Source organism: Alteromonas sp. MTD1 (genome assembly GCF_042848195.1).
Taxonomy (GTDB): Bacteria; Pseudomonadota; Gammaproteobacteria; order Enterobacterales; family Alteromonadaceae; genus Alteromonas.
The window spans coordinates 173,015-367,496 of the sequence record NZ_BTGG01000003.1 but is presented as its reverse complement, the minus strand read 5'-3'; the positions used below and the strand labels follow the sequence as shown (position 1 = coordinate 367,496).

167 protein-coding genes, 1 other RNA gene and 1 pseudogene (1 of these 169 only partly in view) are annotated in these 194,482 nt (G+C 44.5%); 67 read left to right on the top strand and 102 right to left on the bottom strand.

Annotated elements, in window-relative coordinates:
- Positions 1-800, top strand: an 800-nt coding sequence (locus tag ACGHAV_RS06060; RefSeq protein WP_390377797.1) for a YihY/virulence factor BrkB family protein, incomplete at its 5' end; no start/stop codon positions are given.
- 20 nt (positions 801-820) lie between these two features.
- Here the strand turns inward: ACGHAV_RS06060 and ACGHAV_RS06055 are convergent.
- Positions 821-1,120, bottom strand: coding sequence for a hypothetical protein (locus ACGHAV_RS06055; RefSeq protein ID WP_390377794.1), 300 nt, complete (start codon positions 1,118-1,120; stop codon positions 821-823).
- A gap of 175 nt (positions 1,121-1,295) precedes the next feature.
- Between ACGHAV_RS06055 and ACGHAV_RS06050 the strand changes: the two genes are divergently transcribed.
- On the top strand, positions 1,296-2,732 hold the full coding sequence (locus ACGHAV_RS06050; RefSeq protein ID WP_390377791.1) for a flavin-containing monooxygenase: 1,437 nt from the start codon (positions 1,296-1,298) through the stop codon (positions 2,730-2,732).
- Here the strand turns inward: ACGHAV_RS06050 and ACGHAV_RS06045 are convergent.
- Complete coding sequence (locus ACGHAV_RS06045; RefSeq protein WP_390377788.1) at positions 2,729-3,229, bottom strand: type II secretion system protein; 501 nt, start codon at positions 3,227-3,229, stop codon at positions 2,729-2,731. The genes ACGHAV_RS06050 and ACGHAV_RS06045 overlap by 4 nt on opposite strands.
- Positions 3,230-3,500: 271 nt before the next feature.
- On the opposite strand from ACGHAV_RS06045, the gene ACGHAV_RS06040 reads away from it, so the two are divergent.
- From ACGHAV_RS06040 to ACGHAV_RS06030, 3 genes are all read left to right on the top strand, one after another.
- A complete protein-coding gene (locus ACGHAV_RS06040) occupies positions 3,501-3,704 on the top strand; it encodes a hypothetical protein (protein ID WP_390377785.1) in 204 nt (67 codons plus the stop codon).
- Positions 3,705-3,854: 150 nt separating this feature from the next.
- Positions 3,855-4,403, top strand: a complete 549-nt coding sequence (locus ACGHAV_RS06035; protein WP_390377782.1) for a YaeQ family protein — start codon at positions 3,855-3,857, stop codon at positions 4,401-4,403.
- On the top strand, positions 4,403-4,711 hold the full coding sequence (locus tag ACGHAV_RS06030) for a hypothetical protein (RefSeq protein WP_390377779.1): 309 nt from the start codon (positions 4,403-4,405) through the stop codon (positions 4,709-4,711). The genes ACGHAV_RS06035 and ACGHAV_RS06030 overlap by 1 nt, the downstream gene beginning before the upstream one ends.
- Positions 4,712-4,727: 16 nt before the next feature.
- Here ACGHAV_RS06030 and ACGHAV_RS06025 read toward each other — a convergent pair whose 3' ends face one another.
- The gene (locus ACGHAV_RS06025) at positions 4,728-5,183 is read right to left on the bottom strand and encodes an aspartyl protease family protein (RefSeq protein ID WP_390377776.1); all 456 of its coding nucleotides are present in this window, start codon (positions 5,181-5,183) and stop codon (positions 4,728-4,730) included.
- Positions 5,184-5,498: 315 nt separating this feature from the next.
- Here ACGHAV_RS06025 and ACGHAV_RS06020 point away from each other — a divergent pair, with 315 nt between their 5' ends.
- Positions 5,499-5,861 (top strand): hypothetical protein, encoded by a 363-nt coding sequence (locus tag ACGHAV_RS06020; RefSeq protein ID WP_390377773.1) that lies wholly within the window; start codon positions 5,499-5,501, stop codon positions 5,859-5,861.
- A gap of 95 nt (positions 5,862-5,956) precedes the next feature.
- Here ACGHAV_RS06020 and nei read toward each other — a convergent pair whose 3' ends face one another.
- On the bottom strand, positions 5,957-6,787 hold the full coding sequence (nei, locus tag ACGHAV_RS06015; protein WP_390377771.1) for an endonuclease VIII: 831 nt from the start codon (positions 6,785-6,787) through the stop codon (positions 5,957-5,959).
- A gap of 220 nt (positions 6,788-7,007) precedes the next feature.
- Complete coding sequence (locus ACGHAV_RS06010) at positions 7,008-8,126, bottom strand: zinc-binding dehydrogenase (RefSeq protein WP_390377768.1); 1,119 nt, start codon at positions 8,124-8,126, stop codon at positions 7,008-7,010.
- Between the two features lie 277 nt (positions 8,127-8,403).
- Here ACGHAV_RS06010 and ACGHAV_RS06005 point away from each other — a divergent pair, with 277 nt between their 5' ends.
- On the top strand, positions 8,404-11,295 hold the full coding sequence (locus ACGHAV_RS06005; RefSeq protein ID WP_390377765.1) for an ATP-binding protein: 2,892 nt from the start codon (positions 8,404-8,406) through the stop codon (positions 11,293-11,295).
- A 493-nt stretch (positions 11,296-11,788) separates the two neighbouring features.
- Positions 11,789-11,926 carry a hypothetical protein gene (locus ACGHAV_RS06000; RefSeq protein WP_334013532.1) on the top strand — a complete coding sequence of 46 codons (138 nt, stop codon included), beginning with the start codon at positions 11,789-11,791 and terminating at the stop codon, positions 11,924-11,926.
- A gap of 93 nt (positions 11,927-12,019) precedes the next feature.
- Here ACGHAV_RS06000 and ACGHAV_RS05995 read toward each other — a convergent pair whose 3' ends face one another.
- Positions 12,020-12,391, bottom strand: a complete 372-nt coding sequence (locus ACGHAV_RS05995) for a VOC family protein (protein WP_390377762.1) — start codon at positions 12,389-12,391, stop codon at positions 12,020-12,022.
- Between the two features lie 397 nt (positions 12,392-12,788).
- Between ACGHAV_RS05995 and ACGHAV_RS05990 the strand changes: the two genes are divergently transcribed.
- Positions 12,789-14,147, top strand: coding sequence for a serine hydrolase domain-containing protein (locus tag ACGHAV_RS05990; protein ID WP_390377830.1), 1,359 nt, complete (start codon positions 12,789-12,791; stop codon positions 14,145-14,147).
- Positions 14,148-14,368: 221 nt separating this feature from the next.
- Here the strand turns inward: ACGHAV_RS05990 and ACGHAV_RS05985 are convergent, their stop codons facing one another.
- Complete coding sequence (locus tag ACGHAV_RS05985; protein WP_390377759.1) at positions 14,369-15,544, bottom strand: GGDEF domain-containing protein; 1,176 nt, start codon at positions 15,542-15,544, stop codon at positions 14,369-14,371.
- 288 nt (positions 15,545-15,832) lie between these two features.
- Here ACGHAV_RS05985 and ACGHAV_RS05980 point away from each other — a divergent pair.
- Positions 15,833-16,108 (top strand): annotated as a pseudogene (locus ACGHAV_RS05980) (transposase zinc-binding domain-containing protein); the annotation flags it as partial.
- Positions 16,109-16,315: 207 nt separating this feature from the next.
- On the opposite strand, the gene ACGHAV_RS05975 reads toward ACGHAV_RS05980, so the two are convergent.
- The gene (locus tag ACGHAV_RS05975; protein WP_390377756.1) at positions 16,316-17,521 is read right to left on the bottom strand and encodes a M24 family metallopeptidase; all 1,206 of its coding nucleotides are present in this window, start codon (positions 17,519-17,521) and stop codon (positions 16,316-16,318) included.
- Positions 17,522-17,675: 154 nt separating this feature from the next.
- Between ACGHAV_RS05975 and ACGHAV_RS05970 the strand changes: the two genes are divergently transcribed.
- Together ACGHAV_RS05970 and ACGHAV_RS05965 are read left to right on the top strand one after the other, a co-directional pair.
- A complete protein-coding gene (locus tag ACGHAV_RS05970) occupies positions 17,676-17,846 on the top strand; it encodes a hypothetical protein (RefSeq protein ID WP_390377753.1) in 171 nt (56 codons plus the stop codon).
- A gap of 120 nt (positions 17,847-17,966) precedes the next feature.
- Complete coding sequence (locus tag ACGHAV_RS05965) at positions 17,967-18,413, top strand: MAPEG family protein (RefSeq protein WP_390377750.1); 447 nt, start codon at positions 17,967-17,969, stop codon at positions 18,411-18,413.
- Between the two features lie 182 nt (positions 18,414-18,595).
- Here the strand turns inward: ACGHAV_RS05965 and ACGHAV_RS05960 are convergent, their stop codons facing one another.
- From ACGHAV_RS05960 to gcvT, 4 genes are all read right to left on the bottom strand, one after another.
- Positions 18,596-20,347 carry a diguanylate cyclase gene (locus ACGHAV_RS05960; protein WP_390377746.1) on the bottom strand — a complete coding sequence of 584 codons (1,752 nt, stop codon included), beginning with the start codon at positions 20,345-20,347 and terminating at the stop codon, positions 18,596-18,598.
- Positions 20,348-20,492: 145 nt separating this feature from the next.
- Positions 20,493-23,402 (bottom strand): aminomethyl-transferring glycine dehydrogenase, encoded by a 2,910-nt coding sequence (gene gcvP, locus ACGHAV_RS05955; protein WP_390377743.1) that lies wholly within the window; start codon positions 23,400-23,402, stop codon positions 20,493-20,495.
- A 118-nt stretch (positions 23,403-23,520) separates the two neighbouring features.
- Positions 23,521-23,910: a glycine cleavage system protein GcvH gene (gcvH, locus tag ACGHAV_RS05950; RefSeq protein WP_390377740.1), complete on the bottom strand. Its 390-nt coding sequence runs from the start codon at positions 23,908-23,910 to the stop codon at positions 23,521-23,523.
- Positions 23,911-23,936: 26 nt separating this feature from the next.
- On the bottom strand, positions 23,937-25,016 hold the full coding sequence (gene gcvT / locus ACGHAV_RS05945) for a glycine cleavage system aminomethyltransferase GcvT (protein WP_390377737.1): 1,080 nt from the start codon (positions 25,014-25,016) through the stop codon (positions 23,937-23,939).
- A gap of 138 nt (positions 25,017-25,154) precedes the next feature.
- Between gcvT and ACGHAV_RS05940 the strand changes: the two genes are divergently transcribed.
- Complete coding sequence (locus tag ACGHAV_RS05940) at positions 25,155-25,391, top strand: hypothetical protein (RefSeq protein ID WP_390377734.1); 237 nt, start codon at positions 25,155-25,157, stop codon at positions 25,389-25,391.
- A gap of 42 nt (positions 25,392-25,433) precedes the next feature.
- Here ACGHAV_RS05940 and ACGHAV_RS05935 read toward each other — a convergent pair whose 3' ends face one another.
- From ACGHAV_RS05935 to ACGHAV_RS05910, 6 genes are all read right to left on the bottom strand, one after another.
- Positions 25,434-26,780 (bottom strand): sugar MFS transporter, encoded by a 1,347-nt coding sequence (locus tag ACGHAV_RS05935; protein ID WP_390377731.1) that lies wholly within the window; start codon positions 26,778-26,780, stop codon positions 25,434-25,436.
- Positions 26,781-26,825: 45 nt separating this feature from the next.
- The gene (gene nagA, locus ACGHAV_RS05930) at positions 26,826-28,079 is read right to left on the bottom strand and encodes an N-acetylglucosamine-6-phosphate deacetylase (protein WP_390377728.1); all 1,254 of its coding nucleotides are present in this window, start codon (positions 28,077-28,079) and stop codon (positions 26,826-26,828) included.
- Positions 28,076-29,086 carry a glucosamine-6-phosphate deaminase NagB-II gene (gene nagB-II / locus ACGHAV_RS05925; RefSeq protein ID WP_390377725.1) on the bottom strand — a complete coding sequence of 337 codons (1,011 nt, stop codon included), beginning with the start codon at positions 29,084-29,086 and terminating at the stop codon, positions 28,076-28,078. Before nagB-II ends, nagA begins: the two co-directional genes overlap by 4 nt.
- Entirely contained in the window at positions 29,083-29,991 is a 909-nt protein-coding gene (locus ACGHAV_RS05920; protein WP_390377722.1) for a BadF/BadG/BcrA/BcrD ATPase family protein, read from the bottom strand. The genes nagB-II and ACGHAV_RS05920 overlap by 4 nt, the downstream gene beginning before the upstream one ends.
- Before the next feature lie 85 nt (positions 29,992-30,076).
- Positions 30,077-32,605 (bottom strand): family 20 glycosylhydrolase, encoded by a 2,529-nt coding sequence (locus ACGHAV_RS05915; RefSeq protein ID WP_390377719.1) that lies wholly within the window; start codon positions 32,603-32,605, stop codon positions 30,077-30,079.
- Between the two features lie 111 nt (positions 32,606-32,716).
- On the bottom strand, positions 32,717-35,443 hold the full coding sequence (locus ACGHAV_RS05910; RefSeq protein WP_390377716.1) for a TonB-dependent receptor: 2,727 nt from the start codon (positions 35,441-35,443) through the stop codon (positions 32,717-32,719).
- A 221-nt stretch (positions 35,444-35,664) separates the two neighbouring features.
- Here ACGHAV_RS05910 and ACGHAV_RS05905 point away from each other — a divergent pair, with 221 nt between their 5' ends.
- From ACGHAV_RS05905 to ACGHAV_RS05895, 3 genes are all read left to right on the top strand, one after another.
- A complete protein-coding gene (locus ACGHAV_RS05905) occupies positions 35,665-36,690 on the top strand; it encodes a LacI family DNA-binding transcriptional regulator (protein WP_390377713.1) in 1,026 nt (341 codons plus the stop codon).
- The gene (locus tag ACGHAV_RS05900) at positions 36,690-38,180 is read left to right on the top strand and encodes a tryptophan halogenase family protein (RefSeq protein ID WP_390377710.1); all 1,491 of its coding nucleotides are present in this window, start codon (positions 36,690-36,692) and stop codon (positions 38,178-38,180) included. The genes ACGHAV_RS05905 and ACGHAV_RS05900 overlap by 1 nt, the downstream gene beginning before the upstream one ends.
- Before the next feature lie 69 nt (positions 38,181-38,249).
- Positions 38,250-39,098: a LysR family transcriptional regulator gene (locus tag ACGHAV_RS05895; protein WP_390377707.1), complete on the top strand. Its 849-nt coding sequence runs from the start codon at positions 38,250-38,252 to the stop codon at positions 39,096-39,098.
- Between the two features lie 154 nt (positions 39,099-39,252).
- Here the strand turns inward: ACGHAV_RS05895 and ACGHAV_RS05890 are convergent, their stop codons facing one another.
- Entirely contained in the window at positions 39,253-40,185 is a 933-nt protein-coding gene (locus ACGHAV_RS05890; RefSeq protein ID WP_390377704.1) for an exopolyphosphatase, read from the bottom strand.
- A gap of 267 nt (positions 40,186-40,452) precedes the next feature.
- On the opposite strand from ACGHAV_RS05890, the gene ACGHAV_RS05885 reads away from it, so the two are divergent.
- The gene (locus ACGHAV_RS05885; protein WP_390377701.1) at positions 40,453-40,614 is read left to right on the top strand and encodes a hypothetical protein; all 162 of its coding nucleotides are present in this window, start codon (positions 40,453-40,455) and stop codon (positions 40,612-40,614) included.
- 15 nt (positions 40,615-40,629) lie between these two features.
- Here the strand turns inward: ACGHAV_RS05885 and ACGHAV_RS05880 are convergent, their stop codons facing one another.
- From ACGHAV_RS05880 to ACGHAV_RS05860, 5 genes are all read right to left on the bottom strand, one after another.
- The gene (locus ACGHAV_RS05880; RefSeq protein ID WP_390377698.1) at positions 40,630-41,919 is read right to left on the bottom strand and encodes a M24 family metallopeptidase; all 1,290 of its coding nucleotides are present in this window, start codon (positions 41,917-41,919) and stop codon (positions 40,630-40,632) included.
- Positions 41,920-42,005: 86 nt separating this feature from the next.
- Entirely contained in the window at positions 42,006-43,178 is a 1,173-nt protein-coding gene (locus tag ACGHAV_RS05875; protein WP_390377695.1) for an FAD-dependent monooxygenase, read from the bottom strand.
- Positions 43,179-43,205: 27 nt separating this feature from the next.
- A complete protein-coding gene (gene ubiH / locus ACGHAV_RS05870; protein ID WP_390377827.1) occupies positions 43,206-44,465 on the bottom strand; it encodes a 2-octaprenyl-6-methoxyphenyl hydroxylase in 1,260 nt (419 codons plus the stop codon).
- Positions 44,466-44,636: 171 nt separating this feature from the next.
- Positions 44,637-45,947, bottom strand: a complete 1,311-nt coding sequence (pepP, locus tag ACGHAV_RS05865; RefSeq protein ID WP_390377692.1) for a Xaa-Pro aminopeptidase — start codon at positions 45,945-45,947, stop codon at positions 44,637-44,639.
- Between the two features lie 32 nt (positions 45,948-45,979).
- The gene (locus ACGHAV_RS05860) at positions 45,980-46,546 is read right to left on the bottom strand and encodes a UPF0149 family protein (RefSeq protein ID WP_390377689.1); all 567 of its coding nucleotides are present in this window, start codon (positions 46,544-46,546) and stop codon (positions 45,980-45,982) included.
- Positions 46,547-47,086: 540 nt separating this feature from the next.
- Between ACGHAV_RS05860 and ssrS the strand changes: the two genes are divergently transcribed.
- From ssrS to serA, 8 genes are all read left to right on the top strand, one after another.
- Positions 47,087-47,269, top strand: a non-coding RNA gene (gene ssrS, locus ACGHAV_RS05855) — 6S RNA.
- A gap of 21 nt (positions 47,270-47,290) precedes the next feature.
- Positions 47,291-48,187, top strand: coding sequence for a ribokinase (locus tag ACGHAV_RS05850; protein WP_390377686.1), 897 nt, complete (start codon positions 47,291-47,293; stop codon positions 48,185-48,187).
- 22 nt (positions 48,188-48,209) lie between these two features.
- Positions 48,210-49,151 carry a nucleoside hydrolase gene (locus ACGHAV_RS05845; protein ID WP_390377683.1) on the top strand — a complete coding sequence of 314 codons (942 nt, stop codon included), beginning with the start codon at positions 48,210-48,212 and terminating at the stop codon, positions 49,149-49,151.
- A gap of 72 nt (positions 49,152-49,223) precedes the next feature.
- Positions 49,224-50,846, top strand: a complete 1,623-nt coding sequence (locus ACGHAV_RS05840; protein ID WP_390377680.1) for an ATP-binding protein — start codon at positions 49,224-49,226, stop codon at positions 50,844-50,846.
- An 8-nt stretch (positions 50,847-50,854) separates the two neighbouring features.
- A complete protein-coding gene (locus ACGHAV_RS05835; RefSeq protein ID WP_390377677.1) occupies positions 50,855-51,532 on the top strand; it encodes a 5-formyltetrahydrofolate cyclo-ligase in 678 nt (225 codons plus the stop codon).
- A 197-nt stretch (positions 51,533-51,729) separates the two neighbouring features.
- Positions 51,730-52,728, top strand: a complete 999-nt coding sequence (locus tag ACGHAV_RS05830) for a hypothetical protein (protein ID WP_390377674.1) — start codon at positions 51,730-51,732, stop codon at positions 52,726-52,728.
- 167 nt (positions 52,729-52,895) lie between these two features.
- Positions 52,896-53,552, top strand: coding sequence for a ribose-5-phosphate isomerase RpiA (gene rpiA / locus ACGHAV_RS05825; protein ID WP_390377671.1), 657 nt, complete (start codon positions 52,896-52,898; stop codon positions 53,550-53,552).
- 209 nt (positions 53,553-53,761) lie between these two features.
- A complete protein-coding gene (gene serA / locus ACGHAV_RS05820; RefSeq protein ID WP_390377668.1) occupies positions 53,762-54,991 on the top strand; it encodes a phosphoglycerate dehydrogenase in 1,230 nt (409 codons plus the stop codon).
- A 154-nt stretch (positions 54,992-55,145) separates the two neighbouring features.
- On the opposite strand, the gene ACGHAV_RS05815 is transcribed toward serA, so the two are convergent.
- From ACGHAV_RS05815 to ACGHAV_RS05785, 7 genes are all read right to left on the bottom strand, one after another.
- Entirely contained in the window at positions 55,146-55,892 is a 747-nt protein-coding gene (locus ACGHAV_RS05815; RefSeq protein WP_390377665.1) for a YdiY family protein, read from the bottom strand.
- A 229-nt stretch (positions 55,893-56,121) separates the two neighbouring features.
- Positions 56,122-56,886: a YdiY family protein gene (locus tag ACGHAV_RS05810; RefSeq protein ID WP_390377662.1), complete on the bottom strand. Its 765-nt coding sequence runs from the start codon at positions 56,884-56,886 to the stop codon at positions 56,122-56,124.
- 205 nt (positions 56,887-57,091) lie between these two features.
- Positions 57,092-57,916: an HDOD domain-containing protein gene (locus ACGHAV_RS05805; protein ID WP_334013562.1), complete on the bottom strand. Its 825-nt coding sequence runs from the start codon at positions 57,914-57,916 to the stop codon at positions 57,092-57,094.
- 75 nt (positions 57,917-57,991) lie between these two features.
- Positions 57,992-58,276, bottom strand: coding sequence for a DUF1289 domain-containing protein (locus tag ACGHAV_RS05800; protein WP_390377659.1), 285 nt, complete (start codon positions 58,274-58,276; stop codon positions 57,992-57,994).
- 251 nt (positions 58,277-58,527) lie between these two features.
- Positions 58,528-59,238: an SIMPL domain-containing protein gene (locus ACGHAV_RS05795; RefSeq protein ID WP_390377656.1), complete on the bottom strand. Its 711-nt coding sequence runs from the start codon at positions 59,236-59,238 to the stop codon at positions 58,528-58,530.
- Positions 59,239-59,455: 217 nt separating this feature from the next.
- Positions 59,456-62,578, bottom strand: coding sequence for an efflux RND transporter permease subunit (locus tag ACGHAV_RS05790; RefSeq protein WP_390377653.1), 3,123 nt, complete (start codon positions 62,576-62,578; stop codon positions 59,456-59,458).
- Positions 62,578-63,855 carry an efflux RND transporter periplasmic adaptor subunit gene (locus ACGHAV_RS05785; protein WP_390377650.1) on the bottom strand — a complete coding sequence of 426 codons (1,278 nt, stop codon included), beginning with the start codon at positions 63,853-63,855 and terminating at the stop codon, positions 62,578-62,580. The genes ACGHAV_RS05790 and ACGHAV_RS05785 overlap by 1 nt, the downstream gene beginning before the upstream one ends.
- A gap of 644 nt (positions 63,856-64,499) precedes the next feature.
- On the opposite strand from ACGHAV_RS05785, the gene ACGHAV_RS05780 reads away from it, so the two are divergent.
- Entirely contained in the window at positions 64,500-65,552 is a 1,053-nt protein-coding gene (locus ACGHAV_RS05780; protein ID WP_334013567.1) for a LysR family transcriptional regulator, read from the top strand.
- Between the two features lie 109 nt (positions 65,553-65,661).
- On the opposite strand, the gene lpdA is transcribed toward ACGHAV_RS05780, so the two are convergent.
- The 6 genes from lpdA to ampD form a co-directional block, all read right to left on the bottom strand.
- Positions 65,662-67,083 (bottom strand): dihydrolipoyl dehydrogenase, encoded by a 1,422-nt coding sequence (gene lpdA, locus ACGHAV_RS05775; RefSeq protein WP_390377647.1) that lies wholly within the window; start codon positions 67,081-67,083, stop codon positions 65,662-65,664.
- 131 nt (positions 67,084-67,214) lie between these two features.
- Positions 67,215-69,170: a pyruvate dehydrogenase complex dihydrolipoyllysine-residue acetyltransferase gene (gene aceF / locus ACGHAV_RS05770; protein ID WP_390377644.1), complete on the bottom strand. Its 1,956-nt coding sequence runs from the start codon at positions 69,168-69,170 to the stop codon at positions 67,215-67,217.
- Positions 69,171-69,191: 21 nt separating this feature from the next.
- Entirely contained in the window at positions 69,192-71,867 is a 2,676-nt protein-coding gene (gene aceE / locus ACGHAV_RS05765; RefSeq protein WP_390377641.1) for a pyruvate dehydrogenase (acetyl-transferring), homodimeric type, read from the bottom strand.
- Positions 71,868-72,060: 193 nt separating this feature from the next.
- Positions 72,061-72,807 (bottom strand): GntR family transcriptional regulator, encoded by a 747-nt coding sequence (locus ACGHAV_RS05760; protein WP_390377638.1) that lies wholly within the window; start codon positions 72,805-72,807, stop codon positions 72,061-72,063.
- Positions 72,808-73,184: 377 nt separating this feature from the next.
- Positions 73,185-74,054, bottom strand: a complete 870-nt coding sequence (gene ampE, locus ACGHAV_RS05755; protein WP_390377635.1) for a beta-lactamase regulator AmpE — start codon at positions 74,052-74,054, stop codon at positions 73,185-73,187.
- A 15-nt stretch (positions 74,055-74,069) separates the two neighbouring features.
- The gene (gene ampD / locus ACGHAV_RS05750; RefSeq protein ID WP_390377632.1) at positions 74,070-74,618 is read right to left on the bottom strand and encodes a 1,6-anhydro-N-acetylmuramyl-L-alanine amidase AmpD; all 549 of its coding nucleotides are present in this window, start codon (positions 74,616-74,618) and stop codon (positions 74,070-74,072) included.
- A 127-nt stretch (positions 74,619-74,745) separates the two neighbouring features.
- Between ampD and ACGHAV_RS05745 the strand changes: the two genes are divergently transcribed.
- The 8 genes from ACGHAV_RS05745 (at position 74,746) to yacG (ending at position 81,179) form a co-directional block, all read left to right on the top strand.
- The gene (locus ACGHAV_RS05745; protein WP_390377629.1) at positions 74,746-75,261 is read left to right on the top strand and encodes a TIGR02281 family clan AA aspartic protease; all 516 of its coding nucleotides are present in this window, start codon (positions 74,746-74,748) and stop codon (positions 75,259-75,261) included.
- Positions 75,262-75,281: 20 nt separating this feature from the next.
- Positions 75,282-76,136 (top strand): carboxylating nicotinate-nucleotide diphosphorylase, encoded by an 855-nt coding sequence (nadC, locus tag ACGHAV_RS05740; protein ID WP_390377626.1) that lies wholly within the window; start codon positions 75,282-75,284, stop codon positions 76,134-76,136.
- 400 nt (positions 76,137-76,536) lie between these two features.
- On the top strand, positions 76,537-76,965 hold the full coding sequence (locus ACGHAV_RS05735; protein WP_334013576.1) for a prepilin-type N-terminal cleavage/methylation domain-containing protein: 429 nt from the start codon (positions 76,537-76,539) through the stop codon (positions 76,963-76,965).
- Between the two features lie 174 nt (positions 76,966-77,139).
- Positions 77,140-78,351: a type II secretion system F family protein gene (locus ACGHAV_RS05730; RefSeq protein ID WP_334013577.1), complete on the top strand. Its 1,212-nt coding sequence runs from the start codon at positions 77,140-77,142 to the stop codon at positions 78,349-78,351.
- 49 nt (positions 78,352-78,400) lie between these two features.
- On the top strand, positions 78,401-79,342 hold the full coding sequence (locus ACGHAV_RS05725; RefSeq protein ID WP_390377622.1) for a prepilin peptidase: 942 nt from the start codon (positions 78,401-78,403) through the stop codon (positions 79,340-79,342).
- Positions 79,343-79,376: 34 nt separating this feature from the next.
- Positions 79,377-79,982: a dephospho-CoA kinase gene (gene coaE, locus ACGHAV_RS05720; RefSeq protein WP_390377619.1), complete on the top strand. Its 606-nt coding sequence runs from the start codon at positions 79,377-79,379 to the stop codon at positions 79,980-79,982.
- Between the two features lie 168 nt (positions 79,983-80,150).
- Positions 80,151-80,903 carry a cell division protein ZapD gene (zapD, locus tag ACGHAV_RS05715; RefSeq protein ID WP_390377616.1) on the top strand — a complete coding sequence of 251 codons (753 nt, stop codon included), beginning with the start codon at positions 80,151-80,153 and terminating at the stop codon, positions 80,901-80,903.
- A gap of 48 nt (positions 80,904-80,951) precedes the next feature.
- The gene (yacG, locus tag ACGHAV_RS05710) at positions 80,952-81,179 is read left to right on the top strand and encodes a DNA gyrase inhibitor YacG (RefSeq protein ID WP_334013581.1); all 228 of its coding nucleotides are present in this window, start codon (positions 80,952-80,954) and stop codon (positions 81,177-81,179) included.
- Positions 81,180-81,233: 54 nt separating this feature from the next.
- On the opposite strand, the gene ACGHAV_RS05705 is transcribed toward yacG, so the two are convergent.
- Complete coding sequence (locus ACGHAV_RS05705; RefSeq protein ID WP_390377613.1) at positions 81,234-81,659, bottom strand: MerR family transcriptional regulator; 426 nt, start codon at positions 81,657-81,659, stop codon at positions 81,234-81,236.
- 92 nt (positions 81,660-81,751) lie between these two features.
- Here ACGHAV_RS05705 and ACGHAV_RS05700 point away from each other — a divergent pair, with 92 nt between their 5' ends.
- Both ACGHAV_RS05700 and ACGHAV_RS05695 read left to right on the top strand, forming a co-directional pair.
- Entirely contained in the window at positions 81,752-82,990 is a 1,239-nt protein-coding gene (locus ACGHAV_RS05700; RefSeq protein WP_390377610.1) for an NADH:flavin oxidoreductase/NADH oxidase family protein, read from the top strand.
- A gap of 214 nt (positions 82,991-83,204) precedes the next feature.
- Positions 83,205-84,077 carry an aspartoacylase gene (locus ACGHAV_RS05695; protein ID WP_390377607.1) on the top strand — a complete coding sequence of 291 codons (873 nt, stop codon included), beginning with the start codon at positions 83,205-83,207 and terminating at the stop codon, positions 84,075-84,077.
- 90 nt (positions 84,078-84,167) lie between these two features.
- On the opposite strand, the gene ACGHAV_RS05690 is transcribed toward ACGHAV_RS05695, so the two are convergent.
- From ACGHAV_RS05690 to ACGHAV_RS05535, 32 genes are all read right to left on the bottom strand, one after another.
- Complete coding sequence (locus ACGHAV_RS05690; protein ID WP_390377604.1) at positions 84,168-85,460, bottom strand: methyl-accepting chemotaxis protein; 1,293 nt, start codon at positions 85,458-85,460, stop codon at positions 84,168-84,170.
- 9 nt (positions 85,461-85,469) lie between these two features.
- Positions 85,470-85,838 carry a response regulator gene (locus ACGHAV_RS05685; RefSeq protein WP_390377601.1) on the bottom strand — a complete coding sequence of 123 codons (369 nt, stop codon included), beginning with the start codon at positions 85,836-85,838 and terminating at the stop codon, positions 85,470-85,472.
- Positions 85,835-86,590, bottom strand: coding sequence for a ParA family protein (locus ACGHAV_RS05680; protein ID WP_390377598.1), 756 nt, complete (start codon positions 86,588-86,590; stop codon positions 85,835-85,837). Before ACGHAV_RS05680 ends, ACGHAV_RS05685 begins: the two co-directional genes overlap by 4 nt.
- Positions 86,587-86,844 carry a hypothetical protein gene (locus ACGHAV_RS05675; protein WP_390377596.1) on the bottom strand — a complete coding sequence of 86 codons (258 nt, stop codon included), beginning with the start codon at positions 86,842-86,844 and terminating at the stop codon, positions 86,587-86,589. Before ACGHAV_RS05675 ends, ACGHAV_RS05680 begins: the two co-directional genes overlap by 4 nt.
- Positions 86,835-89,378, bottom strand: a complete 2,544-nt coding sequence (locus ACGHAV_RS05670; protein ID WP_390377593.1) for a chemotaxis protein CheW — start codon at positions 89,376-89,378, stop codon at positions 86,835-86,837. The genes ACGHAV_RS05675 and ACGHAV_RS05670 overlap by 10 nt, the downstream gene beginning before the upstream one ends.
- Entirely contained in the window at positions 89,375-89,746 is a 372-nt protein-coding gene (locus ACGHAV_RS05665; protein ID WP_334013590.1) for a response regulator, read from the bottom strand. Before ACGHAV_RS05665 ends, ACGHAV_RS05670 begins: the two co-directional genes overlap by 4 nt.
- A 1-nt stretch (position 89,747) precedes the next feature.
- On the bottom strand, positions 89,748-90,602 hold the full coding sequence (locus tag ACGHAV_RS05660; RefSeq protein WP_390377589.1) for a CheR family methyltransferase: 855 nt from the start codon (positions 90,600-90,602) through the stop codon (positions 89,748-89,750).
- Positions 90,602-91,237 carry a HEAT repeat domain-containing protein gene (locus ACGHAV_RS05655; RefSeq protein ID WP_390377586.1) on the bottom strand — a complete coding sequence of 212 codons (636 nt, stop codon included), beginning with the start codon at positions 91,235-91,237 and terminating at the stop codon, positions 90,602-90,604. Before ACGHAV_RS05655 ends, ACGHAV_RS05660 begins: the two co-directional genes overlap by 1 nt.
- Before the next feature lie 14 nt (positions 91,238-91,251).
- On the bottom strand, positions 91,252-92,289 hold the full coding sequence (gene cheB, locus ACGHAV_RS05650; protein ID WP_390377583.1) for a chemotaxis-specific protein-glutamate methyltransferase CheB: 1,038 nt from the start codon (positions 92,287-92,289) through the stop codon (positions 91,252-91,254).
- A gap of 40 nt (positions 92,290-92,329) precedes the next feature.
- Complete coding sequence (locus ACGHAV_RS05645) at positions 92,330-93,877, bottom strand: chemotaxis protein CheW (protein WP_390377580.1); 1,548 nt, start codon at positions 93,875-93,877, stop codon at positions 92,330-92,332.
- A 29-nt stretch (positions 93,878-93,906) separates the two neighbouring features.
- Positions 93,907-95,814: a methyl-accepting chemotaxis protein gene (locus ACGHAV_RS05640; RefSeq protein WP_390377577.1), complete on the bottom strand. Its 1,908-nt coding sequence runs from the start codon at positions 95,812-95,814 to the stop codon at positions 93,907-93,909.
- A 333-nt stretch (positions 95,815-96,147) separates the two neighbouring features.
- Positions 96,148-96,543, bottom strand: coding sequence for an 8-oxo-dGTP diphosphatase MutT (mutT, locus tag ACGHAV_RS05635; RefSeq protein ID WP_390377574.1), 396 nt, complete (start codon positions 96,541-96,543; stop codon positions 96,148-96,150).
- On the bottom strand, positions 96,543-99,251 hold the full coding sequence (gene secA / locus ACGHAV_RS05630) for a preprotein translocase subunit SecA (RefSeq protein WP_390377571.1): 2,709 nt from the start codon (positions 99,249-99,251) through the stop codon (positions 96,543-96,545). Before secA ends, mutT begins: the two co-directional genes overlap by 1 nt.
- Positions 99,252-99,411: 160 nt before the next feature.
- Positions 99,412-100,290, bottom strand: coding sequence for a M23 family metallopeptidase (locus ACGHAV_RS05625; protein ID WP_390377568.1), 879 nt, complete (start codon positions 100,288-100,290; stop codon positions 99,412-99,414).
- A 167-nt stretch (positions 100,291-100,457) separates the two neighbouring features.
- Positions 100,458-101,369 carry a UDP-3-O-acyl-N-acetylglucosamine deacetylase gene (gene lpxC, locus ACGHAV_RS05620; protein ID WP_390377565.1) on the bottom strand — a complete coding sequence of 304 codons (912 nt, stop codon included), beginning with the start codon at positions 101,367-101,369 and terminating at the stop codon, positions 100,458-100,460.
- 206 nt (positions 101,370-101,575) lie between these two features.
- Positions 101,576-102,742: a cell division protein FtsZ gene (ftsZ, locus tag ACGHAV_RS05615; protein ID WP_334013600.1), complete on the bottom strand. Its 1,167-nt coding sequence runs from the start codon at positions 102,740-102,742 to the stop codon at positions 101,576-101,578.
- A gap of 106 nt (positions 102,743-102,848) precedes the next feature.
- A complete protein-coding gene (ftsA, locus tag ACGHAV_RS05610) occupies positions 102,849-104,078 on the bottom strand; it encodes a cell division protein FtsA (protein ID WP_390377562.1) in 1,230 nt (409 codons plus the stop codon).
- Between the two features lie 7 nt (positions 104,079-104,085).
- Positions 104,086-104,790 (bottom strand): cell division protein FtsQ/DivIB, encoded by a 705-nt coding sequence (locus ACGHAV_RS05605; RefSeq protein ID WP_390377824.1) that lies wholly within the window; start codon positions 104,788-104,790, stop codon positions 104,086-104,088.
- A 100-nt stretch (positions 104,791-104,890) separates the two neighbouring features.
- Complete coding sequence (locus ACGHAV_RS05600) at positions 104,891-105,871, bottom strand: D-alanine--D-alanine ligase (protein ID WP_390377559.1); 981 nt, start codon at positions 105,869-105,871, stop codon at positions 104,891-104,893.
- Position 105,872: 1 nt separating this feature from the next.
- A complete protein-coding gene (gene murC, locus ACGHAV_RS05595) occupies positions 105,873-107,318 on the bottom strand; it encodes a UDP-N-acetylmuramate--L-alanine ligase (RefSeq protein ID WP_390377556.1) in 1,446 nt (481 codons plus the stop codon).
- Positions 107,318-108,415 (bottom strand): undecaprenyldiphospho-muramoylpentapeptide beta-N-acetylglucosaminyltransferase, encoded by a 1,098-nt coding sequence (murG, locus tag ACGHAV_RS05590; protein WP_390377553.1) that lies wholly within the window; start codon positions 108,413-108,415, stop codon positions 107,318-107,320. Before murG ends, murC begins: the two co-directional genes overlap by 1 nt.
- The gene (gene ftsW / locus ACGHAV_RS05585) at positions 108,408-109,832 is read right to left on the bottom strand and encodes a cell division protein FtsW (protein ID WP_390377550.1); all 1,425 of its coding nucleotides are present in this window, start codon (positions 109,830-109,832) and stop codon (positions 108,408-108,410) included. Before ftsW ends, murG begins: the two co-directional genes overlap by 8 nt.
- Positions 109,829-111,190: a UDP-N-acetylmuramoyl-L-alanine--D-glutamate ligase gene (gene murD, locus ACGHAV_RS05580; RefSeq protein WP_390377547.1), complete on the bottom strand. Its 1,362-nt coding sequence runs from the start codon at positions 111,188-111,190 to the stop codon at positions 109,829-109,831. Before murD ends, ftsW begins: the two co-directional genes overlap by 4 nt.
- Before the next feature lie 6 nt (positions 111,191-111,196).
- Positions 111,197-112,279 carry a phospho-N-acetylmuramoyl-pentapeptide-transferase gene (gene mraY / locus ACGHAV_RS05575; protein ID WP_390377544.1) on the bottom strand — a complete coding sequence of 361 codons (1,083 nt, stop codon included), beginning with the start codon at positions 112,277-112,279 and terminating at the stop codon, positions 111,197-111,199.
- Complete coding sequence (gene murF / locus ACGHAV_RS05570; RefSeq protein WP_390377541.1) at positions 112,273-113,682, bottom strand: UDP-N-acetylmuramoyl-tripeptide--D-alanyl-D-alanine ligase; 1,410 nt, start codon at positions 113,680-113,682, stop codon at positions 112,273-112,275. Before murF ends, mraY begins: the two co-directional genes overlap by 7 nt.
- A complete protein-coding gene (locus ACGHAV_RS05565; RefSeq protein ID WP_390377538.1) occupies positions 113,679-115,220 on the bottom strand; it encodes a UDP-N-acetylmuramoyl-L-alanyl-D-glutamate--2,6-diaminopimelate ligase in 1,542 nt (513 codons plus the stop codon). Before ACGHAV_RS05565 ends, murF begins: the two co-directional genes overlap by 4 nt.
- Positions 115,210-116,994: a penicillin-binding transpeptidase domain-containing protein gene (locus ACGHAV_RS05560; RefSeq protein WP_390377821.1), complete on the bottom strand. Its 1,785-nt coding sequence runs from the start codon at positions 116,992-116,994 to the stop codon at positions 115,210-115,212. Before ACGHAV_RS05560 ends, ACGHAV_RS05565 begins: the two co-directional genes overlap by 11 nt.
- A 23-nt stretch (positions 116,995-117,017) precedes the next feature.
- Positions 117,018-117,353: a cell division protein FtsL gene (gene ftsL / locus ACGHAV_RS05555; protein ID WP_334013610.1), complete on the bottom strand. Its 336-nt coding sequence runs from the start codon at positions 117,351-117,353 to the stop codon at positions 117,018-117,020.
- Positions 117,350-118,291 carry a 16S rRNA (cytosine(1402)-N(4))-methyltransferase RsmH gene (rsmH, locus tag ACGHAV_RS05550; RefSeq protein WP_390377534.1) on the bottom strand — a complete coding sequence of 314 codons (942 nt, stop codon included), beginning with the start codon at positions 118,289-118,291 and terminating at the stop codon, positions 117,350-117,352. The genes ftsL and rsmH overlap by 4 nt, the downstream gene beginning before the upstream one ends.
- Entirely contained in the window at positions 118,288-118,746 is a 459-nt protein-coding gene (mraZ, locus tag ACGHAV_RS05545; RefSeq protein ID WP_334013612.1) for a division/cell wall cluster transcriptional repressor MraZ, read from the bottom strand. Before mraZ ends, rsmH begins: the two co-directional genes overlap by 4 nt.
- A 363-nt stretch (positions 118,747-119,109) precedes the next feature.
- Entirely contained in the window at positions 119,110-119,934 is an 825-nt protein-coding gene (locus ACGHAV_RS05540) for a porin (protein WP_390377531.1), read from the bottom strand.
- A 158-nt stretch (positions 119,935-120,092) separates the two neighbouring features.
- Entirely contained in the window at positions 120,093-120,866 is a 774-nt protein-coding gene (locus tag ACGHAV_RS05535) for a SapC family protein (protein WP_390377528.1), read from the bottom strand.
- A gap of 423 nt (positions 120,867-121,289) precedes the next feature.
- Between ACGHAV_RS05535 and ACGHAV_RS05530 the strand changes: the two genes are divergently transcribed.
- On the top strand, positions 121,290-122,504 hold the full coding sequence (locus tag ACGHAV_RS05530) for a dipeptidase (protein WP_390377525.1): 1,215 nt from the start codon (positions 121,290-121,292) through the stop codon (positions 122,502-122,504).
- A gap of 67 nt (positions 122,505-122,571) precedes the next feature.
- On the opposite strand, the gene ACGHAV_RS05525 is transcribed toward ACGHAV_RS05530, so the two are convergent.
- From ACGHAV_RS05525 to ACGHAV_RS05500, 6 genes are all read right to left on the bottom strand, one after another.
- A complete protein-coding gene (locus ACGHAV_RS05525; RefSeq protein ID WP_390377522.1) occupies positions 122,572-125,784 on the bottom strand; it encodes an efflux RND transporter permease subunit in 3,213 nt (1,070 codons plus the stop codon).
- Positions 125,777-127,567: an efflux RND transporter periplasmic adaptor subunit gene (locus tag ACGHAV_RS05520; protein WP_390377519.1), complete on the bottom strand. Its 1,791-nt coding sequence runs from the start codon at positions 127,565-127,567 to the stop codon at positions 125,777-125,779. The genes ACGHAV_RS05525 and ACGHAV_RS05520 overlap by 8 nt, the downstream gene beginning before the upstream one ends.
- A gap of 23 nt (positions 127,568-127,590) precedes the next feature.
- Complete coding sequence (locus ACGHAV_RS05515) at positions 127,591-129,024, bottom strand: TolC family protein (RefSeq protein ID WP_390377516.1); 1,434 nt, start codon at positions 129,022-129,024, stop codon at positions 127,591-127,593.
- 134 nt (positions 129,025-129,158) lie between these two features.
- The gene (locus tag ACGHAV_RS05510) at positions 129,159-129,800 is read right to left on the bottom strand and encodes a hypothetical protein (RefSeq protein WP_390377513.1); all 642 of its coding nucleotides are present in this window, start codon (positions 129,798-129,800) and stop codon (positions 129,159-129,161) included.
- A 156-nt stretch (positions 129,801-129,956) separates the two neighbouring features.
- On the bottom strand, positions 129,957-131,000 hold the full coding sequence (locus tag ACGHAV_RS05505) for an alpha/beta hydrolase (protein WP_390377818.1): 1,044 nt from the start codon (positions 130,998-131,000) through the stop codon (positions 129,957-129,959).
- A gap of 113 nt (positions 131,001-131,113) precedes the next feature.
- On the bottom strand, positions 131,114-131,854 hold the full coding sequence (locus ACGHAV_RS05500) for a glutathione peroxidase (protein ID WP_390377510.1): 741 nt from the start codon (positions 131,852-131,854) through the stop codon (positions 131,114-131,116).
- Between the two features lie 256 nt (positions 131,855-132,110).
- Here ACGHAV_RS05500 and ACGHAV_RS05495 point away from each other — a divergent pair, with 256 nt between their 5' ends.
- The 4 genes from ACGHAV_RS05495 (at position 132,111) to ACGHAV_RS05480 (ending at position 135,787) form a co-directional block, all read left to right on the top strand.
- Positions 132,111-132,806, top strand: a complete 696-nt coding sequence (locus ACGHAV_RS05495) for an AAA family ATPase (RefSeq protein ID WP_334013621.1) — start codon at positions 132,111-132,113, stop codon at positions 132,804-132,806.
- The gene (locus ACGHAV_RS05490) at positions 132,766-133,128 is read left to right on the top strand and encodes a ribbon-helix-helix domain-containing protein (protein WP_390377507.1); all 363 of its coding nucleotides are present in this window, start codon (positions 132,766-132,768) and stop codon (positions 133,126-133,128) included. The genes ACGHAV_RS05495 and ACGHAV_RS05490 overlap by 41 nt, the downstream gene beginning before the upstream one ends.
- A gap of 198 nt (positions 133,129-133,326) precedes the next feature.
- Positions 133,327-135,462, top strand: coding sequence for a diguanylate cyclase (locus tag ACGHAV_RS05485; RefSeq protein WP_390377504.1), 2,136 nt, complete (start codon positions 133,327-133,329; stop codon positions 135,460-135,462).
- Between the two features lie 4 nt (positions 135,463-135,466).
- On the top strand, positions 135,467-135,787 hold the full coding sequence (locus ACGHAV_RS05480; RefSeq protein ID WP_390377501.1) for an ADP-ribosylglycohydrolase: 321 nt from the start codon (positions 135,467-135,469) through the stop codon (positions 135,785-135,787).
- 57 nt (positions 135,788-135,844) lie between these two features.
- On the opposite strand, the gene prsR is transcribed toward ACGHAV_RS05480, so the two are convergent.
- The 5 genes from prsR to ACGHAV_RS05455 all read right to left on the bottom strand — a co-directional run bounded on the left by prsR (position 135,845) and on the right by ACGHAV_RS05455 (position 143,425).
- Positions 135,845-137,206 carry a PEP-CTERM-box response regulator transcription factor gene (gene prsR, locus ACGHAV_RS05475; protein ID WP_334013625.1) on the bottom strand — a complete coding sequence of 454 codons (1,362 nt, stop codon included), beginning with the start codon at positions 137,204-137,206 and terminating at the stop codon, positions 135,845-135,847.
- A 51-nt stretch (positions 137,207-137,257) separates the two neighbouring features.
- Positions 137,258-139,321 carry an XrtA/PEP-CTERM system histidine kinase PrsK gene (gene prsK, locus ACGHAV_RS05470; RefSeq protein WP_390377498.1) on the bottom strand — a complete coding sequence of 688 codons (2,064 nt, stop codon included), beginning with the start codon at positions 139,319-139,321 and terminating at the stop codon, positions 137,258-137,260.
- A gap of 122 nt (positions 139,322-139,443) precedes the next feature.
- A complete protein-coding gene (locus ACGHAV_RS05465) occupies positions 139,444-140,568 on the bottom strand; it encodes a beta-ketoacyl-ACP synthase III (protein ID WP_390377495.1) in 1,125 nt (374 codons plus the stop codon).
- Between the two features lie 269 nt (positions 140,569-140,837).
- A complete protein-coding gene (locus ACGHAV_RS05460; RefSeq protein ID WP_390377492.1) occupies positions 140,838-142,640 on the bottom strand; it encodes a choice-of-anchor I family protein in 1,803 nt (600 codons plus the stop codon).
- A gap of 242 nt (positions 142,641-142,882) precedes the next feature.
- A complete protein-coding gene (locus ACGHAV_RS05455) occupies positions 142,883-143,425 on the bottom strand; it encodes a hypothetical protein (RefSeq protein WP_390377489.1) in 543 nt (180 codons plus the stop codon).
- Positions 143,426-143,672: 247 nt separating this feature from the next.
- On the opposite strand from ACGHAV_RS05455, the gene ACGHAV_RS05450 reads away from it, so the two are divergent.
- Positions 143,673-144,473 (top strand): M48 family metallopeptidase, encoded by an 801-nt coding sequence (locus ACGHAV_RS05450; RefSeq protein ID WP_390377487.1) that lies wholly within the window; start codon positions 143,673-143,675, stop codon positions 144,471-144,473.
- A gap of 85 nt (positions 144,474-144,558) precedes the next feature.
- On the opposite strand, the gene ACGHAV_RS05445 is transcribed toward ACGHAV_RS05450, so the two are convergent.
- Positions 144,559-145,401, bottom strand: a complete 843-nt coding sequence (locus ACGHAV_RS05445; protein ID WP_390377484.1) for a mechanosensitive ion channel family protein — start codon at positions 145,399-145,401, stop codon at positions 144,559-144,561.
- Between the two features lie 828 nt (positions 145,402-146,229).
- On the opposite strand from ACGHAV_RS05445, the gene ACGHAV_RS05440 reads away from it, so the two are divergent.
- From ACGHAV_RS05440 to ruvX, 4 genes are all read left to right on the top strand, one after another.
- Positions 146,230-146,958 (top strand): 16S rRNA (uracil(1498)-N(3))-methyltransferase, encoded by a 729-nt coding sequence (locus ACGHAV_RS05440; RefSeq protein ID WP_334013632.1) that lies wholly within the window; start codon positions 146,230-146,232, stop codon positions 146,956-146,958.
- A 131-nt stretch (positions 146,959-147,089) separates the two neighbouring features.
- On the top strand, positions 147,090-148,043 hold the full coding sequence (gene gshB, locus ACGHAV_RS05435; RefSeq protein WP_390377481.1) for a glutathione synthase: 954 nt from the start codon (positions 147,090-147,092) through the stop codon (positions 148,041-148,043).
- Between the two features lie 42 nt (positions 148,044-148,085).
- Positions 148,086-148,688, top strand: coding sequence for a YqgE/AlgH family protein (locus ACGHAV_RS05430; RefSeq protein WP_390377478.1), 603 nt, complete (start codon positions 148,086-148,088; stop codon positions 148,686-148,688).
- Positions 148,681-149,112: a Holliday junction resolvase RuvX gene (gene ruvX / locus ACGHAV_RS05425; RefSeq protein WP_334013636.1), complete on the top strand. Its 432-nt coding sequence runs from the start codon at positions 148,681-148,683 to the stop codon at positions 149,110-149,112. The genes ACGHAV_RS05430 and ruvX overlap by 8 nt, the downstream gene beginning before the upstream one ends.
- 69 nt (positions 149,113-149,181) lie before the next feature.
- On the opposite strand, the gene ACGHAV_RS05420 is transcribed toward ruvX, so the two are convergent.
- Genes ACGHAV_RS05420 through ACGHAV_RS05410 form a run of 3 tightly spaced genes read right to left on the bottom strand, consistent with a single transcriptional unit; the run spans position 149,182 to position 151,702 of the window.
- On the bottom strand, positions 149,182-149,502 hold the full coding sequence (locus tag ACGHAV_RS05420) for a DUF2007 domain-containing protein (protein ID WP_390377474.1): 321 nt from the start codon (positions 149,500-149,502) through the stop codon (positions 149,182-149,184).
- A 35-nt stretch (positions 149,503-149,537) separates the two neighbouring features.
- A complete protein-coding gene (locus tag ACGHAV_RS05415; RefSeq protein WP_390377471.1) occupies positions 149,538-150,650 on the bottom strand; it encodes a PilT/PilU family type 4a pilus ATPase in 1,113 nt (370 codons plus the stop codon).
- A gap of 8 nt (positions 150,651-150,658) precedes the next feature.
- Positions 150,659-151,702, bottom strand: a complete 1,044-nt coding sequence (locus ACGHAV_RS05410) for a type IV pilus twitching motility protein PilT (protein WP_390377468.1) — start codon at positions 151,700-151,702, stop codon at positions 150,659-150,661.
- 27 nt (positions 151,703-151,729) lie between these two features.
- On the opposite strand from ACGHAV_RS05410, the gene ACGHAV_RS05405 reads away from it, so the two are divergent.
- From ACGHAV_RS05405 to ACGHAV_RS05385, 5 genes are all read left to right on the top strand, one after another.
- Positions 151,730-152,416, top strand: a complete 687-nt coding sequence (locus ACGHAV_RS05405; protein WP_390377465.1) for a YggS family pyridoxal phosphate-dependent enzyme — start codon at positions 151,730-151,732, stop codon at positions 152,414-152,416.
- 114 nt (positions 152,417-152,530) lie between these two features.
- On the top strand, positions 152,531-153,352 hold the full coding sequence (gene proC, locus ACGHAV_RS05400; protein ID WP_334013642.1) for a pyrroline-5-carboxylate reductase: 822 nt from the start codon (positions 152,531-152,533) through the stop codon (positions 153,350-153,352).
- Positions 153,353-153,372: 20 nt separating this feature from the next.
- A complete protein-coding gene (locus ACGHAV_RS05395) occupies positions 153,373-153,909 on the top strand; it encodes a YggT family protein (RefSeq protein WP_390377461.1) in 537 nt (178 codons plus the stop codon).
- 125 nt (positions 153,910-154,034) lie between these two features.
- Positions 154,035-154,475: a DUF4426 domain-containing protein gene (locus ACGHAV_RS05390; protein WP_390377458.1), complete on the top strand. Its 441-nt coding sequence runs from the start codon at positions 154,035-154,037 to the stop codon at positions 154,473-154,475.
- Between the two features lie 232 nt (positions 154,476-154,707).
- The gene (locus ACGHAV_RS05385; protein WP_390377455.1) at positions 154,708-156,729 is read left to right on the top strand and encodes an FAD-dependent oxidoreductase; all 2,022 of its coding nucleotides are present in this window, start codon (positions 154,708-154,710) and stop codon (positions 156,727-156,729) included.
- Here ACGHAV_RS05385 and ACGHAV_RS05380 read toward each other — a convergent pair.
- From ACGHAV_RS05380 to ACGHAV_RS05370, 3 genes are all read right to left on the bottom strand, one after another.
- Entirely contained in the window at positions 156,726-157,061 is a 336-nt protein-coding gene (locus ACGHAV_RS05380; RefSeq protein ID WP_390377452.1) for a VOC family protein, read from the bottom strand. The two genes, ACGHAV_RS05385 and ACGHAV_RS05380, sit on opposite strands and share 4 nt — an antisense overlap.
- Before the next feature lie 199 nt (positions 157,062-157,260).
- A complete protein-coding gene (locus tag ACGHAV_RS05375; RefSeq protein ID WP_390377449.1) occupies positions 157,261-159,093 on the bottom strand; it encodes a DUF885 domain-containing protein in 1,833 nt (610 codons plus the stop codon).
- A gap of 77 nt (positions 159,094-159,170) precedes the next feature.
- Positions 159,171-159,806 (bottom strand): glutathione S-transferase family protein, encoded by a 636-nt coding sequence (locus ACGHAV_RS05370; protein ID WP_390377446.1) that lies wholly within the window; start codon positions 159,804-159,806, stop codon positions 159,171-159,173.
- Positions 159,807-160,047: 241 nt separating this feature from the next.
- Here ACGHAV_RS05370 and msrA point away from each other — a divergent pair, with 241 nt between their 5' ends.
- Positions 160,048-160,764, top strand: a complete 717-nt coding sequence (gene msrA, locus ACGHAV_RS05365; protein WP_390377443.1) for a peptide-methionine (S)-S-oxide reductase MsrA — start codon at positions 160,048-160,050, stop codon at positions 160,762-160,764.
- A 66-nt stretch (positions 160,765-160,830) separates the two neighbouring features.
- Here the strand turns inward: msrA and ACGHAV_RS05360 are convergent, their stop codons facing one another.
- Positions 160,831-161,184: an RNA recognition motif domain-containing protein gene (locus tag ACGHAV_RS05360; RefSeq protein ID WP_390377440.1), complete on the bottom strand. Its 354-nt coding sequence runs from the start codon at positions 161,182-161,184 to the stop codon at positions 160,831-160,833.
- Between the two features lie 233 nt (positions 161,185-161,417).
- Positions 161,418-162,194, bottom strand: coding sequence for a peroxide stress protein YaaA (gene yaaA, locus ACGHAV_RS05355; protein ID WP_390377437.1), 777 nt, complete (start codon positions 162,192-162,194; stop codon positions 161,418-161,420).
- Between the two features lie 326 nt (positions 162,195-162,520).
- Here yaaA and tal point away from each other — a divergent pair, with 326 nt between their 5' ends.
- The 3 genes from tal to ACGHAV_RS05340 all read left to right on the top strand — a co-directional run bounded on the left by tal (position 162,521) and on the right by ACGHAV_RS05340 (position 165,732).
- A complete protein-coding gene (tal, locus tag ACGHAV_RS05350) occupies positions 162,521-163,480 on the top strand; it encodes a transaldolase (RefSeq protein ID WP_390377434.1) in 960 nt (319 codons plus the stop codon).
- A 57-nt stretch (positions 163,481-163,537) separates the two neighbouring features.
- Complete coding sequence (gene pgi / locus ACGHAV_RS05345) at positions 163,538-165,187, top strand: glucose-6-phosphate isomerase (protein ID WP_390377431.1); 1,650 nt, start codon at positions 163,538-163,540, stop codon at positions 165,185-165,187.
- A gap of 368 nt (positions 165,188-165,555) precedes the next feature.
- Positions 165,556-165,732 carry a DUF3545 family protein gene (locus tag ACGHAV_RS05340; RefSeq protein WP_012519516.1) on the top strand — a complete coding sequence of 59 codons (177 nt, stop codon included), beginning with the start codon at positions 165,556-165,558 and terminating at the stop codon, positions 165,730-165,732.
- Positions 165,733-165,788: 56 nt separating this feature from the next.
- Here ACGHAV_RS05340 and ung read toward each other — a convergent pair whose 3' ends face one another.
- From ung to ACGHAV_RS05315, 5 genes are all read right to left on the bottom strand, one after another.
- A complete protein-coding gene (ung, locus tag ACGHAV_RS05335; RefSeq protein ID WP_390377425.1) occupies positions 165,789-166,499 on the bottom strand; it encodes a uracil-DNA glycosylase in 711 nt (236 codons plus the stop codon).
- Positions 166,496-167,782, bottom strand: coding sequence for a threonine synthase (gene thrC / locus ACGHAV_RS05330; protein ID WP_334013655.1), 1,287 nt, complete (start codon positions 167,780-167,782; stop codon positions 166,496-166,498). The genes ung and thrC overlap by 4 nt, the downstream gene beginning before the upstream one ends.
- A 95-nt stretch (positions 167,783-167,877) precedes the next feature.
- Positions 167,878-168,828, bottom strand: a complete 951-nt coding sequence (gene thrB / locus ACGHAV_RS05325; protein WP_390377422.1) for a homoserine kinase — start codon at positions 168,826-168,828, stop codon at positions 167,878-167,880.
- 65 nt (positions 168,829-168,893) lie between these two features.
- Entirely contained in the window at positions 168,894-171,359 is a 2,466-nt protein-coding gene (gene thrA, locus ACGHAV_RS05320; RefSeq protein WP_390377419.1) for a bifunctional aspartate kinase/homoserine dehydrogenase I, read from the bottom strand.
- A gap of 293 nt (positions 171,360-171,652) precedes the next feature.
- The gene (locus tag ACGHAV_RS05315) at positions 171,653-172,531 is read right to left on the bottom strand and encodes a LysR substrate-binding domain-containing protein (RefSeq protein ID WP_390377416.1); all 879 of its coding nucleotides are present in this window, start codon (positions 172,529-172,531) and stop codon (positions 171,653-171,655) included.
- 162 nt (positions 172,532-172,693) lie between these two features.
- On the opposite strand from ACGHAV_RS05315, the gene ACGHAV_RS05310 reads away from it, so the two are divergent.
- Together ACGHAV_RS05310 and ACGHAV_RS05305 are read left to right on the top strand one after the other, a co-directional pair.
- Positions 172,694-172,882, top strand: coding sequence for a hypothetical protein (locus ACGHAV_RS05310; protein WP_390377413.1), 189 nt, complete (start codon positions 172,694-172,696; stop codon positions 172,880-172,882).
- 143 nt (positions 172,883-173,025) lie between these two features.
- Complete coding sequence (locus ACGHAV_RS05305; RefSeq protein WP_390377410.1) at positions 173,026-174,183, top strand: S-(hydroxymethyl)glutathione dehydrogenase/class III alcohol dehydrogenase; 1,158 nt, start codon at positions 173,026-173,028, stop codon at positions 174,181-174,183.
- A gap of 65 nt (positions 174,184-174,248) precedes the next feature.
- On the opposite strand, the gene ACGHAV_RS05300 is transcribed toward ACGHAV_RS05305, so the two are convergent.
- Positions 174,249-174,893 (bottom strand): response regulator, encoded by a 645-nt coding sequence (locus ACGHAV_RS05300; protein WP_390377407.1) that lies wholly within the window; start codon positions 174,891-174,893, stop codon positions 174,249-174,251.
- Positions 174,890-176,140: a histidine kinase gene (locus tag ACGHAV_RS05295; protein ID WP_390377404.1), complete on the bottom strand. Its 1,251-nt coding sequence runs from the start codon at positions 176,138-176,140 to the stop codon at positions 174,890-174,892. Before ACGHAV_RS05295 ends, ACGHAV_RS05300 begins: the two co-directional genes overlap by 4 nt.
- 263 nt (positions 176,141-176,403) lie before the next feature.
- On the opposite strand from ACGHAV_RS05295, the gene ACGHAV_RS05290 reads away from it, so the two are divergent.
- Positions 176,404-177,186, top strand: coding sequence for a hypothetical protein (locus tag ACGHAV_RS05290; protein ID WP_390377401.1), 783 nt, complete (start codon positions 176,404-176,406; stop codon positions 177,184-177,186).
- Between the two features lie 56 nt (positions 177,187-177,242).
- Here ACGHAV_RS05290 and ACGHAV_RS05285 read toward each other — a convergent pair whose 3' ends face one another.
- Complete coding sequence (locus ACGHAV_RS05285; RefSeq protein ID WP_390377398.1) at positions 177,243-178,628, bottom strand: serine hydrolase domain-containing protein; 1,386 nt, start codon at positions 178,626-178,628, stop codon at positions 177,243-177,245.
- Positions 178,629-178,870: 242 nt separating this feature from the next.
- Between ACGHAV_RS05285 and ACGHAV_RS05280 the strand changes: the two genes are divergently transcribed.
- Positions 178,871-179,659, top strand: a complete 789-nt coding sequence (locus ACGHAV_RS05280; RefSeq protein WP_390377395.1) for a glycosyltransferase family 25 protein — start codon at positions 178,871-178,873, stop codon at positions 179,657-179,659.
- A 96-nt stretch (positions 179,660-179,755) separates the two neighbouring features.
- Here the strand turns inward: ACGHAV_RS05280 and ACGHAV_RS05275 are convergent, their stop codons facing one another.
- Positions 179,756-180,625, bottom strand: coding sequence for a DMT family transporter (locus tag ACGHAV_RS05275; protein ID WP_390377392.1), 870 nt, complete (start codon positions 180,623-180,625; stop codon positions 179,756-179,758).
- A gap of 139 nt (positions 180,626-180,764) precedes the next feature.
- Between ACGHAV_RS05275 and ACGHAV_RS05270 the strand changes: the two genes are divergently transcribed.
- The 5 genes from ACGHAV_RS05270 to arsB all read left to right on the top strand — a co-directional run bounded on the left by ACGHAV_RS05270 (position 180,765) and on the right by arsB (position 184,387).
- Positions 180,765-181,385 (top strand): hypothetical protein, encoded by a 621-nt coding sequence (locus tag ACGHAV_RS05270; protein ID WP_390377389.1) that lies wholly within the window; start codon positions 180,765-180,767, stop codon positions 181,383-181,385.
- 307 nt (positions 181,386-181,692) lie between these two features.
- A complete protein-coding gene (locus tag ACGHAV_RS05265) occupies positions 181,693-182,025 on the top strand; it encodes a metalloregulator ArsR/SmtB family transcription factor (RefSeq protein ID WP_390377386.1) in 333 nt (110 codons plus the stop codon).
- Between the two features lie 120 nt (positions 182,026-182,145).
- Positions 182,146-182,613 (top strand): arsenate reductase ArsC, encoded by a 468-nt coding sequence (locus ACGHAV_RS05260; RefSeq protein WP_390377384.1) that lies wholly within the window; start codon positions 182,146-182,148, stop codon positions 182,611-182,613.
- Positions 182,613-183,362 carry an arsenical resistance protein ArsH gene (gene arsH / locus ACGHAV_RS05255; RefSeq protein ID WP_390377381.1) on the top strand — a complete coding sequence of 250 codons (750 nt, stop codon included), beginning with the start codon at positions 182,613-182,615 and terminating at the stop codon, positions 183,360-183,362. Before ACGHAV_RS05260 ends, arsH begins: the two co-directional genes overlap by 1 nt.
- A gap of 11 nt (positions 183,363-183,373) precedes the next feature.
- Positions 183,374-184,387 carry an ACR3 family arsenite efflux transporter gene (arsB, locus tag ACGHAV_RS05250; protein ID WP_390377378.1) on the top strand — a complete coding sequence of 338 codons (1,014 nt, stop codon included), beginning with the start codon at positions 183,374-183,376 and terminating at the stop codon, positions 184,385-184,387.
- 81 nt (positions 184,388-184,468) lie between these two features.
- Here the strand turns inward: arsB and ACGHAV_RS05245 are convergent, their stop codons facing one another.
- Entirely contained in the window at positions 184,469-184,867 is a 399-nt protein-coding gene (locus ACGHAV_RS05245; RefSeq protein WP_390377375.1) for a response regulator, read from the bottom strand.
- Between the two features lie 214 nt (positions 184,868-185,081).
- On the opposite strand from ACGHAV_RS05245, the gene aceK reads away from it, so the two are divergent.
- The 3 genes from aceK to ACGHAV_RS05230 all read left to right on the top strand — a co-directional run bounded on the left by aceK (position 185,082) and on the right by ACGHAV_RS05230 (position 189,065).
- Entirely contained in the window at positions 185,082-186,812 is a 1,731-nt protein-coding gene (gene aceK, locus ACGHAV_RS05240) for a bifunctional isocitrate dehydrogenase kinase/phosphatase (protein WP_390377372.1), read from the top strand.
- Between the two features lie 172 nt (positions 186,813-186,984).
- Positions 186,985-187,665: a response regulator transcription factor gene (locus ACGHAV_RS05235; RefSeq protein ID WP_334013674.1), complete on the top strand. Its 681-nt coding sequence runs from the start codon at positions 186,985-186,987 to the stop codon at positions 187,663-187,665.
- The gene (locus ACGHAV_RS05230; RefSeq protein ID WP_390377368.1) at positions 187,662-189,065 is read left to right on the top strand and encodes a sensor histidine kinase; all 1,404 of its coding nucleotides are present in this window, start codon (positions 187,662-187,664) and stop codon (positions 189,063-189,065) included. Before ACGHAV_RS05235 ends, ACGHAV_RS05230 begins: the two co-directional genes overlap by 4 nt.
- 28 nt (positions 189,066-189,093) lie before the next feature.
- Here the strand turns inward: ACGHAV_RS05230 and ACGHAV_RS05225 are convergent, their stop codons facing one another.
- Both ACGHAV_RS05225 and ACGHAV_RS05220 read right to left on the bottom strand, forming a co-directional pair.
- A complete protein-coding gene (locus ACGHAV_RS05225) occupies positions 189,094-191,259 on the bottom strand; it encodes an endonuclease (protein WP_390377365.1) in 2,166 nt (721 codons plus the stop codon).
- 739 nt (positions 191,260-191,998) lie between these two features.
- On the bottom strand, positions 191,999-194,482 hold the 3' portion of the coding sequence (locus ACGHAV_RS05220) for an efflux RND transporter permease subunit (protein ID WP_032096159.1). It continues 624 nt past the right edge of the window; 2,484 of the gene's 3,108 nt are visible here — the last part of the coding sequence; its start codon lies off the right edge, out of view — the gene reads right to left on this strand; its stop codon occupies positions 191,999-192,001.

The following is a 194,482-nucleotide window of genomic DNA, read 5'->3' as shown; positions in this document are numbered from 1 at the left end:
CTGTTTTCCCTTTGCTCGCCGCCATAATTTCGTTGTACGGCATTGTTGTTTCTCAACAAGAAATTCAGCAGCACCTTGCCCAATTTATAAATTTGTTCCCACAGCAAAGCCATTACATTGTTGAGGAGCATTTAGCTAACTTCTTGAAACGCTCAGACTCTACATTGGGCTGGAGTTTTGCCGTTACGCTTGTGGTTGCTATTTGGGGAAGCAGTAAAGGTGCTAATGCCTTAATACAAGCATGTAATATCACTTATAGCGAACCCGAAAACAGAAGCTTTATAATGGGAATTTGTGTTCGAATAGTTTGCACAGTCTTCATGATAGCCGCCATTATATTCGCACTTCTAACCATCTCATTTCTTCCTCTAGTGCTTCAAGAAGTCACAAGCACAGCAATCAACCAAACACTCGCTTCGTGGTTAACATGGTGCATGTTATTTGTTTTCTTCAATACATGTTTAGCTGCGCTTTATCGATACGGCCCTCATCGGAAATCGCCAAAGTGGCGATGGGTTACACCAGGCTCAGTGCTGGCAACGTCTTTGTGGCTAGTCGCTTCCTACGCATTTAATATTTATCTTAGCGAATTTGCAGATTACGGGTCTACTTACGGTTCAGTAGGTGGCGTAATTATTTTACTTATTTGGCTGTACTTCAGTGCCAACATCATTCTTACAGGTGCTGAGTTAAATGCTGCTATTGAGTTACAAACTGTGAAAGATAGTACCGTGGGTGAGGACAAGCCTATAGGGCAGCGTGGAGCCGTAGTAGCTGACAACACACCGGGCACTTACTAGCTGCCAAATCAGATAACTAACTAGCCACGCCTCTCTACAGCAGGAATATTAAAATAGGCGTCAGGATCGTTTTCTTTAAGCGCATTCAACGTAGCTTTACGCGCCTGTCTCTCAGCAACAGACTCGCCAAATACGTCTTGGTGAGTTTGTTCAATTATGTCGTTTACTTCCCTATCAGAAACTACACCACTTAACCTCAGTGCGTGTAAAAAGCCCTCTGCTCGATATTTCTTTTTATCGTCAGCACGCCCAGCTTTAACTAGCGCAAACACATCGTGAAGTTGTTGTTTCCATATATCGACTAGCTGATTTTTATCCATTTTAAATACCTCCTCTCTGCACTACACCTTTTGTAAGCTTGGCGGCAAAAGCATGTTTCGCCGTATATATAAACATTAAAACGCTATTGGTAACCCTGTCGACAAATTAATCACAAACTAGTGATATTTTGACCTTTTTTAGTGCATGCTTATAAAAAACAAAAAAGAGTGCGATATGAACAGTGAAGTCGACATATTGGTAATTGGCGCTGGTATCTCGGGCATTGGGCTTAGCTACTACATAAAACAGCTTTGTCCGCAAAAGACCCTAATGGTTTTAGAAGGTCGGGAACAACTAGGGGGTACTTGGAGTTTGTTCAAATACCCAGGCGTGCGCTCTGACAGCGATATGTACACCTACGGCTATCAGTTCAATCCGTGGACAGAGCAAGACTCTCTTGCCACAGGCGATCGTATTTGCGACTACCTAAAAAGCACGGCTAATAAGTTTGATATAGACAAACACATTCATTATCAGCACAGGGTTACCCACTTAAATTGGAACAGCGACATAAAGCGCTGGGAAGTTCACGTTAGCACGCCAAAAGGTAGTAACGTGATTCACGCCAGCTATGTGTTTTCATGTAGCGGCTATTACAACTACAAAGAGGGTCACGCCCCTGAATTTGAAGGAAGCGATAACTTTAAAGGCACCATAGCACACCCTCAATTTTGGCAAGAGAATTTAGACTATAGCGACAAAAAGGTAGTGGTTGTTGGTAGTGGCGCAACTGCCGTTACCCTAGTACCTAGCCTTGCCAAAAAGGCGGCTCATGTCACTATGCTTCAACGTTCGCCTTCGTATATTCTGTCTCGCCCACAGCGCGACCTTTTCACCCGTGTCACACAATCAATGTTTTCCGCCTCAACCGCATCAAAGATCATCAGAAAGCGTAATATTTGGTTAGGTAATTTTTACTTCAAATTTATGACCAAATACCCAGAGCTTGCAAAGAAAGTCATTACAAAGGAAAGAAGCAAACTACTAACTGAAAACATTGATGATGCTCACTTTTCGCCCAGCTATAACCCGTGGGAGCAAAGGCTGTGTTTAGTACCAGATGCTGATTTATTCAATGCGCTTAATCGTAAACAGGCATCTATTATAACCGATGGAATAAGCCACTTTACTGAAACCGGTATTTCTACCGTTAGCGGAAAGCATATTGATGCCGACATTGTGGTTACTGCAACAGGGTTGAAGCTACAATTTCTGTCTGGGATAGACGTATGTGTAGACAGCGTGGTACAGAACACAGGCCAGAAAATGTTTTACCAAGGCGCACTGCTTCAAGATATACCTAATTTTGCAATGGTGTTTGGTTATACCAATGCATCGTGGACGTTAAAAGTTGAATTAGTATCGAAGTACATTTGCAGGTTGATAAACCATGTTGATGAGAAGCAGGCCAATTATTTTGTACCTGAAGCCCCAAGTAACATTATGCCCGAGCCATTCTTAAATTTATCGTCGGGATATATTCAACGCGCGCAAAGCATTATTCCCAAACAAGGGCAAATAGCGCCGTGGCGTTTAGATCAAGACTACGACATTGATAAAAAAAGGCTAGCAACGGCTAGCCTTGATGATATTGGACTAAAAATTAGTTAGCAGTCGTCAGACACAATAGTTAACGTGCAGTCAGGGAAGCCAAACGAATCGTACAGAATGTAACAACCTTGGTTTGTGGGTGTGCCCGATGAAGGAACGTCGAAGCCCACAAGCGTGTACTGGTTGGTTGAACGAACGTCTAGGTCGTCTCCTAAATCTAGGAAGTCTTCCATATCAAGCGCATCACCCAATTCGCCTTGGCTTTCTGGGCAAAGATTGCGGAAGTCTACTTCGGCTGAACCAATTCCAAAATTGATAATAAAGTTGGCTTGCCCAGAATCACCTGGGTTTTCAGCGAGCGGCGTTAACCCAGCTATACGCCCTTTTACTTTCACCAAGTCGATACTGGTTTGCATGCTAGCTTTTACAGATTCAAGTGATGCAATACGCGCATCAGAAGATAGTGATAGAAACTTTGGTGCAGCGGTAACTGCTAAAATGCCGAGCAAAACAATAACAATGATAAGCTCGATTAGCGTAAATCCCTTATTTGACATCTTATTCATTTTTCTAGTTATTTGTGTCTATATCGTATCGGACCGGGGTGAAAAAATCCAACGACTATTTCACAAAAATAGTCAGACATTCGATGTAAAAATGCCCTTAAGTACAGTTTTTTCCAACTATTAAAAAGTGTACTTTTTCGGCAGCGGTTTTAACTAGCCACTTATTTGAACTGAAACCTTTTCCTTCAAAGGCATAAAAATTAGAGATGAATAACACTACACAAACCAAAACGGGGACTGCGCCCTCTTACTGGAGACGCCTATGCTAACCAGTATCAAAAAAATAACAGGCTATATGCTTTTAGTGCTTTGCGTAACCATTACAGCCATCGTACTTATCAATACTACGCAGCATTTCTTCACACTAAATGAATGGCAAGACATCACCGCGTGCACATTAATCGTATTTTGTTCTACGCTAACTTTTACGCTATTAGCTAAGCGGATGGGCTTATTTCGCCGTTAGATTTTTGAAGATAAACAGGCCGATACAAAAAAATTAGCGTCGTGCACGCTCAAGCAATAAATAGCTGTTATTATGCGCCACATAAAATGAACCACCCGCAGGCCGCTTTAATTAGAAAAAGCGCCTTGGTCGACATGGTTACCACGAGCGATGGCACTAAAAGCAACAATATTTAAAGCAGACATATCTATTACCGATATGGATCGCAACTATTACAACGACCACAATTTAACTATTGCACGTCACCCTTCTGAAAACGATGAACGCATGATGCTTCGCATCATTGCTTTTATTGTGAATGCGCATGAACGCCTTCAATTTACCAAAGGGTTATCTGACGACGACGTACCCGATTTATGGCAAAAGAGCTTTAGCGATGAAATTGAGCTATGGATTGAACTTGGTCAACCGTCTGAACAACGCATTAAAAAAGGCTGTAATCAAAGCCAACAAATGATGATTTACGCCTATGCCGACAACAGTTTTGACGTATGGTGGAAGAAGGAGCAAAGCAAGCTTCAGTTACGAAAGAATTTAAGCGTATTTTCGTTACCTGACTCTCTTGCACCTACACTGGCCAATGCTGTTCAGCGCTCTATGCAAATTCAGGTAACTATTCAAGATGGACAAATGTGGCTTACGATAGAAGGTGCCGAAGTAACCGAAAGTGTTGAAGTAGCTACACAGAAGCATATGTAATGAAAAAACTCTCAGCCGTACAACAAAAGCAACAAACGCTGGTATTTAGCGTTGCCGATACATTAGAAGCAGAAGCGCTTAAAGAACTAGGCGGTATGGTTCAGTGTTGGTTTGACGTGCAATACCACGACTTTCCAGCTTCGTTACTTTTGCGCTTTCAGTTTGAAAATGAGGAACGCCTTAGTGAGGCTACGCCGCAGTTAAAAGTGTGGCAACGAAAGCTGAGTGCGGCGCTTTTGAAAAAGGGCGTTATCTTAAAACAAGGCCGCCAGCATTTGATATTTACTGTTGAAAGCCCTGAGGACTAACGTTTGTAACGAAAGGCTAGCACCCTGCCAACAACACCGACGAAGAAGTAATGGTCATTGGGGCCACACGAAGTAGCGTATTAATTCCTAAAATATTATTACCTTTAGGTAACACGGCAACTTCTACCGGCCCTACTTCACAAGTATCACCAATACGCACCGAACTTAGCTGATACTGCGAGACTTTCAATATTTTCCCATTTGCCATACGTGCGGCCGACGTGCGCGTAGCGGCTAACTTTTGGTTTTTTGTGAGCGCTTTAAATGTTGCTTCGTTTAGTGTTAGCAAGCTAGAGCCAGTATCAAGTAAAAATGAAGCTTTTACTGATGACTCAAGCGTAGCTTCTAAATAAAGTGTTCCGCCTTTACTTTGTAATAAAGGGATATTCTGCTCGACAGCAAGCGTCGATGTGCAAATAGAAAGTACACCACAGATTACTGCTAAGAATGACGCCAAAAGCTTAGATTTCATGTCGAAACCGCCGCGCTCTAAATGAAATAGTAATGCTTACTCAGCAAGATAAAGACCAGTAAGTTAATGCGTTGATAATCAATAATATTTCCAAATTTCAAAGAGCCGCGCGCACCACATTAGAGCAAAAAGACAACAAATGACGCACAGCGAACGAGCAAACACGCACAAAAAGGTGCAGCATTTACGTTACTGATTAAGAAATTGTCATCAAAAAAGCCATCTGATAGCAGTTAACTATCGCCAACAACCATTGTTTAAAAAGCATTCGTTCATACAATAGTATAAGTAAGTAAGGTATTTTGAGGATTCGATATGAAATTACGTTATGTTTTGGGCTCTTTGGTTGCTAGTGCATTACTTTCAACGTCGCTTCAAGCGGCGCCTTCTGCATCTGATGCAACCGTAAATGTGCAAGTGGTAGATTATTCAGGCAAACCACCTTTTAAGCGTCGCGTTGTTGAGCTTTCAGTTAACGATGTGGCGCAGCTAGAAACAGCGGGGCAAGAAGCTGTTGAATACGTAGAGGTGAAAGAAGTGGTTATGCGTGGTAAACCACCTTATCGCAGAGTAACCAAAATGATGCCAGTGTATGATGTAGCACAGCTCGAAGTTATTGATGACACTTCAAGCTCTTCAAAGAAAGGCACGCGCCCACCGTTCAAGCGTCACCATTAATCACTAATCATTAATCATCACGCAATAACAATCTGCGTTTTGCTTATCAGTACTGTGGCTTAGCTTCAAGCTAAGCCCGTTTCCTGGCTATTTTCTCACTTGCTGCGCTCTGGCTGACATTGCCTACACCAGTATAACCTTCGCCCATTATATGTCTGGCGCGTAATTGGCGTTGCACACACTCTGCACGGCATTTCTTCACGATCAAACACCATAAATCGTGTCCGCTCAAAGTCATCACCTTGCTGCTGTAACACTTCTCTCAGTTCAGTATAAACGGTGTACCCGCCGGTTTCATAACTGCGCTTACAAATGTCTAGCGTATGATATGCCAAGCTTTTTAACTGCTCATCATTCAACTCAGAAGGTTTAAGCGCGGGGTGCACGCCTGCTGCAAACAATATTTCACTTCGCAAGTAATTCCCAAGTCCAGCCATAAAACGCTGATCAAGATATAACGCACTTAATGCTCTGTTGCGAAACGCTTTTTCGGCTAACCGTACCTCAACAACATCACAGGTTACAGTGGGGTTCAAAACATCTGGACCAACTCGCTGTAAAAAGGGGTGTTCGTGAATTAACTCTGTAGGGTAAATGCTTATATCAGACGCGCTGTATAAAATGGCGCTGTGAGTTTCTGTATAAAGCCCTACCCGCAGCTGACGAGTAGTTTTTGGTTCATCACCTCTTTTACACGTATGCCATACACCATAAAGCTGGTTGTGCGAGTACATAGACAAACCATTACTAAAATGAGTTATCAGCGCTTTGCCACGTGTTTCTACGCGCAGAACATGCTCATTTTCCAACTGTTTTTCATAGTTTTTTAGCTGTGGCAAACCAAACTCTACACGTTCAAGGGGCTTATCTATAAGTACCTGCTGTACTTTATCTGCAGCGCGTCGTATTTCTGGGCCTTCAGGCATGTTATGTCTCGCTGTAATTCAACTATTGGTGTTATTTTTTAACAGGCTTTATAGAATGAAAATCAATAAAAAGATCGCCTTCGCCTACATCACAACGCATTACAGTAAGGTTTATTTAATTGGCCAAATTCTCAAAGCGACATACTAAAAAGCCTGTGACTACCGAACGGTAATCACAGGCTTTTGTTTTGTTACTAACCTTGTTATTTCACTCGTAAATTTAAGAGTTAGGCACAATCAAATACTTTTCACCGGTACGCTTTGCGTTGTACTGCGCCACGTTTTCAGGTTGCAGAGCCTCTTCAAGCGTAAGCTCTTTGGTATACGATGATGCAAATGTGGTATTAATTTCAGTCGCTACTTTTTGATACAGCTCACCCACACGCTTTCTGTCTAGTTTGCCTAAGAAGCGCATAAGCAACCAACCACCAATACTCCACGTCATGCCGTAGGCGCGGTTCAAGATTGTTGGTGAGAAGTCTAGGCCGCCGTAAACATATACTTGCTTGTTGGTATCCGAACCATACGTATTGAAGCCTTTCGCGTCTTTACTACCCGACGCTTCCATCATGGTTAAAATATCGCTTACCAACTCACCACCGCCAATTGCGTCAAAGGCCAATGTTGCGCCTGTGCTATCAATGGCTTGATACAGTTCAGCCTTAAAATTCTCGCTTGAAGAATCAAGTACAATTTTGGCGCCTATATCTTTTAATAGGTCTACCTGCTTTTGGCTGCGAACAATGTTTACAAGCTCAATGTCTTGCTCCAAACAAATTTTGTTCAACATTTGCCCTAGGTTAGATGCAGCGGCGGTGTGCACTAACGCTTTGTGACCTTCCATTTTCATGGTTTCGACCATACCCAACGCAGTAAGCGGGTTCACGAAAGACGATGCAGCTTGCTGTGGCGTAGTGCCATCAAGATGCGGCAAACAAGCTTGTACTGGCACACATGCAAATTCGGTATAAGCAGCACCGGTAAGAATTGAAACTGTTTTGCCCATTAATGCTTGCGCTTCAGGGCTATCACCCGCAGCAACTACAGTACCTGCACCTTCATTACCGATAGGTAGCGTTTGATCTAATCGAGATTTAATTCTGCCGAGTAAAGGCTTGTGTACTGGTGCTACTAATGCGTTTTTATCAGCATCAAAAGTTGCCTTATCTAAACTCGCAGGGCCAAACATAGGCCACATATCAGACGGGTTTATCGGCGATGCTTCCATGCGCACAATAACCTCATGAGGTTTTGGCTGGGGTACATCTACCTCTTTTAATGAAACTTCTAACTCACCTTCAGAAGTAATAAGCGTAAAGAGTTGTTTAGATTTGTTCATAAAATTTGTCTCGCCTTGTAGGAGTGTTTCTTTGTGTGATACAAAACTAACATGCTCGCACTATCAGTGTTATTTATATTGCTAATAGATAAGCTTTCCTACAACTTATAGAAAAAGCATAGCGCGTTATAGCAAGCAAATTGATTACATGGAAAAAGCGCAGTTCCTACCTTATAATTTTTAATGAAGTACATGACGCGTGAAAACGGAATGATGAACACGGCAAAAGGAAGACAATATACTTTGAAATTAATTAAAAGTGACGTTGCATAAGGCTATGTTTTTAAAATTTTTTATGCGCGTGCTGCTTACTTTCCTTTTTGTATTCGCTTTATCACTACTCTCTCCAACGGCACATGGGCTACAGATACCTGAAAACGTTGAAGCCGTAAGCCCTCCTGAGCTCGATGGCTTGAAAAAACGTGTTCAAAACAACAGCACTTCGGTAGCGCAAGAATTTGAAGAACTTGACCGTTTTTTTGCCGTATCCCCTAATCACAAAGACCACAGTCGTTACCTTAATATCAAAGCCTATGCGCTAATTCTTCAGCAAGAAAACCTGGCAAGCTACGAAATATTGCTGAAGGCGCGAGAACTAGCTAATAGCAGCAACAACACATTAGCATTGGCCGAGTCTTATCGATTAGAAGGCATGATCCTCGATTTTTCTGGTGAACATGCAAACGCACTAGAGGCATTAAACAACGCATTAGATTTATATACGTCATTAAACAGTGACCTTGTTCTACTGGTGTATAGCGCTATGGGCAACGTTTACATGTCGCTAAAAGATTATGAGCAAATGATGCAGTTTTCCAAACAGTACTTGTCTTCTGCTCAGCGCTTAAAAAGTAAAAAGGATGAAGGTATTGCTTACTTTTTCCAAGGATTCGCACAAATTAAGCGCGCTACTTATCAAGATGCAACAGTAAGTCTTCTTTTGTCGGAAAGTATACTGAAATCACTTAACTACCCTTTTATCGGTATTATTCATAACGCAATCGCTGACTTACATTTGGCGCAAGGTAATTTAAACGAAGCACTTAAGCGACTGAACATGGCTACCGAGGCCGACCGTAAAGTAGGCTTTAAATACAACCAAGGTGGGCAACTATTGAAGCTTGTAGAAATTTACAAGCAGAGAGGCAACATAGCGCTAGCCATTAGCGAACTGAAAGCAGGCCTATTGCTAGACGAAATTCAGCGTGACAAGCTACTGCTGTTGCAGCTGCTAGATGAATTGGTTGCGTTGTCTGAACAAACGCAAAACTATGAAGATGCCCTTACCTATTCAAAGCAATATCAAAAAGCTTTTGAACAAAGTTTTAACGAGCAACAGTCTAGGTTATTAGCGTTAAATCGGGTAAGGCTGTCGGTTTCAGAAAAAGAAGAAACCATAAAGCTGTTAGAAAAAGACAATGAGTTGAAAGAACAGCGTAACCGTATTCAGAAAAAGCAAAATACCATGCAGCTTTACTTTATAAGTGTCGTTTTCGCGTTTTTGTTTTTAGTGTTAGGGCTTTTAATTCGCACGCATCGTCAGCGGCAGGCGTTAGATACGCTAACTCAAGACTTACAAAAAGCCACCGCTGCCAAATCTGATTTTCTTGCTCGAATGAGCCATGAAATTCGCACACCGTTAAATGCCATTATTGGACTAACAAAACTATCGAAGCGCGACGCTGAAAATACAGAACAACAAACCAACCTTGAGCAGATAGAAAATGCATCCCAAAGCCTGTTAAGCATCATTAATGACATACTAGACTTCTCTAAAATTGAGGCCAACAAACTTACTATTGAGTGCGCCCCTTTTAACCTTGAGGCACTAGTGAACAAAACCGTTCACCTTTTCGGGGCCAAAGCTAATGAAAAACACATTGAAACCGTAGTACACATTTCCAAAAACGTACCCGTTAATGTGAAAGGTGATTCCCTGCGCATTCAACAGGTATTAAGTAACCTAATTAGTAACGCCATTAAATTCACCGAAGATGGATTAATTTCGGTAAGCATAAAGAGTAAAGAAGATAACGATAACGTTGTACTTCAGTTTGAAGTAAAAGACACCGGCATTGGTTTAAGTAGCAGCCAAATTGCTGAATTGTTTCAGCCGTTCAATCAGGGTGACGAATCTATATCCCGTAAATACGGTGGCACTGGGTTAGGATTAGCGATATGCCAACAGCTTGCTACTTTGATGGGCGGCCGTGTGTGGGCCGAGAGTGAATTAGGAAAAGGCGCTAGCTTTTTCTTTACGGTAGAGGTTAAGCGTGACAGCGCGCCGTATAATTCATTGCCTAATAACGCAACGCACATACCCAATTTCAGTCGCAAGAATATTTTATTAGCCGAAGATAATACGCTTAACCAAAAAGTTGCACTGGGGCTGCTAAACGATACTCATGCCACTATAAAGGTGGTTTCCAACGGGCGCGAGGCCCTTGAGGTGCTACGTGACAATAGTGCCTTCGACATAGTATTAATGGATATTCAAATGCCTATTATGGACGGCCTTGCTGCAACTAAGGCCATTCGCAACGAACTTGTATTAGACATTCCCATTATTGCCATGACCGCACATGCAATGCAGCAAGACATCAAAAAGAGCCTTGCTGCGGGTATGAATGGGCACATTAGCAAGCCCATCGACCCCGCTTACTTTTTCAATACGCTTTCAAGCATGTTAGATGACAATACTGATAGCAATGAAGCTGCAGTCACAATTAACAGCACATCACAGCACGCTGGTAACGGTTCAACAAACTTCCTAGCTGTAGACGAGAACGCGCTTAGCATTATTGATAAAGCACAGGCGATGAAACCATTGCTAGACGATGAAGCACTGTATCGCTCTTTATTGCATGACTTTGTGGCGCTTGAACATGAACTCAATGAACTGAAAAATGCTATTGATGCAAACGACATTGCAACCATATTGCGCATACTTCACATATACACCACGTCGCTGCGTTACATTGGCGCGTTTGCATTAGCCAATTACGTAACGCGTTTAGAAAAAACAATAAAACATCAAGATTACAGCTCTCTTCATAACCAAGATTCAATTGTAGAAGCCCTGTTTTTACTGCATGATAAGCTTGTTTTAACGCATCAAAAAGTGGCAGGCATTATTGCTGGGCATGAAGGGCAAATAAAAGGCAGATGAAAGATAGACGACCAGTGACCAACAACGTTATTACAAAAGTAACGCGTTTGTAATCTGAATAGTCTTTACACCAAATACTTATGTGATACTTTTTAGTTAGTTTTAGCAACGTAAGTAAGGAGGTGATCATATGTCGAGAGTTAAGGTATTTGAACAGGCAGCTATGAGTGAGGGTCGTTCTAGCTAACCCCTTTAACGCAATTGCTCTAGAAGGCTGTCTATTCAGCCCAGCTCGGAAAGCCGCGTCACGTTGCTGCACGCGGCTTTTTTTATGGGGACGGAAGCTACTGCCTGTAGCTGAAACTGTCGTTTCATTGAGGCGTTATTCGACTTACTGAACTAGGAGTTGGTTGAGCCTCTGCGCATGTTTTTTTACGTTTAACAAATTCTCAACAAAGGTTACATAAAATTGTCTTAAAATTAGGCACATACCTCTAAAAACTGTTGTCTTAGTAACAGTATAATTTCGCAAGTAGTTTAAGAGGTATATGACATGAGCAAAAACAGAGAACAAGTAAGTAAAGAAACCGCTAAAGTGGTAGCCACTATGATGGTGCCAATGGTAGCGCTAGGCCTAGTGTGTTTATCAATTGGCGTTTACTTAATGAATAATGTGTTTACTGGAATTTAGTCTTTAAATTCCAGTAAGTATAAGCAGTATTCGTGTTCGGTAAGCAAAACGTGAATACTGCTCTCCTCACTTCGACTAGCCTTTAGCCAGCACTTAGCCAAAGAAGTTAAAACAAATCTTATTGCCGTCTAAATCGCGCACGTAGGCACCGTAAAACAGTTTAGGCACACGCTGGCCCGGTTCGCCGTCGCACGTGGCGCCTAGCGATATGGCTTTGTTATACAAAGCGTCTACTTTCTCTTTACTGCCTGGCGCAATAGCAAACATGTTGCCGTTACCTGGGTGTGGGTCTTGCTCGTCGTATGGAATACACACTGCCACCATCGGCTCTTTCATGTTTTTGCCGATGTACTTAATTCTGTCCATATTTACCAAACGTTTAACGCCAAAGTCTTCTAACAGTTTCTCGTAGAACTGCGCAGATGCTTCAATGTCTTTTGTGCCTAGCGTAATGTAATTAATCATTGTAAACCCTTGTTGATTGCTTTTATCGTTTGATAAATGGTTACGGTAAGCGCATAAAAAAGTTTGCGTTGTTTTCATTTAGCGCAATAAAAACTTATTTGTGCTCGTTCCAATAAAGCTACCAAACAATGCACGTATTTAGTACTTAATGCTGTGTAATAGATTGATTGACCTTGACATTTTAGCCAAGTACTCTGGTATCACTTCGTAAAAAATGCGTAACGGAATACCTAACATGAAGCCAGTCAAAACACTTATTGCTAGTACATTGTCTATTTGCCTAGTTTCATTATTGGGTTGTACAGAACCGGAAACGCAAACCGCGCCACCCTCGCCCGCCCAAGAAAAAGAAAAAACGCAAGAAGCTCGCCTCTTAAAAACAAGGTTAAGTGAACGCATTCGCATTGAAGGCCAAGACGTTGATTACCAGTCTTTAGAACAGCGACAGGCGCACTACAAAGTGCCAGGGGTGTCTGTCGCATTTATGCGAAATGGGCAACTGGCTTGGACCATGGAAAGCGGCGTTAAAGACGTTACTACCAAGCTAGCTGTTGATGAAAACACGGTATTCCAAGCAGGCAGTATTTCAAAACCCGCATTTGCGGCAGTGTTGATGAAGTACCGCCAACATAACCCCATTGATTTAGATACCGACGTAAATAACTTGCTTACCAGCTGGCAATTGCCAGAACATGAATGGACTGGGCAAGAAGCGGTGTCGTTACGCCGATTGCTGAGCCACACGGCGGGTACTACAGTGCACGGCTTCCCCGGTTACGCAGCGGGCGAGCCAGTACCTACGTTGCAGCAAGTGTTAGAAGGCACAGCGCCAGCAAACACTAGCGAAGTAGTAGTTGATATTAAGCCAGGTACGCAAATGCGCTATTCAGGTGGCGGCACCACGCTGGCGCAGCTTGCCTTGCAAGAGGTAGCTAACGAACCTTTGCCGACTATGTCACGACGGCTTTTATTCAAACCTTTAGGTATGACACGTTCAGGGTACGAGCAACCCATAACGACAAACCTATCGAACAATATGGCTACCCCGTATGACGGCGACGGTACGCCAATTAAAGGTGGTGCGCATACCTACGCCACACTAGCTGCAGCTGGCATGTGGAGTACCCCTTCAGACATGTTGAAGTTTGCAAGTAGTGTACGCAGTGCGTATTTGGGGCAAACAACCGACTGGATATCGCAAGCTACCGCACAAGAAATGTTAACCAACAATACGCCAAGTATTCAGCCGCCTAATGTAGGAATAGGCTTTTTTATCAATATGGATGATAACGGTGAAATTTTAGGCTTTGGTCACGGTGGCGCAGATGCTGGGTTTATGTCGCAGCTATACATAGAACTAGATACCGGCAACGGCTACGCCATTATGACTAACGGCAACAACGGTAGGCAGTTAATCACCGAACTAGAAATACGTTTAAAAGAAGCATTAGACGTAGGCTATTCGGAAGCTGAAATAAAAACCGTATTGCCAATTAGCCAAAAGGAACTAAGTAAATACATTGGCACCTATGCAGTAACCAAACCAGTTGTTGTTGATGTAGTGCTAGAAAAAACAACCGATGGTTTTGTGCTTAACGCATTACCTTACGTTGAAAATGAAGAGTATTTTCATGAGGGTGAAGGGCTATTTTTTGCGAAAAATGGCAGCAGTAGTCGTTTTGAGATGGATGAAGAAAGTGGGTTGGTTGAGGCGCTTGTGATGGATGGTGGTATTCGGGGTGTTAGGAGAGAATAGTTGATTAGACGAGGACCGATACATGGCTCTAGACTTGTTTTGTGCAAGTTAGCGCCATTAAATTATTGGAAGGCAGTCGGCAACGAGCGTGAAGCGGACCTTGGAAGTTACTTACGCGCTTTTCTGCTAAAGACAGGAGCGGACATTCGATGGCTTTGCCATTTTTTTAGTTAGTTGTGGAAAACTATAGCCGTGAGTATTCTTAATAATTTTAAGAATTCTTAAACCGCATGCGCGTCATCAAATTCAAATTGTATTACTTTATTTCGGCCGGAGCTTTTTGCCTCATATAGTGCTCTATCGGCACCCTCTAGACCTGTTAGCCATGTCATGCCCGGTTGTGTTAGAGAAAAGCCAAGGCTTACAGTAATATAAATTGAATTTTTATTGATTGAGAGTGAGGTGTTCTCAATAGACTGACGAATACGGTCGGATAACAAAGCTATATCGGTTGAAGATGTATCTTTAACGATAATTAAAAACTCTTCCCCTCCGAGTCTAAAGCATTTGTCATAGCCTCTTAAATTCCTTTTGGTAATTTGACATACGTGCTTAATAGCCATGTCGCCAACAGCGTGTCCATACCTGTCATTGATGGATTTGAACTTATCAATATCGATAAGTATAAATGCGGCTTGCGACGATTTCCTCTCGCATTCTGCCAATATGCTTTTTGCTGTTATCTCAAGAGTAGAACGATTCAGCCAACCAGTAAGATGGTCTGTTGTTGCTATCTCTCTCAAGTCTACCTCTTTACGCCAAGATACAGTTAAAGAGAAGCATACGGAAAGGGCAAAGAAGAAGGCTATGGTAGCCAGTGTTCCACTGGTTTGGATTATGTCATTACCTAGAAATTCCATTGCAACATCTTCAGCTATTGCTATGAAACTTCTTAGAAGTGTTTGTAATATATACAGGCCGAATACGATAACCAGAGGAATGTATGCTCGTTTATACTTAGAACTTCGGTCTTGCCACAAAGCAATAATAGCAACTGCATACAAAGAGATTAAGAGTGGATATAAGAAGTAGGCCCGTAATACAAAAGACTGAGATACAGCAGGGATTGAATGAAATGCCACTGAAAAAATAAGCACAGAGAGTACCAATTTCCAGCACGACCCTTTTCCCGCAAGATTATATACACCACTGATTATCGTTGCATGCCCAATCAGAAAAAGCGTGTTTGGCACTAGAGGCACCAAATTTTGTTCGAGATATCCTTTAGTCGAAGCTAAAGAACATATTCCATAAAACAAAAAAGATATACTTGCTAAGGTCCAATCCAGAAGATATCGGTCAGCTTTTTTATTACTCGACAGGTAAAGAAGTGAAGCGGTAATCGCCATCATTACGTTAGAAATAGCGACGGCAACAGTAAGGGTGAAAACTTCCAAAATGCGTTCCTTACTTGATGGATAGTTCAACTTTGGGGATAGAGTACAACATGTTCCTAACTCCAAATAAAACGTACTTAATTTTTAATCTTATGTCTAGGCTTTTAGGAGCGTTTTAAATTTAATATTATCAGTAGACTGTTTTAAGTACCATTTTACCTTTGCCTCATTGTTCAGCGACCCCAATGAGCGTGAAGCGGACCTTGGGATAAGGAATTTTTCCACCTCAAAGGACAGTAGACCAAACCCAACTTCATCTGCACACTGAAATACCAATCCTTGGCAAGGATGCATTTGCTAGTAGCTCAATACTCTACCTATAAACGACATCGGCCAGAGCAGACATTGCTGTATCAATTAGTCGAAAGTCACTATCCAGAATTTATAAAGCAGCTTTCGGATCAAGGAAAGTCGTTACCACGCCATGTGGAAAAAGAGTTTGCCGAACTTCTTAAGTGTGGTCGTCTTGAACACGGATTCTTGCGTGTTATTTGTGACGACTGCAAACATGAGAAGCTGGTAGCGTTCGGTTGCAAAGGCAGGGGTTTCTGCCCAAGTTGTGGGGAAGTGGACACTTAGTTCAAATGTCGCCATGATAATGCCAGAGCCATACGTAACTAAACACGACAGCTATACTGTGCCTTATGATGAGCAATCAAAAGAGTTAGAGAATAAGTACTACCAGCTGCGCCCAATTGAATTTTTCAGTGCGGGCGGGGTCGCGCACTACAGCTGCTCCTCGTAACAAAGAGCAGCTTCATTTTAGTTTACTTACAAAGAGTCGATAGATTCACTAGGCTCAGTAAACCAAACTGGGCCCTCGTCGGTCATATAAAAGTGATCTTCTAATCGAATACCAAACTCGTTCGGTACTACGATCATAGGTTCGTTACTAAAACACATACCAGATGCTAGCGGGTGAGGATTGGCTTTTACCAAATACGGCCATTCGTGAATATCCATGCCTATGCCGTGCCCGGTTCGATGGGGCAAACCTGGTAAGTTATAGTCTGGTCCTAAGCTATCTTTAGCTAAGCTGTCTCGCGCAGCTTTATCAACATCGCCACAGGGAGCACCAACTTTTGCAGCGTTAAATGCGGCAAGCTGCGCGCGCTTTTCGCTTTCCCATAATGCCCGTTGCTTATCGGTTGGCTCACCAAAACAATAGGTTCTGGTGATATCAGAGAGGTAGCCATGCACCTTACAGCCAGTATCAATCAATACTAAGTCGTTCTTCTTTAGTACTTGAGGGTCTTTAACGCCGTGGGGAAATGAGGTGGCTTTTCCAAAAAGTACAATGCAAAAATAGTTACCAGCGGCCCCCACTTTCTTATGTGCATCGTTAATAAATGCTTCAACTTCTGTCGTGGTAATGCCTTCATAAAGCATACTGGCAGTCGCTTTGTGCACAGCTAGGGTCATGTCCATAGCGCGTTGGATGAGCGCGAGCTCATTTTTAGATTTGTGCATGCGACAGTGTGCTGTCACCTCTGCACCATTGATAACCTGCCATGGCTTTTGAAGCACTTTATTCAAACCATCTACGATAAAAAACTGGGTCGACTCATCCACACCCAATTTATCGCCACCAGCGATATTCAGTTCATCTAGCATAGCTATGACAAGCGCGTATGGGCTCTCGTGCTCTTGCCAACCGATAATCTCGCCTTCCACCAATTTGCGTTCGTTTAAAGAGTGAATTTCAAAGGTAGGCGCCAGATATACAAGGTCACCTTTTGCAGGCAAAAGCGCACCGACTAAGCGCTCACTGGCGTACCACTGCATTCCGGTAAAATACGCTAAGTTAGTTCCAGCGTTTAAATAAAGCGCTCCTATGCCATTTTCCTGCATATAATGCTGCGCCTTGGCAATTCGAGCTTTATATTCAGAAAGTTCTATAGGGCGCAGATCGCCTGTCATGTTGACAAGGCCGTCTAATGCTTGCTGTGGTGTTTTTGTGCCTATTATTTTGCCCATTTTTTGTCCCTACACTGGCGCAAGACTGATTGTCGATTGAGGTGCTCATCAGCCCGCCTTAACTATGAATTTATTGAAGCGGGCACACTGTACAATAATGGATAGGAAAGTCGAGATAAGCGAGAGTAGCGATGCCTTTTAAATGGCGTAATTAATGCTGAACACTCGCTTACTAAAACTCAATTTTAGAGAGCACTTTTCCATGCAGCTTCTGGCACTCATCGGAAATCAAGAACAGCAAACCATCGACAATCGCGAACCCAAATCGGTGTGGAGGGTGAAACAGGCCTTGGTCATATCTACTGTGCTGTTCAGCTTCAGATAATCATCGGTACGAGTATTGAGAGAATAGTCATAGTTTGACCAGTCGGTTGAAGAAGACAATTGTGTATACTGGTACAACTCACGTTGTTAGATAATCATTTTATTGATTTTCGGAGAAAGAATGGAAACACAAATGCACATTATGGGTTCAATTACAGCGCTTTTACAGCCGATGATGGCGTTAATAATCTGGAGTATGTTGGTTTGGTTGTGGATGTACGTCACTCGATTACCAGCAATTGCTGCCGCGAAAATGAAACTAGACCCAATGGCGCCATCGGGTACTCAGATGGCTCAATTACCGGCAAAAGTGCGCTGGAAAGCTGAAAACTATAATCATCTAATGGAACAGCCTACTCTCTTTTATGCTGTAACTTTAGCCTTGTGCATTTTAAATCAGGTTTCCGAATTGGCGATAATCGCGGCATGGAGCTATGTCATATTACGCATTATTCACAGTGTGTTTCAGGCAATGCTCAACATTATACAGATTCGTTTTGTACTTTTTGTTATGTCGAATATTCCATTGATCATTTTGATTTATCTTGCAACTGGCTATGTGTACTAAACAGAGGTACAACATCGAAAATAATCAGCCAAAAACCAAGAGTTGCGCTTTCACTTTTAAAACTTATATATCATTTGAATGAAGATATGTATGAGACCGCTTTTGGCACAAACCGGGCGTTTAAAGTCTAAACACCAAAGTAAAGCTATCAAACCAATACAGGCTACAACACTTCACCACACTCAACATACAGCGACGCTAGACTCACTTTGATCCGTTTCAAAAGAAACTCTATTACGCCCGCTTCTTTTAGCACTGTAAAGTGCATCGTCAGCCGCTTTTAAAACTTGTTCAAAAGGTTGCTCATTACTTTGCGCTAAACCAGCACTAAGTGTGTGAGTGATTGTTCTGCCATTAACTTCTGTCGGGTTGTTCTCGAAAGCTTGTCTAATTCTTTCGATAATTAGGAAAGCTTCTGATCTTTTGCAGTTATCCAGTAAAAGAAGAAACTCTTCTCCGCCGATCCGAAAAGCTGCATCGTTTCCTCGTATACATGACTTTATTATGAAAGATACATTCTTTAATACTTCATCCCCTGTAGCGTGACCGAAGTTATCGTTAATTGCTTTGAAATGATCGATATCAACGACTGCCAAAGTGTATGCCCCCTCGTTCGCCATTAGCGGCTTGCGACTTTCAAGCTCCTCGTCCAATGCACGCCTGTTGAATAAACCCGTTAGCGGATCGGTAAGTGATGCAATTTCTGCTTGCTTCTTCTGCGACTGCTGAAATAAAAACCACCTGGCAAGAGAAATTGAAAGAGTCGTTCCTTCAATTAAGATCAAGAGTTGAGCAACTTCGTGAGCAATGTCATTCGATAGATATTTAGTACCAATACCCATCGAAAAGAAAAGCATAAAGGCAAACATAGATATGCCAAACATGCTCCATCCAAGCATGAACCAAAAGGCAAAAGATTCTCTAGTTTTCAACCAAACTCTAATACCGAAGATTGAATTTAGAAAAGCCAACCCTGAAAAACCCATTACACCCACCACAGCAAGCGTATCTGAAACTCTAAAGAGAGCGTTGAGAGCTAGAAAAGAACCTGTAAAAAATAAAGTCCACATCACCTTGTTAATATTAGGAAAACCATTTTTGCTAGGTGATAAATGAAGAATGAAAAACAAAAAACTTAGAGTAAGTGATGACTGTAATGCAAATACAAAGAGTCTATTGTGTATCTCAGGGTACTCTGGATAAATGAATTGGAATGATACGCCTGAGTAAGACAAATAATAAGCACCAGCAAAAGACATCATTAGAGAATAAACGAAGAATCTTGGCTGCTTTAGAACGATGGAAAAAATCAGCCAAATGCCACCAAGTGTGAGGGCTACAGCCGAGAAGAAGGCTATTTTAGCTATGTAGGTAGTATTATGCTGAACGAAATCGTCTTCACTCCAAAGGCTAAGGTGCAGGCTTGTAAACTCAACATGTGCGTTGGATAACTTTATATAAACTTCAACTAAAGATTCAGGTTCAATACTGATTTCAAAAGTGGGCAAGGGACTAAGAACTTCTCTAGACTTAAAAGATAGACTTCCATCAACTCTTTTATGAGTTACCTTTGCGCCTTCAATTGCAAAAATCTCGAACTTATCCAGAAACGCAATGTCAGTTTGTACAAAGGTACTTTCTGTATGAGGGCCTGAATTTGTTAAAGTAAACTTAATCCAAAAAGGTTTCTTAGAAAGTCCTGCTTTTGAATTTTTTTGAGTCAATAATTTCCAGTCTGTTTTTACAGGGATTTGTTTCGGATACTGAAAAATTGCTTTCTCGTCTTCAAAAAATTGTGCTCTTTTAAAAACATCTTCTCCTGAAGCACTGTTTCTTATGTCTATTGGTTTAATATTAAGTTCTTCAGCACCAACTTGAATGAAAAACAGTGAAAAAAGAATCAATAGTAGAAATATATGGCATCTCTTTGTCATGTGCTTCAGCTACTTTCCATGTAATAGAATCCGTCTCTTTTCTACTCTACTAATTCTACTTTACCGGAACAACAAAAAAGGCGAACCAACAGGTTCGCCTTCCAAATCAATCAAGCTTTAACAGCAAAGCTGCTAAACCAACACCCTATTCTTCAGAATAGCTCTCAATGCTTGGGCAAGAACAAATTAGGTTACGGTCGCCGTATACGTCATCAATACGGTTTACCGTTGGCCAGAATTTGTTTCTGTGTACTTCTGGTGCTGGGTATGCCGCTAGCATGCGGTCGTAGCTGCGGTTCCAGTCGCTGTCACAGATATCTGCTAGCGTATGTGGTGCATTGTGTAGTGGGTTGTCAGTGGCATCCCACTCGCCGCTTTCTACTTTCGCTACCTCTTCACGAATACTAATCATGGCATTAATGAAGCGGTCTAGCTCGTACTTCGCTTCCGACTCTGTTGGCTCAATCATAAGCGTACCCGCTACTGGGAAGCTCATAGTTGGCGCGTGGAAGCCGTAGTCGTTTAGGCGCTTCGCAATGTCTACTTCGGTCACACCGCTTGCTTCTTTAAGCGGGCGCAGGTCAACAATACATTCGTGCGCAACACGGCCGTTGTTACCTTTGTAAAGTACCTTGTAGTGCCCTTCTAGCTTCTTCGCTACGTAGTTAGCGTTAAGAATAGCAACTTCGGTTGCACGGCGCAGGCCTTCGCTACCCATCATCTTAATGTACATATAGCTGATTGGCAGAATAGAGGCACTGCCCCATGGCGCTGCCGAAACCGCACCACAGTCTTTACCCGCTGTTGCTACGTCTACCACTGTGTGGTTTGGTAGGAATGGCGCAAGGTGCGACTTAACACCAATTGGTCCCATACCTGGGCCGCCACCACCGTGTGGAATACAGAAGGTTTTGTGTAGGTTAAGGTGCGACACGTCTGAACCAATGAAACCAGGTGAAGTAATGCCCACCTGCGCGTTCATGTTCGCGCCGTCCATGTAAACCTGACCGCCGTGCTCGTGAACAATGTCACAAATCTCGCGTACGGTTTCTTCGTATACACCGTGGGTAGACGGGTATGTGATCATGGCGCAAGACAGGTTCTCGCCCACTTCTTCGGCCTTCTTACGAAGGTCGTTAAGGTCTACGTTACCGTTTGAATCACAGGCAACAACCACTACTTTTAGGCTAACCATTTGTGCAGATGCTGGGTTAGTACCGTGTGCAGAGCTTGGAATTAGGCACACGTTTCTGTGACCTTCGCCGCGGCTTTCGTGGTAACGCTGAATAGCCAATAGGCCTGCGTATTCACCTTGTGCACCCGAGTTAGGCTGCATTGAAAGCGCGTCGTAACCCGTTACGTTAATCAGCCACTTAGCTAGCTCGGCAATCATTTCTTGATAGCCTGTTGCTTGGTCTAGTGGTGCAAACGGGTGAAGCTGACCAAATTCAGCCCATGTTACTGGGATCATTTCAGCCGTTGCGTTTAGCTTCATGGTGCATGAACCCAATGAAATCATTGAGTGGTTAAGCGCCAAGTCTTTGTTCTCAAGGCTCTTGATGTAACGCAGCATCTCTGTTTCAGAGTGATACTTGTTAAATACTTCGTGCGTAAGAATGTCGCTTGTACGTACTAGCGCATCAGGAATAGATTTCACGTCTTGCGTGGTTACTTCGGCGTCTAGGCCTTCAACCGTTAATCCGTGATCATCACCTAGGATAACATCGAATAGCGCAACAATGTCTTCACGCGTTGTGGTTTCATCTAGTGCTACACCTACCGCGCCTTCTAAGTCGGCACGCAGGTTCATGCCTTTCGCGTATGCTTTTGCTAGTACGTCTTCTTTGTTGTCTACCATTACGGTAAGCGTGTCGAAGTAAGTGCTGTGCTTAAGGGCAACGCCTTTTTCTGCGCCTTTCTGTGTAAGACCAGTAGCAAGAATGTCAGCGAAACGGTGAATGCGTTCAGCAATGGTTTTAAGGCCTTGTGGGCCGTGGTACACCGCGTAGAAGCTCGCCATGTTGGCAAGTAGTACCTGCGCTGTACAAATGTTCGAGTTCGCTTTTTCACGGCGAATGTGCTGTTCACGCGTTTGTAGTGCCATGCGCAGTGCTTGGCGGCCACGGGTGTCTTTACTTACACCAATGATACGGCCAGGTAGTGAACGCTTGTAGCTGTCGCGTGTTGCAAAGAATGCAGCGTGCGGACCACCGTAACCCATAGGTACACCAAAGCGCTGTGCACTACCCAGTGCAACGTCTGCACCTAGCTCGCCTGGCGACTTAAGCATTACTAAGCTCATTAGGTCTGCCGCTACTGCAACAATACCTTTCTTCGCTTGTACCGCAGCAATAATGTCGCTGATATCTTTAATTTCACCGGTAGTCGTTGGGTACTGAAGTAGCGCACCAAATACGTCGTGCTCTGCCGCTTCTTCCGCTGCGCCTGTGATAATTTCAAAACCAAACATTTCAGCACGTGTTTGTACTACGTCTAATGTTTGTGGGTGAACGTCGTTAGCAACAAAAAACGCGTTCGACTTTTTGTTTTTAGATACACGCTTAGCAAGACCCATTGCCTCTGCCGCTGCAGTCGCTTCGTCTAGTAGTGAAGCAGACGCAAGCTCAAGGCCGGTAAGGTCGATAGTAACTTGTTGGAAGTTAAGAATAGCTTCTAAACGACCTTGCGCAATCTCTGGCTGATACGGCGTGTATGCTGTGTACCAACCTGGATTTTCTAGCACGTTGCGCAGAATTACGTTTGGTACGTGAGTATCGTAGTAACCCATACCAATGAAAGAACGGTTAATTTTGTTCTTTTGCGCAACCGCTTTTAATTCACTTAATGCTTCCACTTCTGTCGCACCTTCACCACATTTCAATGGCTCTGGTAGCGCAATACCTGCCGGTACAGTTTGCTCGATTAAATCGTCTAATGAGCTTGCACCAATGGCAGACAGCATTTCTTCAATTTCACCTTTACCCGGGCCAATGTGACGGCGGATAAATGTATCTTTTTGCTCTAGTTGAGCCAATGTAGGGGAAGTATTCGACATAACGTTGTTAAGCACTCGTAATGGTTGCCGCAAGGGCGCGTTAAATCTTTAAGTTAAAAAGGGGCGCTAAAACTAGGCCCCTTTTTTAAACTGTGTATCTTTAAAACTGCGTGGCGAATTACTCTTCGTCAATGCTGTTTTCATAGCCTTCAGCGTCAAGTAGACCTTCTACTTCTGCCGCGTCGTCAGCTTTAATTTTGAACATCCAGCCGTCGCCGTATGGGTCGGTGTTTACAAGCTCTGGCGAGTCTTCTAGGTCTTCGTTAACCGCAACAATTTCACCTGAAATTGGTGCATACACGTCAGACGCTGCTTTTACAGACTCAGCAACACAAATGTCGTCGCCAGTGCTAACTGCGTCGCCAACATCTGGTAGTTCAACGAAAACCATGTCGCCTAGTAGACCTTGAGCGTGCTCAGAAATACCTACAGTGAAAACACCGTCACCTTCAGGGCGAACCCATTCGTGAGTAGCGGCATAGCGTAAATCAGTTGGGATGTTGCTCATAATTGTTCCTGTTATTCTTTGTTAACTTATAAAACACTTTTTCCGTTGCGTACAAAGGAGGGCTTAACCACTTTTACTGTAACCCACTTTTTGCGCATTTCCACTTCAACTGTCTCACCAACGTTACTTGGTACACGCGCCATTGCAATTGAGTGGCCCAGCGTTGGAGAGAAAGTACCCGAAGTGATAACACCTTCGCCGCTTTCTGTTTTCACTTTAAGACCATGACGTAGCACGCCTTTTTCGGTCATAACCAAGCCTACAAGCTTGTCGGTACCCGCTTCACGCTGAGCTTCTAGCGCTTTACGCCCTACGAAGTCACGCTCTGCCGGTTCCCATGTAATTGTCCAGCCCATGTTAGCCGCTAGTGGTGATACGGTTTCATCCATATCTTGGCCGTATAGGTTCATACCCGCTTCAAGGCGTAGTGTGTCACGTGCACCTAGGCCACATGGCTTAACGCCCGCGTCTAGTAGTGCTTGCCAGAAGCTTTCTGCTTGCTCAGCTGGCACCATAATTTCGTAACCCGCTTCACCGGTATAACCCGTGGTAGCAATGAATAAGTCTTCCGCTTGAACACCGAAGAATGGCTTCATACCCGCTACCGCTTCTTTTTGCGCTGCACTGAATAGCGTTGCCGCTTTTTCTTTTGCGTTAGGGCCTTGTACGGCAATCATGGCGAACTCTGGGCGCTCGGTAATGGTTACGTCAAAGCCTTCTGCTTTGCCCATTAGCCAGTTCATATCTTTTTCGCGCGTTGCCGAGTTAACCACTAAACGGTAATTAGTTTCGTCGAAGTGATAAACAATAAGGTCGTCTACTACACCGCCTTCTTCATTTAGCATGCCGCTGTATAACGCTTTGCCTTTGTCTTTTAGCTTGGCAACGTCGTTTGCTAGAAGGTACTGAAGATACGCTTTCGCTTGTGCGCCTTTTACATCAACAATTGTCATGTGAGACACATCAAACATACCCGCGTCTTGACGCACAGCGTGGTGCTCTTCAATTTGCGAACCGTAGTTTATTGGCATATCCCAGCCGAAGAAATCGACCATTTTCGCACCCGCTTCTAGGTGCTTTGCGTGTAGGGCGGTGGTATTAGACATTCCACTTACTCTTTTTAATTGAAAGGTAGAAAACGTGGTTGAGTATAGTGAGGCAACGTTTTAGTAACAAATTGGAAATTTTAATCAATACATTTAAAAAACAAATGTATAACCGCGGTAACATCAGAAAATCAAATATTGAGCAGCATTTATGTATTTAGAGAAACGAATGCTATCCAGCGACAAGTGCTTATCTGTGGCTCGCCTGTTCAATACAACAACGTACAGCGCATTCGACTAGATGCGGGAAACACCATTAGTTTGAGTACGTTTAGTCATAATGGAAGCGATATAGATATTTCTATTAATGGCAACAATAACAACTTCTATTCTCCGCTAAACCCTTACTCATATGGTGAAGCTTTAAAGAAGTAAAAAAGGCGCTAGTGTTGCTAGCGCCTTTGTTTTATATATCTCTTACCAACTTTCTTTTTTGCAACCCAGTAATGCGTAGTATGCGATAAAGCAATAACACGGAAGCATAATGGCATAGGCAGTTTGGCCGCCGATGGATTCGCTAGTTACGCCGTACACCATGGGTAAAATAGCGCCTCCGGCAATACCCATAATTAATAGCGCAGAGCCTTGCGCGGTGTACTTGCCCAAATTATTAAGGGCCAGCGGCCAAATAGCAGGCCACACCATTGCATTAGCTAATCCCAACAACGCAATGAAAGTTACGGAATTAGGCAATGCCTGCACACCTAACCAGCCCCACAATGCATTCGAAACACCAGTATCACTATTAGAGCTAAGCATTATGCATATTGTTAGCACCAAGCCTAATATTGCCGAGCTCAGTAGTGCTGTTTGTTGTGAAATAAAACGCGGAATACACATCAAACCAATAGCATAACCAATTACCATGGCTACCATGGTAAACGACGTTAGCGTAGTCGCATTCTCTACCCCAATAGATGAGCCATACAGTCCAATGGTGTCGCCCGCTACTACTTCTACACCTACGTAGAAAAACAAACTTACAGCGCCCAATACCAAATGCGGGAACTGCAAAATTTGTTTATTTTGCGGCGCTGTATTAGCAAGTGCGTCAGCTGCCTGCTCGCTGTTACTGGTGCTTTCTATTGAAGGAAGTGCGATACGCATAAATACCAATGCCAATAACCCCAGTGCTATGGCCATGCCAACATAGGGCTGAATAAGCGATACTGACATGTCGTTTATTAGCGCTGCACGCGCATCGGCGGGCATGGCGTTTAGCGAATCTTGATTAACATCTGGCAAGCCACTTAATACCAAGCTAGTAAATACAATGGGGGCCAATACACCCGCAGCTTTATTCAATAAGCCCATAAACGCGATGCGCGCTGCAGCGCTTTCTTCATTTCCTAACCGCACAATGAAGGGGTTCGACGCTGTCTGCAAAATGGTAAGCCCACTGCCTACAACAAATTGCGCCAGCAAGAAAATAGGGAAAAAAGCCGTAAGCGCCGCAGGAACAAACAACAAACAGCCTACTGCAATAATGCCAAGCCCCAGGCTCATGCCTTTTTGATACCCAGTTTTTTCGAGTATTTTCGCCATAGGCAAAGCCATAACTACGTAGGCTATATAAAAGCAAAATGCGATAAGTAAGGCCTGCAACTCTGTTAGCTCGCACACCATTTGTAGGAATGGGATAAGGGCGCCATTAAGCCAAGTGATAAAGCCAAAAATAAAGAATAAAAGGCCGATACTTAAAATGGGAATAAAGCGGCTTAATCCTTCTGTGTTGGGTACATCTGATTGAGCTTGTGTTGTCATGTCAAAAGTCTCTTATTTTGATTATTCTATTGAGTCGCTTGATTGTTAATTGCTAACTTCATTCGGCGGCGTTTTGTGCTCGGTTTTGTCACTGCTTTTGTCACGGCTGTTTTCGCTGGTTCTATTATTGCTGCCTTCGTACTGCTCTTCAGAATAAGTGAATTTCTGAGCGCCCTGAAGCCATACTTGGCAAAGCGTATTTGTACCGTCCAGTACAACAAAATTCGCCGCTTTTCCTGAAGCAATATCACCTACCCTATCATGTATTTTGGTAAATACCGCAGGGGTTGTACTTGCCATTATGCTGGCGCTTTCCAGCGATATACGAATGTCGTTAACGCAGTTGGTAAGTGCGCCATGCATATCTAAGCAGCTACCGGCTAACGTGCCATCAGGCGTGGTTAGCTTGTTCCCTGTACGCGTAATGTGTGTGTCGAAGAACGCAATGCGGTTTTCGCTTGTTCCTACATGCGCCATAGCATCGGTCACTAACATTAGCTGGTTAGGGCCTTTTGCTTTAAAAGCTAGTTCCACAGTTTTAGGGTGAACGTGCTGATGATCGACAATAATGCCACACGTACTGTCGTAAAGTAGTGCTGCGCCAGTCATGCCGGGTTCGCGTGATGTTAGAGGCGACATTGCATTAAATAAATGAGTAAACCCAGTCGCGCCGGCCTCAAGCGCTTTTTCGACCACATGGTAAGGCGCGTTAGAATGCCCTAACGCCACAATTACACCATGACCTACTAATTCACGAATAACATCGCTCGACACGTTTTCAGGCGCTACGGTAACAATCACTTGGCCAATATCTTTGCGGGTATAAGTAGCCATTTCTCGCTCTGATAGCTTGCGAATGTAGCGTGGTAGATGCACACCTTTCTTTTCAACTGAAAGGTGCGGCCCTTCAAAGTGAACGCCGGCAATAGATGCGTGCTTATTGGCTATGGCGTTGCTTATGGCATCTGCTGCGCGCTCTATAGTGTCGATATCGTCTGTAATTAACGTGGGGAAAAGCGTTGTAGTACCGAATTGCAGGTGCGCTTCTGCCATTGTTTTTAGGCTGTCATATGAAGGAGCGTGGTTGAACATTACTCCGCCCCCACCGTTTACCTGCGTATCAACGTATCCAGGTAAAAGAGTACCTTTGATGTGCTTTGAAATATTCGCCTTTACTTCGTCGCCAACTAAAGAATACCCGTTAATGCTTTTGAAGACGCCATTTTCAATGCTTAACACTTGATTGAATAACCAAGCACCTTCCACCAGCACTTTTTCAACAAGAAGATGCGTGATCATTGTGTTTTCGTTACCTTGTTCAAACCTGGCGGAGTATCAGGGTTTAAACCCCACTCTATGGCAATGCGCTCTATATCTAAGTAGAAACGTTGCATTAGCAACAAAGCAGAACAACGCGGGTGAACAGCTTGTGCGTTACTGTCATCAGCAACACCTAGGTCAATACATTCACCACCTCTTGCTTTTACGTCGTCAACCATTGCGGTGTGGAAAGGGGCGCTTTCATCGTGAATATTTAGCGCTATAAGCTTCAGCTTTTTTTCAACTAGCGTTACAGGCCCGTGAATAAACTCGGCGCTGCTAAATGCTTCTGCGTGAATGCCCAACACTTCCTTCAATTTCAACGCAACCTCTCGCCCCACTGCGTAACCAAAACCACGGCCTAGCACTATGGTATTTCGTGTATTTTCCAGATATTCAGAGGTTAGCTGAGCGGGTGACGTAATAACCGTATTGAGTAATTCTGGCAACATTGCTAGAGACTCAAAAAGCGCATTGTTGTTACTCCAACGTGCGCACAGGTGAAGTAATGCAGACAAGGTAGCAATAAAGCTTTTTGTCGCCGCTACTGCTTTTTCTTCACCTGCGGAAATGGGAATGACCGCGTCGGCAAGTTCAGCTAATGGCGACGTTTCATCGTTTACAAACGCTACTGTAAACGCACCGCCTTTTTTAGCCGACTCGGTTTGCTTCAAAATATCGGGGCTTCTTCCCGATTGTGAAATTACAAACGCCACCGCTCCGCGCAAATTAAGCTGCTTGCCAAAAATGCCTGCAATCGACAATGCAGCGCTGCACACAGGGATCCCCATTTCGGTTTCAAAAAGATATTTTCCAAATACGCCAGCGTGATCAGACGAGCCACGGCCAATAATGTAAATAAGGTGTGGATTTAGCTGCTTAAGCTTAGATGCAAGTTCGCTAACCGCGGCGTCATTTTTATCTAGCTGCTTTGCAATAACCGCAGGTACTTCGCGGGCCTCTTTCGCCATTATTGATAACTTCATTTCTCACCTTTTAATTGAAAACAAGCCGTTTTAGCGTAATGGATAGCACCTTGTTGTGGTGTTGCCTTACATGCCACTAAACGCGCTTTAACAGAATCTGAAAAATATGTGGAATACACGTTGCTCAAACCACCAATCATGGCAAGCGGAAGGTCATGCTGTTGCAATAACCTTTGCGCCATGGTTTCGATGTAGGCTGCGCCTTCTTCAAACATTGCGCATACCGTTTCGTCTTTGGTGTACAGCATAGGCAGCATAGCTTCTACCAACGCAGCATAGTGATGGGTATTAAAAGTAGCGCACTTACTCACAATGTGGTTGATATCGTTAGTTCGAAGCGTGCTGCAAACCTCTAAAGCCAGCGTGTCCATAGGCGCTAATTCATCTAAACACAACAAGGTGTGCTTTACGGCTTTTAAGCCAAGCCACGCCCCACTGGCTTTATCGCCAATAGGAAAGCCATGACCACCTACATCGTGAAATGCATTGTTGTGCCACAATGTGCCTGACGAACCAGTACCAATAATAATGGCCGCACCACTTGCGCCATCGTGCGCACCTAAACATGCAGCGTGCAGATCACTTAGTACATAAAGTGAATGAAACGGATGTGCCCAAGCCTCAAATTCGCGCTTTGCACCGGCAATATTTGCCCCAGCTAAACCAGCCCCTACCACACACTGCGACGCGCTAATTTTTTGTTTATTAGCAAACGTTTGGTTAGCCGATGCAACGGCAAGCGAAATAGCTTCTTGTATAGATGTTTTGGCCAGTTCACTGTCTCGCATGATATTGGCAGGGCCACTTACACCCTCTCCTAACAACGTACCTTCGCTATCTTCTAATCTTGCTCGACATTTGGTGCCGCCACCGTCAATGCCAATAAAAAATAAATCAGAACTCATTTACGCTTCTCGTTTTTATAAAATAGGTATGACATGCATAAGAATGATGACAGCGCTGTCATTTTTAACCATTAAAAACAAGCACTTACAACAGTGCTTGTCGGCTTGTTTTCTGTGTATCTTTAAGTCTTGCACGAACTTTTACATTAGCCGTAGGCTTAACAGAAACTGGGGTTGTATATTCAACCCATTCTCCAGATGAAAGTTGATATTCTGCTACCAAGCCGCTTTTAACATGCATCGTTAGCACACCATCCACTATTTTCGCAGCTGGCATTGGCACGCGAACATTTACATTTTGGTGTACTAATACAGGTGCATGCTGATTAAGCAACGCGTGTTCAAATGCGTGATAGTCTTGGTCTCTGCGTTGTCTCAAGCTACCGTCTTCAGCAAGCATCAGTGCATTTTTCTGCCATGTCGCTTTATGCCATGCACGTTCGGCAAGGGCTAACAATCGCGGGAATACCATGTATTCCACAGCGTCTTGGTTTACCGTTACCTCACTCCATAACTGGCCTTGAATACCTACAACCGATGAAGTGTTAACCTTGTGGTTGCTTTCATAGCTTTGCCCCATGCGAGTAGTCCACTCTTGACTGTGAAGTGGCAAATGCTCTGGCATAAGTGAGAAAACTTTGTGCGTACTTGTAGCACGTGAGCCCCAGTAATAACCTGGTTCAAGTGGGTTACTTTGATATGGAAAATCAAAGTAAAGTGCGTCGGGGAACGACAGCACCACAGGTATATTTGCTTCGGCAAAATGCGTTACCGTGTTTTCCCCACCAGCAGCTAGCAAGTGCCACACATTGGTATATGCCTTGCTGTTGTCTAAACGCGTCGCGGCTTTCTCCATGCCATCGCTCCAACCACCTATTGCAATATCATGCTTTTGGGCAATGTCTTGAACACGCGTTACAAAGGTAGGAAGAATAGTGTTTGCTTGAATGCCTTTTGCTTTGCAAATAGGTGACTCTATCCACGCCCCTGCGGTTTCATCAGCCCCCACATGAAAGTAATTAAGCGGCACCTGAGCTTGTTCGTGTAACGCTTTTACCGACGTCATTATGGTGTCGATAAACGTATAGGTACTGTCAAGACAAGGATTAATGGTGTTGTCGCTGTAAAACTGCACGCTCTCGTAGCGCGTTGTATCTTGGCGATCCACTAACACATATTTGTTGGCTTCAGCGCTTTTGCCTTCAGACATAAGGCGCTTATAACGCGCGTTCATAGAAACGATAGCCGCACGAGCATGCCCAGGCATATCCAGTGAGGGAATAACTTCAATGCCGCGGCGATAGGCCATTTGAAGAATATCGATGTAATCTTGCTGCGTTAAATAACCGTTACCCTGCGCGCTCTTAAACGGGCCACTGCCAAGCTGTGGCAGCAAACAGGTTTGCTCTAACAAGTCGTGACAGCGAAAAGCACCAATATCAGTAAGTTCTGGCAATGCGTCTATCGCCAGTCGCCAGCCCTCGTCATCACTTAAATGAAGATGAAGCTTATTAAGCTTGTAAGTGAACATTTGTGTAATAACTGACGCAACTGCGGCTTTTCCTGGGAAGTGACGTGCAATGTCTAGGTGCATACCACGAAATGCATAACGGGGCTTATCGCGAATAGCGGTTATTGGCAGTCTGTGCGAATTTTTATTGTAAAGCTGTGCCAAGGTGAGTAGCGCATAGTTAGCGGCTACCGCATCTTTAGCATTAATCTCAACGCCGCTGTCACTTACAACAAGCGTGTATTCACCTTCAACAAGTTCGTTGGGCGCATAACCAATATTTACAGGCATGCCATCGCTTTGCTGCATCAGCCCGAAATACGCAGCCTGCTTTAATGCTGGAGATAATGCTACTTCAAGATCTTGTGCTGTCGTGGCATCGTGTGTGGCAACAGGTTTAATAACTATACCCGTTATTGAAACGGTCTCGCCTGTGTCTTTTCGTTCAGCAACTTGCGGGATAACACGGTTACGCTGTTCGTTCTTACTTGTGCTGTTAATATGCTTATCAGCAAGGTAAGCACTATCCATCAACGGCATTTCATCAGAGGCAGTGCGCTTGTATTGCGCTTCACTTTGCCAAGAGTCGGTATGTTGATTGACTAATAAGTTGCTACCGGGCTCTTCAATTCGGGTGGTAGACGCCACAATGACCGGGGAAAGCGATGGATAAGTGAGATAATAATTAGGCATGGCGTCGCTTCGCGAGGCATGCCAGAAAGGCGCTGATAGTGAGACTTTTACTTCATTACCAGCGGCTATAGATTCCTTAAATGTTAGGCGATGCAAGTCGCCATTTATATGTTCTATGGTTATGGCGCTGTCGGTATCAAAACCGCGAACAGGCGCTATATGGCTAAAAAATAACGATGTGTTGGCAGGAATAACATCGCTTTCGCTTTTCAGCGTTATTTGTGAAGAGAAACAATCGCCTTTTGGAATATGCGCGCGGCACGCAGTATCATCGATATTACTTAGCACAGTGTAATGTGCGCTTAGGTGCTGACCAAGACTGTCTAATTGCGCCTGCTCAACGTTTACCTGAACAGATTCGGCGGGTGAACACGCCATTAGCAACACAGATAATCCCAAAATACGTATCACGTCACAGTTCCTATGGTGTTTATTATTGATTAAAAATAAGGGTAGAGCATGTGCTCTACCCTTTTCAAAAGTAAAAATAGCGAACACACTAGCTACTTTTACACCCCCGCGTTAAAACTTCATGCTGGCGCCAACGAAGAAGCGGCGTCCGTTGGCACTTTGTGTACCGCCAAGACGTTTGCCGTCGCTGCTGCGAACATAATAGTTCTCCCAAATTTCATCCGTTAAGTTCAACGCTTCTGCTTTCAACGTAATGGTTTCTGTCACGTTCCAGCTTAACTGCGCATCTAGCTGAGACTGTTCGTCACGGAACTGGTCGCCAATTTCAGCTTGGGCAATGAAGTACTCAGATCGATAGTTGTAGTTAAGACGCGCGCTGTACACATCAGTTTCATAAAACACACCAATGTTAAACGAGTCTTTTGACGTATTCGGGAAGCTTACAAAACGTGACGCAATAGTTGCTCCAACAATGTTACCGTCGTCATCAGTTACAGGCACAGCTTCATCTACTTTGGCATCTGCCACGTCTGTGTACGTATAGTTTGCATAGCCACCAAAGCCGTTATCGAACACGTGTTGAATTTGCATTTCAACACCGTCAATAGATGTTGAGCCGCCATTTTCTGGCGTTCTTAGCTGATTAATTTGCTGCCCATCAATTTCACGCGATACGGTTTTGGTAAAGATAAAGTCGTTAATGTCTTTCTTAAATACCGTGATAGCAGCAACTGACGACTCGCTAAAGTACCATTCTGCGCCTACTTCAAACTGGTTTGCAGTAAGCGGATTAAGCTGAGGGTTACCGGCCGAGCCCGAGCTGGTTTCCGGCGTTAGGTTTACCGCAGGCGCTAGCTGAAACGGCGCTGGACGAGTTAACACTCTAGATGCAGCCATACGAAGCAACACGTCGTCTGTCAAGTCGTAAGATAAGTTTATGCTTGGAAGCCATTCGTTATAGCCACCATCAAACGCTACTGCTTCGCCGGTATTGAGGTCGAAACCGTTAGACGTTGAATCGGTTTCAACGTAGCGAAGACCTACATTACCTCTAAAGCCTTCACCGCTGAATTTCGCCATTACATAAGCGGCGGTAATGTCTTCTTCAATCTCAAATGACGACTCATCTAAGAACTGGTCAGTGCGACGACACAGCGTTGTGGCATCACCTGTACACTCAGCTACGCTGTACAGAGCGTTGTACATGCTATCTTTGTCTGGAAAGAAGTAGCTTGCGCCAACGGCATTCGTATTAGAATGCGATACGTTAATCATATCACCATTCCAAAATGCCGACGCAGGGCCAAGGCTACCTTCTCCTGTAGGCGCTAAGTTTGCCAAATCAGTTCTGAAACGGGTTTGTAAGAAGCTGCGGTCACGGCGTTTAATACCGGTTTTCACTTCAGTTATAGCACCCCAATCTACGCTGTGTTCATAGTCAAACTGGATATAATTTTCTTTATCTTCTGTTGCATTAAGCTGGTCGAAAATACCACCTAACCACATTTCATCTGTTGGGTTAGCAAGCCACGGACTTGCCGTTGTGAAGTCAATGTACGGAGAGTCGCCACCAGGGTTAAAGAAATCAAACGCGGCGCGCGGGTCGTTAGCATCTGCCCAAAACTCTGTAAAGAAGTCGCGGTTTTCGCCTTCACCCGTTGTTGTACCCACTTGGAAATGTAGCTTACCGTCACCCATTAAATAATGGCCTTCAATATCAATGATCTCGGTAGACATTTCTGAACCATCGCGGAAAATATTGTCGTAAGCAATAAAGCGTGCCCAAGGCGGACGCTGGTCAACACCAACCACATTTAGCGACTCAACCACGTTATCTGCACTTACCGTACCCGTGTTTGTGTCGGTTCCCATGTAAGCGATGCCGCGAAATGGAATACCAATAAGGTTTGAATTCACGTTATCCGCTTTAAGCGTAGATGACAGGTAATGTACTGACATATCGAAATCGTCTGTTGGTGCCCACTGAGCGGTAACATCGAAACCAACGCGTTCACGATCTTGTTTAAACAGTGCAGAGCCCATTCCCCAAGGTAGTGCACCTTTTCTATCAGCGCCTGCAGGTGCTTCTATTAACGGGTCGATACGTGGAATACTTGGACCAAACCAACCAAAGTCTTCGTTAGTTTCACGCTCTACCGTACGTTCTTGATAAGATCCAGAGAAAAGAATTCCGAAAGTTTCGTCGTCGTTCTTCCAGCTGTATAGCCCAGAGATTGAAGGGTCTAACGCATCAGCGATGTCACCGTACTGGCCTTCAATAGAAATCTGACCCGAATTGGCATCTAGGTCGAATGGCTTACGGGTTTTAAGAATTACTGTACCACCTAATGCACCTTCATCAATGTCAGCTTGAGATGATTTGTATACTTCAAGGCCTGCAATCATTTCTGATGCTAGGATCTCGAAGTTAAAGTTACGCGTCGCATCTGACAGTACAAACCACTGCCCGGTACCCACAGCCTGACCGTTTACCAACGTTAAGTTCTGATCGGGTTGCACACCACGAATCGTCACACCTTGACCTTCACCAAAGTCGCGGTCGATAGTAATACCAGGTACACGTGCTAATGTTTCAGCAACGTTCTTGTCTGGAAACTTGCCAATGTCTTCAGCGGTAATTGCATCAACAATTGCGTTAGAAAAACGCTTAGCGTTAATGTTGGCCTTTTGGCTTCCACGGATCCCTGTTACTTCAATGACTTCAGTTTCACCAGCTTCTTGTGCTACAGCAACCGGTACAGAAACACTCGTTAACGCACCCATAGCGATAGCGAGGCGAACACTTCTTGTTAGTTTGTTTTGTTGGTTTTTGGACATTGTTTTAACCTTTTCTCAGCCAAAAATGACAACGCTGTCATTTATTAAAATAATAAAATGACAGGCGTTGTTATAAGGTACATTTTTTAGATGACAACGCTGTCATTGAATGTTAAGTTACATGACAGAATGTAAAGCCGCAAATACTTTTTTAACAAAAGTATAATAACTTCGCCTTAACTGTTGAAATTTAAACCAATTTTTTAAAGTGAGAATAGACTTTGGCTGCTACCATCAAAAGTGTCGCCGAAATGGCAGGTGTCTCGATAAAGACAGTTTCACGAGTAATCAATAAAGAAGGTACTGTAAAGCCAGATACCTTGAAACGAGTAGAAGATGCCATTGCCGCGCTTAAATATACGCCAAACAAAGCGGCACGTGACCTAGCCAGTAAAGGGACATCTGTTCTTGGTTATGTATATGACAACCCGAATGCGTACTACATTATCGATATGCAAAAGGGCATATTGGATGTGTGTAGAAAAAATAATTTTGAACTGCTTATTCACCCCTGTGATGCAAGCTCAAAAAATATAGCAAAAGAACTGGTTGAGATGGTAGATGCCGCTCAACTTGCTGGGCTTATTTTATCGCCGCCGTTGTCTGAAATGCCCCTTGTTCTTAGCGAGCTAGATGCTAATAACATTAATTATGTGCGTATTTTATCGGGCGATGGCATTGTGGATTCCGCCCTACCCTATGTTCTAGTGAACGACTTTAAAGCCGCTTACGACATCACCACACATTTGATTAAGCAAGGCCATCAACACATTGCCTTTATTGCGGGTGAAGAAAGTCACAAATCGACCACCGAGCGTTTTAACGGTTACAAAGCAGCACTCAATGAAGCAGGCATTACGCTAGATGAATCGCTGATCATCAAAGGAACCTATTCATTTGAAACCGGTGTAAAAAGCGCTGAAACCTTGCTTGGTATGTCATCCCACCCTACCGCTGTATTTGCCTGTAACGATGAAATTGCGGCGGGTACTCTTTTTGGAGCGCGAATGAAGGGCATTGATGTTCCAAACGATCTTGCCATTGCAGGGTTTGAGAATAGCCCATTCTCGCGCCAGACATTCCCGCCGCTGACCACCGCCTCTCAGCCAACCAACGAAATTGCACAACATGCTACATCGTCGCTTATTCAGTTCTTACGTGCTAAGAAAGCCAAATCAACAGCCGACAATTTAAACCACACCTTCGTACCGGAACTGGTGGTGCGAGCGTCGACAGAGAAAGCCTGATGAAAGCATTGCCTCAAGATATCGTTATTGTGGGTGGCGGCACGGCCGGTTGGATGAGCGCCTGCTATTTAGCGAGAGCCATTGAGCTAAATTCAGCCAATAATAAGCTACCACCGCCAAAGATAACGCTTCTTGAATCGGCAGACATTAGCACCGTGGGTGTGGGCGAAGGGTCTACACCTTATTTACGATACTTTTTCGACTACTTAGGCATTAACGAAAGCGCGTGGATGCAGCATTGTAACGCTACATACAAAATGGGCATTAGCTTCGAAAAGTGGACCGGAAACGCCGACAGTTATTTTCATCCGTTCTTTTCTTCCTTAGACATGCCTACTGCCGACATGTACTTCAGCGCAGTGAATAAGAGACGAGCAGGAGAAGCCTGCGATGTAAATCCATCGCATTATTTCACTGCAGCCCAAATGGTAAATGACGGTATTACCCCGCAAGCCATTTCTTCAAAGGCTAACCTTGATTATGCCTACCACTTTGATGCAGGTTTGCTAGGTGATTTTCTAAAAAAATACGCTTTACAAAAAGGCGTAACCCATAAAATTGGAACTGTAGAGGAAATCGTTACCGACGAACCGCGCATCAAACATATTGTGCTGAGCAATGGTGAAGAGTTGTCGGCTGATTTATTCGTAGACTGCTCAGGTTTTAGAGGGTTACTTGGCAAGCAAGCGCTAGCACGCCCAGTTAAAAGCTATGCTGATACGTTATTCAACGATGCCGCTGTTGCAATTCCAAGCCCACCTATTCAACAGCCAACCCGCGCCCTTCAAACACGCTCTGTAGCGTTAAAACACGGTTGGCAGTGGCATATTCCGCTAACCAATCGCACTGGGAATGGCTACGTATACAGCAGCGCATTTTGTAGCGCCTCTCAAGCCGAAGAAGAGTTGCGACAGGTACTAATAAGGACCAATTCTGAAACGACAGAACAGCAACAAGACGCGCGCCATTTAACCATGCAAGTAGGCAGGTTAGATGAACATTGGCAGGGCAACTGCCTTTGTATTGGTTTATCGCAGGGTTTTATAGAGCCCCTTGAAGCAACGGCGCTTATGCTGGTGCAATACGCTTTACACCACTTTGTTGACTGCTGGCAAAGTGAAAGTGCCAATGGTGTTGTGCACTACAATGCTGAAATGAACAGAATGTTCGATGGCATTCGCGACTACATTGCAGCGCACTATTACTTGACCACCCGCACCGACACACCATACTGGAAAGCCTGTCAAACCGATATGGCCGTGCCTGATACATTGGCTTATTTACTAGATGCATGGGATAAAGGCGCAAGCTTTGAACAAGCGCTAAATGACGTAGACAACAAACTCGTTTATTTGCGCCCGTCGTGGTACTGCATATTCGCTGGCATGCAGCGTTTTAATCATAATTCGTTGAATGCTAATAAAGTAGTTAATACTCAGGCGTTGAACATCATGAAGCAGTCGATCAACAAAGTCAGGGTTAGCAGGTAATATCCTTCCACTCGATAACATTTGCAAATATAATGTACGCACGCGCATTCATTAATAAGCCTTATCAATATGAAGCAGCTTTCCCTTGATACGTTACGCACCTTTGTAAGCGTTATTGAACTTGGTGGTTATGCCAAAGCAGGCGATTTTCTTGGTCGCTCTCAACCAGCCATTAGTTTGCAAATAAAGAAACTAGAAACTCAGTTAGACAGGAAGCTGTTTACCAAAGTGGGGCAACGTCATGTACCTAGCGCCGATGGCAACTGGCTATACCCTAAAGCCAAAGAGTTGCTAGAACTTAACGACAATATCTTTAGAAGCCTTACCCCTGCCCCGCTTAGCGGCCGCTTACGTTTAGGTATCCCTAGCGAATTCGCGTCAACGCTTCTGCCTGGGCTTATTGGTGAGTTTTCTAAACGCTACCCAGATGTATCGCTTGAAGTTACATCGGCACTTAGCAGAGACTTACTACACCCAAGCCAGCGCGATCATTTCGATTTAATTCTGGCGCTAGTAAACCCGGGCGAGCAAACCGAAGGTGAAGTAGTACTAGAAGATGATGTGGTGTGGGTGGGAGATAATGCGCACCCGCTTGTGGGTAATAACATACCGCTGGTATTAGCACCTGACGGCTGCATGTACAGAAGCCGCGTTATTGAACAGCTTAAACAACAAACCTTTGCTTGGAAAATTACCTACACCAACGCTGATTTAGGTGGGCTAGTTGCCGCTATTCAACAAGGGCTTGGCGTAACGGCATTGGCGAAGTCGAGCTTGCCGGCACACTTAACACCGCTAAGCCACCCGCATTTGCCTAAATTGGGTAAGGTAAATATTTGTTTGTTTAACCAAGACACCCAGCACCCTGTTATAAGTAAAACATTGGCCGAGTTTTTTAAGGTAAGGCTAACTAACTAAGTCACTTAATTTCTAGCAAAGCCACTAACAAAAGAGCCAGCAAAAAAGCCAACAAAAAAGGCCAGTGCCAAAGGGATTTCCTCTTTTATCACTGACCTTTTCAGCAGGTTTATTTAAATAGCAGCGCTATATAAAATAGTGCTACCTTTGGCCATTAACCGTCGGCGTTAATCTTCTCGATAATTTCTTTAAGCACATCTTCGGCAGTACTGGTTTCCACCTGACATGTACCTGCATTTAAATGACCACCGCCGCCATATTGTAAGCAAAGCTCGCCAACGTTAGTGTTTGAACTACGGTTGGTAATAGATTTCCCAATAGCGAACACCACGTTTTGCTTTTTAAGGCCCCACATTTTATGTATTGATATATTACAATCGGGATACATGGCGTAGATTACGAAACGGTTGGTAGCGTATATCGTTTCTTCTTCGGTTAAATCTAAAATCACCAAGTTTTTGTGAACGGTGCTACATTTTGCAATTTGCGCTTTTGCTAGCTCGTTATGCTCGTTGTAAAGCTCTACGCGCTCTGCCACATCTTCCATTTTAAGAATCTCTTCAATGCTGTGCTCTCGACATGCATCAATAAGTTTCATCATTAATTGGTAGTTTGAAATTCTGAACTCACGGAAACGACCAAGGCCCGTTCTGGCATCCATTAGGAAGTTCATTAGCACCCAGCCTTCTGGCTCAAGAATCTCTTCTTCTGAAAACTGTGCGGAATCGCCTTTATCAACCGCGTCCATCATTTCCACAGATATGTTGGGAAACTTCTCTGAGCCGCCATAGTAATCGTATACAACGCGAGCTGCTGAAGGCGCTTTTGGATCGATAACATGATTATCGATATTACTGTCGTTACGCATGGTTTCGCTTAAGTGATGATCGAAAGCAATGTGACAGCCAGCAACGTAAGGCAAGTTGGTTGTGATGTCGTTTGTCGTTATATCAATTTTGCCGTCTTGCATGTCTTTTGGGTGAACAAACAAGATGTCGTCAATCATATCTAAATCTTTCAGCAGTACAGCACACACAAGGCCATCAAAGTCACTGCGCGTGACCAATCTGAATTTGTTATCAGCCATGTTTTCTCCGTTTCAACGTAACAATGTAAATATTGTGGTAACTAAGTGTAATGTTTTTTTGAAATTTTGAGACATGCTCTTACATCAAGCGTTTAAAAGAAACTTAAACCATTGGAGAGCAAAAAGAAATCCAAGCAAGCGTAGACTGAAGCCTAACATTACAAGAACGTAACTATTGTTTTAATCGCTTTCTGGTATTTTCTGTACAAGCATTAGTCGCATCAGGCGATCAAACCTATTAACCAAAAAGAGTATTGGAGCCAATTGATGATCGCAGCAGTATTAATTACCTTCGTAGTTGTTCTTGCAGCAATGTACTTTTTCAAGGAAGAAACAAAGCGCTTGGAGCAACTTAGTAAAACGCCCGTGTTTATAGATTCACTTACGCAGGAAAACGTAGCGAAGCGCTCAGATAAACTGAACGACTAAGCCAGCCCATTTACGCTACACGGTAAAAGGTACAAGTTTACCTAAAGGGCGTGTTAATGAACTTGGTGGTTCTGTGAAGTATGCGGGGCCTGAGTTTGTCATAAACAAGCAGTCTTCCAGCCTCACGCCAAATTCCCCTGGAATGTACAAGCCAGGTTCGTTCGAAAAGCACATACCTTTTTCAAGCGCGGTTTTTTCACCTCTAACAAAATTCACGCTTTCATGCCCTTCCATACCAATGCCATGGCCGGTTCTGTGACTAAGCCCCGGTAACGCGTAATCTTTGCTATATCCTTTACTTGCATAAAAAGCACGAACGGCGTCATCAACAGCGCCTGCAGGTTCGCCTACTTTGGCCGCTGCAAAAGCAACATTCTGCCCTTCTCGCACGATATTCCATACGTCCTCAACTTTTTGTGATGCCTTTCCAAACACTAACGTTCGGCTAATATCACTTTGATAGCCATGCACGCTGCAGCCACTATCAAGCAGCACCACAGAGCCTTCGCGAATAACTTGCTTTGCATTGGTGCCATGAGGATACGCACTGGCGTCGTTAAACAGCGCCAAACACCACGTATTGCTGCCACCTAACTGTTGCTGAGCACTATTCATAAGCACTTTCACATCTTGCTGACTCATGCCTATTTTCAAGTTGTTAAATACAAACGCGTAAGCGCGCAACGTAACTTCGTTGGCTTTATGCATAAGCGTAAGCTCTGCTGCGCTTTTATACATTCTGCAGCCAAGGGTCACAGGCTCCGCAGGCAAAATATTCATTGCAGGCATAGCCTTCGACATACCCGAAACAACGAAATAGCGCACGCTGCTTTCAAAGCCTAAGTTACCTGATGTTATTCCACGTGCTTTTAATATATCTGCTACTACGTCGAACGGACTTTCGTGCTCTTGCCACACGCGAACATCGTCGCCTACTTTGAGCGACTCCATCACGCTTGGCTTTTCAAAGAAAGGCGTAACCACAGCTACTTCGCCTTTCTGAGGGATAATAAGTGCGGTTAAACGCTCGCTTCTCCACCACTGTACGCCAGAGAAATAATCCATTGCGGCACCAGGCTCTACAAGAATTGCCGCCATATCATGCTGCTTCATTAACGCTTGTGCTTTTTCAATACGTGAGCGACGCTCGGCAAGTGAAATAGGGGTGCTACTTCCTGTAATGTCGTTTAGGGTGCTGGGATCAGGGCTGATTGAGGTGTCTACATCGCTTAATTTAGCTAGCGATGCCATAGGAGCAGCTGCAGCAGCTGCACCGAAAAACTTTAAAAAGTGTCGTTTATCCATACCCTAATTCCTTTCTTGTAGTGTGGCTTTCAAAGCTATTCGCGATGATTTTTCATATAAAACGTAAGTGCGGTAAAGAGTTAATATCACAAACCCATTGCGTGGCTTACAAACGCGTTCTTTACCACATCGAGTTTGTTAGTCGCAGTTAAACCTATACCGCGAATAAGCTTTTTAATAGGGTCGTCGCCGTCAAATAAGAATTTAAACCCATCCATCGCCGCTATCATTTTCATTGCTTCAGTTTTACGGCTGCGCTCGTAGGGGCGCAAATGCTTATGTAGCCCAATATCTTTGTTTAGTGCTTCTAATTGCATTAGCAATTCAGCCAGCGCAAGGGCATCTTGCATACCCAAATTAGCGCCCTGCCCCGCCAACGGGTGAATGGTGTGCGCTGCATCGCCTACTAGCACTACGCCATTTTTTGCCCACTCTCTTGCATAGCGCATGGTTAAAGGAAAGCTGACACGCTGTGTTTCAAGCGATGCAGTACCCAATACGCTGTTACTGGCGGCGCTTAGCGCGTTGCAAAAATCGGTATCATCCATGTTCATTAATGCCCCAGCGGCATCGGGGCTTTGCGACCACACAATAGAACAAACGTGAGGGTCTGCCATGGGAAGTAGCGCAAGGGGGCCAGTCGGCGTAAACGCCTGGCGCGCAACTTTATTATGCGGCTCTTTGGTGCGAATATTGGCAACAATAGCGGTGTGTTCGTAGTCTTTAAACGTTATCGGAAAACCAGCCTGCTTACGAACATACGAGTTGCCGCCGTCTGCGCCCACTAGCAAACGACAGCTTAGTGCATCGTTGTTATCTAGCATTAACATGGTTTGATTTGGACCCGCTAGCACACGCTCTATTCCTGCCGTAACTAGCTGTACGTTAGGTTGTACTGATACCGCATCAGACAACCCATTAACCAAAGCCTGATTTTCCATAATAACGCCTAGTGCGTCGCTTCCCATTTCATCACAAGCGAAGTAAATATCACCAAAGCTGTCTTTGTCCCATACGTGCATATGGGTATAGGCGCTTGCTCTGTCTTGTTGAACGTGTTCCCAAACATCAAGCTGCTGAAGAGCTGCTATGTTAGCCTGATTGATGGCACTTACGCGGGCGGTAGGTTTTTCTGCAAGAGGCTGATGGCTTGCTTTTTTATCGATAACAGCGATGTTTAACTCGCTTTTCTTTAATGCAGCGGCAAGGGTTAAACCCACAATACCACCACCAACAATAGCTATATCAACGTGCTGCATGATTTTCTTTGTTTAACCTTCTTATTATTACCCTAACGTGCTATCTGCATAGCCTGTAGTTTGCTTTACAAACGCGCGTTTTGCCATTGGCACTGCACTGAACGCTAACAGTGAAATATTGCGCCCCACTACTGTTGGAAAATAGTGATTCGAAAATGTTCTTACCAAGGTATCGGTAAGTGTTACGGTGTTACTTCTATCACTTTTACGGCGCTGGGCGTACGTATTCGTTACATAAAAACTGCCGGCATCAAAGCTATTGCTGCTTGAATCCGTTGAACGTGTTCTTGTAACCACATCAATAAGCGCACTAATATCACGAAGACCTAAATTAAAGCCCTGCCCTGCTATGGGATGTAGCGATTGTGCTGCATTACCTACCAATACAGTGCGATGGCATGCCACTTTATCGGCCATAGTAAGCGCCAGCGGGTAACTAGCAACATTACTTACGCGTACTATTTTACCTTGGCGATAACCAAACGCGTCTTGCAGTTTAAGCATAAATGCATCAGTGCTAAGTGTATCTATGCTTTCGGCTTCATCACTGTCTACTGTCCACACTACAGAGAAGCCGTTACCCGATGCTTTTTCGCCGTTTATTTCGCTATCAAACGGTAAAAAGGCCAAAGGGCCTGATGCCGTAAAACGCTCGTAGGCTTTGTTTTCATGGGGAAGCTGTGTGTGAACATTAAATACCAGCGCGGTTTGCTTATAATCTGTGGTAGTTTTATCAATACCCAATTGTTGAGCGAGACCAGAACGCCCGCCGTCAGCTAACACCAACAACTTGGCCGATATGCTTTCACCGTTATCTAACACAACTTCACAGAATTCTTGATGTTGCATAACGCGCGATACGCGGGCAGGTGCAATATGCGTAAAGCCTTTACCGGCATCAAGTACCAGTCGTGTTAACGCACTTAGCGCCACTACTCGCCCGAAGGCTGAAATGTTGTAGTCTTGATGGTTTAGCTCCACCAGCCCAAGGTGGCCTTTGTCGCTTACTTCAATGTGTTTAATAAGGGGGGGCATTTCGCCCTGAAAATGCTTGGCAAGTTCATCTACTTCAATGCCCAAGTGAGTAAGCTCATTAATAGTACGTCTTGCCAATGCGATAACGCGAGTGTCGGTGAAGGGGTTAAAGTTTGGGTTTTCGCTGGTTTGTAATGTAGGGTCGGCAGCATCGATAAGCGCCACATTTAAATGCGCGTGCTCAGAAAGCCCTTTGGCTAGTACAGTACCTACAATACCACCCCCAACTATTGCTACGTCTACCGACTTCACCAATCGTTTCTCTCTTTTTTATTGTTAATCACGCTTTGCGTTTTTGCGCCTTTGCTCTTCACGAAATACACTGTGTTTGTTCTTCACAAAAAACGCTGAGTCTCCCACACAGAATGTGAGGAAGCGTCGCAAACGTTTCAATTTAAAGACATTTCATTTTCACTCAAGCGATCATTTACGCATAAGCGTTTCAATTTCATCTATCTCTTTTGGCACATCAGCAGTAAGTATATCAACACCAGTGGCTGTAATGACTACGTCATCTTCTATACGAACGCCAATACCTTTGTACATTTCGGGTACGTCACTGTCGTCACTGATGTAAACACCTGGTTCAACGGTAATCACCATACCGGGTTTAAGTGGGCGATCTTCACCGTCAATTTTGTAGTTACCTACATCGTGAACATCTAAACCAATAAAATGCCCTAGCCCGTGCATGTAAAAATGACGCCAGTTTTCTTGCTCTAGGTTATCAGCCACGCTGCCTTCAAGAATACCTAATTCTACAAGCCCCTCAGTAATAATCTCGGTACTTAGCACCATCATTTCACTTAACGTAACACCAGGTGCTAATGCATCTAATACGGCTTTTTGCGCTCTTAGCACAACGCTGTATATATCGCGCTGTGCTTTGCTAAATTTGCCATTTACGGGAAAGGTGCGGGTAATGTCTGCTGCATAGCCTTGGTATTCTGCGCCAGCATCAATGAGCACCAAGTCTCCGTCGCTCACTTGTGCGTTGTTTTCGGTGTAATGCAAAATACATGCGTTACTACCGCTACCTACAATGCTGCTGTAAGCTGGAGAACGTGCGCCGGCCATGGCAAATTCATGGTGAATTTCAGCTTCTAGCTGATACTCATAGCAGCCAGGTTTGGCAAACTGCATAGCGCGAGCGTGGGCACGTGCACTAATTTCAGCAGCAGCCTTCATGGTGGCTATCTCACAGGCCGACTTAAACAAACGCATTTCATGTAATAGCGGGCTTACGTCATGAATGGCCTTTGGAGCCAGTGACTCTTTGGGGGCCTCGCGCAATGTGGTGATAGCTTGCGTAAATAATTTATCGTGCGCGTCTACCTGTCCCAGAGCAAAATACACATTATCCTGCCCCTGCAGCGATTCAAGCAATGCCTCTTCAAGCTCTTGTAGTTCGAAAGCTTCGTCTAAACTAAAACGTGATAACGCGGCCTCTGCCCCCAAACGTTTACCATGCCAAATTTCAGCGCTTTTATCTTTGGGCTGAACCACCATTGCACGATAACTTTCACCATAGCGCGGGTGATTCGACAAAATAAGCCATGCGTTAGGCTCTTCAAAACCGGTTAAATACCAAAAGTCGCTATTTTGTCTAAAGGTGTATTCGGTGTCTCTGCTGCGTGTAACCGTAGAAGCAGCAGGAATTATACAAACGCTTTTTGGTTGGCATTGTGCCAGCAGCCGGTCTTGACGGGCGATAAACTCTTGCGCACTTATCATTCTAGGTAGCCTTCTCCTTTACCTAATGTACCTTAGTGAACTGAGGGCGTTTCTTGCTGGTCATCAAGCAGCGACTGACCTAATTCACTGAAACATAAAATTGCCGAGATCTTCACATATTCTATTACTTCGAATAAGGCTTTTTCAGATTCCTCATCGGCGTCCATCGGCTCTTCCATACGCGAAATATCAGAGAAATCTTCAAGTGCTTCTTTTACATCATCAGAACACTGCATTAAATCTTGCTGATGCAAGCCAAACCCTAACATAAAGCCTTGAACCCAATTGATAAGTGCAGCCCCTCTATCGTTAATAGGCGCTTGGTCGTCGGGCAGCAGTAAATTTAGGGCAAACTCTGGCTCAAGCAGTTGCTGACAGGTTTGGTTAAACAGAGAGTTCAGTAAAAACGTGGTTTGGTCGTTAAAACTCTCACCGTTATTAATGGTTTCACATAATGCCTCTAGCCATTTCTGGTCGATAAGTGACATGCCGCCACACAACATACCGCATAGAATGCCCTGCACTTCTGCGCCATCTACAATAATACCGTGCTGAGAAAGTTTGTTACTTACGCTGTCGTAATCGAGCTGTTTTTCCACGAAGAGTTCTCTTTATTCATTAAGCTAACAAAAGCTGTGACAATAATACGGCGTTATCTACCTACCAGGCCGCTGCACAACAATTTAGGTATGGCGTTAATACTAGCAAAATTCAACGTAGAAAGCCTATTCTTGCTAGTGAGTCCCCTTAAGCAAATTGTAAAAACAATAAAATGTGCTGAAATTAAAAACCGGTTGATTACTCGCTGTGCAGTTAGAAGCACAATTAACGAAATTCCCTTAGATTCACTGGCAACATCGCAGTCTTTCATCTAAGATCACAAGCCTTGGATACGGAATTCCACTCGCAACGCTACCAGTAATTAGCTGGGTAACAACGCTTTTGGCTACAACGGTGTTTGTTTTACATTTGAGCTTATTCAAGATGCGTGTATAATTGCTGACCAACTGGTCAAGAAAATGTTAAATTCTTTTCAGCAGTAATAATCATGTACGCAAATTTGTTACTAAGCGCAACAAGTGATCCTCTTCACTGAACTGCGCGTTTGAGATACCCTGTTGCGTTTTATACAACTACAATGTTTCCTGGGATGTTTGCTAGTTCATTCATGTCCCTGGCCGATGCTTTAAACCTAGGAAGTTGAAACGGATGCTATTGTGCAGGCTCGACTAGTATCGAGAAGCCTACGGCAACTGTGATGCTTCCGCCCTGAACTTTTCGGTTCACGGGCGAAACATGAACAGCGGCATTCTGGGAAGCGCCCTCTTTCGACGGAAGAAGAAATGGCAATAATAAATTTTGGCTCTATAAATATCGACCACGTTTATCAGGTAGAACATTTTGTACAACCTGGCGAAACGCTGGCCTCTACACATTATCAAACGCTGTTAGGCGGTAAAGGCGCAAACCAGTCCATTGCCCTTGCACAAGCCGGCGCAGACGTTCGCCATGTTGGCAGCATTCATGAGAATGACGCAGCATTTAAACAAGCACTTATTAAAAAAGGTGTAGATTGTCGCGGCGTAAAATGTTCAGATACTCCTTCAGGTCATGCAATCATTCAAGTTACTCCTAGTGGCGAAAATGCCATTGTGCTGTTTGGTGGTGCAAACCAAACCATTACTGCAAAAACAGTTATGCAGGCGCTTGACGGTGCGAAGCCTTCTGACTGGGTATTAACGCAAAACGAAACCAGCAGTATTGAAGAAGTACTTCGCCAAGCAAAAGAAAAGCACCTTAAAGTAGCGTTTAACCCTGCGCCTATGAGCGAGTCGGTTAAACAGCTTCCGCTAGATTGTGTTGACTTACTTATCGTAAACGAAACCGAAGCGGCCGCCATCACCGAAAAAGAATCGCTAGAAGATATCGTGACTGTTTTTAAAGAAAAGTGGTCGCATTGCGAAGTCATTATTACACTTGGTAAAGCGGGTGTAATGATGCTGCGTAAAAATGAAGTAGTAGAAGTTAAAGCGTTTTCTGTCGACGCCGTTGACACAACAGCAGCGGGCGACACGTTTATTGGCTACTTCCTGTCAGCATACAGTAATCACGCAGACGCAAAACAAGCATTGCGTCGTGGCTGTGGTGCATCGGCTATCGCGGTAACGCGTGAAGGTGCAGCACAAAGCATTCCATCAGAAAAAGAAGTGGATCGTTTCCTAGCGAAACATACCAACTAGCAGAACGCACTGAGAAAAATTAATGGCACATAAAATTATTTTAGACACAGATCCGGGGATTGATGATGCAATGGCGATCTTCTTCGCTTTTCAATCACCAGATATCGAAGTTCTAGGTCTTACTACAGTGTTTGGTAACGTGCCGGTTACCATGGCAGCGCAAAACGCGCTTACGCTGTGTGAAATGGCAGGCAAAGATATACCAGTTACTAAAGGCGTTGGTATGCCTTGGGTTGGTCCAGAGTCGACTTATGCGCACTTTGTACACGGTGACTACGGTTTCGGCGACATTAAACCTGAAGCTCCTAAGACTGAACTAGATCCGCGTAACTCTGCACAATTCATTGTTGATATGGCGCGTAAATACCCAGGCGAAATTACTATCGTGGCTATTGGTCCACTGGGTAACTTAGCACTTGCACTACGTTTAGAACCAGACCTTCCAAAATTGGTTAAAGGCGTAAGCATTATGGGCGGTGCAGCTTTTGTACCGGGCAATGTTACACCTGTTGCTGAAGCCAATATTTGGAACGACGCTCACGCGGCAGAAATTGTATTTGCAGCCGACTGGGACCTAACCATGTTTGGTCTAGACGTTACGAACTTCACGCCTTTCTCTCCTGTTTTTGTAGAGAAGCTTGAAGAGAAGAACAATACGCTTGGCGGTTTTGTTAAAGAAAGTGCCCAGTTCTACATGGACTTCTATTCACAAAATCGTGAAGACCGCGTTTGTTTCTTCCACGATGCATTCCCGCTGGCTCACTTGCGTCACCCTGAACTGTTTGAGCTAACCGAGGGGCATGCCCGTGTTGGTACTGGCACATTAGATCGAGGCCAAACCGTTGTGGCGCCAAAGGGCACAACACCAAGCCCACTGTGGAACGAGGCGAAAACCATAAAAGTGGCTACTAAGGTAGACCACGCAAAACTGGAACAATTATTCATAGATACCTACGCACTGTAAAAGCAGTGTGTTAATGTAAAAGGGCTGTAGAAATACGGCCCTTTTTTATTTCTGCAGTGATACGAAGTTTTTATGAAATCAGCCCCTATTCCAGAGAACGAAGACGAACGCTTAGCTGAACTGCTCAGCTACGATGTGCTTGATACTGAAGCCGAGCAGCTGTTTGACGATCTCACTTCATTGGCTTCTCAAATCTGTGAAACGCCCATTGCACTTATTAGCCTTATAGACCCAGACCGCCAATGGTTTAAGTCACGAGTAGGCCTTGATGCACAAGAAACTTCAAGAGACATCGCTTTTTGTTCGCACGCTATTTTACAAGATGAGATTTTTGAAGTACCGGACGCTGCAGAAGACCCTAGATTTCATGACAATCCACTAGTAACAGGTTCGCCGGATATCCGTTTTTACGCGGGCGCGCCGTTAATTACACCAAGTGGCCACGCTATTGGCACACTATGTGCCATTGATAAAAAGCCTCGGCAAATTACTGACGAACAACGAGCATCGTTAAAAACGTTAAGTAAGGCCGTAGTAGCGCATTTAGAATTAAAAAGAAAAAACAGAGAATTAGAGCGCACCAGTCAGTTTAAGTCTGATTTTTTGTCGTATGTTAGTCATGAAATTAGAACGCCGTTAAATGCCATTAATACCTTCAGCCATTTACTTGAAGCAGAAGCGCAAAAGCTATCGCTACCAGATAGTTTTTCTACGCCGTTATCGCATGTGAGCAAAAGCGGTGAACGTTTGCTTGAAATCGTAAACTCTGTGTTAGACATCAAGCAAATTGAAGCGGGTAAAATGCGTGTTATGCCGCGAACGGTAAACACCAAAGACTTTTTTATCCATTTGTTTTCATTAACGAGTATTCGTGCAGAAGACAGCAACATTAAATTTTCCACCCGGGTAGACGGTTCGGTACCAAGCGCACTGTTTTTTGACGATACAAAGTTGGGGCAAGTAGCGCTTAATATATTGTCGAACGCCATTAAATTTACACCAGCAAACAAATCGGTAAATGTTCAGGTTAAATACAAAGCAGGTAAACTACTATTTAGCGTGGTTGATGAAGGCATTGGCATGAGTGAAGAGGATAAGAAGCACCTTTTCACGCCGTTTGAGCGAATGCAAAATGCCCATCAAATAAAAGGAACAGGCTTAGGGCTTAATATTTCAAAACGTCTTATTGAGCTAATGGATGGCACCATAAAAGTAAGTAGAAAGCTAAACGAAGGCACCCGCATTTTAGTCTCGCTTCCTGCAGATGAAGTGAGCGACAACACATTTATTGAGGCGCAGCCAAAAAGCTATGTGGCGCAATTAAATGTATCCACCTCTGTGAACGTGTTGGTAGTTGAAGACCATCATATAAACCAAGCGGTTATTCAAACCTTATTCGAGAAGCTTGGCGTTCCGCTTGCGATTGTAGGCACTGGGGAAGAAGGTGTGGAATACGTGAGGTCTAACCCTGTCGATTTAGTGTTTATGGATTTGAATTTGCCCGGTATACAAGGCGACGAAGCTACGTCACAGATTAAAGCGATCATGCCCGACCTGCCAGTAGTAGCCCTTACGGCTGACGTAATAACTCAAGAAGCCGCGCTGAAAGAAAAAGGGCTTAATGCGGTGCTAACAAAGCCAATAGACAGCACGGAGCTAGTCAATGTGCTTAACCTTTTTTTAAGCGCACGCTAATAGCCGCTATGACTAATTCAACCGATTACTCATCGAATAGCAGAGCCAGTATTTCGCATCACACGGAATCCGCACGAAAGACACTACGTAAAAGCTTGCGCACTGCACGCAAGTCGCTAGCTGATAGCGCACAAATAGAAGCAGCTAACGCAATAACAACACAGTTGAATGAATTTTTTGCTTCGTTTTTTTCGAATCACAGCAATGAGTGTTCACAACAAACAACGATAAATACAGCATCATATTTAGTGAACGATGGCGAAGTAAACTTATCGCCTTTTATGCAACAAGCCCGAAATACGTTACCCAACGTTCGCTTTTCTTTGCCTGTGCTGCACCCCGTTTGTAAAGGGCACCTGTTGTTTCTTAAATTTGACGAAAACACTGCGTTGGTAAAAAACAAATACAACATTGAAGAGCCAGTACTGGCCTGCCCTAGTGTTATACCTTCATCACAGCTTGATGTAATTTTAATGCCCTTAGTAGGATTTGATACGAAGGGAAATCGCTTAGGAATGGGCGGCGGTTATTATGATCGCACGTTAGCGTTTACGAAGCGCACTACGAACAAGCCACTCTTAATCGGCGTCGCCCACGACGTTCAAGAGGTGGAACGTTTGCCAATTGCACCTTGGGATATACCGCTTAATGCCATTATTACCCCTACACGCCTTTTGCAGTTCTAGTGGTTAAAACAACAACATCTTCGTCATTTTTCTTAAAACTACATGGTTAAAATTGTTACACTCCCTACCGCTTAGAACTTAAGCCCCTGTTTTAATGGCTAAATTTATTTTGGCACTGATATTGCGATTGCTATCAAAAGCATTACTAAAACACGTTTAGTATTTAGCTGCGGCATAACAATAAAGGAAAATAGCCTATGTACACTGATGAAGACTTAACACTTGCCGTAAAGCACAACGTGCTTACGCAAAACGATGTAACGCAATTTCGCCAGTTTATTAATGAAACCAGAAACAGTTATGCAGTAGACGAGGAAAACTTTCGTCTTTTAAGCGGCTTTAACGATATTTTTGTGGTTATCGCTAGTGCTTTACTTCTGGCGTCTTTAGCTTGGATTGGCTATAACATTGCACCACCTTTAGGTGGCGTTGCTGTGGCAGCGGGCTCGTGGGGCTTAGCTGAGTATTTCGTGAATAAGCGCAGAATGGCGCTACCTGCTATTGCACTGCTGCTGTCATTTTTGGTTGGTTTATTTGCAACCCCAATTTTATTCCAGCCAGAGTCTAAGGAACTGACATTACTGGTATCTGGGCTTATTACCTCTTTAGGCGCAATTGTGCATTGGGTTCGTTTCCGTGTACCCATTACCGTTGCCGCAGGCGCTGCTACGTTTACCGCAGGTATTGTGGGCTCAATTGCTTATTTGTTCCCTATTACCACCCTTTACGTGAACAACATTGTTTTAGTATGTGGATTGCTTATTTTTGGCCTAGCAATGTACTGGGACAGCAAAGATACCGCTAGACAAACCCGTGCTTCTGACGTGGCATTTTGGCTTCACCTTATTTCAGCGCCTATGATTGTGCATCCTATTTTCCAAGGTTTAGGCGTACTAGAGGGAAGCGGCAGTTTGTTAGTATCGCTTGTCGTACTGGCACTTTATGTTCTACTGGCACTCATCTCTATTGCAGTAGATCGCAGAGCCATTATGGTTAGCGCACTGGTTTATGTTATTTACACGTTCTCGGCACTCATGGAAAACTTCGGAATGGTAACCTCAAGCTTCGCCGTTACCGGGCTATGTATAGGTTCTACTCTACTACTGCTATCAGCTTTTTGGCACGGCTGCCGTCGCTGGGTACTGAAGCTAGTACCTCAACAAATTCAGCTAAAGCTTCCAGAAGCCAAAGCATAAATTAGCATTCACACTTTCAAAACGCGGCTTTGGCCGCGTTTTTTTGATCTCATCATTGACAGCGTATCCTTTTGCATTTTCGCAATAAAGAATATGGTCAGCTTTCTGTAGGTTCGTGGCTTTAATTCGGTTACACTCCATACAAAAATTAGCCCTCGAGAGTGAACATGGATCAGAACGCAAAAAAACAAGCCGTAGCGAAAGCTGCCATTGATTACGTTGAAGCCGACAGCATTGTTGGTGTTGGAACAGGCTCAACCGTGAATTTTTTTATTGAAGAGTTAGGTAAAATAAAACACAAAATCGAAGGTGCTGTTTCTAGCTCAGAAGCGTCTACTGAGCGCTTAAAAGCGCTAGGTATTGAAGTGTTCGAACTTAACGATGTAAGCAATTTATCTGTCTATATCGACGGTGCAGACGAAGTAACCGAGCACATGCACATGATTAAGGGCGGCGGTGCTGCGCTAACTCGCGAAAAAATTGTAGCCGGTGCAGCAACTACGTTCGTGTGTATTGTTGATGAGAGCAAACGCGTGCCTGTGCTAGGCAAATTCCCTCTTCCGGTTGAAGTGATTCCTATGGCCAGGTCTTTTGTGGCTAGAGAGTTAGTAAAACTTGGCGGCGACCCAGAATACCGACAAGGCGTTGTTACCGATAACGGTAACGTTATTCTTGATGTGCACAATTTAGAAATAGTGAACCCAAGAGAGCTTGAGCAAAAGATAAATAACATTCCAGGTGTGGTTACCAACGGCATTTTTGCGCTGCGTGGCGCAGACGTAGTGTTGTCGGCCACAGACAATGGTGTAGACACATTTAAGTAGCTTTACTAGTGGCTAAGCCAAAGGCTTGAAAAATAAAGCACATATATTCATGTGCTTTATGGCCACCTCTACTAAATACTACTTTTAAGTGTTACTGTTTTCTGGTAGCTTTCATTTAGACGTCTAGATGTCTTATTTAGACGTTTACTATAAAGTGAGTTAACGCTGCATAAGCAATCCACCATACATCAGCGAGAGATAGCGAGTTCATGAGCAAAGTTTCACTAGAGAAGGATAAAATCCGAATTGTATTGTTAGAGGGTGTCCATCAAAGTGCATTGGAAACCTTAAAGAACAATGGTTATAGCAACATTGAGTTTCTTAAAACCTCGCTTCCAGAAGATGAGTTGATCGAGAAAGTTAAAGATGCCCACTTTATTGGCATTCGTTCGCGCACACAAATAACTGAAAAAGTGGTTGATGCTGCACAAAAGCTAGTGGCTATTGGCTGTTTTTGTATTGGTACCAATCAGGTTGATTTGAACGCTACGCAGCGCCGTGGTATCCCTGTATTTAACGCACCATTCTCGAACACACGCTCGGTGGCTGAGCTAGTGCTTGGTCAAATTATTTTGCTGCTTCGCCAAGTGCCTAGCAAAAACGCTAAAGCGCACCGAGGCGAATGGGAAAAAACTGCCGTAGGTTCATACGAAGCACGTGGCAAAACGCTCGGTATTATTGGTTACGGTCACATTGGTACACAGTTAAGCATTCTTGCCGAGCACCTTGGCATGCGCGTTCAGTTTTTCGATATTGAAGATAAATTGGTATTAGGTAACTCAGCCCAAGTTAAGTCGCTTGAGAGACTATTAAACACTTCTGACGTTGTATCGCTTCACGTGCCTGAAACGCAACAAACGCAGAATATGATTGGCGCGGAACAGCTTGCTCAAATGAAGCCTGGCAGCATTCTTATTAATGCGTCGCGTGGTACGGTAGTTGAAATTGACGCATTGGCCGATGCACTTGAAAGTGGCCACTTAAACGGTGCAGCAATTGACGTATTCCCGGTAGAGCCTAAATCGAACACTGAAGAGTTCCAGTCGCCGCTACGCAAGTTCGACAACGTTATTCTTACGCCTCATGTGGGCGGTAGCACACAAGAAGCACAAGAAAACATTGGTATTGAGGTGGCGGGTAAGCTTGCAAAATACAGTGATAATGGCTCAACCCTATCTGCTGTTAACTTCCCAGAAGTATCGCTTCCTGAGCACACTAACCGCTCACGCTTGCTTCATATTCACAAGAATAAGCCTGGTATTCTTACTCAAATTAACCAAGCGTTTGCTGAGAAAGGCATCAACATTGAAGCGCAATACCTACAAACCAATGCAGAAATTGGTTATGTAGTGGTAGATGTAAAAGAAGACCGCGGTTACGAAGCGCTAGCCGAGTTACAACAGATAGACGGCACAATTAAAACCCGTATTCTTCACTAAGCACTTTACTTGGCTAAGCACTTTACTTGGTGAGTGGAAGCATATTGACAAAGACTACGCTTCTAAAGATTACGCTACCAATGGTAATTGCTACTTATAAAAAAACGCTGCATTTGCAGCGTTTTTTGTTTAAAGCGTATATATCGCGGTGAGCTTAGAAGAAGTTATAAACTAAGCTTACTGCGGTTTCAGTATCAAGCTTTTCTACGCCTTCAGCCACCTGCGAGTTGTGGTCTAGCTTAAATGAAAGACGCATCGACAAGTTACCGCTAATTGTTGCTGTTAGCGCACTTTCAGCACGTGATTTAGTGTTCTCGTCACCTATCTCGGTACTAGCTGTTTGTGAAAACTTAGCCGTGTCTGAAATTTTCCAAGAATAAACTGTGGAAGCACGGATAATCATGCTGTTTTGGCTTTCACCTTCTTGTGTTTCAACAAACGCATAACCCGGACCAATTGAATACTCTAGGGTATGACGCTTATTTTTAAGTACTTTTTGGTTCCAACCAGCCGCAACTGTTGCTTGGTAGTTAAAGTTACTGAAACGGTCATCTTCGTACGAGGTAAAGCCAAACAAACGATAATCAGGGTTATCTAGCTTATAGTTACCCTGCGCTGACGCGAAGAACTTTTGAGCAGATGTAACATCTTCTTCGTCGCCGTTTTCATCTTCTGTGGTCTCTTGACGATACAGGCCTTCAACTAAATAGTCATTACTCCAGTTTTCAAGTTCTTGATGCGCTGTAATACCTGCGTTGATAGACGTGGTATCGGTGTTCCCCGTTGTCGAGATAAAGCCTAGCTCACCTTCCATAGTAAACGGTTTTACTTCATCGTCTTGCGCAAAAGCAACGTTAGACATTGAGAAGGCAATAAGTGATGCAAGCATTTGCTTTTTCATTGAACAATCCTATTGATTAACTTTCCATTAGCTGTGCAAAGCACCTCTAAGTAAACAAGGGGCACAGCGCGAATAAAAGAAACGTGAGTACAACACCAAAAACTGCGTATACAAACTGTTCTATCGAATGTTGCGCAGTGTACCGACTTCATTAGTCCAGTCAATGCAAAGCCTTATATTTAGCGTGATTCAGCTACAAATAGCTAAAATCATGTCAAACAGTAGCCAATTAAAAGAATTGGTATACCAAGGCCACAGACGTTTCAGTACTTAACGCATCAACATCCTCTGCTGTAGCGGTTTCATGGTTTAAAATGAAAGAGAGCTTCATGGCTAACGAGCCAAATACATTAGCCGACAGCGATGTTTCAGAGCGAGATCGCGTATTTTCATCACCCGCTTCAGTACTTAGGAATTGTCGTAAACGTGCACCAGAACGCCAGAAGTATTTATATTCAGCCGAAGCACGCACAATAATGCCGTCGTTAATCAATAAATCATTTTCTTCTTCAGCTTCAACAAAGGTGTAACCAGGTCCTATACTGTACCTGAACTCACTGTCCTCATTTCGCCAAACACGTTGTGAATAGCCCGCTGCCAGTGAAGCTCGATGGTCATAACCAGTAAACCTATCGTCTTCAATGTCGCTATACATGAATAAACGGCGGCCAGGTGAAAGAAGTTTATAATCAAACTGCGCACTGGCGAAGAAACGTTGTGCACTAACATCGCGCTCAGTGGTTGGCGTGCCGCTTTCTTTATATAGCAGCTCGGCAAAATACAGGCTGCTCCAGTTTTCGGTTTCGTGGTCGGCGTTCATCGCAGCTTTTATTGTACTGGCAGACGTATTGCCCGTATTCAGAAGTACACCTAGCTCTCCATCGAGCGAGAAACGTGGAATTTCATCATCTGCATCTGGAGTGTAATCGGCGTGGTAAAGCGTTTGGATGAGATCTCTTGCTTCAACACTGGTACAAATACTGCCGAAAAACAAACTGGCAGGTATAAGAACGGAGGCGCAAAAAGTAGCGCAGATAGAAAGGCATGAAAGCGCACATACCCTAAGTTTTGTGTAGCACATATTAAGAATTACGTTCAGCGTTATCGTTATAAGAATACGTCTATAAGTGACGTTTGCTTACGTCCATTCCGTGGGAGCGCATTTACTATATTGTGTTTTTACAACGTCTTGTGCGTTGCTATTTTATAAGGGCCACAATTTTTGCGGTTTCCAGCTCGGCATATTCAATTGAATTACCAATGATTTCCATATCAAAATGTAAAGTATTGGCCATGTCGGGAGTGAAAAGTTCCATGTCCCCGTAGCTCTCCTTGTCATGTTGAGAAAGGGTTATTCGGCTAGCGAGTGCTAACACACATACATCAACATCAACCGTTTGCTTTGATTCGTCGTTAATATAAATGACGGGGTAAAATAACCCTACCGGCAATTTCCAATCTTGCAATATCATACCGCTGCATTGAGAAAACGTAAAACCGAAATGTTCTAACTGTCTTGCAGGCGGCAATTCTGTCTTGTCTGAGGAAACATACTTCTCGTAGCAGTTAGGCGCTCGTTTGGCTACCACCAGTTCGCTTAAATTTTGCAAAATACCCATAACAAAAAAGCGCTCTGCCCCTCTGATGTTCAAACGCTTTGCAACACTCTTTGCCACCATGCCGCAGTAAACAGATGCATGCCAGTGTTTGTCTAATTCAATAAGCTCGTTGTCAAACGATTTGAACGCAGTGCTTGCAGTTTCAGCTATCACTAAGTTATACAATGCTTCTCCACCGATAACGTTAACGGCTTTGGCGACAGAGTCAATTTGGGAGGGAAAGCGAAATAAAGAGCTGTTAGCTAAGCGTAACACCTTTGCAGTTAATGAAGGGTCAATACTAATTAATTGACCAATATCTTCGGCACTTGAACGAGGATCATCTAATACTGTACGTATACGAACGCAAACATCAGGTAAAGTAAACGACTTTACGGCAAATGAAACGAACTTCTCTAACGACATCTACTCACTCTCATTTCTTTTTGTGACTGTTTTTTTCATGTGCTTGGGTCAACACATTCTTTAAGAAGGCAATGTCTATTCAGGTACATCACCAAATAAAGAAAATTGTTCACTGCTTTGCGCTTCATCTTGCATTTGAGATCTACGTGCTTTCGCTAGCACTGCTTTCTTGCGTCGAACGCAAGCACCTATGATCTTTCTTTTTGTTGCATCGTCTACTTTAAGCCAATACAAGCGTTCGTCACGGCTGCGATAGCAGCCTTTGCAAAATCCTCGAGGGCCAGACTGACACACACCAACACATGGGCTGGGAATTTCGAAAAACTCTAGTTGTTCCGACTGCGTGTTTTGTTCTGCCATGCTAAATGCTCGACCCGATACAATAACAAAGCGCTACATGCTTATGTACTACACGCTTTACTATAGTTGTTTACTTGCTTTAATGACTAGTAGACATTAGCAGTAAAGTATACCTTTAAGTATATCTAATGTTGAGTATTTCTCTGCTTTCTCAACTGCAGTTCGCTACCGTGAACTAAAAAATGCATGTGAACTAAGCGCACAAACAACGCACACAACACGTTGTGCAATACGAAGCTGGTATCTATCGATTAATCAACCAACGTGTAATCGATAGTAGAAACCACCCTTACTCTTTTGATGTGAGGATGATGGCTGTCGCGGCTGCTAATTGAAAAGCGGCCTTGGTTGGCACGCTTTATTTTTCCAAGCGTACTGTTCGAGTCTTTGGCAAACTTAGCCGCCACTTCCCTCGCATTTATCGTCGCCTCTTCAATCATTTCAGGCTTTACGTCATTTAACCGGGTAAAAACATAGTCAGGCTGTGCTCTGTAGCTTTGGTCTGACAGCACAATACCCGTTTTAATAAGCTCACCAATTTGTTGCATTAGTAGCCTTACATTCTGCACATCTTCTGAAAATACGGTAACTGTTTGAATAGCACTATAACGAAATGGCGCTCGGTCTGAGCCGCCGTATTGTTGCGCTAGCTTGTCTGTTATCTCTGGCTTTCCAATGGTAATACTTTTAGAGGCTATACCTTTGCCTTCCAAGAACTGCTGAACCTTGGCACTGTTTTTCTCAATTTGATCATAGAGCGCTGGTAGGTCGTTACCTGCATCAACAAACTGAATAGGCCAAATTACTTGGTCTGCAATATATTCCCTTTCAGATAGCCCCTTAACGGTCACTACCCTGTCCCACGTTTGCATATCATTCATAGCACCAGAAACCTGAAGCCCCAATACGCCAAGTGCCATCACCATGCCAATTGCAATAATACTTGCTGCGCCTGTTTTCACAATTCACTCCTTAAGATAAACAGTTTAATAACCAGATTGTTAAAGGTAGCGCACAATACCGTTTACTTTTGTATTCAATTAAGACGAGTTGAGGCCAAATATGGCGAAATGAGGCAGCGAGAAAAAGAGATGTGACAGAGATAGATAAAAAAGGCCACTCAAAGTGAGTGGCCAAAAGGAGCCCCTTAAGGGGGCAACGCTTGGGTAGACGGGAGAGTTAACCGTTGCGCTTTAGCAAATAGTAAAATACTGGCGTAAGAATAAGCCCGAAAAAGGTAACGCCAATCATGCCTGAGAATACTGCTACCCCCATGGCTTGACGCATTTCAGCACCAGCACCACTTGAGATAACCATTGGCAATACACCCATAATGAAGGCAATTGACGTCATCAGTATTGGGCGAAGACGTAAACGGCTGGCTTCTTTAATGGCAGAAAACGCATCCATTCCTTTGTCTTGTAAGTCTTTAGCAAACTCAACAATTAGAATGGCGTTTTTCGTTGCAAGGCCAACTAGTACAATCAAACCAATTTGGGTAAAGATATTGTTGTCGCCACCGTAAATTTGCACTCCAATAAGCGCACTTAGCAGGGTCATTGGCACTATTAGAATAATGGCCAATGGCAAGCGTAAGCTCTCGTATTGCGCCGCAAGTACTAAGAACACCAACAACACAACCAGTGGGAATACGAATGCTGAAGCATTCCCAGCAAGAATTTGCTGATAGGTTAGCTCTGTCCATTCATATGTCATACCTAGCGGTAGTGTTTCCGCTAATATCTCTTCAATAGCGGCTTTAGCTTGGTCAGATGAATAACCCGGCGCAGGCGCACCATTTACTTCAGCGGTGATATAGCCGTTGTAGTGCATTACGCGATCTGGGCCAGCACTGTGCTCGATATTTAAGAAAGAACCTAGTGGAATCATCTCGCCTTGTGCATTACGAATTTTAAACTGCGTGATATCTTCAATATCTTGACGATACTGCGCGTCGGCCTGCACATTTACCTGATAGGTACGACCAAACAGGTTGAAGTCATTTACATATAGCGAGCCTAAATAAGCCTGCATAGTGGTAAACAAGGTATCTATGTTTACACCTTGGCTAACAGCTTTTTCGCGATCTACATCAACGTCTAGCTGTGGTACGGCAACGGTAAAGCTGGTAAATGCATCGGTAAGGGCTGGATGTGCCCAAGCTTTGCCTATCACCTCTTGCGTTACACGCTCTAGCTCTTCAAAGCCTAAGTTGCCTCTGTCTTCAATTTGTAAACGGAAACCACCTATAGTGCCTAGCCCCATTACCGGAGGTGGTGGGAAAATGGCAACAAACGCACCTTTAATAGAGCCAAAGTTTTGGTTTAACTGCGCCGCAATTGCGCCGCCCGAAAGCTCTGGGCTTGTGCGCTTATCGAAGTCGGTAAGCGTTGCAAACAGCACGCCTGAACTAGGGCTATTGGTAAAACCGTTTATGTTAAGGCCAGGGAATGCGATAGCATCTTCAACACCTGGGTGTTCCATAGCAATGCGCGACATTTCGCGAACCACTTCTTCGGTTCTATCTAAGCTTGCCGCATTAGGAAGCTGAGCAAACGCAACCAAGTACTGTTTATCTTGTGGAGGTACGTAGCCAGTTGGTGTGTTGGCAAATTGGAAGTACGTTAAACCTAGTAGCCCCGCGTAAAGCACCATAATAATACTGCTTTTACGTATAAGACCGCCTACAGCACCCGTGTACTTTTTAGAGCCACGGTCGAAGAAACGGTTAAACGGTGCAAATACAAAGCGCCCGAAAACCTTATCCATTAAACGGGTTAACCAATCGTTCGCTTTTCCATGTGGCTTAAGCAATAGTGCAGACAGCGCAGGGCTAAGCGTTAACGAGTTAATTGCAGAGATAACCGTAGAGATAGTGATAGTAAGTGCAAACTGCTTATAGAATTGACCGGTTAAGCCACTCATAAAGGCGGTAGGTACGAACACCGCTGCCAGCACAAGCGTTGTAGCAATAATAGGCCCTGTTACTTCTTTCATGGCCTGCACGGTTGCATCGAACGGTGTTTTACCTTCAGAAATGTTTCGCTCTACGTTTTCAACAACAACAATAGCGTCATCAACAACAATACCTATGGCGAGTACCAGGCCAAACAAAGACAGTGCATTTAACGAGAAGCCCATTAACTGCATAAATGCAAAGGTACCTACCAACGAGATTGGCACTGCTACTAATGGAATAATAGAAGCACGCCACGTTTGAAGGAAAAGCACGACAACCAATACTACTAACAGTACTGCTTCAAGCAATGTGCTAATTACCGCTTCAATCGACCCGCGAACGAAAACCGTTGGGTCGTAGGCAATTTCATACTCTAAGCCATCTGGAAATAACTGCGAAAGCTCTGACATACGTGAACGTACATCGTCAGATATTTGAATAGCGTTTGAACCTGGCGCTTGGAAAATAGGTAGTGCAGCCGCTGGGTTATTGTTAATAAGCGAACGAAGTGCATAGAACTCTGAACCAAGCTCGATGCGCGCAACATCTTTAAGACGGGTTATCTCACCGTTTTCGCCAGTTTTTACAATAATGTTCTCAAATTCAGACTCGTCTTTTAAACGACCACGAACGTTAATAAGTAACTGAAATTCGCTAGTGCCCGTAGGCTGTGCACCAAGGCTACCTGCTGCGGCCTGCTGGTTTTGATCGGCAATAGCTGCAACCACATCACCCGGGTTCATTTGTAGTACGGCTAACTTGTTTGGGTCTAGCCATACGCGCATACTAAATTCGCCTGCGCCGAACAAACGCACTTGGCCAACACCATCAATACGCGCTAATTCATCTTTAACAAACTGGTCGGCATAGTTAGACAAATATAGCATGTCGTAACGGTTATCAGGTGACGTTAGGTGCACCACCATGGTTAAGTCTGGAGACGACTTCTCGGTAACTACACCTAAACGTTGTACTTCTTGTGGTAAACGCGGCGTTGCGCGATTAACACGATTTTGCACAAGGGTTGTCGCTTCGTCTGGGTCGGTCCCAATGGCGAACGTAATGGTAAGCGTCATACGGCCATCGCTGGTTGCTTGAGAAGACATATACAGCATATTTTCTACGCCGTTAATCTCTTGCTCCAGCGGTGTTGCCACTGTTTCAGCAATAACTTCTGGGTTTGCGCCTGGGTAGTTAGCCGTTACCACTACTGTTGGAGGCACAACTTCTGGATATTCAGTGATTGGAAGCTGCCATACTGCTATGGCGCCTCCGATAAAGATTAAGAGTGATAGCACGCCCGCAAAAATAGGGCGGCTAATAAAGAATTGTGAAATGTTCATTATTTAAGACCTGCTGTTACAGCGCCACTTGTTAATGAACCACCAGACGTATCTCCACTAAAAAGAACATCTTCAATATGCGCCATGTTTGTTATTTCAGTTACGTTGTCTACCTGTGACTGCCAGTTTTCTAAGCTAGCTAGTGCGTCTTGGTCACCCATAGGCACTTCGTTTGCTGATACGGGTGCGCCAGGACGTACGCGTTGTAAACCATCTACTACAATTGTGTCGTTCGTTGCTAAACCACTTTTGATAATTCGCATGCTGCCAACTTTGTCGCCAAGCGTAACGGCGCGGTATTCCACTTTGTTTTCATCGTTAACAACCAGCACATACTTGTTGTTAAGGTCTGTACCAATTGCTTTTTCTTTAATAAGGATGCCTTGTTCATTAGTACCACCCGCTAGCTTAAGGTGAGCGAACAAACCTGGAATTAAGCGACCGTCTTCATTTTTAAACACTGCACGAACGCGTAATGTACCTGTGCTACCGTTTACTTGATTGTCGATAAAATCAATTTGGCCCCAGTGCTGATAGTCAGACTCATTGGCTAGGCGCAGCGCAACAGGCTTTTCGTTAACAGACGTTACATTGCTGCTTGATACATAATTCAGGTAGGTTTGCTCGTCAATATCGAAGTATGCATATAAGCGCTCTGTAGAAACGATGCGCGTTAACTCTGTTTGACCCGCAGTAACAAAGTTACCTTCCGTAATGTTTGCGCGAGAAATTCGGCCAGAAATTGGGGCTTCTACGCGGGCAAAGCCACGATTTAGTCTTGCAACTTCTAGCGCAGCCTGCGTTTGATTTAGGCTAGCAAGCGCTTGGTTCTTTTCCGCTAAACGCGCATCAAGTACTTCTTCAGAAACCGCTTGGGTTTTGCGAAGTTTGTATGCACGCTTATAATTTTGTTCTGCAAGCTCTAGTCGACTTTTTGCTTCATCAAGCTGCGCGGTTAAGCGTGATACTTCTGCTTTAAAAGTGCGGTTATCGATAAGGAACAATGTTTGCCCCTGCTCAACATATTCGCCTTCTTTAAAAGCAACAAAATCGATGTAGCCAGAAACGCGTGGACGAAGCGCAACAATTTGTGGCGATTCTAAACGACCTGTGAAGTTGTCCCACTCGGTTATACGTTGAGAAACCACTGAAGCAACATCAACAGGCACGCCTGCGTTTGCTTGGGCCATTTGACCAGGATCCTGCTCGTCACTACCACAGGCGGCGACTAGCACTGCTAAGCTTACGATTGCCATTAATCGGGTAAAAGTTTTCATTGCAAGATACTCTCTAAAAGTTCGACTAAAGTTTGATGTGGTGCATTATGGACCACACAAAACAATAAAAATAATTATCTTTTTATATGAAATGCATCATATTTTTTGATGTATTGATAAAATACATACGATGAGTGACAAAAGCCGAGGCAAGTTTTTTGAAGCGGGCCTACTTTCAACAACGAAATAACTCAAAAAACCCAACAACTTAGATAAAACGTGGGCTACAGTCACGTTTCACAACCTAAACGAAGTTCAGTTATTCGTCGCATTCATTTTGTATGTGAATATATTTAGAGTTAACCTATAAAAAAAGTATGTCATTACGTTGACACGAGCGAAAAAAAGCAAAAGAAATTGGCAATGCTTGTTTAAAGAAACGAAGTGGCGCGTGCTGGTAATACAAAGTAAACCCTCTACCGCAGGATGCGGTAGCGGAGCTCTCATGAATGGGTTTACGGCGCTATTTATCTATTGTTGGAAATACTTCTAAGTGGCGCGTGCTGGTAATACGGAGTAAACCCTCTACCGCAGGGATGCGGTAGCGGAGCCCCCATGGATGGGTTTACGGCGTGTTTATGGAACGCTTTTACCTATTCGACGATATATAGAAATCGCAAAAACACAAAACACCGGAGACGATTATGCGTCCACATGATTTAAACTTACTGATGATATTTGATGCCATTATGACGGAAGGCGCCATTACTCGTGCTGCCGATAGGTTATCAATGACGCAGCCTGCTGTATCGAATGCGCTTTCGCGTATGCGTACCGCATGGAAAGACGAGTTATTTGTGAAAGATGGACGCGGTATTCAACCTACTTCTTTTGCCAAAAATTTGTGGAGCCAAATTCAAGGGCCGCTAGGTGAGCTTGAAGTTGCCGTTAACCCTACAGACTTTAACCCTGCCACGGCCAAACGTACGTTTCGTATTGCCGCTACTGACAGCATTGTATCTATGGTGTGGGGCCCGCTCCGTAAAGTAATAGAAAACGAAGCACCAGGTATCAATATTCATGCTATTCCAAACTACGATATGGAAACCAATAAAATATTGAAAGACGCCGAGGCTGAACTTACGTTTTCAAAGCTTCAAGAGCCAGACTCGGTGATTCGCGCCGAACATGTACTAGATCCTAGCTGGGTAGTACTCATGCGCCCAGACCATCCGCTAGCAAAAACACAAATGACACTAGAAGACTTTGTAGCAGCCGATCACCTATTAGTGTCGGTAACAGGCGATGTTACCGGCCCTACCGATCAGGTTCTGGCTAACCTTGGACTGAAACGCCGCGTGGCAATGTCGGTAAATCAGTTCTATAACGCATCACCGTTATTAAAAGAAAGCAACCTTATTTGCGTAGCGCCTTCGTTGGTGATGGAAAGAGAAATCTTCTCTGGTGAACTAGCCGTGTTTGAAACGCCTATAGAAATAGTGAGCACACCGCTGTCGGTGATGTGGCATAAACGTCAAGACCAAGACGCAGGGTTACAGTGGCTTAGACAGCTTGTGGTGAAATTCATCCGCGAGCGTGTGCAACGCCATGAAATGCTGCTGTCTCAGTGTTGCCGTAAAGCCTATTGCGAAAAAACAGTGAAGCGATTTATGGAGCAGAGAAACATGAACTGTGACGAATTTACGCCTGCTCATTTGAACATGCCTAATGTGGACACTGAGAAAACGCCAGCATAGCAGCAACGACTTGGGCTTCCACCATAAGAAGGTGGTAACACTCTTTAATTTAACCACAAAAAAGCCCGCTTAAATAAGCGGGCTTTCATCAAGATTCAACGAAGTAGATTTACTTCTTTTTCTTCGCTTTCGGGTTTGGTAGGTCAGTAATGCTTCCTTCGAAGATTTCAGACGCAAGACCAATTGACTCGTTTAGCGTTGGGTGAGCGTGAATAGTTAGTGCTACGTCTTCTGCGTCAGCACCCATTTCTAGTGCCAAGCCAATTTCACCTAGCATCTCACCCGCGTTGGTACCAACCATAGCACCACCGATAACACGGCCAGACTCTTTGTCGAAGATCATCTTGGTCATACCGTTAGTTGCATCAGATGCAATTGCACGGCCTGAAGCTGCCCATGGGAACACGGCTGTTTCGTAACTTAAGCCCTGCTCTTTTGCTTCTTTCTCGGTAACACCAACCCAAGCAACTTCTGGCTCAGTGTAAGCAACTGAAGGAATACCGCGTGGGTCGAAGTAGTGCTTCTGTCCAGCAATCACTTCTGCCGCTACGTGACCTTCGTGCACTGCTTTGTGAGCAAGCATTGGCTGACCAACAAGGTCACCAATCGCAAAGATGTGATCAACGTTTGTACGCATTTGCTTATCAACGTTAATGAAGCCACGCTCGTCAACGTTAACACCAGCAGTTTCTGCGCCAACAAGTTTGCCGTTAGGCTTACGACCTACAGCAACAAGTACCTTGTCGTAACGTACTTGTTCTGAAGGTGCGTTTTTGCCTTCAAACGTTACGTACAGGCCATCATCTTTCGCTTCAACCGCTGTTACTTTGGTTTCAAGCATGATGTTGAATTTTTCTTTGTAGTCTTTCATGAATACTTTCATGATGTCTTTGTCAGCCGCAGGAATAAGCTGGTCTAAGAATTCAACTACGTCAATTTTTGAGCCAAGTGCTTCGTACACAGTACCCATTTCTAGACCGATGATACCACCGCCTAGTACTAGCATTTTTTCTGGAATGTCTTTCATTTCCAGTGCGCCAGTTGAGTCGATTACACGGTCATCTTCAGGGATGAACGGTAGGCTTACAGGCTCTGAACCCGCAGCGATAATCGCTTTCTCAAAAGTAATAGTAGTAACGTCGTCACCATTTTTTACTTCAAGGGTGTTTGCGCCAGTAAATTTACCATAGCCTTGTACGTGCTTGGTTTTACGCATTTTAGACATACCGCCAAGACCGTTTGTTAATTGCTTAACAACGCCGTCTTTGTATGCACGGATTTTATCTAAATCGATGGTCGGCTCGCCAAACGTAACACCGTGGCTTGCAAGGTGCTTCGCTTCTTTCATCACTTTTGCTACGTGAAGAAGGGCTTTTGAAGGGATACAGCCAACGTTCAGACACACACCACCAAGCGAGTCGCGTGAATCTACGATAACTGTTTCAATACCTAAATCAGCTGCACGAAAAGCTGCTGAATAACCGCTAGGGCCGCCGCCCAGTACCACCAATTGCGTTTTAATTTCGCTCATTGTGAACCTCAATCCTGTTCTTGTAGGGTCATGCTATTACTTTTGTGTAATAGCATAACCTAAATGCCATCAAGGGGCGTATAAAAACGTCGAAAATGTTACTGATATTGTAAACTTTTTCGACCTTTTATTTAAAGTATGATTCTGCGTAAGTCAGTTAGGTTTGCCGCAACCTCAGTAGAGAATCGCGCACCTACTGCACCATCAATTACACGGTGGTCGTAAGACAAGCTTAACGGCACCATCAAGCGTGGTTCGAACTCTTTACCATTCCACTTAGGCTTCATCTCAGACTTCGATACACCTAATATGGCGACTTCTGGCGCATTTACAATAGGTGTAAACGCTGTACCGCCGATTCCGCCAAGGCTAGAGATGGTAAATGTACCACCCTGCATATCAGCCGCTTTAAGTTTACCTTCACGGGCCTTTGCAGAAGTTTCGATAAGCTCGCGAGATAACTGTTCGATGCCTTTTTTGTTCACGTCACGAATAACAGGAACAACAAGGCCTCCTGGCGTTTCTACCGCGATACCAATGTTGATGAACTTCTTGATAATTAAGCTTTCGCCATCTTCAGACAGTGAAGAGTTAAACACTTCGTACTTTTCAAGCGCTTTAGCAACTGCTTTCATCACGAACACAAGTGGCGTAATCTTAAGACCAGACTTCACTTTCGCGTGATAGGCGTTTTGCTCCTTACGGAACTCTTCTACTTCAGTGATATCGGCTTCATCGAACTGTGTAACGTGCGGAATAGTAGCCCAGTTACGGTGTAGGAACGGACCAGAAATCTTTTGAATACGTGATAATGGCTGTTCTTCAATTTCACCGAACTTGCTGTGATCAACAGGTTTCACCGGTACAATTTGAAGTACGTTATCGCCTACTGGCGCACTGCCAGATGTCGCTGCTGTGCGAGGCTTTGCAAGCTCAGCTTTTACATACGCCTGAACGTCTTCTTTCAAGATACGGTTTTTAGGGCCAGTACCGTTAACTAGTGTTAGGTCGACACCAAATTCACGAGCAACACGACGAACCGAAGGCGATGCGTGTGCTTTACCGTTACCTTTCGGTGCAGGCGCTTCTGGCACAGGAGAACGGTTAGCCGATTCCTGTTTAGGTGCTTCTTTCTTCGGCTCTTCTTTCTTCGCTGCTGGCTCAGATGTTTGAGCTGGTGCTTGTGAAGCTGCGCCGCCGCTAGTTTCAAGCTTAACCACTACCGTGCCTTGCTTAACTTTATCGCCTGTTTTAATAAAGACTTCTTTGATAGTACCCGCATGCGTTGAAGGTACATCCATGGTGGCTTTATCAGTTTCAAGCGTAATTAGACCGTCTTCTTTCTCAACAGTATCGCCTACCGATACCAGTACATCGATAACGTCTACTTCGCCATCTTCGCCAATATCAGGTACCGCAACTTCAATAGTTTCGCTGCTTGCGGCTGCTGGTGCTGACTCTTGCTTAGCGCTCTCTTGCTGCGCTGGTGCAGACTCGCTTGAGCTTGATGAGTCGGCACTTGAACCAGAGCCCGCAACCTCAAGCTTAATCACGACTGTACCTTCTTTCACTTTATCGCCAGTGCTGATGAATACTTCTTTCACCGTACCTTCGTGTGTTGATGGCACATCCATAGTGGCTTTGTCGGTTTCAAGCGTAATTAATCCATCTTCTTTTTCGATGGTGTCGCCTACTGAAACCAACACGTCAATAACGTCTACTTCACCGTCTTCGCCAATATCAGGCACGGCGACTTCAATTACGTCACTGCCACCAGAAGCAGCTGGCGCTGCCTCTGATTTGCTTTCTTCTTTTGGTGCTTCTTCTTTTGAATCGTCTGTAGAACCACCGGCAGCTTTCATTTCACCAATTACATCGCCTTCTTTAATTTTATCGCCTACCGATACAGATAAGCTTACAATCTCACCCTCAAATGGTGCAGGGATGTCCATTGACGCCTTGTCACTTTCAACAGTAACAACGCCTTCATCTGCCTCAATGTTGTCGCCTACGGCAACACATAGCTCGATAACTTCAACTTCGTCACCGCCTACGTCGGGTACGATAATCTTTTGAATATCTGACATATGTAAAATACCTTATATGGCTTACGCGTAAAGTGGGTTAAGTTTTTCAGCGTTAATATCAAAACGCTTAATGGCTTCTGCTACCACTTTCTTCTCAACGTCGCCGCGCTGAGCTAATTCGTAAAGTGATGCCACCACAATGTATGACGCATTAACTTCAAAGTGAGTACGCAAGTTTTCACGGCTGTCGCTTCGACCGAAACCGTCTGTACCTAGACAACGGTATTCAGTGTCGATAAACGCACGTACTTGGTCTGAGTAGTTCTTCACATAGTCAGTAGCTGAAATTGCAGGGCCTGCGTCTTTCGTAATTACCTGACCAATGTAAGGTACTTTTTGCTCGGCTTCTGGGTTTAGCATGTTCCAACGCGCTACGTCTTGACCTTCACGCGCTAGCTCGTTAAACGAGGTCACAGAGTAAACATCAGAAGATACGTTGTAGTCTTCGCATAGAATCTGCGCCGCTTTACGTACTTCGTTCAAGATAGTACCTGAGCCCATAAGCTGAACGTTAAGTTTCGACTTGTCGTTTTCAACGCGCTCTAGCTTATAAATACCCTTAATGATTTGCTCAGCAATATCATCGCCTTCAGGCATTTCTGGGTGGTGATAGTTTTCGTTCATCAACGTTAGGTAATAGAAGATGTTCTCGTTATTACCGTACATACGACGAAGACCGTCTTGAATAATAACAGCCACTTCGTAGCCGTACGTTGGGTCGTACGTAATACAGTTAGGAATTAGGTTCGCCTGAACGTGTGAGTGACCGTCTTGGTGCTGTAGACCTTCACCATTTAGTGTCGTTCTGCCCGCTGTTGCGCCTAATAGGAAACCACGTGCTTGGCTATCGCCCGCTGCCCATGCTAGGTCGCCAACACGTTGGAAACCAAACATAGAGTAGTAAATATAGAAAGGAATAGTAGTTGCGTTACACGTTGAATAAGACGTACCTGACGCTACCCACGATGCCATTGCACCTAGTTCGTTAATGCCTTCTTGCAGTACCTGACCTTTCTTATCTTCACGATAATATGCAACTTGATCGGCATCTTGCGGTACGTATTTCTGACCTTCATTAGCGTAAATACCTACCTGACGGAACAAGCCTTCCATACCGAATGTACGGGCTTCATCAGGAATAATTGGCACAATACGCTTACCAATTTTCTTGTCTTTCAACAATGCGTTAAGTACACGTACGAACGTCATGGTTGAAGACACTTGACGGTCTCCCGAACCTTTAAGGATAGCGTCGAAAGCACTTAGCTCTGGAATTTCAAGTTGCTCTTCCGCTTGCTCGCGACGTGCTGGCAGGTAACCACCTAACGCTTCGCGGCGCTCACGAAGATACTTCATTTCTTCACTGTCTTCGTCAAACTTGAAGTAAGGTAGGTCTTCAATTTTTTCGTCAGCTACTGGAATATTGAAACGGTCGCGGAACGCTTTAATTGAATCAACGTCCATTTTCTTAACGTTGTGCGCTACGTTCTGTGCTTCACCGGAACGACCAAGACCGAAACCTTTAACCGTTTTAGCAAGGATTACCGTTGGACGACCTTTCGTATCAATCGCTTTTTGGTATGCCGCGAATACTTTTACTGGGTCATGACCACCACGGTTCAAGCGCCAGATGTCGTCGTCAGACATGTTCGCTACAAGTGCCGCTGTTTCAGGATACTTGTTAAAGAAGTTCTCACGGGTGTACTTGCCGCCTTTGGCTTTACAGTTCTGGTATTCGCCATCTACCGTTTCACCCATAAGCTGAATTAGCTTGCCAGATTTATCGCGAGCCAGTAGCTCATCCCAGTAGCTCCCCCAAATAACTTTCACTACTTCCCAGCCAGCGCCGCGGAACGTACCTTCAAGCTCTTGGATAATTTTGCCGTTACCACGTACCGGGCCGTCTAGACGCTGAAGGTTACAGTTAATAACAAATGTTAGGTTATCAAGACCTTCGCGAGACGCCAGGCCAATTGCACCCAAGCTTTCTGGCTCATCACACTCACCGTCACCCATGTAGCAGTATACGCGTTGATCAGAACAGTCTTTAATACCACGGTTTGTTAGGTATTTAAGGAAGCGTGCAGTGTAGATAGCTTGAAGTGGACCAAGACCCATCGATACCGTTGGGAACTGCCAGTAGTCTTTCATTAAGTGTGGGTGTGGATAAGATGACAGACCATCACCAGCACACTCTTGACGGAAGTTGTTTAACTGCTCTTCAGTTAAGTTACCCTCCATGTACGAGCGCGCGTAGATACCCGGTGCAATGTGACCTTGAGCAAAAATAAAGTCACCACCTTGATTTTCGTTTGGCGCTTTGAAGAAATGGTTAAAGCCCACATCGTAAAGCATTGCAGATGACGCAAAGCTACCAATATGGCCACCAAGCTCTAGTTCTTTTTTCGATGCACGCAATACAATCATCAATGCGTTCCAACGAATTGCTGCACGAATGCGCGCTTCGATGGTTAAATCGCCAGGCATCGTAGGCTCTTGTGCCGCAGGAATGGTGTTGATGTAGGCGGTTGTTGCGTCGTAAGGCAAGTGAGCGCCGCTGCGACGTGCTTTATCAATAAGCTTTTCGAGCAAGTAATGTGCGCGCTCTACGCCTTCCTCTTCTAAAACCGACTCAAGCGCATCAATCCACTCTTTAGTTTCTTGTGGATCAACATCTTGGTGCATCATATCAGTCATGGTGCCATCCTATTTTTTGCTTATATAGAAAATCCTCCTTAGGCTTTGTTTCTTAAAAAGAAACGCCAAAAGAAGGAAAACTAAATTACGTTGTACTCACAGTGACCCTATCTGGCTCACCTGCTTTTGCAGTGGCACAGGTAAAAACCCGACCGGCCTCTGCGAATGAATAGTTAACTAACGGGTTAATTAACTAAATTTCTAATCTACGCAACGCGCGCTGAACTCGCGTGTCACGTTGGTTTATTGTTAGTAGCGTTTTTTCAATAAACGCTAGATGCGTATTACATGCCTGACGTGCTGCTTCAGGGTCGCGTGAGGCAATAGCATCTACAATTTCTCGACGCTGCTTAGCAATGTCTTCCACCGCTTCAGAGTGCGAAGCCAGCATGTCTAAATTCCGTTCTATATTGTCAACCAACATACTTTGCATAGTGCTCATTACATGTAGAAGCACCATGTTATGAGAAGCTCGCGCCATGGTGATGTAAAACTGACCAAGCGCTTCTGCTTGTGCCCGTTTACTGTCTTTGGCGCCAGGCGTGGGTAGCTCGTTTAACGCTTGTTTTAGCGCATCGTAATCTTCAGGCTGTCCACGAAGCGCCGCGTAATAGGCAGACATACCTTCTAACGCATGACGAAATTCAAGCAAGTCGAACTGTGTTTCTGGACGCTGGCTAACTAAATCCATAAGCGGGTCTTTCATTGCTGCATTTAGGTTGCGGCTTACAAACGTACCGCCCCCTTGTTTGCGCTCAACTAACCCGCGAGCCTGCAAATTACCTATGGCTTCTCTTAACGATGGACGAGACACGTCAAATTCAAGCGCAAGCTCTCTTTCTGGCGGTAACTTTTGACCAGCCAATAACGTACCGTCGAGAATCATTGACTCGAGTTGCTCGGTGATTACATCAGAGAGTTTTTTTCGCTGCTGGCGCATGCGCGTTATCTGTCCTTTTCCTTAAAATGCATAATGGCGTAACAATTCGGCGTAACAAATCGGCATAACACGTGTGAATGTAAAAAATAATCGGAGAAAATTTATTCATCAACACAATTGGTAATACCATTTTACCTATACAGTTTAAGGCAGATCTATTTTGAGGTAAATACTCTAGAGCATAGCAAAGCATGAGCAGTTTGCTCGCTGTAAAGCTTTATTATTGAATTTGTTAAGAAAAGTCGAAAACCTTGAACTGGTCTGACGAGAGCAACGATTACTTTAAAGAGGTGAAAAGCGCTTGATCTACATACAAATTATTTTTAGACCAAGCGCACTTTAAAATGAAAGGTAATGTTAAATGTAAAAAATGTTCACTATGCCAAGCTGCCCACAAGGGTAAGTGCTGAAGTAATCACTAGTAAAAAAATAACATTACGTTTAGCTAATTTTACTAATACTTTCGGTTCTACTGCTGCATTTTCAGCCTGTTGCTCTTGCTCTTCTGGTGTAAGCATTTCTGCTTTTGATGATATTGAGGTAAGCACATCGTAAGCTGGCACATCAAATTGAAGTGCATAATTAAGCCATTCAGGAAGTGCACGAGAGAAGTGTCCCATGATTAACATACCAAATGCGGTTATTCGAACAGGTACATAGTCTAATGCAAACATTAAGCGGGCCGACGCTTCGCGAAGTGGGTGTTCACTGCTACAAAGTGCGTCTGTAGTACTTCTAGTTAAACAATAAAACAGAGCACCAGGCGCACCAAACGCAATAAACCATAGCATTACCGCAGCGTAGTGCTGGTAGTTGAGCCACGTAAGGTGTTGGCCAAAGCTTTTACCTTCAGCACCAGCCGTTCCGTCGCTTTCATGACCTGATGAGCAATGTCCAAGCTGGTCGGTATACATGCTACAGGCTTGTAAGTCGCCGCGGTCTGCAGCGTTTAAAAAACATTTGTAGGTGGTCCTAAGCGCAGGGCAGCCTATGCAGATAAACAAAACAATGCTTTGTTCTATAAACGTAAAAAACGCACCTAGCAGCCAGTATTCTATTGCCGCTAGCAACAATACAGGCAGTAACATTACAAGGTAGAAATTCGTGTTGCTGCTACTTTCAGAAAACCACCCATTTTCGGTCATAAACTGTCTGTAAGAAACAGCGTATGTCTCTATATGCCAATCGGTGCCTTTGCTTATTATTCTTTCTAAACTCAGTACCAACAATAGGCTCATTAGTATCATGGTTTGAAAAATTCCTTATTTATGTGAGAGCATGCTTCGTAAGCTTGTTCTATATCTTGCCCAATCAAATGCTTCGCCCGGATCGGTCTTTCGACCTGGCGCAATATCATTATGACCCACAATACGCCCTAAAGTGATCCGAGGATAGTGATTAATAATGAATTCACTAACTTGTTGAAGCGACGCATATTGCTCGTCGGTATAGGGCAGCGTATCGGTACCTTCTAGTTCAATACCAATAGCAAAGTCGTTGCATCGCCCTGTACCTTGAAACGTTGACACACCGGCGTGCCATGCACGCGCATTAAACGGTACGAATTGTTCAATTTCACCCGTACGATAAATAACGCAGTGAGCAGAAACCCGAAGCTCTGCTATCTCTTTATAAAAAGGATGCGCGTTTACATCGAGATTTCCTGTAAACAAATCTCTTATGCCCGATGTGCCAAATTCAGAAGGTGGCAATGAGATATTGTGAATAACCAGCAGACTAATATCGTCTTCACTGGGTCGTTCATCGTAAAACGGGCTTAATGTGCGTTGCGCACTAGGGTAAAAAACCATACTTATTTGAATTGTTGTGTATTCGACTACATGATTTAAAGTGTGACACTGTACGACAAATAAAATCAAGCAAGGACGAACCCTATGAGTAACAGCAACGTGGAAATTTCACTAAAGGCCACAATGAATGACTGAAAAACACGACAATAATAGTGCCGCCAAGTGGATGGTGGCTTTAGCGTGGATTTGCGGGCTGGGCCTTTTGGCTTTTGTGTTTTCCGATTTACTTGACAAACAGGTTAACCCTAACAGCACGCCCGAGTCTCAGCGCATTGGTTCACAAACCGAAGTAAGACTTAAACAAAATAGGCAAGGTCACTACGTTACAACCGGCTTTATTAATGGCGAAGAAGTTATCTTTTTGGTTGATACAGGCGCAACCGACGTTGCTGTACCGGCCCACCTTGCTAATAAGTTGCAGTTAAAAGCAGGTAGAGAAGGATTAGCGAGCACAGCCAATGGTACGGTGCGTATATCAGAATCCATCATTGATACACTGCGCGTTGGCGATATTGTGCTGCGTAATGTAGACGCCAACTTAAATCCAGGCATGAAAGATGACCATATTTTGCTTGGAATGAGCGTTCTTCGCCAATTAGAGTTTACTCAGCGCGGAGATTGGTTAATATTGCGTACCCTTTGAAGTAGATAACAGCGATGAAGATGACATCACCAGATATGCAAGCAATACGCGAACAAGTCGCTAACGCGTTAATTGAAGATTTAGGTGGCGAACTAAACGCCGCAAATGACATTACTGCTAATCTAATTAATGAAGATGTTAGCGCCAAAGCCACCATTATTACTCGCGAAGACTGTGTTGTTTGCGGTGTAGCGTGGGTGAACCAAGCGTTTGCACTTATCGATGAGTCGGTAGAAGTCAATTGGCACGTTGCTGACGGCGACAACGTAAGTGCAGATACTGTGTTAGTGAGTTTAGAGGGCTCGGCGCGCGCTATATTAACTGCCGAGCGTACCGCGCTTAACTTCTTACAGACTCTGTCAGCTACGGCAACCGTTACATCGTTCTATGCCAAGCTACTATCGAACAGCGCTACAAAAATTCTCGATACGCGTAAAACACTACCCGGTCTTCGCTTCGCTCAAAAATATGCAGTTCGCTGTGGCGGCGGTCAAAACCACCGTGTGGGTTTATTCGATGCCTTTCTAATTAAAGAGAACCATATTTTCTCGTGCGGCGGCATTAATAAAGCAGTACAGCGAGCAAAAGAAATGATGCCAGGCAAACTGGTAGAAGTGGAAGTTGAAAACATTGAAGAACTTCAGCAAGCCATGCAAGCAGGTGCTGATATTGTGATGCTGGATAATTTTACTAATGAACAGATCCAACAGGCAGTATCAATAAACAACGGGCAATGTAAACTCGAGGTATCTGGAAATATTACTAACGAGCGTTTGGCATCGCTGGCAACGTTGGGCGTAGACTATATTTCTTCTGGCGCATTGACCAAGCATGTTCAAGCTATCGATTTGTCGCTAAGGATAAATTTAGACTAGTAAGGCAATATCAATAAAAAGGAAGTGCAACGTTGCTTCCTTTTATCTGCAAGCAGGTATATGCCCCACGAGCCAGTGTTTCACGCGTAGCATAGCTCACACCGTCGCCGCACCGCCGCCCGTAATCAAGACCAGTAAACATTCAGTGTATTGTTAGCTATACGTTCGTAAGTATTTGTGTATTATCCGAAAGTTTAACGCTTCACGTATGCAAACGCGTAGCAGAACGTGTCATACTGAAAAAGTAAGACATAGGTATATTTCGCTATACTTGTCACAGACAATAAAAATTCTATACTGAGTATCAAGTACCAGGGGCGTTCAAAAAGCGAACCGGGTATAAACGTCAATTTGAATTAAATTTAAACTTAACGTGTTATACACGTCCCGGAGAAAGGCCATGATGAACATGAACGCTAAAAACCAGAAAGGTTTCACCCTAATCGAATTAATGATTGTTGTTGCAATCATCGGTATTCTTGCTGCAATCGCACTTCCTGCTTACCAAAACTACACGCAGAAAGCTAAGTTTACTGAAGTAACTAACGCAACAGCAGCAGCTAAAACTGCGGTAGAAATTTGCTTCGCGTCAACTGCAGACATCACTGCATGTGACCAAGCGGCTAACGGCATCCCAGCAACAATCACTGCTGACGCTGACACAGTAGGTGTTACAACAGCTGACGGCGTAATCTCAGCAACAGCTTCAGGTAACTCTGGCCTACAAAACGCAGCTGGCTCTGGTGCAGCAACGTTCACACTAACGCCTGACGTAACTGACGGCAACGTTAAGTGGACTAAATCTTGCGACCCAACAACTGTATGCTAATTTAGCAAGTTTTAAAGAAAGGCCCGGAATTCTCTGGGCCTTTTTTGTTTGAAAAAGCGTATGCTTTTTTATTAACGGTGTTGTGAAAACAGAGCGTTGTGAAAAAAATTCTTGGAAATAAAGCTTTGTAAAATCACAGACATGTAAATCTGAGCAGTAAGAAGAGAACCGACTATGGCAAAAGCAGTCACTACATTTACTTGGCAAGGAAAAGACCGACATGGCCAATCTAGAAAAGGTGAAATTACTGCTGCCTCAATTGCCGAAGCAAAGAACTTATTACGCCGTCAGGGCATTTCTGCAAACAAAGTTAAGAAACTCGCGAAGCCATTGTTTGGCGCAGGCGGCCAAAAAATAACGCCTTCTGATATTTCTGTTATCTCCCGTCAGATTGCCACCATGCTTGCAGCAGGCGTTACCCTTATCCAAAGCTTAGAAATGATTGCTCAAGGCCATGCAAAGGCCAGCATGCGTAAACTCCTTGGCGAAATTACCGATGAAGTAAAATCGGGTAACCCGCTATCATCTGCTTTGCGGAAGCACCCTCTTTACTTTGACGATCTGTATTGCGACTTGGTTTACACGGGCGAACAGTCGGGTGCGCTTGAAACCATTTACGATAGAATTGCAACGTATAAAGAAAAAGCCGAAGCCTTAAAATCGAAGATCAAAAAAGCAATGTTTTACCCTATTGCTGTTTTGGTTGTTGCGTTCATTGTTACCACTATTCTTCTTATTTTTGTGGTGCCGCAGTTTGAAGAAATATTCAGTAGCTTTGGCGCAGAACTTCCTGCTTTCACTTTGTTCGTGCTAGGTATTTCTAGGTTTGTACAAGATTACGGTATTTTTATCGCCATTGGCCTTGGTGTGGCAGGCTATTTATTTGTAAGAGCTCACCGAAATAGCCAAAAACTACGTGACAACGTAGACAAGAATATTTTAAAAATTCCAGTTGTAGGCGAAATTTTAAAGAAAGCCAGTATTGCCCGCTTCACGCGCACGCTCGCCACTACCTTCGCCGCGGGTGTACCGCTTATAGGCGCCCTTGAGTCAGCTGCAGGCGCATCGGGCAACGCCGTTTATCGCGACGCCATTTTGTATATGCGTAAAGAAGTTGCCGGCGGTATGCCTATGCACGTTGCCATGCGCGCAACACAAGTGTTCCCCGATATGGTGACACAAATGATTGCCATTGGTGAAGAATCGGGCTCGGTAGATGAGATGCTTAGTAAAATTGCTACCATTTACGAAGCCGAAGTAGACGACATGGTAGACGGCCTAACCAGCCTTCTAGAACCCATGATAATGGCAGTATTAGGCGTGGTTATTGGTGGCCTTATTGTTGCCATGTACTTACCTATTTTCCAAATGGGTAACGTGGTATAACTAGCGCTCGGTAACTTTCACACCAAATATTTATAACAAGAAAGGTTTCATGAACGCGTCATTCCCTGAGTCACTCATAACACTTAGTCAGGTTTACCCTGTCTTTTTTTACGCTTTAGTTTTCATTGTCAGCTTGATGGTAGGTAGCTTTCTTAATGTCGTTATCTATCGTTTGCCTATTATGATGGAGCGCAGCTGGAAGCGTGAATATCAAGAGTACTTTAGCGAGCAATCAGCAACAGCCGAATCGCCTAATGCCGAACATGCGACTAATGCAAAGGCGCACGAAGAAGCCCAACAACCAACGCCTTTCAACCTTGTTAAACCCGACAGTACATGCCCGTCTTGTGGTCATAAAATACGAGCATGGGAAAACATTCCCGTGCTTAGCTATTTGTTTCTTAAAGGCCGTTGCGCGAATTGTGAAACCAAAATTTCAATACGCTACCCACTAGTAGAGTTATTCACGGCGCTTGCCTGTACCTTCGCCGCCTTTCATTTCGGCCCATCTGTACAAGCATTGTGGGCAGTGGGGTTTACCTATGTGTTGATTTCACTGCTATTTATCGACATTGACACGATGTTACTTCCAGACCAGCTAACACTGCCACTGTTATGGACCGGGTTATTGCTTAGCGTGTTTAATGTTTTTGTAAGCCCTACAGACGCTATTATTGGCGCGGCAGCGGGCTACCTTAGTTTGTGGTCGGTATATTGGCTGTTCAAACTTGCTACGGGCAAAGAAGGCATGGGCTACGGCGACTTTAAATTGCTTGCCGCGCTGGGCGCTTTTACTGGCTGGCAAGGACTTCCTGTAATTATTCTTTTGTCGTCATTTGTTGGCGCTATTGCTGGTGTTGCCATTATGGTTATTCAAAATAAGGGAAAGTCGTTGGCAATACCTTTTGGTCCTTACCTTGCTGTTGCGGGCTGGCTTACACTGCTTTATAAAAGCGAAATCATAAGCGCTTATTTAGATATGGTGCTATGAGCCAAAGTGTTTTAGGTATTAAACGGAGGCAACAATGCGCAACCAATTTGTAGTAGGCCTAACCGGTGGCATTGGCAGTGGAAAATCGGCGGCCACTGCATTATTTTCCAAACACAACATAGACATTATAGATGCCGATGAAGTTGCTCGGGACGTCGTTGCCATTGGTTCAGAAGGATTACAGGCCATAAGCGAACACTTTGGCGATGATATTCTACTTTCAAATGGCAGCTTAAACAGACCCCTACTAAGAGAGAAAGTGTTTAGCAATAGTGATGAAAAAGTGTGGCTAAATATCCTATTGCACCCGCTTATTCGTGAACGAATGATAGCGCTTATCAATGAATCTCAAGGCCCTTACTGTATTTTGAGTGTGCCCCTATTGGTAGAAAACAACCTCACAACAATGTGTAACCACGTGGTAGTGGTTGATTGCCCTGAGGCTATGCAACTTAGCCGAGCAATGCAGCGCGATGGCAGTTCAGAACAAACAATTAAAAGCATCATGGCTTCTCAAGCAACAAGAGAAGTTCGTCTAAAAGCAGCTGATGATGTGTTAGATAACAGCGATAGTCTTCAGCATCTTGCTAAACAGGTTGATGTTCTTCATTCCAAACTTAGTGCCCTTTCAGACGCGTAATACGCAAAGGTAAGGTTTAAACCTATTAAAACCAGCGTGAACCGCCTGATTTTGAAACTTTTTTGACCAAATGACGTCAAAAAACCAATCGGGTTAACAAGTATACTTGGCTTAATCGTAATGATGCATTAGGCTTTAGCCCTAAGTAACTGTGTTTTAAGGGTATCCATGAACGACGCTGTGTTTGAATTTCCATTAAAGGAAAAAGTACGTAATTATTTACGTGTCGAGCAGCTGCTTGGGCAAATTAAAATTACAGCGAAGACAGAACATACCCATCTACAGCTTGTTTTCTTTCAACAACTTTTTGAACTTCTTGATTTAATAGAGCGCTTAGATCTTCGATCCGATTTAACAAAAGACCTAGAAGCACATGAAAGAAATTTAGTGTATTGGTCGAAGCATCCCAAAATTGACAGTACGGCGCTAGAACAAGCGCTTAAAACAGTTATCACACTGCGCGACAAGCTGAAAAGCGATAGACGCTTTGGCAGTGCCCTAAAAGAAGAAAAGCTGCTAAGCGCAATTAGGCAACGTTTTGCTATCCCAGGCGGCGCGTGTAGTTTCGACCTACCAAACCTTCATTTTTGGTTACAACAACCTCTTACGCAGCGCCAGTCTGATATAACCAAATGGCTTGAGACATTAGCGTTGCTAGACGATGCCATAGCAGTAAGCTTGTCGTTCATTCGTGAGCGAGGGCAGTTTACTGAGGTCACTGCCGAAAATGGCTTTTACCAAGGTGTCGCAGAAGACAAAAACGAATTAATTCGTGTTCGCTGTCGCGTTGATGAAGGGTATTACCCTACGCTTAGCGGTAACAAGTATCGCTATGCCCTGCGCTTTATGTTGTTTACATCGAACGACAATGGAAGCTCGGCAGTTGAAGACCATGTTCAGTTTCATCTAGCCGCCTGCTAAACTACACCCGTATATCGTGTTTTTAAGTCTTTATTCGTGGAGTTTCCAATGGAAGTAAAATGCCCCATTTGTGCAAAGTCGGTTGTATGGGCGCCTGAAAGTGAATTCCGCCCTTTTTGTAGTAAAAAATGCCAGCTAATTGATTTAGGTGAGTGGGCAGCAGAAGACAGAAAAATAGCAGGAAAACCAGCTGAGGATGCTACGCCAAAGCATATTGACGTTGAAGAAATAGAAGCGATGCTAGCCCAGCAGCAAGAAGACTTTTTTAAGCATTAAGTTTTTCTTCAGCACATTAAAAACCACGTTGCATCATTAATTTGTGATGTAACATCAGATTACCTTCGATTCTTTAGTGGTAGAAAGTTCTGAAAGTAAACCATCTAACTCACAGGCACTTATGCAGTGCCCTGCCCTCCATAGTTCGCCAAGGCGTTGCGTCAAATATTCCATTTGCGTTTTCTGACGAGTTAGCGTGTTAAGAAGGTGATTGATTTCAGCGGTACGATCTTGCAAATGAGCCATCACTTGTTCGTGATCAAGCCCCTCACCGCTGGCAAATAAGCCAGGCAGATCATCCAGTGCAAAACCAAGACTGGTTGCAAACTTAATCATCTTTAAGCGTTCCACCGCTTCTGCGGTATATTTGCGGTAGCCCTTCGCTGTTCTATCGGCTGCAGGCATTAACCCTTTTTGTTCGTAAAATCGAATGGTGCTTGTTGGTAGTCCAACTGTTTCTGCTAATTGCCCAATACGCATATGCTTTTCTTTTTAAAATTAACCTTGACCTTAAAGTTAACTTAAAGCTTATAGTAAACACAACTTGATTAATGCCTTTTGGAGAAGACGATATGGCATCCGTGGTATTTACTCCTTTTACGCTACCCAATGGGAATGTTGTTAAAAACCGAATTGCAAAAGCGGCTATGGAAGAGAACATGGCGGATGCTAATCAGCTGCCAGGAGGCGCTTTGTTTACCTTGTATCGCAAATGGGCCGAGGGCGGCGTTGGGCTAATTATTACTGGAAATGTCATGGTTGATCATTTGGCAATGACAGGCCCCGGAGGCTTAGTTTTAGAAGCCAACACACCGCTTGAGCCCTTTAAAAAACTGGCTGCTGAAGCAAAACAAAATAACACGCGCCTGTGGATGCAAATTAATCACCCAGGCCGCCAAGTGTTTAAGAAAATGGGCGGTAAGGTGCTCTCACCTTCAGATATTGCTTTAGATATGGGTAAGCACTCTGGCCTTTTTGAAAAGCCAAAAGCCATGACCGAAGAAGACATTAACGACGTTATTGAACGCTTTGTTACTACCGCAAGCCTTGCGCAACAAGCGGGTTATGACGGCGTTCAAATTCATGCAGCACACGGATATTTGTTATCTCAATTCTTATCGCCACTTACTAATAAGCGCAAAGACAACTGGGGTGGCAGTTTAGAAAACAGGGCTCGTTTACTTATTACTATCGCAAAAAAAGTGAGAGAGAAATGTGGCAACGCTTTTGATATTGCTGTGAAACTAAATTCAGCTGATTTTCAACGAGGCGGATTTGACGTAAACGATGCACAGCAAGTTGTTGAAATGCTTAGTCAGCTGAACGTCGATCTTGTTGAGCTGTCAGGCGGAAGCTACGAGGCTCCAGCCATGCAAGGCCGCACTGCCGATGAACGTACACTTTCTCGCGAGGCCTATTTTTTAAGCTTCGCGAAGCAAATTGCTGATACAACTCGCACGCCGATTATGACCACGGGTGGCATACGCCGACTCTCTGTTGCCCAACAGGTAATTGAAAGCAATGTCGATTTGGTGGGCATAGCATCAGCATTAGCGCTAACGCCAGATTTACCCAACCGATGGCTTGAAGCGCCAGACATCGAGGGTGTAATCCCTGTTGTAGGTTGGAAAGATAAAACGTTGGCAGGCCTTGCCACAATGGCACAGGTAAAAAGACAGCTTCGCCGACTAGGTGACGGTAAAAAGCCCACTTATAATGCCATTGCACTGGTGTCGTTGATTTTAGACCAGCTGCGAGCAGCTAAACTTACCAAGCGCTATAGAAAACAATATGCTAACGAAGTGCGCTAAAGGCTTTTTCGCGCTGAGGGCTCTTTTAAGCTGAGGGCTCCTGCCAATGCGTTTTTGTTTTCAATTATTCCATAAACGTATTCTGACGAATGTCGCTAATGTGTACTATCACAACAAACTGCAATACACTCAAAAGCTCGCTTTTAGCATGTAAAAGCATTTACAACGTAAGTACACAACTTACAGGTATTAACTACAAGGATTACATCGGTCTATGCTTAACTCTATTGCGCTGGTAGGCGGTACCCATGGCAACGAAACAAGCGGCATACAACTTGTTCGCAACTGGCGACAACACGGCTTACCCCAGCGATTTAGTGACCTGAATGTATCGCTTAACATAGCGAACAAAGAGGCATTGGCAGCAAATGTTCGGTTCTTGGAGCAGGATTTAAATAGACAGTTTACTTTTGACGCTTTAGCTGAGAACAATATTGCTAAAGAAGCGATGCTTGCAAAAACACTCAATGAGCAGTTTGGCCCGAAAGGAAATTCGAAAACCGATCTGGTTATTGATGTACACAATACCACTAGTGCTATGGGCGCTACCCTCATTATTCTAGAAACTGACGAGTTTCATATTCAGCTTGCACGCTATGTAAAACATCATATGCCAGAAGCCAACATTCTGCTTGAGGATGAGAAGCCCTACTTAGAGCACGGTTACCTGTGTACAACGGGTAAAAAAGGCGTAATGATTGAAGTAGGCGCTCAGCCTCAGGGGGTATTACGAGAAGATGTGTACTTGCTCACTCAAACGATGGCTGAAGTTATTCTAGATTTTTGTATGGCATATAACAAAGGCAATTTAGCAACTAGTGCTTTACCGCCATGTGAAGTTTTTCGATTAAGCGAAAACGTTTCGTTTCCGTTAGATGAAGAGGGTTATCGGACGGCGATGATCCACCACGCGCTTCAAGATGCCGACTTTAAACCTCTGCTACCTGGACAACCGGTATTTCGCACTTTCGATGGTAAAGACATTGTGTGGGAGCCCAGCACAGAAACCTACCCGCATTTTATTAACGAGGCCGCCTACTTCAAGCTGAACGTTGCTTTTGCGACAGCAGACAAAATATTATTGTAGTCTCTATACTCGTTCTAACACTTGTAGTAATAATATCCTGGTTCGACAAACTACCAAGTTGAAATGCAAATGGCCCTCATGGGCCATCTACTAAAAGAGCTCTATTTTAGGCTCGCGCGCCTCTTGAAACTCATTTTTCTCTTTATCAGGGCATGACTCATTAATGTCAAAGTGAATTTTACGTTGATCTTCCATGACGTATTTTTCAAACATTTCCTTCGTACTTAAATTGAACGATTCATCAAAGTGTTCGCGGTTATTGATGTATAAGGAAAATTGCCCGAACAAACTCACGATAGCATCTTGTTCTAACTTCACGTGCTCAGTGCGCTGACGAATAATATCTTGAAACTGAATTTTGGCTATCGCTCCGCTTACCTTCGTTGCAACTTCGGTTGCACTCTTTGAGAAGCAAGCCAACATTTTAGGGTTAAGTTCCTCTAATACGCGATAGTGGTTTGTAATATTTTCTAGCGAATCAGAGAAACCCGTTAAAAGTTCGCAAGTATCATTTGCCCGCGTTGAATTGAGCATCTTCTCGCCTTGACTATGCGCTGCGTCGAGCGCTGACTTAATACCTGATTCGATTTTTTCAGCCGCTTCTGAAGACTGGGAAGACAATATGCGCACCTGTTCTGCCACGACCGCAAAGCCCCTTCCATATTCTCCTGCTCTAGCAGCCTCGATAGCCGCATTTAGCGCTAGTAAGTTAGTCTGTGAAGCTATATTTTTAACCAGCTCGGTTAGCTCTCTTAGGTTTTCAACCTCACGCATAACACCTTGAATTGCTTCTGTGTCAGCTATTTGCTGCTCTCGCTGTGTAACAATCATCTCTTTGATACTCGCTAAGCGCTCAGCAGCCATATCAAACTCATCAGCGCTCTTTTCTTTGCAACTAAGTGCATTTTTCTGGCCTAGCTCAACGTTATCCATACTGTCTTGAATACTGCTTTCAATTTCGTATAACGCTTTCATCAGCTCCATCGAAGCATCTTCAGTAATAGCACTGATACCGTCCATTTGGCCCTTGAGGATTGCCACATATTCACTGACTTGAGAATGTGTTTCGTTGAGTTGCTCAGATGTCTCTCGTAAATAGTCTTCTTGCTTGTTGAAGCTTGTCTTGAATGTATTCGTTTGCCTAAACGAATACCATGAAATAAAGCTTAAAAAGCCCAAAATTGTAACTAGGGTACCTGCTTGCCCTCCTAAAAACTCTGGTGGCACGTTTAGTGATATTGCCATACCCAGAGCAGACACTCCTACCAAACCGCTCCAAAGCAAAAGTGAGTCCGTAACGTTATTAAACTTATCCGTAAGCACTTTAAACTTTTCAGCGAGTACCACTTCATAATACTGCTTTGCTTTTTCAAGTACTTTCATAATTTAACCTTATGCAGTTGGCACCAACTGCTTTACCACACCTAATAATTGTTCTGGCTCAACAGGCTTTACTAACCATCCTGTTGCGCCTGCAGATTTGGCTTCTTCACGTCTGCTTTGCTGAGATTCCGTCGTCAACATCAACATCGGTGTAAACCTGAATTTAGACTGCTTTTTCAACGTTTGTATAAGCTCTATGCCGTTCATACCGGGCATGTTCAAATCTGTAATAATCAACTTAGGGCTAATGGACTCAAGGGCCGCCATGGCTGCCTCAGCACTCTCCGATTTGGTTACTGTGTAACCCGCCCGTTTTAACAACATCTCCATACTCATCAGCATTGTGGCTGAGTCGTCGACTAAGTGTATTGCGCTCATTGCATTACCTCTTCATTAATTCCGATTAGCTGTTTACACAGTTCAGTATAGTCATGCGCACCACGACTATTCGGCGCGTACGCCAATATCGGTTTGTTTTCTGCAAATGCCTCGGCTAGTTTTATGTTTTTGTGTATTGGTCTTAGCACTTTGTTACGTCCATAGCGACCAAACCAATTACTCATCTCTTGTCGGTGTAATTTCAAGCTTTGCTCTACCATTACAGGCAGTATTGTTAAGCTTGTCGCTCTGAACTTGCGCTCTACCATTGCATTACGGCAGGCATTGAGTAACTTCTGCACGCCATCGCTCGCTAGTGGCATAGGTGTAGCTGGAATAATGATGTCTGTGGCGGCAGACAAGGCTGCCATAAGTTGCGGACTTAACGTGGGTGGCGTGTCAATAATCACCATATCAAACTGCTGTGACACTTCATCACCATCACACCAACGACGAATAGCGTCTAACGCAATATCCTCATTAGTATTAGCACGCGTGGTGTCCACTTTAGTCGCGTATATTTTGTCGCAACACTTAACTATTGAGGTAAAAAAACCTTTCAGCGGCATAGATGTAATACGCGTTTGCGACTCGTTACCAAGCGCGCTTAATCCTTGCAATACATGACCTTGATTGTCTAGGTCGAGTACTAAAACACGGTTGCCATGCTGCGCTAAACCAAAAGCCAGATTCACCACCGTTGTGGTTTTTGCTGTTCCGCCTTTGCGATTTGCAACCGTTATCACTCTCATTCACACCACACTTTGTTATTGTTGGTTTTGAGCATCTCTACTAACCAATATAGTTCTGATGATTCAGGCTGTACACTAACCTTTGGTCTTAAACACAGCAGCACTTGGAAAACAGCGGTGTGAGCTGTCGCTAATGCCTTTAAATTCAGCTGCCTGGAAGCATCTTCAGTGAGCCAGGAAAATAAGGTTTCCGCTTCTTCAATTTCACAATGTCCGGTGAGCACAGCCACCTTCTTCTTATACGTTACAGGCATGTAGATAATACCTCCTGTACATTGATAATAAGTAGTACTCGACCATCACCTAGTAAAGCGGTACCAGAGAAGTGTGAGTACCCCGCAAGCACCCCTTCAAGAGGTTTTTGAATGACGTCGATACCTTCATGAAACTTATCTATGATAAGCCCAAACTCACCCTGTGGCGTCGACACAACCAATATCGAGTGTTCATCTTTTTCATCGTTTTGTTCAAACCCTAGTGCATCTCGTAAACTGCAAAGCGGCACCAATTTATTGCGTATCACAAGTACACTTTCATTACGTATGCGCTGGATATCTTGTGTGGGTACTTTTACAGTTTCTACCACTGTATCCATGCTTACGCCAAACATTTGGTCATTGACTTCGAACATCATAACGCGATTTACAGACATGGTTTGAGGTAACAACAGCTTGAAAGTAGAGCCTACTCCCACTTCACTCTGCATTTCGATAGTACCACCCGCTTGACTTACCATCGTCCTGACCGCATCCATACCTACGCCACGACCCGATAAATCTGAGACTTGTTCACTAGTAGAAAAGCCGGCGGCAAAAATTAACTGGAGTGCTTCATTGTCGTCGATACTCTCGAGCTGAGCTTCTGTAATAATTCCTTTCTGAAAAGCCAGTAGCTTAATTTTATTGGGATCGATACCTTTACCGTCATCACGAATTTCAATAATGACACTGTCATCCAGAGGAGTAGCAATGAGATCTATTCGCCCAGTCTCAGACTTACCGGCTTCTATTCTGTCTTCGGGTGATTCAATACCGTGGTCAATACTATTTCGCAGCAAATGAATAAGTGGTTCCGAGAGAGATTCAATGAGATTTTTATCGAACTCAGTGTCTTCACCTTGCATATACAATTCGATCTTTTTATCGAGCTTTCTTGATAAATCTCTTACTAATCTTGGATAGCGCTGAAAAACATGAGAAACCGGCACCATACGTATTTGCAATACTGCACTTTGCAATGACTCGGTCAATCTATTAACGATTGAAAAATGCGCTTTTATCTGTTTGCTTAGCTTCTTACTTCCTCCCTCTTCTTCGGCCTGTTTTGCCAAATAAGGGAGTGAGTTCTTAGCGACGGTTAGTTCACCCACAATGTCCATCAAGTAATCAATTTTACTTTGGTCGACCTTAAGCATTTTCACTGCCTGGCGCTCGGCTTTTGCCGGTTGAGTAGGCTCTTCTTCCGCTGCTGGTACTTCAGCCTTGCTGTCCTCTGAAGCAATGTTGTCCGCTTCAGGTTCATCATCTTGTTTTTCCCCAAGTGCGGTATTAATAGCACTAACTAACGCTGCATCATTGCTAAAAGTTTGTTTAAGTACATTACCCACAACCATAGAGATTGAAGGAAACATAAACTCGGCGTTATAGTTTTCAGAATTAAGCAGTGCAAGCTGTTGCTCTAAAAGCTCTCTCTCATGAGGCAGAAGCCCTTGCTTACCAGACACTGACGCATTTGAACTCGCCTCGCATGCTTCGTCTTCTTCAGTGACATCGACATCGGCATCGGCATCATTCAAGAAGCTCATATCGTCATGGGATGATAAAAACGATAACACCGCTTTCAATGGCATTTCATGTGTTTGGGATGTGAGCAATAAACCCGCCGTCGATTGCAGCATTTGGCAATTTCCTGACTCACGAGCTTCGTTCAGAGCATCGTTCAATGCCTCGTCATCGAACTGCGCGACACAATCGAAGATTTTTTCTTTACAACGGTGTTTAAGCGCTTTCTGCGTCAGCGTATGTAATGTGTATTGCCCTTCGTAATAGGCCATATGAGTCACAATTGCATCTGCGCTAGCCTCGCCCATTGCAGTGATTTTTAATAAACATTGATAAACGTCTGCGTCGTCCGCCATCTTGGGCGCATTAATTTCAAGTGCGTGTAACCCAGGTAGCGCTAAAGTCACATTAACCGGGTCTTCACCGCGGAAAAAACAGCCTTCATCTGGACTGTATTCGATAACATACAAGTCTTGTGAGCCACTCTTCGCCAACAGAGCTATGTCGGCATCATCGTCAAATGCGTCAAGAACATTAGATACCGCACTTCCTATTGATGTTGAGTCGCTTGACTCTACGCTTTCATTTGATGGCTTGTCATCGCCCTGCGCTACCGCTTGAGACGGGTCAATAAAAGCTCGTAGCTGGGCACCTAGGTCGGCTGATATTGGCTGCCACTCTCCAAGATTCTGCGTTCCGCTTTCAAGCTCATCAAACCACATTGATATCTGGTCAAGCGCTTCAAGAAGTAGGTCGCCAATGTCGTCACTGTACTCGACATCTTGTGCCCGCACGCTGTCTAGCAAGTCTTCAGCGGCGTGTGCCAAACGTGTAAGCGGCTTTATGTCGAATAAGTCTGATGACCCCTTGATAGTGTGCAAATCTCTAAAGATTTTATCTACTTTGTCTGATGATGGGCCTGAGGCTTGAATTTCAATAAGCTCTTGGCTTGCTGACTCAAGGTTCTCTCGAGATTCGCCAATAAAGACGTCAAGTAATTCACTCATTGATTCCCCCCCAAAACAGCGCTCACAATTGACTTTAATGCGTCTGCATTTACGGGCTTAGTCATGTAAAAGTTGGCGCCACATTGATAGGCTCGCTGCGCGTCTTGGCTCGCAGACTCAGTGCTAATCATGATGATCGGTACTGCACGCAGTAATTCGTTTTGTCGTATCTCTTTACAAAGCCGGTAACCATCCATTTTTGGCATATTTACATCTACCAAAAATAAATCAACGGGGGTACCGATTGCCTTTTCTAATGCTTCAACACCGTTTTCAGCTTCTTCTACAACGCGGTCATCAGAAGATACCAACATTTTATGAAACATTCTGATCGTGGACGCATCGTCAACTATCATTACTGTCTTCATGTTACGCCCCTCCTGCAAGTGGCTTTTGGTAGGCAATAACATCACCGAATTTACGCACCTTGAACATAGACGATATACGGCTCATTGACTCACTGTGTCCTAAAAAGATGTATCCACCTGGTTTCATTGCGTCAAACAATACATGTGCAGCTTTTTTGCGCGACTCATCGTCAAAATAAATAAGCAGGTTTCGGCAAAAGACTAAGTCAAAATTTCGAAATTGCTTCATATTCGTTCCTGATAAAAGATTCGCTAACGAGAACGAAACAGACTCTCTTATGTCCTCACAAAGCTGAAACTGCCCATTAGTTTCAATGAAATATTTCTTTATCATTGCTGTGGGAATATTTTGAACCGAACGCTTCGAATAGAGCCCTTTTTTGGCTGATGCTAATACGTTACTGTCAATATCCGAGGAAGCAATTTCAACATCCCGATGTTCCAACCCTTTCCAATTCTCGATAAGGTGAATCGCTATAGAGTAAGGCTCTTCACCTGTGCTTGAAGGCACAGACCATATACGTAAATCCTCGCCCGGCGAGCGATAGCTATCTAGCTCGTCCATGATGTAGCGAGTCATCGCCTCAAATTGGTATTCCTCGCGGAAAAAGTATGTTTCGTTTACCGTCATAGCATTGACAAGATTTTGAAACTCCTCGCCTGATGCTTGAAAGCGCATAAACGTGAAATAACCTTTAAAGCTAGAGTGCCCCGTCGCTTTCATCCGCTCATGTAAACGCTTGTCTACAAAATATCGCTTCGAATCTTCAAAGTGGATCCCGGTTTTTCTATAAAACATAGACCGAAATCGCTCAAAGTCAGCCACTGTAATATTTTCTAACGTAGCTGTACTCATTACGCACTCCCTAACTGATTTCGTATTAGGCTAATAACAAAGGTAATGTAAGCGTGGTTTGGAAAACGGCCTTCTACTGTTTGAAGAATGTCGTAAGTGGAAGTGTTGGAGACTTCGGCAAGCTTATCTAACGCTGTTCCAACAACGTTTTCATTATCATCATTTAGTGCAATATGATGGAGCCAACTTAATGCTTCGGGGTGGGCAACTGCACCGATGATATCAACACAGAAAATTCGTACATCAGGGTCCTCGTCTTGCATAAGCTTATGTACATTTTGAGCAAACAAATCCGGGTTTTGCTGCATAAGCTCAATAGCACCGTTGCGCAGTTGTACTTGTTCGCTTTTTAGCATCACCACAACTTGAGAAGCGTCTGCGTACGTCATATTGTGCTCAAGCGCACTAAACAATGCTTCGATAACAGTTGGATCATTTTCCGTAGGGAGTCGCTCCAAAAACACTTTGTGCGCATTTTCGGTGTTAGCTAAGTCTCTTATTGCCCATCGCCTTGTGCTGCTGTCTGCTGACGCCAAATCAGCTATCAGCTGTTCCTGCGTCCGCTCTGCACTTCGTTTTTCATCGCTTTGCGCTTGAGTGTCGACACTGGTATCTGTTTTCTTTTTTAAACCCATAACGCTAGCTCCTGTTATCGACAAAGTGCATTTAACTTTGACACTATTTTCGGACTATCTAAAACGTGACTTGCACAACCTGCTTCAATCAATTCCTTTGGCATGCCAAATACCACTGATGTCGCTTCGCTTTCAGCGATAGTAGTTGCCCCTCCTTTAAAGGCTTTACTCATCGCGGCTACACCATCGCATCCCATGCCTGTAAGCTGAATGCACAACATAGAAACGGGCTGATAACAACTAAGGGCACTATCGACCATACGATCTACACTTGGATGCCACAAGAAACTGGGACTCGCTGGTACAGGCCGCACATGAATATCAGAGCCGGCTTTAGAAAAAGCTAAGTCTGCATCCCCCTTCGCTAAGTAAATTTTTCCTGCTTCAAGTTTCATTCTTGAGTCAACTTCAACAACGTTCAGCGGGCTAAGCCCGTCTAACCGTTTTGCCAACGCTTGCGTAAATGACGCAGGCATGTGCTGAGAGATCACTATGGGCGCCGGAAACGACGGTGAAATATTAGTCACTAAGTGTTCAAGCTTTCTCGGACCGCCTGTAGACACGCCTATTAAAACAACTTCAAAAGGTGCAGTTTTACTGTTTCGAACCACCTTTTGCTTTACTACAGGGGGCTCTTTTATAATTGGGCGCTGCGCCCTTCCCGTCTTCGCTAACGCGTTTATCTTATTAATTAACGGCGTTTCAATATCTGAGATATCTCTTGTAACAGTGCCCCCTGTTTTTAGAACAAAGTCACTAGCTCCGAGTGCAAGTGCTTCTAAGGTAATCGCAGCACCTTTCTGTGTGAGTGATGACACCATTATGGTGGGGCATGGATATAACTTTCTTAGTAAAGCTAAGCACGTCATACCGTCCATCACTGGCATATTGATATCGAGTGTTATACAGTCAGGTTTAAAATCAACGGCTTTAGATAATGCTTCTTCACCGTTGCGGGCGACCTGAACAGTGAACCCCTCTTTTTCAAATAATTGAGTAAAGAGTTTGCGCATCAGCGCTGAATCATCCACTGCTAGTACCTTTACCGACATAGCATCTCCCATCAAATAAATTAGTGTATTACCTATTCAATTAGCATTGTTCTTGCGCTTGAGCCACGGCGTTGTCATTTAACAAAACAGTGGGTTCAATAATTTGAATTATGCGTTTTTCATCGTTCAATTTAATTAATCGACTTAAAAATTCAGACTGCATTTCTGACAATGAGGGCGCTGTTTCGATAGTCTGTTTCACCACGGTTTTCACCTCTGCAACACCATCAACAATAAATCCTGTACGCTGCTTGTCTTTAGTTAACACAACAATACGTTGACGCTCTGACGTCTCACTGCTTGGAATACCAAGACGGCTTCTCAAATCGATTACAGGCAATACAGTTCCTCGTAAATTGACGATCCCTTTTAAATAATCCGGCGTGCTTGGAATGCTCTCTAGTTTTTCAGGCACACGGGTTATTTCTTGCGTGTCATCTATACTCACGCCGTACTCCTGACCATTAATCCAGAAGATGACGTATTGTTCACAATCATCTTCGTTGATTGCGACATCATTGTTCTCGCTCATCTGCGACTCCTGCTTTATGTCTTCATCCAGAGAGCTCAATGCAGTCTTAAGCGCTCGGCTATAAACATTGTTAAGGTTAATAATCGAGACAAGGCGCTTACCGCCGTCGCTTCTATATACCGCTTCTAGCAACCCGGTTTCCGCACCGTCGTTACAAACCGATGGCACTGCTTCCAGTTCACTTTCAGAGATTGAAACAACGTTACTTACTTTAGCGACCACAAACCCTACGCTGCCGAATTCGCTGTTTTGTGCAATGACGATACGAGAGGCTTCGTTAATATCGGTGTGCATCATGCCTATGCAGTTTGCCAAGTCTACGATAGGAATAATGCGGCCTCGCAAATTCACTAGTCCTAATACAGATGGCGCACTTTCTGGAAGCTGAGATATTTCAGAAGGCACACGGACGATTTCTTCAACGTCCTGCAGATGAAATGCGAACTCTTGATCTTCAAGCGAGAAGCAAACCAGTTGCTGCAGGCTAAGGTCATCTGATTCAATAGGCTCTTCGTCACTGTCAATATGACGCATACCCGACAGCTGCATGGTATTACCGTCTTGTTTGGTTACCGCTTGAGCCCTTGCAAGCGAAGAAACGTCGAGGATCTGCTCAACAGGCTGGTCATCCTGTTTGATGATACCTTGCATGTATTCGTAGGCTATCGACTCTGTCATCGACTTTTTATCGATAACTGTATCGTTAGGAACGCCAAATACCTTCAGAACTCTATCTACCATAAAACCAACGCTACCTAGCTCCGATTCCACCACTACAACACGGGTCACATCGGTAATTTGTGCGCTTACACCCAGCAGAATCATGCTTAAATCATATACAGGTAAAACATTGCCTCTTAGGTTGGCTAAGCCAATCATTTGAGCGGGTCCGAGTGGTACCGACACCACGGTAGGAACACGTATTATTTCGCCTACAGAGTGCATCGGAAAGGTAAAACGCTCTTCATTAACAAGAAATGAAACGAATTGCTGTTCACCGTCGCTTGTGTCGTCCTGAAGGTTTTCAGTACTTTCTACATTTGAAACATCGGTCATAAGAAAGACTCCTTTGACAAGGTGAACCGTTAGCCGTTTTGCATCTCATCTGCTACTGAGGCAATTTCTTCGATAGATTTTGCAAGGATCTCCATACCTTTACTCTGCTGCTCAGCTGCATTAAGTGCTTGCTGACAGTTACTGCTTGCCTGTTCATTAGCAGCGGCTATCTGTTCAAGCCCTTTCTGCGCTTGCGTTACACCGGCAGCAATTTCCTCACCACGGTCTTTCATGGCTTGGTTGTAATCCACTACTTCAGAGATATCTCTTGCTATCTTCGCGACGTCTTTAGTTGTTTGCTCTGCCTTCATAACTTCGCGCGATGCGCTTTCAGCCACATTGGTAAGGTCGGTTTTTACGCTAACTGTTTGGTCCTGAATTGCCTTTATGAGGTCTTTTATTTGTTCAACATTTTCAGCGGCTTCGTCGGCTAAGCTTTGAATATCAGCTGAGACAACCGCAAAGCCTTTACCATACTCACCTGCTCTGGCAGCCTCGACCGCGCCATTTACTGCCAGCATACTGGTTTTAACTGAAACGGTTGTGATGGTGTCTATGACCTTGTCTATTTGACGTGTCATAGCCTCCATCTCATTGATTGCACTCACATTCTCTTTACTTGTTTCAAGTGCTAAATTGATACCACTTACCATTCCTTCAATAAGTGCACGGTTTTCTGTCAAAAGTTCTGTTATTGCACTGCCTTTCTCTAGGGCTAAATCACACTGAGATGACGCCCTATCAACCCCCTCTCGCAATAAGTCTATATTACCGACGGCTTGGTCTACTGAACTCGCCGCTTGTTGTGAACCATTGGTAACCTGGTTAAGAGCAGTCATAATTTCGGCAGATGAGCGATTAATTTCTTCTAGTGCCGCTGATAATTCCTCTGCAGAGGACGCGACTTCTTCTGCACTTTTGTTTATATCAGTACTATTTTTCAACTCTTCGGTTATTAGTTCTAAAGACTGCGCTGCTTGTTCAGCTTGCGACAACGCAACACTTTGCTCAGACACGTTTGACGACACTTCTTGAGCGGCAGTAGATTGCTCGTCTGCTGCGCAAGAAATTGCTTCTGAACCTTGCTGAATTTCTTTTGCAGCAACATCCATCGATTTAACTTGTGCTTGTAATTCTTCTGCACCGTCTGCTATCGACTTCATATCATCTTTAATAGTGACAAGCTGTTCGGTTACTGCTTCGCCTTTCGTTACTTCTTCAAGCGCTGCTTCTGATGAGGATTTAACTGCATCGGATACGCGATTGGATTGTTCCTGAATTTTTTCAATTTGTTTGGCAATATCTGTAGCGCTCTTATCTGATACTTCAGCGAGTGCTCGCACAGTATCGGCCACTACGGCGAACCCCTTACCGTGTTTACCTGCACGGCCAGCTTCAATAGCAGCATTTAAGGCAAGGAGGTTTGTTTGGTCGGCGATGCGCGTTACTTGTTTAACGGCTTCTCCAATGTTGGACGCTTGTTGCTCTAATTCACTCATCATCACTACCGAGCGTGACTGGTGTTCTGAGGCAGTTTTAACGCTGGTCATCATGGTGCCTAGGTCTCCGACCACGCGTTCAAGATAGGTTTGAAGCTCGTTGGTTTTATCCATGGTGGCGCCAGCAAGCTCAAGCTGTGCGGCAAGACCGCCAGATATTTGAGTGACCGCAGCCAAACTCTCTTGACTGGCGCTACTTGACTCTTCTGCACCCGCCGCAATTTCACTTACTGCTGTGGATAGTTGGTCTGTCGCGCTCGACGCTTGGTTTACTCCACTTACAAGCTCGGTTGTAGCTGACGCTACACGCTCAGCTGCTTGTTGCTGTCTTGCTAGCGTCCGAGCTTTTCGGCGCTGCTCTTCAGCTTCTTTTCTCATTTTCGCATCCACGTGAACTGTGGGTGCTGCGACTGGGTCCGATGTTTTTTTGAGCGCCATGGCGTTTCCTCGTTGTACGAATAGTGGTCACCTAATCACTATCGTCAACAAATGGCATTGGTTACGTATTAATCCAAATACCATAGTATAGAGACCTATACTATAGATTAAAAATTATGGTTTCTTACATGCCATGTCACTAATGTCGTAACTGGCACACTTTTAATTTTGAGTATTGAATATTAAAAGAATTTTATACGATGGGGAGAGAAAGCAGAGTTTATCTGGAAGTCAAAGGCTAAAGGTCTAACGTAAATATTCATGGCACAACTTTTTCCGACAACGAATTTACGACACCGTTTAAAGTTAGACCAAAGTAGTAATGTTTGCAACCTAAGTGCTGAGTAATTTTTGTACAGAGCAAATAATATCAGCGTTTGCTGAGGGAAAGTCTGCACTTTTTAGTTGAGAGGCAGCAAGCCACTTGCTTTGTTGTCCTTCTTTACCGAAAGGCTCCCCAACGAAGTCATTGACAATATGAACATCTAGCTTCACCAGTTTATCACCATAGTCATGTGAGATAACGATAAGCGGCGTAGTGTGTCTCACATCAATGCCGACTTCTTCGGCTAGTTCGCGTTTTAGCGCGTCTTGGACTGTTTCACCCTGCTCAACCTTACCGCCGGGGAACTCCCATTTTCCGCCTTGATGGACATCGTCGGGACGTAGCGTAATGAAAATGTCGTTGCCACGGGCGATAACGCCCACGGCAACATGTACTACTTTCATTATTTCAACTTACCGTGGCACTGCTTGTACTTCTTACCTGAACCACAAGGACATGGGTCGTTACGACCTACTTTGGCGCCTTCACGAACTTGAGTACGCACTTTGTCGCTCGCTTGTTCTGGCGTTGCCGACGCTTCGTCATGTTCAAAGTTCTTAGGCACATCGTCTGCTTGACGACGTTGCTCTTCTACCTTTTGAACGTCTTCTTCTGCCTGTACTTTCACGCGGGCTAAAATAGTAATAACTTCAACCTTAAGCGCTTCAAGCATTTGTGAGAATAAAGCAAAAGACTCACGCTTATATTCTTGTTTAGGGTTCTTCTGTGCATAACCACGAAGGTGAATACCTTGACGAAGATGATCCATCGCCGCCAAATGCTCTTTCCAGTGGCTGTCTAGGTTTTGAAGCATAACGGCTTTTTCAAACTGACGTAGAACTTGTGCACCTACTACATCTTCTTTCGCTTTATAGGCTTTAACTACTTCATCAAGAATACGTTCACGAAGTTTCTCTTCGTAAAGCTTATCGTCGTTTTCTAGCCATATTTGCAGTGGCAAATCTGCTGCGAAGTCTGCTTTCAAGCGCTCTTCAAGGCCCTTAACATCCCACATTTCTTCTAGCGACTGTGGTGGGATATATTCGTCAACCACACCGCTAATAACGTCTTCACGAATAGCTGCAATAGTTTCGCTAATATCGCCTTCATCAAGAAGCTCGTTACGCTGCTCGTAAATAACCTTACGCTGATCGTTTGCTACGTCATCATACTCAAGTAACTGCTTACGAACATCGAAGTTACGGCCTTCAACTTTACGCTGAGCGTTTTCGATAGCACGTGTTACCCATGGATGCTCGATGGCTTCGCCACGCTCCATGCCTAAACGCTTCATCATGTTGCCCATTTTTTCAGAAGCAAAAATGCGCATCAGTGCATCGTCTAGAGATAGATAGAAACGGCTTGAACCTGGGTCACCCTGACGACCAGAACGACCACGCAGCTGATTATCAATACGGCGTGATTCATGACGCTCTGTACCGATAATATGCAGACCACCAGACGCAAGTACGGCATCGTGGCTTTCTTTCCACGCCGCTTTTACTTTTTCAATTTGCGCTTCAGTAGGGGTTTCAATTTTTTCTAGTTCTGCTTGCCAGTTGCCACCTAACACGATGTCGGTACCACGACCTGCCATGTTAGTCGCAATGGTAACTGCACCAGGCTTACCTGCCTGTGCCACGATGTCTGCTTCCTGTTCGTGGAACTTGGCGTTAAGTACCTTATGTGCAATTTTCTCTTTCTTAAGAATACGAGAGATAAGCTCTGAGTTTTCAATCGACACAGTACCTACAAGTGTAGGCTGACCGCGTTTTACACAATCTTTAATATCTTCGACAATAGCTTCATATTTCTCTTCTGCCGTTAGGTAAATAAGGTCGGCATGATCTTTACGCTGCATAGGACGGTTAGTTGGAATAACCACCGTTTCTAAGCCGTAAATATGATTAAATTCGAAGGCTTCAGTATCAGCAGTACCCGTCATACCTGCAAGCTTGTTGTACAAGCGGAAGTAGTTCTGGAACGTAATCGAAGCAAGAGTTTGGTTTTCGTTTTGAATACGAACGCCTTCCTTCGCCTCAACCGCTTGGTGTAAGCCTTCAGACCAACGACGACCTTCCATCGTACGGCCCGTATGCTCGTCAACAATAACAATCTGGTCGTCTTTAACGATGTAATCAACGTCTTTTGCAAATAACTTGTGAGCACGCAGCGCTGCATTGATGTGGTGAAGCAATGAAATATTGCCTGCAGCAAATAGAGACTCGCCTTCAGGCAGCATGCCTTCTTGCTGAAGAATTTCTTCAACGTGAATTTGACCGCGTTCGGTTAAGTGAATTTGCTTTGCTTTAAGGTCGATAGTGTAGTCGCCGTCGCCTTCTTGGCCTTCTTCATCCTCTTTTTCTTGCTGAACAAGCTTAGGAATAATGGTGTTAATGCGGCGATAAAGCTCTGAGCTATCTTCGGCTTGACCTGAGATAATTAGTGGGGTACGCGCTTCATCGATAAGAATTGAATCAACTTCATCCACTACAGCATAGTTTAATGGGCGCTGTACACGGTCTTGCGGGCTAAACGCCATGTTGTCGCGAAGGTAGTCGAAACCAAACTCGTTGTTAGTACCGTAGGTTACATCTGCTTGATAAGCATCACGCTTTTGCTCAGGTGACATTCCTGGAACGTTACAGCCAACGCGCATGCCCAAGAAAGTAAATAACTGGTTACTCCACTCGGCATCACGACGGGCAAGATAATCGTTCACGGTAACTACGTGTACACCTTTTCCTGATAGCGCATTAAGGTAAGTGGGTAGCGTTGCAGTAAGGGTTTTACCCTCACCTGTACGCATCTCTGAAATTTTGCCTTCATGCAGTACCTGACCGCCCAGCATTTGCACATCAAAGTGGCGCATGCCATAAACACGCTTACTCGCTTCACGCACAGTAGCAAACGCTTCGTTCAGAATGTCGTCTAGGGTTTCCCCCTTTTCGATACGCGCTTTAAATTCGTCAGTTTTCGCTTTAAGCGCCTCATCAGAAAGCTTTTCATACTCTGCTTCCAGTGCATTGATGGCATCAACGTTCTTGCGTAATTTTTTTAATAGTCGGTCGTTCCTACTACCGAATACTTTTCGAAGGATGCTTGAAAACATTAGCTTTTATATTCCACTACTTGTCGAGACGCCGCACACGGTGCACAGCTAATTAAACCAATAAAGCACAACATTATACCTGCTGTACTTTGCGATATTTTTACATTGTTGTTGATGCGCAGTAGCCCATAGACCACATACTTACCTGGCTGCTACCGATTTACTTTTTGTAAACGTACGGTAGAGGATCGACTTGTCTTCCGTTTCTTATTACTTCGTAGTGGACATGGACGCCGGTTGAACGCCCAGTGTTGCCCATTTTAGCGATTGGTTGGCCTTTGGTGACCACATCGCCTATTGATACGGTAAGGCCATCATTATGCCCGTAGCGGGTAATAAACCCGTCACCGTGATCAATTTCTACTAGCTGCCCATAGCCATAACGATCGCCCGCCCAGGTAACTATCCCTGCTGCGGTAGCTACAACGTTATCGCCCTCTTTACCTGCAAAGTCCAACCCTTTGTGCATTGTGGGTTTTCCGGTAAATGGATCAGCACGCATACCATAATAAGAAGACAACCACCCCGACTCAATCGGACGACCAGATAATTGGCTCTGTTCGTGGATATGGTGACCCCGCACCAAACTTTCAAGCATAGATAGCTGCTGAGATTTTAAATCTAGCGATTGCTCAAGCTTGCCTATTTCATTAAGGATGGGGTCGTCTTGGAGGTTATCCGGTATCGATACCGGTACGAAAGCGTCCAGGTCAGCCGCTGACATACCTAATTCTGTTGCTATTTGCTTTCCTTTTTCATCTAACAACGACGCTTGAGCAGATAGCTCAGCAACGTGAGAAAGCAATGCTTGAAGTTTTATTGTGGTTTGTTGTTTTAGCGCTTCAACGTCTTTTTGCGTTTCGTTGACTTCAGTTTGCGCTAAACGAACGCGAGCGACATTTTCAGATACAGACTCTGTAGAACGGCTCGACACTAGCATGAAAATAGATGAAAGCACTGTCGCGCTCACAAGCGTACGGACACTGATACTGTGCCTGTAACGTCTATTTTTTCCAGCGAGTGTTATAGTTAGTTTCATACCACGAAGAAGTTTTGCTGTTTCACGCCAGCGCCAATTGCGTTATTTTGTGTTTTAGGCCACTACGCTTGGGTGAAATTTATATAATTATTCGGCTACTGTAACATTAAATGCAGTAATTGCCATACGAAAAAAAGCCGCCCCAAAGGCGGCTTTTTCAAAATTGCTTATGCAAGAGCAGGTTGCGCGTAGCGAATGGGCGCCGTTTCTTGCGAATCGTACGTTACGTATTCCCAACAGTCTTTTTGTTCGAGTACTGCATTAAGCAGTTTATTGTTAAGACCGTGGCCTGTTTTATAAGCCTTTAATTCACCAATTAAGCTATGTCCGCCAAGGTATAAATCGCCGATTGCATCAAGAATCTTGTGCTTCAAGAACTCGTCATCGTAACGAAGGCCTTCAGGATTTAATACGCGGAACTCATCAAGCGCTACTGCGTTTTCCATGCTGCCACCTAACGCTAGGTTATTGGCATTCATATATTCTAGGTCGCTCATAAAACCGAACGTGCGAGCGCGGCTAACTTCGTTAACGTATGAACATGAATCAAAGTCCATCACCATATGTTGACGAGTTTGGCTGATAACAGGGTGATCGAAGTCAATATGGAAATCAACTCTAAACCCATCGTAAGGCAAAAGCTCTGCCCACTTATCACCGTCTTCTACACGTACAGGTTTAGTAATACGAATAAATTGCTTAGGCGCATTCAGCTCTTCGATACCGGCAGACTGAAGTAAAAATACGAACGGGCTTGCACTGCCGTCCATAATAGGCAGCTCGTTACTGTCTACTTCAATGATAATATTGTCGATTCCAAGACCCGCTAATGCAGACGCTAAATGCTCTACCGTTTGGATAGTGACACCGTCTTCATTATTTAAACACGTACACAGCATGGTATTACCTACCGCGTTTGCACGCGAAGGTATGTCGACATGAGGTTCAAGGTCAACACGCCTAAACACGATACCCGTGTTTGCAGGCGCAGGTCGGAGAGTCATTGTGACCTTTTCCCCTTTATGAAGCCCAATTCCGGTTTCCTGAACCGATTGCTTGATTGTACGTTGTCTAATCATATGCTTAAGCTTTTACCTATTAAAAAAGCGGTCGCGAATTATAGTGAGTTATTACTCACATGTCAAAAAAGTGCAATAAACCACCAATCACAGCAGCAAGACTGACACCAAAATGACAAAATATCGCTAATTATTTTGTTATAAAACGCTGCTTACTTATATCGTAAGACATTTAAAAACCAAAATAATTCCCTTATTCAGCGGTATTAGTCTGCCTGCTTACGCAAGAACGCTGGAATATCTAAGTACTCCAAGTCGTTATCAGGCTGAGCACTGTCTTCCGCTTTAAGCGCTTGGTTACCTTCAGTGCCACCCACTGCAGAACGTGGCTCAGCGGTTTGTGAGCTACCATATTCTTTCGCTGGAGTGGTTAAACGAGAACCTTCAGAGCTAACCAGTGAAATATCAGGTTTGCGCTCTGCGCCAATACCGGTTGCTACAACCGTTACGCGAAGCTCGTCTGTCATTTCCATATCAATAACAGTACCCACAACCACTGTTGCGTTTTCAGATGCAAAAGCCTTAACAGCGTTACCCACTGTTTCAAATTCGTCGATAGCGAAATCTGGACCCGCTGTAATATTCACAAGAATACCGCGAGCACCTGACAAATCGATATCTTCAAGTAACGGGCTGGCAATAGCAGACTCTGCTGCTTCTTCAGCACGGTCTGGACCGCTCGCTGCGCCACTACCCATCATTGCTTTACCCATTTCAGACATAACGGTACGCACATCTGCAAAGTCAACGTTAATTAGACCAGGGCGAGTAATTAGCTCGGCGATACCTTGAACCGCACCACGTAAAACGTCGTTGGCTGCACTAAATGCTTGAAGAAGTGGCGTGCCTGGGCCCATCACTTTAAGTAGCTTTTCGTTAGGGATAGTGATTAACGAGTCTACGTTATTAGCAAGTTCTACAATGCCTTGCTCTGCGAATGAGGTACGCTTTTTACCTTCAAATGGGAATGGCTTGGTAACAACTGCCACGGTAAGAATTCCCATTTCACGTGCAATTTTTGCCACTTCTGGCGCTGCACCTGTACCTGTACCACCACCCATACCGGCAGTGATGAAAACCATGTCAGCGCCATCTAATGCTTGACGAATGGTTTCACGGTCTTCTTGTGCTGCATCGCGACCAATGTTTGGATCGGCACCTGCACCCAGACCTTTCGTTACGCTAGAGCCAATTTGAAGTGTAACGTCTGCACTTGAACTACGCAGTACCTGTGCATCGGTGTTAACCGCAATAAATTCTACGCCTTCAATGCTTTGAGACACCATGTGCTCAACAGCATTACCGCCGCCGCCACCGACACCGATGACTTTGATTACGGCTTCTTCGCCGTGACTATCCATTAATTCGAACATACTTACTCTCCGGTTGTACGTCTTCAAACACTACGCTATTTCATTCTTGTAGACTCATTGCGTCCTGCAAGTCTGAATGCTCTAGCGGTAGCGCCCCCAAATAAAATTAAAATTCACCTTTAAACCAGCTTTGCACACGTTGAAATAAGCTTTCACCGGACTTCTGCGTACTGGACTTCTTATTATCAGATTGTACTTTGCCGTATTGCAGCAGTCCTACAACTGTTGCAAAACCAGCATCATCAACATATTCAGACAAGCCTTTTACATTGATGGGTTTGCCCACGCGCACGGGCATCTGGAAAAGCTCTTCAGCAAATTCAACAGCACCTTCCATTTTGGCGGTACCGCCTGTGAGCACAAGACCCGCAGCAATTTGCTCTTCCAGACCGCTGGCACGTATCTCATCGTGTACCAGCTCGAACAGTTCTTGATAGCGAGGCTCGATAACCTCTGCCAACGTATGTCGAGACATCACTCTAGCAGGGCGTCCGCCTACGCTAGGTACTTCAATACTGTCTTCCATACTCACCATATCTTTTAATGCACAGGCATAATTTACCTTTATTTCCTCTGCATTGCTGATTGGTGTTCTAAATATCTTCGCAATATCGCTGGTAATTTGATTACCTGCAACAGGGATCACAGCAGTATGACGGATAGCGCCGTCGGTGTATATCACCATATCCATGGTGCCGCCGCCAATATCAACTACACATACGCCAAGCTCACGCTCGTCGTCGGTAAGCACTGCATAGCTAGACGCAAGTGCTGAGAAAATAAGTTGGTCGGCATTAAGCTCGCAGCGTTCAACACACTTCACCATATTCTTTGCCATATCATCGGCACAGGTAATGATGTGCGCATCGGCTTCCATTCTTACACCCGACATACCAATTGGGTTTTTTATACCTTCTTGTACATCAATGGTAAATTCTTGTGGAAGCACATGAAGTAAACGACGCTCGGCCGCAATAGGCACACTGCGCGCTGCATGAATAACGTTATCAACGTCTTCTTGCGTCACTTCCTGATTGTTAATTGGCACCATGCCATTTTCATTTTGGCATTTTACGTGTCGACCCGAGATGGACATGAAAACTGAAGAAACGCGGCAATCTGCCATTAACTCCATCTCGTTTACCGCACGCTGCACCGACTTTACAACCAAATTCAAGTCGTTCACGCCGCCTTTATCCATGCCTTTCGATGCATGGGTGCCCACGCCAACAATACTGATTTGATCATCATCTAGCAGTTCGCCCACCACGGCCTTCACTTGGCTGGTGCCGATATCTAGTCCTACAATCAAATTGCGTTCAGCAGGTTTTGACATGGTTTCCTTAACCCTCTTCATTAGTGGTACTGTCGTCGGCCCAGCCAACGGCGACACCCGTGTCATAGCGAAGGTCGACGTATTTTACGGCCTTCTCTTGCTGCGTCAGAAGTGGGTATACATCGATAAAGCGCTGTAACCTATCGATAAACTCCTGACGCCCTAAATTTAATTTTATGCCGTTTTTCAACTGCACTTGCCACGCAAACCGCTCGCTTAAGCTCAGCTCATCAATGGCCATATCGGTTGTGCCAATTAATGCATGCATGGCGTTGTAGCCCTCAAGGGCTGTTTTTTCACTACCACCTGGGCCATACAGCCTTGGTAGTGACAGCGTCACGCCTTCGTCATTGAAAGTGTCGCCGTAAGGGTTAAGCAGTAAATCCTCGTTCCACTTGGCGACGGGTTGCTGCTCAACCAAATATATCTTCAACGTATTCGGCCACTTCTTTCGAACCGACGCGCGGTAAACCCACGACTGAGACTCAACAAGCTCAAATACTTCATTAACGTCCAGCGCAAAAAAACTGCCCGGTTGCGCTTGGCGAATGAGACGCTCTAGCTTGGTAATATCGATATGCTGATACTCACCAGAAAAATCGATAACCTGAACCGGCATTTGTTGTTCATCATACAAATACTGGTTCGCTTTAATACCACCAATTACCAAGCCAACAATAACGACAAAAAGAAACGCAACGCCAGCCCACATTTCACGCTTTGTGTGCTTCACTTTCACCGACGTCGATAATTCGCGTCTTTTTTGCTTATCCGTTTGCTCTGCCATAACCGCTTCACTTATTCATTGCGGTTTAACGCGCGTCAACGGCCAATTCAGGTTGAACATCAAAACTCGTCGATAGAATACTCAAAACAAGTTCGTCAAAGCTCAACCCTGCTACTTTCGCCGCTTTTGGCACCAAGCTTTTCTCTGTCATGCCGGGTACCGTATTTGCCTCAAGCAAATAAAACTGTCTTTGGTTGTCTTGCATAACATCAACACGCCCCCAGCCACTGCCAGATACTGCGTCAAACGCACGTGCTGCAAGCTTGGCCAATTGGGCCTCTTGCTCTTCAGACAAACCGCTTGGGCAATAATATTTCGTAGTATTATCCTGATACTTCGCAGCATAATCGTAGAATGTGTGTGGAGTAGACATGCGAATAGACGGCAAAGCCTGCCCCTGTAGTACAGAAACAGTAAACTCTGGTCCGTCAATATACTGCTCTAACAAGACTTGATTATCGTATTTAAAAGCGTCTTGAATAGCAGCTTCAAGTTGTTTAGCACTTGTCACTCTCGCCATGCCAATACTCGACCCTTCTCTGGCCGGTTTTACCATGACTTCATTCCCCAATTTATCCATTATAGCGCTGCACTTACCAGCTTCAAAGTGCCTTTTGTCAGCAATTTCATATTTTGCTGTTGGTAAGCCCAAACTTTGCCACACTTGCTTGGTATGAATTTTATCCATAGCAAGGGCTGAGCCTAGTACACGGCTACCTGTGTACGGTATTTTTAGTAGCTGCAGCGCACCTTGCATAGAGCCATCTTCGCCGCCTCGCCCGTGCAGCATTATCAACGCTCTATCTACATTTAGCGTAATTAAATCGGTTAACGGACGCTCGGCTGGGTCGAAAGCAAACGCATCAACACCTTGCCTAAGCAACGCGTTCAATACTGCATTACCCGAATTGAGCGACACTTCGCGTTCGGCAGAATCGCCTCCTAGCAGAACGGCTACTTTGCCGTATTGGTCTGGCGTGTGAGTGTTTACAGAAGGTTTATACATCTTATTGTCCTTCTTCTACTAAACGCTGAGGTTCAAGCTCATGTTTAGCAAGCAGCTTAGCAATTTGACCGATATTTCCCGCGCCTTGTGTCATCACAATGTCGCCGTCTTGCATGATATTAGCGAGAATACCTGGCAGTGCGTCTTTGTCGCCTACATATACAGGCTCTAGCTGTCCACGCTGACGAATTGAGCGACAAAGTGCTTTGCTGTCTGCACCTTCAATTGGTTGTTCACTGGCGGCATATACATCAAGTAGCAGAAGTGCATCAACACTTGAAAGCACTTCCACAAAGTCTTCATACAAGTCACGGGTACGGGTAAAGCGGTGTGGCTGATATACCATGACTAAACGCTTATCAGGCCAATTGGCACGCGCAGCGGCTATGGTAGCTTTGACCTCTGTTGGGTGGTGACCATAGTCATCTACCAAACATACCTCGCCTTTACTGGTATTAAACGTACCAAGCTGTTCAAAACGACGACCAATACCACCGAAGATGGCAAGTGCACGAATAATAGCTTCATCGTCAATACCCTCATCGGTAGCAACAGCAATTGCTGCAAGTGCGTTTAGCACATTATGGTTACCAGTAAGGTTCAGCGTAATATCGAGTGGTTCGTGGTCCGGGCGAATAACCGTAAAGTTGGCTTTTCCGAACGACAAACTAATGTTTTCGGCACGGTAGTCGTTATGAGCTTCAAAACCATAAGTTAGAATGCTACGTCCTATTCTAGGGCGAATTTCCTGAATATTAGCATCGTCGCCACAGACAATAGCTTGACCGTAAAATGGCAAGTTAGATAAGAAATCTACAAAGGTGTCTTTTACCTTTGAAAAGTCGCCGCCATAGGTATCCATATGGTCGGCTTCAATGTTGGTCACCACCGACACCATAGGCTGTAGATGAAGAAACGACGCATCGCTCTCATCCGCTTCTGCGATTAAATAGCGACTTTTACCCAAGCGCGCATTAGTGCCAGCGCTATTAAGCAAACCACCAATAACAAACGTAGGGTCGTATTGCGCTTCTGCAAATATGGTTGAAATAAGACTTGTGGTAGTGGTTTTACCGTGTGTACCGGCAACCGCTATTCCGTGACGAAAACGCATTAACTCTGCCAGCATTTCAGCACGGCGAATAATTGGAATACGCTGCTCACGTGCAACCACTATCTCAGGGTTTTGTTCGTTAATGGCGCTCGACACAACGATTACGTCCATGCCTTCCACATTTTCGGCACGGTGGCCAATTTTTACGTCTGCACCTAGCTCGGTGAGTCGCTGGGTCATTGGTCCTTCTTGAATATCAGAACCTGAAATTGCATAACCTTCGTTTAACAATACTTCTGCGATACCGCCCATACCCGCACCGCCGATGCCGATAAAGAAGATATTTTTTACCCTGCGCATTTGCGGGCTTTCAAATGGGGTTTTAAAAACCATTATTCCCCTACTCCTACCACGCTTTTAACGTGGCTTACTACGTGTTCTGTGGCATGGGTGCTGGCACATTGTCTTGCCAAAGCTCCCATATTCAAACAGTCTTCTGGATGTGAGATCCATTGTCGTACTGCTTGCCCTAAATTTTCTTTTAGTACTGGCTGCGCAATCATTAGCGCAGCTTGTTTGTCGACCAGCGACTGTGCGTTTTTGGTCTGATGATCGTCCACCGCATGTGGTAGAGGAACAAAGATGGCAGCTCTGCCTGCGGCAGCCACTTCACTTACCGTTAATGCTCCGGCGCGACATACTATAAAGTCGGCCCATTCATACGCGGCGGCCATATCATCAATAAAGTCGCTCACTTCTACATTTGCCACATCGGCACCAGCTTGTGCATATGCACTTGAAACAGCAGCACTGTTGCCTTTTCCGCACTGATGCTTTATCGCTAAACCTTTCAACACACCACATGTTTGCGGCACGGTATCATTAAGTATCTTTGCACCCAAACTTCCGCCCACTACTAGCATATTGAGCGGCGTATTATCTGCGCGTGCCGTTTCTGTAGGCTTAGGGCTTACCGCCCAAATAGCATCTCGAACAGGGTTGCCAACCGTATGTACTTTTTCGCTTACTGATAAGAACTCGCCACGAGCACTATCGAAGCCTAAAAGTACACGGCTTGCTATTTTACTAAGCAACTTGTTTGTCATTCCTGCGGCTGCATTTTGTTCATGCACTATCACTGGAATACCTAACGACTTAGCGGCTACACCACCTGGCCCGCTTGCATAGCCGCCAAACCCAACAACAATATCAGGTTTGATGCGCTTGATAATGCGCCTAGCTGAAAACAAGCTTTTCACCAATGCAAGAGCGCCTTGTAAACGGGTAACAAGCCCCTTTCCTCGAAGCCCTTTAACTGGAATAAAATGAATGGGGATATCGTGCTTTGGCACTACATCTGCTTCCATTCGCTCGGCGGTACCTAACCACTGAACGTCCCAATGTTGCTCGCGAAGCGCATTAGCTACTGCAAGGCCAGGAAAAACGTGCCCGCCAGTACCGCCTGCCATTATTAAACACCGCTTAGCCATTGTCAGCCTCCGCGGCAACCCGTGCCAAAATTGCTTTTATACCGGCTTTACCTTCATCTTCTGGCGTTTTTGGTTTCTTCTGTACTGGCTTATCCGTCTCTTGTGACGAAACTTGTGAGCCTTCAAAACTGTGATCGTCTGCAGTTGTACTTGCACTTGCACTTGCAGACGCTGCTGCTTTAGCTGTACTTTTACTTTTCGCTGATGCTGACTTTCGACGTTCGCCTTTGCCATCACCACGATCAAGTGCTTGAACGCCATCTACACGCAGTTCAAAATCGATACGTAGCAAAATAGCTACCGCAACCGACATAACAATAAGTGAAGAGCCACCGTAGCTGACCAGAGGTAAGGTAAGACCCTTAGTAGGAAGAATGCCAGCGCTTGCACCAATATTTACTGCGGTTTGGAAACTAAACCAAATACCAATACTGTAAGCTAGGTATCCGTCGAAGGCGCGGCCTTTCTCTAACGCTCTATTACCAATACTTAGCGCTTTTAGAACCATCCACAAAATAAGTGCAAGTACTGCTAGCACGCCCACAAAGCCAAACTCTTCAGCCAGAATGGCCATAATAAAGTCGGTATGTGCTTCGGGTAAGAATTCTAGTTTTTGTAAACTATTTCCAAGGCCTTGACCAAACCAGTTACCACGACCATAAGCCATAAGAGATTGGGTAAGCTGATAGCCTGCACCGAATGGGTCTGCCCAGGGATCTAAGAACGATGTAACCCGTTTAAGTCGATATTCTTCAAATACGATTAGGGCTACCACCGCTAACACGCCGACAAATACCAACGCAAAGAATTGCCACAGTCTTGCGCCTGCCAAAAACAGCAGGCCAATGGTAGTAGCAAACATAACTACCACAGTACCCAAGTCGGGTTGAAGCAGTAGCAACATGGCAAGTACAAAGAATACAACCAGCGGCTTAATAAACCCTTTTAAGTTTTCTGTTACTTCTTCATATCGGCGAACTAAATACCCAGCCAAATAAGCAAAGAAATATAACTTGGCAGGCTCGGCTGCCTGTACCGTAATAGGACCAATCACTAACCATCGAGTACTACCATTAACGGTTCTCCCCACTAATAGCACAGCAACAAGCAGCGCTATTGCGGCGAGCAATAGGTAAGGGTTAGTAGTACGCCAAAAGCGCATGGGTAACTGAAGCACTATCATTGCAGCAGTTAGCGCGCAGGCAATGTAAATACCGTGGCGAATGGCAAAGTGAAACTGATTGTCAAAAATACGCGCTGCTACTGGCATAGAAGCAGAGGTAACAATAACTAATCCAATGCTCATTAGCGCCAACGAAATGAGCACAAGTGTTACATCATAGGGATGTGTAGACGGTGCCGCACCGTCGTGGCGAGCGGCAAACAGTGCGCTTAGCTTAGTGGTAGCAGTGGTCATATTGATGCCTCCACTGCACACTGCCTGTAAACGGCCTGCTGAAAAACTTCACCGCGATGCATATAGTTTTTAAACATATCAATACTGGCGCACGCCGGTGAAAGTAATACGATGTCACCCTGCTTCGCCATGTCACACGCTTTTTCAACAGCGCTATCTAAGGAGTCTACTAAGGTGGTAGCTGCGAAAACATCCTTAAAGGCGCTAGCGTCTTTACCAAAGGCAAATACATGGAGCACACAACGCGCTAAATAGGGGGCTAACGCTTGTAAATCTGCGCCTTTTGCATCACCGCCGGCAAGCAAAATAATGTTACCGTTTAGCATGGGTGACAGACCTTCTAGCGCCGCAATAGTAGCACCAACATTGGTAGCCTTTGAATCGTCAATAAAACGAACCTGATTAACGTTTGCTATTTCCACACAGCGGTGTGGCGCACTTTTAAAGCTTTTAAGATGGACGGCGGCTTGCTGAGGCGCAATGCCTAATGTGTCGCAAAGCCCTAATGCTGCCATTACGTTTAGCACGTTGTGCGTGCCTGCAAGCTGTATATCGGCCAATGCAATAACAGGTGTGTTATTAAACACTAGGTAAGGTTGCCCGGTAACGTTAGCAACGGCAAAATCTTCGTCTGACTCACCCAGCCCGTACTCAACTATATTATTCACATCGCATTCGGGTGCTACGAACTCACCGTCTCGCCATACAATGGCAGACTGAGTGTTATCAAAAATACGATGTTTCGCATCGATATAATTTTCGAGCGTAATATGGCGGTCTAAATGATCGTCAGAAATATTAAGAATAGTTGCAGCAATCAGTGCAAGAGATGATGTCGTTTCTAGCTGAAAGCTTGATAGCTCCATGACAATAACATCAGCGTCACTTTCAAGCGCTTCTAAAACTGGACGGCCTACGTTGCCGGCTTCAATACTTTGTACACCACAGGCATTAAGTAAATGCGTAACGAGCAGTGTAACCGTTGTTTTGCCATTTGACCCTGTAATGCCTACAACACGTTTTGGCGTAGATAACGTTTGGTTTAAGCGCGCAAACAGCTCAACATCACCAATCACTTCAACACCACATTGTTTGGCAAGCTTCACTTGTGCAAGGTTAAGCGATAAGCCAGGGCTTAATACAAGTGTATCGATGCCTTCAAAGTACGCAGCGTCAAGTGTATCCGTGGTCACTTGACCCCCTAACGCCTTTTCAATATCGTCAGGCAAAATTACGGCTTGGCGTGTATCAAAGGCCTTCACATTCGCATTGTGTTTAAGCAAAAAGCGTACGCAAGCCTGACCTGTTACCCCAAGGCCACCGACAACATAACTGTGCTCACGTACGTTATACGACATCAATGTTTATCTCAGTTTCAAGGTCGCAAGACCAACCAACACAAGAATGATAGAGATGATCCAAAAACGCACGATAACACGCGGCTCTGGCCAGCCTTTCAGTTCATAGTGATGATGGATAGGTGCCATTCTAAAGATGCGTTGCCCGCGAAGCTTATAAGAGCCCACTTGCAAAATAACCGACAGCGTTTCAATCACGAACACGCCACCCATTATGATAAGCACTAACTCTTGGCGTACTAATACAGCCAATACGCCCAGCGTGCCGCCTAATGCTAGCGAGCCAACATCGCCCATGAAGACCTGTGCTGGATAGGTGTTAAACCACAAGAAGCCCAAGCCTGCACCAACCATGGCGGTACACACAATAACCAGCTCACTGGTTAAAGGAATATGAGGAATATTGAGGTATTCGGCAAAGTTCGCGTTACCGGTAACGTAGGCAAAAATGGCAAACGCGCCAGCTACCAAAATAGTCGGCACAATAGCAAGGCCATCAAGGCCATCGGTTAGGTTTACTGCGTTACTTGTACCAACAATGGCAAAGTAAGTGATAATTATGAAAAACGCGCCTAACTGGGGAAAGACTTCCTTGAAGAACGGCACCAGTAGCGACGTTTCGGCAGACAACGTGGCGCTGCTATACAGGTAAAAAGCGACGCCAAGGGCCACCACCGACTGCCAGAAATACTTCCAACGCGCAATTAAGCCTTTTGAGTCTTTGCGAATAACTTTGCGATAGTCGTCTACAAACCCGATGATACCGTAGGCAACTACCACAGTTAGCGTAACTAACACATAGCGGTTTGTCAGGTCGGCCCATAGCAGACCGCTAATTACAATAGCGGCAAGAATTAACAACCCACCCATTGTTGGCGTGCCCGACTTAGATAAATGGCTTTGCGGGCCGTCATCACGTACGGTTTGACCTATCTGCATTGTCTGCAAATAGCGAATCATTTTAGGGCCAATAACAATAGCAATAAGCAACGCTGTTAACGTGCTAAGAATTGCGCGAAGGGTTAGGTATGAAAAAACATTAAACCCGGTTTCAAATTGGGTAAGCCATTCGGCGAGCCAAATTAACATGCAATGCGCTCCCGACGGCTATCAAGCTTTCCCAGCGCAGAGGCCTCGATCGCCTCTACCACGCGCTCCATTTTGGAGCTGCGTGAACCTTTTACTAAAATTGAAATATCGCGCTGTTGAGAGAGTAGGTCTTGCTCCATGGCAGCTAGCAACGTCTCAACATCGCTAAAGTGCCCGCCATTTTCATTAAACACAGCACTGGCCGACTGACTTAATACACCCATAGTGTATAAATAATGAATGCCTTTGTTCTTTGCGTACTCGCCCACTTGTTCGTGATAGAAACGTGACTTTTCACCCAGCTCTTTCATATCGCCAAGTACTAACACGGTAATACCTGAAAAGCTGCTAAGCGTGTCGATAGCGGCATTAACCGAAGCAACATTAGCGTTGTAGGTGTCATCGAGTAAGCGAACTTGCTGAGTAAGCTGCTTTACATTTAAGCGCCCGCTTACCTGTTTCATAGCAAGTAAACCGTCGCGAACGTTTTCGAGGCTGGCACCTACCTGCAATGTGAGCGCGGCAGCAACAAGGGCATTACCCACATTGTGTACACCAGGAATGGTAAGTTGAATAGCAATATCACCCTGAGGGCAAACTAGATGGAATGCAGCGCAGCCATCTAAACCAATAGTGATGTCTTCGGCGCGAAAGTCTGCGTCGTTTTTCTGATCAGGCGCAAAGGTTAACGTTTTGGTGTGGCGAAGTTTGCCTTTCCAAAACTCAGCAAATTGGCTGTCTACGTTTACTATGGCTACACCATCATCGCCTAAGCCTTTAAAAATTTCGCTTTTTGCACGCGCCACACCTAGCAGACTACCAAACCCTTCAAGATGCGACGCCGCAGCATTAACAATGGTTGCTACGTCAGGCTTTACTAAATTGGTTGTGTAAGCAATCTCGCCCAAGTGGTTCGCACCTAGCTCCATAACGGCATATTCATGCTCTGGCTCAAGGCGCAAAAGCGTAAGAGGCACACCAATATCGTTGTTAAAATTGCCTTTGGTGGCTAACACATTTCCACGGCGCTCTAGTATAGACGCACACATTTCTTTTACCGTGGTTTTACCGCTACTGCCGGTAATCGCAATGGTTTTTGGTGCCACATGCGCTTTAACCGCGGCGCCTAACAAACCCAGCGCTTCTTTGGTGTCATCTACCATGATTACAGGTAGCGAGGTTTCAACACTTTCACTTGCAATAACGGCGCTTGCTCCCGCTTGCTGTGCCTGTGCGACAAAATCGTGACCGTTAAAATTCAGCCCTTTAAGTGCAAGATATACTGCACCATCTTCAATGGTTCGTGTATCTGTGCTTACCGCAGATACGGTAATATCTGCATGCGTTTGTTCAACCTTACCGTTAACCTTCTCGGCTATCCACGACAGCGTTGTTGTTATCATTTGCTGTACTCCTGTTGCAGTCGCGCCACAACTGCACGTTCATTATAATTTGTCTTTTTGTTGCCAATTATTTGATAGTCTTCGTGACCTTTGCCCGCTACCACAATAATGTCGCCGTTTTCCGCATTGTCTAAACAGTAGCGAATAGCAGCTTCGCGGTCGGCAATACTCACTGCTTTTTCTTGGTGTTTTAAGCCCGCTTTAATATCGTTTGCTATCGCTTCAGGTTCTTCACTTCGACTGTTGTCGGTAGTTATAACAATATTGTCTGCACCTGCTTCAGCGGCTTGCCCCATAAGCGGTCGTTTGCCTTTATCTCGGTCACCACCGCATCCAAATACACACCACACTTTTCCTTCAGTATGAAACTTGGCACTAAGCAATACTTTCTCTAAGGCATCGGGCGTATGGGCGTAGTCCACAACAACGCTAGCTTTGCCGTTAACAGGAAAGACTTCCATACGACCAGGGACAGGGGTAATTGCATTAACAGCTTTTACCACCTCGTCAAAGCGTTCACCTTCGGCAAGCAAGGTACCAACGGCACTTAGTACATTGCTAATGTTAAACTTGCCAAATAATGGCAGAGTAACTGCTGCACTCCCCCATGATGAGGTAAGCTCAAAGCTACAACCTGACGCATGATAAGTGGCATTTGTGGCGAAACAATGGCGATGTTGAGACGTTTTATACGTGTCGCTTATCGTCCCATCATCGATACCGGTCCACACCCTTTGCATGTGTGCCGCGGCATGGCCATTCCATTTTTCACTTTGTGCATCGTTCGCATTCAGTACCACGGCTTTAAGTCCTGGCTGATTTAACAGCAAACGCTTAGCTCGACCATATTCTTCCATGGTGCCGTGGTAGTCTAAGTGGTCGCGCGTTAAATTAGTAAATACGGCAACGTCGGTTTTTACCGTGCCAAGTCGCCCTTGAACCAGTGCATGAGAGCTTGCTTCAAAAGCAGTGTGCTGCACTTCGCTTTGCACAAACTCTGCCAATAAGTACTGCATGCGAATAGCATCGGGTGTGGTGTTTGCCGCAGGCGTGTTTTTCCACTGTGTATTATCACCTTCAAACACGCTGCTTCCGAGTGTGCCTATGCTTGCGCTACGCGTACCCAACGCGTCTTTAAGCTGCGTAAGCAATTGAACTGTAGATGTTTTTCCATTTGTGCCGGTTACCGCCACTGTTGTCATTTTCTGTGCTGGATAGTCATAAAACGCCGCTGCTAAGCCAGACAACATTTGCGGTAAGTCGTAAAGTGAAATGATGACACTATGGTCACGCATCTCCATCTGCCCATGAGAAGCACTGTCGTCAGTTTGCGCCAAAATTACACGGGCACCTAAACTTATGGCCTGCGGAATAAAATCTCGGCCGTCAAGCTCATGCCCTTTAATGGCGATAAATGCCAAACGCGTGTTTACTTCTCGACTATCCAGCGTAAGCCCTTCAACGCGAATATCTGGAGCTTCTACACCGAACTTAGCCAATAAAGCACTAATACTTTGAATAAAGGCATTAACTACCACTTTGACCTCCTTTCAATAAGCGGCTAGACGTCACCTGCTTATCATCAGGAGCAACATTCAGCATGTGCAGTGCGCCTCCCATGATAGATGAAAATACAGGTGCAGCCGTGTCGCCCGCGTGATACAAGTCGCCGCCCGGTTCGTTGATTAACACAATAGTGACTAACCGAGGGTTTGAAACCGGCGCTATGCCAGCAAAAATGTTCACGTACTCTTCGCCATAACCGCCGGCGACGGCCTTACGACTAGTTCCTGTTTTTCCTGCCACGCGATAACCCGGTACAGCAGCTTTTGTTGCTGTGCCGCCGCGCTGAGTTACGCTTTCCATCATGTGAACAATAGCGTTCGCGTTTTCTTCACTAATAACTCGTTCGGCTTGTGCCTGCCATGACGGCTGCTCAGGAGATTTAATAATGTTAAGTGGTGTTTTAACGCCACCGTTGGCTAGCGTGGCATACAAACGGCCAAGCTGCGCTGTGGTGACAGAAATACCGTAACCAAACGATAGCGTTGCTAACTCAAATTCAGACCAGCGGCTACGTTCATGAAAAATACCGCTACTCTCACCGGCCATATTTAAGCCTGTGTCGCTCATTAACCCCATGTTGTAATAGGTATCTAACAAGAATTGCTTAGGTACAGATAGCGCCAATTTAGAGGTACCCATGTTCGACGAATGTTGAATGATTTCCTCAAGAGTAAGCTCACCGTAGTTACGGGTGTCTTTTACCAAGCTTCCACCTAGACGCATCCAACCTGGGTAGGTATTTACGGTATCTCCTGGCTCTACGTCGCCAAACTCAAGGGCCGCCAATACAGCAAGGGGTTTTAATGACGAGCCTGGCTCGAACGCATCGGTAATAACGCGGTTGCGCATTCTATGCGGAGAAATATCGCTGCGATCGTTTGGATTAAACGAAGGCGCATTCACCATGGCCAGAACGTCACCGGTTTTCACATCAATAACGATGGCCGAAGCTGAGCTAGACTGGTAATACAGCATTGCTTCTTTAATTTCTTTGTAGGCCAACGCTTGAATGCGCTGATCGATAGTTAACTGAAGATCGCCGGCTTTTTCACCCGACTTCATTTCTAGAATTTCTACCTGACGGCCTTTTGCATCGCGGCGTATTTTTCGCGACCCCGGTGTGCCGGTAAGCCACTCGTCATACAAACGCTCTAGTCCTTCAACACCGGTGTCGTCAACGTCTGTAACGCCAATAAGCTGGGCAGAGACTTCGCCCGTTGGGTAGTAACGACGACTTTCACGGCGAAGATAAATGCCTGGAATGTCCAACTTGTCTACGTATTCAGCCATGGCAGGAGACACTTGGCGCTGCAAATAAACAAAGCGACGCTTAGGGTTTGCCACTTTGTCTTTAAGTTCGTTCACGTCTTGGCGCAACACATCGGCCAGCGCTTCCCAACGGCGAGCTTCTTTAAAACCGTCGTTGTCGTGAATAATTTTGGGGTCGGCATAGATAGCGCGAACGGGCACACTTACCGCCAGCTCTACGCCGTTGCGATCGGTAATTAGGCCCCGGTAAGTGGGCATATTGCGGGTACGCAGTGTTCGGCTGTCGCCTTGCTGAATTAGCTCGTCGGGTTCAATAACCTGAATGTAAGCCGCACGTGACACTAGCACGCCAAAAACCGCCATAATCACAACAAGCACTACCACAAAACGCCAATGTACCAAGCTAGGGGTTACATTTTGCTTTGCACCAGATTTGCCTTTGCGACCAGAACTATTGCGCTGACGTGGGCTATTCATTGATTGAGACGATTCAACAGCACTCATTTTAGCCTCACTACCACTTCGTCATCGGCGGTCGGGCGATACATGCCAAGCTGTTTTTCTACAAGGGTTTCAATGCGGTTGTGCTCTGTAAGCGCGCGCTGTTCAAGCACTAAGTTTCGCCATTCAACATCAAGCTCATCTTTCTCTTGCATGAGGTCTTCAAGGGCAATAACTTGCTGTCGATTGTGGTGGCTGCTGAGAATAACTGACATAGCTGATACGATAACCATTAAATACAACAAAACCCGCAACTTGTTGCGGGTCAAATCTGAAACAATTATCAGCAGAAGATTAAAATTTGTTCCTGCTTTGTCTGGCGTACGTTTGGTCATAACTTCTCTGCCACACGTAGCACGGAACTGCGAGAGCGAACATTGTTCGCGATCTCCTGTTCAGAAGGTTTAATGGCTTTACCTAGCGCTTTGAGGACTTTATCTGCATCAATTTCTGCTTGTGTAATAGGCAGATTATGCGGCACCACCTTTCCTTTACTTTGCTCTTTAATAAAGCGCTTAACTAAACGGTCTTCTAGTGAATGAAAAGAGATAACGGCTAGTCGCCCGTCTTTGGCTAAAACCTGTGTAGCCGCTTTTAAACCAACCCGTAGCTGCTCAAGCTCGGCATTGATATAAATACGAATGCCCTGAAATGCTCGGGTTGCCGGGTGCTTAAACTTGTCTTTTACCGGCACTGCTTCATCAATAATTTTGGCTAACTGCGCCGTACGCGTGATAGGTGTTTCCTCGCGTGTATTCACGATAGCGTGCGCGATACGCTTGCCGAACTTTTCTTCGCCAAACTCTTTAATTACTTGCGCAATATCTTGTTCTTCGGCACTTGCTAGCCACTGTGCAGCGCTTTGACCGCGGGACGTGTCCATGCGCATATCCAGTGGACCGTCGCGCAAAAAACTAAATCCGCGTTCTGCATCGTCAAGCTGAGGCGATGACACGCCTAAATCCATTAACACACCGTCGATTTTGCCGGTTAGACCTAACGACTCCAGTTCTTCTGCCATATCGCCAAATGGCGAGTGAATAATGCGAAAACGTTTGTCATCGGCAAAACGTTCAGCGGCTTTAATTGCCTGAGGATCGCGGTCGAAAGCGATTAACTGGCCGTCTTCACCCAGTGAATCAAGAATATGCGCCGAATGGCCGCCCCTTCCGAACGTTGCATCAACATATATGCCATTAGGCTTAATCGCCAATGCTTCAATGCACTCGTCAAGCAATACTGAAATATGTTTAAATTCGCTGGGCTGCGTCATAGCGAGAAGTCCTGTAATCGTTCGGTAAGTTCAAATTCGCCTTTGCGTTCGGTATCGATATCAACCTCAATTTGTTGTGCCCATTCATCGGCATCCCAAATTTCGAACTTGTTTAACTGACCAACCAACATGACTTCTTTTGATAGTTTTGCGTGTGCACGCAGAGGAGTAGGAATGAGAATTCGCCCGCTTTTATCCATTTCACCTTCAGAAGCATGGCCCAGCAATAAGCGCTGCATACGGCGCTCAGCTGGGATCATACTAGAAAGTTTAATGAGCTTAAGCTCAATCTCTTCCCATTCGGGAAGTGGGTAAAGTAGCAAACAACTTTGTTGTGTATCTACTGTGCAGACAAGCTGTCCCTGGCAATCATCCAGCAGCGACTGACGATACTTCGTAGGTATTGCCAGTCTGCCTTTAGTATCCAGATTGATTGCGTTAGCGCCGCGGAACATTCCCCTAGCCTTTTATTTTTTGCTCTTGGTTTTCTTATTATTTGAGTACTAATCTGCAAAGTGATGATGACTTGATCCACAATTCGCCACATTTACCCACTGAGATACAGTTTAGGTACCAATGATCCCCACTGTCAAGTAGAAAAATGCGGTGAAGGCCCCGTATTTACTGGCTTTAAACTGTTTAGATATACAGTAGTTAAAGGAAGTCTATGATTAAGCGTGTAAAAAAAGGGCGATAAAAGCGTGATTACTTATTAAGAAGTGAAAATTAATCGACAAACAGCGGTTGAAGTACTTTTATAGCGCATAAAAAAGGCAAGCTTAAGCTTGCCTTTATATTACTACTCACCATTTGGTGCATTAAAAACGATACGTAGCACCTAAACTCAACACGTCAGCATCAATATCGCTGTCTACTTGTCTTTGGTAGCCTGCTTTTACAGAGAATTGTTCGTTTAGCCAGTAATCGACTTCAACACCAATCTCGTTACCGTTCTCAAAGTCACCCGGTGCATTTATATGTGCATAGGTACCAGCAACACTTAGCCCTGGATTGAAGAAGTAGCGGGCTGAACCACGAATCACATCTGCGTCGTCACTGATATACTCTGCTAACAGGTCCCAACCTGTTCCTGATTTACCTACGGTGGTATAACGAGTGAATGCAAGAATGGCGTTATCGTTTTCGCGACCGCTAAAGCGTTCACCATCTATAATGCCGTTAAAGTTTTGCTCAGAATAAAGAAACCCTGCACCCACCTGCCATTCACGCGACAGGTTATACCCCACTTTTACATCAATATCTGTGCTGTCTGAATCGCCAAAGTCGTAATCGAAGTCTGCATAGGTTCCATCAATTGACATCATCCATTCTTCATTTAGATATAGCGTGGTGCCAAGAGTGAAGATATCTGTGCCGTCGATATTATTATACCCACCCGAAAAGCTAGACACTCGCTGTAGGTAAGGGCTAATGAGGTAGGCACCGCTATTCCCTTTAAGCGTACTTGTATAACGAGTAAAAGAACCGCCATAAAGCGTGTCATCTATTCCTTCAAAATCAATAGCACGTACTTGAACTTCGTTTTGTGTATTAGCCTGTGCGAACGATGCTGTTAAAAGCGACGCCACGGTCATTGCTGCTACAGTTAACGATGCTTTTAAGGGGCTGTTTTTGATATCCATGTCTTTGTCCTTGAAATAATATGTGTTGGAAACAAGGCTAAAGATATACGAATAAAACTTAACGAATTCTGAACAGAAACTAATGAAAAATGAATAGGTTACATTATGCACAAAAAAGCCCGCAAAACGCGGGCTTCTGAAGCAATTCAATGTGTGAATTAGGCGCTTGGCGCTGCTTCACTTGCTGCTTGCTCGTCTGCTTTAACGGCAGAAAGTTGCATGCTGCGAATTGGGTTTTCGGTATCGTTTGAAAGCTCAACTAAACGGTTAAGCTGACCAACAGACATCATTACCGCGTAAATCGCGCCTAGGAAACCTGCTTTGTGAAGCTCAAGTACTTGGTCTTCAGGAAGCTCTAGTAGTTTCTTCTCGTTAATGCTTTGCATGCCAGTAACGTTACGCTGAGTACCGTCTTGGTATGTTAGACGAATTTGAATTGGGTCTAGTAGGTCAAGCTCTACTACTTTTGCAACAAAACGCTGCGTTAGCATTTCGCTATTAGCAAGGTCAGCTAGGAACTTTTGACGGTTTGCTAGGAACTCGCTTGCTTCACCTTCTTCTGTAAACAGTGGCTGACCTTCGTCAGACACTAGGTCGGTGTTTTCGTCAATGTATACACCTAATTTCTCGCCGTCTGGACGTACGTCAAACGGGTAGCGAAGGATATTCATTGGTACATGAGGGCCTTTCCAGCTGTCACCAGTAAGGAAAAGGTTTTGACCCTGTTCCATGCCTAGCATAGTGACTACGTGGTGACGCTTAGATACTTGGTCATCAATGAAAACTAGCGGCATAGTAGCAGCAAGCTGTGCGAATTCACGGATAGTTGCAGCAGCAAGGTGAGTATTTTTTGCGAAGCTGAACGATGTGTTTACCGCAATTTTAAGGTCTTTATGTTTTTCTTTGTCTAGCGGTACAAAATTAATAGCCATATTTATTTCTCATACTTGTTTATTGCGATACCCGTAAAATTTGCGAGAAGGACGGATATCAATGAAAATTTATCTAGGCTCCGCGGATGCATCTTGGTCATCTCGTTATTGGCAGAGCGCACAGGAGTATTACGCATTCGTGCAATGAAGTCACGCAAACTAGACCATACCAAGTTTTAAATTTTTATTGCAATGTAAACTTTAAGTAAACGACAACAAGCGCTCTAAAAATAACCAATATCATTACTACCAACTACTGAAAGACGAATATTTGTACAAAAGAAAGCGCTTAGCTTACTTTTTCACTCGTTGTAGCAACAAGCAATATGCATTAACCTCTAAGCTCTGCAGTACACCTTTTCGTTACAAGCCACGCAGTATTGAAAAGCTTGCGACATGAATTTATTAATAAGGACTTTTACTATGAAGGGGCGTTTCCCACTTTCTGCTTGTGCATTTGCGCTGGCGGCCCTGTTTAGTGCTCACAGCACTGCCGCCAATTCACCTACTTACACGGCGTCGGATAAAGCCGTTGATATTGCGCAGCAAACCATCATTGTAGACGGGCACATTGATGTACCCTATCGCGTAAAAGAACAATGGGTTGATGTAACAAAAGCTACCGACGGTGGCGACTTTGACTACCCTCGAGCAGTGAAAGGCGGACTAAATGCCCCCTTTATGAGTATTTATGTTCCTGCCAGCCTTGATAATTCACCAGAGTCGACGCAATTAGCCCACGAACTCATTGATTCGGTAGAAGCGATTGTTGCAAGAGCGCCTGATAAATTCGCGATTGCGAAAAGCCCTAGCGAGGTAAAAGCCCATTTTGAACAAGGCATTATTTCACTGCCAATGGGAATGGAAAATGGCTCGCCTATTCAAGGTGACTTAGCGAATCTAAAGGCTTTTTACGAGCGTGGCATTCGGTACATTACCCTTGCACATAGCCAAGCCAATCATATTTCCGATTCGTCTTACGATTTGCGTCGTAAATGGAAAGGGTTAAGTCCTTTTGGTAAATCGCTGGTTGGCGAAATGAACAATATCGGCATTATGTTAGATATTTCACATGTTTCAGACGATGCCTTTTACCAAGTTATCGAACTTACCAACACGCCTGTTATTGCATCGCACTCGTCGCTTCGTCGCTTTACGCCAGGCTTCGAACGCAATATGGACGACGACATGATTAAAAAACTCGGCGAAAATGGCGGCGTTATTATGATTAACTTTGGGTCTAGCTTTGTGTCTAAAGAGGCGGGGCAATGGCGTACAGGGCTAACCAACGCGAGAAAAGCGTTAATTAAAAAAGAAGGGGAAGACAGCCCCAAGCTTGAAAACTTTGAAGAAGAATACCGTAAAAAGGTCCCTTATCCTTATTCAACTCTTGATGAAGTGCTAGATCATATTGATCACGTTGTATCACTGGTTGGCGTTGAGCATGTAGGTATTGGTTCAGATTACGACGGTGTAGGAGATTCACTTCCAATAGGACTTAAAGACGTGGCTAGCTTCCCCAACTTAGTTCAAGGGTTATTGGACAGAAACTACAGCGAAAGTGATATCAAAAAGATTTTAAGCGGTAACTTACTGCGCGTGTGGCAACAGGTAGAAGACTACGCCGCTGCACACTAAGACCCTTTGAAAAACTAACAGACGAAAAAAGCGCGATAGTGGCTACTCACTATCGCGCTTTTTGTTTTTAACTCGTTATAGAGGAACGCCTAACCATTAAGAAAAACGCCGCAGGAAGCACAAATAACGTTAAAAATAGCGCACTGGCCATTCCGCCTACCATTGGCGCAGCAATTCTCTGCATCACTTCGCTGCCCGTTCCTGTTGCGTAAAGCACAGGTAACAAACCTATTATTATCGATAACGACGTCATCATTACAGGGCGCAATCGAGCAGTTGCGGCATCAACAATAGCCCCTTTGATACGCTGAGATCTCGCATCACCACTTACGGCTTTCGATTCTTCATCCTTTAACTTATCTGACACATGCTGGTTTAAATACACCAACATGATTACCCCTATTTCAACGGCAACTCCTGCCAGCGCGATAAAACCAACGCCTACCGCTACCGATAAGTTAAAGTTCATGGCATATAGCAGCCACGCACTACCTACCAGCGACAGCGGCAAAGTAACGAGAATTAAGGCAACATCGCGTAGCCGTTTAAATGCCATGTAAAGCAGTAGACAGATAATGGCCAATGTAATGGGTATCACCACTGAAAGCTTAGCCTTTGCCCTTTTAAGATAGGTGAACTGACCTGCCCATGTAAGTGAATAGCCTGAAGGTAAATTCAGATTGTCGTTAAGGTATGCTTGCGCCTTAGCAACGTAGCCTCCCAAATCTATACCGCCAACGCCATCAGACTCAACGTCAATAAAAACCCATCCATTTAAGCGCGCATTCTCGCTTTTAATACCTGCGGGGCCCTGCTCTATGCGAATAGTCGCCACGTCTGATAGCGTTATATAAGCACCACTGGGCGTAACAATGGGTAATGCAGCCAAAGCCTCTGGTGAGTTCCGATACTGTTCAGGAAAACGCATGCTCACAGGGAAACGCTCACGCCCCTCAACGGACTGCGTTACCGCTTTTCCACCAACCGATGTACCTATAATGCTATGAACAGCATCTACATCTAGCCCGTACTGCATAACCTTTTCGCGATTCACGTCTATATTAATATAGCGACCACCCACTACACGCTCAGCGTACACCGACGCAGTATTTTCAACTTTCGCTAGCAGTACCTCTATATCTTTGCCAATGGCTTCAATACGGCTAAGATCAGGACCCGCAATTTTGATGCCTACCGGCGTTTTAATGCCTGTAGCTAACATGTCAATACGGGTTTTAATTGGCATCACCCATGCGTTTGTTACACCGGGAAATTTCACCAAATTATTCAGTTCTTCTTTCAGATTTTCGGTTGTCATTCCTTCTCGCCATTGCGACTTAGGTTTAAGCTGAATGAAGGTTTCAATCATTGTTAATGGTGCGGGATCGGTTGCGGTTTCTGCTCGACCAACTTTGCCAAATACATTTTGCACTTCCGGCAACGTAGCGATTAATTTGTCGGTTTGTTGAAGGAGTTCTCGCGCCTTACCAATAGAAATGCTGGGATAAGTCGTTGGCATGTACATAAGGTCGCCCTCGTCCAGCTCTGGCATGAACTCGCTACCCAATTGGCTAGCGGGCCACAACATAGACAATAAAAGTACAAAAGCCGCACTTAGCGTGGTTTTAGGGTAATGCAGCACTTTGGTTAATAGCGGGGTATAAATGGCATTAAGCCCTTTGTTAATGGGGTTTTGTTTTTCCGAGCGAATCGCCCCCCTAACAAAGTACCCTGCCAACACCGGCACCAGCGTTATTGAAAGAGCTGCGGCTGCCGCCATAGCGTAAGTTTTCGTATATGCCAAAGGCGCAAAAAGCCTGCCCTCCTGTGCTTCAAGGGTAAACACCGGAATGAACGAAACTGTGATTATCAACAATGAGAAAAAGAGTGCAGGGCCTACTTCCGCGGTCGATTTCACCACCGCATTCCATCGTTGGCTTGAGAAAATCGAATGTCTCTGCGTTTGCTTTTCATTTATGTGCAAATGCTTATGCAGATTCTCCACTACCACAATAGCGCCATCTACCATTGCACCGATGGCAATTGCGATACCGCCAAGCGACATAATGTTCGCATTAAGCCCCTGAAGCTTCATTACAATAAAAGCAGCCAAAATACCCACCGGTAGGCTAATCATTGCCACCAGCGAAGAGCGCACGTGAAACAAAAAAAGCAGGCATACCGCACCAACCACAAGTAGCTCTTCAACCAGCTTTTCAAACAATGTATCTACGGCGTTGTTTATTAGCGTAGAGCGATCGTAAACGGGCACAATAGTTACGCCATCGGGTAAACTTGATTGTAATGACGCTAATTTAGCTTTTACTGCATCAATGGTCGCTTTTGCATTTTCGCCATATCGCATAACAATAATGCCGCCCACCGTTTCGCCATTACCGTTCAGCTCGGCAACACCTCTTCGCATTAGCGGGCTTTCAACAACATTAGCCACATCGCCAATAGTCACACTTATGCCGTTGTTTAATACCCCTGTGGGCAAGCTCTCAATGTCTTCAACGCCCTGAATATAAGTTTCTGCTGTAACCATGTATTCGGCTTCTGCCATTTCAATTACAGACGCGCCAGTGGCTCGATTACCTCGTTTAAGGGCAGTTTCAATTTGCGAAGGCAAAAGGCCGAATATTTTGAGTTTTTCAGGGTCAAGCACTACTTGGTATTGCTTAACCATACCGCCCACACTCGCCACTTCGGCAACCCCTTCTACCGATTGTAACTCGTACTTCAAGAACCAATCTTGCAGTGCCCGCAGCTCGCCACTATCAAGCGGACTGTTTGTATTAGCTTTTGCATTAGTTGTTGAATTGCCGGTAGGCGCATTACCGTTTTCAAGGGCGTAAATGTATACCCAGCCAACGCCTGTGGCGTCTGGCCCAAGCTGTGGAGTAACCCCCTCGGGAAGTTCAGGGGCCACCTGACTTAAGTATTCAAGAACTCGACTTCGCGCCCAATAGATATCTGTACTATCGTCGAAAATAACGTATACATAGGCATCGCCAAAAAACGAATAGCCACGCACAGTTTGTGCGCCAGGTACCGACATAAGTGCAGAAGTAAGTGGAAAGGTGACTTGGTCTTCAACCACTTGTGGTGATTGCCCTGGGTAATTTACCTTTACAATAACCTGTACATCAGACAAGTCGGGAATAGCATCAATAGGCGTTTGCTTAACCGACCATATTCCGCCCATTGTTAGCATTAGCGCAAGTAGCAGCACAAATACACGGTTTTGCACCGACCATCGAATAACTGACTCAATCATGGTTCATGTGCTCCATGTTCTCCCTATTTTCCATGCTCTTGTCTTCATCATCGCCTTGATGATGTTCATGCCTTTGCACATTCCCAGTCTGGGAATGTGAATTATGAGAATGTGGGCCATGCGAGTCATGTGAGAGGCTTGAAGCGTCTACTTCATTCCCAGGCTTTAACTGAACAACAGTAAAGTCGTCGCCTGTAACAAACGTAAACACAATGTCGTCTCCCACAGAAAATGATGACAAATCAATATGAGGTGACAACACAAAATCCATGGTTGCGGGCCCTCTTCCCCATTTTTCAATAGGCCCTCTGGCGATGGTTATTTTGCTTTGCTGACCTTCCTCGGAACTAGCCTGCAAGCGTTCGGGTAACGCAACTATTTTACCCGTTGTAGTTGCTTGATTGTCAGGTTCAGACATTCGCATAAGGTCGCTATCTTTAGACGATTCAGAGTCGATTAGGAACTGCGCTGAAACAACTACTATGTCGTCTGGTAGCAGTCCATCGGTAACTTCAAAATATCGCTCGTCTCTACCTCCCAAGATCACAGCTACCGACTTAAAATGCCCCGTGTTATCAGTCACAACTACGCGAGTACTTGTCGCTGTACGGATAACGGCGCTTTTGGGTACTAATAACGATGGGCGGTCTTCACGTGGCGTAATTTTTACGTTAGCGAACATATTGGGCTTTAAAAGCGAACTGTCGTTACTAACAGGTACCCGCACTTTTAATGTGCGCGTAACGGGGTCAAGCGAAGGATAAATGTAGTCAATATGACTTTGCCACCTTTGGTCGGACGAAAAGCCTAAAGATACTTCAACGCCGTCATGTAATTTTATGCGCTGAACAAATGTTTCTGGCACATCGGCAATCACCCACACGCTGTCGAGCTTGGCAATACTCATAATGGTAGTGCCGGGCTTCACAAAGAAGCCTTCCCGTATGGTCAATGCTTCTACCACACCACTTCGTTCAGCATAAAAAGTAACGGTCTGTGACACTTTTTGTGTTTGCTGTAACGTTTCAATAAACGCATTTGATAAATCTAAAGCGCTTAAGCGCGCACGCGCCCCCGCAATAAGCTTTTTGTCATTACGCTTTAAGGCCAATAAGAACTCTTCTTGAGCACTCACAAGTTCTGGAGAATAAAGCGTGTATAGCGCTTGGCCTTGCTTCACCTCATCACCTTGTGACTTGATAAACAAACTGTCTATCCAGCCTTCTACTCGTGGATGAATATGCACAATAGTGTCTTCGTCATAGGCAACATTACCCGTTACGCTTATGGTGCTATTTAAATAGCCAACACGCACCTTTTGGGTTCTTACCCCCATATTTTGCTGCACATTTGGTGCAATCATCACGGTGCCTGCAGACATCATGTTGCCATGCTGCATACCGGACATAGCGTTATCCTCGTATACCGGCACTAAGTCCATTCCCATTGGAGACTTACCTGGCTTATCTCGCCTGTAGCTATCATCCATAGGTGCAACCCAATACAGTGGCTGCTTTGCATCACTCTGCTCACCAGAATCATGAAGGGCACCTGTTGAACCTGCAAAAAGCCACCATAAAAGTGCGCTTATCAGCATGCCAAGAGTTATACCAAACGCTATGCCAGATAAATTGCCAGAAATGAGTACTTTACCGCTTTCTGTCCCAGAAGCTTGGTTAATAAAAGCTTGGCTAGCTGAAATTTGATTAGTTGAATGATGGCTAGATGAACGACTTTGGGATGCGCCATTTTCGGTTAACTGCTTTTTGTCTTGTTTTGTCATGTTTATATCCTCATCCATACCATCTATTGCTTGTTAAGCGCATCAATAGAAGGAAGGTACAAGTACGCTAGCGCATTGCGTGTTTTCGCTTGTTCAACTTCTATTCGAAGTAGTTCTTCTTCCACTCTTATCTGCTGGATATTGGCGTTAATAACGTCAGTAAAATTCCCGTTATCAGCGGTATAAGCGGTGAGAAGGCTTTGCGCCAACTGCGCTACCTCATCAATAAGGCCATTTGTGTACAAAGCCTCTCGCTGTGACAACGATGAAAGTCTGTGCTTGTAGGTTTCCGCCTGTGCCGCCAGTGCATTTACCTTTAATCGAAAGTCTGCCTTTTTAGCGTTTAAGCGTGCTGCTGCAGCCCCTATACGCTCGTCTTGCTTCGGCTGTGTTAAAAATGGCAAATCTACCTGCACGCCAATCGAGACAAAGTTAGCGCGGCTCATACCTTCTGGCGCGTCATCTCGGTAGCCATAGCTCGCCTCAATAGCCCACTGTGGCTTAGTTTGTTCTCGAGCAATTTTTAACGAGGCATCTTCTGCTTCTGACTCTAATTTGATTTGCATAGCTTCTGGGTGTGCTTGCAATAATGTGAAGGGTTCACGCACAGATAGCTCATGTAGCAATGCTTGGGCACTTGTTTCGTACCCAAAAGTCAACGAAGAAAGCGAGACATCACTAGCAGGCGATAAATGACCTGCCAACGGCGCCCCAAACCATTGTGATAGTTTTGCTTTTGCTTCTTCTTGTTGCTGTAGTGCAGCAGTAAATTTATCCTCCAAAGACAACAAGGCTAGGCGTACTTGCAAGATGTCTTGCTGCTGCGCATCGCGAAATGCTTGACCATATCGCGACTGGGTAAAATCAAGAAGCTGAGTTAACAGTTGCCGCTCTTTGCCCAATAGCAACGTGCGCTCATGTGCCAAATACCAATTTAGCCAATCATCACCAACTTGCTTTTTAAGCCATGCAGCGCGTGCTTTATTTGCCATCGACACCGACACACCCATAGCATCAAATTTCTGCTGGTTTAATTCATTTACATTACCTCTCGGAAGCGCTTGTTTTACGCCTATTTTAACCTGTGTCATCGGCTCTTGATTGAACCTGAAACCATCAGTTGGCAAATTCTGAATTGAGGTGGCTAATTGGGGGTTATCCCAATACGTTGCCGCCTTTCCCTCTCGTTCAAACGCTTCTTGTTTTAAACGAAAACCCTCTGACATAGGGTCGTTGGCAAGCGCAAGTTGCTGAGCCATATCTAGTGACAGCGCTGAGACTGATGGTAGCGCTGCGGCTGTTGGCAAAGAAGTTGCGGCTAATTGTTCAGGTGCGCGCATTGTACCTGATTGCTCCTTAAGCACTGTCGAAGCGTCTACAAAGGCCGACATAACAAGCATCATGAAAAACGAAACCGTACGACCGATATTTGAAATGGCAGTTAATGAAAATGTCATTTTCTTACTCACTTTACGCTGTGCTATCTGGGCAATATGACACAACGATTTTGAACCAAACTTCTGCTCGAACTTAAAGTATTCACACAGCAAAATGCCGAGTGTGCTTTAAATCGAGCGATTTTTAGATAGATTTAGACTGTGAGTACGTTTTTTGGTGGTCGAAATTGAGAAGATGATGTGTGCATACGCACACCAATAGCGGCTGTTAATACCATAGTGCGTAGGGGTGACGCGGTAGTAAAAATATCTGGGTGAAGCAGTGCAATGCTGCTTCCAAAACAGTGTTGTGTTGGACATTGACAGTCTTCACCGCAACATTCACTGTTAATATCAATGCTGTGCCCCTTCTTGTGATCATCGCCGTGGTCATCGCTGTCGCCGACAATATACTCATAATTATAATCAGCCGCACTCGTTGCCCTATTCGGAGGAGTACTGTTACCTTCTGACATTTGAGAATGGCAATGGGCTTCGGCTTTATCCGTAGCGTCGGTCTGCGCTGTATTAAGCGCTACGCTTTTATCGTGGTGAACTAACAGCGCATCGTGATTGAAAGAATTTGCTTCAGCATGGTGAGAATGCGCCATTGCCGCATTTGCAAACGTAGATTGGAAAAGGTTTAGCAACAATAACGCGCACACAAGCCATACCATAAAACCACTTGGCATTTTTTCTGATTTGCGGCCCAATTTCCGACTCAGTTTTTGGCCCAATTTCTTATCTAAAAAGCCATCAAACGAGCAGCTGTATTGGTTAACTAATACACTTTTCATTGTTGTAGCATAACGCCTACTCTGTATTCAGTAAAGCTATGAAAGCCATACAAAATTAAGGTTGTGAAGGCTGAAACACGTTTACCATAGACGCTTTATTTTCAAGTAAATGCTTTTTGGCATCTTTAATAACGTTCAACAGCCCTGTTTTTCAAACTAAAACTGTTTCACATATTCGCGTAACATCATCGCCATAGTTGAAAACAGCGGGTTAGCTTGCGGTACTGCACACTCTTCCTGTTGATTTACCATGCTGGAGTTGAAGTTCATCGCTTTTAATAATGGCGGATTTACCACTACATCGGCATGACAAAGCGCATACGATTCATCAATAACAAAAAAGGTGTTGTTGCCTTCGCTGTATTGCATAAGGTTTTCTATACCGCTAATTGGCGTTGTAACATCGGCCTGAGAATGGGCAGCAAAAACCGGAACGTCAATGCGCTTTCCTTCTTCGAACTTATCACGAATAGTGTTAATTAAATCCATTAACTCTAACCCTGAAAGCCCTGCCACATTGGGATATTTGTAAGGGTTTGGCCCGTGTGTTTCATAAGTACCATCGATAATACGCGCCAGTAGTTTAATTCCCCAAATACGCGACATACCTTCTGCGTTTTCAGATAAAGCAAGCGCACCTGAAAATAACATCAAACCGTCTATATTATTGCTGTTATTTTCACTATTGCCCTCGTCTACTTGGCTTAAATAGTGCTCTACCGATAATGCACCGCCCGTCGAGAATCCGCCTAGAATTAGGGTATTTCCCATGCTGTCAGCAAGACTAATCACTTCATCAACATGTGCCTGCCAACGTTCTGCTAAATCCCAATCAGACATATCATCATCAGCATCACGCTTTCCGTGCCCCGGTAGAAGCGGCACTACAACGGTAAAACCTTGCTCAAACAAAATATCGGCTATTGCGCGCATAAAAAACGGAGAGTCGCTAAGGCCGTGTGCCAGCACAGCCACTTTGTCGCTGGTTTTATTATTTAAAATAAACGGTGCATTGCCTTCGTTACGAAGTACATTGCTACACACGCCAAATTTATTCAAAGCGGTTTCTCGGCAAGGTTGAACTTGGCCCCATTCTTTTTCATAGAAGGCCTTAAATGCTGTATTTGAGGCTTTTGTATCACTGCTTATCGCCAATGCAGGGTTTATTAGAACAAGCGAAGTAAGCAGCGTGACAAGCATAACAACAAACTTAAATTGCACCGTGAGTCTCCGTAGGCGTCGCCAAAATAAAAAACGGGACCATGATAACATGCTCCCGCCTTTAAAAAGTACTTGTATTACATCTACTTTGCTTAACTAAAATACGCTTCTAGGTCGTCTGAACCACCTATATGCTTGCCGCCAATGAATACTTGCGGCACAGTTTCTCTGCCAGAAATAGCAGTTAAACTGGTTAATGAAGCATCTTTACCTAGAACGATTTCTTCATAATCGTATTCTTTTTCTTCAAGCAGCTTTTTCGCTTTTGCACAGAACGGACATCCAGGTTTAGTAATCAGCGACACAGGCGCTTTTGCTTCTTCATCAGGCGCGATATACGCAAGCATGGTATCAGCATCAGACACTTCGAAGGGGTCGCCTTCTACATCTGGCTCAATAAACATTTTCTCTACAACACCGTCTTTTACCAGCATTGAGTAACGCCAGCTGCGCTTACCAAAGCCTAGCTCCGCTTTATCAACCAGCATTCCCATACCATCAGTAAATTCCCCGTTTCCATCTGGAATAACGGTAATATTGCTGGCTTCTTGATCGGCGGCCCATGCGTTCATCACAAATGTATCGTTAACCGACACGCAAACAATTTCATCAATACCGTGCTTAGCAAACTTATTCGCCAACGCGTTGTATCGTGGCAAATGGGTTGATGAACAGGTTGGTGTAAACGCACCTGGCAATGAGAAAACCACGACATTTCGGCCTGAAAAAATTTCTTCCGTAGTTTTCGTTACCCACGCTTCACCCTCACGACACGGGAATGACACATTAGGAACGGTTTGCCCTTCTTTGGACGTAAATCGACTTGCTGACATAGTGACCTCTGCACTGTTATGTAACGTTAATTTCAAGTGTTATACGCGATTAATTAGAGACTAGATTGAGTAAGACAACAAATCAATAGGTATCACTGAGCATTCGTTAATATCAATTTTGATGCTGAACCTTCACCGTCTGCTGCCTATGCTTATTAGCGGTAATCTGCAGCAGTGGCGCTTTCATTTTTCCACTTTTGCGGTGTTTTTATTGCTTTATATAGCTTTGTGATAGTAACAATCGAGGACTAACGCCATGATCATTTTAGTGGGTGGTGAGAAAGGTGGCAGCGGAAAAAGCTGTTTGGCACAGAATATTGCTGTGTATCTTCGCACCGAAAAAGGGGCAAAGGTATTAATGGTTGATTGTGATCCTCAGCGAACGACATCTGACTGGATCCAAGAGCGTAAAGCAAACCCTCGGCTAGCGGAAATAAACTGCGTTCAGTTATACGGCAAAATACGCAACGAACTACTTAGCCTTCGCCAATACTACGACTATGTTGTTATTGATTGTGGTGGACAAGACAACCTAGCGCTTCGCTCTTCAATGGCAGTAGCCGACCATATTCTTATTCCTTTGCGCCCAAAACGTCGCGATCTAAAAACGGTTCCTCACATGGAAGACATTTTGTCTACCTGCAAAATGGTAAACCCTAAAATGAATGCTGCATTTGTCATTACGCAATGCCCATCATTGCCAAGTTTGGCCAGCCGAATTCTAGAAGCCAAAGAGGTATGCCGTTCATTTGGTATTCCCGTTTTAAATTCAGTGACATTTAGCCGAAACATGTACGACGATTCGGAAGAATCAGGTAAATCGGTTATTGAAAGCGAGCCAGAGGGCAAGGCGGCACACGAAATTCGTACGCTATTTGAAGAGCTGTTAGCGGGCAAAGTGGAGGACGCTTATGAGTTTACTCAACCTCAAAAAGTCGAAGCCGTCAGCTAGACCGTCGCTTCGCTCGGTAGAAGCGTTTATTGATGATGCTCTACTTTATGCACAAGGCAAAAGTAAAGGCTCGCACAAAACGAACGCTAATAATCCAAACATTAATTTAGAAAAAACGCGTCACGGCACAACTTCATCGATAGACAAAGTGGTGCCAATTAAAAAGCCTCAGCGCACACAGGGTATGCGCCACGCAACATTTACGCTAACACCAGAGTGCATAGAGAAACTCTCCGTTCTCTCAGCACAAACCAGCAAGGCTAAATCGGCGCTTATTCGAGAGTGGATACAAGACCACACCGCATTACTAAATCAGGACTGAATAGCCCTGATTGCCTAGGCAGACATAGGAAGACGGAACTTCCTAATCAATTTATAAACCCACGTATAAAACTAAATACGCGCTTTCAACGTTTTATTCTTCAATTACGAAAACGTATCATTATGATCAAGGTCAAAGTGTTTAACACTTTGCCGCAGGTATGCTTTACATAAGTCACTATATGGAGATATGGATTTGATGGGGTCTAAGGGAGTGCATACGTTGAAGATGCTAGGGTGTGTGCTGGTTTATTGCTTGCTAGTATGCGCTCCAGTGGCGCGTGCTCAAGACGTTGGCAATACACCAATTGACGACATAAACCACTTGCTTGCCACTAAGCAGTACGACACTGCTGAGAGCAAAGCACTACTGCTACTTGAACAAGCGCTTCAAAAAAACGATGTGTCTGCCGATCTGTTTTTCAACTTGGGTGTTCGCTTACAGAATGCATCTCGTTTTGAAGCATCTAAAGCCCTATTTAATGCTGCCCTAGAGCGCTACACACAAGAGGGCGATCTACAGAGTATGGCATCTGCACTACTGCATTTGGGTATTGCCGAGCGCCAGCTAACACACTATACCTCTGCATTTTCCTTTGTAAGACGTGCCATGTCTATTGCGCAAATAGAGCGAAACCGAGAGCTAAAAGCTAAGCTGCAGCTTGAACTAGGTATATTACACCAAGCTCAAGATGAAATAGAAATAGCGCTTGAACCACTTAAAGAAGCGCTTAACTACTTCAGAGATATCAATGACATCAACCAAACGAGCAATTGTCTTTTAAGAATTGGGGATATTTATTCCCTACTTAACCAAACTACGCTAGCACAGACCTACTACCAAGACGCGTTTAATGCTGTAGACCCACTAAACGATAAACGCCTTTTAGGCATTATTAAAACTCGCATTGGTGCCCTTCAATTAAAAAGCGGTTCCAATGATCTGGCAATGAAGTCGATTTCTGGCGGTTTAGAACTTTTGCTTGCAGCTAATGATGACAGTGCTATTGCTCAAGCTCGTTTATTAATGGGCAAAGCACTTGTTGAAAATGGTGACATTGTTAAAGGTAGAGCGCTACTGCAAGAGGCAATGAGCTTTGCCAATTCTTCAGGTCAAGCTAAGTTAGTGAGAGAAAGTCGTCTTGCGTTGGCTGAAGCCTTCCTAAAAGAACAAGACTTCAAACAAGCGCTTTATCACGCGCGAATAGGTACAGTGGATGCCCGAAAAAACAGGCAGCTGCGTGAACAGTTAAGCTTTTTGTCAGTACAATTAAGTGCCTATGTGTCGTTAGGTGAATTTAAAAAAGCGTTAGACATCCAGTCGGTAATTCAACAGCTTCGCGAAGCGATGCTCGACTCTCAAAACAAAAACGCCATCGAAGGCCTTCAAGCTGAAATAGAATTGGTACGCCAGTCTAGAACCTTGGAGAAACTTCAAGAATCTAAACAGCTCGCTTTGGCACAGGCTGAACGTCAACGCCTTCAAACCACTCTATTTTGGAGCATTTCACTTGCTAGCTTACTGCTGTTATTTTTGGTGTGGAGCCGCTACAAGCAGCGCGAGCAAACCATACTTCTGCGTCGAGAAGTAAGGCAGCAGACCCTTAGCCTACAAGAGAAAAATAGCGAGCTTGAACAAGCTTATAAAACACTGGAAGAAGTTAGTCTTCGCGACCCGTTAACGGGGCTTTATAATCGTCATTACCTAGAATCTCAGCTACCTGGTGAAGTAAAAAGAAGCCAGTTCGCCGCCAAGCAACAAAGTAACACCAGTTCAGAAAAAACAGATTTACTGTGCCTACTTGTCGATATCGATCATTTCAAACGCATCAACGACGACTACGGTCATATTGCAGGAGACAAGGTACTGTCGGCCTTTGCCCAAATTCTCAAAAATGTATTTAGGCAGACCGACCTTATTATCCGCTGGGGCGGCGAAGAATTCTTAGTGGTTTGTCGTCAATCCAACCGTGAAGAGCTTCCCGAACTTGCTGAGCGTTGCAGAGAAATGGTAGCCACCTCTGCCTTTGATGTAGGTTTAAATGACCCTATATCCATAACCTGTAGCGTAGGTTTTTCCTTGTTACCGCCTTCATCAAACGGCAGTGAAAACTTTGATGAGGTATGGGCACACACATTTGCCGTAGTCGATTACGCCCTTTATGCCGCCAAACTCTCGGGGCGAAATGGCTGGATAGGCGTTGTCGAAACGTATGATAAGCAAGGCGAAAACAGAACAGCATTAGATAACAAGTTTAACTTTCCAAGTTCAAGAATTGTGACCTCGTTTAACAACATAGCAAGTATTACGTGGCCGGAGACCCCTGAGGAGTAGCAGTATGTATAAAGGTACCTGTAGCTGTGGCGCTGTGCAGTTTGAAGTTGACCATATTGATGAGTTTGATACTGATGACGAGACCCTTAGCAACAGTGATAATCGGGCGTTTAGCATCGATGTCGACAAAGATAAGCTTTTCGTAGACGCTTCACCATCTGCGCTAGCGAAACTTAACGAGGCCTGCGGCGACACTCATCATGTTTGCAATGTCTGCGGCAGTACATTGTTTACCGAGAAAAGAAGTGACAGAAGCGTTCGTGTAGACGTGGTATTCACGGGTCATGACGTGCGCTTTGAACCTCATCGCCAGTTTGTATTTTAAAACTGGCGATAGGGCTCGGTTGTAAGTAAAGGTGTGGTTAAAGGTATGAGCTTAACGCTAGTCTGAACTTTTAATATCTTCCATGTGATATTTGTCGATTAGCGAATACAGCGTAGGGCGCGTAACACCAAGTAATTCAGCAGTACGTGACATATTTTTTTCTGCTTTGAGATACGCTTTGCGAATTGCGCGACTTTCAGCAATTTCACGTACTTCACGCAGGTTAAGTGTTTCAGGTTCATCCGCGGCATCCACTGGCATAAGCCCTAAATCATCCGGCTGAATAACTGTGCCTTCAGCCATAATTACTGCAGACTTCAGCTTGTTCTGCATTTCTCGAATGTTACCCGGCCATTTGTGCGCTAGCATGGCATTTACGGCTGACTCTGAGAAACTTTTTGCCTTAGCTTTAAATTCTTCTCGATAGATGTTCAAGAACGTGCGCGCCAATAAGATGATATCTTGGTCGCGGTCACGAAGCGGCGGGATCATAATAGGCATTTCACCCACACGATAATACAAATCTTCACGGAAGGTCTCTTCGGCAACCATATTTTGCAGATTACGGTGCGTAGCGCAGATAACGCGAATATCCACCGGGATCTCATTACGACCGCCTACACGCTCGATAACACGCTCTTGTAAGAAGCGCAGCATTTTTGCTTGAAGACCAATAGGCATATCGCCAATTTCGTCTAAGAATAGGGTTCCGCCCTGCGCTGTTTCAATTTTACCTAGCGTGGTTTTATTCGCGCCTGTAAACGCACCTTTTTCGTAACCAAATAGCTCACTTTCTAGCAAGTTTTCGGGAATAGACGCACAGTTAATGGCAACAAATGGCTTGTCTTTTCTTGGGCTATGCTCGTGAATGCTGCGCGCAAACACTTCTTTACCCGTGCCACTCTCGCCAAGTAACAATGTGCTAATGTCGGTATTAGCAATTTTTTCAGCGCGACGCACAACTTTCTGAATAGCTTCACTATTACCTACTATGCGCGACATGCCCTGACGTGTACGTGCAAGTACCGTATTTTCATGTTCTAACTTTGCAAGGTTTAATGCACGGTTAACCAATAGCTTTATGGTGTCGGAATCTATTGGCTTTTGATAGAAATCATAAGCGCCAAAATCAATTGCCTTAAGGGCATTTTGTTTGTCGTTATTCCCCGTTACTACAATTACCTTGGTGCGAGGGGCAAGTGAGATAATATCGTGAAGTATACGAAGGCCTTCAGATGCATTAGCAGGGTCTGGCGGTAGGCCTAAATCTAGCGTAACTACCTTGGGCTCGAATCGACGCAATTGAGCAATGGCTGAAGTGTGATCGTCTGCAAACACAACGTTGTAATCGGTTAGGCTCCATTTTAATTGTTTTTGGATACCTAAATCATCGTCTACTACCAAAACGGTATCAGTCATTTTTTCGTCCTATCTATTAACTTCTTCCATAGCACTGGAAATTCCGCCCTACTATCCTAACGGAAAGTGCAGAGTAAAACAGCTCCCTTTGCCTGGCTCGCTTTGCACTACTAACTTCCCACCTATCGATTCAATGTAGGTTTTCGCGTCGTAGGCACCAATACCCATGCCGGCATTGCCTTTGGTGGTATCAAATGGCTTGAAAAGGCGTTCTTCAATAAACGCTTTATCCATTCCAATACCCGTGTCCTCAATCATTACTAGCTGCGCATTATTGTGATTATCAGTGGTAACCACAACATCAACGGTTCCACTATCGTCGGTGGCCTGTTGCGCATTACTTATTAAGTGATACAGCACGTTGGCTACTTTGTCTTTATCTACCACTACCGACGACTCGCTAAGCACGTGAACAGTTGGGATAGGCGCTAAGCCGCCACACCTTTTCGTCACCACGTCATCTGCAATTTCAGAGAGTAAAAACTCGTCGTTAACGCCCTCTTCTACTGCTTTTTTGTCGGTAAGCTGCTTAAGCATTTTTTCCATTCTAGCTTTGGTATGCTCAAGGGTTTCAAAGGTGTCTTCAATAAATTCTGGGTTGTGTTTGTGCTGCTGGGCATTAGCAAGAATTAAATCTACCTGCGCAAGCACGTTTTTAAGGTCGTGAAGTACAAACGCCGACATGCGATTAAACGCTGCAAACTGTGCATTTTCGGCAACCACTTGTGCGGCTTCGTAGTGCTGAATATACGTGCCCACTTGTTCTGATACCGCGGTCAGGTAGTCTTTCAACTCCCAGTTTAAATTTATTTTCTCTTTATCACCCGACGCCAAAACCGCAAAGCCCCACAGGCCGCCGTCTTTTGTAAAGGGCACGAAAAGTTGATACCCATAGTGCTTTAGCGCGTTTCTATCTAGCTTTAGCCCATCATAATCGAACGGTTTTACTTGGTATGCATCGGTATCAATAATCCAACCGTTGTTACCGCTGTACTGTGCAAGGGCATGTAAAATAGCCAAGGTGTTCTCTTTCTTGCCTTCATCACCTTTATTACTTTCATTGCCTGCGTCTACTGACGGCTGCTCTTTAGCTACTTGCTCGAAACCATCGTTTGTCATTTTGTACAGTTCACCAGACTCATACTGTATGGCGTTTAGCATGCCAGTAAGGCCCGTATGATAGACATCTGAAGTACTCCCACCTGTGCGTGTAAGCCACTGTGTCAGCTTTACCCACTCTACTCGATAGTCGAACTGATTAGCGAAGAAATGTTTAGTGATGAATATTTTAATTTTGGTTCTAAAAGCGGTAGACAAGAAAACCGTTGCAAGCAGTGCGAACGACATGACCACAAGGATAATCTGTACTGTTGCTCCCCAATTACCGCCAAGATAATTGATGGCGTATCCTACAATAGCCATAACAAACAGATATCCACCCGCCACTAACAGTAATGAACTGTGAAGCACCACATCGCGAGAGATAAATATATCAATACCCCAGTTTTGAATACGACGGATAGAAATAACCAAAAGAGGCATAAGCAAGAAATAGATATAGCCACGTGCAGCGATGTAACCTATTTCAACCTGATTCACCATTGTGGCATTGGCATAAGTCACGAATTCAAATAGGTTAGTAGCGCCAAGATAAATAATGAGCGGTTTGAATGCCCACTGTTCCCTGCCCGCTTGGCGGTAGACAACCTCAAGCAGCACCAGCACCTCAAGCGACAATACAATTAACGCTAAGAAGCTCCACGCGGGGTTCACCGCTAACAAATAGGGCGCCAGTAGTGCGGCAACAGCAGGCGCTAAAATAATTAAAGTGGCAGGACGTTTAATAACGTCAGAAAAGCTTTTAAAGTTGGTTTGAATACAGGCTGCTAGGAAGAGCAGCCATGCCAATTGCTTGAGTATATCGGCACTTAACAGGCCGGTAAGGGCAATGGGGCCGAATAAAAAGGTGATAAGACTTGATGACCAAACAAAGGTTGCAGCAGTTGCTAACACCAACAAGTGCTTTGCCACACCAGGCTTTCTTACGGTAAGCAATAGCAGTAGCAGCACCAAATGCGCTAGGCTATTAAGTGTATAGCCTATATCTGAAATCATCCCTTTCTCACCCTTATCGTGTTTTTAATTGGGCGGCTTAATGCAGTGTTATTCACCACGCTTAGTGTATAACGCGAACTTTCTTCGGCGAAATACACAAAGCGCGCCGTGTTTACACTTACTTAGCGCTTGCGAATAACCAAAGACCCTATGGAGTAACCCGCACCAAACGAGCACAACACGCCAACATCACCAGAAACCAAGTCTTTGTGATTTAGACCAAAAGCAATGACCGAGCCAGCTGATGCGGTGTTCGCAAACTCATCAAGCACAATAGGTGCTTCTTCTCGGTTTGCTTCACGCCCCAATAGGCGTTTGCAAATCAACGTATTCATATTGATATTGGCTTGGTGTAACCACCAACGCTTAACGCCTTCAGGCGTTATATCGTGACTTGCTAGGTGTGATTCTATGTGCGCTGCTGCCAAAGGACACACTTCTTTAAATACTTTGCGTCCAGCCTGATGAAATAGCTTATCTGGTCCATATGGGTCGACGTCTTCAGCCCGCGTCATGTAACCGAAGTTAGAGCGAATGTTATTTGAGAACTTAGTCAGTGCCTTTGTGCTTAACACATCATAAACGTGCTCACCTTTTGCTGTTTCAGCTAACTCCAGCACGGTAGCAGTAGACACATCGCCGAAGATAAAGTGGCTGTCTCTGTCGGTGTAATTAATTTGTGGTGACACCAGCTCTGGGTTTATCACCAACACGCGCTTGGCGTTGCCAGCACACAGCATTTCATAGGCACGGTGCATACCGAACGTAGCAGCCGAGCAAGCTACCAGCATATCAAAACCAAAACCTTCAATGTTCAGTGCTTCTTGCACTTCTATAGCGATAGCTGGATAGGCACGCTGTGTGTAGGCACATGACACAATGACAGCATCAATGTCGCTACCTTCCAGATTCGCAGACGCTAAGGCAAGTTTAGCTGCCTCAACGGCAATTTCGGCCTGATGTGAAAGCTCATCGTCAGCCCTAGGCTCAATCTTAGGCTTCATTCGCGCAATGTCTAACGCGCCTTCTTTTTTATAGATATAACGGCTCTTAATGCCTGATGCTTTTTCGACAAACTCTGCGCTAGAGTATGGCATAGCGCTCATTTCGCCAGCCTCTATTTTTGATTGGTTTTCATTGTTAAATGCGTCAACGTAAGCATTGTAGCTATTTACAAGCTCTTCGTTGGTAATACTCTCTTGAGGGTGCCATACACCCACACCACTAATAACAACTTGATGAGACATAACCGTTCTCTTTTTTCCTTTAAGCAACCCACCTGCATACAAAGAAAAAGCGTTCAGGCAAATACTGCGCGATGCATTGCTGTATAAATTTTATCTGTCAGAGATACAAGAGCTTAACTCTATATCCCCGTATTATGCGTCATAGCTTACCTCAAAACGGATTGCGCTGTAACTATTAGCACACAATCACGTGGACTAAAACGTAAAAAGCCTCGCAGATTTGCGAGGCTTTTAAACTACGTAACACTTAACGCATGTGAACGATTCAATTATAGCTGGTTAATTTGCCATACGGTAACGGTACCGCTAACTTCATTACCCACGATAAGAAGTGGCACGCCGCTTGGGCTGTCTTCAGCACTTACGAACACTAGGCTTTCTGGTGCTAGGTCGCCAATTACGTTGTCAGCTGTAAGGCCTTCTGTTAGGTCACGGTTAATTACATACTCTGAGAACTGCACATCGTAAGGGTTAGTAACGTCGTATACAAAGATACCGCCCATACGTTCTGTGCCGATAAAGGCATACGTACGGTCGCCCACTTGACCCACTGTCAGCGCTTCTGGCTCTGGACCTTTATTTTCTGAACGCGAGTCGCCTGCGTTTTCGTCATCACCGTTGTTAAACAGTTCGCCGTGAACAGATGCCGTGATACGCTCAAAGTCATCACCTGAATCGTATACCACAAGGCCGTTTTGATCCCAGATAGTAAATGAACGAGCACCGTAAGCATACGCCGCGTCAAATTCACCGTCGCCATCCATATCGCCCATGGCTGTAGTAACGCGTAAATCGTCAGCTTCGCCAGTAGCTTGCAGCATAGCAAGTTCAGAATTAGCCTCAGCTGTAAGATCTGATACTCGTGCTTCGTCGGTATACGCTAAGCAGCCGTCATCAGCATCAAACTCAAGACCACCCGCTGCAGTACACGCTGTTGCATCTGCTGCCGCAAAGAAATACTCACGCGCATCACCTTCGTTTGCAGTTACTACGAACGTTGCATCTTTCCAAGTGAAGTTAGCAATGGTATCCGGCTGATATACACCATATAAACCAGTGTATTGACCGAAACTTACCGAACCGTCTTCTTGAACATCAATGTTAAGACCAGCCCATGATTTGGTGCCAAGGCCTACAACATCAACCGTTAGCTCTTCCAGGTCAATCACTGCAAGGCCGTTATTTTCTTGAAGGCTTACATAAGCAACATCATTTGTTGCTGTAATGTATTCGGGTTCAAGGTCCTGCGCTACCGTTGTAGCAATGGCAGTACCGTTAATTGTGCGACCAGAAGGATTAGGGAACATCATGCCCTGCGCCATTAAGTCAGCTTGCGAACCGTTGAATGCAGTAAAGCCAACCGTTGTGCCTGTTTCTTCAGGCTCACCGCTTGCAAGAATGTTGATTACGGTAACAGAACCAACTGGGTCAATGGTGTAGTCGCCAGAAGGTTCACCTTCGTTTGCCACTAATACTTTGCCACCGTCAGGCGTAAAAGTAACCATGTCTGGTAGTGCGCCAACTTCAACAGAGTCTAGGAAAGCAGGTGCAGATGAATCTAAACCGCTATAGAAAAGCACATAACCGTTGTCCGTAGCTACCGCTGCCGGTACGGTTACGGCCATTAGGTCACCACTAATAGCAATGCTGGTAAGGCTGCCAAGCGCAACGCCATTTATATCTGCTGGTAAGCTAAGGCTAGTTGGCGTAAGCGTAGTAGTATTAATTGGGTCAGCCATTGTGGCTGTTGAAACACCAGCAGCTGGAATAATTGAAATGGTATTCGTGTCGCCGTTGGTTGCGTAAATAGTGGTAGTAGCAGCATGATACTGAACAATTTCAGCTGCGGCAGAATTACCTAAAAATGCACGACCCACAACGTCCATTGCAATACCAACAGATGCATCGGTACCGTCTGCACCGTTTTCACCTGCTTCGCCTTGCTCCCCTTGAGGACCTTGCGCACCAGTCTCACCTTGTGCTCCATCGTCACCATCAAGACCACAGCCGGCAAGAGACGCCGAAACCAAAAACGCAAGTAACCCATACTTAAACTTATTACGCACTGCCATTTTATTTCCTTTTTGTATTTGTGTCGTACTTTTTTATGGCGTCTATGCGGCAACTACTGTTTATACCACTTTATTTTCGTAAGCATTTACAAATGCTGCTGACGCATCTATACCCAGTACACCAGAAAAATCATCTAACTTCTATGTATAAATTAGCCCCAGTTTATGACACAAAAATTAATTTGGCAAAACGTTAAGAAACTGTCTGATAGTTAAAGTGTTTTAGTAATTAAGGAACGAAATCAGATGTCGCTAGAGCAGTATATGGGCGACACGTGATACATCTCCACCTCGCTACCTACTCGCACACTCACACAATCCCCAACCATTAGATTGTCTTGTTCTGTTGTTACAATCACGTAATCACCATCAACCGCTTCTAAGCCCACTTCTAAACCATTTAAATCGCCTTCGAAAAGCGATACCGCCATACCGCTGAAAACGGCACCGAAAAGCGCGGAAAAGAGCATGTCGTCGTCACCAGAGTTGAAAAGTGCACCTTCTACAGCGCCCATAGCTGCTGCCTCTTGCGCGTGAGATTCAAACTGAATAGGCCTAACATCGGCAACGGTAGCGTAAAACGTAGTAACGAATTGATTTCGCTGTTGGTTAGATATTTCACCTACCGAGGTGCAGCCGCTCATTAACAACATAAGGCCACTTAAACCGAGTAGTTTGACCTTCGCAGGACGAGAAAAGACAGAACAAAAGTGTGTGAAACGCACCGCGAAAGACACACAAGAAGATACCGCGGAAAGTGCCGCTGAAGATAGAGAAACAGTCATAATAGTATTCCAGTAAAAAGCCCGACTGCTTCAATGTAGTTTAGTGTAGATGAACGTTACCTTAACCAAATACAAACAAAGTCGTGCGCAAGCTTAACCGTGCATTCGAATTCACCATGGTGATAAACTAGCAATACAACAATATTTTAATTAACGCCCAGTTCTGCTAAAAGTACTAGCTATTAAGTAGCAGTTATATAGCAATATTCGGATAGCCAATGGCGAGTAAAGACGATAAGGAACACACATGAAATTGAAATTCACAACATCGACAGTTATTGCAGCGGTGCTTACACTAACCGCATGCGCAACGTCGCCAACTGGCCGCAACCAAGTTTTACTGTACTCAGAAGACCAGCTGGCACAAATGGGCAGCCAGGCATTTACGGGTATGAAAGAAGAGCTAAAAATTTCGAACAAATCTGTAAGTAACAACTACGTACAATGTGTAGCGGATGCAATAACAGCACAGGTACCCTCTACCGTATTTGGCGGCGAATGGGAAGTGGTGGTTTTTGACGATGAACAAATCAATGCGTTTGCCCTGCCAGGCGGTAAAATTGGTGTTTATACCGGAATATTAAATGTTGCTGAAAATCAGCATCAGCTAGCTGCCATTATAGGCCATGAAGTAGGTCATGTTATTGCCGAGCACGGCAACGAGCGCATGTCGCAATCAACGCTGATTAACGTAGGGTCACAAGCTGTAGGCCAAGTGCTTGCGGCTAATGAAGTACCTCAATCAGGGCCTATCATGGCTGCCATTGGTCTTGGCATGCAGGTAGGTGTTCAGCTGCCATTTAGTAGAACGCATGAATCGGAAGCCGACGTGATTGGCCTTCAGTTAATGGCGAAGTCAGGCTTTGATCCAAGACAGTCTGTTAATTTATGGCAAAACATGGACGCGGCAAGTGGTGGTGAAAGACCAATGGAATTCTTGTCTACTCACCCGGCGCCGCAAACACGTATCGACAACTTACAAGCCAACATGCAAGCCGCTTATGCAGACTACCAGGCAGCGCCATCCCGCCCTAGTTGTACGCGCTAACCATTCAAACGATTACGATTGCCTTTCACACAAAAAACGCCGCATTTAGCGGCGTTTTTTTGCTTTCTGTTTGATGCAATACAGCTTACTCGCTGTCTGCTTTGTGCAAGTGAACATCCATTTGTGGGAATGGAATAGAAATGCCTTCTTCGTCGAAACGCAGTTTCACCTTCTCGGTAAAGTCCCACTTAACCGCCCAAAAATCAGGAGAATTCACCCATGGGCGAACCACAAAATTAACGCTACTGTCAGCCAGTTCAGAAACAGCTACCGTTGGCGCTGGTTCATCAAGAATACGCTCATCTTCTTTTACCATTTCTTGAAGAATGGTTTTGGCTTTTAATAAGTCTGCGTCGTAACCAATACCCACAACCATATCAACACGGCGCGTGTCTTTGGCTGAGTAGTTGGTAATGTTGTCGCCATAAATTTTGCCGTTAGGGACAATAATTTCTTTGTTGTCAGGCGTGTTCAAAATAGAAGTGAAAATACCAATTTTCTTAACAGAGCCAGCTGTACCAGCCGCTTCCACAAAATCACCCGCTTTGAATGGCTTAAACACAAGAAGCATGACACCTGCAGCGAAGTTTTTCAGCGAGTCTTGTAGTGACAAACCAATAGCTAGACCAGCGGCACCTAAAATAGCAACGAGTGATGTGGTATCTACGCCTAGCTGATCAAGCGATGCCACAATAACGAATAGCATTAAAATGGCGCTTAGAATAGACTCTAAGAAATCTACCAGCATGTTGTCGTATTTCGACTTTGCCATTAAGCGTCTGAATACTGATAGTAGAAAGCCAACAACAAGTCTACCAATAACATAAATCGCAATCGCCATAGCGATGTTTATGCCCCATGGAATAGCATAATCATTAATATAGCCTTCAATGTTGCTTGCTGAAAAAAGCGATAATTTTTCTTCCATAATGTGTTCCTTATTATTTTCCAAGCCAAAGTACTACGCTGCATAACGCACATGCACAAGGGCATATGTAAATGTTTGAACACCGTATCAGGTATTTTAATTTACACCAATAGAGCAAGCGCCGAATTATGTACTTTTTATCCAAAAGCCTAATAGATCTGCATTTTACATTTCAGTTCATTCGACTTTTCGCATACTTACGTATGGGTAGCAACACCCTTTTTCGGTAGCGATATTTTTATTGAGTTGTAATATCAATGTCACTAAATCGGTGGATACTTTCCTCGAATTCTAATGGGCTTGGTTAGCTTTGTGTTTTCGGAATTTTTACCGGAAGTGTAAGAACTACAAGCTATTTTTATTGGTGCTTTTTTAAACAAAAAGTAGTAGACTAAAGTCGTACGTCGAGACCGCGCAACTCAATAAATGCTTAAGTAAAAAGCAGGAACAAAGCGCACTAGGTTTCGAAGAGCTTTAGCATACGATGTAAAGTAAAGGACTCACACATGTTGCTACTCATCACATTGTTTTCAGTTGTTTTGTGTCTATTTTTGTACTCTTTACGCACAGATAAAGGTAGGCACACCAAGTATGCGCGCACCGAAGAAGGCGCCGTAAACTAAATACCGCTTAATATGGTGTAGGTGCTTTCGGATATGTTGTATTTGTAGCTACACCATTTCTATTTGCCCTCAATGGTTTATGCGGTTTTGTTAACTTGTACATCGCCATTTCAACATCGCTTCTCTGCTAGCAATGCAAATCAGCGTTGCAACATACGTTTAGTGACAAGTATCATAAGGCCAAAATTTTTCTATACTGTTTGGCATGCGCATACCTCGAGTTTATTACCCCAACCCTATTCCGCTAGAACAAGAATTCACGCTAACAGATGATGCAGGCCATCATATTGCAACTGTGCTTCGTCTAAAGCCCAACCGTCCAATTGTGCTTTTTAATGGTGACGGAAACGAGTATAGCGCCCAAATTATCAGTATTCAGCGCAAGAAAGTCATCGTTGAGGCAGACGCCTGCCTTTCAATCGCAAAGGAATCTCCACTTCACTTACACCTCGGTCAAGGCGTGTCGAAGGGCGATAGAATGGACACGGTGTTACAGAAAAGCGTTGAACTTGGCGTTACTGAAATTACACCAATTATTACCGAGCGCTGCACGGTAAAACTAGATGAAGCTCGCTGGGAAAAGAAGCTGCAGCAGTGGCAAAAAATCATTATTGGAGCTTGTGAACAAAGCGGTAGAAACTATCTTCCTACGTTGAACGCGCCCGTCTCACTAAATCAGTGGCTTGCCAGCTCTACTACCACAACACGTCTCGTTTTAGCGCCAGGGGCCGAGCAAAGCCTTGCTCGTCAACCTTACAATGCGCAAGGCTACCGCTTGTTAATTGGCCCAGAGGGAGGCTTGTCAGAAGCTGAAATTCACCTTGCCAATGAAAACGGCTATCAGTCGACAAGTTTAGGCCCTCGTATTCTGCGAACCGAAACCGCCGCCATTACAAGTTTAAGTATTCTTCAAGCGCAGCACGGCGATTTATAAAACCCAAGCTTGCGCAATCATGCAACAAAAATACGCTTGAACTGGGGCTTTTATGCCCCAACATATCAACTATAGTTAATAAATGCGCGAAGCCGCGCTATGCCTTACCCACATTCCGAAGTGAGAACATAATGCAATATACCGTTGGCGTAATAATGGACCCAATCGCGGATATTAAACCGCATAAAGACACCAGTTTCGCAATGATGCTTGAAGCGCAACGTCGCGGCGCAAAAGTGGTTTACTTCGAATTAAAAGACTTATTCTTTGATAATGGTAAGCCAATGGGCATTGCAAAAACTGTTACGGTAAAAGATCAACCGTCCGACTTTTACACCATAGAAGACGAAGCCATAGTTCATTTAGGCGATATTGATGTTCTTCTTATGCGTAAAGACCCGCCTTTTGACAGCGAGTTTTTATATGCAACGCAAATGCTGTCATTAGCACAGGATGCAGGCGCTTTGGTAGTCAACAATCCACAGGCCTTGCGTGATTACAACGAGAAGTTGTTCACAAGCTACTTTCCAGAGCATATTCCAAGCACATTGGTGTCGAATAATCAGACCCTTATTCGCGAATTCCACGCCAAGCACCAAGACATTATTTGTAAGCCCCTAGATGGCATGGGTGGCGCATCTATTTTTCGGGTGAAACCCGACGGCAATAACTTGGGCGTAATCATTGAAACGCTGACCAAGCTTGGCACGCGCTACATGATGGTACAAGAATACTTGCCCGAAATTAAAGACGGCGACAAGCGCGTACTGATTGTTGACGGCGAAGTTATGCCTTACTGTCTTGCTCGTTTGCCTACTAAGGGCGAAACACGAGGTAATTTAGCGGCAGGCGGTACCGGTCGCCCTCAACCCATTTCAGATAGCGACCGTGCGCTTGCTGAAGCTATTGCACCCACCCTCAAGGCTAATAACATTATGTTTGTAGGTCTTGACGTTATTGGTAACAAAATTACTGAAATTAATATTACCAGCCCCACCTGCGTACGAGAGATAGAAGCGGCATTCGACGTTGATATTATGGGTGCACTGTTCGACGCTATCGAAAAACGTTTAACCAGTAAATAACATACGCTGAGGCTATCTTAGCGATACATTGAGAAAAGCACTATGACAGAAATGAAAAGTTTACAGAATCACTTCTTGGTTGCCATGCCAAGCTTGGACGATCCTTACTTTTCTCGATCATTAATTTACGTATGTGAACACAATGCCGAAGGCGCTATGGGGATTGTGGTAAACCAGCCTTCTACAATGAATGTGAAACAGTTGTTAGAACAGACCGACAAAGATCTTACCGTGTCTGAAGACAAAGCCGAGCAGATTGTGCTTGCTGGCGGACCAGTAAATCAAGAGCGCGGTTTTGTGCTGCATTCTCCGCAAATTACTGTAAAAAGCACATCGCAAGACGCTGAACAAAAATCGTGGGCATCAAGTTTAAAATTGGCGCCGAACGTAATGGTTACCACATCCAAAGATATCCTTACCGCCATTGGTAAAGACGAAGGCCCAGAAGACGTATTAATTGCACTTGGCTACGCAGGCTGGACCGCTGGCCAACTTGAAAAAGAAATGCAGGAAAATGCATGGCTAACCATTGAAGCCGATGAAGAAATCTTGTTTCGAACCCCAATGCACAAAAAGTGGCAGGCGACAGTAAATAAGCTTGGTGTTGATGTGTGGCAGCTTGCTCCTGGAGCTGGTCATGCCTGAGCAGGGAAGTCGCACAGTATTAGCATTCGACTTCGGCACAAAAAGCATTGGTGTTGCGGTAGGGCAAGAGATCACGGGAACAGCGTCACCACTTGCCGCCATTAAAGCGCGAGACGGCATTCCTGATTGGTCGCTCATTGAAAAGCTGTATGACGAATGGCAGCCGCACGTTGTTGTGGTAGGGCTACCTTTGAACATGGATGGCACCGAACAGGAAATGACGCAGCGCGCACGAAAGTTTGCTAATCGCTTACATGGTCGCTTTCGTGTAGCCGTTGAAGTATGCGACGAGCGACTTACTACCACCGACGCTAAAGCTATGCTCTTCGAATTGGGCGGTTATAAGAAATTAACGAAAGATAAAGTGGATAGCGTTTCGGCGTGCGTTATCTTTGCCAGCTGGAACGAGAGTCAATACGAGTAACCTCTGAGCGGGTGTTTGGGGATGTTTTTGGATTCAACTACGAAGTCTTTCTACCTCGCGTTTCTTGAATTATCTTGCTTTATTGCAGCTCCAGCATATCTCGAACGAACCGCCATTTTCTTCGCCACAGTGTTGGCAGAACCAGTCAACACCAGATGATGTTACACCGTCATTCGCCTTCAGAAAAAGGGCTTCAACCACTTTTGATGCCCTTGCATACCACGACTCATCTATAAGCCAAAGCTCTACCTGAGAGTCTTGCCATGGCAACTCGCCAATAGCACCGCTGGCAAATTCGTTTTTAACCATATACGGAATAGACAGTGCGTCTAACTCGCTACGCACTGCCTGTAGCTCAAATGCATCTTGCGACGAAAATAGCTTTTTCAAATAATGCTCCTGAAACTACTCTTCCTTTAAAGATATTAGTCGTCCATATCAATAGATACATTTGATAACGTACCCAAACTAGAACCATCACTTTTATCTAGTTTAATCATTAGGCGTAAGTCGTTTGGCGAGTCGGCGTGATGCAGCGCTTGGTCCATGTCAATTCTGCCGTCTTTATACAGATCGTACAGCGCCATATCAAAGCTTTGCATGCCCTGCTCTTTGCCTTTTTTCATCGCCTCTTTAAGTGCACCAATCTCGTTTCGTTGAATAAGGTCGCGTACCAACGGCGAGTTCAACAAAATTTCAATGGCAGCAACGCGGCCTTTTCCATCTGGCGTAGGAACAAGCTGCTGCGCCACGATAGCGCGAATGTTCAAGCTTAAATCGAAGCGAAGCTTGTCGTGCTGATCTTTCGGCGCCAAATGCATAATACGCTCTATAGCTTGGTTAGCGTTATTGGCGTGCAGTGTAGCCACACACAAATGACCCGTGTCAGCAAATGACATGGCGTATTCCATGGTTTCCATAGAGCGAATTTCACCAATAAGAATAACGTCAGGTGCCTGACGTAATGAGCTTTTCAGTGCATCATCGAAAGATTGAGTATCAATACCCACCTCGCGCTGTGTAATTACACAATTCTTGTGCTCGTGAACAAATTCGATGGGGTCTTCAATGGTAAGAATATGACCATGAGAGTTTTGGTTTCTATGACCAATTAACGCTGCCAGTGACGTTGATTTACCCGTACCCGTACCACCTACAAACAGCACCAGTCCGCGTTTTGCCATAATGATATCTTTTAAAACAGGCGGTAGCCCTAAGTCATCTGCTTTGGGTATTTCGGTAACAATTCTACGCACCACCATACCAGCCTGATCGCGCTGCCAAAACGCAGAGCAACGAAAGCGGCCGATACCTTCGCGCACAATAGCAAAGTTACACTCTTTAGAGTTGTGAAACTCTTGCTGCTGCTTTTCAGTCATAGCTTCGTGCACTAGCGAAAGGGACGCCTCTTCAGACGTTGCGCCATCAGATATGGGCGTAAGCTTACCGTTTATTTTTGCACTTACGGGAAAGCCTGCCGTAACAAACAAGTCAGAGGCATTATTGTCGACCATTTTTTGGAGAAGAGAATCTAGCATGGTCGCTCCTACAGACTGTTCATGGCTTGTTTATCAATAGACTTTTCAGCAGCGTCTTGCTTGGTAATAACGCCCATAGCCACTAAACGCTGTAGGCACTGATCCATAGTTTGCATACCGTGCGCCTGCCCTGTTTGAATAACCGAATACATTTGCGGCACTTTGTCTTCACGAATTAGGTTTCTGATAGCAGGAATACCCACCATAATTTCATGAGCAGCAACACGCCCACCACCTACTTTCTTAAGCAGGGTTTGCGAAATTACAGCGCGTAGTGATTCAGACAACATCGAGCGCACCATGGCTTTTTCTTCAGCTGGGAATACATCAATAATACGGTCGATAGTTTTAGGTGCCGAGTTAGTGTGAAGCGTACCAAACACAAGGTGACCGGTTTCTGCCGCTGAAATAGCAAGGCGGATAGTTTCTAAGTCACGTAACTCACCTACCAGAATAACATCGGGGTCTTCACGCAGTGCTGAACGTAGCGCATTGTTAAAAGAATGCGTATCGCGGTGCACTTCACGTTGGTTAACCAAACTAAGTTTGTTCTCGTGAACGAATTCAATAGGGTCTTCAATGGTAAGAATGTGCTCACGTTTATGCGTATTGATATGGTCTACCATGGCTGCAAGCGTTGTACTTTTACCAGAACCAGTAGCACCGGTTACCAATACAATGCCCGTAGGCTGGTTTATAATATCTTTGAAAATTTCTGGCGCGCCTAGATCGTCAAGCGTAAGAACATTACTTGGGATAGTACGCAATACCGCCGCTGCACCGCGGTTTTGAACGAAGGCGTTTACACGGAAGCGAGACAAACCACTTACTTCAAAAGAGAAATCGGTTTCAAGATTTTCTTCGTATTCCTTACGCTGCATGTCGTTCATGATTTCATAAACGAGGGCGTGAACTTGCTTATGGTCGAGGGCCGGTACATTGAGTTTTCGCATTTCGCCGTCAACGCGAATAATGGGCGGCAAGCCTGCTGACAAGTGCAAATCAGAGGCGTTATTCTTAACACTGAAGGCTAAAAGTTCGGTAATATCCACAATCACTTCTCCAAAACAAGGTGAATAATGCAAACAATAGCAGAAAGACTAAATTCCGCACGAAAAGGAATCCAACAAGCCGCTACCAATGCACATCGTCCACCAAATTCCGTTAAATTGCTAGCAGTTAGCAAAACAAAACCCGTATCGGATATTATGGATGCGTATAGCGCAGGACAACGATTGTTCGGTGAAAACTACGTTCAGGAAGGTGTTGAAAAGACGAAAGAACTTGCTCATCTATCAGATATTGAATGGCATATGATAGGGCCCATTCAGTCGAACAAAACCAAGGTGGTTGCTGAGCACTTTGACTGGGTGCAATCTGTCGATAGAGAAAAAATAGCGCGCAGGCTAAATGAACAAAGACCAGACAACCTAGCTCCTTTAAATGTGTGTATTCAGTTAAACATTGACGATGAAGACAGTAAGTCAGGCGTAAAGCCAGAAGCGTTAGATGAACTGGTATCGTTTATTCAGTCACAAGACAAGCTAATGCTTCGCGGGTTAATGGCGATTCCAAAAGCTACCCCTACTGAAGAAGAACAACAGCGTACTTTCGGTAAGCTAAAGGAATTATTCGACCATTACCACACATCGCTGAGCAATTTTGATACCCTATCCGTAGGAATGAGTGGCGATATGGTTGAAGCCATAGAAAACGGTTCAACTATGGTGCGTATTGGTACTGCTATATTTGGTAAGCGAAATTAGGCAACGGTTTCGAGATTCGTTGGCTGCGCTGAAGCCAAGTAGAAAGCTTGAGTGAAGCACAGAACTTAAATCTTGCGCGCTACACATTCACGAACATCAACATAGAGGATTTACATGCAACAGAAAAAATTAGCATTTATTGGCGCGGGTAACATGAGCCGCAGCATCATCAGTGGTTTAATTAAATCAGGTTATGCCAAAGAAAATATTTTGGCAGCTAACCCGTCTACCCCAAAACTTGATGGTTTAAAAGCCGAGTTCGGAATACACACCACACAGTCAAATGATGAAGCATGCCAGTTTGCTGATGCCATTGTGCTTGCAGTAAAACCCCAAATTATGGGCGACATGTGTGCTGAACTTCAAAAAAGTAACGATTTGTCGGGCAAGCTTTTCTTGAGCATTGCTGCGGGTCTGCCTGTATCTCGTTTACAAGAAATGCTGGGTGGCGAATACCCTGTAGTGCGTATTATGCCAAACACACCTAGTTTGTTGGGCAAAGGCATGTCAGGTATGTATGCCGATAGCACAGTGTCACAGTCTGACCGTCAGTATGTAGATGACGTAATGAATAGCGTTGGCGAGACCGTTTGGGTAGACCAAGAAGATGGCATTAATGGCGTAATCGCTGCAGCGGGCAGCAGCCCTGCTTATTTCTTCTTATTCCTTCAAAATATGCAAGAAGAAGCCATGAACATGGGCTTTGATAAAGCGCAATCGCGGCTTATGGTGCAACAAGCCATGTTAGGCGCGGCGGAAATGGTTTGTAACAACCCTGACCTTGAATTAAGTGAGCTTCGCGCCCAAGTTACATCAAAGGGCGGTACCACAGCTGAAGCGGTTAACACGTTTATCGACCAAGGGTTGAAAGACATTGTAAGTAAATCGATGCGAGCTGCTGTGGCCCGCGCCGAAGAAATGGCAAAACAGCTTTAACGTTTTAGGAAATTCAAAACATGAACGCAACGGTATTTTTGGTTGATACCTTATTCAGCCTTTACTTAATGGTGGTGATACTGCGCCTTTGGCTTCAAATGGTGCAGGCCGACTTCTACAACCCATTAAGTCAATTTGTTGTAAAAGCAACCCACCCTATTGTTGGCCCGTTGCGCCGTGTTATTCCTTCTATTGGACGATTCGACACTGCCACCTTCGTATTAGCCGTTGCCGTATGCGCACTGAAGCTCATTACGTTAGGGCTGATGTTTGGTGGCAACTTAAACCCCATTGGCATTGCCATTTTATCGATAATGGGCGTAATAAAAGAAACCCTGTCATTAATGTTCTGGGTTCTATTGTTGCGCGCAATATTAAGCTGGGTATCACAGGGGCGTTCTCCGGTAGACTATGTGCTGCATCAGCTAACCGAGCCATTCTTAGCACCTATCCGCAGAGTTATTCCACCATTAGGTGGCCTAGACTTATCAGTACTGATTGCCATAATTGCATTACAGTTTTTACAGCTGCTGATCCAAGACATCGTTCCTATGTAATTAAGGTAAAAGCAGTAGCTCGTGCACGACAACCGCAAGCTCGTCGTGCATAGAGTCCGGGGTATGCATAAGTAATTGCAAGTGTAATTGCGTGAGTAATTACGTAGGTAAAAGAGTAAGAGGATATGAAAAAATTAAATGCAATATGGCTAACATTTGCGGCGGTGTTTTTGTCGATAATAAGCGCAGGTGCACTTGCCGAGCAAAAGAAAACACTGGGTGAATGGGATGTACATTACATGGTTGTGGGTACACCGTTTCTTACGCCTGAAGTAGCGGCTCGTTATGGTATTGTGCGAAGCAAGTTTAATGCGCTGGTAAACATATCGGTGTTAGACAAAAACACGACCAAAGCACAGCGTGCGGATGTGTCGGGTGTTGCTAGAAATTTACTGGGTAATACGCGCAAGCTTACTTTCAAAAAGGTGGAAGATGGCGACGCTATTTACTACTTGGCTTCTTTGCCATTTCGCGACCAAGAAACCTTTCGTTTCGAAATAGATGTGAAAAAGGGCAACAGCCAACAAACGCTGAAGTTTCAGCAGAAAATGTATGTGGATGAATAGTCCTGCTATCTAACTGCTGTCATATTCCACATCCAAGAATATCATTATGGGAAAAGGTCATACTGTTGTATGGCCTTTTTTATTTGCTTAACGGTTTTATTCAAAAAAAGAGATACTTTGCTTTACCAACGACGTACCGTAGTAAATAATTATTTTAACTGGTCGGGCAAGTTAACTTGCTCACATGTGCCCTATTATTCGTAAAAATAAAAAATTAAAAAGAGAGTGACTCATGGCTACCCCTTTCCCACATCTACTTGAACCGTTAGACCTTGGTTTCACCACTCTGCGCAATAGAACGCTAATGGGTTCGATGCACTTAGGCCTTGAAGAAGAGAAAGGTGGGTTTAATAAGCTTGCAGCGTTTTACGCCGAGCGCGCAAAAGGCGGCGTTGGCCTAATTGTTACCGGTGGTATTAGCCCTAACATTTCAGGATGGGTTGCACCGTTCGCTGGCCGCATGACTCGTTCAGCGCACGCGAAGAAACACAAAGTCATTACCGACGCGGTGCATGCAGAAGGTGGCAAAATATGTATGCAAATTCTGCATTCTGGCCGCTACGGGTATCACCCTCTTGCTGTATCTGCTTCACCGATGAAGTCGCCAATAACGCCTTTTAAACCTCGTGAGCTTTCATCGCGTGGCGTACGAGGCACCATCAAAGACTACATTCGCTGTGCTAGCCTTGCGCAAAAAGCAGGGTACGACGGCGTTGAAGTAATGGGCTCGGAAGGCTATTTAATTAATCAGTTTTTCTGTAAGCGTACCAATCACCGCACTGATGAATGGGGTGGCAGTTTAGAAAACCGCGCTCGCCTAGCAGTAGAGATAGTGAAAGGCATACGTGAGAAAGTGGGTACTAACTTCATTATTATCTATCGCCTGTCTATGCTGGATTTAGTTGAAGGCGGCGCTGAATGGGATGAAGTGGTTTACCTAGCAAAAGAAATTGAAAAAGCAGGCGCAACGCTGATTAATACCGGTATTGGTTGGCATGAAGCAAGAGTACCTACCATTTCTACATCAGTACCACGCGCTGCATTCACGTGGATAACCAAGCGCATGAAAAAAGAAGTGTCGCTGCCATTAGTTACCACAAACCGTATTAATACGCCTGAGGTAGCGGAGTCTGTGCTGTCAGAAGGTCATGCCGACATGGTATCGATGGCGCGCCCTTTCCTTGCCGATGCGCACTTTGTGACTAAAGCTATGCGCAATGAATCTGCGCTTATCAATACCTGTATTGCATGTAACCAAGCTTGCTTAGATCACGCATTTGAACAAAAGCGTGCAAGCTGTTTGGTTAACCCGCAAGCCTGTTATGAAACTGAACTTACTTTTACGCCCACCACAACCAAAAAGAAACTGGCTGTTGTGGGCGCTGGCCCTGCCGGGCTCGCATTTTCGATGTATGCTGCCGACCGGGGCCATGAAGTGCATTTGTTCGACAAAGCGTCGGAACTTGGTGGGCAGTTCAATTACGCTAAACAAGTGCCTGGCAAAGAAGAGTTTTACGAAACGCTACGCTACTTTAAAAACCAATTGGAGCGCACAGGCGTTAACGTACACCTAAATACCGAAGTAACCGCTGATGCCCTCAAAAGCCAAGAGTTTGATGATGTTGTGCTAGCAACGGGTATTAAGCCTCGCGAACTGACTATAGAAGGGCACGACCATCCAAAAGTAATGAGTTACCTAGAGGTACTTCGTGACCATAAAGCTGTAGGCCAGAAAGTCGCCATTATTGGCGCTGGCGGCATTGGTTTTGACGTTGCCGAGTTTTTGGTTGAGCACGAAAGTTTAGCCGAAAACAAAGACAAATGGTTAGCACATTGGGGCATAGATACCGACTACACCACGCCAGGCGCGTTGAAAGAAAAGCACATCGAACCTTCTTCACGTGAAGTGTATTTACTCCAGCGTAAAACGTCTAAAGTAGGTAAAGGGCTGGGTAAAACCACCGGCTGGATCCACCGTCAGTCACTTAAGCACCACAACGTACAAATGATAAATGGCGTAAGCTATGAAAAAGTAGATGAAGAAGGCCTGCACGTGTTGATTAACGACACCCCAAAAGTGCTGCCTGTTGATAACGTGATAGTGTGTGCTGGCCAAGAGCCTTACAAGCCGCTAAAACAGCCTCTAGAAGAGGCCGGTATGACGGTACATATTATTGGTGGTGCAGATGTAGCAGCAGAACTCGATGCTAAACGCGCTATTCGCCAGGGTGCTGAGTTAGCAGCTAAGATTTAAAACTGATCAAACATGATAGCGTTGCCGTCTGGATCTTTAACCACAAGATGTCCGGGGCCGCTATCGCCTTTCACAGGCACTTCAATGGCAATATCTTGCTCTACAAATTTAGCCTGAAGCGCACGCACGTCGTCTGGGTTAAAGGTCATAATGTTGTCTTCAAACATGCCTTCGAACAAACCAATCATGGTGTTGCCACTTTTCATCATTAGCCACTTGTCTTCAATAGAACCACAAGACGGCATAGCTTCAAAGCCCAGCGCTTCATAAAACGCTTTAGATTTAACAATATCTTTAACCGATAAACTTAACGAAAATAACCCTAGTGACACGTTATTGTCTCCCCATGCAAACAATACAGATATGTGCAATTAATGTTCAAATGCTACTGTAGTGAACTACTATGACAATATCACTGCAATTAGTCGCAAAAACAAAAAAAGCCAGAAGTAGTGATTACTTACTGGCTTTTTATTGCTATTTAAGCGCTTCGGCTAAACTGGAAATGTAGCTATTGCTTTCCCTTAAACGTTAGCTTTTTTGGCTTGCAATCCAACGGTCAATTTTTTGTTCCAAGATAGCCATTGGTATACCGCCCGTGTTTAATATTTGCGCGTGGAATTCACGAATATCAAACTGTTCGCCCAATGTTTTCTCGGCGCGTGCACGAAGCTCTTGGATTTTAAGTGCACCTACTTTGTACGATAACGCTTGTGAAGGTATAGCGATGTAACGCTCTACTTCAGCAACCACTTCTGTGCGTGTCATACCTGAGTTATCAAGCATAAAGTCGATGGCTTGCTCGCGTGTCCAACCTTTAGCATGAATGCCCGTATCAACCACTAAACGCATTGCACGCAGCTGTTCGTCTTGAAGCGTACCATAGCGATTCCATGGGTTATCAAAAAAGCCCATTTCGTAACCCAAGGTTTCTGAATACAGTGCCCAACCTTCTCCAAACGCAGGTAAGAAACTAAAACGCATAAACGATGGCAGCGCTTCGTTTTCTTGTGCCAAACTTACTTGGAAGTGATGACCCGGCGCACCTTCATGAAGATACAACGTTACATTACCGGTAGTTAAACGGCTTGGTAAGTCGTAAGCGTTAAAGTAGAACGTACCTGGACGTGAGCCGTCAGGTGTACCCGGTTGATAAGAGCCACCTGCGCTGAACTGCTCAATGGCAGGGTCGTAAGGTTTAATCTCAAGCTCAGACTTTGGCAGTAGCGAGAAGTATTGGTCAATTTTCTCGTCAACCTCACGACCAATGCGATAGTAACTTTCAGTAAGTGCTTCGCGACTTTTAGGTTTGAACTGAGGGTCGGTGCGCACATAGTCGAAAAACTCGTTCAACGTGCCTTCAAACTTAACTTCGTCTTTTATCTCAAGCATATCGTTTTTAATACGCTTAACTTCTTTAAGACCTAAGTTATGCAGTTCATCTGGCGTCATTGGAAGCGTTGTAGAACCTTCAACCATTAACTGATAAAGCTTTGCGCCGCCTTTCATATCGCTAAGGCCAATGCTTTCTCGCGCTACCGGCAAATACTCATCACGTAAGAAGTCACGCATACGCGTGGTTGCATCGTAAATGTCTTGCGTTGCTTTTTCATAATCAGCGGTTAAGCGTGCTTTTTCTTGGTCTGAAAACTCTTCTGGGAACATGTTAATAGGCCCCCAGAATTGCGACTCTTTAATTGGAATAGCTAACTGTGTATCAAACTGTTTGATAACGCGGTCGATAGTCAACTTAGTCTCAAGTACACCCGACTCCATACCTTCACGGAATTTACCAATAGCGCGCTCAGATATAGCGATGTAGTCTTTATGGCGTGAAAGGTTGTTTTCGTAGTCTTCGATAGTCTTAAAAGGTGCTGCGCCCTTGCCGCTTGCAAACGATGGGTAGAACGTATGGAAACCGCTGAAATGATTAACAGGGCGTACTTCAGTTAACGCCGATATTTCATCAGTCGACATTTTAAGCGAGCGCTCTTGATTATACTTAAATACATCGTAAGCCAGCTTGTCAGTATCGCTTAGCTTACTTCTGTCGATTTGTTTCAATTCAGACAAATTAAGCTGCACCGCAGTTTTGCTCGCCAGTGCGTGTGAATCAGTTAAGAAGTCGCCCAGTCTGTCGGCATAACGCATATCACCGCGGAAAATCGCCATTACTGGGTTTAACGCAATATTGCGCTCATCGGCGGCGGCAAATATGGCAAACAACTTATCGTGTTCTGTTTCAGATACCTTTTTAACGGTTGTTTCGGCCTCTGCATGATTGTGTGCGTGCGCTATAAAACTTCCCGTTCCCAGTGCTAACGCCACTGCTCCACTCAACATAAGTGTTTTGAATGCTTTCATTTTATTTCCTTTGAAATGAGCTTTTTAAAAGCTCTCTGTCGTTATTTTGTATTTGCTATGAAACGTTTATATCTAATTTATTCTTGTGCAGGCAGGTGTGCCATTTCACCACGCCATGCCTTTTCGTAAGCTTCTCTTGCAAGCACTCGCTCGGCGTAAGCTTTTACATTGTCATGCGGTATTTCTTGTTTTGCACCTTTCGCCCACGCCAAAATGTGCCCGGCAATAACGTCGGCCATGGTAAACATGTTTCCGCATACAAATTCGTTATTGCCCAACATTGTTGAGAATACCTTTAACGCCCGCTGAAATTCCCACGCGCCAGTTTCTCGCATAGCAGGTATACGTTGCGCTTCAGGTAGAGCAAAAGAATGCTTGGCAATATTCCAGATAGGCTGTTCTAACTCGTTTGTTAAAAACACCATCATTTCTTCGTATTTTGCGCGCGCAAAACTGCCTGGTTCTGGAATAAATTCATGCATTCCGTGGCGCTCGGCAAGAAACGTGACAATAGCAGCCGATTCAGTAAGTATGCCTTCTGGCGTGTCTAAAGCAGGAATTTTTGAAGCAGTACTAATAGTTTTGAATTCTTCAGTTAAATGCTGGCCAGCCCTTAAATCAACAACGCTGTACTCGTAAGGTAAACTCAGCTCTTCTAAGGCCCAAGCTACGCGAACTGAGCGCGTTTTCGGATAGCCGTAAAGTGTATACATACCCTTGCTCTTTACTATTTCAATGTGACCTAACTGTAAGACGAATAGGCAAAAAGTGCCACAAAGAGTTTGTTACCATTTTTTTCGTAGCTAGCGTCTCGCCCAAGTATTGGAGCTTGTTGCTATTGGTAGGAATAATTTGCGATGTAACCCGGTCTTTTATTATGAACCGTATAGAAATATAGAACCTTAGCTCGCCGTTATGGGTAAGCTAATTGGTCTGTACACGAAAGGGAAAATAATGAAATCAGTTGTCGTTAAATATCTTACCAGCGCGTCTACGCGCTCTTTTGCGTTTTTGAAGCAAAAGACCTCAAGTAATAAGCCGCCAAACGCTAAGCAATCATCAGTATCGGCATCCGCATCGGTTTTGCTATTCGCCGCGCTATCTTCGTCACTCTTAACGCCATTGCTTTCATCGCAGGCGTTTGCAGATGAAGCGGTGCTGGCAGGTGGCTGCTTTTGGTGTATGGAGGCAGATTTTGAAAAACTAGAGGGCGTGACCGATGTGGTATCGGGTTTTACTGGCGGAACAGCCCCAGACCCTACCTATAACGGAAACCATAAAGGCCATTATGAAGCGGTTAAAATTACCTACGATGGCGACAAGCTCTCGTACAAGGATATTCTCGATCATTATTGGGTAAACATCGACCCTTTTGATGACAGAGGTCAGTTTTGTGATAAAGGCCCAAGTTATCTTAGCGCCATATTTGTGGCGAATGCAGAAGAGCGAAAGATCGCAGAGGCAACAAAACGCGCCGTTGTTGAACGATTTCCCGACAAGACAGTAGTTACGCCCATTTTACCGGCTTCTACGTTTTACCCTATTAAAGGAAAAGAAATAGGTCATCAGGACTTTTACAAAAAAAGCCCCGTTCGCTATAAGTTTTATCGTTGGAACTGCGGTCGTGATCAGCGTTTAGAAGAGATTTGGGGGCCAAAAACTAAGGGCTAAGAGTTAAAAGCTGGAAGTTAAAAACGAAGAGCCACCAGCCAAACACGGCGTATGAAAGGCGAAAATCTATTCGCCTTCGTCACTAGACTTATTTGCCGCGCCCGGAGCATTCGCCCAAACGTCGTCAGGTATTTCTCTGGTTGCAGCAGGTTCATGCTCGGCGGCTGCAGCTTGTTTTTTCTCTTGATTCGACCATTTAACGCGAATTTTCTTGCCGTTTATTACTTTCGCATTTAATGCTTCTATAGCGCTATCGGTTTCGTCTTGGCTGCTCATTTCAACAAAACCAAACCCTTTCGACATACCCGTCGCGTCGTCCATTACAAGGTCGCACGAAACTATGGTACCGAATTCAAAAAATAGGTCTTCAAGGTCGTCTTTAACAAAGGTTTTAGGAAGGTTACGAACGAGTATGCTCAATGGATAATTCCGCTATGTTGTAAATAGTGTGTGGTGAATAAAGCGAGTGTGTCGCACTTAAATCGTGCGGAATCACAATAGCTTTAATACACAAAGTTTAGCACACAGCGAGCTTGCCACACGGAAAATGTACAGCATGCCAATGTAATATTAATGGTGTTTGCCTCAGAATTTTCCGAGGCAAACAGGTGGTCAGATTAACGTTATTGCCAGAACAGCGATTAGCGCTTCAGTTACGCTTCTTGATTTCTAAGAAAAACCAACTCTGTTGACGAGCTTTGCTCTTCGCTAAACACATAACCGTCTACGTCGAAAGCTTTCAATCCTTCAACATCTTCAACACGATTTTCGATAATATATCGCGCCATTAGGCCGCGCGCTTTTTTGGCGAAGAAGCTTATGATTTTATATTGTCCGTTTTTGCAGTCTTTGAATGTTGGCGTAATTACCATACCGTTAAGCTGCTTTTTCTTAACAGCTTTAAAGTATTCATTCGACGCTAGGTTCACCAAAACGTTATCGCCTTGCTCTTCCATTGCATCATTCAGCACTTGCGTAATGCGATCGTCCCAAAATGCGTAAAGATCTTTACCATCAGGGTTCGCTAGCTTTGTGCCCATCTCTAAACGGTATGCTTGCATTAAATCAAGCGGGCGCAGAAGACCGTACAATCCAGATAATATTCTTAAATGGTTTTGTGCATACGCTACCGAGTCTTCACTTAACGTGTAGGCGTCCAGCCCTGTATATACATCACCATTAAATGCATACATAGCTTGGCGCGCATTATCGGTAGTAAATGGTGTAGTAAACTCAGCAAATCGATTGGCGTTAAGCGTAGCCAGTTTGTCACTTATTTTCATTAATGAAGACAAGTCTGCAGGAGATAGCGTTCTACATACTTCCATTAAACGATTGGTGTCTTCAAGCATAGCAGGTTGGGAAAAGTCGCTTACTGGTATGCTGCTTTCAAAATCGAGATTTTTTGCTGGGGAAACTACAACTAACATTTCAACTCCTTAGTTCGGTACGGCGCTATTGTACCACTTGATACGATTCAAACATCAAAATGGCATAAGAAAGACATAAATTGGCTTAACAGAGAAATCCGATTAGCAGTTATTTTGCCTGTGTACCATTCCATAACTTGGGTGGGTTTGGTATAAATAGGGCATTCCAGATATGAATGATCCTATCAAGCTGCGCAACCCTACAACGCAGTAGCGAACCAACAATAAAAGCGAGCATTTAAGGCGCGCTATCCAAAGCTTCTGGTGCAACCTGCACTAGAATGTAGAAATTGAAAAAATTACTGAAATAAAGAATAGAGAGAACTATGAGCAATCAGCTAGCTTCATTACGTGATATTACTACCGTTGTTGCAGATACCGGCGACATTGATGCAATTAAAAAGTATCAACCTGTAGACGCTACTACTAACCCTTCACTATTGCTAAAAGCCGCTAGCCTTCCTCAGTACGCTAGCCTTATCGACGACGCAGTTGCTTGGGCTAAGCTGCAGTCTAACGATGCGGATCAGCAACTTACAGATGCAGCTGACAAACTTGCCGTCGCAATTGGCAAAGAGATTTCAGGTACTATCCCAGGTCGTATTTCTACCGAAGTTGATGCACGCCTTTCTTTCGACAAAGCCGCAACGATTGAAAAAGCAGAACGTTTAGTTCAGCTATATCAAGATGCTGGCATCGATAAGTCACGTATTCTTATTAAGATTGCGTCTACGTGGGAAGGCATTCAGGCTGCTGCAGAGCTAGAGAAAAAAGGCATTCAGTGTAACTTAACGCTTCTTTTCAGCTTTGCTCAAGCACAAGCATGTGCAGAAGCCGGCGTATACCTGATCTCTCCTTTCGTAGGCCGTATTCTTGATTGGTACAAAAAGGCTACAGGTAAAGAGTCTTACGCATCTGACGAAGATCCAGGTGTAGTATCAGTAACTAAAATTTATAACTTCTACAAAGAGCACGGTTATAAGACGGTTGTTATGGGCGCAAGCTTTAGAAACATCGGTGAAATTCAGGCGTTAGCAGGTTGCGACCGTCTTACTATTAGCCCAGCCCTTCTAGAAGAGCTTGCTAACGAAACGGGCGAGCTTGAAGTTAAATTAAAAGACAATGGTGCAACTAAAACTCCTGGTGAGCGCTTAACTGAAAGCCAATTCCGCTGGGAAATGAACCAAGATGCCATGGCCACTGAAAAGCTATCAGAGGGTATTAGAAACTTCGCTGCAGACCAAGACAAGCTTGAAGTAATGCTTCGCGAAAAGCTTAGCGCATAAGCACAAGCGCATTATTCGAAGCGTCTAAACCCAAAAGCAGAAGGAAAGAATTGCACCATGAGTGTTTTAACGTCATTACCTGAGTATAAAAAACTGGGCGAGATTGCGCAGTCAATTAAAACTGCGCACATGCGTGACTGGTTTGCGAATAACCCAAATCGCGCTGAAGAAATGCAACTTGAGGCGTGTGGAATCTATTTAGATTACTCCAAAAATCGTGTTTCAAAAGACGCGTTGGACGGTTTGTTTAACCTTGCACGTGTGTGTAACGTTGAAGGGCTGCGCGATGCCATGTTCGCAGGCGAGCAGATTAACTCAACAGAAGGCCGCGCTGTACTTCATACCGCACTTCGCAACTTTTCTGATCGCAAGGTTGTGGTTGATGGCGAAGATGTTATGCCAGAGGTACGCGCAACGTTAGATAAAATAGAAGCGTTTACCGCTTCTGTACACAGCGGCGAGCATAAAGGTTATACGGGTAAACCAATTAAACACATTGTGGCAATTGGCATTGGCGGGTCTTTCCTTGGCCCTAAGATAATGACCGAGGCACTTAAGCCGCACACGGTTGATAGCGTTAAAGTGCACTTTGTAGCAAACGTTGATGGCTGCCATATACACGATGTGCTTTCTAGCGTAGATTTTGAAGAAACATTGGTAGTTATGTCTTCAAAATCGTTTTCGACACAAGAAACGCTGCAAAACACAATGACAGCGAAAGACTGGTTCTTGAAGTCAGGTGGCACACAAAGCGATATTGCAAAACACTTTGTTGCGGTGTCGTCGAACGTTAAAGCCGCTACTGAATTTGGTATCGACGCTGACAATATATTTCCAATGTGGGACTGGGTGGGTGGCCGCTATTCACTGTGGTCTGCTATTGGTCTGCCTATTTCACTGGCACTGGGTTTTGAGAATTTTAAAGGCTTGCTAGAAGGCGCGTTTGAAATGGATACGCATTTCAGTACCGCACCGCTTGAGCAAAACATGCCTGTGTTACTTGCCGTTTTGGGTGTATGGTATCGTAGTTTCTTTGATGCACAATCTCACGTACTTTTACCTTACTATCACTATCTGCGTGGCCTACCTGCATACGTGCAACAGCTTGATATGGAAAGTAACGGCAAAGAAGTGACCCAAGATGGCGATAACGTAGACTATCCTACCGGCCCTATCATTTGGGGAAGTGAAGGTACCAACGGTCAGCATAGCTTCCACCAGCTAATTCACCAAGGCTCTGGCGTGATACCTGCTGATTTTATGCTGCCACTTAATGTGCCCAACCAAGACGATACGCATCACGCTATGCTCGCCTCTAATTGCTTTGGTCAAACCCAAGCGCTAATGCAAGGTAAAACCTTCGAGGAATGTTATGCAGACCTTGAAAGCAAAGAGCTTGACGATGCTGAGCGCAAGCGTCTTGCTGCGCACAAAACTATGCCTGGTAACAAGCCTAGTAATACATTTTTATTCGATAGCCTAACGCCAAAAATTCTTGGCGCGCTGGTTGCAATGTATGAGCATAAGGTATTCGTTCAGGGTGTTATCTGGAACCTAAACTCTTTCGACCAATGGGGCGTTGAGTTAGGTAAAGTACTAGGAAACCAAGTGCTTGCAGGCATTCAAGGTGAAGCAGACAAAGACAGCTTTGACGCTTCTACTCAACAATTGATTGCTAAATTCAGAGCAGCGAATGCACCAAAATAGGGAATTTGAGGCAAATTAAATTTGCTCATTTGGTGCAAAAACAAACTGAACGGTCATCTTTTAAACAAATTAAAGATGGCCGTTTTTTTATGTTGATGTTAATTAAGCGCAAAACGACAGACTGCAATTACTAACGCACAACACAATTTTGTTCACAAACAATACAAATACTATCAATTACATAGCATTTTTGTTTATAGACTGAACACCCGGCTAATACCTTGCCTTTGTCATCATATCGTCACAACTTGTTAATAAAAGGTAAATTTAACTATTTTATTTTAGTGGCGGCTGTGATACAAAATTGTACAGAGGGAAATTTATAAAAAGCTCTGTATTAGTTGTAGTGGTACAAAAAGGAGATCCCAGTGGATAAGTCAGATCTATTTGCCATGTTAGACATCGAAGCAAGCCCAGCTAAAACCAAAAGCAAAAAACGTAAGTGGAGAGAAATCGAAGCGCTACAAGATCGCTACAAATTAGAAAAAGAACTTGCCGAACTCGATTGTGGGTTCGAGTATGAGCTAGAAACACTGGAAAGATAACAAGAAGGCTGCCTGAACACTCAGGCAGCCTTTTTACTTTCTAGGCCTTACGAACGTTATACTTGCCAGCTTATGGGCGTTTGCCCAGTTGCTGACAGGTAAGCGTTAGTTTGGCTAAAGTGCTTACAGCCAAAAAAACCGCGATAGGCAGACAGTGGCGAAGGGTGCGGACCACTTATCACCTGATGTTTTTCACGGTTAATGTGTTTGCCCTTCTTTTGTGCGTGTCCACCCCAAAGTAAAAACACAACGTTTTCACAGTGTGCGTTTACAGCCGATATTACTTTATCTGTAAAGCGCTTCCAGCCCCACTTAGCGTGGCTGTTTGCATTGCCCTGCTCTACAGTTAATACCGAATTTAATAACAACACGCCCTGCTGTGCCCAAGCGGTTAATGTACCGTGTTCAGGTATGTTGAACCCTTCAATATCTTCGGCTAGCTCTTTGTATATATTGACTAGTGAAGGCGGTACTTTTACCCCGGGTAATACAGAAAACGCCAAACCATGGGCTTGGTTGGGACCGTGGTAAGGGTCTTGCCCAAGAATAACGACTTTAACTTCATTAAGTGGCGTTAATGACAGTGCATTAAATACGTCACTTTTAGGCGGATAAATAGTTTTTCCCGCTGCGCGCTCTGCCTCTATTCGCGCAAGTAAATCAACAAAATACGCTTGTTGCTTTTCTTCGCCAAGCGCATCTTGCCATGTTACTACTTCGCCTTTACTGTCACCACGACCTTCTACCATTGTCTCATTTAGACTCATGCTTTCAGCAGTTCCATCATGTGCTGCTTAAGCGCGTCATACGACGCAGGAAGGTCTACCGCCAAGCTGTCCTCGCCCGCCACATCGGCCAACGCTTTGGGTAGGCTAATAGGGTTTCCAAGCACGTTTTCAACAGTTTCTCTAAATTTCGCAGGGTGCGCCGTTCCAAGGAACAAGCCTATTTCACCATCTTCTAAATCGTGGCTTACTGCACGATAGGCGATGGCGGCGTGAGGCTCACTTACATAGCCGTGCTGCGCTAATTGACGCATAGCTAATTGTGTATACTCCTCATCAACCATTTCGCCTTTTAAACATGCTTTGTCGATGTAGCCACGCTCTATAAGTGCTTCTATTCTCGGCCAATTGTTCGGTTGACTTACATCCATAGCATTAGACATTGTGGCTACGGTTGATTTTGGTGCCCATTCGCCAGTTTTTAAATAGCGAGGAACCGTGTCGTTCAAGTTAGTAGCTGCAATAAAGCGCTTAATAGGCAAGCCTAACGCTTTGGCTATCATGCCCGCCGTTAAATTACCAAAGTTACCGCTTGGTACAGACACCACAAGCTGATCGCGTTTATCTTTTGGCAGCTGACTAAACGCTTCAAAGTAGTAACATACTTGCGCTAACAGTCGGCTTATATTAATTGAGTTTGCTGAGTTTAAATGCAGCCCTTCTCGCACATCAGGATCGTCAAATGCGGTTTTAACCAACGCCTGGCAAGCATCAAAGTCAGATTCAATGGCAACAGTATGAATATTGCCACCAAGGGTGGTGAACAGCTTCTCTTGTAGCGCGCTTATTTTGCCCTTAGGAAACAAAATAACTACGTTGATGTTATCAATACCGTGAAAAGCATGCGCTACCGCTGCGCCTGTATCACCTGACGTTGCAGTAAGAATGGTGATGGGTTTCCCTTCACTAATACGCGACAACGTTTGCGCCATAAAGCGCCCACCAAAGTCTTTAAAGGCGAGGGTTGGGCCGTGAAATAGTTCAAGTGAATATACGTTGTCGGTAACTTGTTCTACTGGCGCACCGAAAGCAAATGCCGATTTTACAATGGCGTCTAATTCACCATCATTTAGCTCGTCACCTATTAAAGCACGAAGTACTTCAATACTGCGTTCAACAAAAGGCTTTTCTAGCAAGGCATCTATATCGCTAAGCGTTGGAATATGCTCTGGAAAGTACAAACCTTGGTTTTTACCTAAACCACGCTTTACTGCTTCAGCAAAGCTTGCCGTGTCTGATGAATCTTTTAAATTTACTAATTCCACTTGCTGTTACCCTTTTTACTCGGTCTATAAGCATGGCATTGCTTAAGCCTTTCTATATTTTTTTTACGTTTCTCACTTTCGCATTGATAAGTGCTTTATTGCACGGCCACCTGCGTGCCTGCTTTTGGTATTTGGCACACGTGGCTAAAGCCATCCTCGTTTTGCACATAGTGCTTTGAAAGGTATGCCGACACTTCTTCGGCCTGCGCTTTCGATGAGCATACCGCAAAAACGGTAGGCCCTGACCCCGAAATACCAAATGCTAGCGCCCCCACTTGCTCACTAAACGCGCGTGCTTCGTCGAAACCCGGTAGCAAAGACTTGCGATAAGGTTCGGCAATAACATCATTCATTACCGATGCCGCAAGCGCGAAGTCTTTTGCATGTAATGCATGCACAAATACGCCTAACTGACGGCCAAACGTCAGTGCGGTAGCCATGTCTACCTGCTTGGGCAGAATGTCGCGCGCCGCTGCCGTTGAAACGCTTATTCCTGAATAACAAATGGCGTAATACCAGTCATCATTCAGCGGCAGCGACAGCGTTACAGGGCTGTGCGCTCCCGTCATTAACGTCATACCACCTAAGTAACATGGCGCAACATTGTCGTAGTGCACGCTTCCGCTTATTTGCCCTTCAAGCTCGCCCATCATAGTTAAAAGCGTGTCTTTATCGTAGGGATTATCGAAATACGCATTGAGGGCAGTAAATGCCGCAACAATAGAGCTAGCGCTTGAACCTAAACCGCTACCGATGGGTAAGTTCTTATGCAGCGTAAGTGCAACTGGCGATGCGGCCCTGCCAGCCTTTTGCATTTCTTCGCAAAAGAAATGGTAGCACTTAGTAACAATGTTACTGCTTACATCACCGGGCAGTTTGTGCGCGAACGGGCCGGTAACCTTTAGTGAAAATGTATCTGCGGCCTGTATTTCAACTTCGTCACCAAGCTTGCTCCCGTCAACTGGGGCAAGCGCTGCGCCCAGTACGTCAAAGCCAAGGCTGACATTTCCGATAGATGCAGGCGCATAGGCCTTTAGTGCTTTCATTACTGCGCTACCTATTATTTTTAACTACTGCATTAAACTGCTATATAAATCTGTTAAATAAGCGCTTAGTGCGCCATTTGTTTCCACGGCATAGTACGAAGAATATCGGCAAATACACCCGCCGCGGTTACCGTACCACCTGCACCATATCCACGAATAACGTATGGAATAGGGTTGTAGTAGTCGCTATTTATAGCCAGTGCGTTTTCGCCATCTTTTACCTGTGACAGCGGGTTACTTGCCGGCACCGCCTGAATGCTTACCTTGCATTTGCCATCTTCAATACTACCAATGTAGCGAAGCACTTTTCCTTCTGCCTGAGCAGACTTCACCTTTTCAGCAAAGTCTGAATCTAACTGTGGTAATTGACGCATAAACTCATCAATAGAGCAGTTTTCAGCAAACCCTGCTGGTAACACCGACTCTATTTCAATATCACTAAGTTCTAGTGCCAAGTCGGCCTCTCTTGCCATAATAAGCAGCTTCCTCGCTACATCCATACCACTTAAGTCATCGCGAGGGTCAGGCTCAGTAAAACCGTTATCCTTGGCGGTTTGTGTAGCCTCAGACAAACTCATGCCCTCTTCCAGCTTGCCAAACACATAAGACAAGCTGCCAGATAAAATGCCTTCAAAACGATGCAGTACATCACCTGCGCTAAAAAGCTTTTGCAAGTTATCAATTACCGGAAGACCCGCACCAACTGTCGTCTCGTAAAGATACTGGCGGTTAGTGCTCTGCGCGGTTCTGCGAAGCTTCTTGTAGTAAGCCATTTCGCTGGTATTTGCTTTTTTATTCGGCGTTACTACGTGAAAGCCATTTTCCATCATATCAACATACTGCGACGCTATCGCTTCATGGCTAGTACAATCAACAATAACAGGGTTCACTAAACTGTTGTCATTCGCAAACTGATGAAGGCGCTCTACGCTCAGCATTTCGCTGGCAGAATCTAGCGCTGCTTTCCAGTCGCTACTTAAATCTATGCCCTGACTGTTAAGCAACAGCTTACGGCTATTCGCAATACCATAAACACGAAGCTGAACATTGCGCTTTAACAACTCATCTTGCTGCTTAGCAATTTGACCTAGTAATTCAGTGCCTACATTGCCACACCCTACTAGGAATACGTCGATGGTATGGCGGTCAGAGAAAAAATTCTGATGAATTACTTTAACGGCTTTCTTAGCACGCTTGCTTTCTATAACTGTTGAAATTGAACGCTCAGACGAACCTTGCGCAATAGCAACATTGTTCACACGGGCCTGTGCTAACGAGTTAAAGAAACGCGCTGCCAACCCTTTTGCCTGGCGCATTCCGTCGCCGACAAGGGTAACAATGGCAAGGTCGTGCCTTACTTCAATGGGGTCGAGCAGTTGGTTTTGTAACTCAAGCGCAAAGGCATCTTCTAGAAGCGTAAGTGCGCGATTTGCGTCTTTGCTTTGAATACAAAAACTAATTGAATATTCAGACGATGACTGTGTAATTAGACTAATTGAGATATTCGCATTAGACATTACTTCAAACACACGGCTTGCCATGCCAACCATGCCTTTGAGGCCAGGGCCTGCAACGTTAAACATAGTTACGTTATCTAGCTGCGAAATGCCTTTTACCGACGTCCACTTTTCGCTTTTTTCATTACTGATAAGCGTACCGGGCGCAGCAGGGTTTAGCGTGTTGCGAATTAAGCAAGGTATATGGTGCTGCGCAATAGGGCCAATGGTTTTAGGGTGAAGTACTTTCGCACCAAAGTAAGAAAGCTCCATGGCCTCCTGATACGTTAACTTATCAAGTAAAACGGCACCCTCAACCTGATTAGGATCGGCGTTGTACACACCATCTACGTCTGTCCAAATCTCACAACAGCTAGCATCAATACAGGCAGCCAGAATGGCAGCAGAGTAGTCAGAACCGTTGCGCCCAAGTGTTACCTTTTCACCTTGTTCATTTGCTGCAACAAAGCCTGGCATAACAAGCAGCTCACTACCGTCATTCGGTACGTCAGAGAATCGCGCTTTACTTAACGCAACGTCTGCAATGCTATCTAGATAGTCGCCTTCGGCAAGTACGTATTTTACAGGGTCGATAATACGGTTTGCCACGCCTTTAGCAGATAAGATTTCGCTGAAAAGTGTGACTGAGATGTACTCACCAATACTTAATATTCCCGCCGACACGTTGTCTGGTGCCACACCAAGAAGCTTTATTCCTTCTAGGTGCTGCTTAAGCAAACTTAGATGATCATTGATAAAAGCAATAACAGTGTCGTATGCAAAACCTGTAAGGGTTTCGTTTAGGTGATTGGCAATACCTGTAACCGTGTCGTTAAGCTTATTGAAAAGAGGTTGGAAATCGTCACCAGCGGCCGCTTGTTCACACAGTAGTGATAGCGCATTCGTTACCCCTTTTGGGGCAGACAGCACAACCGCAGCACCGTCGGTTTGGTGGGTTGCCGTGCTAATTTCCATCACGCGCATATATCGCGGTGCATCGGCAAGAGAAGAACCCCCAAACTTTAAGACTTTCATATGCTGCTCCTTAAGGTTTCGCATGCTAAAACGTGAGTAAAAAAAAGCCCGCTCTGTGTTAGGCGGGCTTTCGTTGTCTTTTGCTTACTTGCACTAGCCACCGACCGCCCTATTCAAGGTGGTAATAAACATCATTGTGGTGCCAGTGCGTAGAATCTTTTTCATACATGCAATTTGCCGTATAGACGTCTATCTGTCAACCGCAGTTTTCACCACACAGTGTTGCAGAAAATGAAACATTAAAAGAAAAATATTGCTTATCAAGGTACAAAACAGGTGGTTTTGTCTTACTTCTACTTATCATCAAGTATGTATTTTGCAAGATAATCAATAAGTAAACGTATTTTCGGCGCAACATTGCGGTTAGAAGGGAATACTGCCCAAATCGCTTCTTGCTTGTCTTTGTATGCTGGTAGTACCTCTATCAAATTTCCACTTTTTAGGTCGTTATGCACGTAAAAACCGGGTAACTGTGCGATACCTAACCCACTTAGCGCCGCCGCTCGAAGCGCATTTCCACTGTTGTATCTAACCCGCCCTTTTACTGCTAAGGTTTTTGCTGTGCCTTCAACAACGAAACGCCAGTAAGACTGCGACCCCACCAATAACGCGTGATGCTTTAACGCTTCCAGTGTTTCTGGAGGCGTATTGTCTTCAAAATAGCCTGGGCTTGCGCACACGTACAAATGGCGAGTCGCGAGTTTTTTAGCAACTAACGTTGAATCTTCAAGTGCCCCTATTCGAATAGCCAAATCTAGCCCTTGGTCGACAATATCAATTTTGTCGTTAGTGAAAGTACACTGCACACTAATGCCAGAATAGGTTTTCATAAACGAATTCAGCAGCGGTGCTATAAATGCTTCACCAAACGCCACGGGGGCAGTTAGTTTTATTAACCCTTGTGGCGACTGCTGAAGCGCACTGACTGACAACTGCGCGTCTTCCAATTGTTTTAGTGCTAAATGCGCTTGGTTAAAATACACTTTTCCAGCTTCCGTAAGCGAGACACTTCGCGTAGTACGATGCAGTAGCTTTACGCCCAGTAGCTTTTCTAGCGCCGCCACTTTTCGACTCACTTGGGCTACTGACGTGTCTAGCTTAGTAGCAGCGCCAGTAAAATTACCAACCTCTGCAACAGCACAGAACTCTGCAATGCCTTCTAGCACTTTCAAACAATCACCTTAATATTTATGTTTTCTTGGAAGCTGTATATGCACACTCACAATACCTACAACATCAACTTCAGCGATACAAAAAACGGTCTTCAGTACAGTTTTCCTTTCCTCTTGTTGGCTGTAGTTTTTCTAATGTTTACCAATCAATAAGGGAATAGCATGAAAAAGGTTTTACGATATGGACCGCATGTGTGTTGCGTCATTTTTATGCTTGAAGCGGGTTATGCCATGCTTTTTAATCCTGAAGAAAATGCGCATTTAATTTGCCTACAAACCGCTATTCTATTCGCTTTATTAGCTGACAGGCTTCCGCGACAATACAAAGAAAAAGCGCACACTCAGCAATGAATACCGTTCACGCAATCTTCAACCACCATTTATTATTACACATTTGAAAAAATGAATTACTAAAACTGTATTTATCTAATTTCTGCTGTCTCCTATACTTTGTTCTCTAAAATTACCTACACAGAAAATAAAGGAGCTATTGCATGGCATCGTTTAAAGATACGCTGCAAGACGGCCAAACACATATCAAGTCAAAAGCTGCGGTTGCATGGGGCCCAGGCGAACCATTAAAAATGGAAGAGGTAGACGTAGAGCTGCCGAAAAAAGGCGAAGTGTTGGTTCGCATTGTTGCATCTGGCGTTTGCCATACAGACGCGTTCACCTTGTCTGGCGAAGATCCTGAAGGCGTGTTCCCCTCTATTTTGGGCCATGAAGGCGGTGGTATTGTTGAAATGGTGGGTGAAGGCGTAACCAGCGTAGAAGTTGGCGACCACGTTATTCCACTTTACACTGCAGAATGCGGTGAGTGTAAATTCTGTACATCGGGCAAAACTAACTTGTGCCAAGCAGTGCGCGAAACCCAAGGCAAAGGCCTAATGCCAGACGGCACCAGCCGATTCTCGAAAGATGGCGAACCTATATACCACTACATGGGATGTTCTACATTTTCTGAATACACCGTTTTACCTGAAATATCATTGGCCAAGGTAAATAAGTCGGCGCCGCTTGAAGAAGTTTGCCTGCTTGGGTGCGGTGTAACCACCGGCATGGGCGCAGTGCTTAACACAGCAAAAGTACAGCCTGGTGACAGCGTGGCTATTTTCGGCTTGGGCGGTATTGGCTTATCTGCCATTATTGGTGCACGCATGGCGGGGGCAGGTCGCATTATCGGTATTGACATTAACGACAGTAAATTCGACTTAGCCAAACAGCTTGGCGCAACCGACGTGGTTAACCCGAAAGAATTCGATAAGCCTATCCAAGAAGTGATTGTAGAGATGACTGACGGCGGCGTTGATTTCTCTTTCGAATGTATAGGGAATGTCGACGTGATGCGCTCTGCCCTTGAGTGCTGTCACAAAGGCTGGGGTGAGTCAGTAATTATTGGTGTAGCCGGTGCTGGACAAGAAATATCTACCCGTCCATTCCAGTTAGTAACAGGCCGCGTATGGCGAGGTACCGCATTTGGTGGCGTTAAAGGTCGTTCGCAGTTGCCGGGCATTGTTGAGCAGTACCTAAACGGCGATTTTGGTCTGCAAGAGTTTATTACGCATACCATGGGTCTTAGTGATATTAATAGCGCCTTTGATTTGATGCACAGTGGTGAAAGCATTCGCTCTGTTGTACATATGGATAAATAATTACTTTCTTTATCCCCTAAAAAACATAACAAAAAGAGAAGCATTGCTTCTCTTTTTGTTTGTATTTACAGGATCCCCTGCTCTAGTGCTTTAAGCACTGCTCTGGTTCTATCTCGAACGCCAAGTTTGGCCATGATGGAAGAAACCTGATTTTTGATGGTTCCGGTAGATTTAAACTTTGCGTCTGCTATTTCTTTATTGCTATAGCCTGCTGCAATTAAACGCAGTATATCGGTCTCTTTTTCAGATAGGGGCTCTGGGCTTTCGAACGACTCAAACTCAACGCTCAGCCCTTTTAAACCTTGAAGTACTTTTTCTGTTACCGCAGGCTGAATAAGCGTTTTACCTTCTTTTAATTGCGCGATGGTATCAATTAACGTGTCTAGTGATACGTCCTTCAACAAATACCCCTTCGCACCTGCTTTCATTGCATTGTTAACCAGTTCATGGTCATCAAACGTAGTAAGCATTAATACAGGAGTAGTAATGTTTCTCTCAGCAAGCGCGTGAAGGGCTTCAATACCGGATAGCTTGGGCATACGTATATCCATCAAAATGACATCGCAGTTCGTTGCAATTCCGCTTTCAATAAACTGCTCACCGTTTTCATACTCGCCAATAACTTCAACACTATCGTCTAGACCAAGAAGCGATTTAATCCCCTCTCGCACTAACATTTGATCTTCCACTAATACAAGACGCGTTTTCATTCCGCCTCCGGTATTTGAATGTCTATTCGAAAGCCATGTTCACGTTGCTGCCAGGCAATATGGCCGCCTAGCGCTGATACGCGCTCTTGCATACCTTTTAAGCCATTGCCTGGGGTAACACGAGCATTGTGTACATTGTTTGCCTCTTCCACACAGGAGTCGACTTCTAGCTCGTTACTCATGTCTTGTGGATCACTGAATTGTGTCGGTTCGAAACCATCTTGCATAAACAGATAATAACTACCTTCTCGCTGCTGAAGCGATATGGCAAAGTACTGCGCTGAGCTGTGTTTAACTACGTTGGTAAGCGCTTCTTGCATACACCGTAACAAACAATCAGCAATACTCACGTTGGTTAGCGACAGGTTGTCATCTATGTGAAGTACTACCTCTGGTCTGGGTAATTCTTTAACTAGCGCATGCACAGCTTCAGAAAAGTTAATCGCTGCATTTTCTCGAATATCCGACACGGCTTCTCTAACATCGCTTAACAACAGCTTTGCAATGCTGTGAGACTGCTCAACATGCTTTTTAATATCTTTCGACTCGCTACCCTCAAGTATGCTCACCTTCCTAGACGCCACCTGCAAATTAATAGTCAGTGCAGTAAGGTGGTGACCAAGCACATCGTGAATATTGCGCGCTATTCGCAAGCGCTCATCTTGCGTAAGCGCCTGTTTCATAAGCTGTTGCGTACTGGATAATTGGCGATTTAACGCATCGGCATCTTGTCGGGCTCTTGCCTCTTTAATAGCGGTATTAGACATAATCATTGCAAACAAATTAAACGTCCAAAACAGCGCGCCAGTTAACACCGCCTGGTGTTCTTGCCATATGCTTGCCTGAATAAGCGCGGTAGGAATAGCAATGGGAACCGACAATACCAAGCAACGCTTCCACGGTACATAATAGGGAAGTATGGCCGACCAAATAACAACGAAAATGGCTAAATAGGAGTACGGCACTACAAGCTGACTGCCTATAGCAAGTGCATACATTACACCCAATAACGCAAAGCGCCTTAATGAATTAGAGGAGTTACTTCGTTTTTCACTGCTTAACAGCACAAAACAAACGGCCAGTAGAAGAAAAATGAAACCGGCAGATAATGTACGCCAATGCAAAAGCGAGAAATGCTTCTCTAAAAAATAAAGTGCTGAGCCGCTAATGACCATCCATGTAATACATGCGGATGCACGCTCTACATCTAACTGTGCCAGCCAATGGGCCGGCTTAGATATATTCATTCGTTTTTTGTTTCCCTAAAAAGCGTATTTGTTTTGACTTTATGCCTAAAAGTATCGGTAAAACAGCATCTTAAAACATAAAAACCAATAACAGCATTATTTTTTATGATGTGATTTCGTACTGTGCCAAAAAACGTAAATTAATGCATAGGCCAAAAGTCATTTTTTAAATGGTGACTTTTGGCACTTATCCACTTTTCTAAAAAACGCCACTATGAATGCATTACTTACTCAATTGCAGACGTTGCAATAAGGACCACAAAATGCAATCAATTCACGGTTATATTGTTGCCGCACACATAGTGGCAGGCGCACTGTCACTCATTCTTTTCTGGGTGCCTACCCTCACCAAAAAAGGCGGTAAGGTGCATTCACAATTTGGTGATTACTACGTAAAAGCAATGCTGTTTACTTCAATCAGTGGCGTTATAAGTTCAACCATTGCGCTGGTTGCTCCACTTTCTATTTATCCTACGGTGCCAGACCATTTTGAATCTACCGCACATTTCACCGCCCATCTTAGAGGCCAGTATACTTTTTTACTGATGTTAAGCTTGTTGGTATGGAATAACATAAGACACGCTGTGACTGTATTAGCAGTGAAGCGCGATGTAACAAAGCTGCGCACTATTAACTATCTGTGGCTTCCCGCATTGCTATTTGTAGTGGCAGTGATAGCGCTCTATCAAGGTGTGACCTATGGTATTACATTAACCTGTATATTTGCGCCTATAGCACTATTTAATGCGTTTGGCATTGTGCGCTACGCATTTCAAAAAGAGATCGTTCCCGGCACGTGGGTTACACAGCATATTGGGCATATTATTGGTTCTGGAATTGGTGCCTATACCGCATTTTTCGCTTTCGGTGGGCGCACATTATTTGAAGGGGTCCCATCACTTCAGATTGCCAGCTGGGTGTTGCCAAGCTTAATAGGTGTTCCGTTTACCATTTGGCTTAGCAACAAATACAAACCGAAATCGAAAAAGCGAAAATCAGAAAGCGTAAAAGCGAGCGTAAAAACGAAGGCTGCAGAATTAAACTAATGGCTTCAAAAATAGCAGCTGAGTATTCTCTCAGTTGCTCTAAGCTGACACTTCAGTTACTTTACTCGGGAAAACGCGAACGTTCCGCCGCCTTGGTGAAGTGTAAACGCGCTTGATTGACCGGACGTTCCATCAGGCTTTTCGAACTTAATAACAATACCTGCTAATTCGAAGCGAAACTCGGTTTCAGAATACGCTTCAAGTGGAAATGGGTTCTGCCCTTCTCCTTGGCTCATTAGCTTGCCATCCTCCACCCAAAACGAAATTTTTATCGGCAGCTGTTTACTTGCAAATTTACCTTCAAATGCATGTAACGAAGCTTCATCCACTTCAATCGCTTTTGCTGAAAAGTCTGGAACGTCAAAGGGTAAGCCATACATGCTGCTAAGTACTGCAATAAGCACATTATTGAAGTTATAGTTAACCGCATTACTTAACACCGTCATGTTTAGTCCATCTTCGGTTTTATATCCTGCCGCCGACACGAAGCCATCAATGGAGCCAAAGTGACCATACAGCTGCTTTTCGTTAAATGGTGCCGCCGTCATGCCTAAGCCATAGCCGTCCTCTAACTTCATCATGGCTTTTAATGAACGCTTCGATATCAATTTTCTTGCAAACAGCGCATTAAAAAAATGGTTGGTATCTTTGGCAGTAGACACGATAGCGCCAGCCCCATGCGGCACGCTCATATCTGTTTCCGGTTGCTTTACCCACGTGCTGTTATAGCGATAAGAAGATGCTTCATTTTCAGCAACCTCAATGCTATTGCCAAAATAGGTGTCATTGAGCTTTAACGGCTTTGCAATTTTTTCAGCAATAACATGCGCTAACGGTTTTTCGTAAAGCGACTCAACAATAAATCCTAACAGCGCATAGTTAGAATTAGAATAGTGGTGCTTGCTGCCAGGTTTAAACTGCGGTGTATAAGCTTGAATACGCTGTACTAGCTGCTGTTGTGTTTGCGCTGTTGTCATATACCCCGTGTATTCAGGGGCGTTGGTGTAATTAAATATTCCTGAGCGATGGCTTAATAAGTGTTGAATGGTAATGTCAGCTGCATTGGGTACTTCAGGGAAGAAGGTTGACAATCGCGTCTCTAACTTCAGTTTACCTTCTTCAATTAACTGCATCACCAACACGGCAGTAAAGGTTTTTGTTATTGAACCAATACGAAACCGTGTTTGCGCCGATAGTGGGACATTGTCTTCAACCGATGCCAGCCCCGAATAATGCTCATAAACAGGTGTGCCATTGAGTGTTACGTAAACAGCAGTCATCATTTTATCGTTGTCGCTCAATGAGGTTAAATAGCTATCAAGCGTTGCATGCATTGGGTTTGCGGTATTCGCCATTGCTTGCTGCGCGATGAAAACCGCAAAAAACATAACTGCAGCTACTGCGGAGGAAACCGAAGATTTCAGATGAATTATCCCTTTCATATTTGTCCTATTCTATTTTTGAGACATTGACCGTTCAGCGTAATAATTAAAATAATAGTTGTAATCAAAGCAAGCGAATAAAAAACTTTTTATTCTGCTCACAGATAACTGGCGTTTTAATGATTTGAAAAGATAGGGGCTTTCTCTTTTGCAAAAGCAATGTAGTATTAGGCTTTGATACTAAAAAACCTAGTTGATTATTTTAGAACGCTTCAACAATAACAATAAGCTGTGAGGTTGTCTTGAGTATTAAAACGGTAATCATCAATCTGGATAAAGCAAAGGATAGATTGGCTTTTCAAAAACTGCAGTTCAGCAAATTAGGCTTAGAGTTCGAGAAGCTCTCTGCTGACTGTCCGACACATCAAGAAAATTACGAGCGCTTTAAAGATAGCTGGGAAAGACCAATGAGCTTTTGTGAGATTGCCGTGTTTTTCAATCACAAAAAAGCGTGGGAAATGGTTGTAGCCCGTGGTGAACCGATGATGATCCTTGAGGATGACGCTTATTTATCTACTGACGTTCTAACATTATTAGATAACATAAGCCGCTTAGATCACATCGATTTTTTGAGTTTGGAGGCAAGAGGGAAAAATCAACGAAAGCTGGTCGCAAGACAACCTACCACCAAAATTGACGATGTTAATATCACACGTCTTTATCAAGGACGTTCGGGCCTAGCAGGCTATATTTTATGGCCTCTCGGTGCCAAAAAGCTACTTAAGGCTGTTCAATCAGGCAAAATCGGCATTGTAGACAAATTCATCAACGCAGAATATTCACTAAACGCTTACCAGGTAGAGCCAGCACCTCTTATCCAGTTAGATAGGTGTCAACATTACGGTTTACCCTGCCCTTTACACACTACGTCGTACATTAGTTCACAGGGAAAAAAGCACGTGAAAGGCATTGCGGCGTTGCGATTTAAATGTCGAAGAATTGCAGGGCAAGTGAAGATTTTGGTTAATGAAATTATGAATCGCCATCGTGCCGTGAAAAGGCCTATCAATATATCTGGTAGTTTTAACTAAACCGTGGTGTGTAGCTACAAAACATGGTTAATAATGAAAAAAGCCGCCTGATTTTTCTGGCGGTTTTTTTCATTATTAGCTACACAACATTACGGTTTAAGACAGTGTCTCTACTTGTTTTTGCCTTTGAGACATAGAACTACCTGCAGTCGCAATTACCACTAACGCTACCGCTGCCCATTGGGAAAAGGTCAACGTCTCGTCAATTATGATAAATGCAGCAATTGCCGCGATAGCAGGTTCCATGCTCATCATTATGCTAAAGGTTTGCTTGGGCATATTGCGCATTGCCTGCATTTCTAGCGTGTAGGGAATAGCTGAAGAAAATACGCCTACTGCTAGCCCCATCAAAAGTGCATATGGAGTAAGTAACACTGCGCCTTGGCTAATTGCTCCAATAGGTATGATGCCCGCTGCGGCAACCAACATACCAAGCGTTACTGTTACACCGCCTGAGCCTTCATTGCCGGTTTTATTCCCAAAAACAATATAACCAGCCCAAAATGCGCCTGCAATGAGCGCGAGAACAACGCCAACGGGATCTAAGCTTTCTGCTGATGTACCAATATCAGGGACAAGCAAGCAAATGCCCACAACGGCAAGCAGTACCCACAAAAAATCTCGCTTGTTCTTTGCTGTGAAGAACGCAACGGCAAGAGGCCCTGTAAATTCTAACGCTACGCCAACACCTAGAGGAATTCGGGCAATAGCAAAATAGAAAATGAGATTCATAGACCCAAGACAAATGCCGTAGATAATGACGTTTCGCCATCCCGTTTGTGAAAGGCGTGCTCGCCAAGGCTTAAATATTAGGGTCAAAATAGCGGCGGCAAAGAATACGCGCAGCGCACTTGTACCCTCAGGACCCGCAATAGGGAAAAGTTGTTTGGCAAATGACGCGCCCGATTGAATAGCTATCATAGCCAATAAAACCGCAAGCACCGCAAGCAGAAATCTATTTTTCACAGCAATAAGTTAGCACTAATTAAATGATGGACCGCAGTATATAGTGAGAACCAAGCAAACATCTACTACGCGCTTGACAGGACAAGCAACTGCATAATAGTTTAACGATATTACAATTAAGTATTCGGAATACGGCATTATGCAAAACTACGTTCGCAATCTATTCAATTTTATTGCTGTATTGTCGCTACTCTGGCTGTTTTCTACCACCTCAAAAGCAACTAGCCACGAAGAATCAGCTCTGCAGGAAATGCAGCCATCGCTTTCAACGCTTTCCAATTACCAACAAAATAACGCATTTATGATGTCATCAGGCTTACCTGAGCCAGCGCACTTTGCCCTTCTTAAGGATAAAGGCGTTACCCACGTCATCGACCTTATTCCTGGTGACCGTTCAGATGAAATTAATAGCACGGCAGATGTGGCGCTAACGTATTTCAATGTACCTGTAGACTGGGAAGCCCCCTCGCTTAACAACTTTCTTAACTACGCCGCATTTATGCAGCGAGTCGATACCGAAAACGAGAAAGTGCTTACGCACTGCAAGCTGAATTGGCGAGGCGCCTCTTTTACTTACTTATATCGAGTGGCGGTTTTAGGAGAGAGCGAAACTAAGGCCAAGAGTGACTTAATGGCAATCTGGCATCCTAACCCTACATGGTACGCCTTTATGAGCGATGTAATTACGCACTTTAATAGGTTGAACAACACCAATATTGCCATGTCATTTCAAGCAGCGCCGATAGAACATGAGCATTAACTCCTCTTTAAAGTGGTAGCTCTTTAAGCAGTTATGTTTAACGTAGCCATGTTTTAACCAGCTCTTCCCTAAGTTCATCGAGCATGTAAAAGGAACACTATTCGTGTTCCTTTCTTGTTTCTGCCACGCCTTTCTTTTAGCTACGTTTTTAATACCGATTCATTTTCTTACCGCTGTAATTTCCTACCGAAATACGCATTCAACCAAACACTTATTTGCATTCACATATGAAATTTCAGATGTATTATTGACACATACGGAAAAACATATACGATATTCACATCCGAAATTTCATATATGTTTTACTATGTCGACGTGTCAGCTTTCTCCACTTGCGTTTTTTAAATGCCTTTCTGAAGATACAAGGCTAAAAACACTGCTTATGTTAAGCGTTAGGGACGAGCTGTGTGTATGTGATTTAACAGAGGCACTACAACTAAGCCAACCAAAGATCTCACGCCATTTAGCCGACCTTCGCAAATGCGAACTGGTACAAGATACCCGTAAAGGAAAATGGGTTTACTATCGCCTTCACCCTAACCTTCCGCAATGGGCAAGCGATGTGATATCTCAAACAGCAAAACACAATGCGAACTACATCGAAAGCGCGATGGAAAACTTAACCTGTACCAGCTGCTAAATAGTTCGTTTCACTTACACATTTTACTTAATCATTACTGTTATCTAGCGCACTGCTTAACGGCACAAATTTACTGTAAATGTCCTTAGCAAATGCGCGTAAATAGTAAAAAGGATAATCATGAAGGTACTATACATTTGCACCCACAACCGCTGTCGCAGCATCCTATGCGAAGCTATTACAAATGCATCTCACGGAAACGTTGAAGCGCGAAGTGCGGGTAGCCAGCCTGAGGGAGAAGTTCACCCGCTGTCTTTGAAATATTTAGCGGAGCGTGGCTACAACACTCAGGGTTTAAAAAGTCAGTCTTGGGATTATTTTGAAGACTATTCAGCAGACCTCGTTGTGACTGTATGCGACTCTGCAGCCGGTGAAAGCTGCCCTGTGTATTTTGGGCAGTCGCTGAAAGTACACTGGGGTCTTGAAGACCCTTCAAAAGTTGAGGGTGATGAGACAACAAAAGCCGCCGCATTCAATCAAACGATGAACATTATTGAGCAACGCGTTAGCGCACTTGCTGAATTAGCAGAAAAGAATTTGGATAAAGCTGCGCTTAAGCAAGCGCTTGCAACGCTAGGGGCACAGTAATGACAGATTCCACAATAAGCCAAAGCGTTAATGACGGTAAAAACATGCCCTCAGATAACATATCACCAGAGAATTTACACATTCCACAGGTAACGGATTTTGCTACATCATTCTCGCAACATAAGCCGCGTATTCTTTTATTGTACGGCTCACTTCGCGAGCGCTCGTACAGCCGCTTAGTTATTGAAGAGTCGGCACGTTTACTTGAATACTTTGGCGCTGAGGCCAAAATTTTTGACCCTAAAGGCCTCCCTCAACCTGATACAGAAGATGAACACCACCCGAAAGTAAAAGAACTTCGCGATTTAATGATGTGGTCTGAAGGGCAAATTTGGTGCTCGCCTGAACGCCATGGCAGCATTACAGGCATTATGAAAAGTATGATTGACTGGGTGCCATTAAGCATTGGCGGCATGCGCCCTACCCAGGGAAAAACTCTGGCCATTATGCAGGTGTGCGGTGGAAGCCAATCGTTCAATGCCGTGAACCAAATGCGAATTCTGGGGCGTTGGATGCGCATGCTTACCATCCCCAATCAGTCGTCTGTAGCAAAAGCATTTCTAGAGTTTGAAGACAATGGGCGCATGAAACCATCGCCTTATTACAATCGCATTGTAGATGTTGTTGAAGAACTGGTGAAATTTACGCTGCTTACTCGCGACAACAAAGATTTCCTTGTAAACCGCTACTCAGAACGCGTGGAAAGCGCAGAAGAAGTGAGTAAGCGCGTTAACCAAAAATCAATTTAAGAGAAACAACGATGGGATTTTTTGAGCGTTATTTGTCGGTATGGGTTGCGCTATGTATCGCAGCAGGCGTTGGCTTAGGTTATGTGGCACCCAATGCCTTTGAAGTAATTGCGAATGTCGAATATGCACATGTTAACTTGGTGGTTGCCGTACTTATTTGGTTGATGATTTACCCAATGATGGTGCAAATCGATTTTGGCTCTATCAAAGACGTGGGCAAGAAGCCTAAAGGACTCGTGCTTACGCTTGTAGTGAATTGGTTAATTAAACCTTTCACTATGGCGTTTCTTGGCTGGTTATTCTTTAAGGGCATTTTTGCAGATTGGGTAGATCCGCAAACAGCCACTGAATATATTGCAGGTATGATTTTACTTGGTGTGGCACCGTGTACTGCTATGGTATTTGTATGGAGTCATCTAACAAAAGGCGACGCTAACTACACATTAGTTCAAGTATCTATAAACGACCTAATCATGGTGGTGGCCTTCGCCCCGCTCACCGCCTTGTTATTGGGCGTAACAGATATCACTGTGCCTTGGGATACGCTGCTAATTTCAGTGATGCTATATGTGGTTTTACCGCTATTCGCGGGCTACATTACGCGCAAGCAGCTAGATAAAAAAGGCCCTGATGCGGTACATAAACTTGTTTCGCAGTGCAAACCGCTTTCGATAATGGGCTTATTGCTTACCATTATTATTCTGTTTGGTTTACAGGCCAACACCATTCTTGCACAACCACAAGATATTGTGCTTATTGCCATACCACTGTTAATTCAAACCTACGGTATTTTTGCTATTGCCTATTTCGCAGCAAAAAGGCTTAAACTTCCGCATAACGTTGCAGCGCCGGCATGTATGATTGGGACATCCAATTTCTTTGAACTGGCTGTTGCTGTTGCTATTTCATTATTTGGACTGCACAGCGGTGCTGCACTGGCTACCGTGGTAGGCGTGTTGGTAGAGGTACCCGTAATGTTATCTCTGGTGTGGTTTGCGAATAAAACCCGTCATTGGTTCGACTAGCGTAATTAAATCGCAAAAAAGGCAGCCGTGTGCTGCCTTTTTAATCCATTACTTTTAACCAGTTATATTTAGCCAGACTTTTTAACCAGTTACGGCTTCGCCCTCAAATTCAGGTGCTACAAAGCCGAAACGATGTAATACATCAAATAAAACTTCTTGCTTAACTGGCTTTTGAATAAAGCCCAATGCACCCAACGACATTACTTTTTCTTGCATCAACGGTTGAATGTCACCAGATATTACAATAACGAAGGTTTTAAGGTTTCGTTTCTTTATTTCTTCTAATACCCCAATACCGTCTAATACCGGCATGGTTAAGTCTAGCAAGAGTAAATCAATATTGTGGTGAGCCAATACTTCTAAGGCATCCATACCATTACTGACTTCGTAAGTGTTTTGCGCAAACCCGTCAGGAAGACTTCTCTTTGCCATCTTACGCGCTAGCGTAGAATCGTCGCAAATAAGAACATTAAAACTCATGTGAAAGAACTTTTATTATTTATTGTTATTTGAGTTCCAGCATAACCTAAACAAAAATTTAAGAAAATATCTAAAAACGCTATTAATTACATTAATTATCCTAAAGTCTGTGTCGAAACGCACACAAAAACAGCGAAAGCAGTTTGTGTCACTTTTCTCTTTTTATCTTCTCGTTTTGTGGTAGATATACAAGTTCAGGAAAAAGGAAAAACAAATGCAGAACTCGCCCACCTCTCATGATGAAGCCGAAGTAAGGAAGGTTGCCTATCTTATTTTATCGCACTTTGACAAAAGCTACCGTTGGTTTTCACGAATAACCCGAGGGGCGCAGCAGCGTTTTGAAAAAGGCGATTGGCGAGAAACTCAGCAAGCCTCTAAAGACCGTATTACTATTTATGAACAAAGTTTGTCTGATGCCGTTGCTGAAATTTATCAGATTACCGATGTGCATCAAAAAGTTGATTCTTTCTGGCAAAGCTTAAAGAAGAACTTCGCAGTGCAACTAGAGGGGCACCCCCAATTTGAACTTGCAGAAACCTTTTACAACTCTGTTATTGGTAGGTTGTTCAAGCACAGAAAAATAGATAACGACATGATGTTCGTGTTGCCTAGCCGATGTTTTTTGCCAGGGCAAGACAGAGACAAAGTCATCAACAGCTTCGACACTACAACTACGGTAAGAGAAATGTATGAGTCGATATTTAAAATTTATCGATACAACATTCCCTTTGAAGATTTCGAGCGTGATCTGCAAAACCTTGAGTCGGCCCTTCGAAAGCGTTTAGACAAAGCTCAACTCGCCAGCGTTCAGGCTGTGGAAATACTTAAGCCAACCTTTTTCAGAGGCAAAGCAGCGTATTTGATAGGTCGTATTTGCATGCCTGATGAAACTTTGCCTTTTGTTATTGCCATGCGTCGTTATAACGAACCGCATATGTTTGTAGATGCCTTGCTGACTGACAGAAAAGACTTGAGCGTTATTTTTGGCTTTGCCCGCAGCTATTTTATGGCCGACACGCAAAACCCTGCAGAGGTGGCCGCATTTTTACAAGAGCTACTGCCGAACAAAAAGCACTTTGAACTTTATATGGCAATGGGCCATTACAAACATGGTAAAACGGTGTTTTATCGTAATTTCTTACAGCATATGGACGAGTCAAACGACAAGTTTGAAGCTGCTCCGGGAATTAGAGGGCTAGTTATGATGGTGTTTCACCTGCCCTCTTACGGCGTTGTATTTAAGATAATTAAAGACGAATTTGCTGAAAGCAAAAAGATTACGCGAGACCACGTTAAAGAGTGCTACAAGCTGGTAAAAATGTCGGACCGTGTGGGAAGAATGGCAGACACTCATGAGTACATGAACTTTCGCTTTCCGCTTGACAGAATAGAGCCAGAGCTTATCGAAGAGCTAAAAGAAACGTGTGCATCCAGTTTAGAATTTACCGAAGCCGAACTCATCATTAAGCACTTGTATATCGAGCGTAAAATGACGCCACTAAACTTGTATCTGCAGTCTGAAACCGATGAAGACAAAATAACACGAGCATTGGATGAACTAGGGCTTTGTATCAAACAAATCGCGATGGCGAACATTTTTCCTGGCGATATGCTGCATAAAAACTTCGGCATAACTCGACACGGTCGCGTCATTTTTTACGACTACGACGAAATTTGCTTAATGAATGAACGTAACTTCAGGGCGTTACCCAAATCGGATGACCCTTATGCCATTGATACGTTGTCAGTAGCGCCAAACGACGTATTTCCAGAGCAATTCGAGCACTTTATTGTTGGAAAGCGCAAGTTTAAGGATATTCTGAAGTCGTTACATGGCGATTTAATGACGCCAGAGTATTGGCACGAGGTTCAGAAAAAGTGTGAACGCGGCGACGTGCAACACTTTACTCCTTACAATGCCGACATTCGCTTCGAACGTAACTAGGCGCCTTTAACGCATTGTGAAAGTGATCGTTTTCTACTTAAAAATACGTATTTATTTTGAAAGCGTGTATCGCTTGAATGAGGGGTTGCAGCGTTAAGGGTGGTCTCGTAAGTTTATGATTACATCAAGCGCATAGCCTCAGACAGGTAAAACTGAAAGAAGAAGCTTTAAAATGAAAGTGCTACTCGTTGAAGATGATCCAAAAGTTGCCTCACACATCACCGATGGCCTGTTAGGCGAAGGGCATGAGTGTATTACCGTTGGTGATGGTGCAGCAGGCTATCGCGAAGCAGTGTCAAACGAATTAGACGCTGTAATTCTTGATGTCATGCTACCAGAGCTCGACGGATTTACTGTACTTGAGAAACTTCGAGAGAACGGAAACACCACTCCAGTGTTGTTGTTAAGTGCAAAAAGCCAAGTTGAAGACAAAGTAAAGGGCTTACGGACAGGCGCAAACGATTACCTCACCAAACCTTTTGCTTTTGAAGAATTGCTGGCCCGTGTTGAAGGGCTTGCAGGACGCGCCCGTGAAAGTGAAGACAAAACCCTCATCAAAGTAGGCGACCTAACACTCGATTTGGTAAACAGAAAAGTGTTACGCGGCGAGACAGAGATAGACCTGCAGTCTAAAGAATTTCAACTGTTAGAGTGTTTGCTGCGCCATAAAGGTAAAGTAGTTACTCGCAGTATGCTACTTGAGCAAGTATGGAATTATCACTTCGATCCTCAGACCAATGTGATTGATGTGCATATTAGTCGTCTTCGCCAAAAAGTAGACAAGGCATTTAACGTTCCCCTGATTGAAACTGTACGCGGCACAGGATATCGAATAGCGGATAATCTTGCATGATTGCAATTCGCGACTTTACGCGAAGCTCTAGCTTTCGCGTAGGCGCATTGCTCACCACGCTCGCCAGTATCGCCATCGTACTTATCGTTTATTTCTGGCGCCTTACCAGTAGTGATATATTCATTACCGAATCTAATGCTGCTGTTAATGCCAAGGCCGAGGCGCTAACTACTTTATATAAATCCTTAGGTATTAATGCTGTAGTAAGCGCTATTGAAAGTGGCGCTTTCACTATGTCGTCAGCCACTTCCGACTCTGGGCTTTCTCAATTCGAAAATAACCGCGCGTTTGTAGTGTTATCGAAAGACGAAGAAGTTGTTACGGGTAATCTTGCCGGAATTCCTTTGGTCATAGCTAGACACGGCTCGGACGCTATGGCTACGGTGGAACTGGTTATTACGCGAAAGGACACACTAGAACGAGATACTCTGCGCCAAGCTTTACTTAGAGAAGTACAGCTTGGCGATTTTGTGTTACATGTTGGCCGCGGTATTGACGATCTCTATAGTGCTCAGTGGTTTGGTAAAACCTTCAGCTGGATCATTGTTGTGCTGTTATGCATGCTTAGCATTCTTAGCTTTGCCATTGCTGTTTATGTGGTGAATAGAATAAATCGCATGTCGCAAACCGCAGATAAAATTATAAAAACCGGTAGTTTAGAAGAGAGATTGGAAATAGACAGTAACTGGGACGACCTAAGTAGCCTGTCTTATGTTTTCAATCAAATGCTCGACACTATCGAAAGCTCGGTGAACAACATAAAAAGCGTTACTGACAGTATTGCCCACGACCTACGTACACCGTTATCACGACTACGTAACACGCTTGAAAAAATTCAAGACGACGACCTTCGCGAAGAAACAACCCATGAAGCCGACAACCTGTTGAATATGTTCAATAGTTTATTGCGTATTAGCGGGCTAGAAACAACAAACAAAAAGGAAGGATTTTGTGATACCAACATAACGTCTATCGTTGATGACGTTGTTGATTTGTACCACCCCCTTGCAGAAGAAAGGGATATCACGCTGTCTAGCACACTGCAGCAAGTTAATATGGTCGGCGATCCAAACCTACTCTTCCAAGCGGTAGCAAACGTGTTAGATAACGCCATTAAATATTCACCCGTTAATAGCAAGGTTGACGTTGAGTTAAAGCAAACAACAACGCACATTATTTTAGCCATTAATGATGCTGGTATTGGTGTGGGTGAGCAAGAAATTGCCAGTTTAGAGCGCCGCTTCTATCGCGCTGATGGTAGTCGCACCAGCAAAGGAAACGGGCTTGGTCTGTCGTTGGTGTCGGCCATTGTAAAACTACACGATGGAAAAATATGGTTTGTACATGACCCGCTTATGCAAGGTAGCGGGTTAGGCGTTGTATTTAGTTTCAAATGCTGACGGCAGATGCCGCCAGCATTTAATTGTACTAGAATGACTGATTAGCATTCACAGCATTAGATGTGCTTTGTCTCGCCGATTGCCATGTAAAGTCACTGTATTGCTGACCTACACCACCTAGCTGCAATGAATGATTTCTGTTTGTAGAACCATCTTCTGATACACCTACACTAGTAGAACGTATACCCGCAGCAGGCCCGTTAGAAGCGGTAAACGTACCTTCATAGCTAATAAACAATACTGTAGTACCTGTATTGTCCACTAATGCAATGCCGTCTGGGCCGCCATTTTGTAGTCCACTAAACGTGAAGCTACGCGTGCCAAACCCATTTTGCTGATTAGATATGACGCCTGACAAGTTAACAGTTTTGTATAGCTGACCATTACCGCCATTGTAAGCTACTAAAGACCAACCAGATAAGTCAGTGCCTGCGCTTCCTGCGACTTCAACAAACTCATTGCGATCGGTTCCTTTGTTATCGTAATGGAATTCATTAATCCAAGGCAAAACCACCACTGGCGCTTCAACAACCACTGTCTGACTTGTTGAGCTTTGAGCGCCCTGATCATCTTCAACCGTTAAGGTTACAGAATAAGTGCCATCTTGTGCGTAGCTGTTCTGTACCGCACTAGAAAGTGCTGTACGTCCATCACCAAACTGCCAGCTATATTGCGCAATGCTGCCATCACTGTCGAAGCTCGCGCTAGCGTCAAAGCTGCAGGTTAGCCCATCACAATTTGCAATAAAGCTGGCTACAGGCGCCTCGTTTGTAGGAGCACCCGAAAAGCTCTGACCTGCGTTAATTTGACCAGGAGAAGCCTGCGATGGTGATACCCAGTAAAACTGTGAATACTCGGCACCTAAGCCAGATAGTTGCAGTGAGAAACCAGTAGGCGTAGATGTTGTCTCACTAACACCAATATCTTCCGACTGCATTCCAGCAGCAGCGCCATCAGTAGCCGTAAACGTGCCTTCATAACTGATAAACTGCACAACATTTCCAGAAGCATCAACCAATGCTAAACCATCCGGCCCTCCATTTTGTAATGAAGAGGCACTGAAACTCAGTACACCGAAGCCGCTGCTTTGATTTGTAAGGGTTCCACCTAAAGCAATTGTCTTGTACGCACTACCGCCGTTGCCGTTATAAGCAATCACCGAGTAACCATCAAGATTTACACCCGCTGTACCGGCAATTTCAACAAACTCGCCCGTATCAGTACCGTCGTTATCGTAATGGAATTCGTTTATCCACACAGCCGATTCAGACGGTGGTGGAGGTGGTGGTGGATTTGTGCCTGTACCACTATCGCCCGAACATACGTCTTCAAAAATACAGGCAGCATACTCAGGGTTATCAACAAATGGGTTTCGGTTACCTTGGAATGAATATACTGCATCGTTATGGCGACGTTCAAAGTCATCAACCGGGTCATTTTTATGCCAGTTCAACAGCACGCTTTTAAGACCCATGTATGCCACATCGATATTAGCACCTGTATTCGACGCTTCAATAAGCGCGCGATCATCGGTTAATCGTAAATCAGGTTCAGACACACCGGTTACACCGTGTGTACCACCCTCGTAGCGTACCGCCATATACATCATTGCGCGTGCTACGTCGCCTTTGCGACCACTCCACGTTTCCCAACTTCCGCTAGAGAAAGAGCCTGTGGTGAAATTAGACTCGGTGTTGCTTCCACCACGGCCGTTGTTCAATATTGTGATTTTCTCAGTGCACCCTGTATCACACTCGGCATAAGGTTTATTGCTTCTAGATGAGTTGTAACCGCTGTCTGCAATAAACAAATGGTGAGCGTCGGTGTAGGCATAGTTACTGCTGCCATCATTCGGGAAACCATAAGACTTCGGCCAGCTGTGCTCTCTATTATAAAACGAGTTACCACCACCGAATTTGGTGTACGTTTCGTTTTTATAAATAGTAATTACATTGTTGGGATTAGAAGGGTCTTCATCAGCTATTTCCAAGATATCCCAGGTGTCTGTTGCAGAGCTGGTATAAGGAAAACGTTGATGATCGTCAATGATTTCGTGAAGTGTGCTTTTCAGTGTATCTGCGTTAGTTTGATCAACTGAATCGTAATACCCTTGAGGCGGCGCTGCAAAAACAGACGCGCACGACAGTACTGCCGGCAGCATTAGCCAGCGTTGCTTTTGTTGTGTTATTCGCATGGAATTTTACTTATTTATTGTTGTTATTTTGCTTCCATGCGCATATTCACAATCCATTGCGCATTTATGGTGCCTGTACTTTGTAACAGGTTTATGAAGAAATTAATACAGCTTGAATCGTCCACATTAGAAAAAACTTATTCAAATTAAGCCGAATAATAGACAGATTGGGACATATAGAGATAAAGAACGAATTATTGAATTGAGTACGAGATTGCTCAATTTTTGCTGAAGAATAAAGCTACACCAAGAACAGGCTATCTGTTGAGTACACAAAATAGACTTTAGTTAACAACCGTTAAACTATGCTCAATTAAATTGGTCATGACTTAACCTAATACTTTCAGAAATAGAACTGAGCACAAATTAACAGTCTCTTGAGAGCGTGAAGCGGACATTGGATATTTCTAACTCGCAAGACCGCTTCAGACAAACAGCAGACGTTCAGGGCTCTCTGCTCTTGATTCCGATATTTACCATAAGCGGAAGTTAATATGCTTTATTCTGACTGACTCTTCAGTGGCATAAAGCAGTTATTCAGACCACAATAGTCCACAGGATGCGCCTCCAAAAGCCGAATGTTGAATATTACAATTGATAACCAACCCTACAACTCCAAATTTTTATTACAAAGCGATTTACGAGCCACCTCCCCATTTTGTCAAAAGAAGTCGAATGATCGTCATGGGGGTAAGTAAATCCGGGGCATTGATTTATAAACCCAAATGCCCCAGTGCTGCTAATTCACCTTATAGTGAACGAGTCTATAGAGTACAGGTAGTACAACCAGAGTTAACAAGGTAGAGGATATGATCCCACCAATGACCACCGTTGCCAGAGGTCGCTGCACCTCTGCGCCAGTACCTACGTTAAGCGCCATGGGCACGAAACCAAGACTCGCCACTAACGCTGTCATCAGCACTGGCCGCAAGCGAGTCATTGCACCATCAATAATCGAGTTTACCAACTCGCCAGTCTCTTCCATCCTCTGCCTGATAAAAGACAGCATTACCAGACCATTCAATACAGCAATACCAGAGAGCGCGATAAAACCAATCCCTGCCGATATTGAAAGAGGCATATCTCTGATCCAAAGAGCAAAGATGCCGCCAGTTAATGCCAAAGGGACGCCTGTGAAAATTATCAAGGCGTCTTTGACTGAGCCAAATGCAATCACAAGTAATGCAAGGATCAGGAAAAGCGTTGCGGGCACAACCAAGCTCAGTCGTTGACTTGCACTTTCCAATTGCTCAAACGTTCCACCATAACTTATCCAATAACCACTCGGCAGTGCCACATTGGCTGCGATTTGCTCTTTAGCATCATTGACAAAAGAGCCTAAATCACGATCTCTCACATTTGCTGTGACGACGATACGGCGTTTTGCGTTTTCTCGACTTATTTGACTGGGTATATTGGTATATTCAAGCTCAGCCACCTCGGCGATTGGCACATACTCACCATCATTGGTCATGATGGGTATATTTCCCAGCGCTTCTAAATCATTGCGAATCTCTTCAGGATAACGAACAACAATCTCAAAGCGTCTGTCGCCTTCAAATACCAAACCAGCTTCTTTGCCGCCAACTGATGCACTTAACCACGTTTGCAAGTCAGTTACGTCTAAGTTGTAACGCGCCAGCGCATAAGGCTTCGGGTTCACCGTGAAGATGGGGATCTCATCTACTTGTTCTACTCGTGCATCAGCAGCGCCCGGAATATCTTGTAATACGGATAAAACATCACCAGCTGAATCCCGCAGCTTATCCAGATCATCACCATATATCTTGATCCCTAAATCTGCCCTAACGCCACTAATTAATTCGTTAAAGCGCATCTGTATAGGTTGCGTAAACTCATAGTTATTGCCGGGTACATTTTGAAGATCCCTCTCCAATTGCTCGACAAATTCCGTTTTCGATAATGCAGGGTTTGGCCATTCATCAATTGGTTTTAGCATTACAAAAGTGTCAGTGACGTTGGGTGGCATAGCATCAGTAGCCACCTCAGCAGTACCCGTTTTAGCAAATACGGTGTTTACCTGTGGGTATTGCATAATGACCTGTTCAAGCCGTTTTTGCATATCGACAGCTTGTTCAATTCCTGTGCCGGGCACTCTCATTGCATGAAGGGCTATGTCACCCTCATCTAGTTGCGGCACAAATTCAGAACCTAGGCGCATCCCAAACCAAACACTGATAACTACGAGTAATGTTGCTGCACCTACTACCAACCATCGTAATTTTAATGCCCACTCCAGTACAGGGCGGTAAACTGATTTAGCCCCAGTGATTATTGGACTCGCTTTTTCACTGACTTTGCCTGACATAAACATAGCAACAGCTGCGGGCACAATGGTGATTGAAAATACCATTGCCGCTAGCAATGCCAATATTACGGTAGCCGCCATTGGGTGAAACATCTTCCCTTCGACACCTGTTAAGCTAAAGATAGGAATGTACACAATCGTGATTATCATCACGCCAAATAGACTTGGGCGTATCACCTCATTCGTTGCCTCAAATACGACTTCCAGCCGTTCTTTAAGAGGCAGTATTGCACCCGTTCGCCGCTGCGATTCACTTAATCGCCTAATACAGTTCTCGACGATAATAACCGCTCCGTCAACAATCAGTCCAAAGTCTAACGCACCTAAGCTCATTAGGTTCGCGCTAACGCCCGTTTGTACCATGCCTATTATTGTGGCAAGCATGGCAAGTGGGATGACAGCGGCGGTGATAATTGCTGCCCGTATATTGCCCAGCAATAAAAATAAGACAACAATAACGAGTAGTGCGCCTTCAACAAGGTTTTTTTGTACTGTATTGATGGCTTTATCCACGAGCGTAGTGCGATCGTATACACTTTGGATAATTACGCCCTCTGGCAGGCTTGCTTGGATTTCATCCACTTTATCAGCCACGTCTAGCGCAACAGCTCGGCTATTTTCGCCTATTAGCATCATAGCTGTGCCCAACACCGTCTCTTGACCTTCTCGTGTTGCAGCGCCCGTTCTAAGCTCCTTACCGATGGCGACCTCTGCAATGTCACTTACCGTGACGGGAGATCGGTTTGTAAGCGTTACCACCACGTTACCGATGTCCTCAACGCTCGAAAGTCTCGCTTGTGAACGTACTAGTATTTGCTGGCCGTTGCGTTCAATGTACCCAGCGCCCTGATTAGCGTTATTTCGATTTAATGCCCGCAATAAATCGTCAGTACT

Coding starts and splice junctions, on each gene's coding strand:
- ACGHAV_RS06055 (WP_390377794.1), bottom strand. CDS start 1,120: ATGGATAAAAATCAGCTAGTCGATATATGGAAACAACAACTTCACGAT.
- ACGHAV_RS06050 (WP_390377791.1), top strand. CDS start 1,296: ATGAACAGTGAAGTCGACATATTGGTAATTGGCGCTGGTATCTCGGGC.
- ACGHAV_RS06045 (WP_390377788.1), bottom strand. CDS start 3,229: ATGTCAAATAAGGGATTTACGCTAATCGAGCTTATCATTGTTATTGTT.
- ACGHAV_RS06040 (WP_390377785.1), top strand. CDS start 3,501: ATGCTAACCAGTATCAAAAAAATAACAGGCTATATGCTTTTAGTGCTT.
- ACGHAV_RS06035 (WP_390377782.1), top strand. CDS start 3,855: ATGGCACTAAAAGCAACAATATTTAAAGCAGACATATCTATTACCGAT.
- ACGHAV_RS06030 (WP_390377779.1), top strand. CDS start 4,403: ATGAAAAAACTCTCAGCCGTACAACAAAAGCAACAAACGCTGGTATTT.
- ACGHAV_RS06025 (WP_390377776.1), bottom strand. CDS start 5,183: ATGAAATCTAAGCTTTTGGCGTCATTCTTAGCAGTAATCTGTGGTGTA.
- ACGHAV_RS06020 (WP_390377773.1), top strand. CDS start 5,499: ATGAAATTACGTTATGTTTTGGGCTCTTTGGTTGCTAGTGCATTACTT.
- nei (WP_390377771.1), bottom strand. CDS start 6,787: ATGCCTGAAGGCCCAGAAATACGACGCGCTGCAGATAAAGTACAGCAG.
- ACGHAV_RS06010 (WP_390377768.1), bottom strand. CDS start 8,126: ATGAACAAATCTAAACAACTCTTTACGCTTATTACTTCTGAAGGTGAG.
- ACGHAV_RS06005 (WP_390377765.1), top strand. CDS start 8,404: ATGTTTTTAAAATTTTTTATGCGCGTGCTGCTTACTTTCCTTTTTGTA.
- ACGHAV_RS06000 (WP_334013532.1), top strand. CDS start 11,789: ATGAGCAAAAACAGAGAACAAGTAAGTAAAGAAACCGCTAAAGTGGTA.
- ACGHAV_RS05995 (WP_390377762.1), bottom strand. CDS start 12,391: ATGATTAATTACATTACGCTAGGCACAAAAGACATTGAAGCATCTGCG.
- ACGHAV_RS05975 (WP_390377756.1), bottom strand. CDS start 17,521: ATGGGCAAAATAATAGGCACAAAAACACCACAGCAAGCATTAGACGGC.
- ACGHAV_RS05970 (WP_390377753.1), top strand. CDS start 17,676: ATGCTGAACACTCGCTTACTAAAACTCAATTTTAGAGAGCACTTTTCC.
- ACGHAV_RS05965 (WP_390377750.1), top strand. CDS start 17,967: ATGGAAACACAAATGCACATTATGGGTTCAATTACAGCGCTTTTACAG.
- ACGHAV_RS05960 (WP_390377746.1), bottom strand. CDS start 20,347: ATGACAAAGAGATGCCATATATTTCTACTATTGATTCTTTTTTCACTG.
- gcvP (WP_390377743.1), bottom strand. CDS start 23,402: ATGTCGAATACTTCCCCTACATTGGCTCAACTAGAGCAAAAAGATACA.
- gcvH (WP_390377740.1), bottom strand. CDS start 23,910: ATGAGCAACATCCCAACTGATTTACGCTATGCCGCTACTCACGAATGG.
- gcvT (WP_390377737.1), bottom strand. CDS start 25,016: ATGTCTAATACCACCGCCCTACACGCAAAGCACCTAGAAGCGGGTGCG.
- ACGHAV_RS05935 (WP_390377731.1), bottom strand. CDS start 26,780: ATGACAACACAAGCTCAATCAGATGTACCCAACACAGAAGGATTAAGC.
- nagA (WP_390377728.1), bottom strand. CDS start 28,079: ATGATCACGCATCTTCTTGTTGAAAAAGTGCTGGTGGAAGGTGCTTGG.
- nagB-II (WP_390377725.1), bottom strand. CDS start 29,086: ATGAAGTTATCAATAATGGCGAAAGAGGCCCGCGAAGTACCTGCGGTT.
- ACGHAV_RS05920 (WP_390377722.1), bottom strand. CDS start 29,991: ATGAGTTCTGATTTATTTTTTATTGGCATTGACGGTGGCGGCACCAAA.
- ACGHAV_RS05910 (WP_390377716.1), bottom strand. CDS start 35,443: ATGTCCAAAAACCAACAAAACAAACTAACAAGAAGTGTTCGCCTCGCT.
- ACGHAV_RS05900 (WP_390377710.1), top strand. CDS start 36,690: ATGAAAGCATTGCCTCAAGATATCGTTATTGTGGGTGGCGGCACGGCC.
- ACGHAV_RS05895 (WP_390377707.1), top strand. CDS start 38,250: ATGAAGCAGCTTTCCCTTGATACGTTACGCACCTTTGTAAGCGTTATT.
- ACGHAV_RS05890 (WP_390377704.1), bottom strand. CDS start 40,185: ATGGCTGATAACAAATTCAGATTGGTCACGCGCAGTGACTTTGATGGC.
- ACGHAV_RS05885 (WP_390377701.1), top strand. CDS start 40,453: ATGATCGCAGCAGTATTAATTACCTTCGTAGTTGTTCTTGCAGCAATG.
- ACGHAV_RS05880 (WP_390377698.1), bottom strand. CDS start 41,919: ATGGATAAACGACACTTTTTAAAGTTTTTCGGTGCAGCTGCTGCAGCT.
- ACGHAV_RS05875 (WP_390377695.1), bottom strand. CDS start 43,178: ATGCAGCACGTTGATATAGCTATTGTTGGTGGTGGTATTGTGGGTTTA.
- pepP (WP_390377692.1), bottom strand. CDS start 45,947: ATGATAAGTGCGCAAGAGTTTATCGCCCGTCAAGACCGGCTGCTGGCA.
- ACGHAV_RS05850 (WP_390377686.1), top strand. CDS start 47,291: ATGGCAATAATAAATTTTGGCTCTATAAATATCGACCACGTTTATCAG.
- ACGHAV_RS05845 (WP_390377683.1), top strand. CDS start 48,210: ATGGCACATAAAATTATTTTAGACACAGATCCGGGGATTGATGATGCA.
- ACGHAV_RS05840 (WP_390377680.1), top strand. CDS start 49,224: ATGAAATCAGCCCCTATTCCAGAGAACGAAGACGAACGCTTAGCTGAA.
- ACGHAV_RS05835 (WP_390377677.1), top strand. CDS start 50,855: ATGACTAATTCAACCGATTACTCATCGAATAGCAGAGCCAGTATTTCG.
- ACGHAV_RS05830 (WP_390377674.1), top strand. CDS start 51,730: ATGTACACTGATGAAGACTTAACACTTGCCGTAAAGCACAACGTGCTT.
- rpiA (WP_390377671.1), top strand. CDS start 52,896: ATGGATCAGAACGCAAAAAAACAAGCCGTAGCGAAAGCTGCCATTGAT.
- serA (WP_390377668.1), top strand. CDS start 53,762: ATGAGCAAAGTTTCACTAGAGAAGGATAAAATCCGAATTGTATTGTTA.
- ACGHAV_RS05815 (WP_390377665.1), bottom strand. CDS start 55,892: ATGAAAAAGCAAATGCTTGCATCACTTATTGCCTTCTCAATGTCTAAC.
- ACGHAV_RS05805 (WP_334013562.1), bottom strand. CDS start 57,916: ATGTCGTTAGAGAAGTTCGTTTCATTTGCCGTAAAGTCGTTTACTTTA.
- ACGHAV_RS05800 (WP_390377659.1), bottom strand. CDS start 58,276: ATGGCAGAACAAAACACGCAGTCGGAACAACTAGAGTTTTTCGAAATT.
- ACGHAV_RS05790 (WP_390377653.1), bottom strand. CDS start 62,578: ATGAACATTTCACAATTCTTTATTAGCCGCCCTATTTTTGCGGGCGTG.
- ACGHAV_RS05785 (WP_390377650.1), bottom strand. CDS start 63,855: ATGAAAACTTTTACCCGATTAATGGCAATCGTAAGCTTAGCAGTGCTA.
- ACGHAV_RS05780 (WP_334013567.1), top strand. CDS start 64,500: ATGCGTCCACATGATTTAAACTTACTGATGATATTTGATGCCATTATG.
- lpdA (WP_390377647.1), bottom strand. CDS start 67,083: ATGAGCGAAATTAAAACGCAATTGGTGGTACTGGGCGGCGGCCCTAGC.
- aceF (WP_390377644.1), bottom strand. CDS start 69,170: ATGTCAGATATTCAAAAGATTATCGTACCCGACGTAGGCGGTGACGAA.
- aceE (WP_390377641.1), bottom strand. CDS start 71,867: ATGACTGATATGATGCACCAAGATGTTGATCCACAAGAAACTAAAGAG.
- ACGHAV_RS05760 (WP_390377638.1), bottom strand. CDS start 72,807: ATGCGCCAGCAGCGAAAAAAACTCTCTGATGTAATCACCGAGCAACTC.
- ampE (WP_390377635.1), bottom strand. CDS start 74,054: ATGATACTAATGAGCCTATTGTTGGTACTGAGTTTAGAAAGAATAATA.
- ampD (WP_390377632.1), bottom strand. CDS start 74,618: ATGGTTTTTTACCCTAGTGCGCAACGCACATTAAGCCCGTTTTACGAT.
- ACGHAV_RS05745 (WP_390377629.1), top strand. CDS start 74,746: ATGACTGAAAAACACGACAATAATAGTGCCGCCAAGTGGATGGTGGCT.
- nadC (WP_390377626.1), top strand. CDS start 75,282: ATGACATCACCAGATATGCAAGCAATACGCGAACAAGTCGCTAACGCG.
- ACGHAV_RS05735 (WP_334013576.1), top strand. CDS start 76,537: ATGATGAACATGAACGCTAAAAACCAGAAAGGTTTCACCCTAATCGAA.
- ACGHAV_RS05730 (WP_334013577.1), top strand. CDS start 77,140: ATGGCAAAAGCAGTCACTACATTTACTTGGCAAGGAAAAGACCGACAT.
- ACGHAV_RS05725 (WP_390377622.1), top strand. CDS start 78,401: ATGAACGCGTCATTCCCTGAGTCACTCATAACACTTAGTCAGGTTTAC.
- coaE (WP_390377619.1), top strand. CDS start 79,377: ATGCGCAACCAATTTGTAGTAGGCCTAACCGGTGGCATTGGCAGTGGA.
- zapD (WP_390377616.1), top strand. CDS start 80,151: ATGAACGACGCTGTGTTTGAATTTCCATTAAAGGAAAAAGTACGTAAT.
- yacG (WP_334013581.1), top strand. CDS start 80,952: ATGGAAGTAAAATGCCCCATTTGTGCAAAGTCGGTTGTATGGGCGCCT.
- ACGHAV_RS05705 (WP_390377613.1), bottom strand. CDS start 81,659: ATGCGTATTGGGCAATTAGCAGAAACAGTTGGACTACCAACAAGCACC.
- ACGHAV_RS05700 (WP_390377610.1), top strand. CDS start 81,752: ATGGCATCCGTGGTATTTACTCCTTTTACGCTACCCAATGGGAATGTT.
- ACGHAV_RS05695 (WP_390377607.1), top strand. CDS start 83,205: ATGCTTAACTCTATTGCGCTGGTAGGCGGTACCCATGGCAACGAAACA.
- ACGHAV_RS05690 (WP_390377604.1), bottom strand. CDS start 85,460: ATGAAAGTACTTGAAAAAGCAAAGCAGTATTATGAAGTGGTACTCGCT.
- ACGHAV_RS05685 (WP_390377601.1), bottom strand. CDS start 85,838: ATGAGCGCAATACACTTAGTCGACGACTCAGCCACAATGCTGATGAGT.
- ACGHAV_RS05680 (WP_390377598.1), bottom strand. CDS start 86,590: ATGAGAGTGATAACGGTTGCAAATCGCAAAGGCGGAACAGCAAAAACC.
- ACGHAV_RS05675 (WP_390377596.1), bottom strand. CDS start 86,844: ATGCCTGTAACGTATAAGAAGAAGGTGGCTGTGCTCACCGGACATTGT.
- ACGHAV_RS05670 (WP_390377593.1), bottom strand. CDS start 89,378: ATGAGTGAATTACTTGACGTCTTTATTGGCGAATCTCGAGAGAACCTT.
- ACGHAV_RS05665 (WP_334013590.1), bottom strand. CDS start 89,746: ATGAAGACAGTAATGATAGTTGACGATGCGTCCACGATCAGAATGTTT.
- ACGHAV_RS05660 (WP_390377589.1), bottom strand. CDS start 90,602: ATGAGTACAGCTACGTTAGAAAATATTACAGTGGCTGACTTTGAGCGA.
- ACGHAV_RS05655 (WP_390377586.1), bottom strand. CDS start 91,237: ATGGGTTTAAAAAAGAAAACAGATACCAGTGTCGACACTCAAGCGCAA.
- cheB (WP_390377583.1), bottom strand. CDS start 92,289: ATGTCGGTAAAGGTACTAGCAGTGGATGATTCAGCGCTGATGCGCAAA.
- ACGHAV_RS05645 (WP_390377580.1), bottom strand. CDS start 93,877: ATGACCGATGTTTCAAATGTAGAAAGTACTGAAAACCTTCAGGACGAC.
- ACGHAV_RS05640 (WP_390377577.1), bottom strand. CDS start 95,814: ATGGCGCTCAAAAAAACATCGGACCCAGTCGCAGCACCCACAGTTCAC.
- mutT (WP_390377574.1), bottom strand. CDS start 96,543: ATGAAAGTAGTACATGTTGCCGTGGGCGTTATCGCCCGTGGCAACGAC.
- secA (WP_390377571.1), bottom strand. CDS start 99,251: ATGTTTTCAAGCATCCTTCGAAAAGTATTCGGTAGTAGGAACGACCGA.
- ACGHAV_RS05625 (WP_390377568.1), bottom strand. CDS start 100,290: ATGAAACTAACTATAACACTCGCTGGAAAAAATAGACGTTACAGGCAC.
- lpxC (WP_390377565.1), bottom strand. CDS start 101,369: ATGATTAGACAACGTACAATCAAGCAATCGGTTCAGGAAACCGGAATT.
- ftsZ (WP_334013600.1), bottom strand. CDS start 102,742: ATGTTCGAATTAATGGATAGTCACGGCGAAGAAGCCGTAATCAAAGTC.
- ftsA (WP_390377562.1), bottom strand. CDS start 104,078: ATGTCAAAACCTGCTGAACGCAATTTGATTGTAGGACTAGATATCGGC.
- ACGHAV_RS05605 (WP_390377824.1), bottom strand. CDS start 104,790: ATGTGGGCTGGCGTTGCGTTTCTTTTTGTCGTTATTGTTGGCTTGGTA.
- ACGHAV_RS05600 (WP_390377559.1), bottom strand. CDS start 105,871: ATGTATAAACCTTCTGTAAACACTCACACGCCAGACCAATACGGCAAA.
- murC (WP_390377556.1), bottom strand. CDS start 107,318: ATGGTTTTTAAAACCCCATTTGAAAGCCCGCAAATGCGCAGGGTAAAA.
- murG (WP_390377553.1), bottom strand. CDS start 108,415: ATGGCTAAGCGGTGTTTAATAATGGCAGGCGGTACTGGCGGGCACGTT.
- ftsW (WP_390377550.1), bottom strand. CDS start 109,832: ATGACCACTGCTACCACTAAGCTAAGCGCACTGTTTGCCGCTCGCCAC.
- murD (WP_390377547.1), bottom strand. CDS start 111,190: ATGTCGTATAACGTACGTGAGCACAGTTATGTTGTCGGTGGCCTTGGG.
- mraY (WP_390377544.1), bottom strand. CDS start 112,279: ATGTTAATTTGGCTCGCCGAATGGCTTACCCAATTTGAAACCGGGTTT.
- murF (WP_390377541.1), bottom strand. CDS start 113,682: ATGATAACAACAACGCTGTCGTGGATAGCCGAGAAGGTTAACGGTAAG.
- ACGHAV_RS05560 (WP_390377821.1), bottom strand. CDS start 116,994: ATGAATAGCCCACGTCAGCGCAATAGTTCTGGTCGCAAAGGCAAATCT.
- ftsL (WP_334013610.1), bottom strand. CDS start 117,353: ATGACCAAACGTACGCCAGACAAAGCAGGAACAAATTTTAATCTTCTG.
- rsmH (WP_390377534.1), bottom strand. CDS start 118,291: ATGACGCAGCCCAGCGAATTTAAACATATTTCAGTATTGCTTGACGAG.
- mraZ (WP_334013612.1), bottom strand. CDS start 118,746: ATGTTCCGCGGCGCTAACGCAATCAATCTGGATACTAAAGGCAGACTG.
- ACGHAV_RS05540 (WP_390377531.1), bottom strand. CDS start 119,934: ATGGATATCAAAAACAGCCCCTTAAAAGCATCGTTAACTGTAGCAGCA.
- ACGHAV_RS05535 (WP_390377528.1), bottom strand. CDS start 120,866: ATGGCTATTAATTTTGTACCGCTAGACAAAGAAAAACATAAAGACCTT.
- ACGHAV_RS05530 (WP_390377525.1), top strand. CDS start 121,290: ATGAAGGGGCGTTTCCCACTTTCTGCTTGTGCATTTGCGCTGGCGGCC.
- ACGHAV_RS05525 (WP_390377522.1), bottom strand. CDS start 125,784: ATGATTGAGTCAGTTATTCGATGGTCGGTGCAAAACCGTGTATTTGTG.
- ACGHAV_RS05520 (WP_390377519.1), bottom strand. CDS start 127,567: ATGACAAAACAAGACAAAAAGCAGTTAACCGAAAATGGCGCATCCCAA.
- ACGHAV_RS05515 (WP_390377516.1), bottom strand. CDS start 129,024: ATGACATTTTCATTAACTGCCATTTCAAATATCGGTCGTACGGTTTCG.
- ACGHAV_RS05510 (WP_390377513.1), bottom strand. CDS start 129,800: ATGAAAAGTGTATTAGTTAACCAATACAGCTGCTCGTTTGATGGCTTT.
- ACGHAV_RS05505 (WP_390377818.1), bottom strand. CDS start 131,000: ATGCTTGTCACGCTGCTTACTTCGCTTGTTCTAATAAACCCTGCATTG.
- ACGHAV_RS05500 (WP_390377510.1), bottom strand. CDS start 131,854: ATGTCAGCAAGTCGATTTACGTCCAAAGAAGGGCAAACCGTTCCTAAT.
- ACGHAV_RS05495 (WP_334013621.1), top strand. CDS start 132,111: ATGATCATTTTAGTGGGTGGTGAGAAAGGTGGCAGCGGAAAAAGCTGT.
- ACGHAV_RS05490 (WP_390377507.1), top strand. CDS start 132,766: ATGAGTTTACTCAACCTCAAAAAGTCGAAGCCGTCAGCTAGACCGTCG.
- ACGHAV_RS05485 (WP_390377504.1), top strand. CDS start 133,327: ATGGGGTCTAAGGGAGTGCATACGTTGAAGATGCTAGGGTGTGTGCTG.
- ACGHAV_RS05480 (WP_390377501.1), top strand. CDS start 135,467: ATGTATAAAGGTACCTGTAGCTGTGGCGCTGTGCAGTTTGAAGTTGAC.
- prsR (WP_334013625.1), bottom strand. CDS start 137,206: ATGACTGATACCGTTTTGGTAGTAGACGATGATTTAGGTATCCAAAAA.
- prsK (WP_390377498.1), bottom strand. CDS start 139,321: ATGATTTCAGATATAGGCTATACACTTAATAGCCTAGCGCATTTGGTG.
- ACGHAV_RS05465 (WP_390377495.1), bottom strand. CDS start 140,568: ATGTCTCATCAAGTTGTTATTAGTGGTGTGGGTGTATGGCACCCTCAA.
- ACGHAV_RS05460 (WP_390377492.1), bottom strand. CDS start 142,640: ATGGCAGTGCGTAATAAGTTTAAGTATGGGTTACTTGCGTTTTTGGTT.
- ACGHAV_RS05455 (WP_390377489.1), bottom strand. CDS start 143,425: ATGACTGTTTCTCTATCTTCAGCGGCACTTTCCGCGGTATCTTCTTGT.
- ACGHAV_RS05450 (WP_390377487.1), top strand. CDS start 143,673: ATGAAATTGAAATTCACAACATCGACAGTTATTGCAGCGGTGCTTACA.
- ACGHAV_RS05445 (WP_390377484.1), bottom strand. CDS start 145,401: ATGGAAGAAAAATTATCGCTTTTTTCAGCAAGCAACATTGAAGGCTAT.
- ACGHAV_RS05440 (WP_334013632.1), top strand. CDS start 146,230: ATGCGCATACCTCGAGTTTATTACCCCAACCCTATTCCGCTAGAACAA.
- gshB (WP_390377481.1), top strand. CDS start 147,090: ATGCAATATACCGTTGGCGTAATAATGGACCCAATCGCGGATATTAAA.
- ACGHAV_RS05430 (WP_390377478.1), top strand. CDS start 148,086: ATGACAGAAATGAAAAGTTTACAGAATCACTTCTTGGTTGCCATGCCA.
- ruvX (WP_334013636.1), top strand. CDS start 148,681: ATGCCTGAGCAGGGAAGTCGCACAGTATTAGCATTCGACTTCGGCACA.
- ACGHAV_RS05415 (WP_390377471.1), bottom strand. CDS start 150,650: ATGCTAGATTCTCTTCTCCAAAAAATGGTCGACAATAATGCCTCTGAC.
- ACGHAV_RS05405 (WP_390377465.1), top strand. CDS start 151,730: ATGCAAACAATAGCAGAAAGACTAAATTCCGCACGAAAAGGAATCCAA.
- proC (WP_334013642.1), top strand. CDS start 152,531: ATGCAACAGAAAAAATTAGCATTTATTGGCGCGGGTAACATGAGCCGC.
- ACGHAV_RS05395 (WP_390377461.1), top strand. CDS start 153,373: ATGAACGCAACGGTATTTTTGGTTGATACCTTATTCAGCCTTTACTTA.
- ACGHAV_RS05390 (WP_390377458.1), top strand. CDS start 154,035: ATGAAAAAATTAAATGCAATATGGCTAACATTTGCGGCGGTGTTTTTG.
- ACGHAV_RS05385 (WP_390377455.1), top strand. CDS start 154,708: ATGGCTACCCCTTTCCCACATCTACTTGAACCGTTAGACCTTGGTTTC.
- ACGHAV_RS05375 (WP_390377449.1), bottom strand. CDS start 159,093: ATGAAAGCATTCAAAACACTTATGTTGAGTGGAGCAGTGGCGTTAGCA.
- ACGHAV_RS05370 (WP_390377446.1), bottom strand. CDS start 159,806: ATGTATACACTTTACGGCTATCCGAAAACGCGCTCAGTTCGCGTAGCT.
- msrA (WP_390377443.1), top strand. CDS start 160,048: ATGAAATCAGTTGTCGTTAAATATCTTACCAGCGCGTCTACGCGCTCT.
- yaaA (WP_390377437.1), bottom strand. CDS start 162,194: ATGTTAGTTGTAGTTTCCCCAGCAAAAAATCTCGATTTTGAAAGCAGC.
- tal (WP_390377434.1), top strand. CDS start 162,521: ATGAGCAATCAGCTAGCTTCATTACGTGATATTACTACCGTTGTTGCA.
- pgi (WP_390377431.1), top strand. CDS start 163,538: ATGAGTGTTTTAACGTCATTACCTGAGTATAAAAAACTGGGCGAGATT.
- ung (WP_390377425.1), bottom strand. CDS start 166,499: ATGAGTCTAAATGAGACAATGGTAGAAGGTCGTGGTGACAGTAAAGGC.
- thrB (WP_390377422.1), bottom strand. CDS start 168,828: ATGAAAGCACTAAAGGCCTATGCGCCTGCATCTATCGGAAATGTCAGC.
- thrA (WP_390377419.1), bottom strand. CDS start 171,359: ATGAAAGTCTTAAAGTTTGGGGGTTCTTCTCTTGCCGATGCACCGCGA.
- ACGHAV_RS05310 (WP_390377413.1), top strand. CDS start 172,694: ATGAAAAAGGTTTTACGATATGGACCGCATGTGTGTTGCGTCATTTTT.
- ACGHAV_RS05305 (WP_390377410.1), top strand. CDS start 173,026: ATGGCATCGTTTAAAGATACGCTGCAAGACGGCCAAACACATATCAAG.
- ACGHAV_RS05300 (WP_390377407.1), bottom strand. CDS start 174,893: ATGAAAACGCGTCTTGTATTAGTGGAAGATCAAATGTTAGTGCGAGAG.
- ACGHAV_RS05295 (WP_390377404.1), bottom strand. CDS start 176,140: ATGAATATATCTAAGCCGGCCCATTGGCTGGCACAGTTAGATGTAGAG.
- ACGHAV_RS05290 (WP_390377401.1), top strand. CDS start 176,404: ATGCAATCAATTCACGGTTATATTGTTGCCGCACACATAGTGGCAGGC.
- ACGHAV_RS05285 (WP_390377398.1), bottom strand. CDS start 178,628: ATGAAAGGGATAATTCATCTGAAATCTTCGGTTTCCTCCGCAGTAGCT.
- ACGHAV_RS05270 (WP_390377389.1), top strand. CDS start 180,765: ATGCAAAACTACGTTCGCAATCTATTCAATTTTATTGCTGTATTGTCG.
- ACGHAV_RS05265 (WP_390377386.1), top strand. CDS start 181,693: ATGTCGACGTGTCAGCTTTCTCCACTTGCGTTTTTTAAATGCCTTTCT.
- ACGHAV_RS05260 (WP_390377384.1), top strand. CDS start 182,146: ATGAAGGTACTATACATTTGCACCCACAACCGCTGTCGCAGCATCCTA.
- arsH (WP_390377381.1), top strand. CDS start 182,613: ATGACAGATTCCACAATAAGCCAAAGCGTTAATGACGGTAAAAACATG.
- arsB (WP_390377378.1), top strand. CDS start 183,374: ATGGGATTTTTTGAGCGTTATTTGTCGGTATGGGTTGCGCTATGTATC.
- ACGHAV_RS05245 (WP_390377375.1), bottom strand. CDS start 184,867: ATGAGTTTTAATGTTCTTATTTGCGACGATTCTACGCTAGCGCGTAAG.
- aceK (WP_390377372.1), top strand. CDS start 185,082: ATGCAGAACTCGCCCACCTCTCATGATGAAGCCGAAGTAAGGAAGGTT.
- ACGHAV_RS05235 (WP_334013674.1), top strand. CDS start 186,985: ATGAAAGTGCTACTCGTTGAAGATGATCCAAAAGTTGCCTCACACATC.
- ACGHAV_RS05230 (WP_390377368.1), top strand. CDS start 187,662: ATGATTGCAATTCGCGACTTTACGCGAAGCTCTAGCTTTCGCGTAGGC.
- ACGHAV_RS05225 (WP_390377365.1), bottom strand. CDS start 191,259: ATGCGAATAACACAACAAAAGCAACGCTGGCTAATGCTGCCGGCAGTA.